Annotated in this window: 212 protein-coding genes, 2 tRNA genes and 1 pseudogene (2 of these 215 cut by a window edge); 96 read left to right on the top strand and 119 right to left on the bottom strand. The window is 68.4% G+C overall.

Annotated features, from left to right (window positions below; all coding sequences use genetic code 11):
- From ACNI65_RS14860 to ACNI65_RS14885, 6 genes are all read left to right on the top strand, one after another.
- A protein-coding gene (locus tag ACNI65_RS14860; RefSeq protein WP_416757611.1) for a PilT/PilU family type 4a pilus ATPase crosses the window boundary here: on the top strand, window positions 1-683 show its 3' portion. The gene continues 484 nt to the left of window position 1, outside the view; the window shows 683 of its 1,167 coding nt (coding positions 485-1,167); the start codon falls outside the window, past its left edge; the stop codon is at window positions 681-683.
- 22 nt (window positions 684-705) lie between these two features.
- The gene (dapE, locus tag ACNI65_RS14865) at window positions 706-1,857 is read left to right on the top strand and encodes a succinyl-diaminopimelate desuccinylase (RefSeq protein WP_416757613.1); all 1,152 of its coding nucleotides are present in this window, start codon (window positions 706-708) and stop codon (window positions 1,855-1,857) included.
- On the top strand, window positions 1,854-2,753 hold the full coding sequence (prmB, locus tag ACNI65_RS14870; RefSeq protein ID WP_416757615.1) for a 50S ribosomal protein L3 N(5)-glutamine methyltransferase: 900 nt from the start codon (window positions 1,854-1,856) through the stop codon (window positions 2,751-2,753). Before dapE ends, prmB begins: the two co-directional genes overlap by 4 nt.
- Window positions 2,750-4,774 (top strand): ATP-binding cassette domain-containing protein, encoded by a 2,025-nt coding sequence (locus tag ACNI65_RS14875; protein WP_416757617.1) that lies wholly within the window; start codon window positions 2,750-2,752, stop codon window positions 4,772-4,774. The genes prmB and ACNI65_RS14875 overlap by 4 nt, the downstream gene beginning before the upstream one ends.
- 379 nt (window positions 4,775-5,153) lie before the next feature.
- The gene (locus ACNI65_RS14880; protein ID WP_416763630.1) at window positions 5,154-5,642 is read left to right on the top strand and encodes a MarR family winged helix-turn-helix transcriptional regulator; all 489 of its coding nucleotides are present in this window, start codon (window positions 5,154-5,156) and stop codon (window positions 5,640-5,642) included.
- Between the two features lie 47 nt (window positions 5,643-5,689).
- Window positions 5,690-6,124, top strand: coding sequence for an organic hydroperoxide resistance protein (locus ACNI65_RS14885; protein WP_416757619.1), 435 nt, complete (start codon window positions 5,690-5,692; stop codon window positions 6,122-6,124).
- Window positions 6,125-6,208: 84 nt separating this feature from the next.
- Here ACNI65_RS14885 and ACNI65_RS14890 read toward each other — a convergent pair whose 3' ends face one another.
- The 4 genes from ACNI65_RS14890 to ACNI65_RS14905 all read right to left on the bottom strand — a co-directional run bounded on the left by ACNI65_RS14890 (window position 6,209) and on the right by ACNI65_RS14905 (window position 9,989).
- The gene (locus ACNI65_RS14890) at window positions 6,209-6,613 is read right to left on the bottom strand and encodes a hypothetical protein (RefSeq protein ID WP_416757621.1); all 405 of its coding nucleotides are present in this window, start codon (window positions 6,611-6,613) and stop codon (window positions 6,209-6,211) included.
- Window positions 6,614-6,741: 128 nt separating this feature from the next.
- Window positions 6,742-7,500 carry a glycosyltransferase gene (locus tag ACNI65_RS14895; RefSeq protein WP_416757622.1) on the bottom strand — a complete coding sequence of 253 codons (759 nt, stop codon included), beginning with the start codon at window positions 7,498-7,500 and terminating at the stop codon, window positions 6,742-6,744.
- 126 nt (window positions 7,501-7,626) lie between these two features.
- Window positions 7,627-9,060, bottom strand: a complete 1,434-nt coding sequence (locus ACNI65_RS14900; protein ID WP_416757623.1) for an FAD-containing oxidoreductase — start codon at window positions 9,058-9,060, stop codon at window positions 7,627-7,629.
- A gap of 65 nt (window positions 9,061-9,125) precedes the next feature.
- The gene (locus tag ACNI65_RS14905; protein WP_416757624.1) at window positions 9,126-9,989 is read right to left on the bottom strand and encodes a substrate-binding periplasmic protein; all 864 of its coding nucleotides are present in this window, start codon (window positions 9,987-9,989) and stop codon (window positions 9,126-9,128) included.
- A gap of 241 nt (window positions 9,990-10,230) precedes the next feature.
- On the opposite strand from ACNI65_RS14905, the gene ACNI65_RS14910 reads away from it, so the two are divergent.
- On the top strand, window positions 10,231-10,641 hold the full coding sequence (locus ACNI65_RS14910) for a response regulator (RefSeq protein WP_416757626.1): 411 nt from the start codon (window positions 10,231-10,233) through the stop codon (window positions 10,639-10,641).
- Between the two features lie 56 nt (window positions 10,642-10,697).
- On the opposite strand, the gene ACNI65_RS14915 is transcribed toward ACNI65_RS14910, so the two are convergent.
- From ACNI65_RS14915 to ACNI65_RS14925, 3 genes are all read right to left on the bottom strand, one after another.
- Window positions 10,698-11,243: an EF-hand domain-containing protein gene (locus ACNI65_RS14915; protein ID WP_416757627.1), complete on the bottom strand. Its 546-nt coding sequence runs from the start codon at window positions 11,241-11,243 to the stop codon at window positions 10,698-10,700.
- A complete protein-coding gene (locus ACNI65_RS14920) occupies window positions 11,240-12,040 on the bottom strand; it encodes a DUF4198 domain-containing protein (protein WP_416757628.1) in 801 nt (266 codons plus the stop codon). Before ACNI65_RS14920 ends, ACNI65_RS14915 begins: the two co-directional genes overlap by 4 nt.
- Before the next feature lie 113 nt (window positions 12,041-12,153).
- Window positions 12,154-14,076: a diguanylate cyclase domain-containing protein gene (locus tag ACNI65_RS14925; protein ID WP_416757630.1), complete on the bottom strand. Its 1,923-nt coding sequence runs from the start codon at window positions 14,074-14,076 to the stop codon at window positions 12,154-12,156.
- A gap of 278 nt (window positions 14,077-14,354) precedes the next feature.
- On the opposite strand from ACNI65_RS14925, the gene ACNI65_RS14930 reads away from it, so the two are divergent.
- Window positions 14,355-14,750 carry a VOC family protein gene (locus ACNI65_RS14930; RefSeq protein WP_416757631.1) on the top strand — a complete coding sequence of 132 codons (396 nt, stop codon included), beginning with the start codon at window positions 14,355-14,357 and terminating at the stop codon, window positions 14,748-14,750.
- Window positions 14,751-14,819: 69 nt separating this feature from the next.
- Here ACNI65_RS14930 and ACNI65_RS14935 read toward each other — a convergent pair.
- The 4 genes from ACNI65_RS14935 to ACNI65_RS14950 form a co-directional block, all read right to left on the bottom strand.
- Window positions 14,820-14,907: transfer RNA gene (locus ACNI65_RS14935), tRNA-Ser, on the bottom strand.
- 120 nt (window positions 14,908-15,027) lie between these two features.
- Window positions 15,028-16,323 (bottom strand): serine--tRNA ligase, encoded by a 1,296-nt coding sequence (serS, locus tag ACNI65_RS14940; protein ID WP_416757632.1) that lies wholly within the window; start codon window positions 16,321-16,323, stop codon window positions 15,028-15,030.
- Window positions 16,324-16,450: 127 nt separating this feature from the next.
- The gene (ispH, locus tag ACNI65_RS14945; RefSeq protein WP_416757633.1) at window positions 16,451-17,431 is read right to left on the bottom strand and encodes a 4-hydroxy-3-methylbut-2-enyl diphosphate reductase; all 981 of its coding nucleotides are present in this window, start codon (window positions 17,429-17,431) and stop codon (window positions 16,451-16,453) included.
- Entirely contained in the window at window positions 17,431-17,877 is a 447-nt protein-coding gene (locus ACNI65_RS14950; protein WP_416757635.1) for an FKBP-type peptidyl-prolyl cis-trans isomerase, read from the bottom strand. The genes ispH and ACNI65_RS14950 overlap by 1 nt, the downstream gene beginning before the upstream one ends.
- 73 nt (window positions 17,878-17,950) lie before the next feature.
- Here ACNI65_RS14950 and radC point away from each other — a divergent pair, with 73 nt between their 5' ends.
- From radC to ACNI65_RS14965, 3 genes are all read left to right on the top strand, one after another.
- Window positions 17,951-18,664 (top strand): RadC family protein, encoded by a 714-nt coding sequence (gene radC, locus ACNI65_RS14955; RefSeq protein ID WP_416757636.1) that lies wholly within the window; start codon window positions 17,951-17,953, stop codon window positions 18,662-18,664.
- Window positions 18,661-19,302 carry a Smr/MutS family protein gene (locus ACNI65_RS14960; RefSeq protein ID WP_416757637.1) on the top strand — a complete coding sequence of 214 codons (642 nt, stop codon included), beginning with the start codon at window positions 18,661-18,663 and terminating at the stop codon, window positions 19,300-19,302. The genes radC and ACNI65_RS14960 overlap by 4 nt, the downstream gene beginning before the upstream one ends.
- 162 nt (window positions 19,303-19,464) lie before the next feature.
- On the top strand, window positions 19,465-20,136 hold the full coding sequence (locus ACNI65_RS14965) for a hypothetical protein (RefSeq protein ID WP_416757639.1): 672 nt from the start codon (window positions 19,465-19,467) through the stop codon (window positions 20,134-20,136).
- Between the two features lie 105 nt (window positions 20,137-20,241).
- Here the strand turns inward: ACNI65_RS14965 and ACNI65_RS14970 are convergent, their stop codons facing one another.
- The 4 genes from ACNI65_RS14970 to ACNI65_RS14985 all read right to left on the bottom strand — a co-directional run bounded on the left by ACNI65_RS14970 (window position 20,242) and on the right by ACNI65_RS14985 (window position 22,748).
- The gene (locus ACNI65_RS14970) at window positions 20,242-20,625 is read right to left on the bottom strand and encodes a hypothetical protein (RefSeq protein ID WP_416757641.1); all 384 of its coding nucleotides are present in this window, start codon (window positions 20,623-20,625) and stop codon (window positions 20,242-20,244) included.
- A 162-nt stretch (window positions 20,626-20,787) separates the two neighbouring features.
- Entirely contained in the window at window positions 20,788-21,204 is a 417-nt protein-coding gene (locus ACNI65_RS14975) for a group II truncated hemoglobin (RefSeq protein WP_416757643.1), read from the bottom strand.
- Between the two features lie 15 nt (window positions 21,205-21,219).
- Window positions 21,220-22,032, bottom strand: a complete 813-nt coding sequence (locus tag ACNI65_RS14980; RefSeq protein ID WP_416757644.1) for a MinD/ParA family protein — start codon at window positions 22,030-22,032, stop codon at window positions 21,220-21,222.
- Window positions 22,029-22,748: a GGDEF domain-containing protein gene (locus ACNI65_RS14985; protein ID WP_416757646.1), complete on the bottom strand. Its 720-nt coding sequence runs from the start codon at window positions 22,746-22,748 to the stop codon at window positions 22,029-22,031. Before ACNI65_RS14985 ends, ACNI65_RS14980 begins: the two co-directional genes overlap by 4 nt.
- Before the next feature lie 185 nt (window positions 22,749-22,933).
- Between ACNI65_RS14985 and ACNI65_RS14990 the strand changes: the two genes are divergently transcribed.
- The 5 genes and pseudogenes from ACNI65_RS14990 (at window position 22,934) to ACNI65_RS15010 (ending at window position 27,350) form a co-directional block, all read left to right on the top strand.
- The gene (locus ACNI65_RS14990; protein WP_416757647.1) at window positions 22,934-23,800 is read left to right on the top strand and encodes a CheR family methyltransferase; all 867 of its coding nucleotides are present in this window, start codon (window positions 22,934-22,936) and stop codon (window positions 23,798-23,800) included.
- Between the two features lie 12 nt (window positions 23,801-23,812).
- On the top strand, window positions 23,813-24,484 hold the full coding sequence (gene cheD, locus ACNI65_RS14995) for a chemoreceptor glutamine deamidase CheD (protein ID WP_416757648.1): 672 nt from the start codon (window positions 23,813-23,815) through the stop codon (window positions 24,482-24,484).
- 87 nt (window positions 24,485-24,571) lie between these two features.
- Window positions 24,572-25,684 (top strand): protein-glutamate methylesterase/protein-glutamine glutaminase, encoded by a 1,113-nt coding sequence (locus tag ACNI65_RS15000; protein ID WP_416757650.1) that lies wholly within the window; start codon window positions 24,572-24,574, stop codon window positions 25,682-25,684.
- Window positions 25,685-25,834: 150 nt separating this feature from the next.
- Window positions 25,835-26,047: pseudogene (locus ACNI65_RS15005) on the top strand (AAA family ATPase); the annotation flags it as partial.
- A 196-nt stretch (window positions 26,048-26,243) separates the two neighbouring features.
- Entirely contained in the window at window positions 26,244-27,350 is a 1,107-nt protein-coding gene (locus ACNI65_RS15010) for an ATP-dependent nuclease (protein ID WP_416757651.1), read from the top strand.
- Here the strand turns inward: ACNI65_RS15010 and ACNI65_RS15015 are convergent.
- Window positions 27,316-27,639, bottom strand: a complete 324-nt coding sequence (locus ACNI65_RS15015; RefSeq protein WP_416757653.1) for a hypothetical protein — start codon at window positions 27,637-27,639, stop codon at window positions 27,316-27,318. The two genes, ACNI65_RS15010 and ACNI65_RS15015, sit on opposite strands and share 35 nt — an antisense overlap.
- A gap of 134 nt (window positions 27,640-27,773) precedes the next feature.
- On the opposite strand from ACNI65_RS15015, the gene ACNI65_RS15020 reads away from it, so the two are divergent.
- Window positions 27,774-28,790 (top strand): LysR substrate-binding domain-containing protein, encoded by a 1,017-nt coding sequence (locus ACNI65_RS15020; protein ID WP_416757654.1) that lies wholly within the window; start codon window positions 27,774-27,776, stop codon window positions 28,788-28,790.
- Here the strand turns inward: ACNI65_RS15020 and hemW are convergent.
- From hemW to ACNI65_RS15045, 5 genes are read right to left on the bottom strand one after another with little or no spacing between them, the layout of a single operon-like run.
- Window positions 28,756-29,937, bottom strand: a complete 1,182-nt coding sequence (hemW, locus tag ACNI65_RS15025; protein ID WP_416763631.1) for a radical SAM family heme chaperone HemW — start codon at window positions 29,935-29,937, stop codon at window positions 28,756-28,758. The genes ACNI65_RS15020 and hemW overlap by 35 nt on opposite strands.
- 13 nt (window positions 29,938-29,950) lie before the next feature.
- Window positions 29,951-30,556, bottom strand: a complete 606-nt coding sequence (rdgB, locus tag ACNI65_RS15030; protein ID WP_416757656.1) for an RdgB/HAM1 family non-canonical purine NTP pyrophosphatase — start codon at window positions 30,554-30,556, stop codon at window positions 29,951-29,953.
- A 22-nt stretch (window positions 30,557-30,578) separates the two neighbouring features.
- A complete protein-coding gene (gene rph / locus ACNI65_RS15035; RefSeq protein ID WP_416757658.1) occupies window positions 30,579-31,313 on the bottom strand; it encodes a ribonuclease PH in 735 nt (244 codons plus the stop codon).
- Window positions 31,314-31,324: 11 nt separating this feature from the next.
- Entirely contained in the window at window positions 31,325-32,224 is a 900-nt protein-coding gene (locus tag ACNI65_RS15040; RefSeq protein ID WP_416757660.1) for a PP2C family protein-serine/threonine phosphatase, read from the bottom strand.
- A complete protein-coding gene (locus tag ACNI65_RS15045; RefSeq protein WP_058936168.1) occupies window positions 32,221-33,189 on the bottom strand; it encodes a serine/threonine protein kinase in 969 nt (322 codons plus the stop codon). The genes ACNI65_RS15040 and ACNI65_RS15045 overlap by 4 nt, the downstream gene beginning before the upstream one ends.
- Before the next feature lie 31 nt (window positions 33,190-33,220).
- Between ACNI65_RS15045 and ACNI65_RS15050 the strand changes: the two genes are divergently transcribed.
- The 3 genes from ACNI65_RS15050 to rpoZ all read left to right on the top strand — a co-directional run bounded on the left by ACNI65_RS15050 (window position 33,221) and on the right by rpoZ (window position 35,128).
- A complete protein-coding gene (locus ACNI65_RS15050; RefSeq protein ID WP_416757662.1) occupies window positions 33,221-34,138 on the top strand; it encodes a YicC/YloC family endoribonuclease in 918 nt (305 codons plus the stop codon).
- Window positions 34,139-34,280: 142 nt separating this feature from the next.
- A complete protein-coding gene (gene gmk / locus ACNI65_RS15055) occupies window positions 34,281-34,904 on the top strand; it encodes a guanylate kinase (RefSeq protein ID WP_416757664.1) in 624 nt (207 codons plus the stop codon).
- 20 nt (window positions 34,905-34,924) lie between these two features.
- Window positions 34,925-35,128 (top strand): DNA-directed RNA polymerase subunit omega, encoded by a 204-nt coding sequence (gene rpoZ / locus ACNI65_RS15060; RefSeq protein WP_058936171.1) that lies wholly within the window; start codon window positions 34,925-34,927, stop codon window positions 35,126-35,128.
- A 72-nt stretch (window positions 35,129-35,200) separates the two neighbouring features.
- Here rpoZ and ACNI65_RS15065 read toward each other — a convergent pair whose 3' ends face one another.
- Entirely contained in the window at window positions 35,201-37,096 is a 1,896-nt protein-coding gene (locus ACNI65_RS15065) for a DEAD/DEAH box helicase (RefSeq protein ID WP_416757665.1), read from the bottom strand.
- Between the two features lie 71 nt (window positions 37,097-37,167).
- Here ACNI65_RS15065 and ACNI65_RS15070 point away from each other — a divergent pair, with 71 nt between their 5' ends.
- Both ACNI65_RS15070 and ACNI65_RS15075 read left to right on the top strand, forming a co-directional pair.
- A complete protein-coding gene (locus ACNI65_RS15070) occupies window positions 37,168-38,487 on the top strand; it encodes an Nramp family divalent metal transporter (protein WP_416757666.1) in 1,320 nt (439 codons plus the stop codon).
- A 75-nt stretch (window positions 38,488-38,562) separates the two neighbouring features.
- Entirely contained in the window at window positions 38,563-38,775 is a 213-nt protein-coding gene (locus tag ACNI65_RS15075) for a DUF4287 domain-containing protein (protein ID WP_416757668.1), read from the top strand.
- Window positions 38,776-38,812: 37 nt separating this feature from the next.
- On the opposite strand, the gene ACNI65_RS15080 is transcribed toward ACNI65_RS15075, so the two are convergent.
- Window positions 38,813-39,499, bottom strand: coding sequence for a glutathione S-transferase family protein (locus tag ACNI65_RS15080; protein ID WP_416757669.1), 687 nt, complete (start codon window positions 39,497-39,499; stop codon window positions 38,813-38,815).
- 103 nt (window positions 39,500-39,602) lie between these two features.
- Between ACNI65_RS15080 and ACNI65_RS15085 the strand changes: the two genes are divergently transcribed.
- Window positions 39,603-40,205, top strand: coding sequence for a 2-hydroxychromene-2-carboxylate isomerase (locus tag ACNI65_RS15085; RefSeq protein ID WP_416757670.1), 603 nt, complete (start codon window positions 39,603-39,605; stop codon window positions 40,203-40,205).
- Between the two features lie 139 nt (window positions 40,206-40,344).
- A complete protein-coding gene (locus tag ACNI65_RS15090) occupies window positions 40,345-40,611 on the top strand; it encodes a hypothetical protein (RefSeq protein ID WP_416757672.1) in 267 nt (88 codons plus the stop codon).
- A gap of 27 nt (window positions 40,612-40,638) precedes the next feature.
- On the opposite strand, the gene ACNI65_RS15095 is transcribed toward ACNI65_RS15090, so the two are convergent.
- The 4 genes from ACNI65_RS15095 to hrpA all read right to left on the bottom strand — a co-directional run bounded on the left by ACNI65_RS15095 (window position 40,639) and on the right by hrpA (window position 50,297).
- Window positions 40,639-41,640, bottom strand: a complete 1,002-nt coding sequence (locus tag ACNI65_RS15095; protein WP_416757673.1) for a hypothetical protein — start codon at window positions 41,638-41,640, stop codon at window positions 40,639-40,641.
- A gap of 198 nt (window positions 41,641-41,838) precedes the next feature.
- Window positions 41,839-44,253: a protein kinase domain-containing protein gene (locus tag ACNI65_RS15100; RefSeq protein ID WP_416757675.1), complete on the bottom strand. Its 2,415-nt coding sequence runs from the start codon at window positions 44,251-44,253 to the stop codon at window positions 41,839-41,841.
- Window positions 44,250-46,076: a serine/threonine protein kinase gene (locus ACNI65_RS15105; RefSeq protein ID WP_416757676.1), complete on the bottom strand. Its 1,827-nt coding sequence runs from the start codon at window positions 46,074-46,076 to the stop codon at window positions 44,250-44,252. The genes ACNI65_RS15100 and ACNI65_RS15105 overlap by 4 nt, the downstream gene beginning before the upstream one ends.
- Window positions 46,077-46,217: 141 nt before the next feature.
- Window positions 46,218-50,297 carry an ATP-dependent RNA helicase HrpA gene (gene hrpA / locus ACNI65_RS15110; protein ID WP_416757678.1) on the bottom strand — a complete coding sequence of 1,360 codons (4,080 nt, stop codon included), beginning with the start codon at window positions 50,295-50,297 and terminating at the stop codon, window positions 46,218-46,220.
- On the opposite strand from hrpA, the gene argA reads away from it, so the two are divergent.
- From argA to hemH, 8 genes are all read left to right on the top strand, one after another.
- Window positions 50,296-51,636: an amino-acid N-acetyltransferase gene (gene argA / locus ACNI65_RS15115; RefSeq protein WP_416757680.1), complete on the top strand. Its 1,341-nt coding sequence runs from the start codon at window positions 50,296-50,298 to the stop codon at window positions 51,634-51,636. The genes hrpA and argA overlap by 2 nt on opposite strands.
- An 80-nt stretch (window positions 51,637-51,716) precedes the next feature.
- A complete protein-coding gene (locus tag ACNI65_RS15120) occupies window positions 51,717-51,989 on the top strand; it encodes an oxidative damage protection protein (RefSeq protein ID WP_416757682.1) in 273 nt (90 codons plus the stop codon).
- Between the two features lie 207 nt (window positions 51,990-52,196).
- Window positions 52,197-52,499 carry an H-NS family nucleoid-associated regulatory protein gene (locus ACNI65_RS15125; protein ID WP_416757684.1) on the top strand — a complete coding sequence of 101 codons (303 nt, stop codon included), beginning with the start codon at window positions 52,197-52,199 and terminating at the stop codon, window positions 52,497-52,499.
- 230 nt (window positions 52,500-52,729) lie between these two features.
- Complete coding sequence (locus tag ACNI65_RS15130; RefSeq protein ID WP_416757685.1) at window positions 52,730-55,321, top strand: putative bifunctional diguanylate cyclase/phosphodiesterase; 2,592 nt, start codon at window positions 52,730-52,732, stop codon at window positions 55,319-55,321.
- Window positions 55,322-55,330: 9 nt separating this feature from the next.
- Window positions 55,331-57,463: a DNA primase gene (dnaG, locus tag ACNI65_RS15135; protein ID WP_416757686.1), complete on the top strand. Its 2,133-nt coding sequence runs from the start codon at window positions 55,331-55,333 to the stop codon at window positions 57,461-57,463.
- Between the two features lie 376 nt (window positions 57,464-57,839).
- A complete protein-coding gene (rpoD, locus tag ACNI65_RS15140; RefSeq protein ID WP_416757688.1) occupies window positions 57,840-60,074 on the top strand; it encodes an RNA polymerase sigma factor RpoD in 2,235 nt (744 codons plus the stop codon).
- Window positions 60,075-60,329: 255 nt separating this feature from the next.
- Window positions 60,330-61,268: an adenylate/guanylate cyclase domain-containing protein gene (locus ACNI65_RS15145; protein WP_416757689.1), complete on the top strand. Its 939-nt coding sequence runs from the start codon at window positions 60,330-60,332 to the stop codon at window positions 61,266-61,268.
- A 67-nt stretch (window positions 61,269-61,335) separates the two neighbouring features.
- Window positions 61,336-62,436: a ferrochelatase gene (gene hemH, locus ACNI65_RS15150; protein ID WP_416757691.1), complete on the top strand. Its 1,101-nt coding sequence runs from the start codon at window positions 61,336-61,338 to the stop codon at window positions 62,434-62,436.
- On the opposite strand, the gene ACNI65_RS15155 is transcribed toward hemH, so the two are convergent.
- The 3 genes from ACNI65_RS15155 to ACNI65_RS15165 are packed head-to-tail and all read right to left on the bottom strand — an operon-like array spanning window position 62,397 to window position 65,460.
- On the bottom strand, window positions 62,397-63,920 hold the full coding sequence (locus ACNI65_RS15155) for a tripartite tricarboxylate transporter permease (RefSeq protein WP_416757694.1): 1,524 nt from the start codon (window positions 63,918-63,920) through the stop codon (window positions 62,397-62,399). The two genes, hemH and ACNI65_RS15155, sit on opposite strands and share 40 nt — an antisense overlap.
- An 18-nt stretch (window positions 63,921-63,938) precedes the next feature.
- Complete coding sequence (locus ACNI65_RS15160) at window positions 63,939-64,475, bottom strand: tripartite tricarboxylate transporter TctB family protein (protein ID WP_416757695.1); 537 nt, start codon at window positions 64,473-64,475, stop codon at window positions 63,939-63,941.
- 16 nt (window positions 64,476-64,491) lie between these two features.
- On the bottom strand, window positions 64,492-65,460 hold the full coding sequence (locus ACNI65_RS15165; RefSeq protein ID WP_416763632.1) for a Bug family tripartite tricarboxylate transporter substrate binding protein: 969 nt from the start codon (window positions 65,458-65,460) through the stop codon (window positions 64,492-64,494).
- A gap of 156 nt (window positions 65,461-65,616) precedes the next feature.
- Here ACNI65_RS15165 and ACNI65_RS15170 point away from each other — a divergent pair, with 156 nt between their 5' ends.
- The 8 genes from ACNI65_RS15170 (at window position 65,617) to ACNI65_RS15205 (ending at window position 75,942) form a co-directional block, all read left to right on the top strand.
- Entirely contained in the window at window positions 65,617-66,327 is a 711-nt protein-coding gene (locus tag ACNI65_RS15170; protein ID WP_416757697.1) for a response regulator transcription factor, read from the top strand.
- 101 nt (window positions 66,328-66,428) lie between these two features.
- Window positions 66,429-67,841, top strand: a complete 1,413-nt coding sequence (locus ACNI65_RS15175; protein ID WP_416757698.1) for a sensor histidine kinase — start codon at window positions 66,429-66,431, stop codon at window positions 67,839-67,841.
- A 16-nt stretch (window positions 67,842-67,857) separates the two neighbouring features.
- Window positions 67,858-68,298 carry an RNA-binding S4 domain-containing protein gene (locus ACNI65_RS15180; RefSeq protein WP_416757700.1) on the top strand — a complete coding sequence of 147 codons (441 nt, stop codon included), beginning with the start codon at window positions 67,858-67,860 and terminating at the stop codon, window positions 68,296-68,298.
- Window positions 68,299-68,461: 163 nt separating this feature from the next.
- Window positions 68,462-69,004, top strand: a complete 543-nt coding sequence (gene grpE / locus ACNI65_RS15185) for a nucleotide exchange factor GrpE (protein ID WP_416757702.1) — start codon at window positions 68,462-68,464, stop codon at window positions 69,002-69,004.
- Between the two features lie 143 nt (window positions 69,005-69,147).
- Window positions 69,148-71,127 (top strand): molecular chaperone DnaK, encoded by a 1,980-nt coding sequence (gene dnaK / locus ACNI65_RS15190; protein WP_416757703.1) that lies wholly within the window; start codon window positions 69,148-69,150, stop codon window positions 71,125-71,127.
- A 124-nt stretch (window positions 71,128-71,251) separates the two neighbouring features.
- Window positions 71,252-72,397 carry a molecular chaperone DnaJ gene (dnaJ, locus tag ACNI65_RS15195; RefSeq protein WP_416757705.1) on the top strand — a complete coding sequence of 382 codons (1,146 nt, stop codon included), beginning with the start codon at window positions 71,252-71,254 and terminating at the stop codon, window positions 72,395-72,397.
- Window positions 72,398-72,504: 107 nt separating this feature from the next.
- On the top strand, window positions 72,505-74,121 hold the full coding sequence (locus ACNI65_RS15200) for a response regulator (protein ID WP_416757707.1): 1,617 nt from the start codon (window positions 72,505-72,507) through the stop codon (window positions 74,119-74,121).
- A 129-nt stretch (window positions 74,122-74,250) separates the two neighbouring features.
- A complete protein-coding gene (locus ACNI65_RS15205; protein WP_416757709.1) occupies window positions 74,251-75,942 on the top strand; it encodes a phosphoethanolamine transferase in 1,692 nt (563 codons plus the stop codon).
- On the opposite strand, the gene ACNI65_RS15210 is transcribed toward ACNI65_RS15205, so the two are convergent.
- The 3 genes from ACNI65_RS15210 to ACNI65_RS15220 all read right to left on the bottom strand — a co-directional run bounded on the left by ACNI65_RS15210 (window position 75,943) and on the right by ACNI65_RS15220 (window position 78,190).
- The gene (locus ACNI65_RS15210) at window positions 75,943-76,377 is read right to left on the bottom strand and encodes a hypothetical protein (protein WP_416757711.1); all 435 of its coding nucleotides are present in this window, start codon (window positions 76,375-76,377) and stop codon (window positions 75,943-75,945) included. It lies immediately after the preceding gene.
- A 6-nt stretch (window positions 76,378-76,383) separates the two neighbouring features.
- Window positions 76,384-76,881, bottom strand: coding sequence for a hypothetical protein (locus tag ACNI65_RS15215; protein ID WP_416757713.1), 498 nt, complete (start codon window positions 76,879-76,881; stop codon window positions 76,384-76,386).
- A gap of 190 nt (window positions 76,882-77,071) precedes the next feature.
- Window positions 77,072-78,190 (bottom strand): PA0069 family radical SAM protein, encoded by a 1,119-nt coding sequence (locus ACNI65_RS15220; RefSeq protein WP_416757715.1) that lies wholly within the window; start codon window positions 78,188-78,190, stop codon window positions 77,072-77,074.
- Between the two features lie 74 nt (window positions 78,191-78,264).
- Here ACNI65_RS15220 and ACNI65_RS15225 point away from each other — a divergent pair, with 74 nt between their 5' ends.
- The 3 genes from ACNI65_RS15225 to ACNI65_RS15235 all read left to right on the top strand — a co-directional run bounded on the left by ACNI65_RS15225 (window position 78,265) and on the right by ACNI65_RS15235 (window position 83,173).
- Window positions 78,265-79,932, top strand: coding sequence for a UDP-N-acetylglucosamine-peptide N-acetylglucosaminyltransferase (locus ACNI65_RS15225; protein WP_416757716.1), 1,668 nt, complete (start codon window positions 78,265-78,267; stop codon window positions 79,930-79,932).
- An 89-nt stretch (window positions 79,933-80,021) separates the two neighbouring features.
- A complete protein-coding gene (locus ACNI65_RS15230) occupies window positions 80,022-81,518 on the top strand; it encodes an ATPase domain-containing protein (RefSeq protein ID WP_416757718.1) in 1,497 nt (498 codons plus the stop codon).
- A complete protein-coding gene (locus ACNI65_RS15235) occupies window positions 81,515-83,173 on the top strand; it encodes a response regulator (protein WP_416757720.1) in 1,659 nt (552 codons plus the stop codon). The genes ACNI65_RS15230 and ACNI65_RS15235 overlap by 4 nt, the downstream gene beginning before the upstream one ends.
- Window positions 83,174-83,207: 34 nt before the next feature.
- On the opposite strand, the gene ACNI65_RS15240 is transcribed toward ACNI65_RS15235, so the two are convergent.
- The 8 genes from ACNI65_RS15240 to ppsA all read right to left on the bottom strand — a co-directional run bounded on the left by ACNI65_RS15240 (window position 83,208) and on the right by ppsA (window position 92,538).
- On the bottom strand, window positions 83,208-84,506 hold the full coding sequence (locus tag ACNI65_RS15240) for an acetyl-CoA C-acyltransferase (protein ID WP_416757722.1): 1,299 nt from the start codon (window positions 84,504-84,506) through the stop codon (window positions 83,208-83,210).
- Window positions 84,507-84,582: 76 nt separating this feature from the next.
- Window positions 84,583-86,004: a replicative DNA helicase gene (gene dnaB / locus ACNI65_RS15245; protein ID WP_416757724.1), complete on the bottom strand. Its 1,422-nt coding sequence runs from the start codon at window positions 86,002-86,004 to the stop codon at window positions 84,583-84,585.
- 196 nt (window positions 86,005-86,200) lie between these two features.
- Complete coding sequence (rplI, locus tag ACNI65_RS15250) at window positions 86,201-86,653, bottom strand: 50S ribosomal protein L9 (RefSeq protein ID WP_416757725.1); 453 nt, start codon at window positions 86,651-86,653, stop codon at window positions 86,201-86,203.
- A 12-nt stretch (window positions 86,654-86,665) separates the two neighbouring features.
- Entirely contained in the window at window positions 86,666-86,956 is a 291-nt protein-coding gene (rpsR, locus tag ACNI65_RS15255) for a 30S ribosomal protein S18 (protein WP_067062534.1), read from the bottom strand.
- A 52-nt stretch (window positions 86,957-87,008) separates the two neighbouring features.
- A complete protein-coding gene (gene priB, locus ACNI65_RS15260) occupies window positions 87,009-87,293 on the bottom strand; it encodes a primosomal replication protein N (protein WP_416757726.1) in 285 nt (94 codons plus the stop codon).
- A gap of 57 nt (window positions 87,294-87,350) precedes the next feature.
- A complete protein-coding gene (rpsF, locus tag ACNI65_RS15265; protein WP_091723036.1) occupies window positions 87,351-87,713 on the bottom strand; it encodes a 30S ribosomal protein S6 in 363 nt (120 codons plus the stop codon).
- A 206-nt stretch (window positions 87,714-87,919) separates the two neighbouring features.
- A complete protein-coding gene (locus ACNI65_RS15270) occupies window positions 87,920-89,998 on the bottom strand; it encodes a VC_2705 family sodium/solute symporter (RefSeq protein WP_416757728.1) in 2,079 nt (692 codons plus the stop codon).
- A 128-nt stretch (window positions 89,999-90,126) separates the two neighbouring features.
- Window positions 90,127-92,538, bottom strand: a complete 2,412-nt coding sequence (ppsA, locus tag ACNI65_RS15275) for a phosphoenolpyruvate synthase (protein WP_416757729.1) — start codon at window positions 92,536-92,538, stop codon at window positions 90,127-90,129.
- Window positions 92,539-92,881: 343 nt separating this feature from the next.
- Between ppsA and ACNI65_RS15280 the strand changes: the two genes are divergently transcribed.
- A complete protein-coding gene (locus ACNI65_RS15280; RefSeq protein WP_416757732.1) occupies window positions 92,882-93,703 on the top strand; it encodes a pyruvate, water dikinase regulatory protein in 822 nt (273 codons plus the stop codon).
- 15 nt (window positions 93,704-93,718) lie between these two features.
- Window positions 93,719-94,609, top strand: coding sequence for an EamA family transporter (locus tag ACNI65_RS15285; protein ID WP_416757735.1), 891 nt, complete (start codon window positions 93,719-93,721; stop codon window positions 94,607-94,609).
- Window positions 94,610-94,637: 28 nt separating this feature from the next.
- On the opposite strand, the gene ACNI65_RS15290 is transcribed toward ACNI65_RS15285, so the two are convergent.
- The 16 genes from ACNI65_RS15290 to rpsB all read right to left on the bottom strand — a co-directional run bounded on the left by ACNI65_RS15290 (window position 94,638) and on the right by rpsB (window position 109,886).
- The gene (locus tag ACNI65_RS15290) at window positions 94,638-95,411 is read right to left on the bottom strand and encodes a TrmH family RNA methyltransferase (RefSeq protein ID WP_416757737.1); all 774 of its coding nucleotides are present in this window, start codon (window positions 95,409-95,411) and stop codon (window positions 94,638-94,640) included.
- A 7-nt stretch (window positions 95,412-95,418) separates the two neighbouring features.
- The gene (gene rnhB, locus ACNI65_RS15295) at window positions 95,419-96,141 is read right to left on the bottom strand and encodes a ribonuclease HII (RefSeq protein WP_416763633.1); all 723 of its coding nucleotides are present in this window, start codon (window positions 96,139-96,141) and stop codon (window positions 95,419-95,421) included.
- On the bottom strand, window positions 96,074-97,219 hold the full coding sequence (lpxB, locus tag ACNI65_RS15300) for a lipid-A-disaccharide synthase (protein WP_416757739.1): 1,146 nt from the start codon (window positions 97,217-97,219) through the stop codon (window positions 96,074-96,076). Before lpxB ends, rnhB begins: the two co-directional genes overlap by 68 nt.
- A 19-nt stretch (window positions 97,220-97,238) precedes the next feature.
- Window positions 97,239-98,030: an acyl-ACP--UDP-N-acetylglucosamine O-acyltransferase gene (gene lpxA, locus ACNI65_RS15305; protein WP_416757741.1), complete on the bottom strand. Its 792-nt coding sequence runs from the start codon at window positions 98,028-98,030 to the stop codon at window positions 97,239-97,241.
- A 22-nt stretch (window positions 98,031-98,052) separates the two neighbouring features.
- The gene (fabZ, locus tag ACNI65_RS15310) at window positions 98,053-98,511 is read right to left on the bottom strand and encodes a 3-hydroxyacyl-ACP dehydratase FabZ (RefSeq protein WP_416757743.1); all 459 of its coding nucleotides are present in this window, start codon (window positions 98,509-98,511) and stop codon (window positions 98,053-98,055) included.
- Window positions 98,508-99,569 carry a UDP-3-O-(3-hydroxymyristoyl)glucosamine N-acyltransferase gene (lpxD, locus tag ACNI65_RS15315; RefSeq protein WP_416757744.1) on the bottom strand — a complete coding sequence of 354 codons (1,062 nt, stop codon included), beginning with the start codon at window positions 99,567-99,569 and terminating at the stop codon, window positions 98,508-98,510. Before lpxD ends, fabZ begins: the two co-directional genes overlap by 4 nt.
- A 26-nt stretch (window positions 99,570-99,595) precedes the next feature.
- Window positions 99,596-100,105: an OmpH family outer membrane protein gene (locus ACNI65_RS15320; protein ID WP_416757746.1), complete on the bottom strand. Its 510-nt coding sequence runs from the start codon at window positions 100,103-100,105 to the stop codon at window positions 99,596-99,598.
- The gene (gene bamA, locus ACNI65_RS15325) at window positions 100,105-102,408 is read right to left on the bottom strand and encodes an outer membrane protein assembly factor BamA (protein ID WP_416757748.1); all 2,304 of its coding nucleotides are present in this window, start codon (window positions 102,406-102,408) and stop codon (window positions 100,105-100,107) included. The genes ACNI65_RS15320 and bamA overlap by 1 nt, the downstream gene beginning before the upstream one ends.
- A 9-nt stretch (window positions 102,409-102,417) precedes the next feature.
- Window positions 102,418-103,788 carry an RIP metalloprotease RseP gene (rseP, locus tag ACNI65_RS15330; RefSeq protein WP_416757750.1) on the bottom strand — a complete coding sequence of 457 codons (1,371 nt, stop codon included), beginning with the start codon at window positions 103,786-103,788 and terminating at the stop codon, window positions 102,418-102,420.
- A gap of 65 nt (window positions 103,789-103,853) precedes the next feature.
- Window positions 103,854-105,062 carry a 1-deoxy-D-xylulose-5-phosphate reductoisomerase gene (gene ispC / locus ACNI65_RS15335; RefSeq protein ID WP_416757752.1) on the bottom strand — a complete coding sequence of 403 codons (1,209 nt, stop codon included), beginning with the start codon at window positions 105,060-105,062 and terminating at the stop codon, window positions 103,854-103,856.
- A gap of 19 nt (window positions 105,063-105,081) precedes the next feature.
- Window positions 105,082-105,915 carry a phosphatidate cytidylyltransferase gene (locus ACNI65_RS15340; RefSeq protein ID WP_416757753.1) on the bottom strand — a complete coding sequence of 278 codons (834 nt, stop codon included), beginning with the start codon at window positions 105,913-105,915 and terminating at the stop codon, window positions 105,082-105,084.
- 1 nt (window position 105,916) lies between these two features.
- Window positions 105,917-106,648 (bottom strand): polyprenyl diphosphate synthase, encoded by a 732-nt coding sequence (gene uppS / locus ACNI65_RS15345; RefSeq protein WP_416757754.1) that lies wholly within the window; start codon window positions 106,646-106,648, stop codon window positions 105,917-105,919.
- 13 nt (window positions 106,649-106,661) lie between these two features.
- The gene (gene frr / locus ACNI65_RS15350) at window positions 106,662-107,222 is read right to left on the bottom strand and encodes a ribosome recycling factor (RefSeq protein ID WP_416757755.1); all 561 of its coding nucleotides are present in this window, start codon (window positions 107,220-107,222) and stop codon (window positions 106,662-106,664) included.
- A 75-nt stretch (window positions 107,223-107,297) separates the two neighbouring features.
- Window positions 107,298-108,008, bottom strand: a complete 711-nt coding sequence (gene pyrH / locus ACNI65_RS15355) for a UMP kinase (protein ID WP_416757756.1) — start codon at window positions 108,006-108,008, stop codon at window positions 107,298-107,300.
- Window positions 108,009-108,115: 107 nt separating this feature from the next.
- Window positions 108,116-109,009, bottom strand: coding sequence for a translation elongation factor Ts (tsf, locus tag ACNI65_RS15360; protein ID WP_416757757.1), 894 nt, complete (start codon window positions 109,007-109,009; stop codon window positions 108,116-108,118).
- Window positions 109,010-109,139: 130 nt separating this feature from the next.
- Window positions 109,140-109,886 (bottom strand): 30S ribosomal protein S2, encoded by a 747-nt coding sequence (rpsB, locus tag ACNI65_RS15365; RefSeq protein ID WP_416757758.1) that lies wholly within the window; start codon window positions 109,884-109,886, stop codon window positions 109,140-109,142.
- Window positions 109,887-110,077: 191 nt separating this feature from the next.
- Between rpsB and ACNI65_RS15370 the strand changes: the two genes are divergently transcribed.
- From ACNI65_RS15370 to ACNI65_RS15380, 3 genes are read left to right on the top strand one after another with little or no spacing between them, the layout of a single operon-like run.
- Window positions 110,078-111,442, top strand: coding sequence for an amidase (locus tag ACNI65_RS15370; RefSeq protein ID WP_416757760.1), 1,365 nt, complete (start codon window positions 110,078-110,080; stop codon window positions 111,440-111,442).
- Window position 111,443: 1 nt separating this feature from the next.
- Window positions 111,444-112,649, top strand: coding sequence for an FAD-dependent oxidoreductase (locus ACNI65_RS15375; protein ID WP_416757761.1), 1,206 nt, complete (start codon window positions 111,444-111,446; stop codon window positions 112,647-112,649).
- Window positions 112,650-112,677: 28 nt separating this feature from the next.
- Window positions 112,678-114,210 (top strand): NAD(P)H-hydrate dehydratase, encoded by a 1,533-nt coding sequence (locus tag ACNI65_RS15380; RefSeq protein ID WP_416757762.1) that lies wholly within the window; start codon window positions 112,678-112,680, stop codon window positions 114,208-114,210.
- Window positions 114,211-114,213: 3 nt separating this feature from the next.
- Here the strand turns inward: ACNI65_RS15380 and rnr are convergent, their stop codons facing one another.
- Window positions 114,214-116,637, bottom strand: a complete 2,424-nt coding sequence (gene rnr, locus ACNI65_RS15385; protein WP_416757764.1) for a ribonuclease R — start codon at window positions 116,635-116,637, stop codon at window positions 114,214-114,216.
- A gap of 164 nt (window positions 116,638-116,801) precedes the next feature.
- On the opposite strand from rnr, the gene ACNI65_RS15390 reads away from it, so the two are divergent.
- Window positions 116,802-116,886: transfer RNA gene (locus ACNI65_RS15390), tRNA-Leu, on the top strand.
- 185 nt (window positions 116,887-117,071) lie between these two features.
- Here ACNI65_RS15390 and ACNI65_RS15395 read toward each other — a convergent pair.
- From ACNI65_RS15395 to ACNI65_RS15490, 20 genes are all read right to left on the bottom strand, one after another.
- A complete protein-coding gene (locus tag ACNI65_RS15395) occupies window positions 117,072-117,593 on the bottom strand; it encodes a phosphoribosyltransferase (protein WP_416757765.1) in 522 nt (173 codons plus the stop codon).
- Window positions 117,594-117,664: 71 nt separating this feature from the next.
- The gene (locus ACNI65_RS15400) at window positions 117,665-119,002 is read right to left on the bottom strand and encodes an adenylosuccinate synthase (RefSeq protein WP_416757767.1); all 1,338 of its coding nucleotides are present in this window, start codon (window positions 119,000-119,002) and stop codon (window positions 117,665-117,667) included.
- A 52-nt stretch (window positions 119,003-119,054) separates the two neighbouring features.
- Entirely contained in the window at window positions 119,055-120,218 is a 1,164-nt protein-coding gene (locus tag ACNI65_RS15405) for an ATP phosphoribosyltransferase regulatory subunit (RefSeq protein ID WP_416757768.1), read from the bottom strand.
- Window positions 120,219-120,375: 157 nt separating this feature from the next.
- The gene (locus ACNI65_RS15410; protein ID WP_416757769.1) at window positions 120,376-120,561 is read right to left on the bottom strand and encodes a DUF2065 domain-containing protein; all 186 of its coding nucleotides are present in this window, start codon (window positions 120,559-120,561) and stop codon (window positions 120,376-120,378) included.
- 70 nt (window positions 120,562-120,631) lie between these two features.
- Window positions 120,632-121,528, bottom strand: a complete 897-nt coding sequence (gene hflC / locus ACNI65_RS15415; protein ID WP_416757770.1) for a protease modulator HflC — start codon at window positions 121,526-121,528, stop codon at window positions 120,632-120,634.
- Window positions 121,529-121,547: 19 nt separating this feature from the next.
- Window positions 121,548-122,747, bottom strand: a complete 1,200-nt coding sequence (gene hflK / locus ACNI65_RS15420; RefSeq protein WP_416763634.1) for an FtsH protease activity modulator HflK — start codon at window positions 122,745-122,747, stop codon at window positions 121,548-121,550.
- A 140-nt stretch (window positions 122,748-122,887) separates the two neighbouring features.
- On the bottom strand, window positions 122,888-124,231 hold the full coding sequence (gene hflX / locus ACNI65_RS15425; RefSeq protein WP_416757772.1) for a GTPase HflX: 1,344 nt from the start codon (window positions 124,229-124,231) through the stop codon (window positions 122,888-122,890).
- 6 nt (window positions 124,232-124,237) lie between these two features.
- The gene (gene hfq, locus ACNI65_RS15430) at window positions 124,238-124,480 is read right to left on the bottom strand and encodes an RNA chaperone Hfq (protein ID WP_067275532.1); all 243 of its coding nucleotides are present in this window, start codon (window positions 124,478-124,480) and stop codon (window positions 124,238-124,240) included.
- A gap of 79 nt (window positions 124,481-124,559) precedes the next feature.
- A complete protein-coding gene (der, locus tag ACNI65_RS15435) occupies window positions 124,560-125,909 on the bottom strand; it encodes a ribosome biogenesis GTPase Der (protein ID WP_416757774.1) in 1,350 nt (449 codons plus the stop codon).
- Between the two features lies 1 nt (window position 125,910).
- Entirely contained in the window at window positions 125,911-127,068 is a 1,158-nt protein-coding gene (gene bamB, locus ACNI65_RS15440) for an outer membrane protein assembly factor BamB (protein WP_416757775.1), read from the bottom strand.
- Entirely contained in the window at window positions 127,065-127,736 is a 672-nt protein-coding gene (locus ACNI65_RS15445) for a YfgM family protein (protein WP_416757776.1), read from the bottom strand. Before ACNI65_RS15445 ends, bamB begins: the two co-directional genes overlap by 4 nt.
- A 37-nt stretch (window positions 127,737-127,773) precedes the next feature.
- Window positions 127,774-129,081, bottom strand: coding sequence for a histidine--tRNA ligase (gene hisS, locus ACNI65_RS15450; protein WP_416757777.1), 1,308 nt, complete (start codon window positions 129,079-129,081; stop codon window positions 127,774-127,776).
- Window positions 129,078-130,382: a flavodoxin-dependent (E)-4-hydroxy-3-methylbut-2-enyl-diphosphate synthase gene (gene ispG / locus ACNI65_RS15455; RefSeq protein WP_416757778.1), complete on the bottom strand. Its 1,305-nt coding sequence runs from the start codon at window positions 130,380-130,382 to the stop codon at window positions 129,078-129,080. Before ispG ends, hisS begins: the two co-directional genes overlap by 4 nt.
- A 76-nt stretch (window positions 130,383-130,458) precedes the next feature.
- The gene (locus tag ACNI65_RS15460) at window positions 130,459-131,523 is read right to left on the bottom strand and encodes a helix-turn-helix domain-containing protein (protein WP_416757780.1); all 1,065 of its coding nucleotides are present in this window, start codon (window positions 131,521-131,523) and stop codon (window positions 130,459-130,461) included.
- Window positions 131,524-131,533: 10 nt separating this feature from the next.
- Complete coding sequence (gene pilW / locus ACNI65_RS15465) at window positions 131,534-132,352, bottom strand: type IV pilus biogenesis/stability protein PilW (protein WP_416757782.1); 819 nt, start codon at window positions 132,350-132,352, stop codon at window positions 131,534-131,536.
- Complete coding sequence (gene rlmN / locus ACNI65_RS15470; RefSeq protein WP_416757784.1) at window positions 132,349-133,539, bottom strand: 23S rRNA (adenine(2503)-C(2))-methyltransferase RlmN; 1,191 nt, start codon at window positions 133,537-133,539, stop codon at window positions 132,349-132,351. Before rlmN ends, pilW begins: the two co-directional genes overlap by 4 nt.
- A gap of 53 nt (window positions 133,540-133,592) precedes the next feature.
- Window positions 133,593-134,018, bottom strand: coding sequence for a nucleoside-diphosphate kinase (ndk, locus tag ACNI65_RS15475; RefSeq protein ID WP_416757786.1), 426 nt, complete (start codon window positions 134,016-134,018; stop codon window positions 133,593-133,595).
- Window positions 134,019-134,138: 120 nt separating this feature from the next.
- Window positions 134,139-136,307 (bottom strand): pseudouridine synthase, encoded by a 2,169-nt coding sequence (locus ACNI65_RS15480; protein ID WP_416757787.1) that lies wholly within the window; start codon window positions 136,305-136,307, stop codon window positions 134,139-134,141.
- A 49-nt stretch (window positions 136,308-136,356) separates the two neighbouring features.
- Complete coding sequence (scpB, locus tag ACNI65_RS15485) at window positions 136,357-137,157, bottom strand: SMC-Scp complex subunit ScpB (RefSeq protein WP_416757788.1); 801 nt, start codon at window positions 137,155-137,157, stop codon at window positions 136,357-136,359.
- Window positions 137,158-137,453: 296 nt separating this feature from the next.
- Window positions 137,454-138,503 (bottom strand): RluA family pseudouridine synthase, encoded by a 1,050-nt coding sequence (locus tag ACNI65_RS15490; RefSeq protein ID WP_416757790.1) that lies wholly within the window; start codon window positions 138,501-138,503, stop codon window positions 137,454-137,456.
- Between the two features lie 142 nt (window positions 138,504-138,645).
- Between ACNI65_RS15490 and ACNI65_RS15495 the strand changes: the two genes are divergently transcribed.
- Window positions 138,646-139,428 carry an outer membrane protein assembly factor BamD gene (locus ACNI65_RS15495; RefSeq protein WP_416763635.1) on the top strand — a complete coding sequence of 261 codons (783 nt, stop codon included), beginning with the start codon at window positions 138,646-138,648 and terminating at the stop codon, window positions 139,426-139,428.
- A 142-nt stretch (window positions 139,429-139,570) separates the two neighbouring features.
- Here the strand turns inward: ACNI65_RS15495 and ACNI65_RS15500 are convergent, their stop codons facing one another.
- Entirely contained in the window at window positions 139,571-141,547 is a 1,977-nt protein-coding gene (locus ACNI65_RS15500; protein ID WP_416763636.1) for an ATP-dependent DNA helicase, read from the bottom strand.
- A 184-nt stretch (window positions 141,548-141,731) separates the two neighbouring features.
- Window positions 141,732-141,983 carry a YdcH family protein gene (locus tag ACNI65_RS15505; protein WP_416757791.1) on the bottom strand — a complete coding sequence of 84 codons (252 nt, stop codon included), beginning with the start codon at window positions 141,981-141,983 and terminating at the stop codon, window positions 141,732-141,734.
- A gap of 52 nt (window positions 141,984-142,035) precedes the next feature.
- Here ACNI65_RS15505 and ACNI65_RS15510 point away from each other — a divergent pair, with 52 nt between their 5' ends.
- Window positions 142,036-142,803 carry a PP2C family protein-serine/threonine phosphatase gene (locus ACNI65_RS15510; RefSeq protein ID WP_416757793.1) on the top strand — a complete coding sequence of 256 codons (768 nt, stop codon included), beginning with the start codon at window positions 142,036-142,038 and terminating at the stop codon, window positions 142,801-142,803.
- A 10-nt stretch (window positions 142,804-142,813) separates the two neighbouring features.
- Here ACNI65_RS15510 and ACNI65_RS15515 read toward each other — a convergent pair whose 3' ends face one another.
- From ACNI65_RS15515 to ACNI65_RS15525, 3 genes are all read right to left on the bottom strand, one after another.
- Window positions 142,814-143,557 (bottom strand): response regulator, encoded by a 744-nt coding sequence (locus ACNI65_RS15515; protein WP_416757795.1) that lies wholly within the window; start codon window positions 143,555-143,557, stop codon window positions 142,814-142,816.
- 342 nt (window positions 143,558-143,899) lie between these two features.
- The gene (locus ACNI65_RS15520; protein WP_416757796.1) at window positions 143,900-144,352 is read right to left on the bottom strand and encodes a MaoC family dehydratase; all 453 of its coding nucleotides are present in this window, start codon (window positions 144,350-144,352) and stop codon (window positions 143,900-143,902) included.
- A 66-nt stretch (window positions 144,353-144,418) separates the two neighbouring features.
- Window positions 144,419-145,072: a ParA family protein gene (locus tag ACNI65_RS15525; RefSeq protein ID WP_416757797.1), complete on the bottom strand. Its 654-nt coding sequence runs from the start codon at window positions 145,070-145,072 to the stop codon at window positions 144,419-144,421.
- A 61-nt stretch (window positions 145,073-145,133) separates the two neighbouring features.
- On the opposite strand from ACNI65_RS15525, the gene ACNI65_RS15530 reads away from it, so the two are divergent.
- The 3 genes from ACNI65_RS15530 to ACNI65_RS15540 are packed head-to-tail and all read left to right on the top strand — an operon-like array spanning window position 145,134 to window position 148,232.
- On the top strand, window positions 145,134-145,754 hold the full coding sequence (locus ACNI65_RS15530) for an NAD(P)H-dependent oxidoreductase (protein ID WP_416757798.1): 621 nt from the start codon (window positions 145,134-145,136) through the stop codon (window positions 145,752-145,754).
- Entirely contained in the window at window positions 145,754-147,766 is a 2,013-nt protein-coding gene (gene kefC, locus ACNI65_RS15535; RefSeq protein ID WP_416757800.1) for a glutathione-regulated potassium-efflux system protein KefC, read from the top strand. Before ACNI65_RS15530 ends, kefC begins: the two co-directional genes overlap by 1 nt.
- A 25-nt stretch (window positions 147,767-147,791) precedes the next feature.
- The gene (locus tag ACNI65_RS15540) at window positions 147,792-148,232 is read left to right on the top strand and encodes a DUF1841 family protein (RefSeq protein WP_416757801.1); all 441 of its coding nucleotides are present in this window, start codon (window positions 147,792-147,794) and stop codon (window positions 148,230-148,232) included.
- Window positions 148,233-148,314: 82 nt separating this feature from the next.
- Here ACNI65_RS15540 and ACNI65_RS15545 read toward each other — a convergent pair whose 3' ends face one another.
- The 3 genes from ACNI65_RS15545 to flgA all read right to left on the bottom strand — a co-directional run bounded on the left by ACNI65_RS15545 (window position 148,315) and on the right by flgA (window position 150,067).
- Window positions 148,315-148,704: a hypothetical protein gene (locus ACNI65_RS15545; RefSeq protein WP_416757803.1), complete on the bottom strand. Its 390-nt coding sequence runs from the start codon at window positions 148,702-148,704 to the stop codon at window positions 148,315-148,317.
- A gap of 49 nt (window positions 148,705-148,753) precedes the next feature.
- Complete coding sequence (flgM, locus tag ACNI65_RS15550) at window positions 148,754-149,077, bottom strand: flagellar biosynthesis anti-sigma factor FlgM (RefSeq protein WP_416757804.1); 324 nt, start codon at window positions 149,075-149,077, stop codon at window positions 148,754-148,756.
- Between the two features lie 147 nt (window positions 149,078-149,224).
- On the bottom strand, window positions 149,225-150,067 hold the full coding sequence (gene flgA / locus ACNI65_RS15555; protein WP_416757805.1) for a flagellar basal body P-ring formation chaperone FlgA: 843 nt from the start codon (window positions 150,065-150,067) through the stop codon (window positions 149,225-149,227).
- A gap of 163 nt (window positions 150,068-150,230) precedes the next feature.
- Here flgA and flgB point away from each other — a divergent pair, with 163 nt between their 5' ends.
- From flgB to ACNI65_RS15625, 14 genes are all read left to right on the top strand, one after another.
- Complete coding sequence (gene flgB, locus ACNI65_RS15560) at window positions 150,231-150,620, top strand: flagellar basal body rod protein FlgB (protein WP_416757806.1); 390 nt, start codon at window positions 150,231-150,233, stop codon at window positions 150,618-150,620.
- Window positions 150,621-150,655: 35 nt separating this feature from the next.
- Entirely contained in the window at window positions 150,656-151,072 is a 417-nt protein-coding gene (gene flgC / locus ACNI65_RS15565) for a flagellar basal body rod protein FlgC (protein ID WP_416757807.1), read from the top strand.
- A gap of 38 nt (window positions 151,073-151,110) precedes the next feature.
- Window positions 151,111-151,761, top strand: coding sequence for a flagellar hook assembly protein FlgD (locus ACNI65_RS15570; RefSeq protein WP_416757808.1), 651 nt, complete (start codon window positions 151,111-151,113; stop codon window positions 151,759-151,761).
- Window positions 151,762-151,835: 74 nt separating this feature from the next.
- Entirely contained in the window at window positions 151,836-153,239 is a 1,404-nt protein-coding gene (flgE, locus tag ACNI65_RS15575) for a flagellar hook protein FlgE (protein ID WP_416757809.1), read from the top strand.
- Between the two features lie 40 nt (window positions 153,240-153,279).
- Window positions 153,280-154,008, top strand: a complete 729-nt coding sequence (gene flgF / locus ACNI65_RS15580; protein ID WP_416757810.1) for a flagellar basal-body rod protein FlgF — start codon at window positions 153,280-153,282, stop codon at window positions 154,006-154,008.
- 60 nt (window positions 154,009-154,068) lie between these two features.
- A complete protein-coding gene (gene flgG, locus ACNI65_RS15585) occupies window positions 154,069-154,851 on the top strand; it encodes a flagellar basal-body rod protein FlgG (protein WP_416757811.1) in 783 nt (260 codons plus the stop codon).
- A gap of 13 nt (window positions 154,852-154,864) precedes the next feature.
- Window positions 154,865-155,569, top strand: coding sequence for a flagellar basal body L-ring protein FlgH (locus tag ACNI65_RS15590; RefSeq protein WP_416757812.1), 705 nt, complete (start codon window positions 154,865-154,867; stop codon window positions 155,567-155,569).
- 46 nt (window positions 155,570-155,615) lie between these two features.
- The gene (locus ACNI65_RS15595; RefSeq protein ID WP_416757813.1) at window positions 155,616-156,761 is read left to right on the top strand and encodes a flagellar basal body P-ring protein FlgI; all 1,146 of its coding nucleotides are present in this window, start codon (window positions 155,616-155,618) and stop codon (window positions 156,759-156,761) included.
- 1 nt (window position 156,762) lies between these two features.
- Window positions 156,763-157,650, top strand: a complete 888-nt coding sequence (flgJ, locus tag ACNI65_RS15600) for a flagellar assembly peptidoglycan hydrolase FlgJ (RefSeq protein WP_416757814.1) — start codon at window positions 156,763-156,765, stop codon at window positions 157,648-157,650.
- A gap of 42 nt (window positions 157,651-157,692) precedes the next feature.
- Window positions 157,693-159,669, top strand: coding sequence for a flagellar hook-associated protein FlgK (gene flgK, locus ACNI65_RS15605; protein WP_416757815.1), 1,977 nt, complete (start codon window positions 157,693-157,695; stop codon window positions 159,667-159,669).
- Between the two features lie 51 nt (window positions 159,670-159,720).
- Window positions 159,721-160,968: a flagellar hook-associated protein FlgL gene (gene flgL, locus ACNI65_RS15610; protein ID WP_416757816.1), complete on the top strand. Its 1,248-nt coding sequence runs from the start codon at window positions 159,721-159,723 to the stop codon at window positions 160,966-160,968.
- A gap of 13 nt (window positions 160,969-160,981) precedes the next feature.
- The gene (locus tag ACNI65_RS15615) at window positions 160,982-162,127 is read left to right on the top strand and encodes an EAL and HDOD domain-containing protein (protein WP_416757817.1); all 1,146 of its coding nucleotides are present in this window, start codon (window positions 160,982-160,984) and stop codon (window positions 162,125-162,127) included.
- Between the two features lie 87 nt (window positions 162,128-162,214).
- Window positions 162,215-164,752 carry a sensor histidine kinase gene (locus ACNI65_RS15620; RefSeq protein WP_416757818.1) on the top strand — a complete coding sequence of 846 codons (2,538 nt, stop codon included), beginning with the start codon at window positions 162,215-162,217 and terminating at the stop codon, window positions 164,750-164,752.
- Window positions 164,753-164,909: 157 nt separating this feature from the next.
- Window positions 164,910-165,524 carry a response regulator gene (locus ACNI65_RS15625; RefSeq protein ID WP_416757819.1) on the top strand — a complete coding sequence of 205 codons (615 nt, stop codon included), beginning with the start codon at window positions 164,910-164,912 and terminating at the stop codon, window positions 165,522-165,524.
- Between the two features lie 24 nt (window positions 165,525-165,548).
- Here ACNI65_RS15625 and ACNI65_RS15630 read toward each other — a convergent pair whose 3' ends face one another.
- Window positions 165,549-167,255, bottom strand: a complete 1,707-nt coding sequence (locus ACNI65_RS15630) for a sensor histidine kinase (RefSeq protein ID WP_416757820.1) — start codon at window positions 167,253-167,255, stop codon at window positions 165,549-165,551.
- Between the two features lie 290 nt (window positions 167,256-167,545).
- On the opposite strand from ACNI65_RS15630, the gene ACNI65_RS15635 reads away from it, so the two are divergent.
- The 3 genes from ACNI65_RS15635 to ACNI65_RS15645 are packed head-to-tail and all read left to right on the top strand — an operon-like array spanning window position 167,546 to window position 172,185.
- A complete protein-coding gene (locus ACNI65_RS15635; RefSeq protein ID WP_416757822.1) occupies window positions 167,546-167,929 on the top strand; it encodes an Hpt domain-containing protein in 384 nt (127 codons plus the stop codon).
- On the top strand, window positions 167,926-170,133 hold the full coding sequence (locus ACNI65_RS15640) for a putative bifunctional diguanylate cyclase/phosphodiesterase (protein ID WP_416757823.1): 2,208 nt from the start codon (window positions 167,926-167,928) through the stop codon (window positions 170,131-170,133). The genes ACNI65_RS15635 and ACNI65_RS15640 overlap by 4 nt, the downstream gene beginning before the upstream one ends.
- Before the next feature lie 57 nt (window positions 170,134-170,190).
- The gene (locus ACNI65_RS15645; protein ID WP_416757825.1) at window positions 170,191-172,185 is read left to right on the top strand and encodes a diguanylate cyclase domain-containing protein; all 1,995 of its coding nucleotides are present in this window, start codon (window positions 170,191-170,193) and stop codon (window positions 172,183-172,185) included.
- A 3-nt stretch (window positions 172,186-172,188) separates the two neighbouring features.
- On the opposite strand, the gene ACNI65_RS15650 is transcribed toward ACNI65_RS15645, so the two are convergent.
- The 25 genes from ACNI65_RS15650 to ACNI65_RS15770 all read right to left on the bottom strand — a co-directional run bounded on the left by ACNI65_RS15650 (window position 172,189) and on the right by ACNI65_RS15770 (window position 197,062).
- Window positions 172,189-172,704, bottom strand: coding sequence for a DUF1697 domain-containing protein (locus tag ACNI65_RS15650; RefSeq protein WP_416757827.1), 516 nt, complete (start codon window positions 172,702-172,704; stop codon window positions 172,189-172,191).
- 70 nt (window positions 172,705-172,774) lie between these two features.
- Window positions 172,775-175,189 (bottom strand): type I secretion C-terminal target domain-containing protein, encoded by a 2,415-nt coding sequence (locus tag ACNI65_RS15655; RefSeq protein ID WP_416757828.1) that lies wholly within the window; start codon window positions 175,187-175,189, stop codon window positions 172,775-172,777.
- Window positions 175,190-175,379: 190 nt separating this feature from the next.
- Window positions 175,380-176,696: a DUF445 domain-containing protein gene (locus ACNI65_RS15660; protein ID WP_416757829.1), complete on the bottom strand. Its 1,317-nt coding sequence runs from the start codon at window positions 176,694-176,696 to the stop codon at window positions 175,380-175,382.
- 132 nt (window positions 176,697-176,828) lie between these two features.
- Window positions 176,829-177,317, bottom strand: a complete 489-nt coding sequence (locus tag ACNI65_RS15665) for a hypothetical protein (RefSeq protein ID WP_416757830.1) — start codon at window positions 177,315-177,317, stop codon at window positions 176,829-176,831.
- Complete coding sequence (locus ACNI65_RS15670; protein WP_416757831.1) at window positions 177,314-178,456, bottom strand: AAA family ATPase; 1,143 nt, start codon at window positions 178,454-178,456, stop codon at window positions 177,314-177,316. The genes ACNI65_RS15665 and ACNI65_RS15670 overlap by 4 nt, the downstream gene beginning before the upstream one ends.
- Before the next feature lie 86 nt (window positions 178,457-178,542).
- Window positions 178,543-178,911 (bottom strand): hypothetical protein, encoded by a 369-nt coding sequence (locus ACNI65_RS15675; protein ID WP_416757832.1) that lies wholly within the window; start codon window positions 178,909-178,911, stop codon window positions 178,543-178,545.
- Entirely contained in the window at window positions 178,892-179,542 is a 651-nt protein-coding gene (locus ACNI65_RS15680; protein ID WP_416757833.1) for a DUF6338 family protein, read from the bottom strand. Before ACNI65_RS15680 ends, ACNI65_RS15675 begins: the two co-directional genes overlap by 20 nt.
- A 444-nt stretch (window positions 179,543-179,986) precedes the next feature.
- Window positions 179,987-180,499 (bottom strand): hypothetical protein, encoded by a 513-nt coding sequence (locus ACNI65_RS15685; RefSeq protein WP_416757835.1) that lies wholly within the window; start codon window positions 180,497-180,499, stop codon window positions 179,987-179,989.
- 280 nt (window positions 180,500-180,779) lie between these two features.
- Complete coding sequence (locus ACNI65_RS15690) at window positions 180,780-182,156, bottom strand: methyl-accepting chemotaxis protein (protein ID WP_416757836.1); 1,377 nt, start codon at window positions 182,154-182,156, stop codon at window positions 180,780-180,782.
- A 58-nt stretch (window positions 182,157-182,214) separates the two neighbouring features.
- Entirely contained in the window at window positions 182,215-182,928 is a 714-nt protein-coding gene (locus ACNI65_RS15695; protein ID WP_416757838.1) for an RNA polymerase sigma factor FliA, read from the bottom strand.
- Between the two features lie 21 nt (window positions 182,929-182,949).
- On the bottom strand, window positions 182,950-183,771 hold the full coding sequence (locus ACNI65_RS15700) for a MinD/ParA family ATP-binding protein (protein WP_416757839.1): 822 nt from the start codon (window positions 183,769-183,771) through the stop codon (window positions 182,950-182,952).
- Between the two features lie 448 nt (window positions 183,772-184,219).
- Window positions 184,220-185,860 carry a flagellar biosynthesis protein FlhF gene (flhF, locus tag ACNI65_RS15705; protein ID WP_416757840.1) on the bottom strand — a complete coding sequence of 547 codons (1,641 nt, stop codon included), beginning with the start codon at window positions 185,858-185,860 and terminating at the stop codon, window positions 184,220-184,222.
- Between the two features lie 38 nt (window positions 185,861-185,898).
- Window positions 185,899-187,986, bottom strand: coding sequence for a flagellar biosynthesis protein FlhA (gene flhA, locus ACNI65_RS15710; RefSeq protein WP_416757842.1), 2,088 nt, complete (start codon window positions 187,984-187,986; stop codon window positions 185,899-185,901).
- A 141-nt stretch (window positions 187,987-188,127) separates the two neighbouring features.
- Complete coding sequence (locus ACNI65_RS15715; RefSeq protein WP_416757843.1) at window positions 188,128-189,324, bottom strand: EscU/YscU/HrcU family type III secretion system export apparatus switch protein; 1,197 nt, start codon at window positions 189,322-189,324, stop codon at window positions 188,128-188,130.
- 155 nt (window positions 189,325-189,479) lie between these two features.
- Window positions 189,480-190,118, bottom strand: a complete 639-nt coding sequence (locus ACNI65_RS15720) for a protein phosphatase CheZ (RefSeq protein WP_416757844.1) — start codon at window positions 190,116-190,118, stop codon at window positions 189,480-189,482.
- A 16-nt stretch (window positions 190,119-190,134) separates the two neighbouring features.
- The gene (gene cheY, locus ACNI65_RS15725; RefSeq protein ID WP_092947725.1) at window positions 190,135-190,527 is read right to left on the bottom strand and encodes a chemotaxis response regulator CheY; all 393 of its coding nucleotides are present in this window, start codon (window positions 190,525-190,527) and stop codon (window positions 190,135-190,137) included.
- A gap of 46 nt (window positions 190,528-190,573) precedes the next feature.
- On the bottom strand, window positions 190,574-191,521 hold the full coding sequence (motB, locus tag ACNI65_RS15730) for a flagellar motor protein MotB (RefSeq protein ID WP_416757846.1): 948 nt from the start codon (window positions 191,519-191,521) through the stop codon (window positions 190,574-190,576).
- 15 nt (window positions 191,522-191,536) lie between these two features.
- Entirely contained in the window at window positions 191,537-192,394 is an 858-nt protein-coding gene (gene motA, locus ACNI65_RS15735; RefSeq protein ID WP_416757847.1) for a flagellar motor stator protein MotA, read from the bottom strand.
- Window positions 192,395-192,512: 118 nt separating this feature from the next.
- Window positions 192,513-193,271, bottom strand: a complete 759-nt coding sequence (locus ACNI65_RS15740) for a class I SAM-dependent methyltransferase (protein WP_416757849.1) — start codon at window positions 193,269-193,271, stop codon at window positions 192,513-192,515.
- 10 nt (window positions 193,272-193,281) lie between these two features.
- Window positions 193,282-193,818: a flagellar transcriptional regulator FlhC gene (gene flhC, locus ACNI65_RS15745; protein ID WP_416757851.1), complete on the bottom strand. Its 537-nt coding sequence runs from the start codon at window positions 193,816-193,818 to the stop codon at window positions 193,282-193,284.
- A gap of 56 nt (window positions 193,819-193,874) precedes the next feature.
- A complete protein-coding gene (gene flhD, locus ACNI65_RS15750) occupies window positions 193,875-194,198 on the bottom strand; it encodes a flagellar transcriptional regulator FlhD (RefSeq protein WP_099861627.1) in 324 nt (107 codons plus the stop codon).
- Between the two features lie 165 nt (window positions 194,199-194,363).
- Window positions 194,364-195,395, bottom strand: a complete 1,032-nt coding sequence (locus ACNI65_RS15755; protein WP_416757852.1) for a glycosyltransferase — start codon at window positions 195,393-195,395, stop codon at window positions 194,364-194,366.
- Window positions 195,396-195,405: 10 nt separating this feature from the next.
- Window positions 195,406-195,942 carry a flagellar transcriptional regulator FlhC gene (gene flhC, locus ACNI65_RS15760; RefSeq protein ID WP_416757853.1) on the bottom strand — a complete coding sequence of 179 codons (537 nt, stop codon included), beginning with the start codon at window positions 195,940-195,942 and terminating at the stop codon, window positions 195,406-195,408.
- Window positions 195,943-196,010: 68 nt separating this feature from the next.
- On the bottom strand, window positions 196,011-196,334 hold the full coding sequence (gene flhD / locus ACNI65_RS15765; RefSeq protein ID WP_091722388.1) for a flagellar transcriptional regulator FlhD: 324 nt from the start codon (window positions 196,332-196,334) through the stop codon (window positions 196,011-196,013).
- A 236-nt stretch (window positions 196,335-196,570) separates the two neighbouring features.
- A complete protein-coding gene (locus ACNI65_RS15770) occupies window positions 196,571-197,062 on the bottom strand; it encodes a tetratricopeptide repeat protein (RefSeq protein ID WP_416757855.1) in 492 nt (163 codons plus the stop codon).
- Window positions 197,063-197,709: 647 nt separating this feature from the next.
- Between ACNI65_RS15770 and ACNI65_RS15775 the strand changes: the two genes are divergently transcribed.
- The 9 genes from ACNI65_RS15775 to ACNI65_RS15815 all read left to right on the top strand — a co-directional run bounded on the left by ACNI65_RS15775 (window position 197,710) and on the right by ACNI65_RS15815 (window position 206,046).
- Window positions 197,710-198,549: a flagellin gene (locus tag ACNI65_RS15775; protein ID WP_416757856.1), complete on the top strand. Its 840-nt coding sequence runs from the start codon at window positions 197,710-197,712 to the stop codon at window positions 198,547-198,549.
- Window positions 198,550-198,987: 438 nt separating this feature from the next.
- Window positions 198,988-199,830, top strand: a complete 843-nt coding sequence (locus ACNI65_RS15780; RefSeq protein WP_416757858.1) for a flagellin — start codon at window positions 198,988-198,990, stop codon at window positions 199,828-199,830.
- A 355-nt stretch (window positions 199,831-200,185) separates the two neighbouring features.
- Entirely contained in the window at window positions 200,186-201,055 is an 870-nt protein-coding gene (locus ACNI65_RS15785; RefSeq protein ID WP_416757860.1) for a flagellin, read from the top strand.
- A 165-nt stretch (window positions 201,056-201,220) separates the two neighbouring features.
- Complete coding sequence (fliD, locus tag ACNI65_RS15790; RefSeq protein WP_416757862.1) at window positions 201,221-202,699, top strand: flagellar filament capping protein FliD; 1,479 nt, start codon at window positions 201,221-201,223, stop codon at window positions 202,697-202,699.
- 256 nt (window positions 202,700-202,955) lie between these two features.
- A complete protein-coding gene (gene fliS, locus ACNI65_RS15795; RefSeq protein WP_416757863.1) occupies window positions 202,956-203,390 on the top strand; it encodes a flagellar export chaperone FliS in 435 nt (144 codons plus the stop codon).
- A 117-nt stretch (window positions 203,391-203,507) separates the two neighbouring features.
- Window positions 203,508-203,807: a flagellar protein FliT gene (locus tag ACNI65_RS15800; RefSeq protein WP_416763637.1), complete on the top strand. Its 300-nt coding sequence runs from the start codon at window positions 203,508-203,510 to the stop codon at window positions 203,805-203,807.
- Window positions 203,808-203,988: 181 nt separating this feature from the next.
- Window positions 203,989-204,723 (top strand): flagellar brake protein, encoded by a 735-nt coding sequence (locus tag ACNI65_RS15805; RefSeq protein WP_416757864.1) that lies wholly within the window; start codon window positions 203,989-203,991, stop codon window positions 204,721-204,723.
- A gap of 203 nt (window positions 204,724-204,926) precedes the next feature.
- Entirely contained in the window at window positions 204,927-205,148 is a 222-nt protein-coding gene (locus tag ACNI65_RS15810; protein ID WP_416757865.1) for a hypothetical protein, read from the top strand.
- Window positions 205,149-205,212: 64 nt separating this feature from the next.
- Complete coding sequence (locus tag ACNI65_RS15815; protein WP_416757867.1) at window positions 205,213-206,046, top strand: CPBP family intramembrane glutamic endopeptidase; 834 nt, start codon at window positions 205,213-205,215, stop codon at window positions 206,044-206,046.
- Window positions 206,047-206,057: 11 nt separating this feature from the next.
- Here ACNI65_RS15815 and fliE read toward each other — a convergent pair whose 3' ends face one another.
- The gene (gene fliE / locus ACNI65_RS15820) at window positions 206,058-206,378 is read right to left on the bottom strand and encodes a flagellar hook-basal body complex protein FliE (protein ID WP_416763638.1); all 321 of its coding nucleotides are present in this window, start codon (window positions 206,376-206,378) and stop codon (window positions 206,058-206,060) included.
- A 176-nt stretch (window positions 206,379-206,554) separates the two neighbouring features.
- Here fliE and fliF point away from each other — a divergent pair, with 176 nt between their 5' ends.
- The 14 genes from fliF to ACNI65_RS15890 all read left to right on the top strand — a co-directional run bounded on the left by fliF (window position 206,555) and on the right by ACNI65_RS15890 (window position 218,838).
- Window positions 206,555-208,285, top strand: a complete 1,731-nt coding sequence (gene fliF, locus ACNI65_RS15825; RefSeq protein WP_416757868.1) for a flagellar basal-body MS-ring/collar protein FliF — start codon at window positions 206,555-206,557, stop codon at window positions 208,283-208,285.
- 44 nt (window positions 208,286-208,329) lie between these two features.
- The gene (gene fliG, locus ACNI65_RS15830) at window positions 208,330-209,325 is read left to right on the top strand and encodes a flagellar motor switch protein FliG (protein WP_416757869.1); all 996 of its coding nucleotides are present in this window, start codon (window positions 208,330-208,332) and stop codon (window positions 209,323-209,325) included.
- Between the two features lie 35 nt (window positions 209,326-209,360).
- Window positions 209,361-210,218, top strand: a complete 858-nt coding sequence (locus ACNI65_RS15835; RefSeq protein WP_416757870.1) for a FliH/SctL family protein — start codon at window positions 209,361-209,363, stop codon at window positions 210,216-210,218.
- Window positions 210,215-211,639: a flagellar protein export ATPase FliI gene (fliI, locus tag ACNI65_RS15840; protein WP_416757871.1), complete on the top strand. Its 1,425-nt coding sequence runs from the start codon at window positions 210,215-210,217 to the stop codon at window positions 211,637-211,639. Before ACNI65_RS15835 ends, fliI begins: the two co-directional genes overlap by 4 nt.
- Window positions 211,640-211,673: 34 nt before the next feature.
- Window positions 211,674-212,144: a flagellar export protein FliJ gene (gene fliJ / locus ACNI65_RS15845; protein ID WP_416757872.1), complete on the top strand. Its 471-nt coding sequence runs from the start codon at window positions 211,674-211,676 to the stop codon at window positions 212,142-212,144.
- 64 nt (window positions 212,145-212,208) lie between these two features.
- Complete coding sequence (locus ACNI65_RS15850; protein WP_416757873.1) at window positions 212,209-213,675, top strand: flagellar hook-length control protein FliK; 1,467 nt, start codon at window positions 212,209-212,211, stop codon at window positions 213,673-213,675.
- Window positions 213,676-213,841: 166 nt separating this feature from the next.
- On the top strand, window positions 213,842-214,420 hold the full coding sequence (locus tag ACNI65_RS15855; protein WP_416757874.1) for a flagellar basal body-associated FliL family protein: 579 nt from the start codon (window positions 213,842-213,844) through the stop codon (window positions 214,418-214,420).
- A gap of 25 nt (window positions 214,421-214,445) precedes the next feature.
- Window positions 214,446-215,447 carry a flagellar motor switch protein FliM gene (gene fliM, locus ACNI65_RS15860; RefSeq protein WP_416757875.1) on the top strand — a complete coding sequence of 334 codons (1,002 nt, stop codon included), beginning with the start codon at window positions 214,446-214,448 and terminating at the stop codon, window positions 215,445-215,447.
- On the top strand, window positions 215,440-215,880 hold the full coding sequence (fliN, locus tag ACNI65_RS15865; protein ID WP_416757876.1) for a flagellar motor switch protein FliN: 441 nt from the start codon (window positions 215,440-215,442) through the stop codon (window positions 215,878-215,880). The genes fliM and fliN overlap by 8 nt, the downstream gene beginning before the upstream one ends.
- Window positions 215,881-215,945: 65 nt before the next feature.
- On the top strand, window positions 215,946-216,311 hold the full coding sequence (locus ACNI65_RS15870; RefSeq protein WP_416757877.1) for a FliO/MopB family protein: 366 nt from the start codon (window positions 215,946-215,948) through the stop codon (window positions 216,309-216,311).
- A 13-nt stretch (window positions 216,312-216,324) separates the two neighbouring features.
- Window positions 216,325-217,119: a flagellar type III secretion system pore protein FliP gene (gene fliP, locus ACNI65_RS15875; RefSeq protein ID WP_416757878.1), complete on the top strand. Its 795-nt coding sequence runs from the start codon at window positions 216,325-216,327 to the stop codon at window positions 217,117-217,119.
- A gap of 31 nt (window positions 217,120-217,150) precedes the next feature.
- Window positions 217,151-217,420 (top strand): flagellar biosynthesis protein FliQ, encoded by a 270-nt coding sequence (fliQ, locus tag ACNI65_RS15880; RefSeq protein WP_416757879.1) that lies wholly within the window; start codon window positions 217,151-217,153, stop codon window positions 217,418-217,420.
- 8 nt (window positions 217,421-217,428) lie between these two features.
- Window positions 217,429-218,193: a flagellar biosynthetic protein FliR gene (fliR, locus tag ACNI65_RS15885; RefSeq protein WP_416757880.1), complete on the top strand. Its 765-nt coding sequence runs from the start codon at window positions 217,429-217,431 to the stop codon at window positions 218,191-218,193.
- 168 nt (window positions 218,194-218,361) lie between these two features.
- Complete coding sequence (locus ACNI65_RS15890) at window positions 218,362-218,838, top strand: hypothetical protein (protein ID WP_416757881.1); 477 nt, start codon at window positions 218,362-218,364, stop codon at window positions 218,836-218,838.
- A 45-nt stretch (window positions 218,839-218,883) separates the two neighbouring features.
- Here the strand turns inward: ACNI65_RS15890 and ACNI65_RS15895 are convergent, their stop codons facing one another.
- The 6 genes from ACNI65_RS15895 to ACNI65_RS15920 all read right to left on the bottom strand — a co-directional run bounded on the left by ACNI65_RS15895 (window position 218,884) and on the right by ACNI65_RS15920 (window position 225,306).
- Window positions 218,884-220,200, bottom strand: a complete 1,317-nt coding sequence (locus ACNI65_RS15895; protein WP_416757882.1) for an ABC transporter permease — start codon at window positions 220,198-220,200, stop codon at window positions 218,884-218,886.
- A 2-nt stretch (window positions 220,201-220,202) separates the two neighbouring features.
- The gene (locus tag ACNI65_RS15900) at window positions 220,203-221,372 is read right to left on the bottom strand and encodes an ABC transporter permease (protein WP_416757883.1); all 1,170 of its coding nucleotides are present in this window, start codon (window positions 221,370-221,372) and stop codon (window positions 220,203-220,205) included.
- A gap of 27 nt (window positions 221,373-221,399) precedes the next feature.
- Entirely contained in the window at window positions 221,400-222,110 is a 711-nt protein-coding gene (locus ACNI65_RS15905; RefSeq protein WP_416757884.1) for an ABC transporter ATP-binding protein, read from the bottom strand.
- 29 nt (window positions 222,111-222,139) lie between these two features.
- Window positions 222,140-223,363 carry an efflux RND transporter periplasmic adaptor subunit gene (locus tag ACNI65_RS15910; protein ID WP_416757886.1) on the bottom strand — a complete coding sequence of 408 codons (1,224 nt, stop codon included), beginning with the start codon at window positions 223,361-223,363 and terminating at the stop codon, window positions 222,140-222,142.
- 138 nt (window positions 223,364-223,501) lie between these two features.
- Window positions 223,502-224,149 carry a response regulator gene (locus ACNI65_RS15915; RefSeq protein WP_297531346.1) on the bottom strand — a complete coding sequence of 216 codons (648 nt, stop codon included), beginning with the start codon at window positions 224,147-224,149 and terminating at the stop codon, window positions 223,502-223,504.
- Window positions 224,146-225,306: a histidine kinase gene (locus ACNI65_RS15920; protein ID WP_416757888.1), complete on the bottom strand. Its 1,161-nt coding sequence runs from the start codon at window positions 225,304-225,306 to the stop codon at window positions 224,146-224,148. The genes ACNI65_RS15915 and ACNI65_RS15920 overlap by 4 nt, the downstream gene beginning before the upstream one ends.
- A 328-nt stretch (window positions 225,307-225,634) precedes the next feature.
- On the opposite strand from ACNI65_RS15920, the gene ACNI65_RS15925 reads away from it, so the two are divergent.
- On the top strand, window positions 225,635-226,048 hold the full coding sequence (locus tag ACNI65_RS15925) for a hypothetical protein (protein ID WP_416757889.1): 414 nt from the start codon (window positions 225,635-225,637) through the stop codon (window positions 226,046-226,048).
- Window positions 226,049-226,171: 123 nt separating this feature from the next.
- Window positions 226,172-226,213, top strand: the 5' end (the start) of a protein-coding gene (locus tag ACNI65_RS15930) for a response regulator (RefSeq protein WP_058934514.1). 321 nt of this gene lie beyond the right edge of the window; the window shows 42 of its 363 coding nt (coding positions 1-42); the start codon lies at window positions 226,172-226,174; its stop codon lies off the right edge, out of view.

The following is a 226,213-nucleotide window of genomic DNA, read 5'->3' on the forward strand; positions in this document are numbered from 1 at the left end:
AGGATCCGCTCGAGTACCTGTTCACCAACAAGCGCTCGCTGGTCAACCAGCGCGAGGTCGGCCGCGACACCGCGTCGCTGCAGATCGCGCTGAAGAACGCGCTGCGCCAGGCACCGGACTGCATCCTGATCGGTGAGATCCGCGATCGCGAGACGATGACGGCGGCGATCTCGTATGCGCTGTCCGGTCATCTGGTCGTGGCCACGCTGCACGGCAACAACAGCTACCACGCGCTCAACCGGATCATGTCCTTCTACACGCCGGAATCCCGTCCGGCGATGCTGAACGACCTGGGCGCGGGCCTGAAGGCGGTGGTCTCGCAGCGCCTGGTGCGCGCCGCCGCGGGCGGCCGCGTGCCGGTGACCGAAATCCTGCTCAACACAAAGCTGATCGCCGAGCTCATCGAGCAGGGCGACTTCGCCGGCGTGAAGGAGGCGATGGAGAAGTCCATCGCCGAGGGCTCGCAGAGCTTCGAGGAACACTTCGCCAAGCTCATCACCGAGGGCACGATCACCCGCGAGGAAGGCCTGGCCTTCGCCGACTCGCCGACCAACCTGCTCTGGCGCCTGCAGAACGACGGCCCCGGCGTGAAGCCCGGCGGCCCTGGCGCGCCCAAGAAGGAAGAGCCGGCCGAGGACACCGCCAACTTCACCTCGATCACGCTGGACGTGCAGCCGGGCTGAGGCCCGCGCTGACCTGGACCCCATGGACGACGACACCCTCGCGCTGCTCGAGCAACTGATCGCCCGCGCGTCGGTGACGCCCGACGACGCCGGCTGCCTCGAGCTGATCGGCGCGCGGCTGGCCGCCGCCGGTTTCGCGCTGGAGCGCATGGACAGCGGCCCGCACGACTTCCGCGTCAGCAACCTGTGGGCGGTGCGCCGCGGCCAGGAGCCGGCAGCGCCGGTGCTGGTCTTCGCCGGCCACACCGACGTCGTGCCCACCGGCGACCTCGCCAAGTGGACCAGCGACCCCTTCGTGCCCACCGTGCGCGGCGACCGCCTGTACGGACGCGGCGCGGCGGACATGAAGACCTCGCTCGCGGCGATGGTCGTCGCGGCCGAGACCTTCGTCGCGACGCATCCCGCGCATCGCGGCAGCGTGGCCTTCCTGCTGACCAGCGACGAGGAAGGCCCCGCGCGCGACGGCACCGTCGTGTGCGTCGAGCGCCTGCGCGCACGCGGCGAGCGGCTGGACTACTGCATCGTCGGCGAGCCGACCTCGGTCGAGCGCCTGGGCGACACCGTCAAGAACGGCCGCCGCGGCTCGTTGTCAGGCAAGCTGCGCGTGGTCGGCATCCAGGGCCACGTCGCCTATCCGCACCTGGCGCGCAATCCGGTGCACCAGGGGGCGCCGGCGCTCGCGGAGCTCGCCGTCACCGAATGGGACGGCGGCAACGCGTACTTCCCGCCCACGACCTTCCAGATCTCCAACATCGCCGCTGGCACCGGCGCGGGCAACGTGATCCCCGGCGAGCTGGTGGTGGATTTCAACTTCCGCTTCTCGACCGAGTCCACGCCCGAGACGCTCAAGCAACGCGTGCATGCGTTGCTGGACCGGCACGGGCTCACGTACACGCTGGACTGGTCGCTCTCGGGCCAGCCCTTCCTGACGCCGGTGGGCGAGCTGTCGGCCGGCATCGCCGCGGCGATCGAGGCCGAGACCGGCGTGGTCACCGAGCTGTCGACGACCGGCGGCACCTCGGATGGCCGCTTCATCGCCACGCTGTGCCGGCAGGTGGTGGAATTCGGACCGCTCAATGCGAGCATCCACAAGATCGACGAATATGTGCCGCTGGATCAGATCGCGCCGCTCGCGCGCATCTACCGCCGCACCCTGGAGAATTTGCTGCTGTGACGCTGTTGGAATTGATCGAGGCCCAGGCCGCCCGCCTCCGTGAGGCGGGCGTTTCGTTTGGGCATGGCACCACGAACGCCTTCGACGAGGCCGCCTGGCTCGTGCTGTGGGCGCTGGACCTGCCGCTGGACGCGCTGGACGAGCACGCCGCCGAGACCGTCGATGACGCGGGGCTCGCGAAGGTCGGGGCGCTCGTCGCGGAGCGCATCGCCACCCGCAAGCCCGCCGCGTATCTGACGCGCGAGGCCTGGCTGCAGGGCGTGCCCTTCTACGTCGACGAGCGCGCCATCGTGCCGCGCAGCTTCATCGCGGAGCTGCTCGCCGACGCGACCATCGACGCGTGGCTCTCCGACCAGACCACGCGCGTGCTGGACCTGTGCACCGGCAACGGCAGCCTGGCGGTGCTGGCGGCGATGGCGTGGCCCGACGTGGCCGTCGACGCGATCGACCTGAGCGCCGACGCGCTCGCGGTCGCCGCGATCAACGTCGAGCGCCACCAGCTCGGCGGTCGCATCCGGCTGCTGCAGGGCGACGGTCTCGCGCCGACGCGGGACGCCTACGACCTGATCCTGTGCAATCCGCCCTACGTGAACAGCACGTCGATGGCGGCGCTGCCCGAGGAGTACCGCGCCGAACCCGAGCTCGCGCTCGCGGGCGGCAGCGATGGCATGGACTTCATCCGGCGACTGCTGGCCGACGCGCCCACGCGGATGAAGCCGCATGCGGTGCTGGTGCTGGAGATCGGCAATGAACGCGAGTTCTTCGAGGCGGCCTTCCCGTCGCTGGAAGTCGCGTGGATGGAGACCTCGTCGGGCGAGGACCAGGTGCTGCTGGTGACACGAGAGGCGCTCGTCGCCGCGGGCTTCGGCGCTGACAGCGAAGGAGCCTCGGCATGATCACCTTGCGCAACATCGTGCTGCGACGCGGCACCAAGGTCGTCCTGGACGATGCGAGCGTCGTGCTGCAACCGGGCGAGAAGGTCGGCCTGGTCGGCCGCAACGGCGCGGGCAAGTCCAGCCTGTTCTCGCTGCTGACGGACCGCCTGCACAGCGACAAGGGCGACGTGGAAATCCCGCGTCATTGGGCGCTCGCGGAAGTCGCGCAGCACATGCCCGAGACGGACATGCCCGCGACCGAGTTCGTGCTGGAAGGCGACGTCCGCCTGATGGCCGCGCGCCAGGCGCTCGCCGAGGCCGAGGCCGCCGACGACGGTCACGCGATCGCCGATGCCTACGCGCAGCTGATGGACGCGGGCAGCCTCGATGCGCCGGCCCGCGCGCAGGCGCTGATGATGGGCCTGGGCTTCAAGGGCGCGCAGGTCGACGCGCCGGTCAACAGCTTCTCCGGCGGCTGGCGCATGCGGCTGCAACTGGCGCGCGCGCTGATGTGCCCGTCCGACCTGATGCTGCTGGACGAGCCGACCAACCATTTGGACCTGGACGCCCTGGTCTGGCTGGAAGCGTGGCTGCAGCGGTACGAGGGCACGATGATCATCATCAGCCACGACCGCGAGTTCCTCGACGCGATCACCAAGGTCACGCTGCACCTGGACGACGCCAAGCTGTACCGCTACGGCGGCAACTACACGGCCTTCGAGTCGATGCGCGCCGAGCGCATGCTCCAGCAGCAGCAGGCCTTCGACAAGCAGCAGGAGCGCATGGCGCATCTGCAGAAGTTCATTGACCGCTTCAAGGCCAAGGCCAGCAAGGCCAAGCAGGCGCAGAGCCGCGTGAAGGCGCTGGAGCGCATGGAGAAGCTCGCGCCGGTGCTGACGGCGTCGGACTTCAGCTTCGAGTTCCGCGAGCCGCTGAACCTGCCCAACCCGATGCTGATGTTCGACACGGTCTCGGTGGGCTACGACACCGATGAAGGCGAGAAGATCATCGTGCGCGGCATTGACCGCTCGGTGCTGGCCGGTCAGCGCTTCGGCATCCTGGGCGCGAACGGCCAGGGCAAGTCGACCTTCGTGAAGACGGTGGCGCGCATGCAGCGCGCGATGGGCGGCCTGATCACCGAGGGCAAGGGCCTGTCCATCGGCTATTTCGCGCAGCAGGAGATGGACGTGCTGCGGCCCGACGAGGGCCCGCTGATGCACATGATCCGGCTGGCCAAGGAGGTCAGCCCGGGCGCGCGCGAGCAGGAGCTGCGCGACTTCCTCGGCCAGTTCCGCTTCGTCGGCGACATGGTCAACCAGGACGTGGGCAGCCTGTCGGGCGGCGAGAAGGCGCGGCTGGTGCTGGCGATGCTGGTGTGGCAGCGCCCCAACCTGCTGCTGCTGGACGAACCCACGAACCATCTGGACCTGCAGACCCGCGAGGCGCTGTCGATGGCGCTCAACGAGTTCGAGGGCACCGTCATGCTGGTGAGCCACGACCGCGCGCTGCTGCGCGAGGTCTGCGACGAGTTCTGGCTGGTGGCCGACGGGCAGCTGAAGCCGTTCGACGGCGACCTCGACGACTACCAGCGCTGGCTGCTGGACCGGTCCAAGGAAGCGGCCAAGATCGCCAAGGAAGAGGCCAAGCTGGCGCTGCGCGCGGCTCGGTCGGCCTCGTCGTCGGCGGCAGCCGCGCCCGCGCCCGCATCGGTGGCAGCACCCGTGGCCGCGGCACCCGCGCCGGCTCCGGCTGCGGAACCCGTCAAGCGCGAGGAACGCAAGCTCACCGGCCAGCAACGTCAGAAGCTCAATGAGCAGACGCGTCCGCTGCGCAAGGAGATGGAGCAGATCGACGCCCGCATGAAGGCCTGGACCGACGAGCGCGCCGCGCTCGAGGCGCAGTTGTCCGCCGCCGGCCAGTCGCCCGCGCAGATCGCCGAGGCCGGCAAGCGGCTGAAGGCGATCGGCGACGAGGTCGAGGAAGCCGAGATGCGCTGGCTGGAACTCAGCGAGCAGGTCGACGCGATCATGTCGACGGGCTGACGCCTGCTGAAGCCCCTGAGCCCCTGAGCCCCTGAGCCTCTGAGCCCAGAAGCCCCTCGCCCGCGGAGCGGGAGAGGGGTTGGGGTGAGGGCTCGTTGATGGGCTGGGTCTTGCAAGAGCCAGGACTGCCCAGAGCCCTCACCCCTCCCTCTCCCGCTTCGCGGGCGAGGGCGATCGACCGAGCCCTGCATGCCGGGCGCCGCGTCCCTTCTTTCCGCGCTGGCGGTCCCCGCCTGAGACGCCGATAGTTCGCGTCAACCGGGAAGAAAGACCATTTCAATTGCACGCAATTGAATTGCTCGCTACAGTTCGCTCCATGCCGAAGACGACCACCTCCCCGCAAGACGCCAGCGCCCCCGCTGCCGTCCGCGCCCAGCCGATGCCCGCGGGCACCGACTGGCTGCAGCTGGACGTGCAGCTGTGCTTCGCGCTGTATTCGACGTCGCTGGCGATGACCAAGCTCTACAAGCCGCTGTTGACGCCGCTGGGCCTGACCTATCCGCAGTACCTCGCGATGCTGGTGCTGTGGGAGCAGGACGGCCCGAGCGTCTCGGACCTGGGGCAACGTCTGAGCCTGGACTCGGGCACGCTCACCCCGCTGCTCAAGCGGCTGGAGACCGGCGGCCTGATCGAGCGCCGCCGCGCGCTCGCCGACGAGCGCCGCGTCGAGATCCACCTGACCGCCGCCGGCCGCGCGCTGCGCGAGCAGGCGGTCGGCATTCCCGAACAACTGGCCTGCGCCAGCGCCTGCAGCCCTTCGGAATTGCAGACGCTCACGACACGCCTGCAGGAATTGCGCACCAACGTGCTCACGCACCTGGCACGTGATCCGGAGTCCGGTGACCACGACCTGGTCGACGGCCCCTGACGTCCCGCTTTCACCCACCCCCACCTGTCACCACCAAGGAGCCCCACATGGCCATCGAGAAAGCCCTCTACACCGCCACCGCCACCGCCACCGGCGGCCGTCAAGGCACCGCGCAATCGTCCGACGACCGCCTGAAGGTCCAGCTGTCCACGCCCAAGGCGCTGGGCGGCGATGACGGCGCCGGCACCAACCCCGAGCAACTGTTCGCCGCGGGTTACTCCGCCTGCTTCATCGGCGCGATGAAGGCCGTGTCGGCGCGCAACAAGGTCGCCCTGCCGGCCGAGGTCTCCATCACCAGCGAGGTCGGCATCGGCCCGCACGCCAACAAGCCGGGCGCGTTCGGCATCGCCGTGTCGATGAAGATCTCGGTCCCGGGCATGGACCGCGCGCAGCTGGAAAAGCTGGTCGCCGACGCCCACGAGGTCTGCCCGTACTCGAACGCCACGCGCGGCAACATCGACGTCACGCTGACGATCGTCTGATCGACTGATCACGTACCCAAAGAAAAGGCGGCCCCTCGGGGCCGCCTTGCTCGTCACGGGTCGTGACGGTCGTGATGACAGCGATCAATTGCGGTCGGCGCGGGCCGGCAGCGTGCTGTCCGTCGAGTTCATCGACGAATCGGTGGTCGAGTTGTACTGCGGCATCGGATCGGTGCCCGTGCGCACGCTCGGATCCTGGCGCTGCTCGGTCGTCGTGTTGTTGCCGTTGTTCTGGCTGCTGGTGGCCGGTTGCGTGTTCTGCATGTCCTGCGTCGTCGCAGGCTGGCCGGTCGACGGATTGGCCGCGGGCGTGGCCGGAGGCGCCTTGTTCTGGTCGTTGTTGTTGGACAGCGGATCATTGGTCTGATCGCGCGCGCCCACGGTGCCGGAGCTGCCGCCCTGGCCGCCGCTCTGGGCATGAAGGAAGCCGACGCCGGAAGCCAGCGCAATCGCCATCGCCGCGGTGGTGATCTTGGAACGTGAGTTCATGAGGGATCTCCTGTTAGCTGAGGAATTGAGGTCTTGCCGGGGGTCGTCGCGAAGCGAACTTCAACGGCGCCCTTGCAATCGATACTCGGCAATCCCGATGCCTGCTGCGTTCGGCGCGATGCGTTCGATCAACGACCGAGCGCGCCGCCTGATCCGGTGAGCGGTTGCGCCAACGCACGCGCCTGTGCCGCGCCACGCGACGCGCTCGTCCCGCCCAGCGCGCGCAGCCGCTGGCCCAGTGCTTCGAGGCTGCCCGCCGCGACATCCTCGGGCGTGTCCGCCTCGATGGGTTCGCAGCTGATGCGCTCAGGTGCGATGCCCAGGCCCAGCGCGTGGAAGTAGCTCGCCTCGGTGACGACGCTCAGCTGGCTCGCGATGAGCCGATGCACTTCCAGATCGGGCATGTCGAGTTGCTGGCCCTGCACCGTGCTGAGCACCGGCGTGCGCGTCAGTCCGCCAGCGAGCCCCGCGAGCCGGTGCGCGTTGGGCAGATGCGCGTGCAGCACTTCCGCCTGCCGGTTGCGGATCAAACCGACCAGCACCTGGATCGCATGCCAGGGCGGGTCCTCGGGCATCGCCACGATCACGGTCTCCGCACCGAGCGATCGAATGCGCTCGGCGAACGGGCCTTCCGAGGGACACACCACCGTGAAGCGAATCCCTCCCGAGCCGCTCAAGCGCTCGACCAGCCGCTCGACGAGGCGCGTGGCGCCGAGACGATCCGTGTCGTTGACCGCGTTCGCCCCATTCGCCCCTTCATGAGGGCCCTCCTCCGGGGGCTGGGTGCCCACGATCTCCACCACATGGAGCGGCTTGCCCTCCGGGGTGGCGGGGACCGCGATCAGCGGTGGCGGCAAGCCGACCTGGCGCACGATGAGACTGTTCATGACGGACCTTTCCCGAAGGGGCGTGGTCGTTCCCAAATCGACCTTCTTGACCCCGTTCGGCAAGGCCCATACCCGGCAGATCACCGCCGGGTCACCGCCGGGTCGTACGCCGTCTTCCAGCGACGCCTACAAGGGCTCCAGCGGCTTCAATGACTGCAGCACGGTGGGCAGCAGCTCGCTCACGGTCGGATGGATGCGCACGCCGCCGGTGAGCACCTCGGTGTACGGCCGGCGTGAGGCGATGACGTCCAGCAGCGACTGCACGGCCTCGTCGCCGTCGACGCCGAGCACCATCGCGCCGAGGATCGCCTTCGTCTCGGCGTCCACCAGCAGCTTGATGAAGCCCTCGGTCTCGCCCTTCTCGATCGCGCGCCCGACGCGCGTCATCGGCCGGGTGCCGATCAGCGCGGGCCGGCCGGACGCGCGCACCTCGCGTTCGCTCAGGCCGATGCGCGCGAGCGGCGGATCGGTGTAGAGCGCATAGCTGACGACGCGCTCACCGATGCCGCGATCGGCCCCGTCGAACAGGTTGGCGGCCATCACCTCGAAGTCGTTCCACGAGGTGTGCGTGAACGCGCCGCGGCCGTTGCAGTCGCCCAGGGCCCAGATGTGCGGCACGCTGCTCCGCAGCCGATCGTCGACGACGACGTAGCCGCGCTCGTCGAGCGTGACACCCGCGCGGTCCAGGCCCAGGTCATCGGTGTTGGGCCGCCGCCCGGTGGCGATCAGCACGTGACTGCCGAGCACCTCCGGCTCGCCCGTCTGGCAGCTCACGTGCACGCGCACGTGGCCCGCAGCGCCCGCCTCCGCGGGCGCGAGCCTCACGCACTCGGCCCCGGTGCGGATGGCGAGGCCCTCGCGCTCGAGCATCGCGCGCACGGCGTCGGCGACGTCATCGTCCTCGCGCGGCACCAGCCGCGGTCCGCGCTGCACGACGGTCACCTGCGAGCCGAAGCGCCGGAACATCTGCGCGAACTCCAGGCCGATGTAGCTGCCGCCCACGACCACGAGGTGCTCGGGCAACGCGTCCAGCCGCATGATGGACGCGTTGCTCAGCCAGGGCACCGCGTCGAGTCCTTCGACGCCAGGCTGCGCGGGGCGTCCACCGACATTGAGGAAGAAGCGCTCCGCGCGCAGCCGACGCCCGTCGACGACGACGGTGTGCGGGTCCTCGAAGCGCGCGTGGCCGCGGATCAGCTCGACGCCGTTCATGCCGCCCAGCCAGCGCTCGACGTTCTGCCGCGACTGGCCGGAGATGCGGTCCTTGCGCGCGATGACCTCCGACAGGTCGACGCTTGCGCCCGCGGGCACGCGCACGCCCCAGCGCGCGGCCTCGCGCACGACCCAGGCGGCATGGGCGCTGGCGACCATCGCCTTGGTCGGGATGCAGCCGGTGTTGACGCAGGTGCCGCCGACGCGCGAGCGCTCGATCACGGCCACGCGCCAGCCCGCCTGCGACATGCGCTCGGCCAGCGGCGGACCGGCCTGGCCCGCGCCGATGACGATGGCATCGAAGGACTCGCCGCCCGGGGCCGGCGGGGAAACTGAAGCAGCGCTCATGCGGTCTCTCCTGGTCAGGGCGCCGCGGCGCAGACGGCCGCGGGCAAGGCTGCCGTTGTAGCAGTTCAGGCCGCGCCGTGGCGTTTCCGGATCGCGGCCAGATCCCCGCGCTGCTCGAGTGCATGGATGGCCTGATCGAGCCGGCTCACGTCGGATTCATCGAGCCGGCGCCGGCTCACCATCAGGCTGACCGGCTGCACGCTGGCGCCGAAGGGCTGACGCACCAGGCGCAGGTTGAGCGCGCGCGCCTGCGCGTGCAGGTCGAGGTCATCGCCCAGGATCAGCGGCGCGCGGCCCAGCCGCAGCATGTCCACGCCCTGGCGGGTCGTCTGGTACGGAATCAGCAGGCCGGCCTCGGACAGGCGCGGCCGCCAGGCCTCGAAGTCCGCGCCCAGGCTGAACGCGTCCACATGCAGCAGCGTGAGGCGTCGGCGCAGGACTTCCTCGAAACCACGCACACCGTCCAGCCGAACGTCCAGTCGGCCGTCGAGACGAGCCGCCGCGGCGAGCATGAAGGTCTCGTTCCGGTAGGGCCGCGTGTACATGACCGTCGCCGCGAAGGTCGCGACCGGGGTGGCCGAGAAGATCAGGTCGAACTGGTCGTTCTGCAGCTCCCGGAAGCGCCGCTTGCGCCATTGCGCCGGCCCGCGGATCCACGCCAGTTCATAACCGGCCTGCCGGCAGATCGCCTGCAGCAGCTCGGCGTCCAGGCCGCGCATCGTGCCGTCAGCGCCGGGGATGAGATAAGGCGGCCAGCTCTCGACCAGCGCGCGCACGACCCGCTTGCGCGCGGGCGCTGCGAGCGGTTTCTCCGCGGCGGCGACCGTTCCGGGCATGGCCGACGTCGCCCCGAGGAGGGCCCCGGCGGCCAGCAGACCGCGCCGTGTCAGGCCGGGTGCGGCCGTCGGCACGGGCGTGGGGGCACCCACGGGAGGGAGAGGCGTCATCGCCGACGGGAGGCCCTCGGGAGGAGGCGATCCGGGAGCTGGCATTCGGGCCAGTGTGCGCGCCCGGCCGGGGACGAACAATGCGTGGAAGCCACGTCCGTCGGGGACTCCCCCTGGATGGGGGCTGGTGCGGCCGGGGCTCCAGAGAAAGTCACGCGATAGCGCAACCACTCGGTTTCCCACATGGTTTTGTCAATTCGAAAAGCGCAAAATTGACACCATCATGAAAGTCGTACTCGTCGAAGACTCTCCGCTGGTCCGCAAGCATCTGCTCGCCGCGCTGAAGGAGCAGCCCTTCCTGTCGGTCGTCGGCATCGCCGCCACCGAGGCGGAGGCGCTGTGCACCGTCGGGCTGACGCGTCCGCATGTGGTGGTGCTGGACCTGTCGCTGGCCTCCGGGTCGGGGCTGGAAGTGCTGCGCAAGCTGCGCATCGCGGGCTTCGGCGGCACGATCCTCGTGCTGAGCAACCGGGACGCCGAGATCTACGGGCCGCTGTGCGTGAACAACGGCGCCAACGCCTTCTACGACAAGGGCCGTGAGTTCGAGCGCTTCCTCACCGACCTGAACATGCTGGCCGAGGCACCGCGCCTGGCCGCCAGCCGCCCGATGACGCTGAACGCGCTGCGCGGCTGAGGCCTCCGCGCCGGTCCGCTCCCGCGGACCGTGCGGCCTTCGTCAGAGCGAACGAATCAGGGCGACACGAAGCTCGTCTTGCCCGCCTTGCGCTCGTCCTCGGCGATCTTCACATCGACCTCGTCGACCACGCCGTCCTGGTTGCGGTCGTGCATCTTGAACATGCTCAGACCGGTGGCCATGAACTCCTCGAGGCTGATGCTGCCGTTCTTGTCGGTGTCCAGCACGCCGAAACGCACCTTGGCCTGACGCATCTGGCGCTGCTGCTCCTCGCGGCGCTTTTCCGGATCGGCGATCTTGCTCAGGCGCACCATCAGGCGTCCCTCGAATTCGCCGAGGTACTCGGCCTCGCTCAGCTGGCCATCGGCGTTGAAGTCCATGCGGAGGAACTCGACCTCGCGCCCGAGCTTGAACTCGGTCAGCGACACCTTGCCGTCGCCGTTGATGTCCTGCTCGCTGATGAAGGTGGTGGACGAATGCGAGGCGGCCGAGGCCGGCCCCGCCATCAGCAGCGTCAACGCGGCCAAGGCCAGCGCCGCGACCGGCAGGTGCAGCGACGGGAGGGAAACGGCGGACTTGGCGATCATGGAAAGACGGTTCATGGCTGGGGCTGGACTTCGAGCGTGAGCGTGGCGGTGTGGCTGAGCCACAGCGCGGGGTTGTCGGGCGAGGCGCGGCGCACGCGGACCTGCAGCAGGTACAGGCCGGCCGTCGCCGGCTTGAAGCTGACCTCGCCGGCCGCGTTGGTGCGGAAGTCCACTTCCGGCTGCTTCTTGCTGACGTAGTTCTGGCCGTCGGCGATGACGGTCAGCGTCTGGCCGTCCAGCGGCTTGCGGTTCTCGCGCACGCGCACGGTGACGGTGTCGCCGGCGTAGAGGTCGTAGGGCTGCGTGACCGGGTAGATCTCGACGCCCTCCGTGTCGTAGTCGACCTTGCTCGGGCGGCCGCGGCTGACGTAGACGTCGGCCCGCGTGATGCTCTGCACCTCGATGGGCTGGTCACCGGGTTTGGTGTCCTCGGCGCGTTCGGCGAAGTGCACCTGACCGTCGCGCAGCAGGCCCTTGGCCAGGCGGCCCTTGCGCACGCCCGAGGACACCAGGTAGGTCCCGTTGCCCGCGCCCAGCGGCACTTCCAGGTAGCTCGCGTCCTTGAGGACGGCGGCCGGCACCAGCGGCAGCTTCCTGCCGTCAGGCTGGACGACCTGGAAGGTGTCGGACTTCATCGCCACGTCGGGGCGCAAGTCGCCTTCGGCGAAGGACGCCTCGACGGTCACATGCTTGCGCTGTTCCTCGGCGTTGAAGGTGTTGGGCTTGAGATAGGGCGAATGCGCCTGGGCGCCCGCGCACAGCAGCAGCGGGGTCAGCCAGGCGCCGATCTTCGTGGTCCGGAAGAGGGTCATGTCGGCAGCGTGTGGTGGAACGAGGCGCGCTGGCGGCGGCGGTGCGCAGTCGGGTCGGCACTATAGATGAGAATTCCTCGCAATTGCGAATTATTGTCAACATCGTGCGGGGCTTACGCCACCAGGCGCGCCGCCGCGACCGGCGCCAGCGTGCAGGCCGCATCCGGCGACGCGGTCGATCCGAAGTGGATGCGCCCCTTGCCGGCGCGCTTGGCCACGTACATGGCCTCGTCCGCGGCACGCAGCACCGCGGCGGTCTCGCAGGCGCCTTGCGCCAGGATGATGCCGATGCTCGCGCTCACGGTGACGGTCCTGCCGCCGCCGATCCCGATCGGGCGCTCGATCTCCGACAGGCAGCGCTGCAGCACGCTGCGGGCGCTGCCGGCGTCGCTGTTGCCCGCGAGCACCAGCGCGAACTCGTCGCCACCCAGCCGCGCGACGATGTCGTTGGCCCGCAGCGCCTGTTGCAGCCGTTGACCGACCTGCCGCAGGACCTCGTCGCCCGCCTCGTGGCCGTGGCGGTCGTTGACCGGCTTGAAGCCGTCGAGGTCGAGGTAGCAGACGGCGAGGCCCGCGTTCGCGCGTAGCGCGGTGGCCTGCGCGTCGGCGAGCTTCTCGGCGAAGAGCCTGCGATTGGGCAGGCCGGTGAGCGCGTCGCGGAAGGCCATGCCGTAGGCGGCTTCCTCGCTCTGCTTGAGCGCGTCGATGTCCACGAGCATCCACAGGCTCTCGTCCTCCGAGACCAGCATGCCGCTCAGGTCGATCCACAGCGGCGAGCCGTCCTTGCGGCGCATCTGCACCTGCGTGCGGAAGCGCTCGCCCGCATGGAGCGCGCCATAGCCGGCGCGGCCGATGTGGTCGAAGGTCGCCTGGTCGAGGTAGAGGTCGCGCATGGACACGCCGCGCAGCTCGCCCGGGCCGTAGCCGAGGATGCGTTCCACGGCGCGGTTGTCCCACTGCACGATCCGCGACTTCAGCCGCACCATGCCGACCAGGTCGTTCTCGAGCATCAGCGCCTGCTCGCGCGCGGTGCGGTCGGCCGCGAGGCGCCCTTCCCGCTCGCGGCGCTGGCCGCGGTACAGCAGCGCGGAGATGCCGCCGATCAGCGCGACCAGCAGCGCCACGAGCGCGATGATCTCCGCGGCCTGCCGATACCAGGCACCGAGGTATTCGCCGGTGCTGAGCCCCGCGTAGACGGTGAACGGATAGCCGGCGACGCGGCGATAGGCGGTGATGCGCTCGACCTTGTCCAGCGCCGTGCGGGTCACATACCAGCCGCGGTCGGCATTGCGCGCGAGGTTGGCGCGCAGCGCGTCGGAGACGACGGCCTCGCCCAGGCCCTTCACCGATTCGGGCTCGGAGACCGAGTAGCGCGACACCAGCAGCAGGCTGCCGTTGGCCCGCATCGAGATCGCGCCGGAATGGCCGAGTTCCATGCCGGCGAAGAGCTGCGCGAAGTGGCGGGAGGTCAACTCGGTCAGCACGATGCCGTCGAAGCCGCCTTCGGCGTTGATCAGCCGGCGCGCCGCGACGATGCACCACGCATGGACGGTGCGGCAACGGATGGGTTCGGACACGACGGTCGCGTCGCGCGCGCGGGCTTGCTCGAAATAGGGGCGATCGCCCAGATGGAGAGGTTCGGCCACGTCCTGGTCGCTGGAAACCAGTTGGCCCGTCGCATCGACCACCCGAACGGCGGTCACGTGCTTGAGCAGCACATGCTGCTCGGCGGCCATCTGCGTCAGGAGGTCCGCGCGGTCTTCCTGCCGGGAGGTCCTGGCGTAGCGCTCCGCGATCGACGCGAGCGCGTTGTCCACGAGGCGCATCTCCGCCGCGATCTCGCTGCTCATGCTGGCGGCGAGGTTCTCCGCGGTGAGCCGGGCGGCGTCTTCATCGCCCTCGCGCGCGTTGTTCAGGCTCAGTCCGACGGCAGCGAAGAGCACGAGCGCCAGCGCGAGGTTGCCGCCGATGATCCAGCGGCGGAGTCGCACGAGCGATGTCGGGGAAGCGCTACCGATGTTTCGGCGGTCCAGCATGGCGTGGCTTTCGTGGAGCGGTGGCCTGTCGCGGCGAACGTGGGCTCGCCTTGACGCATGTGGACGTTGTACGGAAACGCGCCGGCCGCCGGTAGCCGCCAGCGGAGGAAGTCCGCGTAGGTCATCGACTGACGGGGCTTACCCATGGGGAGCGAGGGACGCCCGAGGAGCGCCCCCAGGCACATGGCCGGAAGCCGCTCCAGGAAGCTCGACAGGTAGAGTGGCGGCGCGTCCGGCCTTCGCGGTCCAAGGCCTGTTGTCCCGTTTCAGGAGCTTGCGTGATCGATCATCTCGACCATCTGGTCCTCACCACGTCGCACGAAGCCGCGTGCATCCATTTCTACAGCGAGGTGCTCGGCATGCGCCTGGAGACCTTCGTCGGCGGCACGCCGCCGGTGTCGCGCAGGGCCTTCCAATTCGGCCAGCAGAAGATCAACCTGCATGTGAAGGGCCATGAGTTCGAGCCCAAGGCCCACACGCCGGTGCCCGGCGCGCTGGACCTGTGCTTCATCGCCTCCGTGCCGCTGTCGCAGGTCATCGAGCGGCTGCAGGCCGCGCAGGTCGCGATCGTCGAAGGACCGGTGCTCCGCACCGGCGCCACGGGGAAGATCCGCTCGGTCTACGTGCGCGATCCCGACCTCAACCTGATCGAGATTTCCGAGCTCGTGGGCTGAAGGCCGTCCCGGCCTTGGAGACGCGCGGACAAAGAAAAAAGGCCCCTCTTTGCAGAGGAGCCTTCATCTTGGAGGAGAGGGGGGGATTCGAACCCCCGAGACGTTTCCGTCCGCCTGATTTCGAGTCAGGTACATTCAACCACTCTGCCACCTCTCCGGTATTCGGTGATCGCTGTGGTTGTTAGCGACTAAGCCTAAGAGTATAGCGAGGTTTTGGCGACCCTGGCAACAAGTCTCTCGACATTGTGCGATTGCCGCCTCACCGTGCTTCAACCCCTCAGGCCTTCAGCACGTCCTTGCCGCCCAGGTACGGGCGCAGCGCTTCCGGCACCGTGATGCTGCCGTCGGCCTGCTGGTAGTTCTCCAGCACCGCCACCAGCGTGCGCCCCACCGCCAGACCCGAGCCGTTGAGCGTGTGCACCAGCTCGTTCTTGCCTTGCGCGTTCTTGAAACGCGCCAGCATGCGCCGCGCCTGGAACGCACCCATGTTCGAGCACGAGCTGATCTCGCGGTAGGTGTCCTGCGCCGGCAGCCAGACCTCCAGGTCGTAGGTCTTGACCGCGCCGAAGCCCATGTCGCCCGCGCACAGCAGCACCGTGCGGTACGGCAGGCCCAGCGCCTGCAGCACGGCTTCCGCGTGGCCGGTCATTTCCTCGAGCGCCGCCATGCTGTGCTCCGGCTGCTCGATGCGGACCATCTCGACCTTGTCGAACTGGTGCTGACGGATCATGCCGCGCGTGTCGCGCCCCGCCGACCCGGCCTCCGAGCGGAAGCACGGGCTGTGCGCCGTCAGCTTGATCGGCAGCTCATCGGCCTGCAGCACGGTCTCGCGCACCGAGTTGGTCAGCGAGATCTCCGAGGTCGAGATCAGGTACTGCTCCGCCTGCTCGTCGTCGCCGCCGCGCAGCACCCAGAACATGTCCTCCTTGAACTTGGGCAACTGGCCCGTGCCCTCGAGGATCTCGCGGTTGACGATGTAGGGCGTGTAGCACTCGGTGTAGCCATGCTGCTCGGTCTGCATGTCCAGCATGAACTGCGCCAGCGCGCGGTGCAGCCGGGCCACCGGGCCCTTCAGGAACGCGAAGCGCGACCCCGACAGCTTGGCGCCCGTCTCGAAGTCCAGGCCCAGCGGGGCGCCCAGGTCCACATGGTCCTTGACCGGGAAATCGAAGCTGCGCGGCTGACCCCAGCGGCGCACCTCGACGTTGCCGGTCTCGTCCGCGCCCGCGGGCACGCTCTCGTCAGGCAGGTTGGGCACGCCCATCAGCATCGTGTTGAGCTCGACCTGGATCGCCTCGAGGCGCTCGGCACCGGTCTTGAGCTCGTCGGCGATGCCGGCGACCTCGGCCATCACGGCGCTGGCGTCCTCTCCCTTGCCCTTGAGCATGCCGACCTGCTTGGACAGCTGGTTGCGCTTGGCCTGCAGCTCCTCGGTCCGGGTCTGCACCAGCTTGCGCTCGGTCTCCAGCGACTTGTAGCGCTCGATGTCCAGGAAGGGTTGCGGATTCTTGCGCAGCTGCAGGCGCTCGATGACGGCGTCCAGGTCCTTGCGCAGCAGGGTGATGTCCAGCATGGTGTGTCTTTCGTGTTCTGCACCGAGGGCGGCCCGTCGGGGGCCCTCGGCATGGGGATGAGGTCAGCGCGCGGTCAGCGGTCCGTCCGCGCGGCTCCGGGCGGCGCCCTGTCGGGCGTCGCGGCGATCAAGATCGATCGCTGGTGACCTCGGCCATCGACTTGTCGCCCAGGCCCATCGGCAGCGGGAAGCGCACGTGCTCCTCGACGCCCGGCAGCGTGCGCACCGTGGTGGCGCCCAGCTCGCGCAGCCGCGCGATCACGGCCTGCACCAGCACGTCCGGTGCCGAGGCGCCCGCCGTGAGGCCGACCTTGGAGCGACCATCGAGCCATTCGGCCTGCACATCCTCGGCCGCGTCCACCATGTAGGCGGGCGTGCCCAGGCGCTCGGCCAGTTCGCGCAGCCGGTTGCTGTTGGAACTGGTCGGGCTGCCGACCACCACCACCACGTCCACCTGGGGCGCCATCACCTTGACGGCGTCCTGGCGGTTCTGCGTGGCGTAGCAGATGTCCTGCTTCTTGGGCTCGCGCACCTGCGGGAAGTGACGCTTCACCGCGGCGAGGATCTCGGCCGCGTCGTCCACGCTCAGCGTGGTCTGCGTGACCACGGCCAGCCGGGACGGATCCTTGACCCGCACGTGCGGCACGTCCGAGGCTTCCTCGACGAGGTAGATCCCGTCGCTGAGCTGGCCCATCGTGCCCTCGACCTCGGGATGCCCCTTGTGGCCGATCATGATGAACTCGTAGCCCTCGCGGTGCAGCTTGGCGACCTCGACGTGGACCTTGGTCACCAGCGGGCAGGTCGCGTCGAAGATCTGGAAGCCGCGCTGCTGCGCCTCCTTGCGGACCGCCTGGCTGACGCCGTGCGCCGAGAACACGAGCGTCGCGCCCGCGGGCACCTCGGCCAGGTCCTCGATGAAGATCGCGCCCTTGGCCTTGAGGTCGTTGACCACGTAGGTGTTGTGCACGATCTCGTGACGCACGTAGATCGGGCGGCCGAACTTCTTCAGCGCGCGCTCGACGATCTCGATCGCGCGGTCCACGCCGGCGCAGAAGCCGCGCGGCTCCGCCAGCACGATGTCCTTCATGTTCACGTCCGTGGCGGTCATCACAGCACCCCGATCAGCTGCACCTCGAAGCTGACGGGCTGTCCCGCCAACGGGTGGTTGAAGTCGAACAACAGCCAGTCCGCGCCCAGCTCACGCACCACGCCCGCGTACTGGCCCTGGCCATCGGGGGTGGGGAACTGCACGACGTCGCCGACGTGATACTCCTCGTCCGGATCGCCCAGCTCGCGCATCAGGCTGCGCTTGACGCGCTGCAGCAGCTCGGGGTTGCGCTCGCCGAAGGCCTCGCCCGGCGCCAGCTCGATGCGCGTGTGCGTGCCCTCGGGCAGGCCGATCAGGCGCGCCTCGATCGCGGGGGCCAGTTCGCCGGCGCCCAGCGTCAGCGTGGCCGGCAGCTTGTCGGCGAAGGTGTTGATCAGCTCCTGGCCGTCCGGCCCGCTGAGCCGGTAATGCAAGGTCAGGAACGAGCCTGGTTGAACGGGGTTCACTAGTCGGGGGGATTTTTTGGAACGAGGCGCGATTTTAGGCTGTAGCGCCGATGTCCTTCCCCGAAGTCTCGCCATGACCGTTCATCCCGCTCCGATCGCCCTGCCCCCGGGCAGCCTCCAGGCCCTCCCCGCCAGCTTGCGCCCACGCGAGAAGCTGCTCGCCCGGGGCGCCACGGTGCTGTCCGACGCCGAGCTGCTCGCCGTGCTGCTGCGCACGGGCCTGCCCGGGCGCTCGGTGTTGCACCTGGCCGACGACCTGCTCGCCCATTGCGGCGGCGTCGCCGACCTGCTCAAGGGGGATCTCCTCACCCGGCTGGGGGATTTCAAGGGGCTGGGCCCCGCCAAGCGCTGCACGCTGATGGCGGTGCTGGAACTCGCCCGGCGCGCCTATGCCCACACGCTGCAGCGCGCGCCGGTCTTCGAGTCCGCCGCCGACGTGCGGGCCTTCCTCACCTTGCATTACGCGGGCCGCGGCGCGGAGTGCTTCGCTGTGATGTTCCTGGACGTCCGCCATCGGCTGATCGCCCTGGAGACCCTGTTCGAGGGCACCCTTTCCCATACCATTGCGCATCCCCGCGAGGTGGTGAAGCGCGCGCTGGCCCTGAACGCCGCCGCCGTCATCCTGGTCCACAACCATCCTTCCGGCCACACCGAGCCGTCGCCGCAGGACGTCGAGCTCACCTGCGTGATGCGCGAGACGCTGGCGCTGGTGGACGTGAAGGTGCTGGACCATTTCATCGTCGGCGCGGGCGATGCCGTACCGATGACCGACCTGGGCCTGCCGTGACCGACCGACTGCGCAGCCTGCAAGACCTGCAGACGCTGCATCGAGAACTGAAGCTTCGCCAGCGCGCCGAGGAGGAGCGTCGCGAGCGCGAGGCCGCGCTGGCGCGGCTGCGCGAGCACGAGGCGCGGATCTTCGAGCGCACCGTGGGCGAGGTCGTCCCGCTGCCCGACAGCAACCGGGTGATCCTGAACGCGGGGCGCCCCGAGCCCGAGCCCCGTCAGCGCGAGCTGGATGAGCAGCGGGCGTGGCAGCAGGCGCTGTCGGACGATTTCGATGTGGATTCGTTGCTGGAGACGGACGAGACGCTGTCGTTCAGACGTCCGGAGATCTCGGCTGAATCGGTGCGCAAGCTGCGCCGCGGTCATTGGTCGCTGCAAGCGCAGATCGACTTGCATGGCTTGCGGCGAGACCAGGCCCGCGAGGCGCTGGGCCACTTCATCCACGACAGCGCCCGGAGGGGCTTGCGCTGCGTGCGCGTCGTCCATGGCAAGGGCAATGGTTCGCCGGGACGCGAGCCGGTGCTGAAGGCGCGTGTACGGCGCTGGCTGGTGCAGAAGCAGGAGGTGCTGGCGTTTGTCCAGGCGCGCGCGTCGGACGGCGGCGCCGGTGCGCTGATGGTGTTGCTGAACGCCACCTGACGGTGTTTTCCCTTTCCTCCGAAGCGTTGTTTTCCTGAACAGCCGATTGCGCCCGAGGGGGCTCCCGGCTAGTCTCCGCCCATGCCGGCGTAGTCGAGAACAGTTCTCAACAACTTGAGTCTTCACACACGTTGCCATCGTCATGATGGGGAGGGAACACGCATGTCCTTTGCTTCTGCCGCGGCCATTCGCGGTCGCATCCAGGCCCCGAGCGCTCGCACCACCGGGCTGATCCTGGTGGGTGTTGTCCACTTGCTGATGGTGGGCGCGCTGGTCAAGGGATTCCAGCGCCACGCCACGGAGGCGCCGCCGCCGATCCAGGTCAAGACGGTCAAGGACAAGGAGGTCGACCCGCCCAAGCCGCCAGAGCCGCTGCAGGTGCCGCCGCCGGTGATCCCGATGCCGCGCCAGATCGAGGTGCCGATTCCGCCGGTGCCGATCACCCCGACGGTGGACCCCGTGATCCAGACGACCGGCATCACCGACGGCCGCACGCGGGAGGACTTCGCCGTCACGCCGGGCGGCAAGGGCGAGGTCGCCCCGCCCGTGGCGCCGCCGGTCAAGGACGTCGTCAAGTCGGTGGGCGCGGTCTGCACGCAGATGGCGTCGCCGGAGATGCCGTCGGTGAACTGGACCGGCGAGGCGCTGTTCCGTGTCGTGGCCGATGTCCAGGGCGGACGGGTCGTCGCGGTGCAGATCCAGACGCTGTCTGGCGCGATGGATTCGCGGACGCGCCGTGCCTTCTCCAACGCGATCGAGGGCACGCTGAAGTCGCGCTACGTCTGCCCGGGCGAGCACCGCTTCCAGCAGGACTTCGCGTTCCGCGTCGATTGAGGCTGGATCGAGGCGGGAATGAACAAGGCGCCGGCACGCATCGCGTGGCCGGCGCCTTGTCGTCGGGGCGACGTCGAGGCTCCACGGAAGGCCTCGACGGCGTGATCAATGCAGCATCAGGCTCGTGTACGGCGAGGACGGCGTCGTGAAGGCCATCAGCAGCCGCTCGGGACGGAACTCGCCGACGCTGTCAGCGCCCTGCCAGTGCGTCTCGATGGCGTGCTCCAGGCCTTTGAGCACGCAGAAGGACATGAACGCGTGCTCGGCCTCGTCGCCGTCCACATCCACATGCTGCAGCCGCACGCAGGCCGCGCGCAGGAAGTTGAGCATCAGGATGGGACTGTCGGTGTCCGGGCAATCGCCGGCGCAGACCTCGATGTCCTCCCGGGCGTCCTCGGACAGCCACAGGCGACCGTCGTCGACCCGGACATGCAGCAGGTCGGGATTGGCATCGATGCCGACCTCATCGTCGTGGAACAGCGTGGACATGATGGCCGCAACGGTAGACGAAGCCGCGCGGTCCGTGTTCATCGGCCCTGTGACGCGACGGCGCGGCGTGTCAGATATGCACGCTGGCAGCATCGTTTACATCAATTCGGCATCCCAGGGGCGCGGCGACGCGCGTCGCTGCCGCCGCCGGTGCCGGTGCCGTCAGACGTTGCGCATCCAGTCGGCCGTGTGGGCGAAGGACGCCGCCAGGCGGCGCTGCAGCTCGACATCGAGCTCGCACTCGGCCATCGCCTGCGTCATCGCCGACATCCATTGATCGCGCTCGGCGATGCCGATGCGATAGGGCATGTGACGCGCGCGCAGCCGCGGATGGCCGAAGCGCTCGACGAAGTGGTCGGGTCCGCCCAGCCAGCCGCACAGGAACCAGAACAGCTTGTCGCGCGAGCCGTCCAGCGTCGTCGGATGGATGGCGCGCAGCTGCGCGAAACGCGGCTCCAGGTCCATCAGGTCGTAGAAGCGGTCGACGAGCCGGCGCACGGCGTCTTCGCCGCCCACCCAGTCGAAGGGCGTGGCGGGGGCGGCCGCGGCTTCGGCGGCGCCTTCAGGGGAATCAGACATCGGGAACTTCAATCCTCAGGCGTGACCGGCGGATTGTTCCAGGATCTTGGTCGCCAGGCCGCGGATGCCCTGCGCGGCATCGCTGCCCGGGTAATGCTCCAGCAGCAGCTGGCGCTTGAGCACCGCCTGGCGGACCATCTGGTCGTTCTTGACCTCGCCCAGCAGCTCCAGCTTGAAGGTCTGACCCGGTTGCGGGCCGACGAAGCGCTGCAGCACCTGCTGCAACTGGCCGCAGATCAGCTTGCCCTCGCCGGGCCGGTTGGCCTGGTTGATGATCAGGCGCACCAGACGGCGTTCCTGCTGCGTGGCCAGCACCTTGATGGTCGCGTACGCGTCCGTCAGCGAGGTCGGCTCCGGCGTGGCGACGACCAGCACGTCATGCGCCATCGACACCGCGAAGAGCACCACGTCGGAGATCCCGGCGCCGGTGTCCAGCAGCACGAAGTCGAAGCGCGGACGCACCACTTCCAGGATGTGCAGCAGTTTGTCACGCACGTCCGGCGTCAGCCGCGAGTACTCGACCATGCCCGATCCGGCCAGCAGCACATGGAAGCCGCCGGGCGCCGGCAGGATCGCCTGGTCCAGCGAGCAGCGCTCGGTGAACACGTCATGCAGCGTGAGCTTGGGGTGCAGGTTCAGCACCACGTCCAGGTTGGCCAGGCCGAGGTCGGCATCCAGCACCAGCACGCGCTCGCCGCGCGCGGCCAGGGCAGCGGCCAGGTTGGCGGTCACGAAGGTCTTGCCCACGCCGCCCTTGCCACTCGTGACGGCCAAGGTGCGAGCGCCTCCACGGGCATTCGGTGCAGCAGGAGCTGTTGTCATGCTCATTCACTATCCTGTTGCGTTACGGCGAACAACATGCCCTTTTCCTCGGCGCTCACCAGCGAGTCCACATGGCTCTCGAGGCAGGCGCGGTTGCGGCCCTCGGCCTTGGCGCGGTAGAGCTGGCGGTCCGCCCGCTCCGTCCAGATCAGCGTCGACGACCGCACCCACTGCGGCGCGAACGCCCCGCCGATGCTGATCGTGCAGGTCAACGGCGGCTGGCCGTTGCCCATGCTGATCGCCAGGGCCTGCACCCGTTGCCGGATGCGTTCCGCGACCGTCACGCCATACGACGTCGGGCAGTTGGGCAGGATGATGGCGAATTCCTCGCCGCCGATCCGTGCCACCGTGTCCATCGGACGCACCGTCTGCGCGATCGACTGGGACACCGCGCGGATGACCAGATCGCCCGCCGCGTGACCGTGCGTGTCGTTGACCTTCTTGAAATGGTCGATGTCCAGCACCAGCAGCAGCGCCGGCTCACCCGAGCGCGCCACCCGGTCCACCTCGCGCGCCAGCGCCATCTCGAAGCTGCGGCGATTGACCAGGCCGGTCAGCGCGTCCTTGCTCGAGAGGTCGCACAAGGCATCCAGGATGCCCTGCAGCCAGACCTCCGAGTAAGGCTCGGCATCGGGCAGCATGGCGCCGGCCTGCTGCAGCAGCTGCAGGGCCAGGTCCAGGCGCAACTTGTGCGCCGCGATGAGGCTTTGCGGTGATTCCAAGGTTGAACTGGGCAATTTCCGGCGCAGTCTAGCGGCTTCCCCCTCAAATGAGCGCGCAGAAAAGAGGGGTTCCCCCCACCTCTTTCACAAACCATTTGGCCCAGTAGCCTGCAAACTAGCGATTGCCGACAATGGCGGCCACCCGGTGCTACGGCATCTCACCCACGAAGAAGTCCAACAGCCCCATGCGCCCAGGTCAACCGGTCTCCCCCTCGGCCTCCTCGCCCGTGGACGCGATCGATCATGAGTTCAGCTTCAGCCGCGCCGATTTCGAGCGCGTGCGTCAGCTGATCTACCAGCACGCCGGCATCTCCTTGCACGACGGCAAGCACGCGATGGTCTACAGCCGGCTGTCGCGCCGGCTGCGCGACACCGGCCACAAGAGCTTCAGCGACTACCTCCAATGGCTGGAGGGCGTCAGCGGCCCGCAAGGCGATCAGGAGTGGCAGGAGTTCGTGAACTGCCTCACGACCAACCTGACGTCCTTCTTCCGCGAGGACCATCACTTCATCTCGCTCACCGACGACCTCAAGGCGCTGACGGGCAAGCCCATCCGCATCTGGTGCTGCGCGGCCTCCACCGGCGAGGAGCCCTACTCCATCGCGATGACCTGCCAGGAGTCGCTCGGTGCGGGCTCCGGCGTGCAGATCGTCTCCAGCGACATCGACACCAACGTGCTCAACACCGCGCGGCGCGGCGTGTACGCGGCGGAATCGCGCGGCCTGTCGCCGCAGCGGCTGAAGGCCTTCTTCCTGCGCGGCACCGGCGCCAACGAGGGCCGCATCCGCGTCAAGCCCGAGCTCGCCAAGATGATCGAGTTCCGGACGCTGAACCTGATGAATACGTCATGGTCGCTGGGAGATCCTTTCCACGTGGTCTTCTGCCGCAACGTCATGATCTATTTCGACGCGCCGACGCAGCGCAAGGTGCTCGAGCGCATCCACAAGGTGATGCGACCGGGCGGCCTGCTCTTCGTCGGGCATTCCGAGAACTTCACCGACTCCCGCGATCTCTTCCGCCTGCGCGGCAAGACGATCTATGAGCGCGTTTAACGAAACACCCCCATGACCCTGCCCTCCGCCTCCTCCGCCATGCAGCAAAGCGCGGCGCTGGCCAGCGCCGGCGCGGCGCGCGTGGCCCAGCTCAAGACGGTGTCGCGCAAGAACGGCGAGGCGTCGTTCTTCTTCTACGACGCGCACTTCAAGAACGCCGCCGTGAAGGTGCTGCCCGGCGAGTACTTCGTCGACAACGACGACCTGCTCGTGATGACGACGCTCGGTTCATGCATCGCCGCCTGCCTGTGGGACCGCCACGCGCAGATCGGCGGCATGAACCACTTCATGCTGCCCGAGGGCCATGGCGATTCCGGTCGTTACGGTTCTTTCGCCATGGAACTGCTGATCAACGAGATGATGAAGCGCGGTGCCGCCAAGAGCCGCATGGAAGCGAAGATCTTCGGCGGCGGCGCGGTGATCTCGGGCATGAACACGATCAACGTGGGCGAGCGCAACACCAACTTCGTCATCGACTTCCTGAAGCTGGAGCGCATTCCCATCGTGTCCAAGGACGTGATGGACGTGTATCCGCGCAAGGTGTGCTTCCTGCCCCGAAGCGGCAAGGCGATGGTCAAGCGGCTCGCGCCGACCAACACGGACGCGCTGGTGCAACAGGACAAGGCCGCGGCGCAGCGCGCCCAACCGGTGGCGAGCACCGGCGGTTCGATCGACCTGTTCTGAGACGGCCGAACGTCCCGCAGCCAGAGCACGCACGCCGAGCACGTACCGAGAGAGCCAGGCAGAGGCAGTACCGAGGAGTAAGAAGAAATGGCCAAGACCACCGTTGTCGTCGTCGACGATTCCGCGCTGGTGCGCAGCATCCTGACGGAGATCATCAATCGTCAGCCCGACATGCAATGCATCGGCGCGGCGAGCGATCCGCTCGCGGCGCGCGAGATGATCCGCAACCTCAACCCCGATGTGATCACGCTGGACGTCGAGATGCCCAAGATGGACGGGCTCGACTTCCTGCAGCGCCTGATGCGCCTGCGCCCGATGCCCGTGGTGATGGTGTCCACGCTGACCGAGCGCGGCGCGGAGGTCACGCTCAAGGCGCTGGAACTGGGCGCGGTGGACTTCGTGGCCAAGCCCAAGATCGGCGTGGCCGACGGGATCCGCGCGCTGGCGCAGGACATCACCGACAAGATCCGCATTGCGTCCAAGGCGCACATCCGCCGCCTGCATGCGCCCACGGCCGCCGCGCCGGGTGCGCCCGCCCCCACCGGCGGCGCCACGCCCCCGCTCAAGCCGCCCTCGCCGATCGCGAGCCTGGGCCGGCTGTCCACCGAGAAGATCATCTTCATCGGCGCTTCCACGGGCGGCACCGAGGCGACCAAGGATGTGCTGATCAACCTGCCGGCGGACTGCCCGGCGGTGTGCATCACGCAGCACATGCCGGCCGGATTCACGCGCAGCTACGCGGCGCGGCTGGACGGCCTGTGCAAGATCCGCGTGAAGGAAGCGCAGGACGGCGAGCGGATCCTGCCCGGTCACGGCTACATCGCCCCGGGCGGCATGCACTTCAGCGTCGAGCGCTCGGGCGCCAACTACATCGCCCGCGTGCAGGACGGTGACCCGGTGAACCGCCACAAGCCGTCGGTGGAGGTGCTGTTCAACTCCGCGGCGCGGGTGGTCGGCCAGAACGCGCTGGGCATCATGCTCACCGGCATGGGCGCGGACGGCGCCAAGGCGATGAAGACGATGAAGGACGCGGGCTCCTACAACCTCGTGCAGGACGAGGCGACCTGCGTCGTCTTCGGCATGCCGCGCGAGGCGATCAATGCCGGCGCCGCCGACGAGGTGCTGCCGCTGCAGCAGATCGCCACGCGATTGATCGAGCGGCTGCGCAGCACGGCGGGGATGTCGATGAACCGGGTCTGACGCGCCGCCGATCGTGCACCGGCGCGCCCGCGATGCGGGCCGCCGACGGCTTCGATTCGAACCAGTCCACACGCACTCCTTCACGGAGAAGCGCTCCCGAACGGTATCGCCGTCGGGAGCGTTTTTCTTTCCACCTGAAGGAGAGCGCTCATGCGCCTGGCTGGCTTTCACATCGAGAACTTCAAGAGCATCGGCGGCGGCGGCTGCCTGATCCGCATCGACGAGATCGTCGTGCTGATCGGGCGCAACAACGCCGGCAAGTCCACCATCCTCGATGCCTACGAGGCGTTGGCGTCCAGCGGCGCCGCGCTGGACGTCGAGTTCTTCCATGACCAGGACCCCTCGGTCCCGATCGTGATCACCGGGTTCTTCGATCAGGTGTCGCCGGAGGACGAGGAACGCATCGGCAAGGGATGGCGCTTCGCGCATGACGAGTTCGGCGATTGCGTGGCCTTCCGCTACGTGTGGTCCGTGCCGCTGGAGAAGGCGCGCAAGCAGTCCTTCGACCCCGACACCGGCGAGTTCGGCGACGGAGCGCATCTCCCGCCATGTCGGCCAGGTGTTCCCGGGCACCCGCATCGCGCTGATTCCCCGTTCCAAGGACGCGCTGGACGAGAAGCTGATCGCCGCCGATTCCTACCTCGAGGTGACCCATGGCAACACCTCGCCGCTGGGCCTGCAGGGCACGGGGCTGCAGCGGGCGCTGCTGTGGTCGACGCTGTCGGTGATGTCCGGCGCGTCGGGGTCGAAGAAGAAGCCCCAGCCGGGCGAGTCGCCACGCATCCTGCTGATCGACGAGCCGGAGGCCTTCCTGCACCCGCCCACCATCCGGGGCGCGCGCGAGTCGCTCTATGCCTTCGCACTGGACAACCCCGACTGGCAGGTGATCGCCACCACCCACTCACCGATCTTCATCGACCTGGCCAAGGACCACACGACGATCATCCGCGTCGACAGCGCGCCCGGCGAGCGCGCCCACGTGATCTCCACGGATCGCGTGTCCTTCGATGCCGTCGAGCGGGAGCGGCTGCAGATGATCCGGGCCTGCAACCCGGTGGTCAACGAGTTCTTCTTCTACGACGACATCGTGCTGGTGGAGGGCGCCACGGAGCAGGTCGCGCTGCTGCACGTGGCGCGGCAACTGGGCCGCGAGGTGCACGTGATCAACTGCCTGGGCAAGGCCAACCTGCCGCTCTTCGCGCGCATCCTCAACCACTTCCAGGTGGCCTACACCGTCGTCCACGACGCCGACACGCCGTTCGTGAAGACGCGGACCGGCTACCGGCGCAACGCGATGTGGACGATGAACACGAGCATTCGCGACACGGCGACCGCCTCGGGACTGGGCCGCGTCTACGCCCAGTTCCCGCACTTCGAGGGCGAGTACTTCGACGAGGCGATCAAGTCGGGCAAGGTGGACCGCGTGCTGCGGGCCCTGGCGGAGACGGACTCGGCGGACCATCGCCAGGTGGTGGCCGCGTTCGAGGCCATCCTGCGCGGGGATCCCGAGCGCGAGACGTCCATCCATGAGGCCTTTGATCGGCGCCTGGCGGCGCATGTGGCGCGCCACGCCTTGCAGGACGACCCGCTGTGGTCGCCCGCGCGGCATGACGCGCTGGCGCAGGACGCCGTCACTGCCCGCGAGGTGGCGCCGGCGCGCGATTGACGGCAGGCTGCGCGGCGGGCGGCGTGGCCGGCAGCGCGCGCGGCACGGTCGCCGCGCGCTCATTGGCCGCCGCGAGCAGCACCGCCTGACGCGCGGCCTGCTCACGCGCGACACGTTGCGCCTCGGCCTTGGCCAGGCGCTGCTCGCGCGCGGTGATCTGCAGCTCGGCGTTGACATCGTTGAACGCGTTGGCGTTGGACACCAGCGCCAGCGCCGACAGGATGGCGATCAACACCGTCAGCGCCGGGCCGATGACCGGGAAACGGGAGGTGATGGCGGGCTCGTTCATGGTCGTTCCTTCTTGCCTCTCAAGCGGGAAGCACCCGATCTGGATGCCGTGCTGGTAATCCTAGGTGTACAAACAACGCCATCCAAACGCTATATCCTTGCCTCCCTGTCCAGTTTGGCTTTCCAATAGCCCCCATGCGACTCCCCCGGCTCCCCCTCCAGTACCTGGCCGCCTTCCGCGCCGCCGCCTTGCACCAGAACCTGCGCGCGGCCTCCGAGGAGCTCAACCTCACGCACAGCGCGGTGAGCCAGCAGATCCGGGCGCTGGAAACGCAGCTCGGCTTCGACGTCTTCGATCGCCAGGGGCGGCGCATCGTGCTGAACGCGGCCGGCGCGGCGCTGCTGCGCGGCGTCGAGCGTGCCTATCAGGAGCTCGATCAGGGCCTGCGCGCCGCCACCGCCGCGCATGGCATCGAGCAGCGCAGCCTGCGCGTGACGGTGCTGCCCTCGTTCGCGCAGCGCTGGCTGCTGCCGCGGCTCGGGCGCTGGCATGCGCGTCATCCCGAGGTCACGCTCGAGATCGAGGCCACCGCGCGCCTCGTGGACCTGGAGCGCGAGAAATTCGACATCGCCCTGCGCCAGGGCCTGGGCCCCTGGCCCGGCGTGGACAGCGAGCCGCTCTTCGACCTGTCGATGCTGCCGGTGGCCTCGCCGGCGCTGGCGCATCAGCTGATCGGCCAGCCGCTGGAGGCGCTCGCGCAGGCCCCGCTGCTGGGCGATGCGTCGCAATGGGAGGACTGGTTCGCGCAGGCCGGCCTGCGCCGGCAGGTGGTGCCGGTGGCGATCTTCAACGACTTCGGCATCCTGCTGCAGGCCGCCGAGCAGGGCATGGGCGTGGGCCTGACGCGCGAGCTGCTCGCGGCGGACGCGCTGCTCGACGGCCGGCTGGTGCGCGTCGCGCCGCGCCAGGCGATGCTCAAGGAGCCGCAGCGGTACCACATCGTCTACGCGCCGCAATCACTCCATGAGCCCGCCGTGCGCGCGTTCATCGAATGGCTGCACGAGGAGACCGCGCAATCGCGAGCGGCGCTGGATGGCGCCACGACCTGCCTGTCCACCGGCCGGGTCAGCCAGGCAGGCGCGGCAGTGGCGGCCGTGGCCGCCGTGTCGGCCGCGGTCACGACGCCAGGAACAGTTCCTGCAGATCGCTGAGGAAGTCGAAACCGCGCGGCGTCGCGCGGATCACCGCCGGATCGGGATCGAGCAGCCCCTTGGCGCGGCCCTGCGCCATCGCCTGGGCGATCGAGGACGGCGGCAGGCCGGTGCGCTCCAGGAAGCTCTGCAGCGTCACGCCCTCGCGCAGTCGCAGCGCGTTGAGCATGAATTCGAACGGCAGCTCGGAGCGCGCAACCTCGTGCTCGTTGGACACGGCCTGGCCTTCGACCGCCTTCTGCATGAAGGTCGCGGGATCGCGCCAGCGGACCTGGCGCAGCAGGCGATGCGCGAAGCTGAGCTTGGTGTGCGCGCCCGCGCCGATGCCCAGGTAATCGCCGAACTGCCAGTAGTTGGTGTTGTGCGTGCAGCGGTGGCCGTCGCGCGCGTAGGCCGAGACCTCGTAGCGCGACATGCCGCGCTCGCCGGTGCGCGCGGTGATCAGATCCAGCATCTCGCTGGCCAGGTCGGGGTCAGGCAGATGCTCCGGCGGCGCGTTGGCGAAACGCGTGTTGGGCTCGATCGTCAGGTGGTAGACGGACAGGTGCGGGGGCTCGAAGGCCAGCGCCGTCGCCAGGTCCGCGTCGAGCTCCTCCAGCGTCTGCTCGGGCAGCGCGTACATCAGGTCGATGTTGAAGGTGCCGAAGGACCGGGCCGCCTCCTCGATCGCCGCGCGCGCCTGCGTGCCGCTGTGGATGCGGCCCAGCGCGTGCAGCTTGCGGTCGTCGAAGGTCTGCACGCCGATGGACAGCCGCGTCACGCCCGCCTGCGCGAAGCCCGCGAAGCGTTCCTTCTCGAAGGTGCCCGGGTTGGCTTCCATCGTGATCTCGCAGCCCGGCTCCAGCGGCAGCCGCGCGCGCAGGTCGGAGATCAGCTCGGCGATCTGCTCCGGCGCGAAGAGGCTGGGCGTGCCGCCGCCGATGAAGATCGACACGACGGGCCGGCCCCAGATCAGCGGCAGCGCGGCCTCCAGGTCGGCGCGCAGCGCCGCGAGGTAGCGGCGCGCCGTCTCGACATCGAGCTCGCGCCCGTCGCGGTACTCGTGCGAGTTGAAGTCGCAGTACGGGCACTTGCGGATGCACCACGGCAGATGCACGTACAGCGACAGCGGCGGCAAGGCCGACAGCGTCAGCGTGCCGGGCCGCATCAGGCGGATGATGTCAGCCAAGATGCCAGCTCTCGCGCATCTGGCGCAGCAGGTCTTGCGACGCCAGCGCGCGATGGCTCAGACGGTTCTTCGTTTCCGCGCCCAGCGCCGCGACGCTCTTCCCGAGTTCGGGAATGAACAGCAGCGGGTCGTAGCCAAAACCGCCCTCGCCCTCGAGCGCGTGCAGGATCTCGCCGGGCCAGCGGCCCATCGAGATCAGCGGCTCCGGATCGTCGGCCGAGCGCACCGCCACCAGCGCGCAGACGAAGCGACCGCGCCGATCCTCGATGCCTTCGAGCTTCTCGAGCAGCACGCGGTTGTTCTCCGCATCGCTCTTCTCGCGGCCGAACAGCGTCGCGTAACGCGCCGACAGCACGCCCGGCATGCCGCCGAGCGCGTCCACCGCCAGGCCGGAATCGTCCGCGAGCGCGGGCAGGCCGCTGGCCTTCGCCGCATGGCGCGCCTTGGTCAGCGCGTTCTCGACGAAGGTGTGGAAGGGTTCTTCCGCCTCGGGGATGCCGAGGCTGCCCTGCGTGACGAGCTCGATGCCCAGGGGCTCGAACAGCGCCTGCAATTCCTTCAGCTTCTTCGCATTGTTGGAGGCCAGGACCAACTTCATCGCTTGCTCCAATCAGACGGTCTTACTTGAGGCCGAGCGCCTCGCGCTGCGCGGCGAGCAGCTCACGGATGCCCTTCTCCGCGAGATTCAGCAGCACATCGACCTCGGCGCGCGTGAACGCGACGCCCTCGGCCGTGCCCTGCAGCTCGACGAAGTGTCCCGCGCCGGTCATGACCACGTTCATGTCGGTGTCGCAGGCGGAGTCCTCGACGTACTCCAGGTCCAGCAGCGCCTGGCCGTCCAGGATGCCGACCGAGATCGCGGCGACGGCGTCCTTGAGCGGGGACGCGGCGATCTTGCCCTGCGCCAGCAGCCAGCTCACCGCGTCATGCGCGGCGACGTAGGCGCCGGTGATCGCCGCGGTGCGGGTGCCGCCGTCGGCCTGGATCACGTCGCAGTCGATCTGGATGGTGCGCTCGCCGAGCTGGGACAGGTCGAACACCGCGCGCAGCGCGCGGCCGATCAGGCGCTGGATCTCCTGCGTGCGGCCGGTCTGCTTGCCGCGGGCGGCCTCGCGGTCGCTGCGGGTGTGCGTGGCGCGGGGCAGCATGCCGTACTCGGCGGTGACCCAGCCCTCGCCGCTGCCCTTCTTGTGCGGCGGCACGCGTTCCTCGACGGAGGCGGTGCACAGCACCTTGGTGTCGCCGAACTCGATCAGCACGGCGCCCTCGGCGTGGCGGGTGTAGTGGCGGGTGATGCGCACCGGACGCAGGGCGTCCGCCGCGCGCCCTTGCGGGCGGCTGGCGATGCTGTTCATGAAGACTTCCTTCAGCGGGGTTTCTTGCCGGCCTTGCGGATCGCGTCCTGGATCTCGCGCACGGCGGAATCGATCTCGGCTTCGTCGAGCTGGACGTCCTGGGTCGCGCCCTGGATCGTCGAGGCGAAGCCCTGGTCGTCGAGGTCCTGCGTGGAGATGGAGTCCGGGGCATCGCCCTCGCCTTCCCATTCCACGGCCAGGGCCGTGACGTTGTCGCTGCGCGCGCCGGCCTGGCGCAGCGCCTGCTCGACGAGCTCCGGCACGGCGTCGCCGACCGAGCGGCTGTCGGACATGTGGCGCAGGATGTCCACGTCGCTGACCGAGCTCCACAGCCCGTCCGAGCACAGCAGCATGCGGTCGCCGTTCTGCAGCAGCACCGGGCCGTTGACGTCGATCATCGGCTTGCCGGGGCTGCCCAGGCAGGTGAACAGCACATGGCGGTTGAAGCGCTCGGCGCCGGTGGCGTGGCGGCCCAGCGCCTCCTGCAGCTCGCTGTAGGAGTGGTCGCGCGTGCGGGCGACCAGCTCGGTCTCGCGCAGCAGGTACATCCGCGAATCGCCGCAGTGGGCCCACCAGATCTGGCCCTGCTGCATCAGCCCGACGACGATGGTCGTGCGCGGCGTGTCGTTCATCTGGCGCTGCGCGGCGTAGCTCAGCAGCTGCTGATGCGCGAGCAGCACGGCGGTCTCGAGGAACTGCGACGGTTCCTTGATGACCGGCTGCGCGTCGCGCTGGAACAGCGCGGCGACGTTCTGCAGTGCCAGATGGGCGGCGACCTCGCCGTCCGGATGGCCGCCCATGCCGTCGGCCAGCGCGAACAGACCGGCCTCGCGGGTATAGCAATACCCCATGCGGTCTTCGTTCTTCTCACGTCCGCCACGGCGGCTCACCTGATAGACGGAGAACTTCACGCCTTCGCCCCGGTCTTCAGGTTCTCCAGCTGCAGCTTGAGCCGCTCGCTGAAGCTGAGCTTGGTGTAGCGGCGCTCGGTCTCACGCGACAGTTCCTTCTGCAGCGCGAAGACGCTCTGCGGACGGGTCAGCGGATCGAGCGACATGCACCACTCGGTCACCTCGAGCAGGTTGTCGGAATACACGTTGCGCAGGCGCGAGAGCGACAGGCCCAGCCGGTCCTTCTCCAGGCGCTGGGGCGCGTCGTTGGGCGGATAGCCCTGCATGCACGCGTAGATGCAGGCGCCGATCGCGTAGATGTCGGTCCACGGGCCCAGCGATCCGTCGCGACGGTACATCTCGGGCGCGGCGAAGCCGGGCGTGTACATCGGGCGGATGAAGTTGCCTTCCTTGGACAGCACCTCGCGGGCCGCGCCGAAGTCCAGCAGCACCGCCTTGTTGTCGTTGGTGATGAAGATATTGGCCGGCTTGATGTCCAGGTGCAGCATCTTGTGCTGATGCACGATGCGCAGTCCCTTGAGGATTTCGTCGAAGAGCGACCGGATGGTCGATTCGCGGAACACCTTGTCACGCTTCAAATCGCGCGCGGTCACGATGAAATCCTGCAAGGTATCGCCCTGCAGGTAATTCATGACCATATAGACGGTCTCGTTCTCGCGCAGGAAATTCAGCACCGAGACGACGCTCGGATGCGAAATTTGCGCGAGGGAACGCCCTTCTTCAAAGAAGCTGCGCAACCCCAGGCGGTACAGGGGCTGTTTTTCCGGCTTCACGCGGGGCGTGAGTTCACCGGGAGATCGTTCTGCAAGGGACGACGGGAGGTATTCCTTCAGAGCCACCAAATGATGGTCGGGGTCTTCGGCCAAATAAACGACGCCGAATCCGCCCGCAGCCAACTTCTTGATGATCTGATAGCCCCCCACGACGGTGCCTGCGGGCAAGGGCGCCGGTTTCGGCTTTGACATAATCGCGATTCGATTGTTCTACCGATAGCTGATGCCAGTTTACAGCATGACCGGTTATGCCAGCGCCACGGCACAACCCGCGAACTCCGGCGAAACCCCTAGCACCCCATCCGCCCCGGCGGTGACCGTGGAGGCGCGATCGGTGAACGGCCGCTTCCTGGACTTGAGTTTCCGCATGCCCGACGAGCTGCGCTCGCTGGAGCCCGCGCTGCGCGAGCTGGTCGCGGCCAGCGTCAAGCGCGGCAAGATCGAGCTGCGCATCAACACGCAGCGCGAGGCCGACAGTTCCTGGCCGAACCCGCAGCCTGAGCAGCTCAACCGGCTCTCCCGGCTGGAATCGCAGGTGCAGTCCTGGCTGCCCAAGGCGCAGGGCTTGAGCGTTCAGGAAGCGCTGAACTGGTGCAAGACGGGCGGGGTCGGCGCGTCGGCCAACGACGAGACGGTGCTGGGTGCGGCGCGTCAATGCATCCAGGGATTCCTCGAAGCGCGTGAGCGCGAGGGCGCCAAGCTGGTGACGATGCTCAAGCAGCGCGTCGCCACTTTGCGGGACCTCGCCACACAGGCCGAGCCGCTGATCCCGGCCGCGGTGCAACGTCAGCGCGAGCGCTTCCTGGAGCGCTGGCAGGAGGCGCTGAGCGCCACCGGCGCGACGCAGACGATCTCCGAGCAGACGCTGCAGGAGCGTGCCGTCAACGAGGCGGCCGCGTATGCACTGCGCATCGACGTGGCCGAGGAACTGACGCGTCTGCGCGCCCATCTGGACGAGATCGAGCGCCTGCTGAAGAAGGGCGGCGAGGTCGGCAAGCGGCTGGACTTCCTGATGCAGGAGCTGCACCGCGAGGCCAACACGCTGGGTTCCAAGGCGGTGGCGATCGAGCTGACCAACATCTCGGTCGAGATGAAGGTCGCGATCGAGCAGATGAAGGAACAGGTGCAGAACATCGAGTGAAGGACATCGAGAGAAGGACGTCACGCAACCTCGGACCATTTTGTTGACATCAACAAAATGGTCGAGCTCCGTGCGTGGCGGATCTCTCGATTGCAGCGTGGCCCCACCGCGCCCTTCACGCCGTCCCCGATAAAATCACGCGATGGAATACCCGGGCAATCTCTTCGTCGTCGCCGCGCCCAGCGGCGCCGGCAAATCCAGCCTCGTGAAGGCGCTGCTGGAACTGGACGCCAAGCTGAGCGTCTCCGTGTCGCACACCTCGCGCGAACCGCGCGGCCAGGAACAACACGGTCGTGAATACCTCTTCGTCGGCAAGGACGAGTTCCGCGCCATGGTCGACGGCGGCGAGTTCTTCGAATGGGCCGAGGTCCACGGCAACCTCTACGGCACCTCCCGCGCCGCGATCGAGGCCCGCCTCGAGCATGGCGAGGATGTCGTGCTGGAGATCGACTACCAGGGCGCGCTGCAGATCAAGCAGCTGTTCCCGCACGCGGTGCTGATCTTCATCCTGCCGCCGAGCTGGGACGAGCTCAAGCAGCGCCTGATCCGCCGCGGCGACACCGCCGAGGACGTCATCGCCCGCCGCATGACCGCCGCCCGCAACGAGGTCGCCCAGGCGAAACACTTCGATTTCGTGGTGATCAACGCGGTGTTCGAGACCGCGCTTTTCGACCTGAAAGCGATCGTCCAGGCACAACGGCTAAAATACGCGACCCAGCGCCGCAACCGGTCCACCGTGTTCCGCGCGCTCGACCTCATCGAATAACCCCGTCCTCAGGAACCCGCATGGCCCGCATCACCGTCGAAGACTGCCTGACCAAGATCCCGAACCGCTTCCAGCTGGTGCTCGCCGCGACCTACCGCGCCCGCATGCTGAGCCAAGGCCACGCGCCCAAGCTGGAATCCAAGAACAAGCCCGGCGTGACCGCGCTGCGCGAAGTCGCCAACGGCGACGTCGGCGTGGAAATGCTGCGCCGCGTGCCGGTCTGATCCAGACTCGCGCCTGAGACCACGCCCCGCCCTGCGGGGCGTTTTTCATTGGGAGGGGCTTCGCCGTGCGGCTCACTTGCCGCGCCAGAACGCCGCGTCGATGACGACGGCGTTGCCGCTCTTCTCATTGATGAGCCAGAACTGGCCGCCGTCTGGCGCGATGCGCTCGACCTCGCCAATGAGCCGCCCCGCCGACACCCGCAACCCGCGCGTGTTGAACGGGAAGTCCGCCGCCCGAGCCAGCACCTGCAGCGGCACGGCCTCTCGCGCGTCGCCGGTCAGCCGCATCCGGTGCACGATCGGCGCGAGCACCTCGTTGGTCAGGTCCGCCGAGGACAGGCAGATCACCACCTTCGCCTGCGCCCGGCTCAGCGCCACGTTGAGCAGCCACCGCGCCTCCTCCGTCTGCAGGAAGGGCTGGGTGCCGTCCGCGGGATCGAAGAACACCACCGGTGCCTCGCTGCCCTGCGCGCGATGCACGGTGCTCACGCGCACCCGCTCGTCGACACCCGCCGCGGCCAGACGCTGACGGATCAGCGCCCGCTGCGCGCGAAAGGGCGTCAGCACGATGAGCTCCTCGGGCGCCCAGTCGCCGCCCGCCAGCGCCGCTGCGATCAGCGCCGCGATCGTGTCAGCCGATTCACGCCGGATAGGGCCTCTGTCCTTCGCGGACCAGAAGCCCTCGCGCGTGATGCGCTGCACCTTCACGTGGACATCGGCCGGGATGTCGCCCAAGGTCCGCGCGCGCTCGCGATGCCAGGCCTCGGAGGCCGACGCGTCCGCTGCCACGCGCAGCGCGCCGTCATAGAACAGGTCGCTGACCAGCGCCCCGATCGGCGCGGCCATGCGGGATTGCTCATCGAGCATCGCCACCGGTCCGACGGCAACCTCACCGCGCGGCATCGCGGCGAAGGGCGAGCGCCCCAGCCACAACCGCGCGAGGCGGTCCTCGCTGCGCAACACCGGCGAGAGCTGCTGCGGATCGCCCGCGAAGAGCCGCGCCCGGCCCAGCGGCATCAGCGCGAGCGCATGCGCCAGGCTCACCTGACTTGCTTCGTCGAAGACCACGAGGTCGAACGGCGGCGCGTCGCCGATGGCCAGCTCGCGCAGTGTCTTGAGTGTGAAGACCGCGCGCGTCGTCGTCATCGTGGCCAGCCGGCAGCGGGCGAGCGCCTGCGCCGACGGCATGCCGGAGGGCGGAATCAGATGCCCGCGGCCCTCGTAGGCGGCCGCGTCATAACGCGACCCCAGGCGCTGGACCTGCGCGCGCAAGGCCTCTCGCCGGCCCTTGTGCAGCGCCTTGTCGACGGCGAGCGTCGCGAGGTCGACCGCGTGATTGGTCGTCGACAGCAGCAGCACACGCGCCTGCGGGCTGCGCTCGAGGTACTCGGCCAGCATCACGCCGAGCGTGGTCGTCTTGCCGGTGCCGGGCGGCCCCCACAGGAAGGCGTCGGTCCAGCCGATCAGCCCAAGTGCCTGACGCTGCGCGTCGCGCAGCCAGCGGAACGGCGATCCATCCAGGCGCGGCGCCTGCGCGCGCGGCGCGGGACGGGACAGCCCCGGCCAACAGTCCGCCGCGCGGCGCGCCCAGGCGTCATCACGCCAGGCGTCGGCCACCGCATTCAGGAAACGCGGCGGATAGATACGAATCAAATGGCCCTCGCCGGGGGGCGGTGCGCTTGCGCGATCGAGCACCAGTTCGTCGTCCTCGACCACGACGGCGCGCACGGTCGCGCTGCCCTTGCCCGGGACGCCCCACCATGCCGAGGCCCCTTCCAGTCGATCATCGAGCAGCGTCTGCGCCGACACCTCACCGGGCCGTTGACCTTGCGCGTAGACGTAGTCCGCCTCCAGCGTGACGCGCCAGAGCGCGCCGTCGGCGACGCGGCGCAGCACGCGGAAGTCGTAGAACTCGGGCGTCGCGGCCAGCTCGGCCTCGATCGCCGCGCGGAGGTCGGCGATGGGCATGGGAATCGCGGAGGAACCAGGCGGGGTGCGGGAAGGAGGCGGGACTATACGGCGAGGCGAGAATCCGCCGCATGTTCCGCCTGCCCACCACGGCCACCGCGCCCTTCTGCCCCTCCGAGGTCCACGGCTCGATCGCGCTCGATGCCGGTGCGCCGTTATGGAAGCGCCTGATGCGCGTGGCCGGTCCGGGCCTGCTCGTGTCGGTGGGCTACATGGACCCCGGCAACTGGGCCACTGACATCGAGGCGGGCTCACGTTTCGGCCATGCGCTGCTGTGGGTGGTGCTGGCGTCGAGCCTCGCAGCGATGCTGCTGCAGACGCTGTCGCTGCGGCTCGGGCTGGTGTCGGGGCTGGATCTCGCGCAGGCCTGCCGAACTCGCTACCGGCCCGCGGTGCGGTTGCCGTTGTGGGTCATGGCGGAGCTCGCCATCGTCGCGTGCGACGTGGCCGAGGTGCTTGGCACCGCGCTGGCGCTCCATCTGCTGTTCGGCATGTCCCTGCTCGCGGGCGTGGGCGTCGCGGCGCTGGACACGGTGATCGTGCTCGGCCTCAAGGGCCGCGGCTTCCGGCAGGTCGAGGCCATCATCCTGGGCCTGGTGATGACGATCGGCGTCTGCTACGCGGTGCAGCTGGTGCTGGTCGGGCCGGACTGGGCGGCGGTGGCGCGGGGCTTCGTCCCGAACGGCGTGGCGGTGCAGGACCCCAAGGCCTTGCTGCTGGCGATCGGCATCCTCGGCGCGACCGTCATGCCGCACAACCTCTACCTGCATTCATCGATCGTGCAGACGCGGCGTGTCGGCCAAGGCTCGGCCGCCCGGCGCGATGCGATCCGGCTGTCGACGATCGACACGCTGGTGTCGCTGACGCTGGCGCTGATGGTGAACGCGGCGATCCTGATCCTGGCGGCGACGGCCTTCCACGCGCACGGCCATCGCGAGGTGACCGAGATCCAGGACGCGTATCACCTGCTGGATCCGCTGGTGGGGAGCTCGATCGCGTCGATCCTGTTCGGTGTGGCGCTGCTGGCCGCGGGGCAGAGCTCGACCTTCACCGGCACCATTGCCGGCCAGGTGCTGATGGAGGGTTTCCTGCGGCTGAAGATCCCGTGCTGGCAGCGGCGGCTCGCGACACGTTTCCTGGCGCTGGTGCCGGCCTTCATCGGCCTGCTGTGGCTGGGCGAGTCGGCGGTGGGTCGGCTGCTCGTGGCCAGCCAGGTGGTGCTGAGCCTGCAGCTGCCCTTCGCGATGTGGCCGCTGATCCGGCTGACCGGGGACCGCGCGGTGATGGGCGAGTTCGCCAATGGCCCGTGGTTGCGAGGGCTGGCATGGGGGCTCTTCGCGCTGGTGACGGCGGCGAATGGGGCGCTGTTGTGGTCGCTGATCGCGGGGTGACCTCCTGTCGAAAGCGGCGTGGCCCGATCGTCGTGAGGATGTGATCATCCAACGCAGACAGGAAGGAACTCCGACATGACGACTGAAGCGAAGGTGCAGGGCCCCGCGTCCTATTTCCCGTCGATCGAGAAGAAGTACGGACAGACGATCGACCACTGGATGGGCGTGCTGAAGGCGGCGGGGCCGATGAAGCACATGGAGCTGGTGGCGCTGCTCAAGTCCGAGCACGCCATGGGCCACGGCCACGCCAACGCACTGGTGGCGTGGTTCCTGGCGAAGCAGGGCTGAACGCGGGTTGATGCGAGCCCCCCCTCCGGGGCACCGCTCACCGCGCCTGATCGCCCCCGACCAACGCATACGGGCCGCCCCGCTCCAGCGCGCGCTGATACGCGGGTCGCGCATGGATGCGCGCGAGGAACTCGGTGATGCGGGGCTGGCGCGCCGCCGCGCCGCCGCGCTGCACCGCGGCCTCCAGCGGGAAGCTCATCTGCACATCCGCCGCGGTGAAATCGCGACCGGCGAACCACGGGTTCTTGCGCAGCTCCCCCTCGAGGTAGTTCATGTGGTTGTCGATCTGCGGCTGCACGAAGGTCGCCTTGGCCTTCGCGGCGATGCCCTTGGCGATCGGCTTCACGAAGAACGGCACCGGTGCGCGCTCCAGCCGGTCGAACACCAGCTTGAGCAGCAGCGGCGGCATCGCCGAGCCCTCCGCGTAATGCATCCAGTAGCGGTAGCGCAGCGCGTCCTCGGTGCCGTCGGCCGGCTTGAAGCGCCCCTCGCCGTAGCGATCGACCAGGTACTCGAGGATCGCGCCGCTCTCGGCGATGACCAGGCCGTCATCGCTGATCACCGGCGACTTGCCCAGCGGATGCACCGCGCGCAACTCCGGCGGCGCGAGCATCGTCTTGGGATCGCGCTGGTAGTGCTTGATCTCGTACGGCAGCCCGAGTTCCTCGAGCAGCCACAGGACCCGCTGCGAGCGGGAGTTGTTGAGGTGATGGACGGTGATCATCGGGAGAGTCTATGCCGACACACCCCACCCATCCGGCGGATGCGCCCGAGGTCGGCATGAGGCAACCTCGCTCCTACAATCCGCGCGCCTCACAGGAGCCCGCATGCCCGCACCGATCGACTTCTACTTCGACTTCGCCTCGCCCTACGGCTACATCGCCTCGCAGTCCATCGACGCGCTCGCGGCCCGCTACGGCCGCACCGTCAACTGGCATGCCATCGTGCTCGACGCCAACTTCCAGTCCCTGGAACGCATCCGCATCCCCAACAGCGTCATGCGCAGCGACTACATCCGCCGAGACGTCGCCCGCCTCGCCGCCTTCATGCAGGTGCCCTACAACGCGCCCACGTCGCTGGGCCTGCACACCGAGATGGCCGCCCGCCTCTTCCACTGGTTCAACGACCGCGACCCCGAACAGGGCCGCAAGTTCGCCCACGCCGTCTACAAGGCCTACTTCGTCGACGACCGCAACATCGCCCAGGGCGAAGTCCTCCAGGACCTCTGCGCCACGCAGCACATCACCCCGGATCAGCTCCAGGCCCTGGCCAACGACTCCGCCACCCGCGCCCGCCTCAAGGCCGAGATCGACCTCGCCGAGGCACGCGGCGTCTTCGGCTCGCCCTTCTTCATCGTCGAGGGCGAACGCTTCTGGGGCAACGATCGCCTGCCCCAGCTCGAGCACTGGCTCTCGCACGGCCCGTATTGATCGCGCGCTCCGGCGCGACGTGCCCCGGGGGCACACCGCTGGTTACTTCTTGTCCAGCGGGTAATGTCCGCCGCGCGCCGTCATCGGCGGCCTCCACGCACGCGTTGTCAGACGCATGCAGTCACCCTGGAGGCCCCGTATGCGAACACTTCGACCTTGGCTGATCGCGGCCGTCGCCGCGCCGCTGATCGCCTCGCTGACCGGTTGCGTCGTCGTGCCGGCCCACCGCTATCGCGGTTATGACGCCGGCTATGGCGCGGGCTACAGCAGCGGATATGACGGCGGGGGTTATGGCTACGCCGGCGGACCGCCGCAGGCCGGCTACATCTGGATCGAGGGCGTCTGGGAAGTTCGCGGCGGCGGCGGCCGCCGCTGGGTCCCAGGCCACTGGGGTCCGCGGCGCTGAGCCCCGAAGGGCCCGCGCCGCTCGGCCTCACGGGGCCGAGCAGGTGAACACCGCGATGCCGCGGTAGTGCGACAGGTTCAGCACGTTCTGATAACCCACGACCAGGCGCACCTGGTTGCCGCCGGACGCCTGACCGACCGTCAGCATCAGGCCGTTGCTGCCCGAACCCGCGAACGACCCGATCTGCTGGAAGCGGTCCGGGCCGGAGATCAGCGCGGCCGTCGTCGACACCGTGTGGCGATCGTTGTTGCCCACCGACTCGATCGAGGCGTCGATCGACGCGCCCGCCATCGAGAAAGTGATCGTCGCCGTGCCCGTGCTCGTCCCCAGTTGCGTGCCCAGGCCGAAGACCTTGTCCGCCGCAGTGAACTTGCCGGCGTCGCACACGTAGGTGCCGCTGGCCGGGAAGGACACCAGGCCGTTGAACACGGCGTAGTGGAAGCCCGAATCCTCGGTCGTGATCGTCTTGGAGATCACGCTGCGGCGCACCGTGCCGAAGTTCCAGCGGCCCATCGCGTAGTTCGCGTCACCGGCGATCTCCTGCACCGCGAAGTCGCCCGCCAGCGAGCGGTCGTCGAACTGCACCACCGCGCCATCGCTCTGCTGCGAGAAGTTCCGCGAGAACAACGCCGCGGTCTGCTCCGCCCAGCCCAGCATCATGTAGCGGCTGGTCGACGTCATCACGTAGGGCGCGCTCACCGAGCCCGTCGAGCCCGGGTTCGTCGGTGCCACCGGCGTGGTCGGCGTCGTGGGAGTCGTCGGCGTCGTAGGCGTCGTAGGCGTCGTCGGCGTGGTGGGCGTCGTCGGCGTGGTGGGCGTCGTCGGCGTGGTGGGCGTCGTCGGCGTGGTGGGCGTCGTCGGAGTCGTCGGAGTCGTGGGGGTGGTCGGGGTCGTCGGCGTGGTCGTGCCGGTGTTGGTGCCCTGGTTGGTGTTCGCGGCCGGCGCGCTGTCACCGCCACCGCCGCCGCATGCCGCCAGCGCCGCGATCAGCGGCAGACACACGAAACCCTTCTTCACTGCGAACTTCATCTTCAATCCCTGAATGTTTAACTTTTGTTGCCAAATGCTTCCGTTGGCGGGGGCGGAGTCTGAGCGGACTCGCGTTTACCCGCACGGCACTTTTTGACGACTCGACAGGGATTCGAGGAGTTCGGGCGGCATGCGCCCGTTACACCTGGGGGTGTGGGGTGGCGTTCACCCCCCGAGGGGTGTAGAGCTTGACCGGGCTCAGCTCGCCTGCTTGAAGGCCATCACGGCCTGATTGCGCAGCGTGCGCAGCAGCGACAGCTGCTTCTCATCGAGCACCACGCTGCCCGGCTCGGCCTTGTCGGCGTAGATCATCGCGAAGGGCGCGCCGCGCAGCGCCATCGGCAGGATCAGGAAGCTGTGGGCCTTGGCGCCGCTCAGGAACCACGGCGGCAGGCGCTCGGCGATCCTGGGCTGGGAGGCATCCGCGATCAGCGTGTCCACGCCCTTGGTGCAGATCGCCGTGAACAGGTCGGCGGGCAGGCCCGGCATCACCCGCAGCGGCACGCGGAAGATCGGCGCCACCGCCTCCACGCCTTCGCCCAGTCCGAAGCGGCCGGTCAGCGTCTCGGTCTTCGGATCGCGCAGGCAGAAGATCACCCGGCGGAAACCCAGGCCGCGATACATCGTCTCCAGGATCATCCGCAGGATCTCGTTGAGCTTGAAGCTCTCGACCATCGCGTTGGTGATGTCCTGGATGCCGGCGGCCAGCGTCGCCGCGGCCTGCTCGGGCGGGATCACGCCCGCGGGCGCGTGGCCCTCGACCATCGTCGCCTGCAGCTGGTGCGGCGACAGCGAGTCCTCCGCCGACGGCGTCAGCGGTGCGAGCAGCCGCTGCGCCGGCGAATTCTTCGCCAGCTTGATGTCCATCGCCTGCGCGAGCTGCGTCAGCCGCTGACGCGCCTGATCCGCCGCGGCCTCGAAGGCCTTGGCCTCCACGCCGAGCGCGCGCGCGTAACGCTGCGCCATCGCGCGGACCTTGGCATGCGCCTCGGCCGGATCGCTGTTCAGGATCACGTCGGCCACGTCGTTGCTCGCGCGGCCCAGCCAGCGCATGCGGTCGGTGGCGTGCTCGACCAGCCGCGCCGGCGCGTCGCCATCGGGCCGCTGCATGCTGCGCTGCAGGTTGTCGGGGAAGCCCCACTGCCGCGCCACGCCCAGGCCGAGGTTCTCGTAGCTCAGACCCAGCACCTGGGCGGAGGCCGCGGCCTCGCTCAGCGGCGGGGCCGCCTGCTCGCCCATGCCGCGCTCCGGGCGCACGACACGCCGCACCTGCTGCGCTTCCTCGGGCAGGTAGAACTCGGCCAGCAGCCGGCCCAGTCCCTGGAACATCGTGGCGAGGAAGGACTCCTCGTTCTCGCGCGGCACCAGGCAGAGCTCGCGCGCCAGCGATCCCGCCATCAGCGCGCGCAGGAACTCCTCCTTGAGCCGCTGCGCGTGATGCTTGTTCTCCATGCGCTCGAGCAGCACCAGCGACAGCGCCAGGTTGCGGATGCCGCCGAATCCCACCAGCGCCACCGCGCGCGACACCGTGCTGATGTGCCCGCCGCCGGCATGGCTGAACTGCACCGTGTTGACCAGACGCAGCAGCTTGTTGGTCAGCGCCACGTCCTTGAGGATCTCGTTGGACAGCGTCGTGAGGCTTTCGTTCTCCGACTGCGTCATGCGCTGGATGCGGGCCACGGAATCCGCCATCGCCGGGAAGTCGCTGCGGTGGCGCATGCGCCGCAGCAGGAACTCCAGCGTCGCGCTGCCGCCCTCGCCGCCCTCGGGCGCCTCGCTGGCCGGATGCAGCCAGGCGGCGAGCGCGTCATGGAAGGCCTTCGCGTCGGGCCAGCGCTGCGCCGACTCGCGCGCCAGGCCGCGCATCAGCACCGCGCGCAAGGCGTCGTCGCTGTCGGGGCCGAGGTCCGCGGGCGGATCGAGCGTCTGCTCCATCGCGCGGCGCACCGCGCGCCACGGATCGGGGTCGTAGTTCAGGCGCTGGCCGGACAGCATCTCGCTGAGCATCACGGCCGCGGCGAAGACGTCCATCACCGGCGCGGCCGCGTCGCCGCGCGCCGCCTCGGGCGAGATGTAGCCCGGCGTGCCGACGATGCGGTTGGGCCGCGCCGCGGCGGCGCCGTTCGTGGCGGCCGCGGTGGCCACTCGACCGGCGATGCCGAAGTCCATCACCTTGGGCCGGCCCGTCGAGTCGATCAGGATGTTGGACGGCTTGAGGTCGCGGTGCACGACGCCGGCCTGGTGCGCGGCATGCAGGCCGTCCAGGATGCCGAGCATCAGCGCGACGGCCTCGCGCGCGGGCAGCCGGCCGCGCTGGCGCAGCCGCTCGGTGAGCGTGCCGCCGGGCACGTACTCGAAGACCATGTAGGCCTGCCCGGCCTCGATGTCGGCCTCGAACACCGGGACGATGTTGGGATGCGTGAGCCGGCTCACCGCGCGGGCTTCATGCAGCCAGGCGTCGACGCTGGCCCGATCGACCGCCTGGGTCAGGACCTTCAGCGCGACCTCGCGGTCCAGCCGCGGATCATGCGCGAGCCACACCACCGCCTGCGCGCCCTGCCCCAGGCTGCGCAGCGGCTTGAAGCGCCCGACGGCGGGCGGCATCGCGGTCATGAACGGTCCTTGCCGGCGTCGGGCGTGCCCACGGGCGCGGTCGTCGGAGCGGGCGCGCCGGACTCGGCACGATCACGCAGCCGGGAGCGCGGCGCCGCGGTCGCGGCCGCGCCGACGGACGGATCGCTGATCGCGCCCAGGCCGCTGTCGCCGGCGTCGGTCAGCGCGCCGCTGGCGCCCAGCGCGTCATAGATCTCGCGCAGGCCGAGCGTCAGCGCGCGCGCGTAGCGGCGCGTGGCCAGCTCGATCGCGGCCTGCCGCTTGCGCTCGGGCGCGCCCAGCGCGTCGACGAGCTCGTTGGCCAGGCTGCAGGTCAGGCGCAGCACCTCGGCGTCGCCGTCGGCATGGCGCACCGGTGCCTCCTGCGGCTGACGCCGCATCATGTGCAGCAGCTCGTCGCCCAGGCCCCAGTACCTGGCCACGGCCAGGCCCAGGCTCTCCAGGTCGCAGCCCAGCACCGCGTAGGCGGCGGACTGCTCGGTCATGCCGCGCGGATTGGGGTTGTCCTCGGTCGCCTCGGGCGCGATCTGCAGCTGGCGGATCTGCTGCGCGTCGTCGGGGAAGTGGTACTGCACCAGCAGCCGTCCCAGGTTCTGCATCAGCGAGATCAGGTAGATGACCTCGCCGTCGTAGCCGGCCGGGCGCAACGCCTGCGCGACCTGACCGGCGCGCTGCACCCGGCGCATCACACTCTGCATGAACTGCGCCTGGCCCTCGTTCATCGGCCCGGGCCAGGGCTTGAGCGCGCGCGCGGCGTCCTCCAGCCCGTTCAGGCCCAGCATCGCGATCGCGCGCTGCAGGTTCAGCACGGTGCCGCCGCTGGTCGGTCCCTGCTGGCGCAGCGCGTTGTTGACGCGCCGGATCAGCTCCAGCGCGAGCGCCATGTCCTTGAGCGCCATCGACGCGAGCTGGCTGCCGTGCTGCGATTCCATCGAGGACGACGCCACCGTCGTCACCAGCCGCGTGGACGTGCTGGGCAGATGCCCGAAGCGCTGCATCTTGTCCTTGAGCAGCGCGATCGGGCCGCCGTCGTCCTGCTCGGCCGAGAGCCGCCAGCCATCCAGCGCGCGCCAGAAGCTGCGCGCCAGGTGATAACGCTGGCGCGTCTGCCGGTCGCTGGCGCGATTGACGATGGCGCGCAGCGGCTCGGGGATCGGATACGGCGTCTCCCAGCCCAGACGCACCAGGTCGTGCCCCTGCGGCTGCATGCGATGCAGCACGACCTGCAGGTCGGGTTCGTCCAGCACCGGCCGGCCGCTGAGCAGGCGGTGCAGCAGCAGCCCGATGCAGACGACGTCCTCCTCGGCGGCCTCGCGCGCGGCGCGGCGCGTGGCGGCGTTGAAGTCGGCATTGGCCGGCACGACCTCCTGCGCGACTTCCAGCCCGAGCACGCGCACGTGGTTCGCGCCGTCCACGACGATGTGGGCCAGCTGGATGTCGCGATGCGCGTGGCCGGCCTCATGCGCGAAGGCCAGGCCCTCGAGCGCCTGCGCGGCCCAGCCGGCGGCGTCCAGCGGCAGCGGCGGCGCGCCCTTGGCCAGCCGCTCCTCGAGCGTCTCGCCCAGCGCGCGGTCGTAGGCGACGTAGGGCCAGGGATCGACCCGGCCCGTCTCGATGACGTGGGCCAGGTTGGGGTGATGGATGCGGGACGCCGCGTCGACCGTCTTCAGCCAGTGCAGCATGGCTGCCTCGCTGTTGGGCTTCTCGCGCGGCATCATCAGGAACATGTCCTGCCCGCTTTGCGGGTCGAACACCACCCACAGCATCGAGCGCTGGCTCTTGTGCAGCAGCGCGCGCAGCTCGAAGCGGCCGAATCGCCGCATCGGGGCGGCTTGGGAGGATGCGTTGGTGTCAGACACGAGCAATGAGCGGCACCCGACGGTGCGGGGCCACGGACCTTTTGTAGCTTGGATTGGACCGAAAACCCGTTGTCCTCGCCTGAAGAACTGGGGGCGATTCTCCGCTCAGTTCTGTAACTGCGCCCACACCTTTTCCAGGCGCTTGACGCTGACCGGCTGAGGTGTTCGCAATTCCTGTGCGAAAAGGCTCACCCGCAACTCCTCGAGCTGCCACCGGAAATCGTCCATCCTCGCGTCCGGCGTGCCCTTGAGCTCCGCCACGCGGCGCGACCAGCGCTGCTCCAGCGGCCGGAGCTCGGCCAGCAGCTTGGCATCGCGCGCGGCGTCCGCGCGCAGCTTGTCCAGCCGCAGCGTGATGCCCTTCAGGTAGCGCGGGAAGTGCTGCAGCTGGGTCCACGGCGTCTGCAGCACGAAGCGCTTGGGCATCAGCCGCTGCAGCTGGGCGGTGATGTCCTCCACCACCTCCTTGGACGCCGAGCGCGTGTCCTTCAACTTGCGCAGCGCGCCCTGGTACTCGATGAGCACGCTGAACGCCAGCCGCGCCACCTCCTGCGCGATCAGGTTGAGCCGCGCGCGGCCCTCCTCGACCCGGGCCTTGAAGCTGAACTCGTCGGTGGGCAGCGGATCAGCCAGGAAGGCACGGTCCAGCGCCACGGCCACGATCTGGTCGCGCAGCTCCTCCGCCGTGCCCAGGCTCATGTAGGCCACGCCCATCTGCGTCAGGTCGGGGATGTTCTTCTCGAGGTACTTCAGCGGCTCCTTCAACTGCAGCGCGATCAGGCGGCGCAGACCGGCACGATGCTTCGCGGCAGCGAGCTCGGGTTCGTCGAAGACCTCGATCTCCACATGCGCGCCCTTGTCGATCAGCGCCGGGAAACCGATCAGCGTCTGCGCGCCCTTGCGGATCTCCATCAGCTCGGGCAGCTCGCCGAAGGTCCACGAGGTGTAGGTTTTTGTCGCCTCGGCGACAGGCTTGGGCGGCGGCGTCACCGTCGCCTTGATGCCGCGGGAGGGCTCGCCGCTGGTGGGCTGTCCTGCACCGACCGCAGCCCTCACCCCTGCCCTCTCCCGCGAGCGGGAGAGGGAGTCCGAACCAGCGCTGCCCTGGCCTGGGTCGCTGGACTCCTGCCCCTGCAGCTTCAGCGCGGCGAGCGCCTGGAAGGCCGAACGCGCCTGGCCGCCCAGCTCCGCCTTCAGCGTCGCCAGGTTGCGGCCCTGGCCGAGCTGGCGGCCGTGCTCGTCGACGACGCGCACGTTCATGAACAAGTGGGCCGGCACCTGCTCGAGCTTGAAGTCGTTGCGCTGCACCGCGAGCTGCGTGCGCTCCTTCACCGCCTTGAGCAACACGTCCACCAGGGCGCCCTGCGCGAACGGATGGAGCTCGACGAACTCGGCGACGAACTCGGGCAGCGGCGTCAGCCGCGCGCGCGGCTTCTGGTGCAGGCTCTTGAGCAGCGCCGTCACCTTGGCCTCGATCATCCCGGGCACCAGCCAATCGGTGCGTTCCTCGCTGACCTGGTTGAGCGCGTAGATCGGCACCGTGACGCTCAGGCCGTCGCGCGCGTCGCCGGGCTGATGCAGGTAGGTCGCGGCGCAGTCCACGCCGCCCAGGCGGATCGTCTTCGGGAAGGCATTGCTGGTGACCCCGGCGGCCTCGTGCCGCATCAGCTCGTCGCGGCTGAGCTGCAACAGCTTCGGGTTGGCCTTGCTCGCTTCGCGGAACCACTTCTCCAACGTCGCGCCCGAGTACACGTCGGCCGGCAGCTGCTGGTCGTAGAAGGCGTAAATCAACTCGTCGTCGACCAGCACGTCCTGGCGGCGCGACTTGTGCTCCAGCTCCTCGACCTTGGCGATCTGCTTCTGGTTGTGGGCCAGGAAGGGCAGCCGCGTCTCCCAGTCGCCGTTGACCAGCGCCTCGCGGATGAAGATCTCGCGCGCGGCGGCCGCGTCGATGCGGCCGAAGTTCACGCGCTTGTTGTTGTAGAGCACGATGCCGTAGAGCGTCGCGCGCTCCAGCGCGACGACCTCGGCGGCCTTCTTCTCCCAGTGCGGCTCCAGCAGCTGCGTCTTGATCAGGTGACCGGCGATGCCCGGCAGCCATTGCAGCTCGATGGCCGCGATGCCGCGCCCGAACAGCCGCGTCGTGTCGACGAGCTCCGCAGCGACGATCCACCGGCCCGGCTTCTTGCTCAGATGCGCGCCCGGATGGCGCCAGAACTTGATGCCGCGCGCGCCCAGGTACCAGTCGTCGTCATCGGCCTTGACGCCGATGTTGCCCAGCAGGCCCGCCAGCATCGACAGGTGGACCTGCTCGTAGGTCGCCGGCGCGCCGTTCAGGCGCCAGCCGTGCTCGGCCACCACCGTGTGCAGCTGCGAGTAGATGTCGCGCCACTCGCGCACCCGGCGCACGCTCACGAAGTTGTCGCGCAGCAGCTGTTCCTGCTTGCGGTTGGAGAGCTTGTGCTCCCCTTCCCCGCCGCGGGCCTCGCCGAGCCATTTCCACAGCTTCAGATAGCCCATGAATTCCGACTTCTCGTCGTCGAACTTCTTGTGCTTCTCGTCGGCCTGCTGCTGCTGCTCGGCGGGGCGGTCGCGCACGTCCTGGCCGGACAGCGCGCTGGCGATGATCAGGATCTCGCTGAGCGCGTCGCGCTGGCGGGCCTCCAGGATCATTCGGCCCACGCGCGGGTCCAGCGGCAACTTGGACAGCTCGTGGCCCATGGGCGTGAGCTCGTTGCGCTCGTCCACGGCGCCCAGTTCGTTGAGCAGCTGGTAGCCGTCGGCCACGGCCTTGCGCGGCGGCGGCTCGATGAAGGGGAAGTCCTCGACCTGCCCCAGGTGCAGCGCCTTCATCCGCAGGATGACGCCCGCGAGCGAGCTGCGCAGGATCTCCGGATCGGTGAAGCGCGGGCGGCCGAGGAAGTCCTTCTCCTCGTACAGCCGCACGCAGATGCCGTTGCTCACGCGCCCGCAGCGGCCGGCCCGCTGGTTGGCAGCCGCCTGGCTGATGTTCTCGATCTGCAGCTGCTCAACCTTGTTGCGGTAGCTGTAGCGCTTCACGCGCGCCAGGCCCGGGTCGATCACGTAGCGGATGCCGGGCACCGTCAGCGAGGTCTCGGCGACGTTGGTCGCCAGCACGATGCGCGGCTGGCCATGCGGCTGGAAGACCCGGTTCTGCTCCTGCTCGGAGAGCCGCGCGAACAGCGGCAGCACCTCCACGCCGGGCGGGTGATGCTTGCGCAGCGCCTCGGCGGCCTCGCGGATCTCGCGCTCGCCGGGCAGGAAGACCAGCACGTCGCCGCGGCCCTCGCGCCAGAGTTCATCGACGGCGTCGCAGATCGCGTTGTTGACGTCGTACTCGCGGGAGTCCTCGAACGGGCGATAGCGCTGCTCGACCGGGAACAGCCGGCCCGAGACCATCAGCACGGGCGCCGGGCCCTTGGCCGACGCGAAGTGCTGGGCGAAGCGGTCCGCGTCGATGGTCGCCGAGGTGACGATGATCTTCAGGTCGGGCCGCCGCGGCAGGATCTCGCGCAGGTAGCCCAGCAGGAAGTCGATGTTGAGGCTGCGTTCATGCGCCTCGTCGATGATCAGCGTGTCGTACGCGCTGAGCAGCGGATCGGTCTGGGTCTCGGCCAGCAGGATGCCGTCGGTCATCAGCTTGACCGAGGCGCCGGGCTGCAGCCGGTCCTGGAAACGGACCTTGTAGCCGACGACCTCGCCCAGCGGGGACTTGAGCTCCTCGGCGATGCGCTTGGCCACGCTGGACGCGGCGATCCGGCGCGGTTGCGTGTGGCCGATCAGGCCGCCGCCGTTGCCGCGGCCGCGCCCCATCGCCAGCGCGATCTTGGGCAGCTGGGTGGTCTTGCCGGAGCCGGTCTCGCCGCAGACGATGACGACCTGGTGGTCGCCCAGCGCCCGCATGATTTCCTCGCGACGGCCGGAGACGGGCAGCGATTCGGGGAACTCGATCGGCGGGATCGGCGTGGCGGGGGCCGGCGGGCGGCGCGGACCGGCCTCGCGCGGCGGGCGCGGCGTGCGGGGCGGACGAGGGGCGCGCGAGGCGGGGGCGTTGGTGTCTTGACTCACGGGGCGCGGATTATCTCGCGAGCGGGCATCGGCGCTGTTCGTCAGGCCTCTGGCCCCGCCCAAGGCCTTTCCCGCTGTTGCACAATCCGCGCCCATGAGCCTGGTCTTTCCCCATACCTTCGTGCCGTGGTTTCGCGCGGTGGCCCCTTATATCCACGCGTATCGCGGAGAAACGTTCGTCGTCGGGATGACCGGGGAAATGATCGCGGCGGGCAAGCTGAACAACTTCGCCCAGGACCTGGCCATCATGCATGCGATGGGCATCAAGATCGTGCTGGTCCACGGTTTCCGCCCGCAGGTCAATGAGCAGCTCGCGCTCAAGGGTCACCAGCCGCAATACAGCCACGGCATGCGCATCACCGACGGCATCGCGCTGGACAGCGCCCAGGAAGCCGCCGGGCAATTGCGTTTCGAGATCGAGGCCGCGTTCTCGCAGGGCCTGCCCAACACGCCGATGGCGAATTCCACGGTTCGCGTCGTGTCGGGCAATTTCCTGACCGCGCGTCCGGTGGGCATCGTGGACGGCGTTGATTTCAAGCATTCCGGCATCGTGCGCCGCGTGGACGCCGCGGCGATCCAGCGCGCCATCGATATCGGCGCCATCGTGCTGATGTCGCCGTTCGGTTTCTCGCCCACCGGCGACGCGTTCAATCTGATGATGGAAGACGTCGCCACGGAAACCGCCATCGCCCTGCAAGCCGACAAGCTGCTGTTCATGACCGAGGTCGAGGGCGTTCGCGAGAATCCCGAGGATGAGGAAAGCGCGATCGACACCGAACTCGCGCTGGCCGATGCCAAACGTCTCATCGCGAAATTGCCCCCGCCGACGCAACCGACCGACGTCGGTTTCTACCTGAAGTACTGCGTGAAGGCCTGCGAATCGGGCGTCGAGCGTTCGCACATCCTGCCCTTCGCCGTCGACGGCGCGATCCTGCAGGAGGTCTATACCCACGACGGCATCGGCACGATGGTCGTGGACGAGAAACTTGAAAGCCTGCGCGAGGCCACGCACGACGATATCGGCAGCCTGATCGCGCTGATCGAGCCCTTCGAACGCGACGGCACGCTGGTCAAGCGCGAGCGCAGCGAAATCGAGCGCGACATCGAGTCCTATACCGTCATCGAACACGACGGCGTGATATTCGGCTGCGCGGCGCTGCATCCCTATCAGGAGGCCCGCACCGCGGAGATGGCCGCGCTGACGGTCTCCAGCGCCGTGCAGGGCCAGGGCGACGGCGAGCGCATCCTCAAGCGCATCGAGCAGCGCGCCAAGGCCATGGGCCTGACCAGCGTCTTCGTGCTGACCACGCGCACCATGCACTGGTTCATCAAGCGCGGCTTCCAGCCGGTCGACCCGAACTGGCTGCCCGAGGAGCGCAAGCGCAAATACAACTGGGACCGGCGCTCGCAGGTCCTGGTCAAGAAACTCACCTGATTTTCCCGATCCCGCCGCGCCGGCGCACGACGCCCGGCGCGCGCACTTCCCCACACTTTTCTTGAGCATCGAGGTTTGATATGGCCCGCACCGTCCAATGCGTTTATCTGAAGAAGGAAGCCGAAGGCATGGACTTTCCCGTCTATCCGGGTGAGCTCGGCAAGCGCATCTACGAGAACGTCTCCAAGGAAGCCTGGGCGGCCTGGATGAAGCACCAGACCATGCTGGTCAATGAAAACCGCCTGAATCTGGCCGACCAGCGCGCGCGCCAATACCTCGCGCGTCAGATGGAGCAGTTCTTCTTCGGCGACGGCGCCGAGCAGCCGGCCGGATATGTGCCGCCGTCGGCCTGATTTCCCGGTTCCGCACCGGTGAGCGGATGCCCGATTTCGGGCTTTTTCACCGACGCGCTACTCAATTCGTGTCAGGCCGCTCACAACTTTTAATGTCGGGGGAATCCAACCCCGGCATTTACCCCCTTGCGGCGATACTCAATTCCCTGCCTATAATGCGGCAATCCCTTTCGGGGGAGCTGTTGAACTACGCGAGGAATTGCATAAATGGCATCGCTCAAAGACCTCCTGGCCCAGCGGGCCGCCCTCGAACAGCAAATTGCCGAAACCCAGGAACGTGAACGCTCCGACGCGATCGCCAAGGTCAAGTCGCTGATGCAGGAATACGGCCTGACGGTGGCGGATCTGACGGCTCGCGCTGCCAAGGTCGGCACGGCCAAGGCCTCGAAAGTGGCCGCCAAGTACCGCAATCAAGCCACCGGCGAAACCTGGAGCGGCCGCGGCCTGCAACCCAAGTGGCTGAAGGCTGCCATTTCCGGCGGCGCCAAGCTGGAAGATTTCGTGATCTGACCCGATTCGACCATTCGCGGTCGATCCCAGGAAAGCCACCCTCGGGTGGCTTTTTTCATTTGCGCGGCCATCCCCGCTTCATCCCCTGATTCCGGGGGGAGCCCGACGCGCGGCAGGGATAGCGCTGACCAACGGCGCGCGCGGCACGGCTAGCATGCCCGCCGTCCCCGCCCGAGCCCGGGCGGGCACTCCCGTCTCCTCCTTCGCCCGTCCTCACCTTGAAGTCCGAGTTGTCCGCTCCTCCCGGCTGGGCCTTGCCCGCGGGCCATCGCCGCCTGCCCGCGGCGGCACCGGCCGCCATCCTCGTCGTGACCACGGGCCTGCTGCTCGTGGCCGGCGCGATCTGGCCGATGTGGCGCGAGATCGCCTGGTGGCTGCTCCCGCTGCTGGGGCTGGCCGGGGTGATGCATTACCGCGCTGAGCGCCGCCGCGCCTTGGCCGAGCGTGGGGAGTGGCGGACCAAGATCGACAGCGCCGGGCTTTCGCTGGCGCAATGGATTCCCGGGGAATCGGTGGCCGCCTCGGCCGGTTGGCAGTCGCGCCTGGGCGCGCCCGATCCGGCGGATCCGCTGGCCTGGCTGGAGCGGGTGCATGCGGTGGACCGCATGAAACTCGAGGAGCGCCTGCCCGGCCTGATGCAGGGCGGCATCGAGGAACTGGCCGACGGCCACGGCCCGGAGGGCGCGGACACGCTGCACCACGCGCTGCGCCTGCCGGGCGAGGACGGCGGCTGGGTGTGGCACGAGCTGCGCCTGCGCGTGGCGCGCCGCGACGCCGCCGGACGCGCGCGCCGCGTGCTGGCCAGCCTGCAGGACATCCAATGGCGCCGCACCGCCGAGGAGCGGCAGCGCATGAGCTCGGGGCTGTTCCAGCACCTGCACGAGGGCCTGGCGATCACCGACCTGACGCACCGGCTGCTCGACGCCAACCCCGCCTACTGGACGCTGATGGAGGCGCTGCTGGAAGCGCCCGCCGGTCTGGTCGTCGATGGAGAGGGGCGTTCGCCCGACACCGCCGAGGCGCTGCGCCGGCGGCTGCTGGGCCAGCCGGCACTGCCGATGGACGAGGCGCAACTGCGCCGCAGCGGCCACGATCCGGAAGCGATCGCCGAGGCCATCGCCGATCCGGCCGGTCATTGGCAGGGGCTGGTCAAGGTCCGCGGCGTCGGCGGTCAGCCGCGCACGCTGCGCCTGACCGTGTCCTCCATCCCGGAGCCCGACGGTCCGCCGCGCTACCGCGTGCTGGCGCTGAGCGACCTGACGCAGGAATTCCAGCAGCGCCAGGCGCTGGAGCGCCTGGGCCGCTTCGACCTGCTCACCGGCCTGCCCAACGAGCAGGAATTCCAGCGTCGGCTGCAGGCCGCGCTGCACACCAGCCAGCAGGTCGGACCGGGCTTCATGCTGTGCGTCGCACGCGTGGACCTGGACGGCTTCGCGGCCTTCAACCGCCGCCACGGCGCCGCCCGCGCGGACCAGGCGCTGCGCGAGCTCGCCCGGCGGCTGACCACCGCGCTGCGCCAGCAGCCGCAATGGTCGGACGAGGTCGCGCGGCTGGGTGGCGATGAATTCGGCCTGCTGCTGCGCGTGCAGAGCGCCGAGGAGGCGCAGCTCGCGCTGGACCGCCTGATCCAGGTGCTGCGCCGGCCCATCGATGCCGATGCCGATGCCGATGGCGACGGCGCATTCGACGCGGAGGCCCCACCGACCACTTCGGGCCTCGCCGCCGCGGACCTCGCCGAGGGCCAGGCCCTCGACGAGACGCCCACCTCGCCCATGTTCTTCGACAGCGACTACGACGCCGAGTACGGCGCCCACGTCGACAGCGGCTTCGGCAGCGCCGAGGGCCCGTCGGGCGGCGCGCTGCGCTTGAGCGCCAGCGTCGGCGCCACGCTGTATCCGCAGGACGGCGGCGGCGCGGAGACGCTGATGCGCCATGCCGCGCACGCGCTGTACCGCGTCAAGCGCAGCGGGCGCGATGGCGTCCAGTTCTTCGATGTCGAGAAGCGCCGCAGCCGCGAGGCCCAGGCGCAGGCCGTGCTGCGCGTGCAGCAGGCGCTCGAGGCGGGCGAGCTCTGCCTGTACTACCAGCCCAAGATGGACCTGGCCACCGGCGAGCTGCTCGGCGCCGAGGCCCTGCTGCGCTGGCGTCACCCGCAGCGCGGGCTGCTCGCGCCAGCCGCGTTCCTGCCCACCGTGGAGCGCAGCGGCATGGCCGCGCAGCTGGGCCACTGGGTGCTGGAGCAGGCGCTGGAGCAGGGCCGCCTGTGGCGCGCCGACGGGCTGGACCTGGAGCTCAGCGTCAACATCAGCCCGCGCCACCTGGCCGCGCCGGACTTCATCCCGCGCCTGGAGGCGCTGCTCGCGCGCCACCCGGACGTGCCGCCGGACCGCGTCGTGCTGGAGCTGCTGGAGTCCAGCGCGCTGGACGACATCGACCAGGCCCGGCGGCTGCTCGCCGACTGCAAGCGCCTGGGTCTGCGGCTGGCGATGGATGATTTCGGCACCGGTTACGCCACGCTGTCGGTGCTCAAGCAGTTGCCGCTGGACCAGCTCAAGATCGACCGGTCCTTCGTCCAGACCATGCTCGTGGACCCGCAGGACCAGGCGCTGGTGCGGGGCGTCATCGCGCTGGCCGGCCAGTTCGGCTGCGCGCTGGTGGCCGAGGGCGTCGAGTCGCCAGCCCACGCGCGGGCGCTGCTCGAGATGGGCTGCCGCGTCGGCCAGGGCAGCGGTCTGTGCGAGCCGCTGCCGCCGCAGGCGCTGCTGGCCTGGGCCCGCCACCGGCGCCGCGCGGACGAGGGGTCGCCGCGGACCATCACGTAAACTCCCGCGGTGATCCCGCCCGGCTTTATTCAGGACCTCCTGGCCCGCGTCGACATCGTCGACATCGTGGGCCGCCATGTCGACCTCAAGAAGGCCGGCATCAACCACAAGGGCCTGTGCCCCTTCCACGGCGAGAAGTCCCCGAGCTTCATCGTCAGCCCCTCGCGCCAGACCTATCACTGCTTCGGCTGTGGCCAGCACGGCAACGCCGTCGGCTTCCTGATGGAGCACCTGGGCATCGGCTTCATCGACGCGGTGAAGGACCTCGCCCAGCAGGCCGGCATGCAGGTGCCCGAGGACGACCGCAGCCCGCAGGACCGCGAGCGCGAGAAGCTCCAGAAGCAGCGCCAGGCCACGCTCACCGAGATCCTGGCCAAGGCCGGCCAGCATTACCGCCAGCAGCTCAAGGGCAACGCGCGCGCGATCGACTACCTCAAGGGCCGCGGCCTGACCGGCCAGATCGCGCTGCAGTTCGGCCTGGGCTACGCGCCGGACGGCTGGCGCTCGCTGGCGAGCGCCTTCCCGTCCTACGACGATCCGCTGCTCGTGGAGACGGGCCTGGTGATCCTGCAGGACGACCCGGGCAAGAGCGAGGCCGAGCAGCGCCGCTACGACCGCTTCCGCGACCGCGTGATGTTCCCGATCCGCAACGTGCAGGGCGAGGTCATCGGCTTCGGCGGCCGCGTGCTGGACAAGGGCGAGCCCAAGTACCTGAACTCGCCCGAGACGCCGGTCTTCCACAAGGGCAAAGAGCTCTACGGCCTGTATGAAGCCCGCCCCGCGATGCGCCGGCGCGGCTACGCGCTGGTCGTCGAGGGCTACATGGACGTGGTGGCGCTGGCGCAGCACGGCTTCGGCAACGCGGTGGCCACGCTGGGCACGGCCTGCACGCCTGACCACGTGCAGAAGTTGTTCCGGTTCACCGAGTCGGTCGTGTTCAGCTTCGACGGCGACGCCGCCGGCCGCCGTGCCGCGGGCCGCGCGCTGGAAGCCGCCCTGCCCCACGCCAACGAGACCCGCACGATCAAGTTCCTGTTCCTGCCCACGGAACACGACCCCGATTCCTACGTCCGCGAGCTCGGCGCCGAGGCCTTCGAGCGCTGCATCGAGGGCGCGGTGCCGCTGTCGCGCCAGCTGATGGAGACCGCCGCCGACGGCTGCGACCTGGGCACGCCCGAAGGCCGCGCCCGGATGCTGAGCCTGGCCAAGCCGCTGTGGGCGGCGCTGCCCGAGGGACTGCTCAAGCGCCAGCTGCTGGGCGAGCTCGCGCGGCGCGCGCAGCTGCCCGACGCGGAACTGCAGCAGCTCTGGGCCAACGCCCTGCCGCCGGCCGCGCCCGGCAGCCGGGCGCGCGCCGACCGTTCCGCCGCGCCGGCGCCCGTGCCCCGGGCCGCGCCGCGCGCCGAGAGGGCGGCGCCGGACTCCGCCCATCAAGGCGGCGGTCACCACGACGAGCCCTACTTCGACATCCCCGCCTCGGCCTACGGCGACGACGGCCATCCCGGGCCGGACGAGGTCCACATCCCGCATGACGACTTCGGCGCCCCGGCGGGCGCTCCCGGTGGCACAGCGGCTGGCGCCGCTCCGCAGGGCCAGCAGCAGCGCCAGTGGGTGCCGAAGGGCGAGTTCAAAGGCGAGTTCAAGGGCAAGGGCCAGGGCAAGTGGAGCGGCAAGGGCGGCGACTGGCGCAAGCGCGACCAGGACCCCACCATCGGCACGCCGCTGAACCTGCCGCCGGGCCCGATGAACCTGGCCGTGCGCATGCTGTTGCTGCATGGCGAGCTCTGGCGGCACATCGGCGACCAGGACCTGCAGCTGCTGCATGAACTCCCCGGCGAGCACGGCCAGCTGTTCGCCTGGCTGGAGCGCTTCCATGTCGACCACGGCGCCGTGCCCTGGGCGGTGCTGCAGGTCGCGCTGCAGGAGGCCGACCTGATGGAGCTGGCCCAGCGCGTCAGCGGCGGGCCCTTGTCCGCCCCGCCGGCTGACGAACACCTGGACGCGGAGTTCCGTGTCGTGATGCGCAAGCTGTGGGTGGGGCGCCTGCGTTCGGAGGCGGACCGCATCGCCCGCAGCCCGCAGCCGGACATGGTCCGGTTCCAGGATCTGCTGCGTCAGATTCGCGATCTCGAGGCGGCCTGAACGTTCTTTTTGACCGAACGGGAAAATTCGCAGATAATCAAGGGTTTTCGCGCGTCAAGAGTGACCGCAGCGCCAACCGGTCCCGGCCCCCCAATTGACGTTGGGTTCATACACAAAGTGGCCGACCTATACCGCCTGGGCTGCAACTTCAACGGTTCACGCTAGCCTTCACGCGCAAAGCCTTGAACGACAGGCGGTTTGCCCCGACCTGTCGGCCAAGGCATGAGTTCGAGCCGCCTGGGCTCGCTCGCGCCGCATAGCCCGCAAGTGTCGGGAGTTTGCGAGCGCCAGCGGCGCAGGTGGCCGTTTGCATTGCCCGCATCCACCGCGAATTTCCCCGCATTCACCTACTGGCCCCGAGCCACCGAGGAACTGCATGACCGCCAAAAAGACCGCGTCCAAGGCCGCCGCCGCAGAAACCGAAGAAGTCAAGAAGCCGGCCACGAAGGCCGCCGCGAAGACCACCAAAGCCGCCGCCGCGTCCGCGTCGTCGGCCGATGAGGCCAAGCCCAAGCGCGGCCGCAAGCCCAAGGCCGAGACCGAGTCCAAGAAGCCCGCCGGCAAGGCCAAGGTGGAAGAAGAGGAAGAGGACTTCGCCGACGTCGACGCGGACGTTGAAGGCGAAGGCGAGACCGAGACCGAGGTCGAGACCGCCGAGGTCGAGGAAGTCGGCGAGGACAAGCCCAAGGCCAAGCCGCTGCGCATGAAGGTCAGCCGCGCCAAGGAGCGCGCGCTGATGCGCGAGTTCGGCCTGGACGAGACCGCGCTGACCGAGGAAGAAGTCGCCAAGCGCCGTCATGAGCTCAAGACGCTCATCAAGATGGGCAAGACGCGTGGTTTCCTGACCCATCAGGAAATCAACGACCACCTGCCCGAGAAGCTGATCAACGAGGAAATCCTCGAGGCGATCGTGTCGATGCTCAACGACATGGGCATCGCCGTGTACGAGCAGGCGCCCGACGCCGCCACGCTGCTGATCCAGGGCTCGACCTCGCCCACCGCCACCGAAGAGGAAGCGGAAGAAGCGGCCGAGGCCGCGCTGTCGACGGTGGACTCCGAGTTCGGCCGCACGACCGACCCGGTGCGCATGTACATGCGCGAGATGGGCACCGTCGAGCTGCTGACCCGCGAGGGCGAGATCGAGATCGCCAAGCGCATCGAAGGCGGCCTGCAGGCCATGATGCTGGCGATCTCCGCGTCGCCCACGACGATCGCCGAGATCCTGGCCATGGCCACGAAGATCCGCGCCGGCGAGATGCAGATCTCCGAGGCCGTGGACGGTTTCGTCTCCGATGACGAGGCCGACGACTACGTCGCGGAAGAAGACTTCGACGAGTTCGACGAAGAGGACGACGACGACGGCGCCGGCGGCTCCAAGGCCCTGACCAAGAAGCTCGAGGAGCTGAAGAACGCCGCGCTGGTCAAGCTGGACTCGCTCGCGTCCAACTTCGACAAGATGCGCAAGGCCTTCGAGAAGGACGGCTACAAGTCGGCCAACTACAACAAGGCCCAGTCGGCCATCAGCGCCGAGCTGATGACGATCCGCTTCACGGTCAAGACCATCGAGAAGCTGTGCGACATCCTGCGCTCGCAGGTCGACGACGTGCGCCGCTTCGAGCGCGAGATCCGCAAGATCGTGGTGGACAAGTGCGGCATGCCGCAGGACCACTTCATCAAGACCTTCCCGCCCAACGTGCTGAACCTGCAGTGGGCCGAGAAGGAAGTGGCCTCGGGCAAGTCCTACGCGAACATCATGTCGCGCAACCTGCCCGCGATCCAGGAGCTGCAGCAGAAGCTGATCGACATCCAGGGCAAGGCCGTCGTGCCGCTGGATGACCTCAAGGGCATCAACAAGCGGATGAACGAGGGCGAGAAGGCCTCGCGCGACGCGAAGAAGGAAATGATCGAGGCCAACCTGCGCCTGGTCATCTCGATCGCGAAGAAGTACACCAACCGCGGTCTGCAATTCCTGGACCTGATCCAGGAAGGCAACATCGGTCTGATGAAGGCGGTCGACAAGTTCGAGTACCGCCGCGGCTACAAGTTCTCGACCTACGCGACGTGGTGGATCCGTCAGGCCATCACGCGCTCGATCGCGGACCAGGCCCGCACCATCCGCATTCCGGTTCACATGATCGAGACGATCAACAAGATGAACCGGATCTCGCGTCAGCATCTGCAGGAGTTCGGCTTCGAGCCGGACGCGCCGACGCTGGCCGAGAAGATGGAGATGCCGGAGGACAAGATCCGGAAGATCATGAAGATCGCCAAGGAGCCGATCTCCATGGAAACGCCGATCGGCGACGACGACGACAGCCACCTGGGCGACTTCATCGAGGACACCAACAACACCGCGCCGATCGAAGCGGCGATGCAGGCCGGCCTGCGCGAGGTGGTGAAGGACATCCTGGACAGCCTGACCCCGCGCGAGGCGAAGGTGCTGCGCATGCGCTTCGGCATCGAGATGAGCACGGACCACACGCTGGAGGAAGTCGGCAAGCAGTTCGACGTCACCCGCGAGCGCATCCGCCAGATCGAGGCCAAGGCCATCCGCAAGCTGAAGCACCCGAGCCGCTCGGACAAGCTGCGGACCTACCTGGACAACCTCTGATCCACGCGATCCTGTCCTGATCGCTGGCCGACCCGGCTGCCCTCGCGGGCACCGGGTTTGCCCGGCCAACCGGCCCCGTCCTCGGACGCGGGCCGGTTTTGTTTTTGGGGCCCTGCTCCGTCAACCGCCCTCGCGTTGGGGGGAGGTGTCGCACCCGGGCCGACAGGCCCCCGAGCCGAGGGCTAATCACCACGCGGGCCCCAGGGTGGCGCGGCTACACTGAGACTTCCTTCACACCTTATCCCCGTCCGGCCGATGACCCAGATCCGCGAGCGCACCGTCCTGTTTGCCGACTTGCGCGGCAGCACGGCGCTGTTCGAGACGCTGGGCAACGCGGAGGCCTCGGGACTGGTGACGCAGACGGTCGCGCTGATCGGCCAGGCGGTCGACGAGAACCGCGGCGACATCATCAAGACGCTGGGCGACGGCCTCATGGCCGCCTTCGACAATCCGCGCGACGGCATCAAGGCCGCGATGCGGATGCAGGAGCTGCTGGTGAAGTCCTCGACGCGCAGCGAGCGGCTGCGCCACACGCACCTGCAGATCGCGCTGGCGCGCGGTGAGGTGGTCGAGATCCACGGCGACTGCTTCGGTGACGCGGTCAACGTCGCCGCCCGGTTGCTGGACCACGCGGGGGATGGCGAGACCGTCGTCACCGTCGAGGTCGTGCACGGCCTGACCAGCGCGCAGAAGGCGCGCTTCCGCAGCCTGGACCACATCAGCGTGCGCGGCCGCGCCGAACCGGTCCACATCTACGTGCTGGACCAGGGCACGGGCGACCCGGGCGCCACGCAGTTCGGCGAGATCGTGCGCAGCGCCGCGCCCGAGGGCATCCGGCTCGTGTGGCAGGACCTGGACCGTGTCTTCGACATCGAGCGCATGCCCATCGTGCTGGGCCGCAGCACGCAGGCCACCTACTGCATCACCGACGTGCGAGTGAGCCGCTCGCACGCGCGCATCGACTGGCACGGCAGCAGCTTCAGCCTGACCGACCTCAGCTACAACGGGACCTTCGTGCGCTTCGGCGCCGGCGGCCAGACGCTGAGCCTGCGCCGCGGCTCCTGCACGCTGCATGGCGCGGGCGCGATCGGCCTGGGCGGACCGCCCTCCGAGACGCAGGCACCGACCGTGCGCTTCGAGGTGCTGCACCTGGCCGAAGCCGCCACCCCGGCCTTGATGCGTCGCGGCCTCTGAGCCTGCGTCAGCGCGTCCGGGCCGACCGACCTTCCCCTTCTTCCATTCAACGCCTGACAGACGCCGGATGAGCTTCGCCCCTGAACCCGAGCACACCCATGGGCGCGCGCCGACGATCGGCGTGCTGCTGGTCAACCTGGGCACGCCCGACGCGCCCACGCCCGAGGCCACGCGCCGTTACCTCGCGCAGTTCCTGTCCGACCCGCGCGTCATCGAGATCCCCCGGCTCGCCTGGTGGCCGATCCTGCATGGCGTGATCCTGCGCACCCGTCCGTCGAAGTCGGCGAGGAAGTACGCCAGCATCTGGATGAAGGACGGCTCGCCGCTGATGGTCTGGACGCGCAAGCAGGCCGCGCTGCTGCAGGGCCAGCTCGGCGAGCAGGGCCATCGCGTGAAGGTGCTGCCCGCGATGCGCTACGGCAATCCGTCGATCGCCTCGCAGCTCGACGCGCTGCGGGCCCAGGGCGCCACGCGCGTGCTGATCCTGCCGGCGTATCCGCAGTACTCGGGCGCGACGACCGCCAGCGTCGTCGACGACGTCGCGCGCTGGTCGCTGAGCCACCGCCACCTGCCCGAGTTCCGCTTCGTCAACCGCTATCACGACGACCCGCGCTACATCGCCGCGCTGGCCGAGAGCGTGCGCGCCCACTGGAAGACCGAGGGCCGCGGCGAGCTGCTGGTGATGAGCTTCCACGGCATGCCCGCGCGCACGCTCGCGCTGGGCGATCCGTACCACTGCGAATGCCTGAAGACCGGCCGTCTGCTGGCCGAGGCGCTCGGCCTGTCCGACGCGCAGTACAAGGTCACCTTCCAGAGCCGCTTCGGCAAGGCCCGCTGGCTCGAGCCCTACACCGAGCCCACGCTGCGTGAGCTGGCCGGCCGCGGGCTGAAGTCGGTCGACGTGATCTGCCCGGGCTTCTCGTCGGACTGCATCGAGACGCTGGAGGAGATCGACATGGAAGCCCGCGAGGCCTTCCTGCACAGCGGCGGCCAGCGCTTCAGCTACATCCCCTGCCTGAACGACCGCCCCTCGCATGTGCGGGCGCTGGCGGCGATCGCCGCGCAGCACCTGCAAGGCTGGCCCACCACCGCCGTCCCCGACGAGCGGCAGGCCGCCGAACTCGCGCGTCAGCGCGAGGCGGCCGTGGCCGCCGGCGCGACGCGCTGACGCGCGCCCCACCACTTCAGCACGCGCGGCAGCAGCAGCACGATCAGGACCACCGCGAGCAGGCCCGCCGACAGCGGACGCTCGAGGAAGACGCTCCAGTGGCCGCCGCCGATCGCCACGCCGTTGCGCAGGTGCGCCTCGGCGAGCGGGCCCAGGATCATGCCCACGACCACGGGCGCGGTCGGGAAGTCGAAGCGCCGCATCACCACGCCCAGCAGCCCGATGGCGAGCATCACGTAGAGGTCGAAGGCGCTCTGGCGCATGCCGTACACGCCCACCGTCGCGAAGATCAGGATGCCGGCGTACAGCGGCGCGCGCGGGATGCGCAACAGCTTGACCCACAGCCCCACCAGCGGCAGGTTCAGCACCAGCAGCATCACGTTGCCGATGTACAGCGACGCGATCAGCGCCCACACCAGCGTCGAGGACGTCGTGAACAGCTGCGGGCCGGCCTGGATGCCGTAGTTCTGCAGCGCCGACAGCAGGATCGCCGCGGTCACCGAGGTCGGGATGCCCAGCGTCAGCAGCGGCACCAGCGTGCCGGTCACCGCCGCGTTGTTGGCCGCTTCCGGACCGGCCACGCCCTCGATGGCGCCGACCGTGCCGAACTCCTCCTTGTGCTTGGAGAGCTTGCGCTCGGTCGCGTAGCTCAGGAAGGTCGGGATCTCGGTGCCGCCGGCCGGGATGACGCCGAACGGGAAGCCCAGCCCGGTGCCGCGGATCCACGCCGGGATCGAGCGTTTCCACTCCTGGCGCGTCATGTGCACGCGGCCCATCGTGTTCATCATGAGGTTGCTGCGGCCTTCGTAGAGCGCGACGTAGAGCGTCTCGCCCACCGCGAACAGGCCCACCGCGACCAGCACGGTCTCGATGCCGTCGAGGAACTCGGGCACACCGGCGGTGTAGCGGATCTGGCCGGTGATCTGGTCCTGGCCGACGAGGCCCGCCGCCAGCCCGATGAACAGCGCCGTGAGCCCGCGCAGCGTGCTCTGGCCCAGCACCGCGCTCACGGTCGTGAACGCCAGCAGCATCAGGCAGAAGTACTCGGGCGGGCCCAGCGTGACGGCGAAGTCCGCCAGCACCGGCGCGAACAGCGTCACCAGCACCGTGGCGACGGTCCCGGCGAAGAACGAGCCGATCGCCGCGGTGGCCAGCGCCGCGCCGGCGCGGCCGTGGCGGGCCATCTTGAAGCCCTCCAGCGCGGTGACCATCGTGCCGGTCTCGCCCGGGGTGTTGAGCAGGATGGACGTCGTCGAGCCGCCGTACATCGCGCCGTAGTAGATGCCGGCGAAGAAGATCATCGACGCGGTCGGGTCGACCTGCGCGGTGATCGGCAGCAGCATCGCCACGGTCACGGCCGGGCCGAGGCCGGGCAGCACGCCGATGGCGGTGCCCAGCGCGCAGCCGACGAAGGCCCACATCAGGTTCACGCCCGAGGCGGCCGTGGCGAAGCCGCCCATCAGGTGGGTCCAGAGGTCTTGCATGTCAGGACTCCGGTGCGCTCAGAGCCAGCCGCCGGCCGTGAGGGCCGGCAGGTTCAGGGCGAGGAGCTTGTTGAAGAGCCAGAACACCGGGGCGGCGATGAGCAGCCCGGTGACGGCGTCGATGAGGAACTGGCGCACGCCGCCGTGGCCCTTGCCCTCGGCACGGCGCAGGCCGCGCACGGCCAGCACGAAGCACAGCGTGCACGCGAGCACGAACCCGATCGTGGTGATCAGCGCCGCGTTGGCGATGACCGCGCCCGCGACCCAGGCCGCGGAGATCCAGTCCGCGCGCGGCGCGCCCGAGGGCGGCTCCATCTGGCGGAAGCCCCCGGTGCGGGACTCCCACACCAGCCAGGCGCCGCAGACGATCAGCACCACCGCGACGAACCACGGCAGCGCGTTGGGGCCCACGCCGCCGTAACCGGCGTCGGCCGGGATCGCGGCGGCGCCCACGGCCATCACCGCGCCGACCACGATCGCGCCCACGCCCACCAGCGTCTGGTAGAGCGGATGGGGCGTGGTGTCGACGGAAGTATTGGAGGAAACGTCGGTCATGGCGGGCCTCCCGGGATCAGACCATGCCGGACTTGTGCATGATCGCGCGCAGCGACGCGAACTCGCGGTCGACGAAGTCCTCGAAGTCCTTGCCGGTCATCAGCGCGGGCGTCCAGCCGTTCTTCTCGAGCGCCTCGGCCCAGGCCTTGGACTTGGTGGCCTTGACCACCAGGTCGATGAGCGCCTGGCGCTGCGCGGGCGTGATGCCGGGCGCGCCGTACACGCCGCGCCAGTTGCCGATCTCGACGTTGTAGCCCAGCTCCTTCATCGTCGGGATGTCCAGGCCCTTGATGCGCTGCGGCGCGGTGATCGCGATCGGACGCATCTTGCCGCTCTCGATGTAGGGCTGGAACTCGCTGTAGCCGCTGCCGCCGATGGAGACGTTGCCGCCCAGGATCGCGGCCACCGCCTCGCCGCCGCCGCGGAAGGCGACGTAGTTGACCTTGGTCGCGTCCACACCGACCTCATGCGCGAGCATCGCCGCGGCGATGTGCTCGGTCGCACCGCGCGAACCGCCGCCCCACTTCACCGATCCCGGATCCTTCTTGAGCGCCTCCACCACGTCCTTCATCGTCTTGAAGGGCGAGTTGGCCGGCAGCACGAAGACGTTGTACTCGCTGGTCAGCCGCGCGATGGGCGTGGCCTGCGTCAGCGTCACGGGCTGCTTGCTGGTGATCAGACCGCCCAGCATCACCGCACCCATGACCATCATCGCGTTGGCATCGCCCTTGGCCGCGTTGACGAACTGGGCCAGACCGATGGCGCCGGCCGCGCCGCCCTTGTTCTCGAAGGTGACGGCGCCCGCGCCGCCCGAGTCCTGCAGCGCCTTGCCCAGCGCGCGGCCGGTGATGTCCCAGCCGCCGCCCGGATTGGCCGGCACGAGGATCTTCAGCGCCGCGGCGGCCTGCGCGCTCAGCGGCAGGGCGCCCGTGGCACCCAGCGCGGCGAAGGCGGCCGCGGACTTCAGGAACTGGTCTCGACGCATGCTCATGTCTCCTTGGTTGTCGTCGCCGGGGCAGAGCGCGCGCCCGGCGTCGTTGTAGCGGCGGATGGTGCACACGGCGGCTTTCATTCGGCTGTCGAGCGCGTCAGGGTTGACCCTGAGCGGCGCGCGGTCGAGCGCTGTCGGACACTGGCGGGCATGAGGCTGTTTTTCGTCGAGGACAACGCCGCGCTGCAGACCACGGTGGCGCGCTCCTTCGAGCGCCGGGGCATCCAGGTGCACGGGTTCAGCGAGGGCCGCGCGGCGCTCGAGCGCTGGCGCTCGCAGCCGCCCGACGTGGTGCTGCTGGACCTCTCGCTGCCCGACATCGACGGGCTGGAACTGCTGTCCGAGGCGCGCGCCGCGCAGCTCGCCACGCCGGTGATCATCCTGACCGCGCGCGGCACGGTGGGGGACCGCATCCTGGGGCTCAACCTGGGCGCGGACGATTACATGCCCAAGCCCTTCGACCTCGATGAGCTCGAGGCGCGCGTGCGGGCGCTGGCCCGGCGCAGCCGCGGCGCGGGCCCGGCGGGATCGGGCGCATCGGGCGCGTCGACAGGCACCTCCCACGACGACGAGGCCTTCTGCGGCCTGCGCGTGGACGCCGACAGCGGCGCGATCTACCACCTCGGCCTGCCGCTGGACCTGCCGCCGCGCGAGGCCGCGCTGCTGCGCGCGCTGCTGATGCGGCCCGGCCAGGCGATGGCCAAGGAACGGCTCACGGAGATCGTCTTCGCCGACGACCTCGACGTGCAGCCCGACGCGGTCGAGGTCGTCGCCTACCGGTTGCGCAAGCGGCTGCCGGCCGACAGCGCGCGGCTCGTCACGCTGCGCGGGCTGGGGTATCTGTTGAAGGCGCCGGATTGAACGCCAAGGACGCGACCGACGCCACCCGCGCGGCGGACGAGGCGGACGCGGCGACAGCGCCAACGCGAGCTCGACGAGGCCGGCGCCCTCGCCTCTCGTCCATGCGCAGCCGGCTCCTGCTGGGCATCCTCGTGCCGGTGGGGCTGCTGATCGGGGCCAACGCGCACCGGCTCTACCAGGACGCGCTCAAGGCGATCGACACGGCCTACGACCGCACGCTGCTCGCGTCGGCCAAGACCATCGGCGAGCAGCTCGACGTGCACGGCACGCGCGACGCGCCGCAGCTCGTGTCCGAGGTGCCCTACGCCGCGCTCGAGGCCTTCGAGGCCGACAACCGCAGCCGCATGTTCTATCGCGTCACCGGCTTCCGGGGCGAATGGGTCTCGGGTTTCGACGACCTGCCCGAATGGCGGGGCCGGCTGCCCGACCGCGGCGCGTATGCGGCGCTGGTGGATTTCTACGACGACGTCTACCAGGGCGAGCCGGTGCGCGTGGCCGTGCTCAAGCAGCCGGTGTCGGGATCGGCGGGACTGGGTGTCGCGACGATCCAGGTTGCCGAGACGCTGGAGATCCGCCGCACGCTGGCGCGTCAGGTGCTGGTGTCCACGCTCTGGCGCCAGGCCGCGCTGCTGGCGGTGATCGCCATCGTCGTGTGGGGGGTGGTGCTGCTGGCCACGCGCCCCGTGCGTGAGCTCAGCCGCACGATCGCCGCGCGCGCGGACGACGACGTCAGCCCCATCCCCATCCCCGGCGTGCCGGCGGAACTCGCGCCGCTGGTCGCCGCGATCAACGAGGCCTGGGCGCGCCAGGCCGGGCTGCTCGCCCACCAGAAGCGCTTCGTGCGCGACACCTCGCATCAACTGCGCACGCCGCTGGCGGTGCTCAAGGCGCAGGTGCAGTCCGCGCGCCGGGGCGACCTGCCCGCCGCGCAGGCGATCGAGGAGATCGGCGTCACCGTGGACGGCGCGACGGCGCTGGCCAATCAGATGCTGGCGCTGGCCAAGGTCGAGCAGCTGCGCCAGCAGGGCGACCCGCCGCGGCTGGACTTGGCCGAGTCCGTGCGCGAGGTGGCGCTGGACCTCGCCCCGCTGATCGCCGACGCGGAACTCGACTTCGAGCTCTCGACCGAGCCCTCGCCGGTTCGAGGCCATGCCTGGGCGCTGCGCGAGCTGGCGCGCAACCTGCTGCACAACGCGCTGCGCCATTCGCCGCGCGGATCGCGGCTGACGGTCCGCGTGCGCGGCCTGGGCCCCGAGGAGCGCCGCGCCGGGGTCGAGCTGCGGATCAGCGACGGCGGCCCCGGCATCCCGGCGGCGCTGCGCGCGCGCCTGGGCCAGCCCTTCGCGGCGGGACCCAACGGCGGCTCCGGGCTGGGGCTGGCGATCTGCCGCGAGATCGTCGACTCGCTGGGCGGCACGCTGACGCTGGACAACCGCGAGCGCGACGGTGTCCTCCAAGGCCTGGACGCCATCGTGCGATTGCCGGCGGCCTCGACCGACACCGGCCCGGCATAGGACAATCCGCCCCCTGATGTCGACGTCCGCCCGTTCCCCGACCAAGTCCTCCGAGCTCACCAGCCTGCGCCTGGACAAGTGGCTCTGGGCCGCGCGCTTCTACAAGACCCGCGCGATCGCGGTCGACGAGATCGGCAAGGGCCGCGTCACCGTCAACGCGCAGGCGGTGAAGGCCTCGCGCGAGGTGCGCGTGGGCGACGTGGTGCGGCTGCGCCAGGGCGCCGTGGAGCGCGAGGTGAAAGTCGCCGCCATCAGCAGCATCCGCGGACCCGCGCCGGTGGCGCAGACGCTGTACGCCGAGACGCCCGAGAGCATCGCCGCGCGGGAAAAGGCCGCCGAGGCGCGCCGCCTGGCGCCCGAACCGGCCGACACCATCGTCCAGGGCCGCCCGACCAAGCACGACCGGCGCAAGCTCGCCGAATGGGACGACCGCTGGAGCGCCAGCATCGACGAGTAGATAGCAGGCCTGGGGTTTGCCCGCGCAGCGATGCCAGAATCCCCCTCTTGAAGTTCCGGCCATGGGCCCCAGTTGCGGCGGATCGCCCGACGCAGACTGGCTCGCTCTGACGCCGGTCCCCTTCCAAAGAGAAGTTTGGGCATCCGTTTTGGGGCCATCCGACATGACGACTGACAACCAACAACCCGATCCGACGCTGGACGAACTGACCCAGCAAGCCGCCGCCGCGGCCGCCGCCTCGGTGCCCGAGACGGTCGAGGCCAAGCTGGCCGACACCGAGCGCCGCCTGGCCGAGATGTCCGACGCCTACCTGCGCGCCAAGGCCGAAGTCGAGAACACCCGCCGCCGCGGCGAGGAAGACACCGCCAAGGCCCGCAAGTTCGCCGTCGAGGGCTTCGCCGACGCGATGCTGCCGGTGATGGACAGCCTCTCGGCCGCCATCGCCCGCCCGGACGCCAGCGTCGAGCAGGTGCTCGAGGGCGTGCACGCCACCCTGCGCCAGCTGCAGTCCGCGCTGGAGCGCAACAAGGTGTTGGAGATCAATCCGGCCGCCGGCACGAAGTTCGATCCCCATCAGCACCAGGCCATCTCCATGGTCCCCGCCGACCAGGATCCCAACACCGTCGTGACGGTCCTGCAGAAGGGGTTCCTGATCGCCGACCGCGTGCTGCGTCCGGCGCTGGTCACCGTGACCGCCCCCAAGTAAGCCAGCGAAAAGAAGCGCCGGGGCTTGAACCCGGCCAAGTTATCCACAGATCAGAAGCATCCCGGAACGATGTTTCGGCCGACCCGGCGATGAGCCCCCCGCGCTGACCGTTCCCCCCAGTTTTCAATATTCAGGAGCACCACATGGCTAAGAAGAAGATCATCGGCATCGACCTGGGCACGACCAACTCGTGCGTCGCGGTCATGGAAGGCAACACCACCCGCGTCATCGAGAACGCGGAAGGCGCGCGCACCACCCCGTCGATCATTGCGTACCAGGAAGATGGCGAAGTGCTGGTCGGCGCGTCGGCCAAGCGCCAGGCGGTCACCAACCCGCGCAACACGCTGTACGCGGTGAAGCGCCTGATCGGCCGCAAGTTCCAGGAAAAGGAAGTCCAGAAGGACATCGACCTGATGCCCTACACCATCGCCGCGGCCGACAACGGCGACGCGTGGGTGGAAGTGCGCGGCAAGAAGCTGGCACCCCCGCAGGTCTCGGCTGAAGTCCTGCGCAAGATGAAGAAGACCGCCGAGGACTACCTCGGCGAGGAAGTGACCGAGGCCGTCATCACGGTGCCGGCCTACTTCAACGACGCGCAGCGTCAGGCGACCAAGGACGCCGGCCGCATCGCCGGCCTGGACGTCAAGCGCATCATCAACGAACCGACCGCCGCGGCCCTGGCCTTCGGCCTGGACAAGCACGGCGCGGGTGACCGCAAGATCGCCGTGTTCGACCTGGGCGGCGGCACCTTCGACATCTCGATCATCGAGATTGCGGACGTCGACGGCGAGAAGCAGTTCGAGGTGCTGTCCACCAACGGCGACACCTTCCTGGGCGGCGAGGACTTCGACCAGCGCATCATCGACTACATCATCGGCGAGTTCAAAAAGGAGCAAGGCGTCGACCTGACCAAGGATGTGCTGGCCCTGCAGCGCCTGAAGGAAGCCGCCGAGAAGGCCAAGATCGAGCTGTCGACCGCGTCGCAGACCGATGTGAACCTGCCCTACATCACGGCTGACGCCACCGGCCCGAAGCACCTGAACATCAAGCTGACCCGCGCCAAGCTGGAGTCGCTGGTGGACGAGCTGATCGAGCGCACCATCGCCCCTTGCCGCACCGCGATCAAGGACGCCGGTGTGTCGGTGAGCGAGATCGACGACGTCATCCTGGTGGGCGGCATGTCGCGCATGCCCAAGGTGCAGGAGAAGGTCAAGGAGTTCTTCGGCAAGGATCCCCGCAAGGACGTGAACCCCGATGAGGCCGTGGCCGTCGGCGCCGCGATCCAGGGCCAGGTCCTGGGCGGTGAGCGCACCGACGTGCTGCTGCTGGACGTCACCCCGCTGAGCCTGGGCATCGAGACCCTGGGCGGCGTGATGACCAAGATGATCAAGAAGAACACGACGATCCCGACCAAGTTCGCTCAGACCTTCTCGACCGCCGAGGACAACCAGCCCGCGGTGACCATCAAGGTCTACCAGGGCGAGCGCGAGCTGGCGCAGGCCAACAAGAGCCTGGGCGAGTTCAACCTGGAAGGCATCGCCCCGTCGCCGCGCGGCCTGCCGCAGATCGAGGTGAGCTTCGACATCGACGCCAACGGCATCCTGCACGTCGGCGCCAAGGACAAGGGCACCGGCAAGGAAAACAAGATCACCATCAAGGCGAACTCGGGCCTGTCCGAGGCCGAGATCGAGAAGATGGTGAAGGACGCCGAGGCCAACGCGGCCGAGGACAAGAAGAAGGTCGAGCTGGTGACCGCCAAGAACCAGGCCGACGGTCTGGTGCATTCGGTGCAGAAGTCGCTGGGCGAGCACGGCGACAAGCTGGAGGCCGGTGAGAAGGAAAAGATCGAGGCCGCGATCAAGGACCTGGAAGAAGCCATCAAGGGCGAGGACAAGGACGCGATCGACGCCAAGACCGAGGCCCTGATGACCGCCAGCCAGAAGCTGGGCGAGAAGGTCTACGCCGAGGCGCAAGCGGCGCAGGCAGCGGGTGCCGCCGGCGCGGCCGGTGGTGCCGCCGGTGGTGCGGAACACGCCGAGGCGGCGGGCGCGCAGGCCTCGTCCAAGCCGGCCGACGACAACGTCGTCGACGCCGAGTTCAAGGAAGTCAAGGACTCGAAGTAAGCCTGGCGAGCCGACCTTACGTCGGCGCGCGAACGGCAGACAGCTGTCCGAGGACAGCCGCCGCGCGGGGCCGCCAGCCTCGCGCGGCGTTTTGGTTTGAGGCCCTCAGCCCTCGGGAAGATCCATGGCAAAGCGTGACTATTACGAAGTCCTGGGCGTCGCGAAGAACGCCAGCGAAGAGGACATCAAGAAGGCGTATCGCAAGCTCGCGATGAAGTACCACCCTGACCGCAATCAGGGCGACGGTGCCAAGGAGGCCGAGGACAAGTTCAAGGAGGCCAAGGAGGCCTACGAGATGTTGTCGGACGGCCAGAAGCGGGCCGCCTACGACCAGTACGGCCATGCCGGCGTGGACCCGAACCAGGGCTTCCGCGGCGCGCAGGGCGGCGAAGGATTCGGCGGGTTCGCCGAGGCCTTCGGTGACATCTTCGGCGACCTCTTCGGCCAGCAGGGCGGCGGTCGCCGTCCGGGCGGCGGCCAGCAGGTCTATCGCGGCAGCGACCTGAGCTACGCGATGGAGATCACGCTGGAGGAAGCGGCGCGCGGCAAGGAAACGCAGATCCGCATCCCGTCGTGGGAAGGCTGCGAGACCTGCAAGGGCAGCGGCGCCAAGCCGGGCACCAGCGCCAAGACCTGCGGCTCGTGCAGCGGAACCGGCACGGTGCACATGCGCCAGGGCTTCTTCAGTATCCAGCAGACCTGCCCGCACTGCCACGGCACCGGCAAGATCATTCCCGAGCCCTGCACCACCTGCAACGGCGCGGGCAAGATCAAGAAGACCAAGACGCTGGAAGTCAAGATCCCGGCCGGCATCAACGAAGGCATGCGCATCCGCTCCGCCGGCAACGGTGAACCGGGCGTCAATGGCGGTCCGTCGGGCGATCTCTACATCGAGATCCGCATCAAGCAGCACGACATCTTCGAGCGCGACGGCGATGACCTGCATTGCACGATGCCGGTGTCGATGACGACGGCGGCGCTGGGCGGCACGATCGAGGTGCCCACACTGGGCGGCAAGGCCGAGATCGAACTGCCCGAGGGCACGCAGCACGGCAAGACCTTCCGCCTGCGCGGCAAGGGCATCAAGGGCGTGCGCTCGAGCTACCCGGGCGACCTGTACTGCCACATCAGCATCGAGACGCCGGTCAAGCTCACCGAGCACCAGCGCAAGCTGCTGAAGGAACTGGACAAGAGCCTGAAGGACGGCGGCGAGCGTCACTCGCCCAATGCCAAGAGCTGGACGGACCGGGTCAAGGACCTGTTCAAGTAAGACGCCAACAGCGTCACGCAAATACCGGCGGCGATTGGGAAATCAGCCGCCGGTCCCCACGCAAACCCGGGGGGCCGCCGAGAGTCGCCAAGCGGACAATCGGGCGCATGTCACTCGCCAGCCCGCTCGCCAAGACGCAGGCGCTGGTCATCGATGCCAACGCGACCTCGCGCAGCCTGATGACCGCGCAGTTGCGTGAACTCGGCGTCGGCCATGTGCGCCAGGCCACCCGCGTGCGCGACGCCCGCGTGATCCTGGAAACGCAGCCCTACGACATCGTCCTGTGCGACTACTACTTCGACGGCTCGGAGCTGTCGGGGCAGGACCTGCTGGACGAGCTGCGCCGCGAGCAGCTGCTGCCCTACGCCACCGTCTTCGTGATGGTCACGGGCGAGGCCTCGTACGCCAAGGTCGCCGAGGCGGCGGAAGCCGCGCTCGACGCCTACCTGGTCAAGCCCTACACGAGCGCGGCGCTGGCCGATCGACTGGCCAACGCGCGCCATCGCAAGCTCGAGCTCAAGGCCATCTTCGACGCGATCGACGCGCGCGAGTTCGACCGCGCCGCCGACCTGTGCCTGGACCGTTTCCAGCGCAAGGCGACCTACTGGCTCTATGCCGCGCGCATCGGCGCGGAGCTGCTGCTGAGGCTGGAACGTCACACCGAGGCGCGTGAGCTCTACGAAGCGATCATCGCCGCGCGCACCGTGCCGTGGGCACGGCTGGGCGTGGCCCGCACCGAGGTCGCCAGCGGCAATCTCAGCGCCGCGCGGCGCACGCTGGAGACGCTGATCGGCGACATGCCCGATCAGGCCGACAGCTACGACCTGATGGGCCGCGTGCAGATGGAGCAGGGCGAGATCGACGCCGCGCTCGCGACCTACCGCACCGCGGCCACGCTGACACCGGGCTGCCTGCTGCGCCAGCAGCATTGCGGCACCCTCGCCTTCTACGCCGGCCAGCGCGACGAGGCGCTCAAGATGCTGGAGCGCAGCCTGGCGCAGGGGCTGCGCTCCAAGCTGTTCGACTGGCACAGCCTGGCGCTGATCGCGCTGATGCGATTCGATGCCAAGGACGGCAAGGGATTGAAGTACGCGGCCGACGCGCTGATGCAAGGCATGGAGCGCGCGCCTCGAGATGCCCGCCTGCAGCGTTTCGACGTCGTACTGAACGGCTTGCGGCTGCTGATGGAGCGCAAGCTCGCCGACGCGCTGCAGCTGGCGCGCGGCTTCGCCAAGCGCGCGGTGGACGAGGACTTCGACCTCGAATCGGCCAGCCTGCTGATCGCGCTGTGGGTGCGCATGGCGCGCCAGGACATCGAGCTGCCGGAGATGGAGACGTTGATGGGGCAACTGGGCATGCGCTTCTGCAGCTCGAAGTCGGCGACGGAGGTCATGATCAGCATGGCCGAGGGCCATGAGCCCAGCACGCAATTGCTGCGCGATGCCAATGCCCGCGTGTTCGCGATTTCCGAGACGGCCATGCGCCACGCGATGCGCGGTGATCCGCAGGTCGGCGTGCAGCTGCTGGTCGAGCAAGGCACGGCCACGCTCAACGCCAAGCTGATCGACATGGCCGCGCTGGTGCTCAAGCGATACCGCGAGCGCATGAGCGATCCGGGCTCGCTGGAGCCCCGCATCGAGGCGCTGCAGCGTCGCTACGTGCAGGCCAGCGGTCAGGGGCTGAAGGCCGCGCGCTCGGCGGGCGGCATGGCCTTGCGCGGTTGAGGCCTCGACAGCGGCTATGCTGCGTCGGCCATCTGGTGCGGCGTACGTCCGCGCGCGGACGGCTTCAGGAACGCTTCAGGTGGGACCACTACAAGGGCCGGTTTGAGTTTGCCGGCCTGACACAACAAGATGCCGTTTTCCGATTCTTCGACCTCGCCACCGCGCGAGGCCGCCTCCGCCGGCGCCCGTTCTCCGCTGACCCTGACCTGGTTGACCGCGCTGTGGATCGGCGTGCTGGGCAACTGGCCGCTGTGGCAGCGCATGTGGGGCATGCCCGATTACGCGGGCGCCTCGGGCAAGGTGTTCGTGGTGGTGTTCGCCGGCATCGTCGTGATGGTGCTGGCCGCTGTCTTCAGCCTGCTGGCCTGGCGCGTGGCGGTCAAGCCGCTGCTCACGGTGATGCTGCTGCTGACGGCGCCGCTGGCCTACTTCATCGGCAGCTACGGCGTGATCATCGACAGCACGATGATCACCAACGCGCTGCAGACCGATGTGCGCGAGACCCGCGACCTGCTGGGCTGGAGCCTGCTGGTCCATGTGCTGGTGATCGCGGTGCTGCCGCTGGTGTGGATCTGGCGGCAGCGGCTGACCGAGCTGCGCTGGTACAAGCGCCTGGGCTGGAACGCGGCGAGCGTCGCGATGGCGCTGGCGCTGGGCGTGGGCCTGGCGGCCACGCGGACGGCGGACCTGGCCTCCACGCTGCGCAACAACAAGGCGCTGACCAAGATGGTCAGCCCGATCAACGCGATCTGGGCGAGCGCCTCGCTGGTCGCGCAGAAGCACAAGAAGCCCAAGGGGCCGCTGGAAGTCGTGGCCGCCGATGCGGTGCTGACGCCGCGGCCGGCGGGCAGTCGTCCGCCGCTGGTGCTGCTGGTCGTGGGCGAGACGGCGCGGTCGGAGAACTTCCAGCTCAACGGCTACGACAAGCCGACCAATCCTGAGCTCTCAAAGCGCCCGGTGCTGAGCTACCGGGAGGTCGCGTCCTGCGGCACCTCGACGGCGGCGTCGCTGCCCTGCATGTTCTCGCAGCTGGGCCGCGAGGTGTACGTCGACCATCCGGGCAACCAGCAGACGCTGATGGACGTGCTGCAGCGCGCCGGGCTGGCGGTGCTGTGGCTGGACAACCAGTCCGGTTGCAAGGGCATCTGCGACCGCGTGCCCAACGCGCAGGCGATCAATCCCGCGCGTGCGGACCACCCGATTCCGGCGGGCCTGTGCCGCGCCGACGGCGAGTGCCTGGACGAGGTGATGCTGCACGACCTGGACGCCCGCATCGCGGCGCTCGACCCGCAGCGCGTGGCGCGTGGCGTGGTACTCGTGCTGCATCAGATGGGCAGCCACGGCCCGGCGTATTACCTGCGCACGCCCGACGACCGCAAGCCCTTCCAGCCCGAGTGCCGCAGCAACGCGCTGCAGCAGTGCCCGCTGGAGCAGGTGCGCAATGCCTACGACAACACGATCGCCTACACCGATCACGTGCTGGCGAAGGCGATCGACTGGCTGGGCACGCAGCAGACGAGGTTCGATCCGAGCCTGCTGTACGTGTCGGATCACGGCGAGTCGCTGGGCGAGAACAACCTGTTCCTGCACGGCATGCCCTATGCGCTGGCGCCCAAGCAGCAGAAGCATGTGCCGCTGATCCTGTGGCTGCCGGAGCAGACGCGGGCTACGCAGCAGCTCGACGGCGAGTGCCTGGCCAAGCGCCGCGACACGCCGATGTCGCATGACGGCCTGTATCACACGGTGTTGAGCCTCAGCGGCGTGCAGACCTCGGTCTACCGCAAGGACTGGGACTGGGTGGGGGCGTGCAGGAAGGGGTGATCACGGACGAGGCAGGGTCATTGCCGCCACCGGGAATGGCTCATCACACCGGCGGAGCAGTTGCTGCACCTGACTCAGCTGGTCATGCATGACCGCCGGCATCACATCTTCCTCCAAGTCGTAGTCCGCCAGTTGGCGTCGATCCCGCTGCACCTCCAACTGGGCACCGTTGGTCCGCGAACGTTCCCGCAAGACTTCGCCACATTTTCGGGACGGATTCTTCAGGCGATTGATCAGCTCTTGATGCGATCCCCCTCGAGCGCCCTCGTTCCTGCCGAGCTCCGGGAGGGACAGTTCCCAGGCTCGACAACGATGGAAGGCCGCGTAGTAAGCACGGCTGATGGCGTCACGCGTCGCCACCTCCGATCCATCGCGACTCAAGGTTCGCGCGAAGATGAACAGGTCGCTGCTACCAATGGCCATCTGCGTGTCCAAATCGGCTCATGCCGCAGGTTCGTCGATAAAGGAAAAGAGGAAGCCGGACCGGAGCATGTCGATGTAAGACAGCTCACCCCACAGCGCCATCGTCCACGCCTGAGCCTCGTCATGCGTGACCTGGATTGGCATCTCGTACTGGAGACTGACGACGTCGTCGTGATCGAAACGAGTCAACACCGCAGCACCGCCACGACGAAGTCCATGCCGGGCCATGAAGTGCGCTGCCAGATGCAGCAGATGCCGAAGGTGCGTCACCGAGATGTGCCTCCGTTCCAGCTGATCGAGCGCGTCGAAAAGCGTGTCCCAACTGCAGCGTCGACACCGCGCATCACTCGCGCTCTGCGGATACGGAGCTCCAAAAATCAGCGACGGCCCCTTGAGAAGCTCGAGCACGGCATCACCCTCGGACAACTCCGCCGGTGTCGGCACCGGACGCACCATGATCGTGACGAGTCCATCGGGCGTGCTGAACGGATTCACGTAGTTGATCTGCACAGTCATCACACTTCCTGCATTGAGAGTCGTTCGACTCGAATGCAGCCAGTCTGTGCCGTCTCGGCGTGAAAGACATTCCCTCCGAAGAACGGTTCTCGGGGGGATGCTGATCTCGGTAGGTCAGTCCCCCCACGAAGACTGATGCAGGTCATTGCGCATGGGACAAGCGCTCATGGGGCCAGGTCTTGCCAGTCCCTCAGAACAACGACTGCTGCCCCACCGCCTTCGCCGGCGGGCGGAACTCGCTGAAGTCGTAGTCGTGCCGCTCGCGGCCGAGCCCGAGTCGCTGCGCGGCCTTGCGCAGCCGCTGCTGCAGCAGCTCCGCCCAGATGCCCTCGCCGGTGAAGCGCGTGCCGAAGCGCGGATCGTTGTCCTTGCCGCCGCGCATGTCGCGCAGCCGCGCCATGATCCGCGCCGCCTTGTCCGGCTGATGCAGCCGCAACCAGTCGTGGAACAGCGGCGCCACTTCCCAGGGCAGCCGCAGCGGAATGCTGAACGCCTTCGTCGCCCCCGCCTCGGCCGCCGCTTCCAGGATGCGCTCCAACTCCGGCTCGTTCAGGAACGGGATCACCGGCGACACGCTCACGCCCACCGGCACGCCCGCCTCCGCCAAGGTCCGGATCGTCTGCAGCCGACGCTGCGGCGACGCCGCGCGCGGCTCCAGGATCCGTGACAACGCCGGATCCAGCGAGGTCACCGACAGGTACACCGACACCTGCCGCTTCAGCGCCATCGGCACGATCAGGTCCAGGTCGCGTTCGATGCCGCTGGACTTCGTCACCACCGAGAACGGATGTCTCGCCTCGGTCAGCACCTCCACGACCGCGCGCGTGATGCCGAGCTTGCGCTCGATCGGTTGATACGCATCCGTGGCCGTGCCCAGCACCAGCGGCGCCGGCCGGTATGACGGGGAAGCGAGCGACTCGCGCAGCCGCTCCGCGGCGTTGACCTTCGCGATGATCTTGGTCTCGAAGTCCAGGCCCGGCGAGAGGTTCAGGTAGCTGTGCGTCGGCCGCGCGAAGCAGTAGATGCAGCCATGCTCGCAGCCGCGATACGGATTGATCGACAGGTCAAAGCCGATGTCGGGCGACTGGTTGCCGCTGAGGATCTTCTTCGCGTGTTCCTCGATGATCTCGGTCCTGGGCGGCACATGCTCCTCGACCGCCGCCTGGTCCAGCGTGCCCCAGCCGTCGTCGTACTGCTCGCGCTCGCGGGACTCGAACCGATGCGGCATCGCCCAGGCGCTGCCCCGCCCCTTCAGCGCATCGGCCTGGACGTACAGCGGCGGGGCGGCGATCTTGGTGTCTTGCGGCATACTGTCAATCTATACAGTATCGCCGAGTTTTGCCAGTGCTCGATGGCATGCCGGTCCCTTGATAATCCGCGCCCATGGACGCCCTCCGAGACCTGCTGCGCACTGCCCTCCAAGAGATGACGCGGGGTCGCTACGCCGAAGCCGCCGCGCTGCTGGAACCCCACGCGCAGGTCGCGTCCAACGAGCTCCAACGCTACCTGGGCGAATCGCTGCGCCGCAGCGGCCGCGTCCAGGAGGCCATCGGGCCGCTGATGCAGGCGCTGGCGCTCAAGTTCGACGACGTCGACGCCTACCTGCAGCTCGCCTTCGCGCTCCAGACGCTGCAGATGAAGGCGGAGGCCGCCGAATGCTTCCGTACCGTCGCCGCGCTGCAGCCCGACAGCGTCATGGCGCAGGCCTATCAGGCGCACGGCGACCAGCAGGTCGCGCGCTGGTCCGACTTCGATGCCAACCGGCAATCGCTGCTGCACGCGCTGCGCGCCAAGCCCGAGGACGCCGACGACGAGTTCGGCGTGCCCTTCGCGCTCGTCGCCCTGCCCCACGCGCCCGCGGACCTGCACAAGGCCGGTCGCCTGAGCTCGCGCTTCCTCGCCCGCGGCATCGCGCCGCTGCCGCCAGCGCGCGCCGAGGCCAAACCGCGGCTGCGCGTCGCCTATCTGTCGGGCGACTTCCACGCGCACGCCACCGCAGCGCTGATGGTGCAGGTGCTCGAACATCGCGACCGTGAGCGCTTCGAGGTGCTGCTGTTCTCGCATGGACCGGACGATGGCTCGGCGCTGCAGCAGCGCGTGCGCGCCGCCTGCGAGCGCTGCATCGACATCAGCGGCCTGGACCCCGCCGGCATCGCCGCGCGGATACGCGCCGAGGGCGTGGACATCGCCGTCGACCTCAAGGGCCACACGGCGGGCAGCCGCTTCACCGCGCTCGCCGCGCGGCCGGCGCCGGTGCAGGTGTCCTGGCTGGGATTCCCGGGCACCAGCGGCGCGGACTTCATCGACTACCTGATCGGCGACCCCATCGTCACGCCGCTGGCCGACGCGCCCTTCTACACCGAGCAGCTCGCGCAACTGCCGCGCTGTTATCAGCCGGGCGACGGGACCCGCCGTGTCACGCCGACGCCGCGCGCCGCGCTCGGCCTGCCCGGCGACGCGATCGTGCTGCTGTCGGCCAACGCCGTGTTCAAGCTCACGCCCGAGGTCTTCGACACGTGGATGACGATCCTGCACCGGCTGCCGAGCGCGCTGCTGTGGCAGCTCAGCGGCGGCGAGCAGGCCGACGCGCAACTGCGCGCCGAGGCCGCCGCGCGCGGCGTCGCGCCCGAGCGCCTCGTGTTCATGCCGCCGGTGCCGATGCAGGCGCACTGGGACCGGCTTGCCGCGGCGGACCTGGCGCTCGACACCTGGCCCTGCAACGGCCACACGACAACCAGCGACGCGCTGGCGGCCGGCGTGCCGGTGGTGACGATGCGCGGCGAGGGCTTCGCGTCCCGCGTCGCCGAGAGCCTGCTCGCGCAGGCCGGGCGGACCGAGTGGGTCTGCGCGTCGCCACAGGATTACGTCGAGCGCGTCTGCGCGCTCGCACGTGAGGCCAGGCCCGTGATCCTCACCGGCGTTGACGCGCCAGCCTTCGCGCGCGACCTCGAGGCCCTGTATGAGCGCATGTGGGCGCGCGCGGTGGCGGAGCTGCCGCCGGCGGCGCTCCCGGCGGCCTCGCCGTCGACGTCGCCGCGCGAAACCCCCTAGGCCGACGCCCTCGCCGGGTCAGGCAGCCAGGAGAGCCACTTGCCGGGTTTCCGGAACCCCGTCTCGCGTGCTCCGCACCGCTCCCGCCCATGGCCCTGCCCACTCCGCGCTGTTCCACCGGCATCTCCGGCCTGGACGACATCCTCCAGGGCGGCCTGCCGCAGGGACATCTCTACCTGTTCGAAGGCGAACCCGGCACCGGCAAGACCACGCTGGGCATCCATTTCCTGCTGGCTGGCGCAGCGCTCGGGGAAACCGGCCTGTACGTCACGCTGTCGGAGACCGCCGCGGAGCTGAAGGCGGTCGCCGAGTCGCACGGCTGGCAGCTGGATCAGCCCGGGCTGGAAGTCTTCGAGCTGGTCAGCCCGGAACAGCTGGGCCCGGACGCGGAGCAATCCATCATCCATCCCGCCGAGATGGAGCTGAACCAGACCGTCCAGGGCGTGATGGCGCGCATCGCCGCGCGCCGGCCTCGACGCGTCGTCTTCGACAGCCTGTCCGAGATGCGCCTGCTGGCCCAGGACCCGCTGCGGTATCGCCGGCAGGTGTTGGCGCTCAAGCATTTCTTCGCCCGGCATGACTGCACCGTGCTGATGCTCGACGACCTCAGCGCCGCCACAGGCGACATGCAGCTGCGCAGCATCGCCCACGGCGTGGTCTGGCTGCAGCAGCTGGTCGGCGAGTACGGTGCCGACAAGCGCTTCCTGCGCGTGGCGAAGATGCGCGGCATCGGCTTCCGCAGCGGAGAACACGATTTCGTGCTCCAGACCGGCGGCATCCAGGTCTTCCCCCGCCTGATCGCGGCGGAGCACCACAAGCACTTCATCTTGGAGAACATGTCCACCGGCAACGCGGCGCTGGACGAGGCGCTGGGCGGCGGCCTGGCCCGCGGCAGCAACACGCTGTTCGTCGGGCCATCGGGCGTGGGCAAGACCACCACCGCGGTCGCCTGCGTGCATGCCGCCCTGCAGCGCGGCGAGAACGCGGCCTACTACCTCTTCGACGAGGGCCTGGGCACGCTGCTCCCCCGGGCCGAGGCGCTGGGTTACGACATCCGTCCGGCGCTGGACAGCGGCCAGTTCGCGCTCTCCGCGCTGGACCCCGCGGAGGTCACGCCGGGCGAGTTCGCCGCGCGCGTGCGGCAGGCCGTGGAGCAGGACGGCGTGCGCGTCGTCGTCATCGACAGCCTCAATGCCTACTTGCAGGCGATGCCCGGCGGCAAGTTCCTGATCCTGCAGATGCATGAGCTGCTGACCTACCTCAATCAGCGGGGCGTCATGACCCTCATGGTGCTGGGACAGCACGGCATCCTGGGGCACGGCAAGCTCGATGTGGACCTCAGCTACCTCAGCGATGCCGTGGTGCTGTTCCGCTACTTCGAGGCCCGCGGCAACCTGCTCAAGGCGGTGTCGGTGACCAAGAGCCGCACCAATCGCCACGCCAACTCCATCCACGAGTTCCGGCTGGGCGAGCGCGGCGTGGAGATCGGGGTCGCGCTGACGGACTTCGAGGGCGTGGTGTCGGGCGTGGCCCGGTACACCGGGGACATCGCGTTGCTCAGCGACGCGGATGGCCGGGACACATGAGCAGCGATGTCGAGTCCAGGGTCATCATCCTGGCACCCTTCGGCCGGGACGCGCAGGTGGTGGCCGAGGTCGTGGGGCGACTCGCCCCGGTCCATGCGGTGCCGTCGCCGCGGCATTTGCTGGACGCCCTGAACGAAGGCGCCGCCGCGGCCGTGGTGACCGAGGAAGCGTTCCTCATCGACGCGGGCAGTCCGATGGACACGTGGTTGCGCCGGCAGCCGCCGTGGTCGGACTTCCCCTTCGTCGTGCTCACGAGCAAACGCACCGGGCGGCGGCCGGCCAACGCCGCCGCGTCGCTGCACCTGCTGGGCAACGTCATCCTGCTGGAGCGGCCGCTGAGCCCCGACACGCTGCAGACGGCGGTGGAAGCGGCTGTGCGCGCCCGCGGCCGCCAGTACGCGAATCGCGCGATGCTGGCCGAACTCGCGCAGGCGCACGACACCGTCGCCCAGCTCAACCGGGACCTGGAAGCACGGATCGACCATCGGACGCGCGAGCTCTCGACCGCCAACAACCGCTTGATGAACGAGATCGCCGAGCGCGAGCGCGCGCAGTCCGCGCTGCTGCAGGGGCAGAAGATGGAAGCGGTGGGCCACCTGACCGGTGGCATCGCGCATGACTTCAACAATCTGCTGCACGTGATCAGCACCAACCTCGACCTGCTGGCCCGGCTCGACTGCCCGCATCCGGCCGGCCGCATCGTCGAGAGCGCGCGGCGCACGGTGCGGCGCGGGGCGCGGCTGACCGAGCAGCTGCTGTCGTTCGCGCGCTCGCAGTCGCTGGTGCCGCAGGCCACCGACGTGCATGCGCTGATCCAGGGGATGCAGGAGCTCCTGCAAGCCTCGGTCGGGTCACGCATCCAGATCGTGCTCGAGCTGACGCATCCGCAGCCGATCGTGCAGCTCGATCCGAATCAGCTGGAGATGGCCATCCTCAACCTCGCCGTGAACGCGCGCGACGCGATGGAGAACGGCGGCACGATCACCATCCGGACCGCCGAGATGCCCATCGTCCACGCGGGCGAGACGCTCCTTGGACTTCGGCTCACCGTCTCGGACAACGGACCGGGCATCCCGCCCTCCATCATCGACAAGGTGTTCGAGCCCTTCTTCACGACCAAGCAGATGGGCAGCGGCACGGGGCTGGGCCTGGCGCAGGTCTACGGCTTCGCCAGGCAGTCCGCCGGCGATGCGTGCATCGACAGCGACGCCGGGCAAGGCACGCAGGTGCATCTGTCCTTCCCCGTCGTGGACGCGTCGCTGGGCACCGAGTCGGAACCGCAGCCGCCCCGGCGCGAGACGCCGGTCCAGCGCATCCTGGTGGTCGAGGATGACGACGAGGTGCGCAAGTCCATCCTGCAGAGCCTGGAACTGCTGGGTCACCAGGTGAGTTCCGCGCCGGACGGACATGCCGCGCTGCTCGCGCTGCGGGAGCGCCAGCCCAGCCTGCTGATCGTCGACTACGTGATGCCGGGCATGAACGGCGCGGAGCTCATCCGCCACGTCCAGGACGATTGGCCGACGCTGCCGATCATCCTGGCGACCGGGTACGCGGACATGGACAACGTGGGCGGCGCCCTCGGCGCGCGCTCCATCCTGAAGAAGCCCTTCAGCGTGGACGCGCTGGCGGAAGCGGTGCACATGGCGGTGGTTTAGCCAGGCAACGGGCAGCGGGCCACGGCCCGGTCTGTTACTCCGCCTGCAACAAGGCCACCGTCCCCTGCCCGCCATCGGCGCAGATGCTCACGATCGCGTAGCTGCCCGAGGTCAAGGCCGCCGTTTCCTTGATCGCCTGGCTGAGGATGCGCGCGCCCGTCGCGCCGAAAGGATGGCCCAGCGCCGTGCTGCCGCCGTTCGGATTCACGCGCTCGCGCGGGAAGGCGCCGAAGCGCGCCGGGTCCTCGATGCCCACCTTCTCGCGCAGGAAGGTCTCATCCTCCAGCGCCTTGATGTGGAACAGCACCTGCGCGCTGAAGGCCTCGTGGATCTCCCACAGCGCCACGTCGTCGTACCGCAGGCCATGGCGCGCGAGCAGCCGAGGAATCGCGAAGGCCGGCGCCATCAGCAGGCCCTCGACGCGGAAATCGACCGCCGAGACTTCCCAGTCCACCAGCTTCACGCGCGGCGTGCCGGCCGGCAGCTTGGCCATGCCCGCCTCCGAGCCCACCCACAGCGCCGCCGCGCCATCGGTCAGCGGCGACGAATTGCCCGCGCTCAGCGTCCCCTGCCCGCTCGTGCGATCGAACGCGGGCGGCAGACGTCCGAGCTTCTCCAACGAGGTGTCCGCGCGCGGAATGCCATCGCGCGTCACGCCGTCCACCGGGATCACGAGGTCGTCGAAGAAGCCGCGCTCCCAGCCGGCCACCGCGCGCTGATGGCTGTCCAGCGCGAGGCGGTCTTGATCGGCGCGCGCGATCTGCCACTGCTTGGCGGTGATCTCGGTGTGCTCGCCCATGCTCAGCCCCGTCGTCCGGTTGGTCACCGAGGGCAGATAGAGCTGCACGTCGCGCAGCTTCAGCTCGACCGCGTGCGAGAGCTTCTGCCCCAGCGAGCGCGCCTTCTGGAAGCCGCGCATCCAGTCCGAGAGGTTCTGCCCAAGCCCGAGCTGCACGCGGCTCATGCTCTCCGCACCGCCCACCAGCGCGAGCGAGCGCCCGCGTGTGTCGTCGATCATGCCGGCCGCCTCGAAGGCGCCGACCATGCTCGTCGAGCAGGCCATCACGGTCGAATACGCAGGAATCGACGCTGGCGCGCCCGCCTCCATCAGCACCTCGCGCGCGAGGTTGCTCCAGGTGAGGTTGGGCGCCACGCAGCCCCAGACGGCGAAGTCGGGCTGAGCGCCCGAGAGCCGCGCGAGCATGGCCTTCACCACCGGGATCGACAGCGCCAGCGCATCATGCGCGGCCAGCGCGCCATCGACCTTGGCGAAGGGCGTGCGGACGCCGGCAGCCAGCCAGACGTCGGCGGCGTGATCGGATGAAGCGGTCATGAGTTTTCCTCCCGTGCCTCTGGATGGGCGGCCGATGTTAGCGGCCGGCGGCATCAGGGGGAATCGACCGGATGGGTCAGTACTCGTCGCCTCCCGGGCTCACGTAGCCGGGCGCGAGGTTCTCGAACTTGGTGTTCTGACGCGCGAAGGCCAGCTTCACCGTGCCCACCGGGCCGTTACGCTGCTTGGCGATGATGATCTCCGCCACGCCCGGTTCCTTGCACTCGTCCTTGGTGTAGTACTCGTCGCGGTAGATGAACATGATGATGTCCGCGTCCTGCTCGATGGCGCCCGACTCGCGCAGGTCGGACATCATCGGACGCTTGTCCGGCCGCGTTTCCACCGAGCGGTTCAGCTGCGACAGCGCGATCACCGGGCAGCGCAGCTCCTTGGCCAGCGCCTTCAGACCCCGCGAGATCTCGCCCACCACGGTCGCCCGGTTCTCCTCGGAACCGCCGCCGTTGCCGCTCATCAGCTGCAGGTAGTCGATGATGATCAGGCCGATCTGGCCCGAGATCCGCGCCTGGCGTCTGGCCCGCGCGCGCACTTCGCTGGGCGACAGGCCGGGGCTCTCGTCGATGTAGATCGGCGCGTTGCCGAGCTTGTCCACCGCCTCGGCCAGCCGGCCCCACTCGTCGTCCTTCAGGCGGCCGGTGCGCAGGTTGCTCTGGTCGATGCGGCCGATCGAACCGACCATCCGCAAGGCCAGCTGCGCCGCGCCCATTTCCATCGAGTAGATGATGACCGGCAGGCCCTCGTTGATCGCCACGGCCTCGCCGATGTTGATCGCGAACGCGGTCTTGCCCATCGACGGCCGCGCCGCCAGGATGATCAGGTCGCCGCGCTGCAGGCCCGCGGTCATGCGGTCCAGGTCGTAGAAGCCGGTACGCACGCCGGTGACGTCCTCGGCGCCCTGCTCCGCGAGCTCGTTGACCCGGTCCATCAGCTCGACCATCAGCCGGTCCATGCTCTGGAAACCGGTGCCGCCGCGCGAGCCTTCCTCGTTGATGCGGAAGATCTTGCCTTCGGCCTCGTCCAGGATCTCATTGACCGCGCGGCCCGCCGGATTCAACGCGGCGGTGGCGATCTCGTCGGAGGTCGCCACCAGCTTGCGCAGGATCGCGCGCTCGCGAACGATCTCGGCGTATCGGCGCAGGTTGGCCGCGCTGGGCACGCCCTGCGCCAGCTGATTCAGGTAGGTCAGCCCGCCGCACTCGTCGGCCTTGCCCAGTGAGGTCAGCTCCTCGAACACGGTGATCACGTCTGCCGGCTTGCCGGCATTGACCAGCTTGCCGATGGCCGCGTAGATCTGCTTGTGCTCGTAGCGATAGAAATCCGAGTCGCTGAGCGTGTCCGCCGCCTTGTCCCAGGCGGTGTTGTCGATCAGCAGGCCGCCCAGCACGCTGTGCTCGGCTTCCACCGAATGCGGAGGCACGCGAAGCCGTGCGATTTCGCTGTCGGGGACAGCGGATCCTGGCGTGGTGAAGATCGCGGACATTGTGGACAAGCCTGTGGATGAGCGTGGGACAGCCTGTGGGGCGAGCGGGATAACTCACCCCCGGAAAAGCAGAAAGCCGACGGCTTCGCAGCTGTCGGCTTTCTTGTTCTGCCCTGATGATCTCAGGCCTCGCGGCCCGAGGGGCTCAGGGCAACTCCGGAGGACGCGCAGAGCGCCCACCGGAGGTGTCGAGTCATTACTCGACTTCGGCGACGATCTTGACCGTCACTTCCACCACCACGTCGGTGTGCGGAGCAACGTTGACCGGGAATTCGCCGACGGTCTTCAGCGGACCGTTGGGCAGACGCACTTGCGACTTCACCACCGACGAACCGGCCTTGCCGAGGGCTTCGGCGATGTCGGCGTTGGTGACGGAGCCGAACAGGCGGCCGTCGACGCCAGCCTTTTGCGAGATCACCACGGTCGTGCCGTTGATCTTCTCGCCCAGGGCTTGCGCGGTCGCCAGCTTCTCAGCGGCGACCTTTTCCAGCTCGGCGCGCTTGGCTTCGAATTCCTTGATCGCGGCTTCCGTGGCGCGGCGCGCTTGACGGGTCGGGATCAGGAAATTGCGTGCGTAACCGTCCTTGACCTTGACGACATCGCCCAGGTTACCCAGGTTGGCCACTTTTTCCAGCAGGATGACTTGCATGGGGTGGACTCCTTAGACCTTGTGCTGGTCGCTGTACGGCAGCAGGGCCAGGTAGCGGGCGCGCTTGATGCACACCGACAGCTGACGCTGGAAGAACGCGCGCGTGCCGGTCAGGCGAGCGGGAACGATCTTGCCGTTTTCGCTGATGAAGTCGCGCAGGACGTCGACGTCCTTGTAGTCGATCTGCTCGACACCGGCGACGGTGAAGCGGCAGAAGCGCTTGCGACGGAACAGCAGCGATTGTTGGTTGCGCTTGGGCTTGCGGTCCTTGGAGAACCGACCTTTACCACGTGGCGGGGGCATAGTGACCTCTTGATCTATCCAGATGTAAACGAATCGCGCGACGTGCCGCTCTCTATTCCGCGAACCCGGTGATATGGAACACCGTGCCGCGGCCTTGTCGCTGTGCCGAGAGGAATCCGGTGAACACCGTCTTCTCCGTCAGGCCCAGCGCCTGCACCCGCTTCACGACGTCTCCGAGCGCCACCGCCTTGATCTCCAGCGCGACCTTGCGCGTGGAACCGGCTTCGTCGACCTGGGACTCGTGCTTGAGCATCAAGTCCAGGGCGGGCAGCCCGGCGGGGGTGTATCGGATCGCCGCGATTTCCAGGATCTGCGCCTGCAGCACCAGTCGGTTCATGCGGGCACGGAAACGGCGGGAGGGTTACGAGAACGTCAGGGAGTCGCGCCTGTCAGCTCAGGCGGACGCTTCTTGCGGAGCCTTGCGGGCTTCTTCGCGCTCGACGGCCTTCATCATCACCGACGGGTTCGTCTCGGCCTTGTCCTTGACGACGGTCAGGTGACGCAGCACGGCGTCGTTGAAGCGGAAACCGGTCTCGATTTCAGCCAGGACTTCCTTGCTGCACTCGATGTTCAGGCACAGGTAATGCGCCTTGGCCAGCTTCTGGATCATGTAGGCCAGCTGACGGCGGCCCCAGTCTTCCACGCGATGCACCTTGCCACCACCGTTGGTGACCAGGCCCTTGTAGCGCTCCAGCATCGCCGGAACTTGTTCGCTTTGATCCGGATGGATCAGCAGAACGATCTCGTAATGACGCATGTGTACTCCTTATGGGTTTCAACGACCTCGGGCGAAGACTTCGCCTCTGGCCTGAAAGCCGGACCCCAGCGTCAACTCCTGGGCCCGGCAAGGGGAATCGCGGATTCTAGACGAATTCGAGGGTTCCCGTCCAGTTCCAGCCTCCAGCGACCGAACTGAACCGACCGGGCCCTCGCCGATTCAGGCAGGGCCGCGCTGCCCCGGAGTCAGGGCGCCGCGCCGGTCACCCGGGCCTGCAGCGCCCGGGCGGTGGCCGAGGGCGGGGGCGTCAGCAGGCTGACCGTCACCAGCGCCGCCACGCCCGCGGGCAGCCCGAACAGCGCCGCGGCCATCGGCTGGATGCCCCACCACAGCTGCGGCGGCCCGCTCAGGCCCAGCGCCTGGCGCAGGCCGGCATGCGCGCTGACCATGTAATACAGGGTCATGCCCAGCCCGGCGAGCATCCCCGCCGCCGCGCCCTGCTTGTTGGCGCGTTTCCAGAAGATGCCCGCGATCAGCGCCGGCACCAGCGTGGCCCCCGACAGCGAGAACGCCGCCGACACCAGCAGCAGGATGTCCGCCGGTTTCTGCGCGGCCACCGCCGCGGCGGTGAGCGCGGTGGCCAGCAGCAGCGCCTTGGAGATCGTCACCCGCTGCGTCATCGACGCGCGCGGGTTCAGCACGCGGTAGTAGACGTCGTGCGAGAGCGCGCTGGAGATGGTCAGCAGCAGCCCGTCCGCGGTGGACAGCGCCGCGGCCAGCGCGCCGGCCGCCACCATCGCCGACAGCACATAGGGCAGCCCGGCGATCTCCGGCGTCATCAGCATGACGACGTCGCCGCCCAGGCGCAGCTCGCCGAGCTGCAGGATGCCGTCCTGGTTGATGTCCTGGATGCTCAGCAGGCTCGGATCGACCCGCATCCACTGCTTCATCCAGCCGGGCAGCTCCGCGATCGGCGTGCCCACGAGCTGGTGCAGCACCTCGTGCTTGAGCAGCACCGCCAGCGCTGGCGCGAACAGGTAGAGCAGCGCGATGAAGAACAGCGTCCACGCCACCGAGGTCCGCGCCTGCGCCACCGAGGGCACCGTGTAGTAGCGCGTCAGGATGTGCGGCAGCCCCGCCGTGCCGACCATCAGCACCAGCACCAGCGCGATGAAGTTGCGCCGCGCCAGCGTGTAGGCCTCCTGCTCCTCGGGCGAGCCGTCGGGATCGCCGGCGAAGGGCCGCGCGTGCAGCGGCATGCCGGCCAGCGGCTCGGCGCGCTGCCGGTTGGCGGCGACCGCGCGCTGCCACTGCTCGCGGGCCTCGGCCTCGGTGCGGGGCAGCGCGGCGCGCACCTTCTCCGCGGCCTGGATCTGCGCCAGCGGCGCGTCCTCGGTCTTGAGCTGCGCGATCACCTGCGAGACCCGCTGCCGCTCCGCGTCCAGCGACTGCGGCAGCGCGGCCAGCAGCGCCTCGAAGTCCTTGGCGCGCTGGTCGTAGAGCGCGCGGACCTGCAGCTCCTTCGGATCGTGCAGCAACTGCTGCTCGCGCGCGGCGATCTCGCGGACCTCGGTGCCCGCGGTGAACTGCGGCAGCGGGAAACCGGTCTGCTGCGTCGACAGCCACATCACCGGCACCACGTAGGCCAGGATCATGAGGATGTACTGCGCCACCTGCGTCCAGGTCACGGCCCGCATGCCGCCCAGGAACGAGCACACCAGCACGCCACCGAGCCCGACGAACAGGCCGATCTCGAAGGTCAGCCCGGTGAGCCGCGTGGTGATCAGGCCGATCGCGTAGATCTGCGCCACCAGGTAGATGAACGACACCATCACCGCCGCGGCCGCGCCCATCACGCGCAGCCCGCGGCTCTCGAAGCGCGCGCCGAGGAAGTCCGGCACGGTGAAGCCGCCGAAGCGGCGCAGGTAGGGCGCGAGCAGCAGCGCCACGAGGCAGAAGCCGCCGGTCCATCCGAGCACGAAGGCCAGGCCGCCATAACCGGCGAGATAGAGGCTGCCCGCCATGCCCAGGAAGCTGGCCGCGCTCATCCAGTCCGCGCCGGCGGCCATGCCGTTGTAGAACGCGGGCACGCGGCGGCCGGCGACGTAGTACTCGACCGGATCCGTGGTGCGGCTGAAGACGCCGATGCCGGCGTAGACCAGCACCGTCAGCAGCAGGAACGAGAACCCCAGCCACTGCTTGGGCATGCCCAGCCGCTCGAGCACGCCCAGCAGCGCGACCAGCAGCACGAAGCCGATCGTGTAGGCACCGTAGATGCGATGGAGCCGGCGGCGGAACGCGGCGTCGGACGGGGGGGTGGACATGACCGCGCATCATCGCTGCTCCCCACGGCGAGGCGCATCCACAGCTTCCCCAAAGAAGCCGGCGAGAAGAAAACAAAAGAAAAACGGCCCGAAGGCCGTTTCTCATGGTGCGGCGGCGAAGCGCCGGATCAGCGCTTGGCCAGGCGCTGCCAGGTCTCGACCACCGTGTCCGGGTTCAGCGACAGCGAGGCGATGCCCTCGGCCGCCAGCCACTCGGCGAAGTCGGCATGGTCGCTGGGACCCTGGCCGCAGATGCCGATGTACTTGCCCGTCGCGCGGCATGCAGCGATCGCGCGCGAGATCATCGCCTTCACCGCCGGATCGCGCTCGTCGAAGTCGCCCGACAGCAGCTCCAGGCCGGAGTCGCGGTCCAGGCCCAGCGTCAGCTGCGTCAGGTCGTTGGACCCGATGGACATGCCGTCGAAGTGCTCCAGGAACTGCTCGGCGAGGATGGCGTTGGACGGGACCTCGCACATCATGATGACGCGCAGGCCGTCCTGGCCGCCCGCCGCGGCACGCTTCAGACCGCGCTCGGCCAGCATCGCCACGACCTTCTCGGCCTGACGCACGGTCCGCACGAACGGCACCATGATCTCGACGTTGGTCAGGCCCATGTCGTTGCGCACGCGCTTGAGCGCCTCGCATTCCATCGCGAACGCGTCCTGGAACTCGCCCGAGATGTAGCGCGACGCGCCGCGGAAGCCCAGCATCGGGTTCTCTTCATCGGGCTCGTAGCGCGAGCCGCCGATCAGCTTGCGGTACTCGTTGCTCTTGAAGTCGGACAGACGCACGATCACCGGCTGCGGCCAGAACGCCGCGGCGATCGTGGCGATGCCCTCGGCCAGCTTGTCGACGTAGAACGCGCGCGGCGACGCATGACCGCGGGCCACCGACTCGACGGCCTTCTTCAGGTCGTTGTCGATGTTGGGATAGTCCAGGATCGCCTTCGGGTGGACGCCGATGTTGTTGTTGATGATGAACTCGAGGCGGGCCAGGCCGACGCCGCTGTTGGGCATCTGCGCGAAGTTGAAGGCCAGCTGCGGGTTGCCCACGTTCATCATGATCTTGACGGGGCTGTAGGGCATCTCGCCGCGATGCACCTCGCTGACCTCGGTCTCGAGCAGGCCGTCGTAGATGTAGCCGGTGTCGCCCTCGGAGCAGGCCACCGTCACCAGCTGGCCGTCCTTGAGCTTCTCGGTCGCGTCGCCGCAGCCCACGACCGCGGGGATGCCCAGCTCACGGGCGATGATCGCCGCGTGGCAGGTCCGGCCTCCGCGGTTGGTCACGATGGCGCTGGCGCGCTTCATGACCGGCTCCCAGTTCGGGTCGGTCATGTCGGTGACCAGCACGTCGCCAGGCTGCACGCGTTCCATCTCGGCGACGCTGTCGACCAGCCGGACCGGGCCCGTGCCGATCTTCTGGCCGATCGCGCGGCCCTCGACCACCACCGTGCCCTGGCCCTTGAGCTTGAAGCGCTGCTCGACCTGGCCTTCGGCCTGGCTCTTCACCGTCTCCGGACGCGCCTGCAGGATGTAGAGCTTGCCGTCGTGGCCGTCCTTTCCCCACTCGATGTCCATCGGGCGGCCGTAGTGCTGCTCGATGATCAGCGCGTACTTGGCCAGCTCGATCACGTCGTCGTCGTTCAGCGAGTAGCGGTTGCGCTGCTCGACCTCGACGTCCACCGTCTTGACCAGCTTGCCGCTGGCGGCCTTCTCCTCGGGCGTGGAGAAGGTCATCTGGATCAGCTTGGAGCCCAGGTTGCGGCGGATCAGCGCGAACTTGCCGCGCTGCAGCGCCGGCTTGTGGACGTAGAACTCGTCGGGGTTGACCGCGCCCTGCACCACCGTCTCGCCCAGGCCGTAGCTGGAGGTGATGAAGACCACATCCTTGAAGCCCGATTCGGTGTCGATGGTGAACATCACGCCGGCGGCGCCCAGGTCGGAGCGCACCATGCGCTGCACGCCCGCGGACAGCGCGACCTCGGCATGGGCGAAGCCCTTGTGCACGCGGTAGCTGATCGCGCGGTCGTTGTAGAGCGACGCGAAGACTTCCTTCATCTTGTGCAGCACGTCCTCGATGCCGACGACGTTCAGGAAGGTTTCCTGCTGGCCGGCGAACGAGGCGTCAGGCAGGTCTTCCGCGGTCGCGGACGAGCGCACGGCGAAGGACGCGTCGGGGTTCTCGGCGGTCAGGCGCTCGAACTCGGCGCGGATGGCCTGCTCGAGGTCGGCCGGGAAGGGCTGGGCCTCGACCCAGCCGCGGATCTCGGCGCCGGCGGCGGCCAGCGCGCGCACGTCGTCGGTGTTCAGGTCGGCCAGGCGATGCTGGATGCGGGCATCCAGGCCTTCATGCTTGAGGAAGTCGCGGAAGGCGTGCGCCGTCGTGGCGAAGCCGCCGGGCACGCGCACGCCGGTTTCGGCCAGCTGCGAGATCATTTCGCCGAGCGAGGCGTTCTTGCCGCCCACCGACTCGACGTCGGTCATCCTCAGTTTCTCGAAGGGTACGACCAGGGCGGTCGCCTCGAAGCGTGCATCAGACATGGGAAAACTCCGTGATGTTGAGAAACCGGGGCTCCCCGCGCGCTCCCGAGCAGGCCAGACGCGGCGGCGACGAGGTCGGCGGCGTGGGCGGCTTCGAGGGAGGCAGGCATGACGCGGCGCACGACAGGTGTTGTCGATTCTTGTGGGGCGCGCGATCCAGCGTTCATGCGATGGGCAGGAGCAAGTTGCGGGCGATTCTAGTAGGTCGCCGATCTATGATGTAAGCCCCCGTTCGGGGCCGGGACGGGGTCGGAACCCCGCCAAACTTCTCGCTTCGGCACGCGGCATGCCCGGTCCGGCGAAGGCTCCCCGGCCTGCCCGCGGCACATTCCCAAGGCCCGACATGACCCAGCACACCGTCTACTTCGTCTCGGATGGCACCGGCATCACCGCCGAAACCTTCGGTAACTCCATCCTGGCGCAGTTCTCGGTGAAAGCCCGCCATGTGCGCCGTCCCTTCATCGACAGCGGCGAGAAGGCCCATCAGCTGGTGCGCGAGATCAACGAGACCGGCGAGCGCGAGGGCGTGCGCCCCATCGTCTTCGCGACGCTGGTGAACCGCGAGGTGCTCAATGTCGTGCGCCAGGAGTGCCAGGGCCTGGTGATGGACATGTTCGGCACCTTCATCGCGCCGCTGGAGGACGAGTTCCGCGTCAAGTCCAGCCACCGCGTGGGGCGTTTCTCCGACGTGGCCAAGAGCCAGGAGTACCACGACCGGATCGAGGCCATCAACTTCTCGCTGGCGCATGACGACGGCCAATCGGCGCGCAACCTCGACTCGGCCGATGTGATCCTGGTGGGCGTGAGCCGCTGCGGCAAGACGCCGACCTCGCTGTACCTGGCGATGCAGCACGGCATCAAGGCGGCCAACTATCCGCTGATCCCCGAGGATTTCGAGCGCGGTCACCTGCCCTCGCTGCTGATCCCGCACAAGAAGAAGTGCTTCGGGCTGACCATCGATCCGGAGCGCCTGGCGCAGGTGCGCAACGAGCGCCGCCCGGGCAGCAAGTACGCCGACCTGGTCAACTGCCATTACGAGGTCCGCGAGGCCGAGACGATGATGAAGAAGGCCGGCATCAACTGGCTGTCGTCGACGCACAAGTCCATCGAGGAAATCGCCACGACGATTCTTCGCGACATCCGTCCCGACCGCCTGATGTATTGAGCGGATCCGCGACGCATGCCGGCCTCCGCGCTGGCCCTGGTCATCGCGGCCGCGCTGATCCACGCGCTGTGGAACTTCGCCGCCAAGAAGGCGCAGGGCAATCATCATTTCTCATGCATGACCGCGCTGGGCATCAGCGTGTTGTGGCTGCCCGCGGCGCTCTACGTGGGCTTCGACGAGCTGCCCGACTGGGGCTGGATCGCCTGGGTGGCGGTGATCGCCAGCGCGATCGTGCACCTGGCCTACTTCAACGCGTTGCTCGCCGGCTACCGCGCGGCGGACATGACCATCGTGTATCCGGTCGCGCGCGGCAGCGGCCCGCTGCTGTCCTCGCTGGCGGCGGTGCTGCTGCTGGGTGAGCATCTCGGACTGGGCGGCGGACTGGGGCTCGCGGGCGTGGTCGGCGGCATCCTGCTGATGGCCGCGGGGCCGACCTTCTTCTCCAAGGGCGCAACGGTCGACCCAGAGCTGCATCGCAAGCGCAAGCTGGGCATCGCGTGGGGCGCGCTGACCGGCGCGACGATCGCGACCTACAGCGTCATCGACGGCTACGCGGTGAAGGTGCTGGCGCTGTCGCCGGTGCTGTACGAGTACCTCTGCAACGCCTTGCGCCTGCCGGTCATCCTGCCCGCGGTGCTTCGCGACCGGCCGGGCTTCGTGCATGCGGTGCGGCGGCAGTGGAAACACGCGCTGGTCGTGATCGTCGGCGCGCCGACGGCCTACATGCTGGTGCTGTACGCGATGAAGCAGGCGCCGCTGTCGCGCGTGGCGCCGGCGCGGGAACTGTCGATGCTGTTCGCCGCGCTGATCGGCGGCCAGTTGCTCGGCGAAGGCGAACGCGGCTGGCGCATCGCCGGCGCGGCCTTCATCGCGATGGGCGTGGCGGCGTTGGCGATGGCGAAGTGAGGCGCGCGGACGACGACGCGTTCCGCGCTCAGACCAATCGCCGCCGCGCGCTCTCGTAGAGGCAGATCGACGCGGCGCTCGCGACGTTGAGGGATTCCTCGCCGCCCGGCTGCGGAATGCCCACGCGTAGCGCGCAGCGCTTCATCAGCGGCTCGGCCACGCCCTGCCCTTCATGGCCCATCACCCACGCGCAGGGCTGCGGCAGATCGGCCTCGTGCAGCAGCGCGTCCGCATGCGAGCTCGTCGCCAGCAACGGCACCTGCAGCGCGTCGAGATCCTCGACCGCCAACCCTTCCACCAGCCGCAGCCCGAAGTGCGCGCCCATGCCGGCGCGCAGCACCTTGGGCGACCACAAGGCCGCCGTGCCCTTGAGCGCCAGCACCTGACGGAAACCGAGCGCGGCCGCGCTGCGCAGGATCGTGCCCACGTTGCCCGCGTCCTGCAGCCGGTCCAGCACCACCGAGTCCGCCTGGGGCTCGATGCGCGGTTGACCCGGCAGCGCCAGCTCGAAGCCGATCTGCGCCGGCGACTCCAGCCCCGACACCGTCTTGAACAGCGCCGGCGACACCACCAGCACCTTCGGCGACACGTCGGCCAGCGCGCGCAGCGCCTCGTCCGCCGCGGCCACGTCGGTGATCAGCGCCAGCGACGGCTTCACGCCGCGCTGCACCGCCGCGCGCGCGAGGTGATCGCCCTCCAGCCAGACACCGCCCAGCTTGCGATACGCGCTGCCGTCCTGCGCCAGCTTGCGCAGGCGTTGCAGATGGGGGTTGTCCCGGGCGGTGATCGGCTGCCAGCTCATTGCGAATTCATTCCTCTTCGGTCACCGAGACCCTCGTGGCGGTGACCGTCGTGATCGCCAGCCCGCTCAGGTCCAGCGATCGCACCGGCGCGAAGCTCTGCCGATGCCAGGCCGTCGCGCCATGCACGCGCAGCGCCTCGAGGTGCTCGCGCGTGCCGTAACCCTTGTGGTTGTCGAAGCCGTATTGCGGATGCTGCTCGTGCATCTGCAGGCAGAAGCGGTCCCGGTGCACCTTGGCCAGGATCGACGCCGCCGAGATCGCCGGCACCAGCGCATCGCCCTTGACGATCGCCTCGGCCGGGATGCGCAACACCGGCAGCCGGTTGCCGTCGACCTGCACCCGCGCGGGCTTCAGCCGCAGGCCCTCGACCGCTCGCCGCATCGCCAGCATCGTCGCCTGCAGGATATTGATGCGGTCGATCTCCTCGACCGTCGCCTCCGCGATGCAGAAGCACAGCGCCTTGGCGCGGATCTCGTCGTAGAGCTGCTCGCGCTTCTTCTCGCTGAGCACCTTCGAGTCACCCAGGCCCTTGATCGGGCTCTGGTCGTCCAGGATCACCGCGGCCGCGACCACCGGCCCGGCCAGCGGACCGCGTCCGGCCTCATCGACGCCGCACAGCAGCCCGCCCGCCGACCATTCCAGGCCCAGCTGCGTCGGCGGCTCAAGCGCCGAGGATTTTCGCGATCGCATCGCCGGCCTTTTGCGCGGTGTTGCAGCGCAGCTGTTGATGGATCTCGAGGAAGCGCGCGTGCAGGCGCTCGCGACGCGGCGCGTCGTCCAGCCAGGCCAGACCCTCGCGCGCGATGCGCTCACCCGTGCACTCGTCCTGCAGGCACTCGGGCACCAGCGTCTCGCGCGCGAGCACGTTGGGCAGGCCCACCCACGGCAGCAGCGCCTTGCCCTTCATCCGCCACGCGTTGAACCAGTGCAGCTTGTAGGCGATCACCATCGGCCGCTTGAGCAGCGCCGCCTCCAGCGTCGCGGTGCCGCTGGCCACCAGCGTCAGGTCGCAGGCGGCCAGCACTTCCGTCGCGCGGCCGTCCACCAGCGTCATCGGCAGGCCGCGACCGTGCTCGGCCATCAGCGCCTCGACCATCGGGCGCAGCCCCGGCGCGATCGGAATCACGAAACGCAAGCCCGGCCGCGCCTTCAGCAGGCGCTGCGCCGCGTCCAGCAGCGGCGGGCCGATGTAGGTCAGCTCGCTGCGGCGGCTGCCCGGCAGGATCGCCACCACCGTGTCGCCCGAGCCCAGGCCCAGCGCCCGACGCGCATCCTCGCGCGGCGGCTCCAGCGGGATCTGGTCCGCCAGCGGATGGCCGACATAGGTCGACGGGATGCCCGCCTTGGCCAGGATCTCGGGCTCGAACGGGAACAGGCACAGCACGTGGTCCGCGCTGCGCCGGATCGTCTCGACGCGCTCCGGGCGCCACGCCCAGATCGACGGACACACGAAATGCACGGTCTTGATGCCGGCCTCGCGCAGGCGGCGTTCCAGGCCGAAATTGAAGTCGGGCGCGTCCACGCCGACAAACACCGACGGGCGCTCGGCCAGCAGGCGGTCGCCCAGTTGCCGGCGGATCGCCAGCAGCTCACGAATGTTCTTGATGGCGTCCCAGTAGCCGAAGATCGACAGCTTGTGGCTGGGCCACCAGGCCTCGAAGCCCTGGGCCTGCATGCGCGGACCGCCGATGCCCGCCGAGCTCAGCTCCGGCCAGCGGGCCTTCAGGCCCTGCAGCAGGAGGCTCGCGAGCAGATCCCCGGAGGCCTCGCCGGCCACCAGGCCCAGTCGAGGATCCGTGGAAGTCATGTCAGGCGTCCAGAGCCGATCAGCGCACGAGGCCGCGCTTGGCGCCGGCCAGGAAGTCGAGCATCACCTGGATGTCGCGGATCGATTCCGCATCCTGGCCCTGCTTGAGCGCCTCGAGGTTGGCCACCGACTGCTCCAGCGTCGTGCCATCGCGGAACAGCAGCTTGTGGACCTGGCGGATCACGCCCAGGCGGTCATTGCTGAAGCCGCGGCGGCGCAGGCCGGTCAGGTTGACCGCGCGCACCGTCAGCGGATTGCCGTCGACTGTCATGTAGGGTGCGACGTCCTGCGCCACATGGCCCTGGAAACCGATCATCGCGTGCGCGCCCACGTGCACGAACTGGTGCACCCCGGTCAGGCCGCCGATCGTGGCCCAGTCGCCCACGTGGACGTGGCCGGCCAGCGTGGCGTTGTTGGCCAGCACGCAGTGGTCGCCGACCACCACGTCATGCGCCAGGTGCACGTAGGCCATGATCCAGTTGTCGGAGCCCACGCGCGTGACGCCCTGCTCCTTGAACGTGCCGGTGTTGAAGGTGCAGAACTCGCGGATCGTGTTGCGGTCGCCGATCACCAGCTCCGTCACCTCGCCGCCGTGGCTCATGTCCTGCGGCATCGCGCCGATCGACGCGAACTGGAAGATCACGTTGTCGCGGCCGATCGTGGTCTTGCCCTCGACGACCGTGTGCGGACCGATGCGCGTGCCCGCGCCGATGCGCACCTCGGGGCCGATCACCGCGTAGGGACCGACCTGGACGGTGTCGTCGAGTTGCGCGGCCGGGTCGACGATCGCGGTGGGATGAATCTGGGCCATGGCGGACGGATCGTTTCGCGGCTCAGCAGTCGAGCTTGCGCATCGTGCACATCAGGCCGGCCTCGGCCACGATGTCGGTGCCCACCAGCGCCTTGGCGCCGAACTTGTAGATGCCGGCCTTGGCGCGGTCCAGCGTCACTTCCAGGATCAGCTGGTCGCCCGGCTCCACCGGACGCTTGAAGCGCGCGTTGTCGATGCCGGCGAAGTACACGACGTGGTTCTCGTCCAGCGTGAAGTTGTAGCTCTCCACGGCCAGCAGCGTCGCGGCCTGCGCGAGCGCTTCCAGGATCAGCACGCCCGGCATCACCGGACGGTGCGGGAAGTGGCCCAGGAAGAACGTCTCGTTGATGCTGACGTTCTTGATCGCGCGGATGCGCACGCCCTTCTCCACCTCCAGGACGCGGTCCACCAGCAGGATCGGGTAGCGATGCGGCAGCTTCTCGAGGATGCCGTGGATGTCGATGCGGGTCGTCTCAGTCATGTCGTCTTCTTTTCCAGGGCACGCACGCGTTGGCGCAGCTCATAGAGCCCGCGCAGCGCGGCGGCGTTCTTCTGCCAGGAGGCGGCGTCCTCGAAAGGCCACATGCCGGCGTAGGCGCCGGCCTTGTCGATGCTGTTGCTGATGTTGGCCGTCGGGCCGATCTGCACGCCGTCGGTGATCTTGATGTGACCGTTGATGCGCGCCGCGCCGGCCACGATGCAGTTCGCGCCGATCTCGGCGCTGCCCGCGATCGCCACCGCGCCGGCGATCGCCGTGCCGCGGCCGATCTTCACGTTGTGGGCGATCTGGACCAGGTTGTCGATGATCACGCCATCGGCGATGACGGTGTCACCCAGCGCGCCGCGGTCGATGCAGGTGTTGGCGCCGATTTCGACGCCGTCACCGATGCGCACCGCCCCGAGCTGCTCGATCTTGACCCACGCCATGCCGTGGGCGCCCTTGGTGGGGGCGAAGCCGAAACCGTCCGCGCCGATGACCACGCCGCTATGCACCAGCGAGCGCTCGCCGATCACGCAGTCATGGCCGAACACGACGTGGGGCGCCAGGCGCGTGAACGCGCCGACACGGGCGTCCTGCTCGACGATGGTGTGCGCGCCGATGCGCGCGCCCTCGCCCAGCACGGCGCCCGATTCGATCACCGCATGCGGACCGACCTCGACATCGCGGCCGATCGTGGCATCCGGCGCGACGGTCGCCGTCGGATGGATCGCCGGGGCGGCGCGCGGCTTGCGCATGTTCGCGGCCCACCACTGGGTCAGCCGGGCGAAGTACAGATACGGATCGGGCGTGACGATGCAGCACGCGCTCGTGCCATCGCCCCGGCGCGCGGCGGCCGCGTCGGCCAGCTTGGGCGAGACGATCACGCAGGCCGCGCCAGTCGTGGCGAGCTGCGCCTCGTACTTCGGATTGGCCAGGAAGGCGATCGCGTCCGCGCCCGCGTCTTCCAATGGGGCGACCGCGCAGATCGCCGTATCGGCGGCACCAAGAAGATCGCCGCCCAAGGCGGCGATCAGCTCCGAGACCAGAACCTGCTTCATGGTCGCTTCGGGTGTCCTGTCGGGGGTCATTTCTGACCGTTGAGCGCGTCGATCACCTTCTTGGTGATGTCCACGCGGGGGCTGGCGTGAATCGCGTCCTGAACGATCAGATCGTACTTCTCCTGCTCGAAGATCTGCTTGATGACCTTGTTGGCCTTCTCGATCACGGCGGCGAGCTCTTCGTTCTTGCGCTGGGCGACGTCCTCGTTGAACTCGCGGCGCTTGCGCTGCAGGTCACGGTCCTGCTCGATCAGCTCGCGCTGACGGCGGCCGCGTTCGGCCTCGCTCAGCGCGGGGCTGTCCTTGTCGAGCTTCTCGGCCGCGCCGCGCAGCTTGGTCTCCTGCTCCAGCAGGGCCTTCTCGCGACGGCTGAACTCGGCCTGCAGCTTGGTCTCCGCTGCCTTGGCCAGGTTGGTCTCGCGCAGGATCCGCTCGCTGTTCACGTAGCCGATCTTCACTTCCTGGGCTTGCGCGCCCAGGGTCGCCGCGCCCGCCAGCAGGACGGTGGCGACGATCTGCGACAGCTTGCTCTTCATCAGAATGCAGTCCCGATCTGGAATTGGAATCGCTCGATTCTATCCGTGGGCTTCTTGCGGATCGGCGAGCCGAAACTCAGACGCAGCGGACCCATCGGCGACAGCCAGCTGATGCCCAGGCCCGCCGAGGCGCGCACGTCCTGGAAGTCCAGCTTCTCGTCCTGGCCCCACACGTTGCCGGCGTCGACGAAGCCGAACAGGCGGAAGCTCTTGTCGTTGCCCGATCCGGGCACCGGCACGTAGAACTCGGCGTTCAGGTTGAACTTGCGGTTGCCGCCGGTGTAGGAGCCGGTCACGTCGACCGGGCCCAGCGTGCCGGGCTCGAACACCCGCACCGAGCCCAGGCCACCGCCGTAGAAGTTCTTGAAGATCGGATACGGGCGGTCGCCCAGGCCGCGGCCGTAGGCGAATTCGCCGTTCAGCATCAGCGAGAACTTGCGGCCCAGCGGGAAGAACTCCTGGTACTGCAGGTTGGCGATCGCGTAGCGCGAGTCACCGACCGGGCTCAGTTCCAGGTTGACGCGCTTCATCGCGCCGGCGGTCGGCGTGATCACCGAATCGCGGTTGTCCTTCTTCCAGCCGATGGTCAGCGGGATCGCGAGCGCCGACGAGCCGAACTGCTCACGGAACAGCCAGTAGCTGTTGGGCAGGCCGGTGCGCGTCGTGATGCGCGTGGTTTCGTAGCCGATGCCGAAGAACACCGTGTCGTCCTCGGAGAACGGCACGCCGAATTTGACCGAGCCGCCGTAGGAGGCGAACTCGTATTCCTCGCCGAGGTTGTTGATCGGCTTGACGGTGCGGTAGAACACATCGATCGCGCGCGACACGCCGTCGACGGTGAAGTACGGGTCGACCGTGGTCACGCCCAGCGAGCGGCCCGTGCTGGCGGTATTCACTTGGATGCCGAGGTAATTGCCGGAGCCGAAGACGTTCTCCTGCGAGATCGAGCCCGACAGCGACAGCTTGCTCGCGCTCGAGTAGCCGGCGCCGATCTGGATGTTGCCGGTGGGGCGCTCGGTCACCGTCAGCGTGACGTCGACCTGGTCGGGCGAACCCGGCACCTCGGTCGTGTCGATCGTGACGTCCTTGAAGTAGCCCAGGCGCTCGACGCGATCGCGCGAGGCCTTGATGCGGCCACCGTCGTACCACGAGGATTCGAACTGGCGGAACTCGCGACGGATCACTTCGTCACGGGTGCGGGTGTTGCCGGAGATCAGCACGCGGCGCACGTAGACGCGGCGCTGCGGCTCGCCCACCAGCGTGACGGTGACCTGGCCGGTGGCGCGGTCGATCTCGGGGCGGCTCTCGACGCGCGCGAACGCGTAGCCGAAGGTGCCGTACAGGTCCTGGAAGTTGCGCGTGGATTGCGCCACCGCCTCGCCGTTGTACGGCTGACCCGGCTTGAGCGCGATCAGGCGCTTGAACTCTTCCTCACGGCCCAGGAAGTCGCCTTCCAGCTTGATGCCGTTGACGGTGTACGGCTGGCCTTCGTTGATCGTGATCGCGATGCTGATACTCTGCTTGTCCGGCGAGATCGTGACTTGCGTCGACTCGACGGCGAACTCCAGATAGCCGCGGTTCAGGTAGTACGAACGGATCGTTTCCAGGTCGGCGTTCAGCTTGGCGCGCGAGTACCGGTCGGTCTTCGTGTACCAGGTCAGCCAGCCCGAGGTCGTCTGCTCCAGCAGGCCGGTCAGCGTGCCTTCGCTGAACACCTTGTTGCCCAGGATGCGGATCTCGGCGATCTTGGCCGGCTCGCCCTCGGTCACCGAGAAGCTGACGTTGACGCGGTTGCGCTCGATCGGGGTGATCGTCGTCGTGACCTCGGCGCCATACAGCGAGCGGGTCAGGTATTGACGCTTGAGTTCCTGCTCGGCGCGATCGGCCAGCGCCTTGTCGAAGGGCTTGCCCTCGCCGATGCCGACGTCCTTCAGCGACTTGGTCAGCGCCTCGGTGTCGAATTCCTTCAGGCCGACGAAGCTGACGTTGGCGATGATCGGACGTTCCTCGATCACGACGACGACCGCATCGGTGTCGATGTTGATCTTGACGTCCTTGAACAGGCCCGTCGCGAACAGCGCGCGCAGCGCGGCGGCGCCCTTCTCGTCGTTGTAGGTGTCACCGATGCGGAACGGCAGCGCCGCGAACACCGTGCCCGGGTCGGTGCGTTGCAGCCCTTCGACGCGGATGTCCTTGAGAACGAACGGGTCGACGGCCCAGGCGGAACCGGCGTGCAGCGCGGTGGCCAGCACCGCCAGTTGGATCACATGGGGGCGCAAGGCGTCGGGCAGGAATCGGGACATGCGGAAGCTTCAGTGCAGACCCAGCGTGCGGGTCAGATCGTTGAAAAGGGCCAGGCTCATCATCAGCAGCACGACGGCGATGCCTGCGCGTTGCAGCTGCTTGTGCCACCACTCAGAGACAGGGCGGCCGCTCAAACCCTCGAAAAGATAATACATCAGGTGTCCGCCATCGAGCATCGGCAGCGGCAGCAGGTTCAGCACGCCGAGGCTCACGCTGACCGCGGCCAGGAAGCTCAGGAAGGCCGTCAATCCGAGAGACGCCGACTGATCCGCCGCCTTGGCGATGGTGATGGGTCCGCTGAGGTTCTTTACCGAGGCTTCACCGACCAACATGCGGCCCAGTGTCTTCACGGTCAGCGCGCTCAGCTCCCACGTGCGGGTCAGGCCTTGCCTCACCGAGTCGACCGGGCCGTAATGCACGGTGACCATCTGCGGCTGGCCGCCGAATCCCGCGCCGATGCGCGCGACACGTCGATCGCCGTCGTCCTGCAGCCGCGCCGTCACGAGCTTCTCCAGCACCTGACCGTCGCGACGCAGCTCGATGCGCATCGCCTGCGGCTGACCGTCCACGAGCGAGCGCTGCACGCGCTGCACGAACCAGCTCATGTCGGGCACGGTCTCGCCATCCACGCGCAACAGCCGGTCGCCGGGCAGGATGCCCGCGCTCTCGGCCGCGCTGTCGGGGGTGACGCTGCCGACGATCGGCTCATAGAACACCGTGCCCAGGCCGATGCGCTGCATCGTCTTGCTGTCGAAGTCCCGGCTCTCGAGCGTGTCGGTGTCCAGCCGGACCGTGCGCCGGCCATGGCCCGCCGCGTCCGCGACGCTCAGCAGCAGCGGCTGCTTGTCCGCGACCGCCTGCGCGATCTGCCAGCCGAGGTCGGGCATCGAGCGCACGTCCTCCCAGTCCTGCCCGTCATGCGACCAGGCCTGCACCAGGTCGCCCGCGCGCAGGCCGGCACGTTCGGCCAGACCGCCCGCGACCGGCGTGGACAGCACGGCCTTGGGTTCCTCGCGGCCGATCCAGCCGACCACGGCGAACAGCGCCACGGCCAGGATCAGGTTGGCCGCCGGACCCGCGGCGACGATCGCCGCGCGTTGCCACAAGGTCTTGCGATTGAAGGCCTGCGAGCGCTCGCCCGGAGCGACGGGACCATCGCTTTCATCGAGCATGCGGACATAGCCGCCCAGCGGGATCGCGCTCAGCGTGAACTCGGTGCTGTCAGGCGAGGCTCTGCGGCGCAGCAGCACGCGGCCGAATCCGACCGAGAAGCGCAGCACCTTGACGCCACAGGCGCGCGCCACGCGGTAGTGACCCCATTCGTGGATCACGATGAGGATGCCCAGCGTGATGAGGAAATAAAGCAGCTGGGAAAGCATCGGGGTCGTCCTGGATCAGCGGGGCATCAGCGGGGCATGGGGCCGGAATGCGGCGGGCGCAAGGCTCAGACCGCCGCGGCCAGCGCCGCGATCTGCTGTCTGGCCGCGCGCCGGGCACGGGCATCGAGCGTCAGCAGCCCGTCGATGCTGTCCACCTCGCCGGCCTCGGGCACCACGCTTTCGAGCACCTCGCGGTTGACACGGCAGATGTGATCGAAGCGCAGTTGACGATCGAGGAAGGCCGCCACTGTCTCCTCGTTGGCCGCGTTGAGCACCGCGGTGCTGCCCTCGGCGGCGCGCAGCGCCTGCCAGGACAGATGCAGTCCGGGGAAGCGGCGCTCGTCGGCCTCCTCGAACGCGAGGCTGGGCGTCTTGAGCAGGTCCAGCAGTCCGGCGCCGGATTCGACGCGCTCCGGGAAGGCGAGCGCATAGGCGATGGGCACGCGCATGTCAGGCGTGCCCAGTTGCGCGAGCACCGAATGATCGCGGCACACCACCATCGAGTGCACGATGCTCTGCGGGTGGATCAGCACCTTGATCTGCTCGGGCTGGAGGTTGAACAACCAGCGGGCCTCGATGACCTCGAGCGCCTTGTTCATCATCGTGGCCGAGTCCACCGAGATCTTGCGGCCCATCACCCAGTTCGGATGCGCGCAGGCCTGCTCGGGCGTGACATCGGCCAGCGTGGCCGGGTCGCGCTGGCGGAACGGGCCGCCCGAGGCGGTCAGCACGATGTGGTCGATGCGCGAGGCCCAGGTCGAGCGGTTCTCAGGCAGGCACTGGAAGATCGCGGAGTGCTCCGAGTCGACCGGCAGCAGCGTGGCGCCGCCCTCCTCGACCGCGCGCATGAACAGCGCGCCGCCCAGCACGATCGCTTCCTTGTTGGCCAGCAGCAGGCGCTTGCCCGCGCGCGCCGCGGCCATCGCCGGGGCCAGGCCCGCCGCGCCGACGATCGCGGCCATCACCGCATCCACGTCGGGATGCGCGGCGACCTCGCTCAGCGCGGCCAGGCCCTCGAGCACCTCGGTGCGCGAACCGGCCTCGCGCAGGCGCGTGCGCAGTTGCGCGGCCAGCGCCGCGTCGGGCAGCACGGCGAATCGCGGCTGGAACCGCACGCACTGCGCGGCGAGTTCCTCGACGCGGCTCATCGCCGACAGCGCGAAGACACGATAGCGGTCCGGATGACGCGCGATCACGTCCAGCGTGTTGGTGCCGATGGAGCCGGTGGAGCCCAGCACGCAGACCTGCTGCGGGCGGTGGAGAGGATCGGTCATCGCAGGGGGATCCGGAGGATCAGACAGAGGTCAGCGCGAGCGCCAGCGGCAGCACCGGCAACAGCGCGTCGACACGGTCGAGCACGCCGCCATGGCCGGGCAGCAGCTGACTGCTGTCCTTGGCGCCGGCGGCCCGCTTGACCAGGGATTCGAACAGATCGCCGACGACGCTCATCGCCGACAGGAAGGCCAGCGCGAGCAGCGACACCCAGCCCGTGCGGTGCACCAGCACCGAGTACATCGAGGCCGAGTCCACCGGCACGCGCACGTCGATCACGTGGACCCAGACGAAGCCCAGCACGATCACGCCGATGAGGCCGCCGATCGCGCCTTCCCAGCTCTTGCCCGGGCTGATCGCCGGCGCGAGCTTGCGTCTGCCGAAGGCCTTGCCGGAGAAGTACGCGGCGATGTCGGCCATCCAGACCAGGCACATCGCCGACAGCAGGAAGTTGATGCCGCGTTGGCGCGCGACGACCAGCGCGAGCCAGGCGGCCCACAGCAGCACCATGCCCAGCACCAGCCGCAACGCCGGCGACAGCTTCGGCCAGCCCGCGACGCCCGCGGCCAGCGCGCGCACGCCGCCGAGCACCCACAGGCCGCCCGCCAGCCACCAGCACCACGACGGCACGTTGAAGCCGACGACATGGAAGGTCCCGGCGCAGAGACCGGCCAGCGCGATGCCGACCAGCACCGCGATCGGGCCGCCCCGGCCGTTCAGGCGGGACCATTCCCAGCCGGCCGCGCCGATCATGACCAGCGTCAGCAACGCGAACCAGATCGGGTTGGACGCGAAGAGCGCCGGCAGCAGGATCGCGAGCAGCACGACCGCGGTGATCACGCGCTGAAGCAGCATGTCAGGCCTCCTGGGCGACGCCCGGAACGTTGACGCCACCGAATCGGCGGTCGCGCGCCCGGAACGCGGCAATGGCCTCGTCCAGTTGCGCCTCACCGAACTCCGGCCACAGGCAGTCGGAGAACACGAACTCGGTGTAGGCGGTCTGCCAGAGCATGAAGTTGCTGATGCGCAGCTCGCCGCCGGTGCGGATGAAGAGGTCCGGGTCAGGCGCGTAGCTCATCGCCATGAACTCGGACAACTTGGCCTCGGTCAGCTCCGCCGCGGGCACGCCGGCTTCAATCGCCTTGCGGCAGGCCTGGACGATGTCCCAGCGGCCGCCGTAGTTGAACGCGACGTTCAGCGTGAGCTTGGCGTTGTGGGCCGTGGAGCCCTCGGCCTCGGCCCAGGCGGCGCGCAGCTTGTCGGACACGGCCTCGCGGTCGCCGACGATGCGGATGCGCACGCCCATCGCGCCCATGCGCGCCAGGTAGCGCGACACGGCCGCCAGCACCAGGCCCATCAGGCCGGAGACCTCATCGCTGGGACGCTTCCAGTTCTCGCTGGAGAAGGCGAAGACGGTGAGGTATTCGATCTCGCGGTCGATGCAGGCCTGCACCACGCGCACCAGGGCGTCGACGCCCTGCTTGTGGCCGAAGAAGCGCGGAAGGAAGCGCTTCTTGGCCCATCGACCGTTGCCATCCATGACGATGGCCACATGGCGGGGCACACCCGCCTTGCTGTCGGCGCTCACAGGGACGCGACGATCAGACGGCCATGATCTCGGCTTCCTTGGCCGAGAGCAGCTTGTCGATGTCGTTGACGACGCGGTCCGTCAGCTTCTGGACCTCGTCCTGGCTGCGGCGCTCGTCGTCCTCGGTGATGACCTTGTCCTTGGCCATCTTCTTTGCCTGCTCGTTGGCGTCGCGGCGCAGGTTGCGCACGGCCACCTTGGCGTCCTCGGCCGCGCCCTTGGAGACCTTCACCAGGTCACGGCGGCGCTCTTCCGACAGCGGCGGCATCGGCACGCGGATCAGATCGCCCATCGACGACGGGTTCAGACCCAGGTCCGACTCGCGGATGGCCTTCTCGATCTTCTGGCTCATGCCCTTTTCCCAGGGCTGCACGCTGACCGTGCGAGCGTCCAGCAGGGTCACGTTGGCGACCTGCGAGATCGGCACCATCGAGCCGTAATAGTCCACGTGCACCTGGTCCAGCAGGCCCGGGTGGGCGCGACCGGTGCGGATCTTCTGGAGTTCGTTCTTGAAGGCCTCGACGGACTTGGCCATCTTGGTCTCGACGTTCTTCTTGATGTCAGCGATGCTCATGTTCAATTCCTCGATCAATGGGGCGGCGCCGCTCGTGGCGCGCCAGCCCGATCCGACGTGCGTTCAGACGTGCGATCAGACGTGGACCAGCGTGCCTTCGTCCTCGCCCAGGACCACGCGCTTGAGCGCGCCGGGCTTGAAGATCGAGAACACGCGGATGGGGAGCTTCTGGTCGCGGCACAGCGCGAACGCGGTCGCGTCCAGGACCTGCAGGTTCTTGCTGATGGCCTCGTCGAAGGTGATGCGCGCGTAACGCGTCGCGGTCGGGTCCTTCTTCGGGTCGGCCGTGTAGACGCCGTCGACCTTCGTGGCCTTGAGCATGATCTCGGCGCCCACTTCCGCGCCGCGCAGCGCGGCGGCGGTGTCGGTGGTGAAGAAGGGGTTGCCGGTGCCGGCGGCGAAGACGACGACCTTGCCTTCTTCCAGATACTGCAGCGCCTTGGGGCGCACGTAGGGCTCGACGACCTGCTCGATCGCGATGGCGGACATCACGCGGGCGGTCATGCCTTCCTGGCGCATCGTGTCGGCCAGGGCCAGCGAGTTCATCACCGTGGCCAGCATGCCCATGTAGTCGGCCGTCGCGCGGTCCATGCCCACCGAGCCGCCCGCGACGCCGCGGAAGATGTTGCCGCCGCCGATGACGACCGCGACCTCGACGCCGAGCTTCGTCACTTCCTGGATTTCCTGGACCATGCGAACGATGGTCGCGCGGTTGATCCCGTAGGAGTCCTCGCCCATCAGGGCTTCACCGGAAAGCTTGAGCAGGATGCGTTTGTGGGCGGGCATTGTTACCTCGTCAATACGGCCGATAGAGAGAGTGTCGTGCGTGCGCCTGCTTGCGCAAGCGCACAAGTGTAAAGGGCGCCAGAGGCGCCCTTTTTGAGTCGCGATGCTTACTGCTGCTTCGCGGCAGCCACCTGGGCGGCCACTTCGGCGGCGAAGTCGTCAACCTTCTTCTCGATGCCTTCGCCCACGACGTACAGGGTGAACGACTTCACCGTCGTGCCCTTGTCCTTGAGCATCTGGGCCACGGTCTGCTTGCCGTCGGCGGCCTTCACGAAGACCTGGTCCAGCAGCGAGACTTCCTTCAGGAACTTCTGCACCGAGCCTTCGACCATCTTGGCGACGATCTCGGCGGGCTTGCCGGATTCAGCCGCCTTCTCGGTGGCGATCTTGCGTTCCTTCTCGACCAGCTCGACCGGCACTTCGGCCGACGACAGCGCGGCCGGCTTCATCGCGGCGACGTGCATGGCGACGTCCTTGGCGGCGACTTCGTCACCGTCGAACTCGACGACCACGCCGATGCGGGTGCCGTGCAGGTACGTGGCCAGCTTGGCGCCTTCATAGCGCTTGAAGCGGCGGATCGTCATGTTCTCGCCGATCTTGCCGATCAGGCCGGCGCGCACGTCTTCCACGGTCGGGCCGAAACCTTCCTGCGACAGCGGCAGGGCGGACAGCGCGGCGACGTCGGCCGGGTTGTTGTCGGCGACCAGGCCGGCGACGGCGTTCACGAAGGCCAGGAAGGCGTCGTTCTTGGAGACGAAGTCGGTTTCGCAGTTGACTTCGACGATGGCGCCGGTGCTGCCCTTCACGACCGAGGCGACCACGCCTTCAGCGGTGATGCGCGAGGCGGCCTTGCCAGCCTTGTTGCCCAGCTTGACGCGCAGGATTTCCTCGGCGCGGCTCAGATCGCCCTCGGCTTCGGTCAGCGCCTTCTTGCACTCCATCATGGGAGCGTCGGTACGGGCGCGCAGCTCGGCGACCATGCTTGCGGTAATTGCTGCCATTTCAATCTCCGTGTGTCGCGACGCCGGTTGCACCCGGGCCGCGGAAAATTCTGAATCTCGTCGAAACCGGCTTGGAAAAAAGGGGCTGAATCAGCCCCTTGTCAGAACCCAGGCCGGGTCAGGGCCTGGATCAGGCGCCTTCGTTGACTTCCACGAACTCGTCGCCTTCAGCGGCGACAGCCGTCACGACTTCGTTCGTCGAGTTGGCGCGGCCTTCCAGGACGGCGTCGGCGACAGCCTTGGCGTACAGGGCGACAGCCTTGGCCGAGTCGTCGTTGCCGGGGATGACGTAATCGATGCCTTCAGGCGAGTGGTTCGTGTCGACCACGCCGATGACCGGAATGCCCAGCTTCTTGGCTTCGGCGACGGCGATCTTGTGGTAGCCGACGTCGATGACGAACAGCGCGTCCGGCAGGGCAGCCATGTCCTGGATGCCGCCGATGTTCTTTTCCAGCTTGGTGATGTCGCGCTGGAACATCAGGGCTTCCTTCTTGATCGCCGGCTGCGTGCCAGCGTCAACTTGAGCCTGCATGTCCTTGAGCTTCTTCAGCGAGGTCTTGACCGTCTTGAAGTTGGTCAGCGTGCCGCCCAGCCAACGCTGGTTGACGCTCGGGACGCCGGCGCGATCGGCCTCGGCGGCGACGATGTCACGGGCCTGGCGCTTGGTGCCGACCATCAGGATCGTGCCGCGCTTGGACGACAGCTGGCGCACGAACTTCAGGGCTTCCTCGAACGCGGGCAGCGTCTTCTCGAGGTTGATGATGTGGATCTTGTTGCGATGGCCGTAGATATACGGGGCCATCTTGGGGTTCCAGAAGCGGGTTTGGTGACCGAAATGGACGCCGGCTTCCAGCATCTCACGCATCGTGACGGACATAAGTACTCCGAAGGTTGGTTCTAGAATCCGGCACGAATTGCGACATTCTCTTGAACGTTGCAACACCTTGATTCGCCGGATCCGCGAATTTGCGATGTGTGGCTGCGCCACAGACCGCGTTTCCCCACCGGACTCCAGCCCCAACGGCTGGCGTATCCGGGAAAAACCCGACGAGTATAACGCGTTTTTGCATGCCGATCGACCTGACCGAGGCGCTGGCCTCTTCGCGCCCCGACCGCCCGTCGGCCTCCGAGCGGCTCGCCGAGAGCCTGGCGGCCGCAGACTCCCCTGCCGCCGCGCATGTCTTCCTGCGTCGCCTTGACGACGAGGCCCTTGCCACCGCGGCCGCCGTCGATGCCCGGCGGGCACGCGGCGAACCCGTTCCGCCGCTGGGCGGGCTGGCGGTGTCGGTGAAGGACCTGTTCGACATCGCCGGCCAGCCGACCACCGCTGCCTCGGCCGCGATGGCCGACGCCCCGCCCGCCGCTCACGACGCGCCCGCCGTCGCCCGGCTGCGCGCCGCGGGCGCCGCGCTGGTCGGCCGCACCAACCTGAGCGAGTTCGCCTTCTCCGGCGTCGGCCTCAATCCGCATCACGGCACGCCCCGCAATCCGGTGACACACGCGATCGACGGCCTGGACCGCATTCCCGGCGGCTCGACGTCCGGCGGCGCGGTCAGCGTGGCCCTCGGCGCGGCCTGGGCCGCGCTGGGCACCGATACCGGCGGCTCGCTGCGCATCCCCGCGGCGCTGCAGGGGCTGGTCGGTTTCAAGGGCACGGCGCGGCGGGTGTCGCGCGACGGCTGCGTGCCGCTGGCGCCGTCGCTGGACACGGCCGGCGCGGTCACCCGCTCGGTGCGAGACGCCGCGTTGCTGCACGACCTCCTCACCGGCGAGCCCGTGACGCTCGACCCGCGCCCGCTCGCCGCGTGGCGGATGGCAGTCACGCCGGACTTCATGCAGGACGAGCTTGAACCCGAGGTCGCCGCCGCGTTCGAGCGCGCCTTGGCGAGCTTGCGCGCCGCCGGCGCCTCGATCGAGGAACGCGCGCTGCCCGCCCTGCCCCGTGTGGCGGAACTGCAAACGCAGGGCGGGCTCACCGCCGCGGAGGCCTGGGCGTGGCACCATGCGCGGCTCGCCGAACGCGGCGACCGCTACGACCCCCGCGTCGCGCTGCGCATCCGCCGCGGCGAGGCGATCACCCCAGCCGCCTATCAGGCCCTGCTCGACGCGCGCCAGCGCTGGATCCACGACATGACGGACGCGATGCGCGGCATCGACGTCTTCCTCAGCCCCACCGTTCCCCTGCGAGCCCCGGAGATCGCCCCCTTGCTGCACAGCGACGACCTGTTTTTCGCCACCAACGCGCGCCTGCTGCGCAACACCGCCGTCGTCAACCTGCTCGACGGCTGTGCGATCTCGATCCCCTGCGAGCAGCCCGGCGAGCTGCCGGTGGGCCTGATGCTGTGGGCGCCGGCGCTGGCCGACACCACCGTGCTGAGCGCCGCCGCGCGCGTCGAGGCCGCCTTGGCGGCACGCACCGCGGGAGCGCGCTGAGATGCGGATCGCGATCATCGGCGCCGGCCTGGCCGGCGTGACCAGCGCCTACGAACTGGCGCTGCAGGGCCACGAGGTGCATGTCTTCGAACGCGACACCAGCGTGGCCACCGGCGCGAGCTTCGCGCCGCCCGGACTCATCGCGCCCGGCCTGATGGCGGCGCGGCCGAAGCTGCCGCTGCGCTGGCGCGGCAAGCCCGGCCAGCTCGGCTGGAAGCTCGCGCACTGGCGCGCTGGCCGCGCGCGCGGTCCGGAGCCCATGCCCGAGTCGCTGCACGCGCTGGCCCAGCGCGGTCAGGCGGTGATGGCCGTCTGGCGGCGCGAGCTCAAGATGGACGTCGAGCGCGAGGCCGGCGTGCTGCTGCTGTGGCGCCACGCCAAGGACCACAAGGCCGCCGCGCCGCTGCTGGCCCGGCTGCAGGCGCGCCAGGTGCCGCATCGCGAGCTGGACGCCGAAGGCTGCCGCGCGCATGAGCCGGGCCTCAACGCCGAGACCCCGCTGCACGGCGGCCTGCTGCTGACGCAGGACGAGGCCGCCAACGCGCGCCAGTTCAGCCAGGCGCTCAAGACCGAGGCGCAGCGGCTGGGCGTGACGTGGAACTTCAACACCGATGTGCTGCGCATCGAGCCGGGCAGCCAGCCCGCCGTGCACGTCGCGGCGCGCGAGCCGCTGCGCGTGGACGCGATCCTCGTGTGCGCCGGCAAGGGCGCCGCGCCGCTGCTCGCCGCGCAGGGATTGAAGCTGCCCTGGGGCACCGTGCACACGCACACGCTGACCGCGCCGCTGCGCCAGCTCGAGGCGCATCCGGACCTCGGTCCGCGCGCCACCGTCATCGACATGAGCCTCGGCGTCAGCCTCACGCGGCTGGGGCAGCGGGTGCGCGTCGGCGGCGCGCAGGAACTGGGCGGCTCATCGGCGCAGCCCGACGGCCAGTCGATGGGCGCGCTGCACCAGGCCGCGCACGACTGGTTCCCCGGCGCGCTGCTCGCCGGCGGCCAGCAGCGCTGGAAGACCGCGCGGCTGCTGCTGCCCGACGAGCTGCCGCTGATCGGCGAATCCGGACTGCCCGGCGTGTGGCTCAACATCGGCCACGGCGAGCACGGCTGGACGATGGCGGGCGCCGCGGCGCAACTGCTCGCCGCCCGGCTGGTCAAGAAGGATCCCGGCATCGACGCCGCGCTGCTCGAGCCCTCGCGGCTGCGTTGAGCACCCTTGACGGGATAGAGTCGGCGGCATGCTGCCCGTGCTGCCGCTCTCTCATGACCGACCCCTCCATGACGCGCCGTCCAGCCGACTCGTCGAGACCAGCGCCCTCGCCCGACATCCGCCGCACACGCTGATCGAGCGCGCCGGCCTGGCGGTCGCGCGACTCGCCTGCGCGGTGCAACCGCTGGGTCGATGCGCCGCCGTCTTCTGCGGCCCCGGCAACAACGGCGGCGACGGCCTCATCGCAGCGCGCCACCTCGCCGCGCGGGGATGGACGGTGGATGTCCTGCGGCTGGGCCCCGCGCCCAATCCCGGCAGCGATGCGGCCCACGCGCTGAATGCGCTGCAGTCCTTTGCAGACACCCGCAGCGCCGACTTGCGCTGGCACACGCAATCCGCAACCCTGCCCCGCCACGCGGACATCGTCATCGACGCCCTCCTCGGCCTGGGCACCTCACGGCCGCCGGAAGGCCCGATGGCGACGGCGATCCAGACGATCGACGCGCTGCGCGACAAGGGCGCCACGGTGCTGGCCGTGGACCTGCCCAGCGGGATGGACGCGCGCACCGGGCAGGCACTGGGCGACGACGTCGTGCGCGCTGATCACACGCTCACCTTCCTCACGCTGAAGACCGGCCTGTTCACCGGCGAGGGCCGCGAGCTCGCGGGCCGGATCTGGTTCGACGATCTCGGGGTGCCCGTCGACGACCAAGGCGTCGGCGTCCTGTTCGGCGCCAAACGCGTCACCCGATGGCAAAGCGAGTTCGCGCGATCGGCGACAAGCCACAAGGGCCGTCACGGCGACCTCGTCGTGCTCGGTGGCGCGCCGACGATGCGCGGCGCGGCCTGGCTGGCCGCGAGCGCCGCCCTGTCGGCAGGCGCGGGGCGCGTGTACGCCGCGCTCCCCGAGGACGATGGCCAGCCCTGGCCCGCGCGCCCGGAGCTGATGCATTGGGACCACGCGCGCTGGTCCGCGCCGGCGGACGCCTGGCGCGATGTCGTCGCGGTCTGCGGCTGTGGCGGCGGGACCGCGATCGCACCGGCCTTGTCGACGGTGCTGCACGGCGCCACGCGTGTGGTGCTCGATGCCGACGCGCTCAACCTCGTGGCCGCCGACGAGTCGCTGCAAGCCGCGCTGCGGCGACGCGTCACCCACGGCTGGCCGACGATCCTCACGCCGCATCCGCTGGAGGCCGCCCGGCTGCTCGGACTGGCGTCGGCCGCCGAGGTGCAGGCAGATCGCCTGGAGGCCGCGAGCACGCTCGCCAAGCGCTTCGGCGCGACGGTCGTGCTCAAGGGCTCGGGCAGCGTCGTGGCGACGACGGGGCGCCGCGTGTCGATCAACGCGACAGGCTCTTCAGCCCTGGCCACGGCCGGCAGCGGAGACGTGCTGGCCGGCTGGATCGCCGGGCTGTGGGCGCAATCGCCCGGCATCGCGCCGCACGACCTCGCCTGCACCGCAGTGGCCTGGCATGGCGCGGCCGCCGAGGGCCACGCCGGGCCGCTGCTGGCGGCCGACCTGATCGGCGCGATGGCGGCTCGCCACGCGCCGTCTCGCTGAGGATCAGGCGGCGGGTCCGCGCTTGCGCCGCGTCGTCTTCGCGGCCGGCGCGCCGCTGCCCTTGGCGGCGACGGACTTGGCCGCGCTGCGGGCGCTGCGCTTGGCCGCCTTCACCGGGTGCGTGGCCGCGCCCTTGGAGGCGCGCTCCGACTTGCGGCGCTCAGCCTTGAGCACGCGATCCGCGTGCTCGATGCGCTCCAGCGCGTCCACCGCGGTGGGCGGATCGGGCGGCGGCATCGGCATCGGCTCCACCGTCGCGGCTGGGGCCGCGGCGGCTTCGCGACGCGCGCGCTGATCGGCGCGTTTGTCCTGCTTGCGCGCCGGGCCCTTGCCGCCGCCGCGCTTGTCACCGAACTTGTCGCCGAACTTGTCCCGGCTCGCGCCGCGCAGCAGGCGATGCTCGTCCTGATCACGCACCAGGCGGAAGTCGATCTTGCGGCCATCGAGGTCGACGCGGCTGACCTGCACCTGCACGCGCGCGCCGGTGCCGTAGCGGATGCCGGTGCGCTCGCCGCGCAGCTCCTGGCGGACGTCGTCGAAGCGGAAGTACTCGCCACCCAGCTCGGTGATGTGCACCAGGCCCTCGACATACATCGCATCGAGCTGCACGAACAGGCCGAAGGTCGTCACCGCGCTGACGGTGCCGGCGAACTCCTCGCCAAGGTGGTCGCGCATGTAGCGGCACTTCAGCCAGGCCTCGACGTCGCGCGAGGCCTCGTCGGCGCGGCGCTCGTTGGCGCTGCAATGCGCGCCGACGACTTCCCAGCGCTCGATCTCGGTCGACACCAGACCCGGGTTCGGGATCTTCGGCGCGGCCTTGCCCGGGCGCTTGGGCAGCGGGTTGGCCGCTTCCATCTTGTGCGCGTCGAGCGCGTACTTCTTCGAGCCCAGCAAGGCCTTGATCACGCGGTGCACCAGCAGGTCCGGATAACGCCGGATCGGGCTGGTGAAGTGCGTGTAGGCCTGGTACGCCAGGCCGAAGTGGCCCGAGTTGAACGGCGTGTAGATCGCCTGCTGCATCGAGCGCAGCAGCATCGTGTGGATCTGCTGCGCGTCGGGTCTGTCCTTGGTCGCCTGAGCGATCGCCTGGTACTCGCCCGGCGTGGGATCGTCGCTGATGCCCATGCCGATGCCCAGCGCGCGCAGGTAGGCCTGCAGCGTGGTGCGCTTCTCCGTCGTCGGGCCCTCGTGCACGCGGTACAGCGACGCGTGCTTGCCCCCGGCGATGAAGTCCGCCGCGCAGACGTTGGCGGCGAGCATCGCCTCCTCGATCAGGCGGTGCGCCTCGTTGCGGGTGCGGGGCACGATCTTCTCGATGCGGCCGTTGTCGTCGCAGACGATCTGCGTCTCGGTGGTCTCGAAGTCGACCGCGCCGCGCTTGGCGCGCTGCGACAGCAGCGCGCGGTAGACCTCGTGCAGATGCAGCAGGTGCGGCACCAGCGTCTTGCGCTTGTGCGCCTCGGGCCCGTGCGTGTTGCCCAGGATCGCCGCCACCTCGGTGTAGGTGAAACGCGCGTGGGAGTTGATCACCGCCGGATAGAACTGGTACGCGTGCAGCTCGCCGGCCTCGGTGACCAGCATGTCGCAGACCATCGACAGGCGGTCCTGCTCCGGATTCAGCGAGCACAGCCCGTTGGAGAGCTTCTCCGGCAGCATCGGGATCACGCGGCGCGGGAAGTACACCGAGGTCGCGCGCTCATAGGCGTCACGGTCCAGCGACTCGCCGGGCTTCACGTAATGGCTGACGTCCGCGATCGCGACCAGCAGGCGCCAGCCCTTGAAGGCGGTCTTGCCTCTGCCCTGCTTGTGGGGCTCGCAGTAGACGGCGTCGTCGAAGTCGCGCGCGTCCTCGCCGTCGATCGTCACCAGCGCCACGTCGCGCAGGTCGATGCGATGCTTCATGTCGGTCGCGCGCACCCGGTCGGGCAGCTTCGCGGCCTGCGCCAACGTGTCGGCGCTGAAGGCATGCGGGACCTCGTACTTGCGCACGGCGATCTCGATCTCCATGCCCGGATCGTCGATCTCGCCGAGCACCTCGGTCACGCGGCCCACGGGCTGCGAGTACAGCGACGGCGGCTCGGTGAGTTCCACGGCGACGATCTGCCCGGCGGTCGCGTTGGCGATCGCGTTCTTCGGGATCAGGATGTCCTGGCCGTAGCGCTTGTCCTCGGGGGCGACGAGCCAGATGCCAGACTCGAGCAGCAGTCGACCGATGATCGGCTTCTTGCGGCGGTCGAGGATCTCCAGCACGCGGCCTTCGGGACGATTGCGCTTGTCCATGCGCACGACGCGCACGCGCAGGCGGTCGCCGTGCATGACGGCGTGCATCTCCTGCGAGGACAGATAAACGTCCGGTTGGCCGTCGTCGGGCATCAGGAACCCGTGCCCGTCGCGGTGACCCTGCACCGTGCCTTCAATCTCCCCCATCAGCGGAGCGCCGTTCTGGGGGCTTGCATTCTTAAAGTTTTTGATAGTAGAATCCTTGTCTTTCCTGAAACGCAGAAGCAATTGGCGTTTCGAAGAAACTGAAGGCTCAAGAATACTGCAAAGTGGCTTGAGCGAGTTTCTTCGGGGAGCTGGCTTCTGACCTTGCCCAGGTGGCGGAATTGGTAGACGCACTAGTTTCAGGTACTAGCGGGTAACTCCGTGGAGGTTCGAGTCCTCTCCTGGGCACCAAATCTGAAAAGCCGGCCGCGAGCCGGCTTTTCCCATTCTGGGCCCAGGAAGCAAAGCCCAGTGGGCTTTGCGGGAGGACTCGAATGGTTTGGACCGGGAGGTCCAAACCGGGGCCGCGCTTGCGTGGCCGAGTCCTCTCCTGCGAGGGCAGAAAAAAAGGGCTGACATCGTCAGCCCTTCGTTCATCAGATCGCGAATTTCTTCGCCAGGTCATCGGGACGCAGCGAGTCGTAGTCCTCGAACGGCTGATGGATCCAGGGGCTGGTCTTGAGCAGCTCGACGTAATAGTCGGGCGTGTACTCGGAGACGCTCTTGGTCCAGATCACGGCCGAGCGCAGCTCGCTGATCGAGGGCATGCCGCGCAGGCGCTCGACCACCGCCTTCAGCGTGACGCCGGAGTCCGCCAGGTCATCGACCAGCAGCACGCGGCCAGCCAGCTCGCCCTTGGGCATGGTGATGTACTTGGCGATGTCCAGACGGCCCTGGATCGTGCCGGCCTCGGCGCGATAGGAGCTCGTGGACATGATGCCCAGCGGCTTGTCGAACACGCGCGACAACACATCGCCGGGGCGCATCCCGCCACGCGCCAGGCACAGGATCTGGTCGAACTCCCAGCCGGAGGCATGCACCTTCAGCGCCAGGCGTTCGATCAACAGATGGTATTCATCCCAGGACACGTACAGATGTTTGCCGTCGTCGGTCAGCATGGGGGAGGCTCCTCAGCGAAGAATGGATCAGGTCTGGATAAGACGAAAGGGAACAGGATCCGAGCGATTGCTCAGGCCTGGAACGGGTGCTGCAGCAGGATGGTGTGATCGCGGTCGGGACCGGTCGACACCATGGCGATCGGCGCGCCGATCACCTCTTCCACGCGCTTGAGGTACTTGCGCGCGTTCTCCGGCAGCTGCTCCCAGCGGGTGATGCCGAAGGTCGATTCGGTCCAGCCGGGGAACACTTCATAGACGGGCTTGCACGCGACGATCTCGTCGGCGTCCAGCGGCAGGATGTCGATCTGCCGGCCGTCGAGCTCGTAGCCCACGCACATGTTGATCTCGGGCAGACCGTCCAGCACGTCCAGCTTGGTCAGGCACAGGCCGGTGATGCCGTTGATGATGATCGAGCGCTTGAGCGCGGCGGCATCGATCCAGCCGCAGCGGCGCGCGCGGCCGGTCACCGTGCCACGCTCCTGGCCCACCGTCGAGAGATGGTGACCCACGGTGCCCGGGGTCTCCCAGTCCAGCTCGGTCGGGAACGGGCCCGAGCCCACGCGCGTCGCGTAGGCCTTCGTGATGCCCAGCATGTAATGCAGCATCTGCGGACCGACACCCGCACCCGCGGCGGCATTGCCCGCCACGCAGTTGCTCGAGGTCACGTACGGGTAGGTGCCGTGGTCGATGTCCAGCAGCGTGCCCTGCGCGCCTTCGAACAGGATGTTGTCGCCGCGCAGATGCGCCTTGTGCAGCATGTAGCCGACGTCGGCCATCATCGGCTTGATCTGATCGGCCAGCGACATCGCGTGGTCGAACACCGGCTGGAACTCCAGCGGCTTCGAGTTCAGGTAACCCGACAGCGCCACGTTGTGCAGGTCGATCAGCTCCTTGAGCTTCTTGGCGAAGCGGTCCGGATGCTTCAGGTCCTGCACGCGCAGCGCGCGGCGGGCGACCTTGTCCTCATAGGCCGGGCCGATGCCCTTGCCCGTCGTGCCGATCTTGCCCGAGCCGCTGCTCTCGCGCAGCGCCTCGCGCGCGCGGTCCACCTCGACGTGGAAGGGCAGGATCAGCGGGCAGGACTCGCTGATGTACAGACGCGAACGCACCTCGACACCGGCCTTCTCCAGGCGCTCGATCTCCGACAGCAGATGGGTCGGGTCCAGCACGACGCCGTTGCCGATGTAGCAGGCCACGCCGTCGCGCATGATGCCCGAGGGGATCAGCTGCAGCGCCGTCTTCACGCCCTTGATGACCAGCGTGTGGCCGGCGTTGTGACCGCCCTGGAAGCGCACCACGCCTTGCGCGTGGTCCGTCAGCCAGTCGACGACCTTGCCCTTGCCTTCGTCACCCCACTGGGTGCCGACGACGACCACATTGCGGCCGCGCGCGATCTCACTGCTTTGCATGACGTTCATCCGATGATTTGAGGTTGAAGGGTGGAGGGGCGGATCGCGTCGCTCAGAGCGATCGCAGCACCCATTGACCGCCGGACTGAACCAGCTCGCGGTCGCATTCGAACTCGTCGTTCTCTTGTTCGTGGCCTGGCAGCACGCAGACCACGGTTTCGCCCTGCTCACGCAGGCGGCGGACCGCCGCGCGCAGGTCGGGGGCTTCGCCCCACGGGGCACGCACCGCGGCCCGGAGCGACGTGGCGGGGATCAGCCCCACCAGTGATTTCAGGTCCAGGCTGAAGCCGACCGCCGGACGGCGCCGGCCGAAGACCGCACCGACCTCGTCGTAACGCCCGCCGCGCAGCACGGCGTCGGTGCCGCCCTCCGCGTACAGCGCGAAACGCACGCCGCTGTAATAGCCGAAGCCCGGCAGGTCGGCCAGGTCCACACCGATGCGCACGTCGGGATACGCCGCGCGCAGGTGATGGATGAGCCAGTCCAGGTCGTCCAGCGCGGCCGTGACCAGCGCGTTGGCCGGCAGTGCGCGACGCGCGTCAGCCAGCACCTCGACGCCGCCATACAGGCGCAGCAGCGTCTGCAGCGCGGCGATGACGTCGTTCGGAAGTTCCTGCGAGAACTCGGCGACACCGGCCGCGTCCTTGGCCGCCATCGCGGCGACGAGCGCGTTCAGGCGGTCCTCGCTCAGCGCGTGATCGCCCAGCACGCCGCGCACCAGGCGCGCGTCGCCCAGGTCCAGCACCAGGCGCGTCAGGCCGGCGCGCTGCATCGCGTCGATGGCCAGCTCCTGCGCCTCCAGGTCCGCTTCCAGACCCGCGTGGCCGTAGATCTCGACCCCGAACTGCAGCGGTTCGCGCGTCGCGGTCAGACCTTCGGCGCGCGTGTGCAGCACCGGGCCGCAGTAGCACAGGCGGGTCACGCCGGCGCGATTGAGCAGATGAGCGTCGATGCGGGCCACTTGCGGCGTGGTGTCCGCGCGCAGGCCCAGGCTGCGACCGGAGAGTTGGTCGACAAGCTTGAAGGTCTTGAGGTCGAGCGCCTGACCGGTGCCCGACAGCAGCGAGTCGAGATGCTCCAGCATCGGAGGCATCACCAGCTCGCAACCGTAGGTCCGGGCCATGTCCAGCAACTCGCGGCGCAGTTCTTCGATGCGGCGGGCCTGGGATGGCAGGACGTCAGCAATGTGCTCGGGCAGCAGCCAAGCAGAGGCCATGGACGTTCAGGGAGGGGGTTAAAAACGGCATTGTACCGGGGTCGCGGCGAACCTCGGCGCCCAAGCCCCTCACGCGTGGGTTCCGCGCGGGTTCGTCAACGATTCAGCGAGGCTTCGTGACAGGCTGCTCGCCCGGTGGCCCACCTCGGTCCGCCCCTCACAACAGCATCCACAACAGGACGCCGCCGGCAAGGCTGGCCAGCCCGATGAAACGCAGCTGACCGTCGCTCAGCGCCAACAGCTTGCTGAAGAGCTCGCGCCAGGCACGCGGATTCAGGAAGGGCAGCAGCCCTTCCATGATCAGCAGCAGCGCCAGCGCCGCCAGCCACTTGTCGCCGCCCATGCGGGATCGCCCTCCCCGGCCGCGGCCGGATCGTCGACGGAGGCGGACCGCCCGGCGGTCCGCCGCTCGATCACTTCTTCGCCGCGGGCGTGGCGCCGCTGGGCGCGCCGGTGCGCATCGTGCTGAAGAATTGGCTGGACGGGTCCAGCACCATCACATCGCTCTTGTTCTTGAACGAGTTCTGGTACGCATCCAGCGAGCGATAGAACTGCGCGAACGCCGGATCGCGGCCGAAGGCTTCCGAGTACAAGGCCGACGCCTTGGCGTCGCCCTCACCCATGATCTTCTGCGCGTCGCGGTAGGCCTCGGCGGTGATGATCTCGCGCTGCTTGTCGGCATCGGCCTTGATCTTCTCGCCCTCGGCGGCGCCGGTGGAGCGCAGCTCGTTGGCGACGCGGGCCCGTTCCGACTTCATCCGGTTGTAGACCGACTCGGTGATGTTGGCGGCGAAGTCCACGCGCTTGACGCGCACGTCGACGATCTCGATGCCGAACTGCTTGGCCTCTTCCTCGAGGCGCTTGCGCACGTCCTGCATGACCTTCTCGCGCTCGGTGGCCAGCACCGCGCGCACGGTGCGCTTGGTCACTTCCTCGTTCAGCGCGGCCTGCACGATCGGGCTCAGGCGCGTCTCGAGGTTGCGCAGCTGCGTGCCGCTGTTGCGGATGTACTGGCGCGAGTCGACGATGCGCCACTTCACCAGCCAGTCGATCACCAGGCTCTTCTTCTCGGCGGTGAAGATCGGGCGCGGATCGGCGGCATCCAGCGTCTGCACGCGGCGGTCCAGGAAGACCACGTTCTGCAGCGGCTGGGGCAGCTTGAACTTCAGGCCGGGCTCCGTGATCACTTCCTTGATCTCGCCCAGCGAATAGACGACCGCGAACTGGCGCTGGTCGACGACGAACAGCGTCGAGCTGGCGATCATGAAGAGGATCAGCAGGCCGACGACGACGGAGACGATGCGATTCATTGTGAGAGGCTCCTGTCGATCAACGGCCGTCGCGTTCGCGGCTGCGCATGGCGTCGCGCGAGCGCGGATCGGTGCCCAGCGAGGAGGCGCCAGCGGTCGACGGGTCGATCGGCGCGACCGGCGTGGGGACCGTCGTGGTGACGGTGCCCGTGGACGTCTGTTGCTGCAGCAGCTTGTCCAGCGGCAGGTACAGCAGGTTGTTGGAGCCGCTGCGGGCGTCCACCATCACCTTGGTCACCCGCGAATAGACCTGCTGCATCGTGTCGATGTACAGGCGGTCGCGCGTGACGGCGGGGGCCTTCTGGTATTCGGCGAGGACCGACTTGAAACGCTGCGCGTCACCATCGGCGAAGGACACGACACGCGCGCGGTAGGCCTCGGCGTTCTCGCGCAGGCGGGCCGCCTGCCCCTGGGCGCGCGGGATCACGTCGTTGGCGTAGGCCTCGCCCTCGTTCTTCAGACGCTCACGGTCCGCGGTGGCGCGGAAGGCGTCGTCGAAGGCCGCCTGCACCTGCTCGGGCGGCTGCACGCTGCTCACGTTGACGTTGACGATCTGGATGCCGGTCTTCAGACGGTCCAGCTGCACCTGGATGGACTTAGCCAGATCGGTGGCGATGGCATCGCGCTGCTCGTACAGCACCGAGTCCATGTTGCTCTTGCCGACGATCTCGCGCACCGCCGATTCCGACGCCTGCGTCACCGCTTCATCGGTGCCGACGTTCTCGAACAGGTAGTCGCGCGAATCCTTCAGCCGGTATTGCACGGTGAAGCGGATGTCGATGATGTTCTCGTCCTGCGTGAGCATCGACGAATCGCGCAGCCCGGAGGCCTGGCCCACGGCATTGCGGCCGACCTCGACCGACTGCAGCTGCGTGAACGAGACGACCTCGTGCGCCTGGAACGGATACGGCAGGCGATAGCTCAGGCCGGCGTCCACCGTGCGGCTGTACTTGCCGAACGAGGTGACCACGCCCTGCTGGCCTTCCTGCACGATGAAGATGCCGCTGCCCAGCCAGCCCAGCGCGACGACGCCGATCACCAGGCCGACGCCGATGCCCGCGCCCTTCATGTCGGGCTGCAGGTTGTTGTTGCCGCCGTTGCCGCCCGAGCCGTTGCCGTCATTGCCGCCGCGTCCGCCGAACAGGCGCGAGAGCTTGCGGTTGAAGTCGCGCCAGAGTTCGTCCAGATCGGGCGGACCCTCGTTGCGGCCATTGCTCATCCAGAGCCCCACCCAGCGGCGCAGGCCACCGGCTCCACCCTGAGGGCCACGTCCGCCGGCAGCGGACAGGCGATCGTCTTGATTCATACGCATCCTGATGAGGAAGTCTTGTTGCAAGTATCGGGCATTGAGCAGCGTTCTCAGCCTGTGCGTCCCTGCGGATGATCCTGCGGGTCGTCGGCAGGTTGGGCCAGGTCTTGAGCGTTCAAGCCAATGTCCTCGTCGGCCTCGCCGTCGAACGAGGCCGGATTTCCGGAAGCGCCGTGGTCATCGACATCGTCGTCATCGACATCGCTGCCCTCGCCCGCCAGCCCCGCGTATTCGGGCACCGGCTCGGCCTGCATCAGCGAGGCGATCATCGCGCGCAACTCGTCCAGCCCCTCGCCCTGCGCGGCGCTGACGAAGATCCGCGGCAGCCGCTGGCCGCCGTGCTCGCCGCCGATGCGCGTGAGCCAGTCCTGCAGCTGGCGGGGCCGCTGCGTCGGCTCGAGCAGGTCAAGCTTGTTGTAGACGAGGATCTGCGGAATGTGCTGCGCGCCGATCTCGGCCAGCACGCGCTCCACTTCCTCCATCTGCTCGCTCAGCACGGGGCTGGCGGCGTCCACGACGTGCAGCAGCAGATCGGCATCGGCCGCTTCCTGCAGCGTGGCCTTGAAGGCTTCGACCAGCTTGTGCGGCAGATCGCGGATGAAGCCCACCGTGTCGGACAGCGACACGCTGGTGCCGGCCTCCTCGAGGTAGAGCGAGCGGGTGGTCGTGTCCAGCGTCGCGAACAGCTGATTGGCCGCATAGGCCTTCGCCTTCGTCAGCGCGTTGAACAGCGTGCTCTTGCCCGCGTTCGTGTAGCCGACCAGCGAGACGCGGAACACGCCATTGCGGGCGCGAGCGCGACGCTGCGTGGCGCGCTGCTTCTGGACCTTCTTGAGGCGTTCCTTGATCGACTTGATGCGGTCGTCGATCATCCGGCGGTCCAGCTCGATCTGGCGCTCGCCCGGGCCGCCGCGCATGCCGATGCCGCCGCTCTGACGTTCCAGATGGCTCCATCGGCGGACCAGCCGCGTGGCCAGGTACTGCAGGCGGGCGAGCTCAACCTGCAGCTTGCCCTCGAAGCTCTGCGCGCGCGCGGCGAAGATCTCGAGGATCAGCGCGGTGCGGTCGGCCACGGGCACGCCGAGGTGGCGTTCGAGGTTGCGTTGCTGGGCCGGCGAGATGGCCTGATCGAACAGCACGGTGTGGGCGCCCAGCGCCTGCACCATCAGCTTGATCTCGTCGGCCTTGCCGGATCCGATGAACAGCGCCGCGTCGGGCGCCTTGCGCTTGGCGACGACACGCGCGACCGGCGTGTCGCCCGCGGACTCGGCCAGCAGCGCGAGTTCGTCGAGGGTGGGGTCGAAGGCCTCACCGCGGCCCAGATCGACCCCCACCAGAATGGCGCGCGCCGCCTCGGGGGGCGGCGTCGAATGGGTGGGGTCTTGTGTGGTCAATCAGCTTCAGCTGGCGTCGTTGCTCTCGCCGGTGTGGAAGTTCACTGCCCGGCCGGGGACCACCGTCGAGATGGCGTGCTTGTAGACCATCTGCGTCACCGTGTTGCGCAACAGCACGACATACTGGTCAAAGGACTCGATGTGGCCTTGCAGCTTGATGCCGTTCACGAGGTAGATGCTCACGGGAACATGCTCCTTGCGCAGCAGGTTCAGGAAGGGGTCTTGCAAGAGTTGTCCTTTGTTGCTCACGATATGCTCCGTGTTGGAAGGGAGATGTTGGAACCCCGCACCTTATCACAGCACCGGGTTTCCCCGGACCGCTCCGTGATCAGGTTTCGGCGAACGGATTCTTCGAGGACCGCAGCTCGATGCGCATCGGGGTGCCGACCAGCTTGTAGTGGTCGCGGATCCGCCCTTCCAGGTAGCGCTTGTAGACGTCGCTGACGCCTTCCAATGCGTTGCCGTGAATGACGACGATCGGGGGATTCATCCCGCCCTGGTGCGCGTAGCGCAGCTTCGGACGCGAGATCCCCGCCCGCTGCGGTTGCTGGTGCTGCACCGCCTCCTGGATGAGACGGGTCAGCACCGGCGTGGTCATCTTGCGATAGGCCGACGAATAGGCATCCGCCAACGCCTTCCACAGCGGGCCCAGGCCCTGCCGCTTCAGCGCGGAGATCTTCAGGATGGGGGCGAAGCGCAGGAATCCAAGCCGCGTCAGGATCTGACGCTCGATGGTCTCGCGCTGGTAGCTGTCGATCGCGTCCCACTTGTTGATCGCGACGACCACCGCCCGGCCGCTGTCCAGCACGTAGCCGGCGATGTGCGCGTCCTGATCGGTGACGCCCTGCGTCGCGTCGATCAGCAGCAGCACGACGTTGGCATCGGCGATCGCCTGCAGCGTCTTGACCACCGAGAACTTCTCGATCGCCTCGAAGACCTTGCCCTTGCGGCGCAGGCCGGCGGTGTCGATCAGCTTGAACTTCTGGCCGTTGCGCTCGAAGTCGACGCTGATGGCGTCGCGCGTCGTGCCCGGCATGTCGAAGGCGACCAGGCGCTCCTCGCCCAGCCACGTATTGATCAGCGTGCTCTTGCCGACATTGGGCCGGCCCGCGACGGCCAGGCGGATCGCCTTGGCCTCATCCTCGACCTCGCCCTCGGCTTCAGCCTCGTTGTCCTCGGCGGGCGCCTCGAAGCTGTCCAGCACGGCCTCGAGCAGCGAGCGGATGCCCTGCCCGTGCGCGGCCGACACCGGGTGCGGCTCGCCCATGCCGAGCTCGTGGAACTCGGCCAGCAGCGGGCTGTCGCTCATGCCCTCGGCCTTGTTCACGGCGATGAACACGCGCTTGTTGCACTGGCGCAGGTAGCGTCCGATGTCCTGGTCCTGGCCGGCCAGGCCGGTGCGCACGTCCAGCACGAAGATGACAGCGTCCGCCTCGGCCACGGCCTGGCGGGTCTGCTTGGCCATCTCCTTGACGATGCCGGTCGAGCTGTCCGGCTCGAAGCCGCCGGTGTCGATGACGATGTACTCGCGATCGCCCAGGCGCCCGTCGCCGTAATGGCGATCGCGCGTGAGTCCGGCGAAGTCCGCGACGATGGCGTCGCGGCTCTTCGTCATCCGGTTGAATAGGGTGGACTTGCCCACGTTGGGGCGGCCCACCAGGGCGATCACAGGTTTCATATCAGTCTTGGCGCAGCGCGTACAGGCGTCCGCTGCGGGTGGCGATCAGCACCGTCCCGCCCAGTTGGACCGGCGCCGCGGCCACGCCGGAGCTGTCGGTCTGCAGGCGCTGGACGGTCTGGCCCTTGTCCTTGGAGAGGAAATGCACATAGCCCTCGCTGTCGCCGACGATGACCGACTTCTCGGTCACCAGCGGCGCGCTGAGCTTGCGGTTCTGGAATTGGTCGGCCGTCCAGACGACGTCACCGGTGCGGGTGCCCCAGGCGGTCAGGCGGTCGGAGGCATCGGCGCCGACGACGATCGTCGCATCGGCGCTGACGCCACGCACGCCGGCGTTGTTGCGGGTCCAGACGGTGTTGCCGCGTTCGGCGTTCACGCAGGCCACCGCGGCCTGGAACGCGCGGGCGCAGAACACGTCGTTGTCGCGAGCCATCGGGCCGACCAGGTCGGCCAGGCGCTCGACCTCATTGGTGCCGCGCGGGTTGGCCACCGTCGATTCCCACAGCAGCACGCCGCGGGTCGGGTCCACGCCCGCCAGTCGCGAGCCCTGCCCCACCAGCAGCGTGTTCTGGTAGGCGCCGATCACGCCGGACTGCTGCAGCGTCAGCGGCTCACCCGGACGGCGCAGCTCCCACAGACGGCGACCGTCCTGGGCGTCGAAGGCCAGCACGGCGCGGTCCAGCGTCAGCACGAACACGCGCTCGCCGGCCACGAACGGCGCGGTGACCACGGGAATCGGCATGGCCTTGCGCCACAGGATCTTGTCGCCCTCGGTGACGACCAGCTCGTTGTCGCGGGTCACCGCCGCGGCGAAGCGGCCATCGCTGCCGACGCCGGCGGTCAGGCCCTTGCCGATGTCGGCGCGCCACAGCGTCGTGCCGTCGGTGGCGGAGATCGCGCTGATGACGCCGTCGGAGCCGCCGACCACGAAGCGGTCCTTGACCGCGGCGATCGACAGCGGGAACTTGACGCTGTCCACGCGCGCTTCCCAGGCCACGCGGGCCTGCAGCGTCGGGGTCAGCGTTTCCAGCGGCGCGGGCTTGGGCGCGGTGGAGCTGCTGAACAGCGAGCAGGCGCCCAGCGACATCGCCAGGCCACCGATCACCAGGGCGCGCGACAGCGCGCGCACGTTCATGCGGGCGCTCATGCGGGCGCTCATTGCGTGCCTCCCGCGGCGGGTTCGTCGGCGACGGCCACGCCCAGGCTGGCGAGCTTCACCTCGAGCAGGCCGCGGTACTCGACCTGCTTCTCGAGGCCGTCGTAGGCCTTCTTGTATTCGGTGCGCGCGACGTCGGGCTTGTTCTGCAGCAGCGCCAGGTCACCGCGGCGATCGGCCACCAGCGGCGCGAACTCGGCGCTCTTCACCGCGTCCAGCGTCTTGCCGGCGTCGTCCAGCTGCTTGGCATCCATCTGCAGCGCGGCCAGGCGCAGTCTGGCCAGGTCGCGGTAGGGCTCGCCCTTGGCGTTGCCCGCGGCCCAGGCCAGCGAGGCGCGCGCCTCCTCGGCCTTGCCCTTCTCCAGCTGCAGCTTGGCCACCACCATCGCGCCCTGGGCGGCGAAGGCGGTCGAGGCGAAGTCCTGCTTGAGCGTGCCGAAGACGGTCGTGCCCTTGGCCACGTCGCCGGCCTGCACCGCGCGCTCCAGTTCGCTGAACATCGCACTGGCCTTGGCGGCCTCGGTGCGTTGCCAGTAGTTCCAGCCCATCCAGCCGGCATAGGCCAGCAGCACCAGCGTCAGCAGCCAGGTGATCGCATTGCCCCAGCGCTTCCAGAACGCCTTGAGCTGCTCCAGCTGTTCCTGTTCTTCGAGATCGAGATGAGACGCCATGTGCGGAGAGGTCAGTCGGTTGAATCAGAGGCCGCGATTATGCGGTGCGCAGGTCGCCTGCCCATGCAGCGACCGTGTTAAGCGGACGTGTCAGCTGTTCGCCGTCGCCGCGCAGCGGCTTGACGGCGACCTCGCCCCGCGCCAGTTCGTCGGTGCCGAAGACCAGCGCGTAGCGCGCGCCCGAGGCATCCGCCTTCTTGAACTGCGACTTGAAGGAGCCGCCGCCCGCGTGCATCTGCACCGCCACGCCCGCGGCGCGCAGCGCTTCCAGCACCGGCATCGCCTGCGGCAGCGCCGCGGCGTCGGGCAGGATCGCGTAGACATCAGGCGACGACGACGGCACCGGCAGCTTCAGCTCGTCGATCAGCAGCAGCAGCCGCTCGATGCCCAGGCCGAAACCGACCGCCGGCGTCGGCTTGCCGCCGAGCTGCTCGAACAGCCCGTCGTAGCGGCCGCCGCCGCAGACCGTGCCCTGGGAACCGAGCTGATCGGTCACCCATTCGAAGACGGTCAGGTTGTAGTAGTCCATGCCGCGCACCAGGCGCGTGTTGATGCGGTACTCCAGGCCGGCCGCGTCCAGGATGGCGCGCACGGCGTTGAAGTGGGCCAGGCTCGCCTCGCCGAGGAAGTCCATCAGCTTGGGCGCGGCCTCGACCACGTCCTGCATCGCGGGGTTCTTCGTGTCCAGGATGCGCAGCGGGTTGCTGTGCAGGCGGCGCTTGCCGTCCTCGTCGAGCTTGTCGACGTGACCTTCCAGATAGGTGATCAGCGCGGCGCGGTGCGCGGCGCGCTCCTCGGGCTGACCCAGCGAGTTCAGCTCCAGCCGCACGTGCTCGCCGACCACCAGGCCCAGTTCCTGCCACAGGCGGCGGACCATCAGGATGATCTCGGCGTCCACGTCCGGTCCGGCGAAGCCCAGCGCCTCGACGTCCAGCTGGTTGAACTGGCGGTAGCGGCCCTTCTGCGGGCGCTCGTGGCGGAACATCGGGCCCAGCGTCCACAGGCGCAGCGGGCCGTTGTACAGCGCGTTGTGCTCGACCATCGCGCGCACGATGCCGGCGGTGGCCTCGGGGCGCAGCGTGAGCTGGTCGCCGTTCATGCTGTCGGTGAAGGAGTACATCTCCTTCTCCACGATGTCCGTGACCTCGCCCAGGCCGCGCACGAACAGCGCGGTCGGCTCGACGATCGGGGTCAGCATGTACTGGTAGCCGTAGCGCTGCAGCACGCCGCGCAGCGTGGTCTCGAACCAGCTCCACAGCTGGCTGCTCGGCAGCTTGTCCTTGCGGTCGACGCTGGCCGGGAGGATGTCGTTCATCCCCTTCACGGCCTGGATGTTCTTGCTCATGCGGTGGTGATGCTCGCGCCGAAGCGCTTTTCAATGTAGGTCTCGACCAGGGCGTGGAACTCGCCGGCGATGTTGTCGCCGCGCAGGGTCAGCGCCTTCTCGCCGTCGATGAAGACGGGCGCCGCGGGCGCCTCGCCATTGCCGGGCAGGCTGATGCCGATGTCGGCATGCTTGCTCTCGCCGGGGCCGTTGACGATGCAGCCCATCACGGCCACCTTCATCGTCTCGACACCGGGGTACTTCTCGCGCCAGACCGGCATCTGCGCGCGCAGGAAGTCGTCGATCTGCTTGGCCAGTTCCTGGAAGGTGGTGCTCGTCGTGCGGCCGCAGCCCGGGCAGGCGGTCACGCTCGGGTTGAACGCGCGCAGGCCCAGCGACTGCAGGATCTCCAGCGCCACCACGACTTCCTGCGTGCGCGACTCGCCGGGTTGCGGCGTGAGCGAGACGCGAATCGTGTCGCCGATGCCCTCCTGCAGCAGCACCGACAGCGCCGCGGCCGAGGCCACCGTGCCCTTGGTGCCCATGCCGGCCTCGGTCAGGCCTAGGTGCAGCGCGTAGTCGCAGCGCCTGCTCAGCGCGCGATAGACCGAGATCAGGTCCTGCACGCCGCTGACCTTGCAGCTGATGATGATGTTGTCCGGATTCATGCCCAGCTCGCGGGCATAGGACGCCGACGACAGCGCCGACTGGATCAGCGCCTGGTACATGACCTGCTTGCCGTCCCACGGTGTCGCGCGCTTGGCGTTGTCATCCATCATCTGGGCGAGCAGCTCCTGGTCCAGGCTGCCCCAGTTGACGCCGATGCGCACGACCTTGTCGTACTGCATCGCGGCCTCGATCATCTGCGCGAACTGGCGGTCCTTCTTGTCGCCCTTGCCGACGTTGCCCGGGTTGATGCGGTACTTGGACAGCGCCTGCGCCATGGCCGGATGCTCGGTCAGCAAGCGATGGCCGTTGTAGTGGAAGTCGCCCACCAGCGGCACGTCGATGCCCATGCGGTCGAGCTGCTCGCGGATGTGCGGGACGGCGTCGGCGGCCTCGGCGTTGTTGACCGTGATGCGGACCAGCTCCGAGCCGGCCTGCGCCAGTTCCTTGATCTGGATGGCGGTCTCGATGACGTCGACGGTGTCGGTGTTGGTCATCGACTGGACGCGCACCGGCGCGTCACCGCCGATGGTGACCACGCGATCACCCCAGCGCACCTGCGCCTGACGCGAGCGGCGCGCGGCGGGCGCGGCGGCGCTGATCAGGTCGGACAGGTCCGAGGAATCGTCGAGAACGGAAGAAGCTTGCTTGTCCATGATGCGGCGCTCTTGCAAAAGTCCTTGCAAAGGGGGTACGGCTGGTGCAGCGCCCGTCCGGTTGCGGTCTGGTCGATCAGTTCAGCTCGATCCGCGCGACGTTGTCGCGCGAACGGGCAGCGAGGTCCACCGGCTGGCCGCGGAACACCAGTTCCGTGCCGGACACGTTGCCCACGCGCAGCTTCAGCGGCGCGACGCCGTTCACGTCGACGAGGTCGCCCGACCGCAGCAGCCGCGACAGCAGCACCTGGCCCTTGGCGTCCACGACCTCGACCCAGGACTCGGCATGGGCGCGAACCTTCAGCGAGGACGTGCCAAGGCCGGGCGCGCCGGCCAGGGCCGGCTGGGCTGCGCCGGAAGCGGCGGTCGGCGTGGCGGTCGATGCCGTCGTCGGGGCAGTGGTCGCGGCGGTGGTGGCCGGTGCCGGCGCCGTCACGGCCGGGGCGGTCGTGGTGCCAGCGGTCGTGGTGCCAGCGGTCGCGCCAGCCGTTGGCGAGGACGTCGCCGTCATCGCCGGCGGGAAGCTTGTCGTGGCCTCGGAGGCCGCGACCACGGGGGCCTCGATGTTGGTCGGCGGCGTGTCGGTGGCGGATGTCGAGGGGGTCGTGGCGGTGCCCGGTCCGGGCGGCGTGGTGGTCGAGCCCACGGCGCGCAGGCGACTCGTCACCTCATCGATCCAGCTCGACGGGATCGCGTACACCGCGATGGCCGCGACCAGCAGCACGCCCACGCCCAGCACGGCCGGACGCTTGAGCAGCTCAGCCGACAGCACGGGCTCCTGGCTGACCGAGCGCTCGCGGAACGGCTGGTTCAGGCCCGGCGTGACGCGGTCCAGGGAGGCTTCAGCGCCGCTGCTGGGCAGCATCGCCAGCACGGGCGCGGCCTCGACCTTGAGCACGCGGCACATCGAGCGCGCCAGTGCCCGGGCGAAGGTCGCGTCCGGCAGATCCTGATAACGGTCGGCCTCGAGGGCCTCCAGCTTCGATTGCGGGACCTTCAGCGTCGCGGCGAGCGCGGCGATGTGCAGGCCACGCGCCTCGCGCGCGCGGCGCAACGCGGCGCCGGCGGAGCTGGGCCCGAAGGTGGATGGCGCAGCGGATGCGGCTGCGGGCGTCGCCTCGTCGGCGGCCGTCGGAGTCATGCGATGTCCCTCATTCATCGAATCGACCGTTGTTCAATGCTTGCGTCTCGGCCGACTGCGGATACTTGCGCCGCAATTGCTGACCGAGGTCCTCCATGTTCGCCGCGTTCCCCATGCGGCGCTCGATCCGCAGCTCCAGCCAGAGGCTGGCCGCGTTGGCCTGTTCCACATTGGTGTTGACGCGGCGGGCGTAGAAGCGCGCCCGTTCGTATTCGCCCTGGCGGTACAGCACCTCGCCGAGATTCATCGCGATGGTCGGATTGCCGGGGTCGGCCTCGAAGGCCTTGGACAGGTGGACCTGTGCCGGCACCAGCCGGCCCTCGCGCGCCTCGCAGGCGCCCCAGGCCAGCAGCGTGCGCGCCGGCGTGCGGTAGGTCGGCTGCGCCACGGCGGCCTCGAACTGCTGGTACGACTCGGCATAGCGCTGGCGCTGGCACAGGAACCAGCCGTAGTTGTGCAGCGTGTCGGGGTTGTTGCGGTCGCGGACCAGCAGCTGCTTGAAGCCATCCTCGGCCAGCGCGTACTCGCCCATGCCCGCGTAGATCAGGCTGCGCAGGTTGATCGCCTCGGGCAGGTCGGACTTGGCGGCCAGCGCCAGCTTGACCTCGTCGAGCGCCGTCTCGTACTGCCCGCGGGCGAAATAGCCGCTGGCCAGTTCCAGGCGGACCTGCGCGCGTCGGTCGGCGTCGGTCCTGTCGCTTTCCGTCTTGGGCTGCTGCTGCGGCGACGTCGTCACGCACCCGGCCAGCGCCGCGGCGATCAACAACACGGCGGACAGGGTCCGGGCGGAACGACGCGGGAAGACGGAGCCGTGCGACGGAAGGGTCATGGACGTGGGCCTGTGGGATTGACGGAAGGCGACGGCGCTGCCGGCGCGGGCGACGCCGCCACCGCTCCGGCCGATGCCGCGCCCCGCTGTACCACCACGGGCGCGCGCACCATGCGCAAATGGACTCGGGTCCGGTCCTGCACCTCGCCCGCCAGCTGTCCGCAGGCGGCGTCGATGTCGTCGCCGCGCGTCTTGCGCACGGTCGTCACGATACCCGCCTGGATCAGCAGGTCGGCGAAGGCCTTCACGCGCTCGTTCGAACTGCGTTTCAGACCCGACGCGGGGAACGGATTGAACGGAATCAGGTTGATCTTGCAGGGCACCTTGCCCTTGAGCAGCGCGATCAGCTCACGCGCCTGCTCCGGCGAGTCGTTCACCTCGTGCAGCATGCAGTACTCGAAGGTGATGAAGTCGCGCGGCGCCTTGTCGAGATACGTGTTGCAGCTCGCCAGCAGTTCCTCGATCGGGTACTTGCGGTTGAGCGGCACCAGCTGGTCGCGCAGCGGATCGGTCGGCGCGTGCAGCGACACGGCCAGCGCCACCGGCACGTCCTCGCGCAGGCGGTCGATCATCGGGACCACGCCCGAGGTCGACACCGTCACGCGGCGCCGCGACAGGCCGTAGCCGTGGTCGTCGAGCATCATGCGCAGCGCCGGCACCAGCGCCGAGTAGTTCTGCAGCGGCTCGCCCATGCCCATCATCACGACGTTGGAGATGATGCGCTCGTCCTTGCCCAGGCGCTGGCGCAGCGAGTGCTCCGCGTACCAGAGCTGGGCGATGATTTCCCAGCTCTCCAGGTTGCGGCTGAAGCCCTGGTGGCCGGTCGAACAGAAGCGACAGCCCACCGCGCAACCGGCCTGGCTGGAGATGCACAGCGTGGCCCGGTCGTCCTCGGGGATGTAGACCGCCTCGACGGCGTTGCCCTGACCGACGTCGAACAACCACTTGATGGTGCCGTCGGCAGAGACATGTTCGGAGATCACCGGCAGCGCGGTGATGTGGGCGCGCCCGGCCAGCTTGTCGCGCAGCGACTTGGCCAGGTCGGACATCTGGGCGAAGTCCGACGCGCCCTTCTGATGGATCCAGCGAAACAGCTGGGTCGCGCGGAAGCGCTTCTCCCCCAGCTGCTCGCAGTACGCGGCCAGGCCTTGCAGATCGAATCCGAGCAGGTTGACCGTGTCCATCATGCGTTCCTCATGTTCCGGGCCTCATGGCCCGGAGGTCAGAGGCCTTGCCCGATTCAGCGGGCGTTGATTTCCAGACCGGAGAAGAAGAAGGCAACTTCCACGGCGGCGGTTTCGGGGGCGTCGGAGCCGTGCACGGCGTTGGCGTCGATGCTGTCGGCGAAGTCGGCGCGGATGGTGCCCTTCTCGGCCTTCTTCGGGTCGGTGGCGCCCATCAGGTCACGGTTCTTCAGGATGGCGCCTTCGCCTTCCAGGACCTGGATCTGGACCGGGCCGGAGATCATGAAGCTCACCAGGTCGTTGAAGAACGGGCGGGCCTTGTGCACGGCGTAGAACGCTTCGGCTTCGGCGCGCGACAGCTGCTTCTGCTTGGAAGCGATGACCTTCAGGCCGGCGCCTTCAAAGCGCGAGTAGATCTGGCCGATGACGTTCTTGGCCACGGCATCGGGCTTGATGATGGAGAGGGTGCGTTCGATGGCCATGTCTTTTCCTTGAAAATCTTGGGCTTGGCAAAACCCGGCATTGTAATGCTTGAAGTCAAGCCCCCAAGTGACAACCCGTCTTCAGACGGGGTCGGCCGGGGGCCCGACGCTGGGAACCGATCAGCGACGGCCGCGGCCACCGCCGCCACCACCACCGCCTCCGCCACCACCGCCGCCGCGACGGCCACCACCACGGTTGCCGCCACGGTTGATGAAGGCGTCGGCGCCGATGTAGCCCATCGAGGTCTTCATCGGATCGGGCTGGCGCTCGCCGCCCGGGCCGCGCTGGTTGCCGCGGTTGTGATGGTCCGGCGCGTCGCTGCCGCCCTTGCCGAAGCCCTGCGGGATGCGCTTGCTGCCAGTGGCGAAGCGACGGTCGAAGGTCTGCTCCAGCGGATTGATGTGCTTCGGGATGAAGTCGTCATCATCCTCGTTGCGCGGCCGGCGGTCGCGTTCGCGCTCCTGCTGCTGTTGCTGCGGGCGCTGCTGGCCGCGTGGCTCGTTGCGATCCGGACGATCACCGCGATCGCCACGATCCTGACGCTCGCTGCGCTCCTGGCGGTCGGCGCGCGATTCGTTGCGCTGCTCCGGGCGGTGCTCGTTGCGCGAGGCCTCCGGACGGCTCGGACGCGGTCCGCCGCTGTTGCCGCTGCGACGCTTGTCGCGGCGATCGTTGCGCTCGTTCTGACGCGGCGCGCGGGTCTCGTTGCCTGCCAGTTGGCGGATGACGCGGACATCCGCGTCGCCCAGCTCGATGTAGACGCCACGGCGCAGGCCGCGCGGCAGCACGACGGTGCCGTAGCGGATGCGGATCAGGCGGCTGACAGCGAGGCTGACGCTCTCGAACAGCTTGCGCACCTCGCGGTTGCGGCCTTCGGTGATGACGACGCGATACCAGCGGTTCACGCCTTCGCCGCCGCCGTCCTCGATGCTCTTGAAGCTCGCCTGCTGGCCGTCGACGTCGACGCCGGTCAGCAGCTTGTCCTTCTGCTCCTTGCTCAGCGAGCCCAGCACGCGCACCGCGTACTCGCGCTCGACGCCGAAGCGCGGGTGCATCAGTTGGTTGGCCAGTTCACCGGAGTTGGTGAACAGCAGCAGGCCCTCGGTGTTCAGGTCCAGGCGGCCGACCGATTGCCACTTGCCCTGAGGCAGGCGCGGCAGGCCGCGGAACACGGTCGGACGACCCTCGGGATCGTTGAAGGTGACCACCTCGCCCACGGGCTTGTGGTACGCCAGGATGCGCGGCGCCACCGGGGCGATGCGCACCTTGATCGGCTTGCCGGCCACCGCCACGCGGTCGCCGTAGGAGATGCGCTGGCCGACATGGGCGACCTCGCCATTCACCGTGATCTGACCCTTGGCGATCATGTCCTCGATGTCGCGGCGCGAACCGACGCCGGCTTGCGCCAGCACCTTCTGCAGCTTGGGCGCGTCGGCATCGGGCGCGAGCACGCGCTTGGCGGACTGGCCGCCGGCGTCGCCGTCGCCCTCGTCATCCGAGGCGTCGATCTCGGCGGCTTCAGCCACCGGCGCGCCGTCGGCCTCGGCATCCTCGTCGAAGGCGCCGGAGACCAGCGCGTCGAAGCGCGCCTGCGCCTCGGCCTGGAGCTGGGCGTCGTCGACCGACTCGGCGCCGTCCTGAGACTCGTCCGACGCGTGAGGGCGTGCCTGGCGCTGGCCTTGGCCCTGGCCTTGACCCTGTTGCGTCGGCTGATCCTGGCCTTCGCGCGGTTCGCGATCGCGATCGCGACCCCGGCGGCGGCGATTGCGCCCCCGGCCTTCGCGCTCACCGACGGCCTCACCGTCGGCGCCGTCGCCGGCATCGCCAGCGATGGGACCGGCAGCGCGCGGTTCGTGCGAGACCAGCTCGCCGACAGCCTCGGCCACCGGAGAGACCGGCGCGGGCGAGACCTCGACGGTCGCGACCGGCGCGGCGCTGGCAGCTGCGGAGGCCGTGGCCGCCGGAGCGGCGTCGCTGGCGTCGGCGGCCTCGGCCACCTTCTTCGTGGTGCGGCGCTTGGGCTTGGGGGCCTCCGCGTCGGCGGCGACCGCTTCGGCCGGAGCGGCCTCGGCGGGCGCGGCCTCAGCGGCCGTCTTGCGACGCGCGCGCGGCTTGGGAGCGGCTGCCTCGGCCTCACCCTCGGGCGAGGAGTCGCCCGGGTCGGTCGCCTCGGCGGGTGCCGCGGCGGCCTTGCGGGTGCGCTTGGGCTTGGCAGGCGCGTCGGACGGGGTGTCGGCCAGGGCGGCCGTCAGCGTCGGCTTGGAGTCGTCGATGTCGTTGGAATTCATGTGTCGGCTTGCACCTTGTCAGCGGTGGACACGGCCCCTTCCCGGGGCGTCATTGAGGCGCGGGGTTGACGGCCCCGGCCGGTGGTTCTTCACCCGGCTCGCTTGAGGCGGCCGGCTTGGATTCTTCTTCAGTGGCGACGTGCCCGGCGTCAGGCGCCGGCACGTCGTTGACCGCTTCCGGCAGCCCGGATGCCTGCTCAGGCCCGGAGGCGGATTCCGCCTCCGGCGCCGCCAGCGAGACCGCCGCGGTACCGTCCGGCTCGACCTCCACGATCGCGTCGCCGGGCATCTCCTCGAGCAGCGAGCCCTGCAGCGCGCCGGCGATCGGCGTCGGGTCGCCGCCCTGGATCAGCGCCGGCAATTGCTCCAGCGAATGCAGGCCCAGGTCGTCCAGGAACTGCTTCGTCGTCGCGAACAGCGCCGGCCGGCCCGGCGCCTCACGGTGCCCGATGACCTCGATCCAGTTCCGGTCCTCGAGCTGCTTGATGATGGTCGTGGCCACCATCACGCCGCGGATGTCCTCGATGTCCCCGCGGGTCACCGGTTGACGGTAGGCGATGATCGCCAGCGTCTCCAGCACCGCCCGCGAATACTTCGGCGGCTTCTCGGGGTTGAGCCGGTCGAGGTGCTCGCGCATCTCGGGCCGGCTCTGGAAACGCCACCCCGAGGACAGCGCCACCAGTTCCACGCCCCGCCCTTCCCACTCGCGCAGCAGCTCGTCGAGCAGCGTGCGCACGCTGTCGGCATTGAGCTCCTCCGCGAACAGCGAGCGCATGTCGCGCAGCGTCAGCGGCGCCTGCGCGCACAGCAGCGCGGTTTCCAGGACCCGCTTGGCCTCCTGCGTATTCATGAGGTCTGCATGGGCTCAGTTCATGACGCCGGCCTCGAGACCGGTCAAATCGGTGTGTGTCGCCATCTTGGGCGCCGGCGGCGGCTACGGGCCGCGCCGAACGGTTTCGATCTGCTTGCGTGGGGCGCTGCGCGCCGACGGCCGCCGCTGAGCGGACGGTTCCGACCGGTGGGACGGAGGCCGCATCGTGCGCGGCCTGGGCTGCGGACGGGGTCGACTGCCGCCCCGCCGCCGTCTTGCGCACGTTCTCGCGCAAGAAATTAGCGGGCATTGTAGCGCGACGGCGAGACCCGCTCTCAGAACACCGGATCGGGCAAACCCGCAGCCTGCCATCCGGCCGCCAGTTCAGACGGCAGCGGCGCCTCGAAACGCAGCGCCTCGCCGGTGATCGGATGCGCGAAACCCAGCCTCGCGGCGTGCAGCGCCTGGCGCGGCACGTCCAGCGCCAGCGCGCCGCCGTACAGCGCGTCGGAGATCAGCGGATGCCCGCGGGACGCCGCGTGGACGCGGATCTGGTGGGTCCGCCCCGAATGCAGCACGCAGTGCAGCGCCGAGACCGTCCGGACCAGCCCGCGCGGGTCGCGCCATTCGCCCTCGGCCAGCTTGAAGAAATCGGTGCGCGCCGGCTTGCCGCCCCCGACCACCGCCATCCGGGTGCGGTTCTGGGGATCGCGGCCGATCGGGGCGTCGACGGTCCAGTCATCAGGCGTGCGGGCGTGCGCCAGCGCCAGGTATTCGCGATGGACCTCCCGCGCGGCGATCATGCGCACCAGCGCCGTGACCGCCGCCAGCGACTTGCCCACCACCATCAGCCCCGAGGTGTCCTTGTCGAGCCGGTGCACGATGCCCGCGCGCGGCAGCGTCGCGGCGCGCGCGTGGTGCGCCAGCAGCCCGTTCATCAGCGTGCCGGACCAGTTGCCCGCCGCGGGATGCACGACCAGGCCGGCCGGCTTGTTCACGACGAGCAAGTGTTCATCCTCGAACACGATGTCCAGCGCGAGCGGCTCGGCCCGGAAGGCGAGCGCCTCCTCGGTGGGCACCAGGTCGACCACCAGCCGCTGCCCCAGGCGCGGCTTGCGCGAGGCCTGCGCGACGCGCTGACCGTCCAGCCAGACGCAGCCCCGCTCGATCAGCCCCTGCAGGTGGTTGCGCGAGAACTCCGGCGCGAGCTGCACCAGCCACTTGTCCACGCGCAGCGCGAGCTCCTGCGGACCGGCTTCGGCCTCGCGCCTTTCGGGTGCGTCGGCACCGACATCCTGCGCGTCCTCGGCGGCCTCCGGGCCGCCCGCCTCGTCACTCGGGTAAAGCCGGTCGTCTGCCGCCGGGTCGTGACCGACCTGAACCATATAATCGCCGCTCCAATTTCAGATGAGGGCCGCCGTGGCGCGCGCCCTGTGGACCATGATCGAGACTCGGGTGTTGCGCCGCCGGACCGCGGAATCTGCTGAGATGTCCGGCTCCTGGCGCGCCGCGTGGCGCTGCGTGGCGATGACCGCCGCGACGGCCGCCGTGCTGGGGCTGGCGGCTTGTTCCTCGGCCCCCAAGGAAGACCCGAATTCCCAGGCCAACCTGGAGAAATTGTACGCAGAGGCCAAGGAGGACATGCTCTCCGGCTCGTACGACCGGGCGATCAAGTCGCTGGAGAAGATCGAGGGCCGCGCCGCCGGCACGACGCTGGGCCAGCAGGCGCAGCTCGATCTGGCCTGGGCCAACTACAAGAGCGGCGAGCGCGTGCAGGCCGTGACGGTGCTGGACCGCTTCATCAAGCTCAATCCGTCGAGCCCCGCGCTGGACTACGCGCTGTACATGAAGGGCCTGGTCAACTTCAACGACGACCTCGGCCTGTTCGGCCGCATCGCCAGCCAGGACATCTCCGAGCGCGACCAGCAGGCCGCGCGAGACTCGATGCAGGCGTTCAAGCAGCTGGTGGAGCAGTTCCCCGACTCGAAGTACGCCGAGGACGGCCGCATCCGCATCGACTACATCACCAACAGCCTCGCGGCTTATGAGGTGCATGTCGCGCGCTACTACTACAACCGCGGCGCCTACCTGGCGGCGGCCAACCGCGGCCAGGCCGCGTTGATGGAGTTCCAGTACGCCCCGGCGCTCGAGGAAGCGCTGTTCCTGATGATGCAGAGCTACGACAAGCTCGGCATGACCCAGCTGCGCGATGACACCCGGCGCGTGCTGGTGGCGAGCTTCCCGGACAGCTCGTACCTCACCACCGGCAAGGCCAAGGTCAAAGACAAAGCCTGGTGGAAGATCTGGTGATCTGACGTCCTGGAACTCGCCATACGTCGTTGCTCAGGGGCTCGCATAGCGCTGCTATGCGTCACCCCCTCGCGCCTAGTCTGGCAAGCTCCAGCCCGTCAGATATCCTCGCCAACGCAGAAGCCCGCACCAGCGGGCTTTTTCACGTCTCGTGGGAGGCCTTGAGCTCCGCGAGCCACGCCTGCGCCGTCGCCTCGTCCGGCACTTGTGTCATCGGCGGCAGGGCCTCGCGCAGGCGCTTGCCGTAATGCGAGCCGGCCAGCCGCGGATCACACACCACCAGCAGCCCGCGGTCGGATTCGGTCCGGATCAGCCGCCCCGCCCCCTGCTTCAGCGCGATCGCGGCCTCGGCGACGAAGTACTCCATGAACGGGTTGCGGCCCTCGGCCTCCAGCCGCGCCACGCGCGCCTCCACCAGCGGATCGTTGGGCGGCGGGAAGGGCAGCTTGTCGATCAGCACGCACTGCAGCGCGTCGCCCGGCACGTCGATGCCCTCCCAGAAGCTCGCCGACCCGACCAGCACCGAGGCCGGCTGCTCGATGAACTGCTGCAGCAACTGCCGCTTGGGCATCGAGCCCTGCACCAGCACCTCGATGCGGTGCCCGCCTTCCTCGAAGCGCTGGCGCAACACGTCCGCCACCGTCTGCAGCTGACGCAGCGTCGTCGTCAGGATGAAGGTCCGCCCGCCCAGCCGGGCCGCCAGGCGCGCGCCCAGCCAGCCCACCGATTCGCCGTGGTCCGGCTCCGACGGCTTGGGGAAATGCCGCGGCACGTACAGCCGCGCATGGGACGCGTAGTCGAACGGGCTGCCCACGCGCAGCGTGCGCGCCTCGCCAAGGCCGGCCGGTTCGGTGAACCAGCTCAGCCCATCATCCTCTCCCAGCGTCGCCGAGGTGAAGACCCACGCCTTGGGCGTGCTCGCCAGCGCCTCCTGCATCGCCTCGCGGATGTCCAACGGCGACTCGATCAGCCGCACCTGGTGCGTGCCGACGTCGACCCACCGCACCGCGCCCGCATCGGGATCCCGCGCGAACAACTGCGCCGTCCTGGACACCTCGACCGCACGCTCGTGCAGCCGGGCTAGGTCGGGGCCGACCTCCATCACAGTACCCAGGGCATCGACGGCCAGCTCCAGCGCCTGCGCGACCTGGCCCAGCGCCGCGTCGAAGTCGCCCTGCCCCGCGCATTCGCTCCAGCGCAGCTTGAGCACCCCGCGCAACTCGCGGCCGCCCGCGCACGCCAGGCGCAGCGTCCGCGCCGCGCGCTCGATGCCGCCGGCGATCTCCTGCCACTCCTGCAGGCCGCGCGCATGCGCCAGCCCCTGCGCGAGCAGGTCACGCGCGAGGTCGAACAATTGCGCGCTGCCCAGCATCCGGCCCAGGAAGTTCAAGCCCGCTTCGGGCAGCTGATGCGCCTCGTCGAAGATCGCGATCTCCACGCTGGGCAGCAGCTCCGCGACGCCGCTGTCGCGCAGCACCAGGTCGGCGAAGAACAGGTGATGGTTGACGACCACCAGGTCCGCCTCCATCGCCTCGCGCCTGGCCTTCACGACGTAGCACTCGCGGTAGCTCGGGCAATCGGTGCCCAGGCAGTTGTCGCGGGTCGAGCTGACGATGGGAATCACCGGCGAGCGCTCGTCCAGGCCATCGATCTCGGAGAAGTCGCCCGTGTGCGTCGACAGCGCCCAGCGCTCGATGCGCGCGAGCTGCGCCACGGCTCGCCGATCAGGCAGCTCCGCACTGTGGCGCGCCTGCCCCAATCGGTGCAAGCAGAGGTAACTCCCTCGCCCCTTCAGCAACGCGGCACGCAGCGGCAACGCGAGCGTGTCCAGCAGTCGCGGCAGGTCGCGCATGAAGAGCTGATCCTGCAGGCTCTTGGTCGCCGTGCTGATCAGGGTGCGGCCGCCGCTGAGCAACGCCGGCACCAGGTAGGCGAAGGTCTTCCCGACGCCCGTGCCCGCTTCGACGACCAGCGTGTTGCGTCCGGCGATCGCCTGGGCCACCGCCTGCGCCATCAGCTGCTGAGGTCCGCGCGGCGCGTAACCGGGGTCGCGTCGGGACAAGGGGCCCGCCGTGTCAAACGCCGCCGCGACCGCATCCTCGAGTTCGCCGGGCCGCATTTCCTCCGCCGCCGAACGCAAGCGCGAGGCCGCCAGGCCCGATGGCAACGGGGATTCCGCGCCGCCGCCTTCCAGACGCGGCGCCGGGGCCCCGGCCCACGGCGCATCGGCCATCAGGTCCTGGAGCGCGTCGGCGGGGGGATCACCGAGGTCAGCGAGGGGATCGGTCTCGGGGGAATGGGGATCAGGCAGGCTCATCGGGATCGTTGGCCCGCTCCAGCCGCGCGATCTCGTCGCGCAGGGCCAGGCGTTGCTTCTTGAGCCGGCGCAGGGTCAGTTCATCCACCGGCGGCAAGACCACCGGCGGTGAGGGATCGATCGGAATGACGCCCGAGCCCAATGCCGCCATCAGCGCGTCGATGCGGCCATCCAGCTCGGCATGCGCGATGCGCAATTCGATCAGACGTCGGGCTGGAGAGTGAAGTTGTTCATCCATAAACGGGGAACCACCCGGCCGGGAGGCACAGCCGGACGATTATAGTTTTGGGATGACTCGCAATTCCCCAGGCTATCGCCTCAGCGCCGCCACCGGCATCCATCGCGGCGATCGCCTGTATCAGCAAGACCAGGTCCAGGTCATCGCCCATCCGCGCCAGAGCGGCTGCGTGCTGGGCATCGTCGCCGACGGCATGGGCGGCAAGAGCGGTGGCCGCAAGGCGGCCGACCAGGTCATCCTGACGGCCCAGCAGCTCTTCGAGCGCTTCGTTCCCGGCGAGGAGGACGAGGCCGAACTGCTGCGCCAGATCGTCTCCGAGGCGCATCTGATGATCCGCCTGACGGCGATCTCCGCCGAGGAGGAGCCGCACAGCACGCTGGCGGCCTACCTGCTGACCGCCGACCGCCGCTGCTTCTGGATCCACACCGGGGACTCGCGCATCTACCTGTTCCGCGGCCCCAACATGGTGACGCGCTCGCTGGACCAGTCCTACGTGCAGCGCCTGGTCGACGAGGGCCAGATCACCGAGGACGAAGCCCTCGTCCATCCCCAGTCCAACCTGCTGACCGCGTGCCTGGGCACGGTGCAGGAACCCACGCCGGTGGAGTCCTTCATCGAAAGACTGGAGCACGGCGACAGCCTGATGTGCTGCAGCGACGGCCTGTGGCATTACTTCACCCCGGCGGAGCTCGGCACGGTGCTGCACAGCCTGCCGCCGCGCGACGGCGCCGAGTTGCTGGTCAACAAGGCGCGTCAACGCGCCAAGGGCACCGGCGACAACCTGTCGCTGGCGATCGTGCGGCTGGATCCGCTCGAGTAAGCGGCCGAGATCAGCGGAAGGTGTTGAACGCCGCGCTCGGCTGGCGTTGCACCATCTGCCCCACGGCCAGCACGGCCTGCGTGCGCGAACTGACGCCCAGCGCCTTCAGCACGGCGGCCACGTGGTCCTTGATGGTCTCCACCGACACGCCCAGCTCGCGCGCGATGATCTTGTTGGGCTTGCCCTGCAGCAGCAGCGCCAGCACGTCGGTCTGACGCGGCGTCAGCTGCAGGCTTTCCAGTCCGGCGGTCGTCTGGTAACCGGCCTGGCTTGCCAGCGCCTGCACCTGGTGCAGCTTGGCGTTGACCGGCGCGGCGCCCTCGGTCATCAGCGCGGGCTCCGGTTCCGGCGTCGCATCCGAACCCAGCGACATCGGCGGCACGTAGATGCCCCCGGACATCACCAGCTTCAGCGCCTGCGCCAACACGTCATTGCCGGTGCGCTTCGGGATGAATCCCATCGCGCCCTGGTCGATCGCGCGGATCACATCGCTGGCGCGGTCCGAGGCGGAGATCACCACCACCGGCAGCGACGGGTACTGCGCCCGGAACTCCTCCAGCACATCGAACCCGCTGGCATCGCCCAGGTTCAGATCCAGCAGCACCAGGTCGAAGTCCTGACGCACCTTGAGCGTGTCGCGCGCCTGCGCCGCGCTGTCGGCACCCAGCACCTGCACGTCGTCGCCCAAACCTTGAATGACGGTCTGGAGCGCGGCCAGGATCAGCGGGTGATCGTCGATCAGCAGAACCCTCACGGGCGTGTCTCCTTGGATGGTCGGACTGCGGCGACTGGCTTCCCGGCCGGCCGTCCCGAATGACTTTTGAACTAGGGCGCGATCATAGGCGCGCCCTTTCGGGCAGGCACTCCCCCTTACGGTGGCATCGCTACCAGTAGAAAGTTCTATTGGCAAACAAAGATTTCTGTATTCGCCCAATCTGGTATCTCGCTGTGAGCGCTGTCCACCGAGTGTGACGACGGCGAAATCCGGCATCGGAAATGATGGAAATGCCACCGCCGCGCGATCAGCGCCCAAGCTCGCGTGGCGTCAATCGCACAGGGGCAAACACCGTACGCGACCGGTCAGCGGGACCGGCGGTCAGCGGTATTGCCGGGTGAGCGACTCGGCGATGCAGACCGGCTTGCCGCCCGCCTCGCGCTCGACGGTCACCTCGACCATCATCTGCACCCCGCCCTCCACCGGCTCCAGCCGCTTGAGCACGAAACGGCCGCGCAAGTGGCTGTCCACCGGCACCGGCGCGGGGAAACGCACGCGGTCCAGCCCGTAATTGATGCCCATGCGGACCTCGCGCACGCGGAACGCGGTCTCGTAGAAACGCGGCAGCAGGCTCAGCGTCAGGAAGCCGTGCGCGATGGTGGCGCCGAACGGGCCTTCGGCGGCCCGGGCCGGATCGGTGTGGATCCATTGCTGGTCCTCGGTCGCGTCGGCGAAGGCCTGGATCCGCGGCTGATCCACCGCGATCCACCCGGACACCCCGATCTCCTGGCCCACCAGCGGGCCCAGGTCTTCCAGCTTCTCGAACATCCGCATCCCGATCTCCTGTCGTCCTGAAAGGTTCAGCGCCGGCGGAGTCCGGATCCCGGACCAAGGGGCAAGTCAGTCCTTGCCGTCCTTGCCGGGCCCCTCCAGCCAGGCGCACAAGCGCGACCACTGTTCCAGGTCGCGGGTCACGCGGCCCGGGGCGATGTCCCAGAGCGTCAGCCCGCGCGCGGCCAGCTGCACGTAGTTCTGCGTGTCGCGCAGCTCGGCCAGCAGCGGCAGCCCGAGCTGCTCGATGAACTGGTGCAGCTGCTGCTGCGACAGCGTCCCCTCGCGCACCCGCATCGCCACGAGACCGATGTCCGGCGCACGCCCGGGGTTCCCGCGATCCCGGGCCGCATCTTGCAGCTCGCGCACGAAGTCGTATGTCGCCTGGATGTCAAAGAGGCTGGGCTGCAGCGGCACCACCACGCGGTCAGCCACCTTGAGCGCGTTCGCGAGCTTCTTGCCATGCAGCCCGGCGGGCGTGTCCAGCACCGCGTGCGACACGCCCTTGGGGCTGCGCAGCTGCTCGGCGGAGGCCAGTTCCCAGCCGCGGATCGCGGGCAGCGCCGCCGGCCGCTGGGCCAGCCATTTCGCGGAGGACTGCTGCCGGTCGATGTCGCCCAGCAGCGTCGCGTGGCCGCGATGGGCCAGGAAACCCGCGATGTTGCTCGCGAGCGTGCTCTTGCCGACCCCGCCCTTGGGGTTGGCGACCAGGATCACCGGCATGGCCTCTCCTCTCCTCGATGAGGTGCGCGGGATGTTATGCGATACCGCAAAATCCGCCGCCATGAGCGCTCCCGTTTCCATCCTCCTCCTGTCCGCGCATCCGGACCTGCAGCATTCCCGCGTCACGCGGGCGATGCTGTCGGCCGCGCAGGGCCTGCCCAACGTGCGCGTGCGCGATCTCTACGCGCTCTACCCCGATTACGCGATCGACACCGCCGCGGAGCAGGACGCGCTGCGCGACGCGGAAATGCTGGTCTGGCTGCACCCGATGCACTGGTACGGCATGCCCGCGCTGATGAAGCTGTGGGTGGACGAGGTGCTCAGCGTGGGCTTCGCCTACGGCCAGGAGGGCCACGCGCTGCACGGCAAGGACCTGTGGCTGGTGAGCTCCACCGGCGGCAGCGCCCATTCCTACAGCGCCGAGGGCTACAACCGGCATCCGGTGGGCGACTTCCTGCTGCCCTACGCGCAGACCGCCGCGCTGTGCGGCATGCGCTTCCTGCCGCCGCTGATCCTGCATGGCGCGCAGAAGGCCACGGCCGAGCAGGTCCAGGCCCACGCCCAGGCCTTCGTCGAGGGCCTGCGCGTGCTGCCCGAATGGTGCGAGCGCCAGCCCGAGCCCGCCCAGGAGGCGGTCCCCGACGACGAGCGCCCGGTCCGCGAGGAAGGAGCGCCGGTCTGATGGCGGCCGCGATTCCCCTCGAGGCGGCATCCGCCGCGCTGCAGGCGGCGTCCGCGGCGGCCTCCGTCGCGGTGACGGCCACCGAGGCCGCCGTGCACGGCGCACAGGCGGCCGAGGCCGCGCACGGCAACTGGCTGCTCACGCCGCTCGTGCTGCTGACCGCGGCGGTGCTCGCGGTGCCGCTGGCGCGCGGGCTCAAGCTCGGCTCCATCCTCGGCTACCTGGTCGCGGGCGTGCTGCTCGGGCCGCAGGTGCTGGGGCTGATCAGCCAGCCCGCGACGGTGCTGGAAGTCGGCGAGTTCGGCGTCGTGCTGATGATGTTCCTGGTCGGCCTGGAACTCGAACCCAAGCGGCTGTGGGCGATGCGCCGGCCGATCTTCGGCTGGGGCTCGGCGCAGATGCTGGGCTGCGCGGCGCTGCTGCTGATCCCGTCGTTCTTCCTGGACGCCGACTGGCACGCCGCGGTGATCGCCGCGCTGGGGCTGGCGATGTCGTCGACGGCCGTGGCGCTGGCCACCCTCAGCGAGAAGAATCTCGGCAACACCCGCGCCGGCCAGAGCGTCATCAGCGTGGCGCTGCTGCAGGACATCGCCGCCATCCCCGTATTGGCGCTGGTGCCCCTCCTGGCCAGCCAGGGGCGGCCGGCGGCCGGGCACTCGGGCGGCAAGATCTGGCTGGCGCTGGGCGCGCTGGTGCTGATCGTGCTGGGCGGGCGGCTGCTGCTGCGGCCCTTGCTGCGCTGGATCGCGCGCAGCGGCACGCCGGAGATCTTCACCGCGGCGTCGCTGCTGCTGGTGCTGGCCGCGGCGATGCTGATGCAGAAGGCCGGGCTGTCGATGGCGCTGGGCGCCTTCGCCGCCGGCGTGCTGCTCGCCGAGAGCGAGTACCGCCGCGCGCTGGAGGCCGACCTGGAGCCGTTCAAGGGCCTGCTGCTGGGGATGTTCTTCATCGCCGTGGGCATGGGCCTGGACCTGACCGTGCTGTGGCAGAAGCCGCTGGCGGTGCTGGGGCTGCTGGCGGCGCTGTGGCTGTGCAAGGGCCTGGTGCTGGCGGTGCTGGGCCGGGCGATGGGCCTGCCCAAGCCGGAACGCGCGGTGTTCGTGATCCTGCTGGCGCAGGGCGGCGAGTTCGGCTTCGTCGTGTTCCAGCTCGCCGAGCAGGCCACGCTGCTGGACGCCTCGCAGCGCTCGGTGCTGGTGGCGGCGGTCGCGCTGTCGCTGGCGCTGACGCCCGCGCTGCTGGCCTGGGCGCAGCGCCGCGCCGGGCAGGTGGAGCGCAAGTCCCCGCATGAGCTCAAGGAACAGCAGGAGTCCTCGGTGATCATCGCGGGCTTCGGGCGCTATGGGCAGATCGTGGGGCGGCTGCTGTTCGCCAACGGCATCTCGGCCACGGTGCTGGACCACGACGCGGACACCGTGGAATCGCTGCGGCGATTCGGCTGGCGGGTGTTCTGGGGCGATGCGACGCGGCTGGAGCTGCTGCGTACCGCTGGCGCGCAGAACGCGCGGGTGCTGGTGCTGGCGGTGGACGATTTCAATCACAGCGTGAAGATCGCCGAGATCGCGCGGCAGCACTTCCCGCACCTGACCATCGTGGCCCGGGCGCGCAACGTCCAGCATTACTACGCGCTGCGCGAGCTGGGCGTGGAGCTCATCGATCGGGAGACGCTGGACTCGGCGCTGATGAGCGCGCGCAGCGTGCTGCAGCAGCTGGGCTGGGAGCCGCACGCGGCGCGGCAGATGGCGTGGCGCTTCCGCCGGCACACGGTCGAGCAGACCGAGGCCATGCGCCCGCACCGGGGCGATCTGGACACCCTGATCGCGATGTCCAAGCGCGGCCGGGAGCAGCTGGAGGAGCGCCTCGCGGCGGAACGCAAGGCGCTGGCCGAGGGCCGCGGTCGCAATCCGTGGCAGGAGCCGCACCAAGCCCCTGGGTCGGCTCCGGGCTCGGCGCCCTCCCCCGGCGCGGCGGCCGGCGGATCGCCCGAGTTTCCCCAGCCCGACAAGGCTTGAGAAGAGCGGCGACAATCGCGGACTTATGTTTGCCCCTTCCCAACTCGAGGTCCGGCGTTTCTTCTGCCAGACCTACCGCAAGCACCGCGACAAGCTGCCGCTGACGCCGATGGAGGCGATCGCCTCGGACTGGATCGAGCAGCATCCGGAGTACCACGAGGAACTCGCCGACGAGGACGCCGCGCTGGCGGCGGTCTACACGGTGGAGGACGGCCGCACCAACCCGTTCCTGCACCTGTCGATGCACCTGAGCCTGATCGAGCAGCACCAGATCGACCAGCCCACCGGCGTGCGCCAGGCGCTGGACCTGCTGGCCGCGCGCCGGCAGTCGCTGCACGAGGCGCACCACGAGGCGATGGAATGCCTGGGCGAGATGATCTGGAGCTCGCAGCGCAGCGGCCTGCCGCCCGACGGCCACGCCTACCTGGACTGTCTGCGCCGCAAGGCGACGCGGATCGCGGTCTGAAGCCGTCGGACGCCGTCTGAGCGGCTTCCACAATGCAAAAGGCCACGCATCGCGTGGCCTTTGTTCGTCCGGGCGCTGAGCTTCAGGCCTGGATCGAGCCGCCCAGGGCGGACTTGCGTTCGTTCTTGCCGGAAGCGCCGTACAGGCCGCTGGGCTCGCCGGGCATCAGCACGTCGATGGCGCGGTCCAGCGCCGCGGTCGCCCGGGCCAGCGATTCGCGCTGGGCGGCCACGCGGCCACCCGCCTGCATCAGCCGGGTGCGCAGACCCGCGGGCACCGTGCCGGTGCGGGCGGCGGCGCTGAACTGCTCGATCGCCCGGGCCAGCGCCGCGTGCAGCGACGCCGCGTGCAGCTCGATCGCCTGCGAATCGCGCCGGTGCAGCGCGTCGCCCAGCAGGTTCAGGCAGCTTTCGACGTCCTGGAGCGGTTGTTCCAGGTCGACAGGAGTCGTGGTCAGAGGCGTGGCGGTCATGATCGCTTCAGCTCGGCGGTGAGGTCGTGGGCGCGTCCGGACCAGCGGTTCAGTGCGCTTGCTGGGTGCGGCCCAGCATTTCCGTCGCGTTGGCGATCAGCTTGTCGGCGATCGCGTCGGCATTGATCTTGAACTCGCCCTTCTCGATCGCGCTGGCGATGCGCGCGACCTTCTCCGCGTCGAAGCTGCCGTCGTCCGCGCTCGCGCCCGTGATCAGGCTGCTCGCGGCGTTGGACAGCTCCACCTTGGAGCTCTCGTTCGACGATGCGGCGGCGCCGGCCTTGCCGGCCTTGGCCGCACCGGCGTCGGGCGTCCCGGCGGTGGTGCCGCCTACCTTCGAGTAGGCGTTCAGGTCGTTGTTACCGATCTTCATGGCTTTTCTCCATGGGCCCGAGGACTTCCGGACCCCTTCCAATACCGGGTTTATCGACCCGGCTGGGCGGAACTTGAGGGGTGTCGTTCACAAAATAGACAGATCTCCCGGTTTGCCCGGCAGCCGTCTTCCCCGCGGTGAAGGTCGTCACAGTACCACCTCCACCCGTCGTTCTCCGATCGTACGCCCAGTGACCATGCGGCCATTGTCGAAACGTACACGGACATCCTGGCCTTCCAGCCCGACGCCCATCGCCTGCCCCTCGCCGGCGACCGCGTAACCGTCGCCGGTGGCCAGGACCTGCACCCGGTCGCCCGGCTGCACCCATTGGCGCAATTTCAGGTCGGCGGAGCGCAGCGCCTCGCCGGCCGCGACCGGCCGGACCAGGTGACGCCCCATCCAGCCGTCCGCTTGTGTATAGATGGCACCGGCCTCGCCGGCAATATCAACTTCGGCCAGACGCAGATGTTCTTGAGTCAGCGCCGTGCCCGCCGGCAGGTCCGCGGCGGCGACGTAGGCCTGTCCGTACACCTTGATCGTCAGCGGCAGCGTCACGTTCCACTTGGTGACGCCCGCCAGGCAGCGCAGCCCCAGCCGGGTGCGCCCCCACATCTTGCTGCCCGGCGGCAGGTAGGGCTGGATCTGCGCGCACGGCGCCAGGCGCAGGCGCGGGTCCAGCCGGCCCAGTTCCACCTCGACCCGAGCCTGGTTCGGTGCCACCTGCCGCGCGCCGGCCATCGCCAGCGTCTGCAGCCGGTCTTCCAGCGTCGCGTCCAGCGCGCCGAGGCCGGAACCACCTTGTTCGCTATTCGTAGCCGCAAGCACGGGCGCGGTCACCTGCACCTTGGGCGCGGGCGCTTGCTGCAGCGTCTGCGCGCCGACATCCTCCGCCCATCCGAACATCACCCACACGCCCAGCAGCGCGCCCGCCAGCAGGGCGGGCAGCGCCTGCGAGGTGCGGGCATGGGACGAGGGGCAGTCTTGCGGCATGGGACGGAACTGTACGGATCCAGGCGGCGCCGATGGCTTGGAAATGCGCCCGGATCACCCGTCTTATCGCGCTCATGTTTTCGGACCGGCTGCCCACAATGCCCGAACGTGACAAACCGGGCCGGCGTCCGACGCCCCGCCCCAACCGTCCGAAGGAGCCGACATGCTGAACCGACTGACCGACGCGATGAATTTCCAGGCCCAGGCGCTGACCCTGCGGGCGGAGCGTCAGCGCCTGCTCGCCAGCAACATCGCCAACGCCGACACCCCGGGCTACCAGTCCAAGGACATGGACTTCGCCAAGGCGCTGCGCGAGGCCACCTCTCCGGCCAGCAACACGGCCGACTCCAACATGACGCTGACCCAGCGCACGCAGAACGCGCTGCAGAGCAGCCTGAGCAGCATGACCAGCATGGACAGCAACACGGTCGACATGGACCGCGAGCGCGCCAGCTTCGCCGACAACACCGTCAAGTACGAGGCCTCGCTGCGGTTCCTGAACGGCAGCATCCGCACCATGATGGACGCGATGAAGTCGCCGAACTCGGCCTGATCGTGACCTGAACGCATAACGAACAGGAACCCATCATGTCGATGTTCAACATCTTCCATATCAGCGGCAGCGCGGTCAGCGCGCAGAGCCAGCGCCTGAACGCGGTGGCCAGCAACATGGCCAACGCCGACACTGTCGCCGGTCCGGACGGTCAGGCCTACAAGGCGCGCCAGGTCGTCTTCCAGAGCATCCTGGCCCAGAACGGCACCGACCAGACCGACGTCGGCGTGCAGGTCGTGGGCGTGCAGGAGAACCAGACCCCCGGCCGCCGCGTGCACGACCCCAGCCACCAGCTGGCCGACGCCGACGGCTACGTCACCTACAGCAACGTCAACAGCGTCGAGGAGATGGTCAACATGATCTCCGCCTCGCGCTCGTACCAGAACAACCTCGAGGTCATGGGCACCGCCAAGTCGCTGCTGCTCAAGACCCTGCAGATGGGCCAGGGCTGAGGCCCGTGCCGCGCTAAGAACTTCCCGGAAGGCCCGTCATGGACTACACGACCCTCAACGTCAACTCGAGCACGAACAAGACGCCCACCACCGCCGCCCAGAGCAGCGGCGCGGCGGACACGCAGGACCGCTTCCTGAAGCTGCTCGTGGCGCAGATGCAGAACCAGGACCCGATGAACCCGATGGACAACGCGCAGGTCACGACCCAGCTCGCGCAGATCCAGACGGTGACCGGCGTGGGCACGCTGAACAACAGCATCCAGAGCCTGTCGGGCCAGTTCGAGCAGATGCAGGCGCTGCAGAGCGTCAGCCTGGTGGGCCGCGAGGTCACCGTGCCCGGCAACAAGGTCGCCGTCGCCGACGGCAAGGCCACGATGAACTTCGACCTGTCCGGCGCCGCCGACAGCGTCAAGCTGGAAGTGCTCAACGGCGCCGGCGCGGTGATCTCCACGCAGGACCTCGGCACGATGAAGGCCGGCAGCCAGAGCTACACCTGGGACGCCTCCAAGGCCTCCGAGACCGCCAACCTGACCTTCCGCGTCACGGCGACCAAGTCCTCCAACCCGGTCACCTCGACCACGCTGATGCGCGACACCGTGCGCTCCGTCAGCACCACGGGCGGCACGCTGCAGCTCGAACTCAAGAATTCGGGCCTCGTCGACTACGACAAGGTCCGCGCGCTGGGCTGATCCCGGCACCCTTCCCCGCCTGAACACCGACCGACCTCGATCGACCCGCGGCTGAACCGCCCAAGGACATCCTCATGAGCTTCCAACAAGGCCTCTCCGGACTGAACGCTTCCAGCAAGAACCTGGAGGTGATCGGCAACAACATCGCCAATTCCCAGACCTACGGCGCGAAGTCGTCGCGGGCGGAGTTCGCCGACATGTACGCCTCGGCGCTCAACGGCGCGGGCACCAACGACATCGGCATCGGCGTGCAGATCCAGACGGTGGCCCAGCAGTTCACGCAGGGCAACATCACCGTCACCGAGAACCCGATGGACCTGGCCGTCAACGGCAACGGTTTCTTCCAGGTCAGCGACGGCAAGAACCCGACGATGTACACCCGCAACGGTCAGTTCAAGATCGACAAGGACGGCAACATCGTCAACAACGACCAGCTCAAGCTCCAGGGCTATCCCGCCGACGCCAACGGCGTGATCCAGCCCGGTCTGGCGCAGGCGCTGAAGCTGCCCACCGGCGGCATCGACCCCAAGACCACCGGCAACATCAAGATGGAGTTCAACCTGGACTCCCGCGCCGGCCCGACCGCCGCCTATGACCTGACCGATCCGGCCGACCCGAACTCGGCCAAGATCGACAAGACCGGCCTGACGCTGAACGACCCGACGACGTACAACAACGCCACGTCGATGACGGTGTACGACACCAAGGGCCAGCCCATCGCGCTGACCATGTACTACCAGCGCGCCAACAACGACGACGCCAACGGCAACACCGTCTGGAACGTCTACCTGACGGCCAACGGCTCGGCGGTGCAGTTCGACTCGCAGGGCAACCCCATCGAGACCGACAACGGCCAGCCCAACGGCAACCCGCTGACCCCGTTCACGCAGATGACCTTCCTGCCCACCGGCGGCAAGCCCGTCTCGCCCGGCCCCAGCGAGTTCCTGAACCTCAAGATCCCCGCGGGCGTGAACTCGCAGGGCGCGCCGACCCTGCCGATCCCGGCGCCCCCGGCCGACCCGTCCGATCCGTCGGTGCAGGGCATCTCGCTGGACCTGCGCTCGGCCACCGAGAACGGCTCCAACTTCGCCGTCACCGACCTGACCCAGGACGGTTACGCCCCGGGCCAGCTGGTGGGCATCAAGATCGAGGACAACGGCATCGTCACCGCCCGCTACTCGAACGGTGAATCCAAGCCGGCCGGCCAGGTCGAACTGGCCACCTTCCGCAACCCGCAGGGCCTGCAGCCGCTGGGCGGCAACCTGTGGTCGCGCACGAACGCCTCGGGCGCGCCGGTCGTGGGCGTGCCCGGCGACGGCAACCTGGGCTCGCTGACGCCGGGCGCGCTGGAGGAATCCAACGTCGACCTGACCTCCGAACTGGTGAATATGGTCACCGCGCAGCGTGTTTATCAAGCGAATGCGCAGACGATCAAGACGCAAGATCAGGTCCTGCAGACCCTGGTCAACCTGCGCTGATTCCGGCGCGGACCTGACTGCCGATCGCTGAGGAGTTCCGATGGACCGCATGATCTACCTGTCGATGAGCGGCGCCCAGGCGGCGATGTCGCGCCAGGACGTGCTCTCCAACAACCTCGCCAACGCCAACAGCAACGGCTTCCGGGCCGAGCTGCAGGCGTTCCGCGCGGTGCCCATCCGCGGCGACGGCGCCACCACGCGCGCCTTCGCGCTGGAGACGACCACCGGCCACGACCTGTCCGCCGGCCCGATCACCACGACCGACCGCAACCTGGACGTCGCGATGAAGGGCAAGTCCTGGATGGCCGTGCAGGCGCTGGACGGCACCGAGGCCTACACTCGTGCCGGCTCGATGGACGTCGACCAGGACGGCGTGCTGCGCATGCGCAACGGCCTGCAGGTGCTGGGCGACGGCGGCGCGATCACCGTGCCGCCCAACTCGACGATCTCCATCGGCGACGACGGCACCGTCGTGGCCAAGGCCGACGGCCAGCGCCCGGTGAACATCGGCCGCATCAAGCTCGTCACCGAGGAAGGCCGCTTCACCCGGCGCGATGACGGCCTGTTCATCGCCGACGGCGGCGACCCGCTGCCCGCCGATCCCAATGCCCGGCTGCAGTCGGGCGCGCTCGAGGGCTCCAACGTGAGCCCGGTCGAGACCATGGTCGGCATGATCGCCGCCGCCCGCCAGTTCGAGCAGCAGATGAAGATGCTGTCGATCGCCCAGACCCACGGCCAGGCAGCGTCCAAGCTGCTGTCCGACAGCTGATCCCGCGCGACAGAAGTTCGCAGTACGGAACCGCTTTAGCCCAGGATTCAGGAGACCAAGATGCTTCGTTCGCTCTGGACCGCCAAGACCGGCATGGAAGCCCAGCAGACCCAGCTGGACGTGATCTCGCACAACCTCGCCAACGTCTCGACCAACGGCTACAAGAAGTCCCACGCGGTCTTCGAGGACCTGATGTACCAGACGCTGCGCCAGCCCGGTGCCAACAACACCGAGCAGACCACGCTGCCCACCGGCATGCAGGTCGGCCTGGGCGCGCGCGCCGTGGCCACCTCGCGCAGCCACTCGCAGGGCAGCCTGACGCAGACGTCCAACTACCTGGACGTCGCGGTCAAGGGCAACGGCTTCTTCCAGATCCAGATGCCCGACGGCACGACTGCCTACACCCGTGACGGCAGCTTCCAGCTGGACGCCAACGGCCAGGTCGTGACGAACAACGGCAACACGGTGCTGCCCGGCATCATCGTGCCGGCCGACGCCAAGTCCCTGACCATCGGCGCCGACGGCACGGTGAGCGTCACCACCGCCGCCAGCGCCACGCCCACGACGCTGGGCCAGCTGCAGCTGGCGAACTTCATCAACCCCCCGGGCCTGGAATCGCTGGGCGGCAACCTGTACGCCGAGACGGTCGCCTCGGGCACGCCGCAGACCGGCGCCCCCGGCCAGAACAGCCTGGGCACGGTGCAGCAGGGTTTCGTCGAGACGTCCAACGTGAACGTCGTCGAGGAACTCGTGCAGATGATCCAGACCCAGCGCGCCTACGAGATGAACTCCAAGGCGATCACGACCACCGACCAGATGCTGCAGAAGCTGTCGCAGCTCTGATTGAGGAGTCCCCATGCCGTCCCTCCCCGCCCTGATCCGCCTGAGCCTGACCGCCGCCGCCGCTGCCGCCACGCTCGCCCTCACCGCCTGCTCGACGATGTACCCGCAACCGCGCGTGGACATGCAGCCCGCGCCGGTCGTCAAGATGCCCGAGCCCATCCCGGCCGCGGCCAACAACGGCGCGATCTACCAGAACGCCAATTACCGGCCGCTGTTCGAGGACCATCGCGCGCGCCTGGTCGGCGACATCGTCACCGTGACGATCACCGAACGCGTCAGCGCCACGCAGAAGTCGAACAGCGAACTAGACAAGTCCGGCGCGCTCGCCGCGGGCGTGACCGCCATCCCGGGCATCGCCGCGAATTCCTTCGGCGCCGGCCGGGCCGACGTGGGCGGATCCTCGTCCAGCAAGAGCACCGGCAAGGGCACCAACGAGAACACCAACGACTTCTCCGGCACGATCACCGCCGTGGTCACCGGGGTGCTGCCCAACGGCCACCTGCTGATCTCGGGCGAGAAGCAGGTCGGCGTGAACGCCAACGTGGACGTGCTGCGCTTCTACGGCCAGGTCGACCCGCAGTCGATCCGCCAGGGGAACATCGTCGCCTCCACCTCGATCGCCAACGTGCGGGTCGAGCAGCGCGGCCGTGGGGCCGTGGCGGACGCCCATGGAATTGGCTGGCTATCCCGCTTCTTCTTGAACCTTTCGCCCATTTAAGTTTCCCCACAATCGGTCACACGAGTCTGCCAACCGTGTGACCGAGATGTACCCCAACACCCTCCCCCGCTTCTTCTCCCGTTCCCCTCGCCTGCTGGCCTCCGGCCTGCTCGCGCTGATGGCCCTGCTCGCGATCGCGACGCCGGCCGAGGCGACGCGCATCAAGGAAGTCGCCGCGGTGCAGGGCGTGCGGTCCAACCCGCTGACCGGTTACGGCCTGGTCGTGGGCCTGGACGGCACCGGCGACCAGACCACGCAAGCCCCGTTCACCGGCCAGAGCATGACCGCCATGCTCCAGCAGTTCGGCGTGCTGCTGCCGCCCGGCGTGACCATGCAGCCGCGCAACGTCGCGGCGGTGATGATCACCACCCAGCTCCCCCCGTTCGCGCAGCCCGGCCAGCCGCTGGACATCGTCGTGTCGTCGATGGGCAATGCCAAGAGCCTGCGCGGCGGCACGCTGATCGCCACCCCGCTGCGCGGTGCCGACGGCCAGGTCTACGCGATCGCCCAGGGCAACCTGGTGGTCGGCGGCGCCGGCGCGTCCGCGGGCGGCTCCAAGGTCCAGATCAACCACCTGAGCGCCGGCCGCATCCCGGGCGGCGCGCTGGTCGAGCGCAGCGTGCCCACGCCGCTGCAGCAGAACGAATGGCTGCAGCTGGACCTGAACGCGTCGGACTTCGGCATGGCGCGCGCCGTGGCCAAGGCGATCAACAAATCCAAGGGCGAAGGCACGGCGATGGCGCTGGACGGCCGCGTGGTCAAGGTCCGCGCGCCGCTGGCGCCCGATGCCCGCGTCGCCTTCCTGGCCGACATGGAGAACCTGAGCTTCGACCAGGAGATCCCGTCCGCGCGCGTCGTCATCAACGCCCGCACCGGCTCGGTGGTCATGAACCAGGCCGTCACGCTGCAGCCCTGCGCGGTCGCGCACGGCAACCTGGCGGTGACGATCTCCAGCACGCCGCAGGTCAGCCAGCCCAACGCGCTGTCGGGCGGCCAGACCACGGTCACGCAGAAGACCGACATCTCCATCAAGCAGGACCCGGGCTCGCTGATCCAGCTGCCCGCGGGCGCGCGGCTCAATGACGTCGTCAAGGCGCTGAACTCGCTGGGCGCCACGCCGCAGGACCTGCTGGCGATCCTCCAGGCGATGAAGACGGCCGGCGCGCTCCAGGCCGAGATCGAGGTGATCTGACATGGCCCTCTCCACCCCCCTCAGCACCTCGCTCGGCATGGGCGTCAATGGCCTCTCCTCGGACACCCGTTCCGTCGAGCAGCTCAAGTCCACCGCCTCGCGCGACCCCAAGGCCGCGGTCAAGGAGACCGCGCGCCAGTTCGAGGCCCTCTTCATGCAGGAAGTGATGAAGAGCATGCGCCAGGCCACGATGAGCAGCGGGATGATGGAGAACTCGGCCACCCAGATGGGGTCCGACATGCTCGACCAGCAGTACGCCGCGAAGATGACCGGCCTGCCCGGCGGCCTGTCGCAGGCCATCGAGCGCCACCTGCAGCGCCAGCTCGGCGTCAAGGACGGCGAGCTCCCGAGCGCCAAGGACGCCACCAAGATCCAGCAGCTGCCGCAGCTGGCGGTGAAGAACGTGCAGCCGCACGTGCAGGACTTCATCCTCAAGCACGACGCGGCGGCCAAGTCCGCGCAGGCGTCCACCGGCATCCCGGCGAGCTTCATGATCGCGCAGGCCGCGCACGAGTCCGGCTGGGGCAAGCGCGAGATCCTGAACAAGGACGGCTCGAGCAGCTTCAACGTCTTCGGCATCAAGGCCGGCGCCAACTGGACCGGCAAGGTCGCCGAGGTGCAGACCACCGAGTACGTCGACGGCAAGGCCACCAAGGTCACGGCCAAGTTCCGCGCCTACGGCAGCTATGAAGAGGCCTTCAAGGACTACGCCAAGCTGATCGGCAACAACGACCGTTACCGCGACGTCGTCGCCAAGGCCAACACCGGCAGCGCCGAGGGCTTCGCCAAGGGCCTGCAGAAGGCCGGTTACGCCACCGACCCCGAGTACGCGACCAAGCTCGCGCGCACGATCAACACCACGATGCGCGTGCAGCGCGCGCTGGCGTGATCGCGCGCCTGAGCACGCACCCGAAGGTTTGAGGACCACGCCATGAGCACCTCTCCGTTGCTGTCGCTGGGCATGCGCGCCATGTTCGCCAATCAGGCGGCGCTGCAGACCATCGGCCAGAACATCGCCAACGCCAACACCCCGGGCTACTCGCGCCAGGAGGTGGTGCTGACCACGCCCGAGGGCCAGTTCACCGGCGCCGGTTATTTCGGCAAGGGCGTCAACGTGCAGACGGTGACGCGCTCGCACAACGAGTTCCTCACCCGCGAGGCCGCCGCGGCCAAGTCGCAGGCCTTCGCCGACACCACGATGCAGTCCCAGCTCGCGCAGCTGGAGAAGCTCTTCCCCACCGGCGAGGACGGCCTGGGCCAGTCCGCCAACGACTTCCTGAACGCGCTCGTCGACGTGGCGAGCCGCCCCTCCGACCCGTCCGCCCGCCAGGTGGTGCTGGGCAAGGCGCAGGCGCTCGCGTCGCGCTTCCAGAGCGCGGGCCAGCAGCTCGCCGACCTGCAGTCCGGCGTCGTCAGCGACATGAACGCCGACGTCAAGCAGGTCAACGAGCTCGCCAAGCAGATCGCCGCGGCCAACGACCAGATCGCCCGCTCCGCCGGCAGCAGCCACACGCCCAACGACCTGCTGGACAAGCGCGATCAGCTGATCTCGCAGCTCAGCCAGTACGTGCAGGTCAGCACCGTCGAGAACAGCCGCGACGGCACGATGGGCGTGTTCATCGGCGGCGGCCAGGTGCTGGTGCTCGGCGGCCAGGCGCAGCAGCTCTCGGTCACGCCTGATCCGTATGACGGCGCGCGCGCGCAGCTGTCCATCAGCGACACCAGCGGCACCCGCGCGCTGGACGACAGCACGCTGACCGGCGGCTCGCTGACCGCGATGCTGCGCTACCAGAACACCCACCTGCAGGACGCGCGCAACCTGCTCGGCCAGATGGCCACGGCCATCGCCACGCGCGTCAACGAGCAGCAGAGCCTGGGCGTGGACCTCAAGGCGCAGGCCGGCGGTCCGCTGTTCACGATCTCGCAGCCCTCGGTGCTGCCGGCGGTGACCAACCGCGGCGACGCCAAGCTCAGCGCCACCGTCACCGACGGGTCGCTGGTACCGGCGCTGTCGTTCACGGTCACGCCCGATCCGACGGGCACGCCCGACAGCTACCAGATCGCGGTGCGCCCCGGCGGCACGCCCACGATCATGAGCAACGACCAGATCAAGAAGGCCTACGGCATCAGCCTGTCCACGAGCGGCACGATGCAGCAGGGCGACAGCTTCCTGCTGGAGCCCGTGGCCAATGCCGCGGGCAGCTTCAAGCGCGCGCTGGACGATCCGGCGGGCCTGGCCGCAGCCTCGCCGATCATCGGCACGACCGACGTCAACAACAAGGGCACCGCCACCGTCGACTCGCTGTACGCGATCAACGACAAGTTCGACAAGAGCAAGCAGCCCGCGACCGTCGAGTTCGGCACCGTCAACGCCGACAACAGCATCAACTACACGATCACGCTGTCGGACAACACGCAGGTCAGCGGCATCTGGAAGGCCGGTGGCCAGATCGGCAACGATCCGGCGGGCGGCGTGGACCTGGGCTTCGAGCTGCGCCTGAACGGCGTGCCGCGCCAGGGCGACAAGATCGCGCTGCAGGTGTCCGACCAGGTGGTCTCGACCAACAACGGCAACGCCAAGGCCTTCCTGGCCATGCAGAAGGAGCCCTTCCTGGGCAAGCAGCTGCAGGTGGACGGCACCTTGTCGCGCGGCCAGACCGTCAACGAGGCCTACGCCGCGGCGATGGCCGACATCGGTTCGCGCGTGCAGGGCGCGGACTACCTGGCGCAGGTGTCCACCTCGGTGGCCTCCGACGCCGAGACCTCGCGCTCCAGCCAGGCCGGCGTCAACCTGGACGAGGAAGCCGCGCGGCTGATGCAGTTCCAGCAGGGCTACCAGGCCGCCGCCAAGGTGCTGCAGACCGCGCAGAGCCTGTTCGACCAATTGCTGAGCATCGTCAGCAAATGACGCGGCCGCTGACCTGCTGACCCGCTGACCCGATTTCCGAGGGACCACCCCATGCGACTCTCCACCGCCAACATGTTCGACTCCAGCATCTCCACGCTGCAGAAGCGCCAGCAGGAGATGCAGGACGCGCAACAGCGCCTGACCAGCGGCAAGCGCGTCGAGAAGGCCAGCGACGATCCCACCGCCGCGGCCCGCGCCGAGCGCGCCCGCACCTCGATCGGCCAGGTCGACGCGAGCCAGCGCGCGCTGGACGCCAGCCGCAACAGCATGACGCTCGCCGAGAGCGCGCTGGGCGACGCCAACGAGCTGATGCAGCAGATCCGCGAGGCCATGGTCTCCGCCGGCAACGCCAGCTACAGCGACCCCGAGCGCCAGGGCCTGGCCAACAAGATCCAGGGCCTGCGCGACCAGCTGCTGTCCATCGCCAACCGCAGCGACGGCGCGGGCGGCTACCTGTTCTCCGGCCAGGGCACCTCGGGCACGCCCTTCCTGGACAACCCCGTGCAGCGCGACGCCGCGGGCAACCGCACCGGCGGCGGCGTCGGCTTCGAGGGCATCTCGGGCAATGTCTCCACGGGCAACATCGAGAACTACCCGCTGAGCGTGGACGGCCGCGCCGCCTGGGAGCAGGCGCGCAGCGGCAACGGCACCTTCGAGACCGGCCCGGCGGCCAACGTGCTGACCGGCCGTTCCTCCACCGGCTACATCGACTCGGGCCGCGTCACCGATCCCTCGCTGATCACCGGCGACAGCTACAGCGTGGTCATCAGCGGCACGGCGCCGTCGCAGACCTACACCGTGTTCAACGAGAGCCAGGGCCATGTGCCCGTGGCCAGCGACAACTACACCGGCGGCAGCACGGTCAAGTTCGACGGCATGGCGATGACCATCGCCGGCAGCCCCTCGGACGGCGACAGCTTCTCGGTGAAGCCGTCCACGGCCGACCTGAAGGTCTTCGAGGTGCTGGACCGCACGATCGAGTCGCTCAAGACCACCGGCCGCACGGCGCCCGAGATCACCCAGGCCAACCTGGTGAACCTGCGCGACCTGGACGCCGTCATGGGCAACCTGACCAACGTGCGCAGCCAGGTCGGCGAGCAGATGAACAACCTCGACGGCGCGGAATCCCGGCTGCAGACGCTGAAGGTTTACAACCAGGCTGAGCAATCTGCCGCAGAGGACCTGGACATGACCCAGGGCATTTCCGACTTCCAGAACCAGCAGACGGGCTACGATGCAGCGCTGAAGACCTATTCGATGGTGCAGCGCATGTCGCTGTTCCAGTACATCAACTCCTGATGCGCCGATCTGCATGAACTCGACACACGCCGTGCTGGGCCAAGTGGCCCTGGGGTACGCGCCCCTGGTTTCCAAGTCCCTCGACATCGAGGCCACCCGCGTCACGGTGTTCGCGCTTCGCCCCGAAGTCACGCCCGACGCGGGCGAGCTGCTGGCGGCGCTGTCGGAAGCCTTCCCGGCCAAGCCGGTGCTGCTGAACGTGGCGCACGAGGGCCTGCTCAAGGGCCTGCTGGCGGCGCAGCTGCCGGGCCACATGAAGATCGAGGTGCCGGCCTTCCTGCTGTCGGACGCGGACCTGGCGGCGCAGGCGCAATCGCGCGGCGCGCTGCTCAAGGGACGTTCGGACGCGGCCGGTTTCAAGCAGGTCGTGCTGGACCTGCAGGACCTGAGCAGCGGCCCGCTGCCGGCGGGCAAGTCGGTGCTGGTCTCGGGCGCGCGCAGCGCCGCGGACTTCAAGCAGGCGCTGGACGCCGGCGCGCACGGCGTGCTGGGCTGGACGGTGCACGGCGAGTTCGAGGCCCCGGCGGCCCCGGCCACCCGCAACGACGCGCAGGCGGACCTGCAGGTGATCGTCGAGCTGATGTCGCGCGTGGACCAGGGCGAGGACGTCGAGCGCCTGGAGCAGACGCTCAAGCGCGATCCGAGCCTGGCGTTCAAGCTGCTGCGTTACATGAACTCGGCGGCGTTCGGTCTGTCGGTCGAGGTGTCGTCCTTCCGCCACGCGATCATGCTGCTGGGTTACGCGCGCCTGCGCCGCTGGCTGGCGCTGCTGCTGGCCACGGCCAGCAAGGACCACGCGATGCGTCCGGTGATGTTCGGGGCGCTGCGCCGCGGGCTGGTGATGGAAGAGCTGGCCAAGGGCATGTCGGATTCGGAAGTCCGGGACGAGATGTTCATCTGCGGCCTGTTCTCGCTGCTGGACCACATGCTCAAGCAGCCCTTCGACAAGCTGCTGCAATCGATCCCGGTGCCGGAGCGCGTGCGTCAGGCGCTGGTCGACAAGACCGGGCCGTACCACGGCTACCTGCAACTGGTGCAGGCGATCGAGAACGAATCGATGCTGGACATCCGCGATGCGCTGGACACGCTGATGCTGGGCGCCGACGAGGTCAACCACGCCGTGCTGCGCGCGCTGAGCAAGGCCGCCCAGCTCGAGTGATCCCCGGGGCCGCGGCCTCTTCGGACACGACACCATGACAACGGCTCCTTCGGGAGCCGTTGTCGTTGGCGGGCATAAACTTGGCCCGTGTCACCCCAACTCCCCCTCGCCTCCCCCGATCTCGACGCCCTGCGCGCGCTGCTCAAGGCGCGCGGCCAGGAGCTGCCCGAGCTGCTCGCCGGGCTCTGGGACGGGCCCTGGCCCTCGTTCGTGCTGGACGCCAAGGGCCAGGTCTTGCTGACCAACGCGCGGCTGCAGGCGCTGATGGGCGAGATCTCGCTCAAGGGCCAGCGGCTGCTGCCCAGCGGCAAGGCGCAGGAACTGCGCCTGATCGACGACCAGGGCCGCGACCATCTGCTGCAGGCCTGGGTTCATCCGCTGGAGGGTGGACTGGGACTGGCGCTGCTGCAGGACCACAGCACCGAACTCGCCGCGCGCGAGCGCGCCGACCGGATGCAGTCGGAGATCGACCAGTGGCTGGACCTGTGTCCGCTGCCCGCGCTGATGCACGACGACCAGGGCCTGTTGCTGCGCTTCAACGCCGCCTTCGCCGCCCTGTGCCGGCGCCTCAGCCCGCAACTGCCGATCAGCCTGCATGAGCTCCCGCCCGAATGGCGCGAGCTGCTGCATGTGAAGACCTCCGATGCAAGCCAGGAATTCCACCGCAACGCGCTGCTCGCGCCGCCGGGCGACCGCCGGCGCTGGATGCGGGTGCGCGCGCGCCGGCTGAGCGGCCCGTGGACGCGTCCGCGCACGCTCGTGATGCTGGAGGACCGCAGCGCGGAGCAGGACCTCGAACTCGCGCAGCAGCAGTTGCAGACGCTGATGGACACGGCCGGCGTGGGCCTGGCGACCTTCCAGGCCGAGGCCGGCTGGTCGCGGCCGGGCACTGGCGCGCCGCCCCCGCCGCTGCTGGCCGGCGAGGTGGAGGCCGCCAGCGGCCTGAAGCCCGCGCCAGCGCTGCAGGGCGTCAACCGCGAGATGGTCGAGCCCGACTCCCGCGCCGAATACGAGAAGCTCCAGCAGGCGCTCAAGCAGGCGACGCCGACGGTGGCGCGCTACGCGGTGCGCCATCCCGAGCACGGCCTGCGCTGGCTGATGACGCGGGTGGAGATCGGTCAGCTCGCCTCGGGACAGAAGACGACCTCGGTGCTGACGGTGGACATCACCGACCACCAGCAGGCGCAAGCCCGCAATGAATCGCTGCAGCAGTCGCTGCACCTGCAGACGGAGCGTGAGCGCGCGGTGCTGGACTCGGTGCTGGTGGGCATCGTCACCGTCGGGCGCGAGGGCATCGAGTGGATGAACCGCTCGGCGCGGCGGATGTTCGGCGGGGACCTGGCGGAGTTCGCCGGCCAGCCGATCAGCAGCGTCGCGACCGAGGCCCCCGACCACCCCTTCCGCCAGACGCAGTACCTGGACGAGCTCCCCGAGGGCCTGGCCGAGACCTTCGAATGCCGCGTCGTCGCCCGCGACGGCCGCGAGTTCTGGGTGGTGGGCAACGCCGTGGCGACGGTCGGGCCCGACAGTTCGCGACAGCTGACCTACGCGCTGCTGGACATCGAGCGCCGCCGCCAGGCCGAGGCGCAGAGCCAGCAGGCGCAGGCCTCGCTGCACCGCATCATCGAGGCCGCGCCGATCGCCATCAGCCTGCATGACGCCCGCACGCTGCAGGTGCGACAGATCAACCAGGCCGCGGCGGCGCTGGCCGGCCGGCCCGAGGAGGAGTTGATGGGCGCGAGCCTGGAGGCGCTCTTCGGCAGCGGCGACGAAGCGGCCACGATCCGCTCGGACATGGAGTTCGCGCTGCAGAGCAGCGAGGTGCTGCAGCGCGAGTACCGGCTGACGGTGCGCGGCCAGGCGCGGATCTGGGACGCGCGGCTGCTGCACCTGGCCGGCGTCAACGATGCCAGCGGCGAGCTCGAGCCGGAGCAGCTGCTGCTCGTGGCGACCGACGTGACGCAGCAGCGCGCGCAGGAGGCGGCGCGGCTGGAAGCGGCGATCGCGCAGCGCGAGCTGCTGGTGCGCGAGGTCCATCACCGCATCAAGAACAACCTGCAAGGCGTGGCCGGCCTGCTGCAGCAGATCGCGGCGCGGCGGCCGGAGGTCCGCACCGTGATCAACGAGGCGGTCGGTCAGGTGCAGGCGATCGCGCAGGTCTACGGGCTGCAGGTGGGGATGTCGGGCCCGCTGCGGCTGCGCAAGGTGGTCGAGGCGGTGATGGGGTCGGTGCAGCGCATGTTCGGGCGCGAGATCCTGGTGACGGTGGACGGCGCGATGGCCGAGCAGTCGCACCGCTGGGGCCTGCCGGAGGCCGAGGCGATCCCGATCGCGCTGACGCTCAACGAGCTGTTCACCAACGCGCTCAAGCATGGCGGGCAGGAGCCGGTGCGCTGCGAGCTGCGTTTCGATCCGGAGCAGGTGGTGCTGCGCATCGTCAATGAAGGCACGCTGCCGGCGGGCTTCGACCTGGCGCAGGTGCGCGGCGGCGTGACCGGACTGGGGCTGGTGCGCGCGCTGCTGCCGCGCCGCAGCGCGCTGCTGGGGCTCACGCAGGAAGGCCCGCTCGTGGTGTGCGAGCTCAGCCTGTGGCCGCCAGGGGTGCAGTTGCTGGAGGCGCTGTGAGGACCACCTCCCCCCGGCACCTGTGACCACCCGAAACCGGGGCTGCCCCCGGGCGGGCCTCGTCGCGACATTTGGGTGACAATCCCCGATCACCCCCTGGGGGCTCTGCCTGGGCGTCGCCCGGGTTTTCCTTGGATTCGGGAGCAGCGTGGATAGCGTGAGCAAGGACGTCGGCGCGAGCGGCAAGGGCCGCATCCTGGTCGTGGACGACGACCGGCTGGTGCTCGCCACCCTGACGCATGGCCTGGCGCAAGCCGGTTACGAGGTCCTCGACGCCGACAACGGCGACGACGCCATCCTCATCGCCCGTCAGCATCGCCCCGATCTCGCCCTGCTCGACATCCGCATGGAAGGCATGACCGGCTTCGACGTCGCCGGCTACCTGCGCGATTACCTGCAGCTGCCCTTCATGTTCCTGTCCGCCTTCGCCGACGAGGCCACCGTGGCCAAGGTGAAGGAACTCGGCGCGCTGGCCTATCTCGTCAAGCCGCTGGACATCCACCAGATCGTCCCCGCCGTCGAGGCCGCTTTCGCGAACCGGCCCGCGCGCACCGCATCGGCCGCTCCGGCGGCCGCGCCCGCAGTTGAGCTGGGCGCGTCGCTCGAGGTCGTCGAGGCGATGGCGCTGGGCGTGCTGATGCACCGCTACTCGCTGACGCGCGCGCAGGCGCTGTCGCGCCTGGAACGCATGGCCGCCGAGCAGCAGATCGAGCTCGGCGAGCAGGCCCGCCGCGTGGTCGAGGCCGTCGAGCAGCTCGCGCTCGGGAGCTGAATCAAGGGGTGAGCCCCCGCCGGCTCAGCTCGGCAGCGTGAAGTAGAACCGGGCGCCCTGCCCGACCTCGGACTCGGCCCAGATGTCGCCGCCATGCCGGCGCACGATGCGCCGCGCCGAGGCCAGGCCCACGCCCGTGCCCTGGAAATCGCTGGCGCTGTGCAGGCGCTGGAACACGCCGAACAGGCGGTCCGCGAAACGCATGTCGAATCCCGCGCCGTTGTCGCTGACGACGAACACGCGTTCGCCCTGGCGCTGCTCGGACTCGAAACGGATCAGCGCCCGCTCGCGCTTGCCGCTGTACTTCCACGCGTTGCCGAGCAGGTTCTCCAGGACCATGCGCAGCAGCGTCGGATCACCTTGCACGCGCAGTCCGGGCTGCACCTGGGCGTCGACCTCGCGGGCCGGCGTCGCGCGACGGAGCTCCTCCATCACCTGCCCCGCCAGCAAGGACAGATCCACCGTCTCGTGCCGCAGCGCCTGGGAGGACAGGTGCGACAAGGCCAGCAGCGAGTCGATCATGCTGTGCATCCGCGACGAGGCGCCGAGCACCCGGTCCAGGTGATCGTTGCCGGCGCGGTCCAGCAGCCGGCCGTAGTCTTCCTTGAGGATGCGCGTGAAGCCTTCCACCACGCGCAACGGCGCGCGCAGGTCGTGCGACACCGTGTAGCTGAACGACGCCTGATCCGCCCGGGCCTGTTCCGCGGCCTGCATGGCCAGCGCCGCCGGCACCGTGTCCACCGCGCCCTGCGGCCACAGGCTGAGCAGCGAGCCCGCGCCGCCGGGCAGCGCCGTCAGGCACAACCACCACGCGCCGCACGCGCTGCCCGACTGCAGATCGGGCTGGGCCAGCGCCTGACGCAATTCCTCCGGCAGGCGTTCCTCGCAGGCGCGCCACAGCTGCCCGCGCGCCTCCGCGCCGCCCATCATCTGCGCGGCCGCGTCGTTCAGGTCGATCAGCCGCGTCGAGGCGCCGGCCTCGGTGCTGAGCAGCCACGCGGGACCGGGCAAGGCCTGGAGCCAGTCGGTCGTCGAGGGCGGCGTCGCATCGGCCAGCGCGGCCGTGGCGCTTGCCGAGTCCGTGGTCGCGACGGTGATCGACGAGGCCGCCGCCGGGGCCGCGGCGTGCACCGTCGCCTCGTCCAGCGCCCGGGCCGCGCCCAGGAATCCGGCGAATCTCCCCGCCGCGTCCGTCATCGCCTGACCGCGCAACTCCCAGCGGCGCGCCTGCGCGTCCAGCACGCGCAGTCGGTCGAAGGAGATGGACGGCTCGACGCGCGGCCGGATCGCGTGCGGTACGCCGTCCGCGCCGGGCAGCGGCTCGAAGCGTTCCCACAAGGTCTGCGTCACCGCGCCGTTCACCGCGGTGCCCGCCCAGCTCGACGCCGGCGTGCCCTGCGACGCCTGCCACCGCACGAGGTGATGCTGCGCGTCGGTCTGCCAGAGGCAGTCGGTCTGCAATTGGGTGAGGGCCTGCGCCTGCTGGCGGCTCTCGCGCAGCAGCTCGCCGAACTGGGCCCGCGCCAGACGCACCGCGAGGTGCCAGGTCAGCGCGGCCACGAAGATCATCAGCGCCGCGCCCGCCATCACGGCGGTGAGCACCAGGCCGGGGCCGCTGGGCTCCAGGTTGAGCGCCAGCAAGAGGAGCAGGACGACAACCGCCAGCCCCAAGGCCAGCGCGGCTCCCTTCCATGGCCGACGGCGAGCGGCGGCGTCCCCCAACCTGTTCATGCCGGCCATTGTATGTAGCCAAACGCCATGCTTTCGGGCCCCGTGTGCGGGCGACAGGTCCCGCAGGCGGCCCGCTCCCGGCCCTCGGGGCGTCCGCACGCCCCCGCTTGGCGGCGCCGGCGCCACACCCGACCGGGGACTTACCCCGAGCGGAGGCCCCAAGAACACCAGTTTTGACTGCTTTTTCGCACGCTCCCCGGCTCCCGGTGAACGACAATGGCCCGCAACTCCGCGCGGAAGCTCCCGCGCGGCGACATGATCAGAAGATGTCATCAGACTACGCCACGACCATGCCCTCCCGGACTCAGCCCGAACCCGCCGTGCTGGACGATCAGGCGCTCGCTCGTCTGCGCGAGCTGGACCCCGAGGGCGTGAACCATCTGCTGGAACGCGTCGTGGCGGCCTTCCTCAAATCGCTGGACCTGCAGGAGCAGGTCCTTTCGCAAGGGCTGGACGCGCCGCGCGACCTCAACGCGCTGCGCCACGTGGCCCACACGTTGAAGTCCGCCGCCGCGAGCCTGGGCGCCACCGTCCTGTCGCAACGCTGCGCCGAGATCGAGGCCCTCGCCCGCGCCGGCCGTGAGGACGGCCTGGCGGACCTGGTGGACACGGCCCTCGCCGACATCGCCGCCGCCCGGCTCGCGATGCATCAACTGGTGCAACCCGCACGATGAGCCGCGTCGTGAAGGACAGTCTCCCGATCGAACGGCCGCGTGTCCTGCTGGTCGACGACGACCCGGTCAACCTGATGCTGATCGAGGCCGCGCTCCAGGAGCACGGCTTCGAGGTCACGGCGCTCACCGGCGGGCAGCAGGCGCTGCAGCTGGTCACGCACTGGACCCCCGAGCTGATCGTGCTGGACGCGCTGATGCCCGAGCTCGACGGCTTCGAGACCTGCGAGCGCCTGCGCGCGATGCCCGGTTTCGAGAACGCGCCGATCCTGATGCTGACCGGCCTGGACGACGAGGCCTCGATCAACCGCGCCTACCAGGCCGGCGCCACCGACTTCTTCGTCAAGTCCACGCAATGGCGGCTGCTCGCCGGCCGCCTGCGCTACATGCTGCGCAGCTCGCGCACGCGCCAGGAACTCGAGCGCAGCAAGTCCAAGCTGGCCCGCGCGCAAGACCTGGCCCGCATGGGCAGCTTCGAATGGCAGACCGGCCACGGCTTCAAGCTGGCCAACGAGGCGCTGCGCGTCTTCGGCCGCGGTCCGGTCGATCCGCTGGACTTCATCGGCGTGATGCGCATGGTGCCGCGCGAGGAGCGCCTGCTCTTCATGCGGCTGCTGCGCGACGTCGTCGCCCACAACTCGGTGCTGGTGACCGACCTGCCGTTCACGCTGCTGGACGGCCGCAAGCGCGTCATCCACATCGAGGCCGAGCCCGAGTTCAACGAGCACGGCAACGCCTGCGGCTACACCGGCGTCATCCAGGACGTGACCGACCGCCGCATGGCCGAGGACCGCATCCGCGAGCTCGCGAACTTCGACGCGCTCACCGGCCTGCCCAACCGCCGCCAGCTGATGTGGCGCGCCGAGCGCGCGATCGAGGCCGGACGTCGCATGGGCCATGAGGTCGGGCTGCTGCTGATCGACCTGGACCGCTTCAAGGTCATCAACGACACGCTGGGCCACGCCGCCGGCGACGACCTGCTGATGGAAGTCGGCCGCCGCCTGCGCTCGTGCGTGCGCCACAGCGACCAGGTGATGGAAGGGATGCTGGAGTCGGTCGGCACGCGCTCGCACCGCACGCTGGAAGCCGTTGGCCGGCTGGGCGGCGACGAGTTCGTCGCGCTGCTGCCCGAGGTCGGCGACGAGACCGACGCGGAACGCGTCGCCGATCGCGTGCTGGACGCGCTGCGCGAGCCGATCTTCATCGCCGGCCAGGAGTGTTTCGTGACCGCCTCGGTCGGCATCGCGCTCTATCCGCGCGACGGCCTGACGATGGCAGACCTGCTGCGCAACGCCGACGTGGCGATGTACGCGGTCAAGAACCAGGGCCGCAACGCGTCGGCGCTGTACTCGCCGATGCTGGCCGGCCGCGGCCGCGAGAAGCTCGAGCTCGAGTCCGCGCTGCACAAGGCGATCGAGCGCGACGAGCTGGTGCTGCATTACCAGCCCAAGATCGACGTGCGCACCGCCCGCATGGTCGGCGCCGAGGCGCTGATGCGCTGGCGCCGCGGCAACCAGCTGGTGCCGCCGGGCGACTTCATCCCGCTGGCCGAGGAAACCGGCCTGATCGTGCCGCTGTCCGAATGGGCGCTGCGCGAGGCGGCGCGTCAGGCCAAGGTCTGGCAACTGAATTTCGGCTTCAGCGAGTCGATCGCGGTGAACCTGCCCAACCGGCTGTTCGAGCGCTCGGACCTGGTCGAGCACATCCACCAGTTCGTCAGCCAGTGGGGCGTGCCCCACCGCGCGATCCAGCTGGAGATCACCGAGACGGGCCTGATGAAGGACCTGCAGAGCGTGATCCCGTCGCTGCACCGGCTCAACGAGGTCGGCGTGGAGATCTCCATCGACGACTTCGGCACGGGGTATTCGTCGCTGGCGTACCTGACGACGCTGCCGATCTCGGAAGTCAAGATCGACCGCAGTTTCGTGCGCGACCTGGGCATCACGCCGCAGAGCTCGGCCGTGGTCACCGCCATCATCGCGCTGGCGCGCTCGCTGGGCCTGCAGGTGATCGCCGAGGGCGTCGAGACGCTGCGCCAGATGGAAGTGCTGCGCCGGCTGGACTGCAGCCTGATGCAGGGGTTCCTGTTCAGCAAGCCGCTGCCGCCCGATGACCTCGAACGCTGGCTGGCGCAGACCGTGTTGCCGCGCAAGGCGCCCTGGATCCTGCCGACCACCGAGATCAGCGACGAAAGCCCGATGCGCTGACGCCGCCGCGAATCGCGACCGTCCGCCTCCCCTCCACGTTTCACCGAGCCCCGACCGATGCCGCAGCAGCCCCCCGCTCTTTTGGCAAAAGCGGCCCTGCGCCGGCTGGCGCTGGACAAGCTGGAACCCACCCCCGAGAACTACGCCCGTGCCTACGCGCAGGAGGCCGGCGAGCCGGTCCGCGCGGCCGGCAGCGCCACGCAGCTGCCCGAGCGCGCGCAGGGCTCGATGGCGCGATTGCTGGGCCTGGCCGTGCCCGACCCGCAGCAGCGCCAGCAATTCGCGACGCAGCTCAAGGAAGGCCGCTGGGACGAACTGCAGCGCGCGCTCGAAGCGCTGCAGCAGACCCACGGCCCGGGCGCGCAGGCCGAGCAGCTCGCGCAACTGATCGAGCGGCTGATGCGCGGCCTGGAACGCGGCGGCCGGCAATGGACGCTGGCGCGCAAGAAGGACGGCGTGCTGCGCGTGCTGCAGAGCAATCGCAGCGACCCGCAGCGGCTGACGCTGCGTCTGAAGCAGCTGGTGACCAGTTGGGATTCCGACGTCAGCGACGCGCGCGTGGAGACGCAGCCCGCGCCGCTGGATGAATTGCCGTCGACCGTCGGCATGGGCGCGTCCGCGGGCGCGGCGGCTGCCGCTGCCGCTGCCGCTGCCGCTGCCGACGACGATGAGGACGACGAGCGCTCGGGCACGCCCACGCAGTTCTTCACCGACGAGGAAAGCGCGCAGCCGCCGGCCGAAGCCGGCGATGGCGTGCCGGCGAGCGCCTCGGCCGAGGGCGGCCGGTATGGCTCGCTGGACACGCTGATGGGCGCCGCCGCTGCCCCCGCTGATTCCGCGGTGGGCGCAGGCCCGGGCCTGCTCTCCTGGCCCGAGGTCGGCACGCACCTCAACGGCACCGTGCGCCACGCGCTGGCCTCGGACGACGCGCGCGCCAAGGAACTCATCGACGAACTCGGCACGGCGCATGCCGAGCTGGTCCACTACGGCGCCACGCCCGAACGCGCGGCGCAGATAGACGCTTTGTGCATCCGCGCGCGCCGCTGGCTGGACCACCGCAATCACGCGTTCAACGAGCTGGGCAAGCTCTGCGGCGAACTCACCGGCAGCCTGGCCGACCTGGCCGAGGACGATTCCTGGGCGCAGGGCCAGTGCGAGGCCATGGGCCAGACGTTGGCGCAGGGACTGACCGCGCGCAGCGTGCGCTCCGTCAGCGAGCTGCTGCACAACACGCGCGAGCGCCAGCACAGCCTGCGCGAGGAACGCAGCCGCGCGCGCGACGCGCTCAAGGGCCTGATCAACCGCATGCTGCAGGAGCTCGGCGAGCTCGGCCAGCACACCGACCGCTTCAGCTCCAGCGTGGGCAAGTACGCCACCGTCATCGAGCAGGCGGACTCGCTGGAGAGCCTGGCCGGCGTGGTGCGCGAGATGGTCGAGGAAAGCCGCAGCGTGCAGACGCTGGTGCAGTCCACGCAGGGCCGCCTGCGCGATGAACACGACCGCGCGACGCAACTGGCCGAACGGGTCGAGCAGCTCGAGGGCGAGCTGCGCAAGCTCTCCAGCGAGGTGCAGACCGATCAGCTGACGCAGATCGCCAACCGTCGCGGCCTGATCGCGACCTTCGAGACCGAACGCGCCAAGCTCGACCGCGAGCCCAAGCCGCTGGCGCTGGCGCTGCTGGACATCGACAACTTCAAGAAGCTCAACGACAACCTCGGCCACGCCGCGGGCGACGAGGCGCTGAAGTCGCTGGCGGCCCGCGTGTCGGGGCTGCTGCGGCCCGGCGACAAGGTCGGGCGCTGGGGCGGCGAGGAGTTCGTGCTGATCCTGCCCGAGGCGCCGCTCGAGGAGGCCCAGGCGGTGCTGCTGCGGCTGCAGCGTTCGTTGTCGGCCAGCCTGTTCATGCACGAGGGGCGCGACGTCTTCGTCACCTTCTCCGCGGGCGTGACGCTGTTCCGCATCGGCGAGACGATGGAGCAGGCGCTGGACCGCGCCGACGAGGCGCTCTACGAAGCCAAGCGCACCGGCAAGAACCGGGCGTGCGTGGCCTGAGGGTCAGGCCTTGATGCACTTGCGCACCGTGTCCACGGTGCGCGTGGTGATCGTCTTGCCGAAGAGCTTCTCCAGCATCGTCATGAACAGCGGGCCCTTGTCGTTGGGCAGGTAGTGGCTGAAGACCTCGACGCCCTGCAGCTTGCAGATCGCGGCGCCCTCCCCGGCCATCGGCAGCGACACCGGCGTCTCATGCGGACGCTTGAGGAAGGTGATCAGGCGCTTGGCGTCGGCGGGCGGATGGAAGGCCGCATGGGGGTCGGCATCGACGAGGCGCTGCAGGTGTTCCACCGGGCGTACCGTCGTGCCGAAGGTCTTGCCCAGCGTGTCCGTCATCGCCTGCTCGGCGCGCCGTTCGAGTTCATCGACCGGCGCGCCGTCGTGGTCGAAGACCACGTTGCCGCTGGAGATCACCGTCTTGACGCGGGTGAAGCCCGCGGCCTCGAAGGCACGGATCAGATCCGGCATCTTGGCGTTCATCGGACTGACACCACGGAGGAAAGCGACGTAACGCGGCATGGCAGGCGGATCCGGGATGAGAGGACCGCCGCAGTCTACGGCCCGCCGTCGCGCCTGCCGCGTGTCATGCTCAGATCGTGAAGACGCCGTCCGCGGTCCGGATCCGGATCGGCTCGGTCGTGGCGACGTTCCACAGCGCAATCCCGTAGTCGACCTCATGCTCGCCCGGCTGGTGGAGGAACAGTTCGATCTTCTCTCCCAAGGGGTAGACCGTCTTGGAGATGTAGTCCGCCAGCGACTTCCCCGGCTCGATGGTCAGGATCCGGCTCAGGTCGAGCACATCCCCCTCGGCGGCTCGATAGTTGGTGACGACGTCTCGCGGCGCGCCGTTGACGGTCTTGGGATCCCACACGAAGGTGTCAGCGCCAGCGGTTCCGCACAACAGGGTGCGCCCCTGGTCCGGGCGATTGTTCAGGGTGACGTGCGTCCCGTCGGCGACCGCGGCCGTCGTGTGCGTCCAGGACAGGACCGAAAACTCGCTGACGTTGCCGGCGAGGTCGGTCTGTCGGACCCAGAGCACCTTGTCGCCCGTGCCGGCCACCAGGGCCTCGCCGGGCGCCTGCGCCGCAGCGAGGGACTCGTTGAGGTTGACGCCCCCCATCCCCGGACTGTCCGACCATCCGTACAGCGTCGCCCCGGCCTCTGCCTTGATCACGACGGTTGAGTCCGCAGTGATGAAGTCGCCCGCACTGCCGCCGGTGTCGTGCTTCAACACCAGCAGCGGAGCGTCAGCATGGCGATCCAGTTCGATCCACAAAGACCCCATGTCTGCCTGGCTGATGTTGCCGGCGGGATCCATCGGCATGACATCGATGAGCTTCTTGCCATCGGCGCCCAGCGCCGAGCTGGGAATCGTCATGGTGTTGGGGTCCCCTTCGGTCCACCGGACGACATCCCCCAGATCATTGCTGCTCACCCGGTAGTACCACTTGTCGCCTGGCTTCAGCCCGCTGACGGCGATCGTGCCGTCCTGCGTGATGCCGTCCGTGGCGCTGGCGCCGGTGTCATGGACCAACTGCAGGGTCAACGGCCCCGGTGAGGTGCGATCGAGCGTGAAGTTCAGGTGTGACGTCGCCACGTTGCCCGCGCCATCCTCGACGCGAACGGTCACGGTGCGCTCGCCCTCGGGCAAGCGCCACAACGGGTCGATCGACGCGGTACCGCGTCCGGTTCCCCGTTCACCGGTATCGAACTCATAGGTCCAGTACGAGCCGGCCTCGGCGTTGACGTGCACGCGCGGCACCGAGGTCAGCGTGGAGGATCCTGGCTGGTAGACGCCCGTGAACGGATTCGAGTCGTAGACCTGGATGGTGGCGGGATCGATGGCCCGATCGAGCGTGAAGGCCAGTTCGGTTTGGCCGGTGTTGCCGGCCGCGTCGGTCTGCCGCACATGGACGATCTTGTCGCCGTCCGCGCCGAACACGCTCCCATCGATCTGATGTTGAGCGCTGCCTTCGCGCCAGGTGACGCCATCGAGGCTGAACTGCCAGGGGCGGCCGGACTCCAGGCCATCGACGAGGACGGTGGCGACGCGGGTCACGCGATCCGACAGCGTCTCGTTGCCCGGATCCGCGGCGGCCGAGGCGCCGGTGTCCACCAGCAGCGAGGCGGAGAGCATCGGTGCGCGCGTGTCCAGCACGAAGTCGAACTTCGCCGCTTCGCTGTGGTTGCCGGCAGCATCGATCTGCTCGACGAGGACCGATTGCGCGCCATCCGTCCGGAACTGATCGGCAGGAATGTGGTCGCCGACGCCCGCCGTCCAGGTCTTCCCACCGTCCATCGAGAAGCGCCAGGTCGCACCCGGTTCAAGCCCGCTGATGTGCAGGGTCGCATCGTGCGTCAGCAGATCGTCGCCACGCTCGCCGGTGTCCGCCGCCAGCGATACCGTCGGGCGTTCGGGCGGCGTGTGGTCAGGGTCGGGTTTTGTGCCGGTGTCAGGGTCGGGCTTCGTGCCCGTATCGGGATCGGGTTTCGTGCCCGTGTCGGGATCGGGCTTCGTGCCCGTATCGGGGTCGGGTTTCGTGCCCGTATCGGGGTCGGGCTTTGTGCCCGTATCGGGGTCCGGCTTCGTGCCCGTATCGGGGTCGGGTTTCGTGCCCGTGCCGGGATCGGGCTTGTGGTCATTCTCCGGCTTGGCCGTTTGGCCGGATGAACCGCCGCCCACGAGTCCCGAGCCTGCGGCCGCGGCCATGATGCCAACCAGCGACAGGATCGCTGCGGCTCCAATCTGGCGTTTGCCGTCTTCTGACACGCCGCCCGACTCCTGTGCAGGTGACGGGCTGGACGACGTCGAATCCATGTCCGCGCCGGCGGTGAGCAACTGCGCGTCGGGCGCTGCAGCGGGGGGTGGCTCCGTCGACACGTTCGCATCGACCAGGTGCTCATCGACCACGGTCTCGATGTCCGTCAGGTCGTCGCTGGTGTTGTTCCGCCGGGGGCGGTGGGCGTGGAGGGAGGGGGTTTCGGGTGCGCTCAGGGGCAGCACGGATGAGAGGGGCTTGGCGGGAGCGTCTGACATGTTTGGGGGTTGCACTGCAAGGAGGAGAGGTCCTTCCAGTGTCCCGAGCGCCGGCCGAACCCGCGATGACCGATGTGCAGCACCTCGTCAAGCGGGACTGACCCATGCGGGTAGGCCGCCTACCCGAAAGACTGGGACATGACGACTCTCGCGTGGCTCAGCGCTGCATCAACAGCGTCAGCGCATGCAGGAACACGCCGATCGCGCCGCCCACCAGCGTGCCATTGAGCCGAATGAACTGGAGATCGCGGCCGACGCTCAGCTCGATCTGGCGCACGAGGCTGCGGTCGTCCCAGGCCTTGACGGTGGTGGCGATGTGGCGCGTGACGCCCTCGCGCATGCCGCCGACCATGCGCTCCGCGGCCGAGAGCACATGCGTGTTGATCGCCGACACGAGCGACGCGTCGCGACTGAGCCGATCGCCCAGCGCGGCCATGCCTTGGTCGAGATGCCGGATCAGCACCGAGTCCTCGCGGTGCAGGTCGCGTTCGAGCGTGGCGCGCACCTCGGACCAGATGCCGTCGAGGTAGACGCGCACGTCGTCGCTCTGCACGACGCGGTCCTTCATCGCATTGACCTCGCGGGCGAAGTCCGGGTCCTGGCGCAAGCGCTCGATGAACTCGACGATCCAGGCGTCGAACTGGCGTCTGACCGCGTGATCGGGCTGCGACAGCGCGGTCTGGACTTCCTCGACGAGCTGCAGGGCGAGCTTGTCGGAGAGGCTGTCAGCCATCTTGTCGACGTTGGCGATGGTGTCGACGAGCGAGGTGGCCTTGGGCCATTGCGCGCGCGAGAACTTCACCAGCCGGGCGGCGACGAGCGAACGCACCTCGGGCGTGGCGAGGTAGTCGCGCAGCTTGGACAAGGCGCCGTCGAGCACGTCCTGATGGCGGCCGGACTGGGTCAGCACGTCCAGGACGGAGGCCGCGGTGGCGGTGGCGTTCCAGGCGAGCGCGCGGGCGATCAGGAACTCACCGAGCGCGCGGCGCACGGCCTGCTCGTGCAGCAGCGACAGGCCCTCGATGGCCATCGTGCGGACCGGTCCGGTGATCTGCGCGAGGTTGGCGGGCACGCGCAGCCAGTCACCGAGGCGTTCGGCGGGGTTGAGGATCTGCAGCTTCTGCAGCAGGACCTCGGGGTGCAGGAAGTTGTCGCGGACGAACTCGGCGAGCGCCTCGGCGAGGCGCTGCTTGCCCTGCGGAATGAGGGCGGTGTGGGGGATGGGCAGGCCGAGCGGATGGCGGAACAGCGCGACGACGGCGAACCAGTCGGCCAGGCCGCCGATCGCGGCGGCTTCGCAGAACGCCTTGAGCCAGGCCCAGGGACCGGCGGCGCCCATGACGAGGCTGAGGATCAGCCCGGCGAGCGATGCGAGCAGGCAGCCCAGCGCGATGCGCTTCATGCGGCGCAGGTCGGCGGCGCGGGGATCGACGGCGCGAGGGTCAGGAGCGTCCGAGGCAGTGGTCAAGGGCATCGGCGACGGGGTGGCAGTTGCGGTGCCCGATCCTGCAGCGCGGCTAAGCCGCGTGCGCGGACCGGATGAATGGATGGGTGAATGGATGGGTGAATGGGGGGAGCTTTTATCACCGGGCGCTTGGGATGAGGGCTAGAGCGCGCCCTTGTGGAAGCGGTGGTGTTCGTCGAGGAAGACAACGTAGAAGGTGTTGGCGCAGAAGCGGCCGCCTTGCGGGTGCGGTTTGCCTTCGAGCTCGCGGGGCACGACGAAACCGCACAGCCTCCCCGCCCAATCGAGCCGGAACCGTCCCCACTGCGCCTGATGCGGCACATGTTTCGGCGGCTTGAACTCCGAGCGCACCGGAAAACCTCCGTAGATCGACAGCACGCGGCCGGTCTTGCCGATGGGCTGCTGCTTCCAATGGTCGAGCGAGTACTTGCCGTAATGCGCAAGCTTGTCAAAGAGTCCGGCGAGCTTGTCCTGGGGCCAGTCCGAGAAGCGCTGGCCGGCCGGGTCGTAGGTGAAGTACGAGAAGTTGAACTTGCAGCGCGCGGGATGGTCGCTGTCGGCCGCTTCGAGGCTGACGGCGGGGAAGCCCGCGAGGAAGCGGTCCTTGCCGGCGTTGCCGAACTTGCTCATAGCCGGGGCACGCCGCCGATCTTGCGGTCGTTGTAGGGCGCCACCAGAGAGCGGTCGTTGCGCAACAGGTCGCCAGGAATCTCGTCGAGCCGATAGGCGTAGCTCTGGTTGTTGTCCTTGTTGACGAAGGTCGTGCGGTAGCGGCCGCAGAGGTCCATCACCTCGCTGTGATGCGTGCTGAAGAGCAGTTGCGAGATGGGGTCGCCCGGGGCCTTCGTCTGCAGGAAGAGGCCGAGCAGCCGCGGCAACAGATGCGGGTGGAGATAGAGGTCGAGCTCATCGAGGATGAGCACCGAACCGGAAGCGACGACGGCGGCGATCGGCAGCATCAGCCGGAAGATCTGTTTCGTGCCGGCCGATTCGGTGGCGGGCATCACCGCGCACGGTTGGCCGGCGACCTCGTGGATGAAGACAGGGAAGAAGCGCCGTTGGCCGTCGGAGCCCTCCTCGCTCGAGATCTGCAGGCGGGTGATGCCGATGTCGCAGTCCTGAAGGAACTGCTCGACGTAGCCACGCACGTCGTCGTGCTCGCTCAGCAGTTGCGCCACCTTGTGCAGGTCCATGAACAGCGATTCGCGGGTGCCGCTGCTGCCGACGTTGAAGTGGATGTTCTTGAAGAAGGTGTGGACGGGCAGGAGCTCGTCGATCTGGTGGTGGTACGCGGCGGAGACCACCGACGCATTGCGACGGACCTTCATCGTCTCGAGCGCCTTCAGGCGGGCGACGGCCCGCACGCCGTCGGGTGTGCGCTCGAAGACCAGCGTGCGTCGCTTGGCCGCCTTGTAGAGCGCTTCCCGAGCGACCCCGCTTGCATGCACATCGAGCTCATAGCGATAGCGAGTGTCAGCCACCTCGAACTCCGCGAAGAACGCGCTGGGTTCGGGGGAGGAGAAGAACGGCGCGACGGGAATGTCGGCGTCGGGATCGGTGGAGAAGGAGCTCGACGCGAAGGACGCGAGGAAGGCCAGGCCCTTGAGCAGGTGGGTCTTGCCGCTGCCGTTGGCGCCCTTGATGCACATGACCGTCGCGGCGGGCAGATCAAGGGAGATCCTCGGCGGCACGTTCGCGTCGAGTCGGAAGTTCACCGTCGCGCCTTCCTTGAAGGACAGAAAGTTCCGGAGGCCGTATTCGAGCAGCATGGAGTCTTGTTGGCGATTTCCGTCAGAAGTGGCGGAAGTGTAGTACTCCATACGCAGACGGCCGTCGGTGATGACCCGCCCTTCGTCTAGCGGCACGGGAACGGCTCGAACGGCACGTGGAGCTCCGCGTCGTCGCCTTCCTGCTTGCGGCCTCGCCAACCCATCGCGAAACCTATACCGATTGCGGCGATGCACAGCGCGATCTCTCCGACATGCGGCGCCACCTGACCGAGGTCGGCCAGGCTTGCCTTGAGCGACGGGCCGAACATGAATCGGAGTGTGAGGTCCGCGACGATCTCAACGCCACGCACGAGCAAGGTCATCAGAAAGGTAATCCAGAAATAGTCCGACGCGGTGCGTTTGACCTGCCAAGTGATCCAGTAGGGCACGGCAGCCAATACTCCTGGAAGGAAGTATTTGCTGACGGCAATGAATTCAACGGTAAAAGTTAACATCAGTTTTCTCTCCTAAGTTCTCTTCACCCGCCTGGATGAGGTCATCCCACGCCCTCCCGACCCTCTCCGCATCTTCGCGAAGGAAACGGATCAGATTGACATCCGCGGCGGGGATGATGGCCGCCACACTGGAATAGCCGAACGCACCCACCTTTTCTCCGAGTACCCGGGGATTGGCGAGCAGGAAATGGCCATTCTGGTGATCGTGTGGCCACCCTTCTGGCCAACCGACGATCGTTCGGCCATCCTTCATTTGCAGCATCAGGTGCTTGCGCTCGCCCCGGAACATGGCGCCCCATCGCATCGGGTCTGACTGGGCTTTCTCAGGCTTGCTTCGATTCGCTCGCCGTTTTCGATCCCGATGCCGGGTGAATTCGCCGGCACCAGCGCCCGCTATCGAAGCGGCCACCAACGGTATGAAGAACTCAGCCGCCGGCTGCCAGATTCCAATGTTTGCGGGCATGAAAGCAGTCGTGAGCAGTTGGCTTCCCTTTGCGAATGCCATGGCCACCAGCAAAGCAACCGCCGTATGAAGCGGTGGTTGACGCACGTACAGCGAAAAGATCATTTGCGCGATGAGGCCGGGCACGAGCATCGGCAAGGCGTCCATTCCCATGTCTGCGAAGTTCATTCAATGCCTTCACGCAAAACTACAGAGCAGGCGAAGACGTCTGCCGACAACTCTCCTTTTCAGGGCAAAAGAACCCTTGTTTGCGATCTCATGGACAGCCCCTCGAATCTCGGGAGATGACTACTCACCGATTGATATGCAGCATAGGCTTAACAGCGGCACTGCTCAATCGCACATCGATGGGCCCTAGCAACTCACATGAGGAACCGCACCTGATTTAATCCAGAGAGAATTGACGCGGATCAGGCTCGAATTCCACTTTGCTGAATTATTTCGGTCAGCACATAGCAAGTGCGCGTATTCAGGCCCACCGAAGTCAGTCAGAAAAAATGACTTGAATCTTCCGGCGCCAAATGGAAAACGAGTGCCTCACGCTCCCGCGTGGGCACTCGTTGTTCTTGGGGAATCGAAATGTCGGGCGAGCACAGCCGCGCGGGCTGGCGCTCAAGCCGGCAGCAGATGCTTGGGGTTGTGGCTCTGCCGCGTGTGTTCCTCGAGCGCGCCGATCTCGACAACGGAGAGATTGCTGAGCGCCTCCGGCATCAGATCGCCGGCGGCCACGTGCATCTGGCCCCAGAGGCAATCCGGATCCTCCATGGAGAGGACGGAATCCCGCAACAGCGCGGCGAGAAGGGTCAGTCGATCGCGCACGTTGAACATGGCGGCGCCGACGGTGACTGCCGGGTCGAGCACCGGCACGGTGGTGTCGCCCGCCAGCATGGTGGCCGGGTCATACCGCGGCGGAATGATGGACGCCTCGCGCAAAACCAGGCGGGTGTATTCGGAATCGGCCAGGAGCGGCTTTCGATTCAGGAGCGGCGTGCGCAGGCGCTTCATCGTGAACGGAGCGCGGGGTTTCCTCGTCTTCAGCTCGAGGTCGATGTGGTCGTAAGCGATCTGCTCGGAAACTCGGAAGCCGGTTTCAGCGATGGCACGGATGGTTTCAGCGGGGATCATTGGGAGTCCTTCAATCAACAACTTGAGGGACGTCCCCCTTCTTCCAGAAAAGGCGGGCGAGATGTCAAAACACGCCGAGGTACGTGCGGCCTACCTCACGGCCAGGCCCATCTCGCCCGGAGAACCAGGCAACACGAGAAATCACCTTTGTGAAAGGTGACACGCCCATCGGGGTGTTTTGAGCACCTGCGGTAATCCTCTTGCAACATCGTCAAGGCCACAATAACTTCCGCAAGGCATTTTCATACCTTGCTCAAGTTACTCGCCAACTGATCAGGGTCTAGAACCCAAACGCCAACCTCACCCCACCCCAATGCCTCCCGGCGACGGTGACGGGGGCGGACGCCTCCTTGAGGAGCACGAAGTTCCCGCCGCCCATGTCTCGGCGGTAGGTCTGCAGCAGGAACGGCCGCTGGTTCCGCGCTGACGCCAGCCCGGTCCGATCATTGAATATCCGCCGATACCGGCTGTTCGCCGTGTTCCACGCCGTATCGCCCGACCGCTGCGGCTGGCAATACCGCTTGTTATGCGTCGCCACATACCCGTTGCGGTCCACCGCGATGCAGAACACCACCTTGTTCGAGAACCCCAGCACGCGCTCCTGGACCTCCGGGAACAACTGGTCCGCCAGCTGCGTGAATCTCGTCGTGAACTGCTGCGGGTCCGTCCCCTTCATCGGCTGATACTGCTCATCAAACAGCGCCGACAACTCGATCCGCTTGTCCTTCACAGCGCGCTCCAGCAACGCGGAAATCTCCGCCGCAGCCGTCTGCACCGTCTGGATATACGGCGAATCCTCGACCTCCACACCGCTCGCCGCGATCTGCTCGATCATCTGCTCCGACAAGCGCAGGAAACGGTCGCTGCACGCGAACGCCGCATCCAGCTTGCGCATCGCCTGCTGGATCTCCACGCCCAGTTCCCCCGAGCGCTCCGCCAGCTGTTGCGTCGTCGACTGGCTCTCCCGCGCCGACTTCGCGATCAGGTCCACATCGACCTCGACATCCGCGAACGCCTGATGGATCTTGCTCTGCGCGGCGCCTCCCGCGCCGTCCGCGCGCAACTCGCGGCTGAAGCTCTCGATCCGCGTGTCCAGCGTCCCCACCGTGCCCATGATGGCCTTGGACGACGCCTCCACCTGCGCGGCCAGATCCTTCACCGCATCCGCCACCACGCCGAATCCGCGGCCCGCCTCGCCGGCACGCTTCGCCTCCACCGACGCGTTGAACGCCACCAGCCGCGTCTGCAGCGCGATCTTCGTGATCTCCGACGCCGCGTCGCTCACCTGGCGCAGCGTCGACACGATCTCCCCGACCTCGTCGCCCACGCCCGACAGCGCCGAGCGCGCACGCCCTACCGCTTCCCGCGTCTGATTCGTCGATTGATTGATGCCGTCCTGCGCATGCCGGACCTGCTCGAGCTCCGAGCCCAACGCCTGCATCGCCTGCGCCTGCGAGGTCACGACCTTCTGCGTGTCCTCCAGCAGCCCGCGCACCTCGGCCGCATCGCGGCCCAGCTTGGATACCCCGCCCGACAACTCGCGGACGACCGTGGTGGTCTTGCCGTGCATCGTCGGCTCGCGCGCGCCGATCACGGTCTCGTCTCCCGACGCGTCAGGCGCCGCCTTCCCGGCGCGCCTGCGCAATGAGTCCCACATCGGACGCTCCCCTCATGGTTTCTGGACCACAAGGAATGCGGCCGCTGTGCGGCTCGTTTTACCAGTCGCGCAGCTTCACGCGCAATCGGGCAATCGCTTGACTGTGCAGCTGGCACACCCGCGATTCGGTCACCTTCAGCACCGCGGCGATCTCTTTCAGGTTCATGTCATGTTCGTAGTACATGGACATGACATAACCCTCGCGCTCCGGCAGGTTCTTGATCGCCTCCACCAGCGCCTCGCGCATGCGGTGATCCCGCAGCATCGACATCGGATCCGCCGACTCGTCGCTAACGTGACGGTCCAGGTAATCGTCGCTGTCGTCGTCCCCGGAGATGTCCTCCAGGTACACCAGCTGCGTGCCACGCACCTTGCCCAGCATCTCCTGATACTCGCCCAGCGAGATGCCCATCTCGACCGCGATCTCCGATTCCTGCGGCGGACGGCCCAGCTTCTGCTCGAGCTTGTGCACCGCGCTCTCGATCGAACGCTGCTGGCGGCGGTTGCCGCGGCTCATCCAGTCGCTGCCGCGCAGTTCATCGAGCATCGCACCGCGGATGCGCTGCGTCGCGAAGGTCTCGAACTGCACGCCCTGCGCCGTGTCGAAGCGCGACAGCGCGTCCGTCAGACCGATCAGGCCGACCTGGATCAGATCGTCCAGTTCGACGTTGGCCGGCAGCTTGGCGATCATCTGATGCGCCAGGCGACGCACCAGCGGGCTGTATTGCCGAATCAGCGAGTTGTTGTCGAGTTGACCCTTGGCGGTGTACATCGTCTCGTCTCCCTTCCGGCGTCAATGCGCAGCCAGGGTCACGCCTTGCGGGGCGCGGCCGGCCTTGGGCTGCCACATCGGCCGCGGACGCAGCGGCATCGCATCGGCGGCGCTGTCCAGCGCCGCGCCGGGCACGGACGCGAGCAGCAGCTCGCGCGCCATGTGCCGCATCTCCTGCGTCAGCGGCGCCGATGCCGGCTGACGCGGATCCAGGCAGGCCCACTCGCGCAGCACCGCGCCGAGGAAGCCGTCGCCGCAGCTCGACAGCTGCTGCGCGATCCGCTCCGCCAGGCGCAGCTGCGGATTGCAGGCCAGCAGCAGGCTGTAGACCATCAGGCCCGCCCGCTGCGTCAACCATTTCATGCCGGCGTACGCGTAGGTCACGCTCTGCACGTCGGTGTCGGCCAGCAGCACCGGGCGCACCTCGCGTGAGACCAGCACCCGGCTCAGCTCCGCCGCGCTCGCGTGCAGCAGCACGACATCGGCGAACGGTGCCGCGTCGGTCACTGCTTCCAGGAACTGCGCGGCCGAGCCATTCGCATTGATGTAGCGCAGCGGCAGTCCGCGCGCGGCCAGGAAGGACACCTTCGCCGACAGCGGCTCCACGCACGCGGCCAGGTCCACCGCGGCCAGATCCGACGCGGCGGCGGCCTGCTCGCCGGCATCCACCACCAGCGTGTGCAGGCCCAGTTCGCCGAACGCGGCGCACAAGCCCTCGAGCAGCGCCCCGCTGCCCACCACATGCGGGTTGCTCACCACCGGCACCACGCGCACGCGCGCGGTCGCGAACAGGCGTCGCAGGCCGTCGGCCTGGTCCTTGGGAGCATTGCTGAAGTCGCGCATTGGGCTGCTCTGTGTCTTCTTACGTGTTGGACCCCAGGCGCTGTTGCCCTCTCGAAGAGGAACAGCCATTGCTGGAGCCGTTACCGGAAGTTTCGCCCCGGGGACCACCCTTCGACGCGGAATTGAAAGGGGGAAACACCCCGCTTTTCTCTTCCCGTTCCCACACCTCGTTCACCTCTGGCCCCTGTCACAAGTAAAACACCTGGACTGAACGACAGGCAAACAATCCCCCAATGGCAAAAGGGAAGAGCCTGGACTCTTCCCGTTTTCTGGAAATTCAAGGAAATGGGCGGGTCGACTCCGTGCCCTTCAACGAGCCCTCACCCCCCGCCCTCTCCCGCTGCGCGGGCGAGGGAGCCTCCATCCCCAGAAGCGCAAAAGCCCCTCGCCCGCGAAGCGGGAGAGGGGTTGGGGTGAGGGCTCAAGGCAGGCCTCGCTGCCCCGTCGATCAGTTCATGCCCATGGGGGAGCCGGCGGCGCCGGCCATCGATCCGGCGGTGAAGATCAGGTTCACGTCCGACGCGTCCACCCGCCAGGCCGACTGGCCGTGGCTGCGCAGCGCGCGCTGCACCAGCGCCTGCGACGACAGGCGGTGCCAGTCTTCCGGCACGCGCTGACCGTTGGTCACGCCCAGCACCCGCAGCTTGTGACGGATCACGGTGTCCAGCGCCGGGGCCAGCTTCACCGCCTCGTCCAGCTTGGACAGGATCACGCCCTGCGCCTCGGCACCGCGCCAGGCACCGACCACGTCCTCGATCGTCTCGCCCTGCTGGGCGGCGTTCACGACCAGGATGCGCTTGATGTTCTTGTGCGCCAGCATGTCCAGCAGCTCGGCGGTCCGGCTGTCGCGTTGGGCCGTGCCGGCCGTGTCGATCAGCACCATCTTCTTGCTCGACAGCAGATCCAGCAGGTCCTCCAGCGACGCGCGGTCATGCGCCGTGTGCACCGGCACGCCCAGGATGCGGCCATAGGCGCGCAGCTGTTCATGGGCGCCGATCCGGTAGGCGTCCAGCGTGATCAGGCCCAGCTGGCTCGCGCCGTACTTGGTCGCGAAGGCCGCGGCGATCTTGGCCGTCGTCGTCGTCTTGCCGACGCCCGTCGAGCCGATCATCGCGAACACGCCACCCTGGTCTTCCAGCGCGGGCATCTGCTCGGCGGTCTGCACGTTGCGGGCCAGCACGTTCGAGGCCCAGGCATGCGACTCGGATTCCTCGGTCATCGGGGCCGGCAGGCCCTCGACCAGCTTGCGCACCAGCGCGGGCGAGAACCCGGCGTCCAGCAGCTTCTGCGTCAGGCGCGCCTGCGCGGGCTGGCGCTGGAGCTTCTCCATGAAGGCCAGCGCGCCGAAGCGCTCCTCGATCATGCCCTTCATCGCGCGCAGCTCGGTCATCATCTCCTGCTCGCGGCGCGAGGAGGCCGGCATGTCGTTCAGCGGGTGAGCGCCCATGCCACCGAAACCGTGACCGATGCCGCCCAGGTCGGCGACCGGCTGCTGCACGCGGATCTCGTCGCGCAGCACGGGCGGCACGATGCGCGCGGCCGGGGCCGGCGCGGGAGCCTCGTAGGCGCGCTCGTCGACACGGCGCGCGCCCAGCGTCTGCATCGCGGCACGGGCGCGCTGATCGCGCTGCGCGGCCATCGAGGCGACGGATTCATTCATCTGCGCCTGCGAGTACGCAGGGGCCGCCGGCTCGTCCATCATCGGATCGGGCAGGCCGTTGATCTCGGCCGAGCGACGCTTGAGCATGCGCTCGCGCACGTAGTCCTGGAAGGACAGCGTGCTCATGGCCATCGTGTTCACGTCCTCGCCGATCGAGCCGTTGAAACCGGGCTCGGCGCGCTGCGGCTGATGCTGTGCGGCGGCGGGCGCGGCGAGACGCTGCTTGAGCGCCTGGCGGGGCTGGGCGTCCTGACGCGGCTGCGGCGAGGCCTGGCGGGGCGCGGCGGCGGCACGCGGGGTCGAGGCGGCGACGCGCTCGATCTGCGACATGCCTTCCGGCGCCATCGCCAGCACTTCCACCCCTTCCGGGCAGGGCTTGTTCGAGAGCACGACCGCGTCGTCGCCGAAGGCCTGGCGGACCAGGGACATGGCTTCGCGGGAATTGCGGGCGGTAAAGCGTTTGACGTTCATGCCGTGCCTCCGATGATGGAGCCGATGCGGATCGTGTGCGTTTCAGGAATCTCGCTGTGTCCCAGGACCTTCAGCCGCGGCGCAGCGCGCTTGAGCAGTCGGGCCAGGGGCGCGCGGATCAGGTCAGGCACCAGCAGGCAGGCGGGCAGGCCACGGTCCTCCTGGGACTGGGCGGTCTGGGCGGCACTCCGCGCAAGCGTGTCGGCCACACCGGGATCCAGCGCCGCGCCGTGAGGCGAGTGCAGGGCCTGCGTGACCAGGCGCTCCAGCTCCGGATCGAGCGCGATGACGTCGAGTTCCTTGGCCGGACCGTAGATCTGCTGCACGATCGCCGGAGCGATGTGGATGCGGATGCGACGGGCCAGCTCGGCCGGATCGTTCGTCTGCGTGGCGTTTTCGGCCAGGCTTTCCACGATGGAACGCATGTCGCGGATGTGCACGCCCTCTTCCAGCAGGAACTGGAGGACTCGTTGCAGGGCGGCGACATTGACCATCTTTGGAATCACGTCTTCGATGAGCTGAGGCGCTTGCTTGGTGAGGTGATCCACCAGCTGCTGGGTTTCCACCCGGCCCAACAATCGGGCCGCGTGAACTTGCAGCAAGTGTGAAAGATGCGTGGCCACCACGGTCGCGCAATCAACGACGGTAAAGCCCGCCATTTGCGCCATATCCCGTTGCCGCTCCTCGATCCAGACCGCCGGCAATCCGAAGGCGGGATCCGTCGTCGCGGTCCCGATCAGCTTCTGCGTCGCGTGACCGGGGTTGATCGCCAGCCACATGCCCGGATAGGCCTCCGCCTCCCCGATCACCGCGCCGCGCAGCGTCACGCGGTACTGGCTGGGCCGCAGCTCCAGGTTGTCGCGGATGTGCACCGACGGCGGCAGGAAACCGATGTCCTGAGCAAACTTGCGGCGCACGCCCTTGATGCGGCTCAGCAGGTCGCCTTCGCGCGACTTGTCCACCAGCGTGATCAGGCGGTAGCCCACTTCCAGGCCCAGGGTGTCCACGGCCTGCACGTCGTCCCACGAGGCCTCGGCGTCCGGATTGGGCGCGCCCGGCACCGGGGCGGCCGGCTTGCGTGCCTCGGCGGCCTGCTTGGCCTGCTCCTTGGTTCGCAGCCAGTACGCCAGATACCCCATGGCGCCGGCGATCATCAGGAAGACCAGGTGGGGCATGCCCGGGATCAGGCCCAGCAGGCCGATCACGCCGGCGGTGATGGCCACGGCCTTGATCGAGCCGAAGACCTGCGAGCCGATCATCTGGCCCACGTCCTTGTCCTTGCCCACGCGCGACACGACCAGCGCGGACGACACGGAGATCAGCAGGGCCGGGATCTGGGCGACCAGCGCGTCGCCGACGGCCAGCAGGATGTAGCTGTCGGCGGCCTGCCCGGCGGACAGCCCGTGCTGGACCACGCCGATGACGAAGCCGCCGATGATGTTGATGAACAGGATCAGGATGCCGGCGATCGCGTCGCCGCGCACGAACTTGGAGGCACCGTCCATGGAGCCGAAGAAGTCGGCTTCATCGCCCAGCTCGGCGCGGCGGCGCTTGGCTTCCTTCTCGTCGATCAGGCCGGCGGACAGGTCGGCGTCGATCGCCATCTGCTTGCCGGGCATCGCATCTAGGGTGAAGCGCGCGCCGACCTCGGCGATGCGCTCCGCGCCCTTGGTCACCACGATGAAGTTGATGACGACCAGGATGGCGAAGACGATCAGGCCGACGGCGAAGTTGCCGCCGATCAGGAAGTGGCCGAAGGATTCGATGACCTGGCCCGCGGCGCCGGCGCCGGTGTGGCCCTCGAGCAGCACGACGCGGGTGGAGGCGACGTTCAGCGACAGGCGCAGCAGCGTGGTGATCAGCAGGACGGTCGGGAAGGCCGCGAAGTCCAGCGGCTTGACCATCTGCGAGGCCACCAGCATCACCATCACCGACATGGCGATGTTGAAGGTGAAGAACAGGTCGAGGGCGAACGCGGGCAGCGGCAGCACCATCATCGACAGGATGATGATGATCGCGATCGGCGCCCCGAGCGCCTGCACGATGGCGGCGCGGGGTCCGAGGAGATTCTGCAAACGGGCCATCAGCTCGTTCATCGGGGGTGCCTTCTACCTGGAAACTGCCGGAGGGGACGTCGATCGCCCGGTGTGAGCACCGAGCGACGCCATTGTTCGGCGAGACCCGGGTTTCCTTTAGCCGGATAAGGGGGGAAATCCCCCCCGAAATCAGCCCGGTTGCGCCTCGGGGAAGCGGTCGTCGAGCTCGTCCTCGGGCGGCGTCCAGCCCGGCTTCTTGTGCGGGTCGAGGTCGTCGGGCACCGGCGGATTGGGCACGGCCTGCGGCGCCATGCCCTGGCCCTTGAGCGCGGCCTTGAGCTGGTAGACGTAGGCCAGGACCTGCGCCACGGCGCCGAACAGCGCGCCGGGGATCTCCCGGTCCAGCTCCGCGTGGGCGTACAGGGCACGGGCCAGCGCCGGCGCCTGCAGCACCGGCACCTTGTTGTCCTTGGCGATGTCGCGGATCTTGAACGCCAGCAGGTCCAGGCCCTTGGCGACGACGCGCGGCGCGCCCATCTTGGATTCGTCGTAGGCGATCGCGACCGCGTAGTGGGTCGGGTTCATCACGACCAGGTCCGCCTTGGGCACGGCCTGCAGCATGCGGCGCTTGACCAGCTCGCGCGCCTTGTGCCGCATCTTGTGCTTCATCTCCAGGTTGCCTTCGGCTTCCTTGAGCTCGTTCTTGGCTTCCTCGCGGGACATCTTCAGGCGCTTCAGGTACTGGAAGCGCTGCAACGGCACGTCGATGATGGCGAACAGCGCCAGGCACAGGCCCAGCAGCGTCAGCCCGCCCATCAGCTGCTTGCCGGCGAAGGCCAGCGCCGAAGGCAGCGGCACGGACATGATGCCGATGAACCCGGCGATGCGGTCCTTCAGCGCGATCGCGCCCACGATGCCCAGCACCAGCGACAGCGCCACGGCCTTCAGCGCCGTGATCAGGTTCTGCATCTGGAACAGCTTGCCGATGCCGGTGATCGGGTTCAGGTTCGAGAACTTCGGCGCCAGCGGCTTCATCGTGAAGTTCCAGCCGCCCGAGGCGATGTGCGCCGCGATCGCGGCGATCGCCAGGATGATCAGCGCTGGCAGGCCCAGCACCACGCCCTGCCAGGTCAGCGTGGACAGCCGCTCGGTCATCATGCCGGCGGTGCGCAGCTGTTCGGCATCGAAACGCAGCGCGCCTTCCACCATGCGCTGCAACGTGTCGACGGCGTACGGCATCGACGTGGCGAACAAGGCGCCGCCCGTGGCCATCACCGCGAAATGCGGCAGGTCCCGGGAGCGCGGCAGCTGACCCTCCTTGCGCGATCTTTCGATCTTTTTCTGCGAGGCGGGTAAGTTGCGATCTTGTGCGTCTGAATCGGCCATGTGCGTGGAGGGGCCGCGACTCCATGCCGCAGCGCCGCCATTGTTTGGCCGGGAGGCTGGTCGCCTTTGCCCGATAAGGGGCGGAAATCTGCCCCAGAACGCAGAAACCCGCGCCAGGCGCGGGTTTCATCAGGGGCGAAGCGGGGTTTCTGGAATCAGAAGCCCAGCGAGGCCAGCAGGTCGTCGACCTCGGACTGGTTGGCCACCACGTCGGCGCGGCCTTCCGGATTCACGACCGGCCCTTGCAGGATGCTCGGGTCGACCTTCTCGCGCTGTTCCGGCGGGACCACCGAGACCAGCAGTTTCACCAGCGAGTCTTCCAGGTCATTGGCCAGCGTCACGACCTTGGCCACGACCTGACCGGTCAGGTCATGGAAGTCCTGCGACAGCATGATGTCGGTCAGGTGCGTGTCGATCTTGGAGGTCGAGCTCTCGACCTCCTTGACGAAGTTCAGCACCGCGCCCGAGGCCACGGCGCGCACCGGATCCGCGGTGATCGCCTGGGCCATCGCATTGGCGGCCTCGGAGATCTTGGCGTGTTCGGCCTTGGCCTGGTCGACCGAGTTCAGCACCTTGTTGGCGGCGTCGGCGGTCTTGTTGGCGATGTAGGTCAGACGGCTGCGCGCGTCGGGCAGCCCGTCGGTGGCGACCTGCAGCTTGGGCATCACGCCCAGCTGCTGCATCGTGTCGTGCAGCACGCGGGTGATCGTGCCGATCTGTTGGAACACCTCGGGCGAGACCGTCAGCGGCTCGTTCGATTGCGCGGTCAGTTTGGCCAGCTCTTCCATCTGCATGGTGGACTCCCCAGCGTCAGGCCGCAGCGGCCAGCTTCTGCATGATCTTCTGGACTTTTTCTTCCAGCGTGGCCTTGGTGAACGGCTTGACGATGTAGCCCGCCGCACCGCTCTGCGCCGCCAGGACGATGTCCTCCTTGCGCGCCTCGGCCGTCACCATCAGCACCGGCAGGTGCTTCAGCGTGGCGTCTTCCTTGATGGCCTTGAGCAGCTCGAAGCCATTCATGTTGGGCATGTTGATGTCGCTGACGACGAAATCGTATTTCGCCTGTTTCAGCATGCTCAGGGCCTCGACGCCATCTTCCGCCTCTTCGGCGTTGTTGTAGCCGATCTCCTTCAGCAGACCGCGCACGATCCGGCGCATGGTCGAGAAGTCGTCGACGATCAAGAATTTCATGTCAGTGCTCATGGCGTTCCTCTGAGGGGACTGGAGGGCTTTTATTCGATTCGGACCGTTATCGGCCCGCGGGCGCGGAACTTGAGACCTGCGGCGCGCTCGCCGCGGGGTCTTCCGGTTCCTCATCCTCGTCGGGCAGGTTCTTCAGCACCGCATCCTCGGCATCGCGATTCATCACGATGATGCTGATGCGGCGATTGACCTGGGCTTTGGGGTCTTTCACGTCCAGCAACTTGCTCGACGCCAACCCCTGCACGCGTAACACCCGGGCATCCGGCAAACCGCCCGCCACCAGCTCGCGCCGCGAGGCATTGGCCCGGTCCGCCGACAGTTCCCAGTTGCTGTATCCACGCTCGCCCGCAGAAAACGGCTGTGCATCCGTATGTCCTTCCAGCGTCAGCCGGTTGGGCACCTCGGACAACACGTTGCCGAGTTCCTGCAGCAACTCGCGCATATACGGTTTCACCACCGCGCTGCCGCTGTCAAACATCGGACGATTATTCTCGTCCACGATTTGGATCCGCAAGCCCTCGCGAGTCATGTCGAGCCGGATTTGCCCACCTAATGCCGCAATTCGGGGGTTGTCCGCGATGATTTTCTCGACCTTGTCCTTCAATTGCTGCAATCGCACGCGCTCGGCGCGGCGCTGCTCTTCCTTGAGGGCCTTGAGGTTGATGGTCTTGCGCGGAGACTGCACGTCGCCCGCCTTCACCTGGCCGGTCTGGCGCGTCAGGTCCTGACCGCCGCCCTTGATGATGTGCGACGCGTCACCCGAGCCCGACCCCCCGAACATCGCCACCTTCAGCGGCGAGGCGAAATAGTCCGCGATGCCCTTCTTGTCGCCCTCGGTCGTGGAGCCCAGCAGCCACATCAGCAGGAAGAAGGCCATCATCGCGGTCACGAAGTCCGCGTACGCGATCTTCCAGGCGCCACCGTGAGCGGCATGGCCGCCCTTCTTGACGCGCTTGATGATGATGGGCTGGAGTTTCTTGGCGTCACCGGCCATGGTGATTCACTCCGTTCACTTCTTCTTCACGTGGCCTTCGAGCTCGGCGAAGGTCGGGCGCTCGGTCGAGTACAGCACCTTGCGGCCGAACTCGATGGCGACCTGCGGCGCGTAGCCCTGCATCGACGCCAGCAGCGTGGTCTTGATGCACTGCAATTCCTTGCCCGCCTCGTCGACCTTGGCCTCGAGCGCGCCGGCCAGCGGCTCGGCGAACGCGTAGGCCAGCAGGATGCCGAGGAAAGTCCCCACCAGCGCCGAGCCGATCATGCCGCCCAGCACCGCCGGGGGCTGACCCACCGAGCCCATGGTGTTCACCACGCCCAGCACCGCGGCCACGATGCCGAAGGCGGGCAATCCGCCTGCCAGGCGCTGCAGCGCGATGACCGCCAGGAATGCCTCGTGGTGGTGCGTGTCGATCTCGGCGTCCATCAGGGACTCGATCTCGTGCGCGTTGAGGTTGCCGGAGACCATCATCCGAAGATAGTCGGTGATGAACTCCGTGACATGGTGGTCATTGCCCACCGTGGGGTATTTCTGGAACAGCGGCGAGCTGTGCGGATCCTCGACGTCCTTCTCGATGGACATCAGGCCTTCCTTGCGGGCCTTCTGCAGGATGTCGTACATGAGCGCCAGCAGCTCCATGTAGCGCGCCTTGGTGTACTTGCTGCCCTTGAAGCAGTCGCCCAGGCCCTTCATGGTGGCCTTCATGACCTTGGGCGGATTGGTCGCGAGCATGCCGCCGATCGCCGCGCCGAAGATGGTGGTCATCTCGAACGGCAGCGCGTGCAGCACCACGCTGATGTTGCCCCCGTGCGCGATGAACACGCCGAAGATGCAGGCCAGGGCCAGCAGCCAACCGATGATGACAAACATGGAAGTCGTTCCGTCCTTGATTGAAGCGGCCGCGCCCCGCGTCCATGCGCGGTCCCGGCCATCCCATCCCTTATCGACCGCCGCCCTGCCCGCTTGAGCCCGGCAGGGCGATGGGTGCTCAGCCCCGGAGATCCCTCACGCGATACACGTGAAGCGCGTGCCGCGTGCCGGTCTCAAGTTGCGCGAAGACCGCCTGACCCGGCAGCGGGAAATCCAGGCTGACCAGCCACGCATCGGGTCGCATCTCGCTGCGCGCCTTGTCCAGCGCGCGCGGCATCGATTCGGGCCGCTGGAAGAGATACACCAGGTCCGTGTCGCGCCACGACTGGGCCCACAGGTCGCCCCGGGCGATCTCGGCCCAGGGACAGCGCAGGCGGGCCAGCAGCCACAACACGGGACTGTATTCAATGCCGGCGAAGCGCACGCCCGGATAAGCGCGGCGAAGGGCCACCAATCCGTCGCCCAGACCGCAGCCCGCGTCCAGCACCCGCGCTCCGTCGTGCAATGGGAGACGCTCGGGCAGCGCGCGCAGCGCGTCGTGGGGGGTCGGGAACAGCGGGGCGTCGCTCCATCCGCGTCGCGGATAGGCCAGCACCAGCACCGCCAGCGGGATCAGCCAGATCCAGGCCGGCAGGTCGGTGCCGGTGAACAGCAAGGCCAGCGGGAATCCCGCGGCGACAATCAGGCGGCGCCAGGTCTGGCGGTGCAGCCCGGCCAGGATCAGGCCCAGGCCCGAGGCGACGATCGCCGCCGGCCAGTCCGGACCGAACAACCGCCATACGGCGAAACAGGCCGCCCAGCTCAGCAGCGCGAGCGCCGGCCAGCGCAGCCCGCCGGGGGCGCCGTCCGACGCGGGATGGGGAAGTCGGGCGCCCATGTCGGCGGTCTCAATGCATCTGGATGCCGCCAGCCGCCTTGCCCTTGCCGGCACGCGCCGGCGGGTTGCACAGGCCGCAGACGTAATGCTTGGCGACTTCGTGCGGATGCGTCACGAAGTGACCGCCGCACTTGCAGCACTTGGTCATCGTCAGCATGCCGTTGTCGACGAACTTCACCAGGCGCCACGCGCGCGTCACCGACAGCAGCTGCTCCAGGCCCTGCGCCTTGGTCTGCTCGTCGTAGAGCTGGAAGGCCTTGATGACGACGTCGATCTCGTCCATCTCGGCAACCTTGTTCAGGTACTCGTGGATGTTGAGGAACAGCGACGCGTGGATGTTGGGCTGCCAGGTCATGAACCAGTCGGTGGAGAACGGCAGCTGGCCCTTGCTGGGGCTCTTGCCCGAGACTTCCTTGTACAGGCGCAGCAGGCGCTCGTAGCTCAGGTCCGTTTCCGACTCCAGCACCTGCAGGCGGGCGCCCAGGTTGATCAGCGTCACGGCGCGTTCGATCTGCTTGGCTTCGGTCAGGATGGACTTGGTGCGCATGACGGTGTCTCCGGGCTTCAGTTCTTCGGGGCGGCGTCGATAACCAGCTTACGTGCTCAGGCGGCTTCCTGGTGGCGTCCAGCCAACAGGATCGAAGCATGCAGGCGGGACACGCTGTCGTTGGCGGCCGGCTTGCCGTGCGAGGTCAGCAGGCCCCACACCAGGTCGTCGTCCATGCGGAAGCGGCACAGCAGCGTGTTGCCCGAGGCGATCTTGAGCATCTGCGCGGCGCTCAGCGTGTTGAGCAGCGTGGCGGTCTCTTCCGAGATGCCCAGGCGATACAGCGCCTGCTCACGGTCCGCGCGGATCAGGCTCTGGGCCAGCATCAGGTACGACAGGTTGGCTTCGCGGATCTCGGCGAGGATTTGGTCGGCGTTCATCGTTCGGCTCCTGGGGGTGTTGGGGTGCTGTCGTCGTTTCGTTTCAGCGTGAGACGAACTGTAGAGACGCGGACACATTGCCAACATCAGGTCGCTTCCATCCCGGGGTTAGGGAGCGCGCCGACGCGTTTGTCAGATGAATTCCTACAAGCTGCCGGATCAGCGCTATTGCGCCTGTCCTTTTTGAACGATTGACGCCAGCAGCGCCAGGTTGTGCGACGCCAGGTGGCTGCCGCGTCCCGCGACCGCGCCCGGCTGGTCCGGACGCTCACCGATCTCCAGGCAGCGGGTCCATGCGTCCTCGATCATCGGGACCAGGACCTCGGCCTGCGCCGGCTCATCCGCCGCCCAATCGAGCATCAGGTCGCCCAGCGCGAAGAAGAAATCCGGCGACTCGGCGCACCGCGCCAGCTGCGATTCGGCGAAGACCATGCCGTCGGCATGGCGCTTGAGCGACTTCAGCCCGAAAAGCCGGCGAGCGGCCAGGTCAGACCACCATGCCGGCATGGCGGTCATTGCGGTCATGGCGCCCATCGCGCCGAGGTGCTGCTGCGCATTCGCGAAGGCGGCTTCCGCATCGGCGAAGCGTTCATAGACCGACAGGTCCTTGCCGAGCTGGTACCAGAGATAAGGATTCGACGGGTCGTCGGTGATCGCATCGCGAAGCAATTGTTCGTTGCGGCCCTGCTTCACGTGAAGCCGCTCAGGCAGGTAGCCGTCATGCGCGACCTGGATCGCCAGTGGCTTCACCGGCAGCGCGTGCGCGGGCTGCTCGTGGATGCGTCCCGTGTAGCGGATCGCGCCTGGCAGGACGCGGCTCAGGCGGGACCTCGCGGTGCCGCCGTCGAACTGATCCTGCAGGTCGATGGTGCCGACGAAGTCCGGCCGCGTGTCGCGCAGTGCCTCGAGCGCCGCGCCCTCCCCCACCAGCCATTCATCCGCGTCCAGCACGATGTGCCAGTCCGCCGACGCGGCGACGAGCGCGGCGTTGCGCGCCGCGGCGAAATCGTTGATCCAGCGGAAATGCTCGACGCGCGCTCCGAAGTCCTCGGCCACGCGCGCGGTGTCGTCGATGGAGCCGGTGTCCAGCACGAGCATCTCGTCCACGTACGGACGGACGCTGGCCAGGAGCCGGCCGATCGTCGCCGCCTCATCGCGGGCGATGACGACGACGCAGGTGCGCCAGCGCGAAGTCATCGCGCGCCGCTCAATGCATCTGGATGCCGCCAGCCGCCTTGCCCTTGCCGGCACGCGCCGGCGGGTTGCACAGGCCGCAGACGTAATGCTTGGCGACCTCGTGCGGATGCGTCACGAAGTGACCGCCGCACTTGCAGCACTTGGTCATCGTCAGCATGCCGTTGTCGACGAACTTCACCAGGCGCCACGCGCGCGTGACCGACAGCAGCTGCTCCAGGCCCTGCGCCTTGGTCTGCTCGTCGTAGAGCTGGTAGGCCTTGATGACGACGTCGATCTCATCCATCTCCGCGACCTTGTTCAGGTACTCGTGGATGTTGAGGAACAGCGACGCGTGGATATTCGGTTGCCAGGTCATGAACCAGTCCGTCGAGAACGGGAGCTGGCCCTTGCTGGGGCTCTTGCCCGAGACTTCCTTGTACAGGCGCAGCAAACGCTCGTAGCTCAGGTCGGTTTCCGATTCCAGCACTTGCAGGCGCGCGCCCAGCTTGATCAGCGTCACGGCGCGTTCGATCTGCTTGGCTTCGGTCAGGATGGACTTGGTGCGCATGGCTTGCTCCGGATTTCTATCGGATGTTCTCTGGCGGCAATTTCTCTGCCTGGGTCCTGATCAGCGGATCAGGCGGCTTCCTGGTGGCGGCCGGCCATCAGGATGGAGGCATGCAGGCGCGACACGCTGTCGTTGGCGGCCGGCTTGCCGTGCGAGGTCAACAGGCCCCACACCAGGTCGTCGTCCATGCGGAAGCGGCACAGCAGCGTGTTGCCGGAGGCCATCTTCATCATCTGCGCCGGGCTCAGCGTGTTGAGCAGCGTCGCGGTTTCCTCGGAGATGCCCAGGCGGTACAGCGCCTGCTCGCGGTCGGCACGGATGAGGCTCTGGGCCAGCATCAGGTACGACAGGTTGGCTTCGCGGATCTCGGCAAGGATCTGGTCGCTGTTCATGTGAGGGCTCCTGGGTGGCGTTGCTGCGATGGAATGAATTCTGAAGAAACCCCTCTTTTCCAGCTATCAGGTCGCCGCCAGTTCCCGCCTACGAAGCGGGACGACCGGCTTGTCAGACAGATTCCTACACGCTGCCAGCCGCCCAAAGCACAACCGCCGCGCGAAGCCCGTGTTGCCCGGGTCCGGCGGCGGTTTCCGAGGGAGACAGCCTGTCAGGCCGTCTCCGGTGAAAAGATTCAGGCGGCATGCAGGCGGGCCAGTTCGGTCTCGACGATCGTCATCAATTCCGGCGAATCGCGGCGCAGCATCTCCAGCGCCTGACCCTCGTTGAGGATGTTCAGCACCTCGATGGCGGCCTTGACCTCGCCCAGGCCCGACAGCGCGAAGCCCAGCGTGTACAGCGACGGCGCATGTTGCGGCGACAGCTCCACGGCGCGGTGCGCGTACAGCGCGGCATCGTTCAGCTGACCGGCGGCCAGCAGCAGCGCGCCGATGTCGGACAGCAGATCCACGCTCATCGGCGCCATTTCCAGCGCGTTGTACAGCAGGCTGACGCCGTCGCCGATGCGGCCCTGCGCGGCTTGCGCGTAGGCGGCGTTGCGCGCCTGGGCCAGCAGCAGGCGGGCCTCGCTGGATCCCGGACGGATGCCGGTGTGAACTTTGTCATCGATCGACGCGTCGATCATCGACACGGCGGACCGTGCCTCGGTGTGCGCTTGCAGTGGCATAGACCTCTCCATGGTCGCTGGACTCATCGATCGAGCCCGGTCTCGATGCCGAGACCGATCCCGGCGAAAGCGGGCCGACCCCTTGTCGACCACGCCGAGAGGCACTTTAGGGGGCCACCCCCGTGATCGAGCACACGAAAAGCACCACCTTTCCCCCTCAATCCTGACGCTGATGCGCCGTTAACCCCTTCATGTCCGTCGCCAGACCGACGCCCGGACACCGGTCCGGGTGAAAGTCAAACGACAAACAACGCGTTGCAAGACCTGCTTATCGATTGATCAAAAGTCTTGACAAATTGCCCTCAAGTTCTAAGGAGCGGGGTCCGATAACCAAAACAACGGGGCTGCTGAACGCAGCGATCAGCAAGCAAGGACAAGCAGTCCGAGTAGCAGATCGAAGCAGGCAGGCGGCACGTGGTCCGGTTAGAAGGCCTGACGTTCTCGGCTACCGAAGAGGGAGTTGGACGGCAACGGTTGACTAGCGTCGGACTGGAACCGAACCGGGAAATGGCCCGGCAGGTTCAGCAGGAGCATCCGAGATCCTCGGCCGGTTCGCCTCAGGGCGGGCCGGAGGATCGGAGGACTCAGGCGCTCATGTGTGGTTCGGCGCTTTTGCCGGTATTTACGTATAGCTGTTAGGAGCAATCATGGCCCAAGTCATCAACACCAACCTGCTGTCGCTCAACGCCCAGCGCAACACCTCGACCAGCCAATCGTCGCTGTCGGTCTCCATGCAGCGCCTGTCCTCGGGCCTGCGCGTCAACTCCGCCAAGGACGACGCCGCCGGTCTGGCCATCGCTGACCGCATGAACGCTCAAGTCCGCGGCATGAACGTCGCTCAGCGCAATGCGAACGACGGCATCTCGCTGGCGCAGACCGCTGAAGGCGCGCTGTCCAAGGTGGGCGATTCGCTGCAGCGTATGCGTGAACTGGCGGTGCAGGCTCGCAATGCGACCAACACCACGACCGACCTGGATTCGATCGGTCAGGAATACGCGCAGCTGGGCTCTGAAATCCAGCGCGTGCTGGGCGGCACGACCTTCAACGGCCGCGCCATCCTGGCCGGCGATTCGGGCACGCAGACCTTCCAGATCGGTGCCAACACGACGGCCAACGACTCGGTGGACGTCACGACGACCAACATGACCACCGACACGACGATCACCGCCGTGACGGGTGGCGCGATCACCAACGCCTCGTCGACGAGCGACCTGGCCACCGTGATCGACAACATCGACTCGGCGATCAAGACGGTGTCGGGTGAGCGTTCGAAGCTGGGTGCCTCGCAGAACCGTTTCGACGCGATCGTGTCGAACCTGCAGATCTCGGTCGAGAACCAGACCGCGGCTCGCAGCCGGATCATGGACGCGGACTTCGCGTCGGAAACCGCCAACCTGAGCCGCGCGCAGATCCTGCAGCAGGCCGGCAACGCGATGATCGCGCAGGCCAACCAGCAGCCGCAGCAAGTGCTGGCCCTGCTGCGCTAATACAGGCGGCAGAAACAGCAGAAGAAGCGCCAGCCCGTCTCACGGCGGTCTGGTTCTCTCGAGGGGACCGTGGTCCCCTTCTCTTTCCCCATCGCGCGCGTGCACGAGCGAGCACGGCCGGTGGTGAAAGAGAAGTCAGCGAGAGAGGGTTGGGGCCGGAATAGGGCTTGGGGTTCCCGGACGGGAGGCCCCATGCCCTGTGGAGAGCCCGCGCTGGGAGAGCGCAGTCCAGGACCCTCGCGCCAATACTTCACACCGGTGATGGCCGGTTACAGGCTTTCTTGCAAGAAGGCCTCAAGTCCATTCCTGGCGGCCCGATAACTGCATCAACGGGTCCGCAATTCAACAGCTGGGGCCACGTGGTCCGGCTCAGTCGGACAGTTTTCACAAACGTCCGACGAGACCGAAAGCGGTCTTTGAATTCAAAAGGAATCGATCATGGCTCAGATCATCAACACCAATCTGCAATCGCTCAACGCCCAGCGCAACCTGTCGTCCTCGCAGTCCTCGCTGTCGGTGTCGATGCAGCGCCTGTCCTCGGGTCTGCGTGTCAACTCCGCCAAGGATGACGCCGCCGGCCTGGCGATCGCCGAGCGCATGAACGCTCAAGTCCGCGGCATGAACGTCGCGATGCGCAATGCCAACGACGGCATTTCCCTGGCGCAGACCGCTGAAGGCGCGCTGTCCAAGGTGGGCGACTCGCTGCAGCGCATGCGTGAACTGGCGGTGCAGGCCCGCAACGCGACCAACACGACGTCCGACCTGGACTCGATCGGCAAGGAATATGCGCAGCTGGGTCAGGAAATCGGCCGCGTCATCGGCGGCACGACCTTCAACGGCAAGTCCATCCTGGGTGACGACGCCGGCACGCAGACCTTCCAGATCGGCGCCAACACCAGCGCGAACGACTCGGTCGACGTGATCACGAACAACATGACCAACGACGCGACGATCACCGCCGTGACCGCTGGCGTGATCGACAACACGTCGACGCCGGACACGCTGAAGACCGTCATCGACAACATCGATGCGGCGATCACCACGGTCAGCGGCCAGCGCGCCATCCTGGGCGCATCGCAGAACCGCTTCGACGCGATCATCTCCAACCTGTCGGTCTCGGTGGAGAACCAGACCGCCGCCCGCAGCCGGATCATGGATGCCGACTTCGCCGCGGAAACCGCCAACCTGAGCCGCGCGCAGATCCTGCAGCAGGCCGGCAACACGATGGTGGCGCAAGCCAACCAGTTGCCCCAGCAGGTCCTGTCGCTGCTGCGCAGCTGAGCCCGAATCACGCGGCGCCCGTGGGTGCCGCCACCGGCTGACTCCTCAAGCATCCTCAAGCACCGGCCTTCCGGCCCGACCTTCAAGGCTCCGCTTCGATCCCTCGGGACCGAAGCGGGGCCTTCTTTCATTGGTTTGCTAATGGCCGGTTTTCCGCCCGTTAATCGGCCAATCGGCGTTGGAGCTCCTTTCGCACAATGGGAACCATCGAGCGTGAAGTACCGCTCGACCACCGGTCCAACCGGCAGATCCGAACAAAGACTGCTTCTGGCAGCGAGGATCGGCAGGTGAGGTCGGGACCCGACCCACCGAACCGGGATCGCAGCCAGGACAGGATCTCCGCAGGAGTGCATCAATGCCACAGACCATCAACACCAACATTGCCTCGCTGAACGCGCAACGCAATCTGAATTCGTCGCAGTCGTCGCTGGCGACCTCGATGCAACGCCTGTCGTCGGGCCTGCGGGTGAACTCCGCCAAGGACGACGCCGCCGGCCTGGCGATCGCCGAACGCATGAACGCGCAAGCCCGCGGCATGACGGTGGCGATGCGCAATGCCAACGACGGCATCTCGCTGGCGCAGACCGCGGAAGGCGCGCTGGGCAAGGTGGCGGACTCGCTGCAGCGCATGCGTGAACTGGCCATCCAGGCGCGCAACGCGACCAACGCGGACAGCGACAAGGATTCGCTGGACAAGGAATTCGGCGAGCTGGCCAAGGAAATCCAGCGCGTCACCGCCGGCACGACCTTCAACGGCAAGTACATCCTCGGCGCGGACGCCAACCTGCCCCAGGTCTTCCAGGTCGGCCCGAACACGACGTCCAACGACGAGATCTCGGTCACCACGCCGAACATGAGCCAGGACACGACGATCACCGACGTCGCCGGCACCGACGCCGCGGGCACGGGTCGTTCGGTCATCGACCGCACGGCGGACGCGGCCAAGATCGCCGAAGTCGTTCAGAAGATCGACGCCGCGCTGGACACGGTCAACAGCAACCGCGCGACGCTGGGCGCCACGCAGAACCGCTTCGACGCCGTGATCTCCAACCTGCAGGTGGCCTATGAGAACCAGACCGCCGCCCGCAGCCGGATCATGGACGCGGACTTCGCGGTCGAAACGTCCAACCTGAGCCGGGCCCAGATCCTGCAACAGGCGGGCAACGCGATGGTCGCGCAGGCCAACCAGCTGCCGCAGCAAGTGCTGTCGCTGCTCAAGGGCTGATAGAAAAACGCAATCAACCCACCAGGTCTCCGTCCTAAAGTCGGAATCGCCTGGGGCCGATAAGCATCACAGGGCCTCACGCGAGTCACGCGAGGCCCTGTCGCGCATGGGGCCTTCGACGCGGGAGGCGCCAGTCACTGGTCAGGGTCACGGGGAGTACACACGATGGCATCCATTACCTCCGCCGGCATCGGCAGCGGTCTCGACGTCGAGAGCATCGTCACGAAGCTCGTCTCGCTCGAGAAGCAGCCGATCACCGACCTGCAGACGCGCACCGACACGATCAAGACGCAGATCTCCGAGTACGGGAAGATCAAGAGCGCCTTCAGCGCGATGCGCGATGCCGCGGCCAAGCTGGCCAACCCGTCCACCTGGGCCGCGCTGACCGCCACCTCCTCCGACACGACCATGGCCACGGTCATCGCCGGCGCCGGCTCGGGCGCGGGCTCGTACGCGCTGAGCGTGACCAACCTGGCCGCGCCGCAATCGATCTCGAGCAAGGCCTTCGCCACCGGCGCCTCGGTCGGTTCGGGCTCGATGACCATCGAACTGGGCCAGTGGAGCGGCAGCGGGACCAGCTCGACCTTCACCGGCAAGGACGGCACCTCGCCGGTGAGCATCTCCATCTCGGCCACCGACACGCTGTCCAGCATCCGCGACAAGATCAACGGCTCGGGCGCGGGCGTGCTCGCCTCGGTCGTGACCGACGCCAACGGCCAGCGCCTGGTGATCCGCTCCAAGGACACGGGCGAGGCCAACGGGTTCCGCATCACGACCGCCGATGACGACGGCAACGGCTCGGACGCCAACGGCCTGTCCGCGCTGGCCTACGACCCGACCACCTCGGCGGTGGCGATGAACCTGAACACCGCGGCCAAGAACGCGAACCTCACGATCAACGGCCTGCCGATCAGCTCCGCGACCAACAACATCGAAGGCGCGGTCGACGGCCTGACGATCAACCTGCTCAAGGGCGGGACCAAGGATCCGGCGGACCCCAACGGCGTGAACATCATTCCGGCGCAATCCACGATCACCGTCGGCCAGGACAAGGACAGCGTCAAGAAGGCGATCAACGATTTCGTGACCTCGTACAACAGCCTCATGACGCTGATGCGCAATGACACGAAGTACGACGACGCCAACAAGACCGCCGGCGCGCTGCAGGGCGACAGCACGGCCGTGGGCCTGCAGAGCCAGCTGCGCAACATCACCGCCTCGGGCAGCACGCTGGGCGGGCAGTTCGGGCGTCTGTCCGACCTGGGCCTGGACATCGGCTCCGACGGCACGATCAAGGTCAACGACACCAAGCTGACCAGCGCGCTGGGCAGCATGGGCGACCTGAAGAACCTGTTCATGGGCGTGGACACGACCGATGCCAACAACAACGGCATCGCCACGCGCTGGCGCGCGTTCGCCGACCAGGTGACGGGTTTCGACGGCTCGATCACGACCCGCACCACCGGCCTGCAGGCGCGCGTGACCGCCAACGGCAAGCGCGTGGACGAGCTCAACGATCGCGCCGACGCCTACGAGAAGCGTCTGCGCGCGCAGTACACGGCGCTGGACACGCAGATGGCCAAGCTCAACGACATGCAGAGCTACGTCAGCAAGATCACCAGCATGCTGTCCAGCAGCAGCTGATCAGCGAGCGCGGCGGGGGCTTCTTCGGAAGTTTTCGGAGGTTTCCGGACGCGCTGGGCGCCCTGGGAACTACCCCGGATACCCCACCCTTCTCCGGCGCTTCGAAAAGCGTGCCGACAAGCCTCCTCACGGAGGCTTTTGTTTTTCTTCACGCGGTCAGAATTTCGAGACAAATTCGACACGTGGGAGGCTCAAGTTGAGCCGTCGGGGGCCGAAAACTGATTCAAGCACTACAGCACAACCCCAGCAGCACACCATGTACGGCAACTCCTCTCCCTTCGCCTCCCACGGTCAACGCGCCAGCAGCATGTACAACCGCGTCGGCGTGGAAACGGACGTGATGCAGGCGTCGCCGCACCGTCTGGTGACCCTGCTGCTGGAGGGTGCGTTCGATTCGATGACGCAAGCCATCGGCGCGATCCGCACCGGCAATGTCGATGTCAAGAACCGCAGCCTGAGCCGCGCGGTCCGCATCCTGGACGAAGGCCTGAAGGCGGCCCTCAACCTGGAGTCGGGCGAGCTGGCCCTGGACCTGCGCGACCTGTATGCCTACATCTGCATGCGACTGACCCATGCCAATCTGCGCAGCGACGACGTCGCCGTGGAGGAATGCGTGCGGTTGCTGCAGCCGATCCGCGAAGCCTGGGCCAGCATCGCCCCGGCCACTGCCGACCAACGCGCCGCAGCCTGATCCCCGGATCAAGCCGAACAGCCTGACGACTTGAGAAGTTCCATGTCCAAGTACAACGCCAAGCCCCAATCCGCCGCCCTCGCCGCCCACGCCGCCCCGACGACCCCGGACCGCATCATGAGCACCCAACTGTTGAGCTACTACGAAGCCATCGAGCAAGCCAGCGCCGACATGCTGAGCGCCGCCCGTTCGGGCAACTGGGACGAAGTCGTCAAGCTCGAGGGCGCCTGCGTCCTGCTGATCTCGCAGCTCAAGCACGCGGCCTCGAGCCAGCAGCTGGGCGCCGAGGAGTCGCAGCTGAAGACGCGCATCATGCAGCGCATCCTGGTCAACGACGCCGAGATCCGCCACCTGGCCGAGCCGTGGCTGGAAGACCTGGACCAGCTGATGAAGGGCAAGTCCAAGACGGTCCACTGACCGGGTCCTTCCCGCACCCCGCAGCGCAACGAGACTTCGGTCACGCGACCGGGGTCTGCCTGCAGACCGGCGCCGCGACCGGCCCCTCGAACCGATGGGCCTGGCGCGGCGTTTGCCTTGGTGATGCGCGAGAATTTCGAGCCACGATGCCCGCCGGAATCCGTCCTTGAGCGATCTGAAGATGTCCTCTGCCGCCACCAGTACCGCCGATCCCGCGGATGCCGATTTCCGGCTCGACGCGCCCGGCGAGATCATGAACTGGCTGCGCGAGCTGCTGCAGTCGCAGGCGCGGCTGCAGTTGACGACGCCCGACGGCAAGGCGATCCACACGGTGTTGCGGGCGCTGGACACGCCGCACGGCATGTTGACGATGGAAGCGCCGACCGGTGGCGACACGCTGGCGCCGGTGCTGGCCAGCGACGAGCTGGTGGCGACGGCCTTCCTGGACCGGATCAAGCTGCAGTTCGACGTGTCGGGGCTGGTGGCGATCCGCGGCGATGGCGCGGAGGTGCTGCGCGCACCGGTGCCGCTGCGGCTGTATCGCTTCCAGCGGCGCCAGGCCTACCGGGTGGCGTCCGCCGGTCAGCTGTATCCGGCGCTGAAGCTCAGCCATCCGGACCTGCCGAGGATCCGCGTCATGAACGTGAGCGCGGGCGGGGTGGCCCTGCAATGGCCGGCGAACGTCCTGCCGGTGCCGCAACCGGGTGAGGAGATCGCCGGAACGCTGGAGCTGGAACGCGAGGTGAGTTTCACGACGCTGCTGCGCGTCCAGCACATGGAGCCGGGCGAACCGGCCGGCACGCCGCACCATGTGGGATGCGCGTTCGTCTCGCTGGCCCCGACCGCCGCGCGGGCGCTGCAGATCTTCATCGACCAAGCGCAGAAGCGCGAACGCCTGATGCGCCGGAGCGTTTGAACGGCTGAGCCGCTCGAATCAAGAACAAAAGCCACCCTCGGGTGGCTTTTGTTCTTTTGGCGTTCTGAACCTTTGTCAGCTTCCAGCTGAAGCAGTGGAAAGAGGATTGGCACCGACTCAAATTAACTATTTCACCGACTCGAATACCCGAGGGACATTTCCCAATCGACGATTTAAATCACCTCAGCAGAATGAGTTTGCCGATGTTTCTCGGCGACATTCAAGAGGAAATCATGCGTGAACTGACTCAAGCGGAAATCGAAATGGTCTCGGGTGGCGAAGTCGGCGCAACCGGAATGGGCGACGACTACAGCTATACAGGCCAGCGAAGTTGGGGTGAGTGTTACTTCGACGGCATCACAAACAATGATCGATCAATCCTCGACATGGAACTGATCATCATGTGCTTGAAGCAGTACAACTGAAGATTATTGCGGCCTTTCCACGTGCAGGCGGGCACCTTTGCCCGTCTGTCTCAGGATGTACCCAATGAAAGCTTTTCTTGCGCTACCGATATTCCTCGCCGCCCACATTTCTGCACTCTTGCTGGGCCGGCTCTCCGACGGAATGTTCCGCCAGTTTTTTGGCCCAGTATCCCAACTCGAGCGCGTCTTTTTCACAAGCGGCGCTATGGCGGCATGGCTCTTGGTAATGCTCTGGACTTTGCAAAAAGGCTGCCGCGCCCAGGGCTGGTCCTATCCGTTCGATTTCCAGAAACTGACAAGTCTAAAGGGCGATAAGTATTGGGCCGCACTGGTGATTGCGATCGTGCCCGCTGCGGTTTCGGTCTCGGCAATGATGTCTCATTACACAGAGGCATCCGCAGAACTTCGGTGGCAGTTGGTGCCTGTATCGCTGTGGTGTATAGCCAGCCTCGCACTCGTCGAGGAACTCATCTATCGAAAGATTCTTCTTGGACGGCTTTTGGCAATCGCGAACAAAAACACTTATTGGTGTGTCGCAGCCCTTGCTTTCCAAGGCAGCATCTTTTCCCTCATGCATGGTGGCATAGCGCTGATCTCGAAAAACCACTTTCTCTTCTACGCCATGGGAGGGTGCCTACTTGGTTGGCTCTTCTGGACCTATCAGAACATTTGGCTGAATACGCTGACGCACGTGATCATGAACGTCAGCACTGCTCAGGCCGGACCCCTTCGACATTGGTTTGCTGGCCGCCTAGCACAATTCGCCGGCGACGCGTGGCACGACTGGTTCGTGATCGGGGCCGCTTGCCTGCTCGGCGTTCAACTCCTGACCTTGCCATTCAGAAACAGAAAAGGCCGCGATCCGTCGCGGCCTTGGTATGAAGAGGCAAGGGGCTGAGATTCCCAGCCTTACACCTGCATGTTCATGATTTCCGAATAGGCGGACACCAGCCGGTTGCGCACCTGCAGCGTCGCCTGGAATCCGATCTGGGCTTTCTGCATCGCCACCATCGTCTCTTCCAGGCTCACCGTCGGGTTGTCCATCTGGACCTCCCGCTGCAGCCGCGACGCCTCGTTCTGCTGCGTGCTGACGGACTTCAACGCCGAGCTCATCGCATCCGCGAAGCTCGTGCCGCCCACCGCGGCCTTGGCCACCGGCTGCCCCTGAGGGGTCAGTCCGGCACGGGCCACCGCGCTGGCGAAGTCGAAGGGTTTGAGTTTGAGGTCCACGGAACGCATCGTACGGATCCCGCCGCCCGCCATTGCTCGGAACTGGGGGGCCTTCTTCGGCCTGTTCTCACCATTCTTGAGGGCCCCCTTCGAAATAATCCAGTCCTGTGCCGCGGCCCCTGCCCGGCTCACGCCTTCCGCCGATCGTCCGACCCCAGCCGTACACCCACCGCCCCATGGACAACGCCCTGAGCAGCCCCGCCGCCGGACTCCCCGAGGCCCAGCAGACCGCCAAACCGGCCGGCCTGCCCGCCCGTCTGGCCGCGATGCCCACCAAGAGCAAGCTGATGCTGGGCGGCGGCGTCGCCGCGCTGCTCGCGGTCATCGTCGCCATGTCCATGATGACGGCCCGCCCGGACTACCGGCCCCTCTTCTCCGGCCTCTCCGACAAGGACGGCGGCGCCGTCATCGCGCAACTCGCGCAGATGAACGTGCCCTACCGCAACGACCCGGGCGGCACCATCATGGTCCCCGCCAACCAGGTCTACGACCTGCGCATGAAGCTCGCCTCCGCCGGCCTGCCCAAGGGCGGCATCGTGGGGTTCGAGCTCATGGACAAGCAGTCCATCGGCCAGACCGCCTTCAACGAGCGCCTGAACTTCCAGCGCGCGCTCGAGGGCGAACTCACCCGCACCATCACCGCCATGGCCGACGTCGCCGACGCGCGCGTCCACCTGGCCATGCCTCAACAGAACGGCTTCTTCCGCGAACAGCAGAAGCCCAGCGCCTCCGTCATGCTGACCCTGCGCGGCGGCCGCACGCTGGACCGCGCCCAGATCGCCGGCATCGTCCACCTGGTGTCGTCCTCGGTCCCCGAACTCAATCCCAAGGCCGTCAGCGTGCTCGACAGCACCGGCGCCCTGCTCTCCCAGAACCCGGACGGCAACACCAGCGGCGGTCTCGACAGCCAGCAGCTGCAGTACAAGCAGCAGGTCGAAGCCAACCTGAACAAGCGCATCGCCGAGCTGCTCGAGCCGGTCGTCGGCCGCGAGAACCTGCGCTCCACCGTCACCGCCGACGTGGACTTCAACCAGGTTGAATCCACCGCCGAGGAATACAAGCCCAACCAGGGTCCCAACACCCAGAGCGCGGTGCGCCGCTCGACCTCCGAGGAGCAATCCGGCGGCACCGCCGGCGTGCCCACCGGCGTCCCCGGCGCGACCACCAACCAGGTCCCGCCGCAAGCCGCCGCCCCGATCAATGGCCAAGGCCAGTCGATGCAGCCGGCCGGCCAGTCCGGCGGCACGCAGAACATGCGCCGCAACGCGGACATGCAATACGAACTCGACCGCACCGTGCGCGTCACCCGCAATGCGATCGGCCAGGTTCGCCGCCTGAACGCCGCCGTGGTGGTCAATCAGAAGACGGTCACGGACAAGAACGGCAAGACGACCAGCCAGCCGCTGTCGGACACCGAACTGCAGAAGCTGGATTCGCTGGTCAAGGAAGCGCTGGGCTTCTCGCAGGATCGGGGCGACTCGGTCAAGGTGATCAGCACCCCGTTCGTCTCGGACAAGGTGGCCAACGCCGACGTGCCGCTGTGGCAGCAGCCCTGGCTGCGCGACGTGGCCCGCGACTTCGCCGTGCCCGCCGCCCTGGTGCTGGTGGCCCTGATCGCGGTGTTCGGCATGGTTCGCCCTGCTCTCAAGGCGGCTTTCCCGCCGCCGGCCGAGGAGAAGGACGACACTGCCCAGAATCAGCTCAGCGTCGTCGAGGACGAGCAGCTTGCCCTGGGCGGCCCGCGCGGTCCGGGTGGACTGCCCGCCCTGGAGGCCCCGGTTTCCAACGACAAGCTCGAGCGCGCCCGTCTGCTGGCCAAGGAAAACCCCGTCGCGGTGGCCAACATCATGCGCGCCTGGGTCAACGGCGAAGAGCTGGAAACCGCCCCGGCCGGCGGCCGCCGCTGAGCGGCCCCCGGCACGCCCATCAGGATCGATAGCGAGACCCCACCATGGACGACAAAGGCGTAGAAGACGCGGCCATCCTGCTCATGTCGCTGGGCGAGGAGGAAGCCTCCGAGGTCTTCAAGCACCTGGCACCCAAGGAAGTGCAAAAGCTTGGCGAGACCATCGCCAAGATGAAGGTCGTGCCGCGCGATCGCGTCGAGAAGGTGCTCGAGAAGTTCGACCTCGTCGCCGAGTCGCAGAGCACTCTGGTCAGCGACACCGACGAGTACGTGCGCTCCGTCCTGCGCAAGGCGCTGGGCGACGACAAGGCCAACCTGCTGCTGGACCGCATCCTGCAGGGCTCGGACGTGTCGTCGATCGAGTCGCTGAAGTGGATGGATCCGGGCTCCGTCGCGGAGCTGCTGCGCAATGAACACCCGCAGATCGTCGCGGCCATCCTGTCGCACCTGGACTTCGACCAGAGCAGCTCGGTGCTGCGCGTCTTCACCGAGCGCCAGCGCAACGAGGTGCTGATCCGCATCGCCACGCTGGACGGCATCCAGCCGATGGCGCTCAAGGACCTCAACGAGGTCATGGGCCAGATCCTGGCCGGCGGCGAACGCATGAAGAAGTCCAACCTGGGCGGCGTGAAGACCGCCGCCGAGATCATCAACATGATGGGCACCAGCGTCGAGGCCTCGGTGCTGGACTACATCCGCGAGGCCGATTCCGACCTCGCGCAGAAGATCATGGACAACATGTTCACGTTCGATGACGTGGAGAAGATCGACGATCGCGGCATCCAGGCCGTGCTCAAGGAAGTCCAGTCCGAATCGCTCATCGTCGCGCTCAAGGGCGCCGGCCCCGAGCTGCGCGAGAAGATCTTCCGCAACATGTCCTCCCGCGCCGCCGAGACGCTGCGCGAGGACCTCGAATCGCGCGGCCCGGTGCGGCTGTCCGAGGTCGAGGCCGAGCAGAAGGAAATCCTCAAGGTCGTACGCCGCCTGGTCGACGAAGGCCAGATCGTGCTCGCCGGCGGCGGGGACGACCAGTTCCTGTGATCGCATCCGACGCCCAGACGCCTGTCTAACCGCCCATGGTCAGCCGCCCGCCCCGCCAAGTCCCCCCGCCCCCGCGCCCCGAGGGCGATTCGCCGCGCGGCAACACCTACAGCCGCATCATCCCGCGCGAGGAGCTGTCGGGCTTCGCGGCCTGGAATCCAGGCGCGCTGGACGGCGGCGCCGCACCGCGCCGCCCGCCCGTGAGCGCGCCCGCGCCGGTCGAACCGCCGCCTCCGCCGCCGCCGCCGGGTCCCAGCGTCGAGGAGCTGATGCAGCAGGCGCGCCAGTCCGGCTACCAGGACGGCTACCGCGACGGCATGGCCGCGCTGGACGCGTTCAAGCAGAGCTTCGCCAAGCAGATCACCGCCCAGGTCGGGCAACTGGTCGCCAGCTTCGACCAGGACCTGTCGGCCATCGAGCAAGGCATGGCCGAGGCGCTCGCCCGCACCGCGGTTGAACTGGCTCGCCAGGTCGTGCGCAATGAACTCGCAACCGCGCCGGAGCTCGTCTCCAAGGTCGCCCACGACGCGGTCGAGGCGCTGCTGATCAACGCCCGCCACGTCCGCGTGCGCGTGCATCCCGACGACCTCCCGCTGGTGCTGGACGGCGCCGGCCAGGAGCTGCGCGCCCGTGAGGCGCAGGTCATTCCCGATCCGGCCATCGGCCGCGGCGGCGTCAAGGTCGATGCCGACATCTGCAGCGTGGACGCTTCGATGCCCGCGCGCTGGCAAGCCGCCGTCAACGCGATGGGGCAGACCGCCGTCTGGGAGGACCGCCGCACCGCTGCCGAGGAATCGCGCGACAGCCGGCTCGACTTCCGCGCCGATCCCACGCCCAGCCAGTACGGCGGGCTGCCGCACGGCAACCAGAACGGATTCGGGGACGAACCATGAGCAGCCGCATCGATCGTTGGACCCAGTATTTCGACGATCTGCAGGCTTTTGCCGGCAACGCCCCTGCTTTGGAGCCGCAAGGCAAGCTGGTCCGCGTGGCCGGCCTGGTGCTGGAGGCCACCGGCGTGAAGGTGCCGGTCGGCTCGGTCTGCGAGATCCACATGCCCTCCTCGGCCACGTCGCCGCGGCGCGGCCAGCGGCCGGTGACGGCGGAAGTCGTCGGTTTCTCCGGCGATCGCGCCTATTTGATGCCGACCGACGAGATCCAGGGCCTGGCCAGCGGTGCGATGGTGCTGCCCCGCCCCGCCGCGCTGCATGGTCCGATACTCGGCGAGGAGCGCCATCCCTGGCGCCGCGACGAGGATCGCGGCCTGCACCTGCCCATGGGCGACGGGCTGCTGGGTCGTGTCGTCGACCCGCAGGGCCATCCGATCGACCGGCGCGGCCCGCTCGGGGAAGTCCGCGACGAACCGATGGTGCGCCGCCCGATCAACGCGATGGACCGCGATCCGGTCCGCCGCCCGCTGGACACCGGCGTGCGCGCGATCAATTCACTGCTGACCGTCGGGCGCGGCCAGCGACTGGGCCTGTTCGCCGGCACCGGTGTGGGCAAGTCGGTGCTGCTGGGCATGATGGCCCGCTACACGCAGGCCGATGTCATCGTCGTCGGCCTGATCGGCGAACGCGGCCGCGAAGTGAAGGAATTCATCGAGGACATCCTCGGCGAGGAAGGCCTGCATCGCAGCGTCGTCGTCGCCGCGCCCGCCGATGCGCCGCCGCTGCTGCGCATGCAGGGCGCGACCTACGCCACGGCCATCGCCGAGCATTTCCGGGACCGCGGCCAGCATGTGCTGCTGCTGATGGATTCGCTGACGCGTTACGCGATGGCGCAGCGCGAGATCGCGCTGGCGATCGGCGAACCGCCGGCAACCAAGGGCTATCCGCCCTCTTGTTTCGCCAAGTTGCCGCAACTCGTCGAACGCAGCGGCAATGGGCTCGCGGGCGAGGGTTCCATCACCGCGTTCTACACGGTGCTGTCCGAAGGCGACGACCAGCAGGATCCGATCGCCGATGCCGCCCGAGGCATCCTGGACGGCCACATCGTGCTCAGCCGCGAGCTCGCGGAGAGCGGCCACTACCCTGCCATCGACGTGGAACGCTCCATTTCGCGCGTGATGACGAGCGTTGCCGACAAGCGCCACGTCGAACTGGCACGACGCTTCCGCCAGCTGCTGGCGAAATACAACAAGGCGCGCGACCTGATCCAGCTCGGTGCCTATCAGCCGGGCAATGACCCGGAACTGGACCTGGCGGTCCGCTTGCATGGCGACATGGACCGATTGCTCCAACAAGACATGCATTCCCCCGCTTCTTTGAACGATTGCCTCAATCAGTTGACCGCCACACTTAACTTTGCGTGATAGCTGCCGACATCCGTGAAGCGAGGTCATCGACATGAGTAGTTCCAATCTGCAGGCCCTGACCGTTCTCCTCGAACGCGCGGAGGCCGAGCGCGATGAAGCGTTGCGTCTCTTGCAGGACGCGCAGGCGAAAGCCAGCGCCGCCCGAAATCAGCACGACCAGCTGAACCAGTACCGCACGGACTACCGCCACCGCTGGACGCAGGAGTTCGCTCAGCGGACGACTGTCCAGCTGCTGGGCTGCTATCAGAACTTCGGCCAGCGCCTGGACCAGGCCATCGGCCAGCAGGGCGGCATCGCCGATTTCGCGGATCAGCGCGTCAGCACCGCCCGCGACCAGTTGCGCGAGCGTGAACTGCGGGTCGCCTCGGTGCGCAAGCTCATCGAGCGCCGACGCGCCGAGTCCCTGCGCCAGCAGATGCGCCAGGACCAGCGCGCCACCGACGAGCAGGCCGCCCGCGCGGCCTCCCGCGGCGGCAACCCGATGTCCCGGCTCGTCGCCTGAGCGTCGCGCCCCGCTCCCGGCGCGCTGTCCACGCGCCGCCTGACCGACCGGAACCTCCCTCGCCATGACGCAGATCCAGAACAACACCTCCCTTCCAGGCGCCCTTGGCGGCCTGGGTGCGAACAATCCCGCCTACACCGGGCGCAAGGACGGTTCGTCCACCGATTTCTCCCGCTTCCTCAACCAGAGCAGCCAGCAACTGCAGTCGCCAAGCTCGGCGATGTCCGCGCTTCAGGCACAGCAGCAATCGCAGCAGTTGGCCTCGCAACAGCTGGCCTCGCAGCAGCTGCAGACCCAGCAGCAAGCCCAGCAACTGCAGACGCAACAGCAGGCGCAGCGCCAGACCGCCGCGCAACAGCAGCAGCGCGCCAACAATCGCCAACCCGAGAACACCGCCGCTCAGGACGAGAACAAGCTCGCCGCGAAGAACGCGGCCGCCCGCCATGAGGCTCGTGAAGCGAACGGCTCGACGGCACCGGCGCGGCCGGCTGACGCCAAGGCGGACGCCACGGCCTCGACGGAGGATGCTTCGGACGTCGACGCCAAGGACACGACCGCCGCGGGTGACGCGGCCGAGACGGACGCGGACACGCGCGTCGCCAAGGAGGCGGACGGCAAGGACAAGAAGGTCGCCAAGGAGTCCAAGGACGGCGAGGCCACGCCCGCCGAGCAGATGCTGGCCATGCTGCGCGGCGAAGCGCCCGCCGAGGCCGCCGACAAGCCGCGCAAGGGCGCCCTGGACGGCGACGCCGCAGGCACGGACGCGCTGCCAGGCGGCGCGCAGGGCCACGGCAAGCCCGCCACCACCGGTGAGGTGATGCGCGAGCGTCAGCAGCTGCAACGCGAACTGGATCAGGCCGCCAGCGGCAAGGCCGGCCCCGTGGAAGGCGCCGACAAGGCCGCCTCGCAGGACACGCTCCAGGCGGTGGCCGGCGGCGCGCACGAGATCGCCCAGGCCGACAGCGCCCAGGGCCCGCAACCGAGTTTCGACGCGCTGCTCGCCGCGGCGCAGCAATCCGGCGCGGCCAACGCCCCCTCCGGCGCCGACGCCTCGACCGCCCCCACGGCGCCCAGCGTTCCGCTGAGCCAGCCGCTGCACAGCCCGGACTTCGCGCCGGAGCTGTCCGCCAGCGTCAGCCTCCTGATCCAGGACGGCGTGCACGAGGCGCAGCTCCAGCTCAACCCGACCGAGATGGGCCCGGTGTCCATCAACATCCAGCTCGACGGCCAGCAGGCGCAGGTGAACTTCCATGCCCAGCACGCGGCCACGCGCGAGGTGCTGGAACGCAGCCTGCCGGACCTGGCGGCGGCCCTGCAGGCGCAGGGACTGACCCTGAGCGGCGGCGGGGTGTTCGCCCAAAGCCAGTCCAACGGCGGACAGAATCGCGAGGACGGCGCGTCTGACGGCGCCGGCCGGGCCTCGGGCCGCCGAGGCGGTCGGGGTGGGTCGGACGACGATGGCGCGATCGCCGCCGCCGGCCGGTCCGAGCGCCGTTCCGCCCCGCGCGGGCTGGTCGACCTGTACGCCTGAGCCTTGATCTCCATGGCCGGACGAAGGCGCCCCGCGCCGAGTCTGACCGGATTCCGCCGCCTTTTCGCGCGTTGAGCGCGCGGGCGGCGCTCCACAATGGGAGCCATTGCCGGATCACGTGGTCCGGCTCCCCGCAGTCCCCTCACCTTTCATCACCGGAGCGCCCATGGCCACAGCCGCCGCAGGCAACGACGCCGCCGTCAAGGGCGGCGGCAAGAAGAAGCTGATCATCATCGTCGCCATCGTCCTGGTGGTGGTGCTGGTGGGCGTCGGCGCGTTGCTGATGATGAAGAAGAAGTCCCATGCCGAGGACGAGGAAGGCGCCGTCGAGGAAAAGCCCGCGGCCGCCGCCCACGTCAAGCCCGGCACGCCGCCGACCTTCGTCCCGCTGGACCCCTTCACCGTGAACCTGGCCGACAAGGAAGTCGACCGCTTCGCGCAGATCGGCATCACGCTGGAAGTGGCCGACCCGAAGTTCGCCGACCAGCTCAAGGCCTACATGCCGGCGATCCGCAACAACGTGCTGATCGTGCTCTCGCACAAGACCTCGGCCGAGCTGCTGAGCGTCGAGGGCAAGGAGACCCTGGCCAAGGAGATCCGCCGCGAGGCCGTGCGCCCGATGGGCATCGAGCTCGACGACGAGGACGAGGACGAAGGCGCCTCGAGCAAGAAGAAAAAGAAGAAGAAGCGCCCGGTCGAGAGCCCGGTGACGCAGGTGCTCTTCTCCACCTTCATCGTGCAGTAAGCGGACATCCCGAAGGGATCAGGCGATGAATCAGCAAATCCTGTCGCAAGACGAAGTCGATGCCCTGCTCCAGGGCATCACCGGCGAGAGCCAGAAGCTCGAGGCCGAGGAAGTCCAGACCGGCGGCATCCGCGAGTACAACCTCGCCAGCCAGGAACGGATCGTCCGTGGGCGCATGCCCACGATGGAGATCATCAACGAGCGTTTCGCGCGCAACATCCGCATCGGGCTGTTCAACTTCATCCGCAAGAGCCCGGAAGTCGCCATCGGCGGCATCAAGGTGCAGAAGTACAGCGCGTTCCTGCGCGAGATCGTGGTCCCGACCAACTTCAACATCGTGTCGGTGAAGCCGCTGCGCGGCAACGGGCTGATCGTGTGCGATCCGACGCTGGTGTTCGCGGTGATCGACTCGCTGTTCGGCGGCATCGGCAAGTTCCACACCCGCATCGAGGGCCGGGACTTCTCCGCCACCGAGCAGCGCGTGATCCTGCGCCTGGTCGAGGTCATCATCCAGGAGTACACCAAGGCCTGGAAGGGCATCTATCCGCTGGAGCTGGAATACCAGCGCTCGGAGATGCAGCCCCAGTTCGCCAACATCGCCACGCCCAGCGAGATCATCGTGTCCACGTCGTTCACGCTGGAGATCGGCGAGACCAGCGGCACGGTGTACTTCTGCATCCCCTACTCCACGCTGGAGCCGATCCGCGACGTGCTGTACAGCACCACGCAGGGCGACTCGAGCGAGCCGGATCGCCGCTGGGTCAACCTGCTCAAGCACCAGATCCAGTCGGCCGAGGTCGAGCTGGTGGCGGAGCTGGCCAACGCGCCCGCGACGGTGGAACAGCTGCTGGCGTTCAAGCCGGGCGACTTCATCGAGCTGGACCTGCAGCAGATGATCCAGGCCAAGGTGGACGGCGTGCCGGTGTTCGATTGCCATTACGGCACCTCGAACGGCAAATATTCGATCAAGATTGAAAAGATGCTGACCGGCCCGGATGCCGGCTGGCTGGGAGCCCGCAATGGCTGACAACACCCCGATGGACGAACAGGACGCAATGGCCGCCGAATGGGCGGCAGCGCTGGCGGAAGCCGGCGGCGGCGGCAGCGAGGTCGCAGCCGAAGTGCAGCCGGTGGCCGAGCAGGTCGCGCCGGCGGCCTTCACCAACTTCGCGCCGACGCCGGGCAACCTGCCCGGCAGCGACATCAACATGATCCTGGACATCCCGGTCCAGTTGACCGTGGAGCTGGGCCGCACGCGCATTCCGATCAAGAACATCCTGCAGCTGGCGCAGGGCTCGGTGGTCGAGCTCGACGCGCTGGCCGGCGAGCCGATGGACGTGCTGGTCAACGGCTACCTGATCGCGCAAGGCGAGGTCGTGGTCGTCAACGACAAGTTCGGCATCCGCCTGACCGACATCGTGACCCCATCCGAGCGCATGCGGCGCCTCAGCAAGGCATGATCTGACCCCGGCTCAACCCCACCTCGGTGGGGTTGATGCATTTCGGGGACGCATAATCGCCCGCCATGAACAACAGCCTCGTTCCCCTGCTCTGGTTCCTGGCCATCCTGGCCTTGATTCCAGTCGTGCTGTGGCTGCTCAAGCGCACGCCGCTGGGCGGCGCCGCGCTGGGCGGGCAACTGCGCACGGTGGCGCAGCTGGTGATCGCGCCCAGCCAGCGCATCGTGATCGTGGAGGTCGGCCAGGACGCGGACCGCCAGTGGCTCGTGCTGGGCATCACCGGCCAGCAGATCCGCACGCTGCATGTGATGCCGCCGCAGGCCGACGCCGGTGCGGCGCTGCAGGCCGCGCAGCCCTCGTTCTCCTCGCTGCTCAAGCGCAGCCTGGGCGGCAGGCACGCCGATGGCCCCGGTTCCTCCACCTCGACCTGAGCGGGAACGGCGCATGACGGCGATCTCTTCCCCGACCCGCGCGCGACGCGCGCTTCGTCCGCTGGCGGTGACGCTGGGCGCGCTGGCGCTCGGCGGCCTGGGCGCCGCGGCCTGGGCCCAGCAGGGCGGCGCGCCGGCGAGCGTGCCGCTGGTCATCGGCCAGGGCGCCGGCGGCAACAGCTACTCGGTGCCGATCCAGACCCTGCTGTTCTTCACCGCGCTGGGCTTCCTGCCCGCGGTGGTGCTGATGATGACGGGCTTCACCCGCATCGTGATCGTGCTGTCGCTGCTGCGCCAGGCGCTGGGCACGCAGGCCGCGCCGCCCAACCAGGTGATCGTCGGGTTGTCGCTGTTCCTGACCTTCTTCGTGATGAGCCCGACGCTGGACCGCGTCTACGCCGAGGCCTGGCAGCCCTACCAGAGCGGCCAGATCGGGTTCGAGGTCGCGCTCGAACGCGCGCAGGTCCCGATGCGCGGCTTCATGCTCAAGCAGACGCGCCAGTCCGACGTCGCGCTGTTCGCCAAGCTGGCCAAGCTCGAACCCAACGTCGCGCCCGAGAACGTGCCGTTCCGCGTGCTGGTGCCGGCCTTCGTGACCAGCGAGCTGAAGTCCGCCTTCCAGATCGCGTTCCTGATCTTCATCCCCTTCCTGGTGATCGACATGATCGTGTCCAGCGTGCTGATGAGCCTGGGGATGATGATGCTGTCGCCGGTGCTGGTGTCGCTGCCCTTCAAGCTGATGCTGTTCGTGCTGGCGGACGGCTGGAACCTGCTGCTGGGGTCGCTGGCGGCCTCGTTCGCGCAGTAGCGCCGGCCACCGCCCGAGATCGGAGAACCGCATGGATGCCCAACAAGTCTTCAGCGTCGGCCAGCAGGGCCTGTACGTGCTGCTGCTGGTCGCCGCGCCCATCCTGCTGACGGTGCTGGCCGTGGGGGTGCTGGTGTCGGTCTTCCAGGCCGCGACGCAGATCAACGAGTCGACGCTGTCGTTCGTGCCCAAGATCGTCGCGGCGGTGCTGGTGCTGGCCATCGCCGGCCCGTGGATGATCACGACGCTGGTCGAATACATCCAGCGCACGCTGCAGAGCATCCCGACGGCGCTGGGCTGAGGCCGCGCATGATTTCCTTCAGCGAAGCGCAGCTGCTGGCGTGGCTGAATCCGATCCTGTGGCCCTTCATCCGCACGCTCGCGTTGTTCGCCGGCATGCCGGTGTTCAGCCAACGCAACGTGCCGACGCGGGTGCGGATCGGGCTGGCGCTGTTCATCTCGGTGGCAGCGCAGCCCTCGCTGCCGACGATGCCGGTGATCCCGCTGGACTCGCTGCCGCACCTGCTCTCGGCGATCGGGCAGCAGTTGCTGATCGGACTGTCGATGGGTTTCGCGGTGCGGGTGGTGTTCGCCGCGCTCGAATTCGCCGGTGAGCTGATCGGGCTGCAGATGGGGCTGAACTTCGCGGGTTTCTTCGATCCGTCGACGGGCGGCCAGGGCACGTCGACCTCACGTTTCCTCGGCTCGATGGTGGCCTTCCTGTTCGTGGCGATCAACGGTCACCTGATGCTGATCAACTCGCTGGTGGAGAGCTTCCAGGCCTTCCCGGTGGGCGAGGACCCGTTCCGTTTCCTGCGCATCGCGCAGCCGCAGGTCTGGGGCGCGGAGATCTTCCGGATGGGCTTGTGGATCGCGCTGCCGCTGATCACGATGCTGCTGTTCGTGAACCTGGTGCTGGGCATCATCTCGCGGGTGGCGCCGCAGCTGAACGTGTTCTCGGTGGGCTTCCCGCTGACGGTCAGCATCGGACTGGTGGGACTGGTGGCGACGCTGCCGCTGATGCATCAGCCCTTCATGGTCGCGCTGGAGCGGATGCTGGCGGCGTTCAACTGAGAGTTCCCACTTTCGAGGGGAACTCGACTTTGCATTTTTCTCCCCCACCGCCAACTGGTTTGGGTCATGGTGGATCGAGGGTCAGGTCTGAACAATCAGCGGACTCGATGCCTGCGGCACCTCTGTCGCAGCGGCGAGTCCCGATTCACCTGACGATGGAGAAACACCATGCGACCCATGACCCAGGCAGAGACCGTGCAGGTCAACGCCATCCTGACTTCAAGCCCTCCCGCACCGACCGAGCAACTGGAAGACATCGGCTACGGGCGTGAAGCGCTGATCGGCTCCCAGGAGTTTGACCGGACGATCGATGCGTTCCTGCATCATCAAGACGAGATCAACGCCGAGGACCTCGATGCTTTCCTCACGCACGTGAAGAGGAGCTTCCCCGACCGTGAGATCACCGCTCAGATCTGCCCTGACGATGACCCGGGCGGGATCCTCATCTTCAGCATCTACGGTTTCACCGCACACGAGCAGATGGGGAATCCGGAGGAGGACCTCTTCTACGAAGACTTTCCGGCGCATCTCGACCACGCCGCGGGCCCTGTCACCATCTTTGTTCGAACCGGCCCGTATATGTCCCGATCTCGAGAGAAGGAGTCGAAGACGGCCGGAGGGTCAAAGGCAAATGAACGCCCTTGACCGAAGAGCCGCGTCCACCTCCCGGTGGCGCGGCTCTCCACGCGATCACAACTCCCGCAACGCCGTCGTCACCGGCACGCTCGCGGCGCGCACCGCGGGGAACAGGCCGCCGATGAAGCCGATGGCCAGGGCCCACTTCAGCCCCTCCCACAGCAACTGACCCGACACCCGCAGCTCGAAGCTCAGCTTGCCCACCGACCCCGCGGCCATCGTCGACGCCGCATGGCCGTTGAACAGCAGATACGCGATCCCGCCACCGATCAGCCCGCCCAGCGCCGCCAGCAACATCGTCTCCAGCATCACCGCGACCACCACCGGCAGACCAGGGAAGCCGATCGCGCGCAAGGTCGCGATCTCGCGGGCTCGCGTCGCCACGGCGGCGAACATCGTGTTCAGCGCGCCGAACACCGCGCCCACCGCCATGATGCTGCCCACGACGATGCCGATGATGCGCAGGATCTTGGTCATCTGCTCCGACTGCTTCGCGAAGAACGCCAGCGTCGTCGTCGCGTCCACCTTCAGCTGCGGATTGGCTTCCAGCGCGTCCTTGAAGCCCTTGAACGCCGCGGCATCCGTGAGCTTCACCGTCACCGAGTTGCGGCTCGCGCCGCGCCGGTAGGTCTCGGCCACCACGGGAGCATCGGCCCACAGCTCCGATTCCATCGAGTCTCCCGACGCGAACACCCCCGTCACCGTCCACATCTGGCTGCCCAGACGCAACTGCTTGCCCGGCTCCAGGCCCTCGAACTGACGCGAGGCGCCCTGGCCGACGATCAGCTCCTTGAGCCCGGGCTGGAACTTGCGCCCGCTGATGATCTTGACCTGCGGCCGCACCGCGAAGGCCTCGTCGCCCACGCCGCGCATCTGCACGCTGCCCTCTTCGTCCGTCTTCGTGCCCTTGACGGGCAGGTTGGCCGCCACCACCGTCTCCGCCGAGACCAGCGGCTCGCCCTTGGCCGACTTCGCCACGCCCGGCGCCTGCGAGATCTGCGTGATGTCGTCTCGCGACATCACCGAGGCGACCTCCGCCGCCGACGCGCCGCGCAGCACGATGGCGGTGTCCTCGCTGCCGGACTTGCGCAGCGTCTCCGCGTAGCCCTCGGCCATCGCCAGCAGCGCCACCAGCACGCCGACCACGCCGGCGATGCCCACGACGATCACTGCCGACGAGCCCAGCCGCTGCGGCAGCGTGCTCACGCCGACACCCGTCACCGAGCGCGCCTGCGCGCCACGGCGCGTCAGGAACATCCACAGCGCCAGGATCACCGCCAGGCCAAGCGCGCCCGTCCACGGCAGCATCACCCAGGCTGCCAGCACGACCGCCAGCAGCAGGATCAATCCCAGGTTCTTCAGGAACTTCATGCTCAAGCCCTCCCCGCCAGCGCGTCGGTGATGTTCAGCCGCATCGCGTTGAGCGCCGGCAGCGCGCCGACGATCACCCCGAACAGCACCATGAAGCCCACGCCCATGGCCCAGCTGTTGAGCCCGGCCGCAGGCAGGTTCAGCGAACCGCCGCTGCCCGCGCTGATGATGGGCCCGAGCACGCTCGCCAGCGCCAGGCCGATCACGCCGCCGATCACCAGCAGCAGCACCGACTCCGCCAGCACCATCGCCAGCACGCTGCGCCCGGAGAACCCGATCGTCTTGAGCACCGCGATCTCGCTGGTGCGCTCGCGCACCGCCTGCATCATCGTGTTGCCCGACAGCAGCAGCAGCGTGAAGAACACCGCGCCCATGATCGAGCTGACGATCAGCCCGATGTCCGCGACCTGCTTCATCCACGACGCCATCGCGGCCTGCTCGGTCTGCGTGCGGGTCTCATGGTCGGAGTTGGCCGAGATCGCATCGATCGCCTTGGCCACGCGGTCCGCCTGATTCGCGTCCGCCACGCGGGTCACGTACCAGCCGACCTGGCCCTGGTTGTAGGGCGTCGTGTCGTCGAAGTACTTCCAGTTCAGCAGGAACATCTGGTCGTACCAGCCGCCCGACTTCTTGTCGGCCGCGTGGATCAGGCCGACGATCTCGAACTGCCAGTTCTTGCTGCCGTTGCGGTCCGGGAAGATCGTCGACTGCAGCGGGACCTTGTCGCCGACCTTCCAGTTGAAGCGCTTGGCCAGGCCCTCGCCCACCAGCGCGCCGATGCGCGTCGAGGCAAACGCCTGCTTCGCCTGGTCGGTGACGACCATCTCCGGATACGCGTCCAGGTAGTTGGGCGCGACCGCGAAGCTGAAGACCTGGTTGTGCGGGTCCTGGTAGGCACCGCCGAACCAGTTCGCGTAGGTCACCTGCTTGACGCCGTCCACCGCCTGGATGCGCTGCGTCAGCGACATGGGCAGCGTCTGGATGAAGGACAGCCGCGAGCCGGTCTGCAGCCGCGACGCGCCGTTGGCCGACTGGCCGGCTTGGTCGAAGGAGGTGCGCACCGCGTCCAGCAGCCCGAACAGCAGGAACGCGGTGATGATGGACACCAGCGTCAGCACGGTCCGGAGCTTGCGCCGGAACAGCGCCGCCCAGATGAGATGAAGGTATTTCATGGCCTACCCCTGATGTGTGCCGCGGCCTCAGCCCACGACGTGGGCGCCCTGCTCCACCAGCGTGCCCTTGTCCAGGTGCAGCGTCTGGCGGGCGCGTTCCGCGGCCTTCGGGTCGTGGGTGACCATCACGATGGTCTTGCCGTGGTCGCGGTTGAGCGCCTGCAGCAGCGCCAGCACGTCCTCGGCCGACTGGCGGTCCAGGTCGCCGGTGGGCTCGTCGCAGACGAGCAGCGTCGGGTCGGACACGATCGCCCGAGCGATCGACACGCGCTGCTGCTGGCCGCCCGAGAGCTCGGTCGGCTTGTGGCTCGCGCGGTCCGACAGGCCGACCAGCTGCAGCGCGATCGCGGCGCGCTTCTTGCGCTCCGCGGCCGAGAGCTTGGTCAGCAGCAGCGGCAGCTCCACGTTGCGCTGCGCCGACAGCGTCGGCATCAGGTTGTAGAACTGGAACACGAAGCCGACCTTGGCCGCGCGCCACTTGGACAGCTTGGCCGCGCTGAGCTGGTCGATGCGCTCGCCGCCGATGGCGATGCTGCCGCCGCTGGGCTGGTCCAGCCCGCCGATCAGGTTCAGCAGCGTGGTCTTGCCGGAGCCCGACGGGCCCATCAGCGCCAGGAAATCGCCCTGCGCCACGTCCAGGTCGATGTGGTGCAGCACCTCCACTTTCTGCTTGCCTCGGGTGTAGACCTTGGACAGGTCGCGGATCTCGATCAGATTGCTCACGGTGACTCCTCGCATCAACGGTTCATGCACTTCGATCACTTGGATCACTTGGCGGTGGTCAGCTTGATGCCGCCGCCATCGCGCAACTGCTCCGGCGGATCCAGCACGATGGGCTCGCCGGCCTTCAGGCCCTCGAGCACCACCGCCTGGTCGCCCACCGGCGTTCCCTGCTTCACCTTGCGCGCCGCGGCGTTCTGGCCGACGACGACGAACACCACCTCCGCGCCGTCGCGCGTCACGACCGCCGAGCGCGGCACCAGCACGCCCGGCGGGGGCGCTGCCTGCGCGTCGTTCTTTGCGGCCAGGAAGGACACGCGCACGCCCATGTCGGGCACCACGCGCTGGTCCTTCTTCTCCAGCGCCACGCGCACCTTGACGGTCGCCTTGCCGCGGTCGGCCGCGGGCACGACCGCGATCACATGCGCCGGGATGCGCCAGTCGGGATAGGCATCGAGCACCGCCTCGGCCGGCATGTCCGCCTTGACCTGGCCGATGTAGGCCTCGTTCACGTCGACGTCGACTTCCAGCGACTCCATGTCGACGATGGTGCCGACCCCGGTCCGCGTGAAGCCGCCACCGGCCGACAGCGGCGAGACGATCTCGCCGACCTGCGCCGCCTTGGCGGTGATGACGCCGGCGAACGGCGCCTTGACGACCGTGTAATCGAAGTTGACCTGCGCCTGCGTCGCCTGCGCCGCGGCGGCGTCGGCCTCGCGGCGGCGCGCCTCCAGCAACGCCGTGTTGGCCGTCACCGCGGTGCGGGCCTGCTCGGCGGCCTGTTTCGTCGACATGCCGCTGGCGGCCAACTCGTCCTGGCGGCGCAGGTCAGACTGCGATTGCGCCAGTTGCGCCCGCGTGGCCTCGACATTGGCCTGCGCGCTCTTGACGTTGGCCCGGGCCATGTCCAGCGCGGCACGCAGCGCGTGGTCCTCGAGCCGGGCCAGCACCTGGCCCTTCTGGATCTTGTCGCCCTCCTCGAAGAGGACCTCGGTCAGGGTGCCCGTGATCTGCGTGGAGACCGTCGCCGCGCGCCGCGCGGTGACGTAGCCGGTGGCTTGCAGGACCGCGTTGCCTCCGGCCGCGCCGCCGCGCGCGAGCGCGTTGGCGGTCTGGACCTCCGGGATCCGGGACTGCTGCCACCACCACCAGCCGCCGGCCGCGGCCAGCGCCAGCACGACGACGACCGCGCCCAGGATCCAGACCCACCGCGGCGGTCCGCCGCCGTGGTCCTCGCGCTCATCGCCCTGGATGCGCAGTTCTTTCAACAATGCGGTATCGATGACGGCCCCCTGCTGTGTTCAATGCCGGGGCGCATTCTCCGAGGCGCCCCCTCCTCGTCAATGCTCGCTTGCGATGAATGGCGGCTGGCTGGCGCGAACGTCCCCTGGGGACGACGAACGGAACGGCTAGCTTTCGACGAGTCCGTTGCGGATCGCGTAGACCGTCAGCTCGGAGTTGTTGGACAGCGCCAGCTTCTCCAGCACGCGCGCCCGGTAGACGCTGACCGTCTTGGGACTGAGCATGAGCTCCTCGGCGATGTCCGACAGCCGCTTGCCCGAGGCGATCATCACCAGCGTCTGCAGCTCCCGGTCCGAGAGCTTCTGGTGCGCCTGCTCCGGCGCGGGCGCCGTCAGGCTCTCCACCAGCATCTGCGCGATCTCGGGCGTCACGTACTTGCGCCCTTGGGCCACCGTGCGCACCGCCTGCACCAGCAGCTGCGGGTCGCCGCCCTTGTTCACGTAGCCGAAGGCGCCCGCGCGCAGCGCGCGGATCGCGTACTGGTCCTCGGGATACATCGACACGATCAGCACGCGCGTGGTCGTGCCTTCATCCTTGAGCACGTGCAGCACGTCCAGGCCGCTGCGGCCCGGCATGTTGATGTCCAGCACCAGCACGTCGCACTGCTTGTCCGCGGCCAGCGTGCGCATCAGGCTGCGCAGCTCGCCGTAGTCGCCGGCCTCGCCCACGACCTCGATGTCGGGCGCGTCGGACAGCGTGTCGCGGATGCCGCGGCGGATCAGCGCGTGGTCGTCGCAGAGGATGACTTTGATCATAGGGCGCCCCACGAAGAGGGGTCATGCGTGACCGCCACGCCGACGGGTTCGCCGTCGTCGTCGAACTCCAGGTCGCCGAACACACCGCGCAGCGGCACCGACAGGATCAGCGCCGTGCCGTGCACGCCGCTGCTCAGGTCGACCCAGCCGCCCACGGTGGCCGCGCGCTCGCGCAGCCCGCGGATGCCGAAGCTGCGGGCCTTGCTCAGGTCGCCCGGCGCGATGCCGTGGCCGTTGTCCTTGATCTCCAGGGTCAGCACGCCGCCCTCCATGCTCAGCTCCACGTCGACCTTGGTCGCCCCGGCATGCTTGGACACATTGGTCAGCGCCTCCTGCGCGCAGCGGTAGGCCACCAGCGGCACACCCGCCGGCAGCTGGAACTGCTCGCCCACATGGCGGACCGCCGTGGTGATGCCGGTGCGACGCTCGAAGCGCGCCGCGAGCCATTGCACTGCTGCCAGCAATCCCTGTTCCAGGATGGCCGGACGCAGGTTGTGCATGATCCGCTGGCTCGATTCGATGGCGCTGGTGACCGTCTCCAGCGCCGACTGCACGCGCTGCTGCACGTCCTCGTCCTTGCTGTGGCGCGCGATCCACGCGAGGTCGAACTTCAGCGCGGTCAGCGAGCCCCCCACGTCGTCATGGATTTCGCGCGCGATGGCCGCGCGCTCCATCTCGACGCTGGTCTGCAGGTGGCCGGCCAGCTCGTGCAGCTGCTGCTTGGACTTGAGCAGCTCGCGGTCGGCCTCCTGGCGCGCGAGCTGCGCCTCGCAGGACTCGATCGCGTGCAGCAGCGCCGGGGCCAGCCGCGCCAGGTTGTTCTTGAGCAGGTAATCCGAGGCGCCAGTCCGCATCGCGGCCACGGCGGTGTCCTCGCCGATCTCGCCCGAGACCAGCACGAACGGGAGCACCCGTTGCCGCTGCTTGATCATGTCCAGCACGACCAGGCCCGAAAACCCCGGCAGGTTGTAATCGGAAATCACCGCGTCCCAGGTCTGGTCCAGGGCCCGCTCGATATCGGGCAGCGTGTCCAGCCGCGTCACTTCGAAGCGCAATCCGGCCCGTTGCAACTGGGCCAGGATCAGTTGGTGATCCAGGTCGGAATCCTCGATATGAAGCAGGCGCAGGCGGCGCTCGGCCAGGGGGAGAGTCGGCATGGGCGCGAGTATGCCAAGTTTGTCGCGCATCCCTCGACCACGCGTCCGGCCCCCACGTTTTATTCATCTGGAAACCGTAGAGTGTTGGGTTTACCCTTATCGAGATTTGTAGGCGCCTCGTCGATGACCAATCGATCTGAGCGATTGGGCCGACTTTGCACGGTTAGTCCCGTCGACAGAAGCGTGGCAAACGCCGAAGATTCTTGCCAGCCGACAAAGTCCGGGCGCATGTCTGAGTTGGGCAGACATGAGAAGGCACCAGGACAGCCTATGTGGAGTCAAGATGCAAATCGATGAGACGTCGGTCGAACCGGACGAGAGTGGCCTGATGCCGCTGCTTGCCGCGGCCGAGCTGCAGGACCATCTGATGACGGTCAACAATGACCTGGAGCGCCTGCAGCGCTTGCTGGATGACGCCTGCGAGGCGTTGTCGACGCATTTCTTCGGCGCGTCCAGCCTGGTCGACCAGATGCGTGAGCGCCTGCCGGAGGCCAGGGATCAGGACGCGCTGCAGCAGCTGATGCTGCATCTGGCCGGCGCGATCACCGCGCTGCAGTTCCAGGACATGTCCACGCAGCTGATCGCGCACACGAGCCAGCGCCTGCGCAACTGCTCGGACCAATTGGCCCGAGACACCTTCGGCGACGACGAGGACGGCATGGCCGTCGTCGAGACCGCCCCGCTGCGCCCCAATCCCGTCACGCAGGACGAGATGGACGCCGGCTCGATCGAATTGTTCTGACGAAGTTACGTCCTTCCGTCCGTTAGGTCACGAAAACACGGGGCGTGGTCAGCCGACCGCCCTCAAGGTCCTCAAGAATCTTCAGGTCCACCCGAAAACCGCTAGTCATCCGGAGAACTCAAAATGCCCTCGATCCTCGCCGTAGACGATTCGGCCTCCATGCGC

Source organism: Roseateles sp. So40a (assembly GCF_048081605.1).
In the GTDB taxonomy this organism is placed as follows: Bacteria; Pseudomonadota; Gammaproteobacteria; order Burkholderiales; family Burkholderiaceae_C; genus Roseateles.

Coding starts and splice junctions, on each gene's coding strand:
- ACNI65_RS14925 (WP_416757630.1), bottom strand. CDS start 14,076: ATGCTGGACCGCCGAAACATCGGTAGCGCTTCCCCGACATCGCTCGTG.
- ACNI65_RS14880 (WP_416763630.1), top strand. CDS start 5,154: ATGCCCGCGGGCACCGACTGGCTGCAGCTGGACGTGCAGCTGTGCTTC.
- ACNI65_RS14915 (WP_416757627.1), bottom strand. CDS start 11,243: ATGAACCGTCTTTCCATGATCGCCAAGTCCGCCGTTTCCCTCCCGTCG.
- ACNI65_RS15270 (WP_416757728.1), bottom strand. CDS start 89,998: ATGTCCACCCCCCCGTCCGACGCCGCGTTCCGCCGCCGGCTCCATCGC.
- rlmN (WP_416757784.1), bottom strand. CDS start 133,539: ATGATGGACACGGTCAACCTGCTCGGATTCGATCTGCAAGGCCTGGCC.
- rpoZ (WP_058936171.1), top strand. CDS start 34,925: ATGGCCCGCATCACCGTCGAAGACTGCCTGACCAAGATCCCGAACCGC.
- grpE (WP_416757702.1), top strand. CDS start 68,462: ATGACGACTGACAACCAACAACCCGATCCGACGCTGGACGAACTGACC.
- fliS (WP_416757863.1), top strand. CDS start 202,956: ATGTACGGCAACTCCTCTCCCTTCGCCTCCCACGGTCAACGCGCCAGC.
- ACNI65_RS14965 (WP_416757639.1), top strand. CDS start 19,465: ATGTCCTTTGCTTCTGCCGCGGCCATTCGCGGTCGCATCCAGGCCCCG.
- dnaJ (WP_416757705.1), top strand. CDS start 71,252: ATGGCAAAGCGTGACTATTACGAAGTCCTGGGCGTCGCGAAGAACGCC.
- motB (WP_416757846.1), bottom strand. CDS start 191,521: ATGGCCGGTGACGCCAAGAAACTCCAGCCCATCATCATCAAGCGCGTC.
- ACNI65_RS15105 (WP_416757676.1), bottom strand. CDS start 46,076: ATGCGGCGATTCGGCCGCTTCGAGCTGCGCGCGCTGCTGCACAAGAGC.
- ACNI65_RS15165 (WP_416763632.1), bottom strand. CDS start 65,460: ATGCGTCGAGACCAGTTCCTGAAGTCCGCGGCCGCCTTCGCCGCGCTG.
- ACNI65_RS15780 (WP_416757858.1), top strand. CDS start 198,988: ATGGCTCAGATCATCAACACCAATCTGCAATCGCTCAACGCCCAGCGC.
- flgG (WP_416757811.1), top strand. CDS start 154,069: ATGCTTCGTTCGCTCTGGACCGCCAAGACCGGCATGGAAGCCCAGCAG.
- ACNI65_RS15895 (WP_416757882.1), bottom strand. CDS start 220,200: ATGAAGTTCCTGAAGAACCTGGGATTGATCCTGCTGCTGGCGGTCGTG.
- ACNI65_RS15375 (WP_416757761.1), top strand. CDS start 111,444: ATGCGGATCGCGATCATCGGCGCCGGCCTGGCCGGCGTGACCAGCGCC.
- rpsF (WP_091723036.1), bottom strand. CDS start 87,713: ATGCGTCATTACGAGATCGTTCTGCTGATCCATCCGGATCAAAGCGAA.
- ACNI65_RS15510 (WP_416757793.1), top strand. CDS start 142,036: ATGACTCGCAATTCCCCAGGCTATCGCCTCAGCGCCGCCACCGGCATC.
- fabZ (WP_416757743.1), bottom strand. CDS start 98,511: ATGACTGAGACGACCCGCATCGACATCCACGGCATCCTCGAGAAGCTG.
- ACNI65_RS15720 (WP_416757844.1), bottom strand. CDS start 190,118: ATGCAGATGGAAGAGCTGGCCAAACTGACCGCGCAATCGAACGAGCCG.
- ACNI65_RS15400 (WP_416757767.1), bottom strand. CDS start 119,002: ATGCAAAGCAGTGAGATCGCGCGCGGCCGCAATGTGGTCGTCGTCGGC.
- ACNI65_RS15900 (WP_416757883.1), bottom strand. CDS start 221,372: ATGAAATACCTTCATCTCATCTGGGCGGCGCTGTTCCGGCGCAAGCTC.
- ACNI65_RS15320 (WP_416757746.1), bottom strand. CDS start 100,105: ATGAAGAGCAAGCTGTCGCAGATCGTCGCCACCGTCCTGCTGGCGGGC.
- ACNI65_RS15145 (WP_416757689.1), top strand. CDS start 60,330: ATGACCCAGATCCGCGAGCGCACCGTCCTGTTTGCCGACTTGCGCGGC.
- ACNI65_RS15000 (WP_416757650.1), top strand. CDS start 24,572: ATGGCCAAGACCACCGTTGTCGTCGTCGACGATTCCGCGCTGGTGCGC.
- hrpA (WP_416757678.1), bottom strand. CDS start 50,297: ATGGGCGCGGATTGTGCAACAGCGGGAAAGGCCTTGGGCGGGGCCAGA.
- ACNI65_RS15175 (WP_416757698.1), top strand. CDS start 66,429: ATGCGCAGCCGGCTCCTGCTGGGCATCCTCGTGCCGGTGGGGCTGCTG.
- ACNI65_RS15570 (WP_416757808.1), top strand. CDS start 151,111: ATGGACTACACGACCCTCAACGTCAACTCGAGCACGAACAAGACGCCC.
- ACNI65_RS15370 (WP_416757760.1), top strand. CDS start 110,078: ATGCCGATCGACCTGACCGAGGCGCTGGCCTCTTCGCGCCCCGACCGC.
- rph (WP_416757658.1), bottom strand. CDS start 31,313: ATGAACAGCATCGCCAGCCGCCCGCAAGGGCGCGCGGCGGACGCCCTG.
- ACNI65_RS15925 (WP_416757889.1), top strand. CDS start 225,635: ATGCCGCTGCTTGCCGCGGCCGAGCTGCAGGACCATCTGATGACGGTC.
- hflC (WP_416757770.1), bottom strand. CDS start 121,528: ATGAATCGCATCGTCTCCGTCGTCGTCGGCCTGCTGATCCTCTTCATG.
- ACNI65_RS15740 (WP_416757849.1), bottom strand. CDS start 193,271: ATGGGCGCCCGACTTCCCCATCCCGCGTCGGACGGCGCCCCCGGCGGG.
- fliN (WP_416757876.1), top strand. CDS start 215,440: ATGGCTGACAACACCCCGATGGACGAACAGGACGCAATGGCCGCCGAA.
- ACNI65_RS15920 (WP_416757888.1), bottom strand. CDS start 225,306: ATGCCGACTCTCCCCCTGGCCGAGCGCCGCCTGCGCCTGCTTCATATC.
- ACNI65_RS15120 (WP_416757682.1), top strand. CDS start 51,717: ATGGCCCGCACCGTCCAATGCGTTTATCTGAAGAAGGAAGCCGAAGGC.
- ACNI65_RS15445 (WP_416757776.1), bottom strand. CDS start 127,736: ATGGCGTCTCATCTCGATCTCGAAGAACAGGAACAGCTGGAGCAGCTC.
- serS (WP_416757632.1), bottom strand. CDS start 16,323: ATGCTGGACATCACCCTGCTGCGCAAGGACCTGGACGCCGTCATCGAG.
- ACNI65_RS15805 (WP_416757864.1), top strand. CDS start 203,989: ATGTCCTCTGCCGCCACCAGTACCGCCGATCCCGCGGATGCCGATTTC.
- lpxA (WP_416757741.1), bottom strand. CDS start 98,030: ATGGCCCAGATTCATCCCACCGCGATCGTCGACCCGGCCGCGCAACTC.
- ACNI65_RS15200 (WP_416757707.1), top strand. CDS start 72,505: ATGTCACTCGCCAGCCCGCTCGCCAAGACGCAGGCGCTGGTCATCGAT.
- scpB (WP_416757788.1), bottom strand. CDS start 137,157: ATGAATACGCAGGAGGCCAAGCGGGTCCTGGAAACCGCGCTGCTGTGC.
- cheY (WP_092947725.1), bottom strand. CDS start 190,527: ATGAGCACTGACATGAAATTCTTGATCGTCGACGACTTCTCGACCATG.
- ACNI65_RS15080 (WP_416757669.1), bottom strand. CDS start 39,499: ATGATCACCGTCCATCACCTCAACAACTCCCGCTCGCAGCGGGTCCTG.
- ACNI65_RS15460 (WP_416757780.1), bottom strand. CDS start 131,523: ATGACTCCGACGGCCGCCGACGAGGCGACGCCCGCAGCCGCATCCGCT.
- ACNI65_RS15070 (WP_416757666.1), top strand. CDS start 37,168: ATGTTCCGCCTGCCCACCACGGCCACCGCGCCCTTCTGCCCCTCCGAG.
- hemW (WP_416763631.1), bottom strand. CDS start 29,937: ATGCGGCCCGGCACGCTGACGCTGTCGGCCTTGCCGCCGCTGTCGCTG.
- argA (WP_416757680.1), top strand. CDS start 50,296: ATGAGCCTGGTCTTTCCCCATACCTTCGTGCCGTGGTTTCGCGCGGTG.
- ACNI65_RS15660 (WP_416757829.1), bottom strand. CDS start 176,696: ATGCCCTTGACCACTGCCTCGGACGCTCCTGACCCTCGCGCCGTCGAT.
- ACNI65_RS15405 (WP_416757768.1), bottom strand. CDS start 120,218: ATGGCCTCTGCTTGGCTGCTGCCCGAGCACATTGCTGACGTCCTGCCA.
- fliJ (WP_416757872.1), top strand. CDS start 211,674: ATGAGTAGTTCCAATCTGCAGGCCCTGACCGTTCTCCTCGAACGCGCG.
- flhC (WP_416757853.1), bottom strand. CDS start 195,942: ATGCGCACCAAGTCCATCCTGACCGAAGCCAAGCAGATCGAACGCGCC.
- ACNI65_RS14910 (WP_416757626.1), top strand. CDS start 10,231: ATGAAAGTCGTACTCGTCGAAGACTCTCCGCTGGTCCGCAAGCATCTG.
- frr (WP_416757755.1), bottom strand. CDS start 107,222: ATGAGCATCGCTGACATCAAGAAGAACGTCGAGACCAAGATGGCCAAG.
- ACNI65_RS15500 (WP_416763636.1), bottom strand. CDS start 141,547: ATGCGGCCCGGCGAACTCGAGGATGCGGTCGCGGCGGCGTTTGACACG.
- ACNI65_RS15015 (WP_416757653.1), bottom strand. CDS start 27,639: ATGAACGAGCCCGCCATCACCTCCCGTTTCCCGGTCATCGGCCCGGCG.
- hisS (WP_416757777.1), bottom strand. CDS start 129,081: ATGAGCAAGAACATCCAGGCCGTGAAGGGGATGAACGACATCCTCCCG.
- ACNI65_RS15480 (WP_416757787.1), bottom strand. CDS start 136,307: ATGAATTCCAACGACATCGACGACTCCAAGCCGACGCTGACGGCCGCC.
- ACNI65_RS15695 (WP_416757838.1), bottom strand. CDS start 182,928: ATGTACACCGCCAAGGGTCAACTCGACAACAACTCGCTGATTCGGCAA.
- fliP (WP_416757878.1), top strand. CDS start 216,325: ATGACGGCGATCTCTTCCCCGACCCGCGCGCGACGCGCGCTTCGTCCG.
- ACNI65_RS15050 (WP_416757662.1), top strand. CDS start 33,221: ATGCCAGTTTACAGCATGACCGGTTATGCCAGCGCCACGGCACAACCC.
- ACNI65_RS14890 (WP_416757621.1), bottom strand. CDS start 6,613: ATGAACTCACGTTCCAAGATCACCACCGCGGCGATGGCGATTGCGCTG.
- ACNI65_RS15755 (WP_416757852.1), bottom strand. CDS start 195,395: ATGACTTCGCGCTGGCGCACCTGCGTCGTCGTCATCGCCCGCGATGAG.
- flgF (WP_416757810.1), top strand. CDS start 153,280: ATGGACCGCATGATCTACCTGTCGATGAGCGGCGCCCAGGCGGCGATG.
- ACNI65_RS15220 (WP_416757715.1), bottom strand. CDS start 78,190: ATGCCGCAAGACACCAAGATCGCCGCCCCGCCGCTGTACGTCCAGGCC.
- ACNI65_RS15665 (WP_416757830.1), bottom strand. CDS start 177,317: ATGAGCAAGTTCGGCAACGCCGGCAAGGACCGCTTCCTCGCGGGCTTC.
- der (WP_416757774.1), bottom strand. CDS start 125,909: ATGAAACCTGTGATCGCCCTGGTGGGCCGCCCCAACGTGGGCAAGTCC.
- ACNI65_RS15595 (WP_416757813.1), top strand. CDS start 155,616: ATGTACCCCAACACCCTCCCCCGCTTCTTCTCCCGTTCCCCTCGCCTG.
- ACNI65_RS15490 (WP_416757790.1), bottom strand. CDS start 138,503: ATGGTTCAGGTCGGTCACGACCCGGCGGCAGACGACCGGCTTTACCCG.
- ACNI65_RS15545 (WP_416757803.1), bottom strand. CDS start 148,704: ATGACCGCCACGCCTCTGACCACGACTCCTGTCGACCTGGAACAACCG.
- rplI (WP_416757725.1), bottom strand. CDS start 86,653: ATGCAAGTCATCCTGCTGGAAAAAGTGGCCAACCTGGGTAACCTGGGC.
- pyrH (WP_416757756.1), bottom strand. CDS start 108,008: ATGCCCGCCCACAAACGCATCCTGCTCAAGCTTTCCGGTGAAGCCCTG.
- gmk (WP_416757664.1), top strand. CDS start 34,281: ATGGAATACCCGGGCAATCTCTTCGTCGTCGCCGCGCCCAGCGGCGCC.
- ACNI65_RS15020 (WP_416757654.1), top strand. CDS start 27,774: ATGCGACTCCCCCGGCTCCCCCTCCAGTACCTGGCCGCCTTCCGCGCC.
- ACNI65_RS15835 (WP_416757870.1), top strand. CDS start 209,361: ATGGTCAGCCGCCCGCCCCGCCAAGTCCCCCCGCCCCCGCGCCCCGAG.
- fliG (WP_416757869.1), top strand. CDS start 208,330: ATGGACGACAAAGGCGTAGAAGACGCGGCCATCCTGCTCATGTCGCTG.
- ACNI65_RS14980 (WP_416757644.1), bottom strand. CDS start 22,032: ATGAGCATGACAACAGCTCCTGCTGCACCGAATGCCCGTGGAGGCGCT.
- ACNI65_RS15340 (WP_416757753.1), bottom strand. CDS start 105,915: ATGCTGCTTCAGCGCGTGATCACCGCGGTCGTGCTGCTCGCGATCCTG.
- ispC (WP_416757752.1), bottom strand. CDS start 105,062: ATGACCGATCCTCTCCACCGCCCGCAGCAGGTCTGCGTGCTGGGCTCC.
- ACNI65_RS14990 (WP_416757647.1), top strand. CDS start 22,934: ATGCGCCCAGGTCAACCGGTCTCCCCCTCGGCCTCCTCGCCCGTGGAC.
- ACNI65_RS15065 (WP_416757665.1), bottom strand. CDS start 37,096: ATGCCCATCGCCGACCTCCGCGCGGCGATCGAGGCCGAGCTGGCCGCG.
- pilW (WP_416757782.1), bottom strand. CDS start 132,352: ATGACCCTTCCGTCGCACGGCTCCGTCTTCCCGCGTCGTTCCGCCCGG.
- rpsR (WP_067062534.1), bottom strand. CDS start 86,956: ATGCCCCCGCCACGTGGTAAAGGTCGGTTCTCCAAGGACCGCAAGCCC.
- ACNI65_RS15850 (WP_416757873.1), top strand. CDS start 212,209: ATGACGCAGATCCAGAACAACACCTCCCTTCCAGGCGCCCTTGGCGGC.
- ACNI65_RS15410 (WP_416757769.1), bottom strand. CDS start 120,561: ATGGGCGGCGACAAGTGGCTGGCGGCGCTGGCGCTGCTGCTGATCATG.
- ACNI65_RS15775 (WP_416757856.1), top strand. CDS start 197,710: ATGGCCCAAGTCATCAACACCAACCTGCTGTCGCTCAACGCCCAGCGC.
- ACNI65_RS15680 (WP_416757833.1), bottom strand. CDS start 179,542: ATGAACTTCGCAGACATGGGAATGGACGCCTTGCCGATGCTCGTGCCC.
- fliQ (WP_416757879.1), top strand. CDS start 217,151: ATGGATGCCCAACAAGTCTTCAGCGTCGGCCAGCAGGGCCTGTACGTG.
- cheD (WP_416757648.1), top strand. CDS start 23,813: ATGACCCTGCCCTCCGCCTCCTCCGCCATGCAGCAAAGCGCGGCGCTG.
- ACNI65_RS15715 (WP_416757843.1), bottom strand. CDS start 189,324: ATGGCCGATTCAGACGCACAAGATCGCAACTTACCCGCCTCGCAGAAA.
- kefC (WP_416757800.1), top strand. CDS start 145,754: ATGGCGGCCGCGATTCCCCTCGAGGCGGCATCCGCCGCGCTGCAGGCG.
- dnaB (WP_416757724.1), bottom strand. CDS start 86,004: ATGTCCGCGATCTTCACCACGCCAGGATCCGCTGTCCCCGACAGCGAA.
- flhD (WP_091722388.1), bottom strand. CDS start 196,334: ATGAACAGCGACCAGATCCTTGCCGAGATCCGCGAAGCCAACCTGTCG.
- ACNI65_RS15290 (WP_416757737.1), bottom strand. CDS start 95,411: ATGAGCTGGCAGCCGATCACCGCCCGGGACAACCCCCATCTGCAACGC.
- flhD (WP_099861627.1), bottom strand. CDS start 194,198: ATGAACGCCGACCAAATCCTCGCCGAGATCCGCGAAGCCAACCTGTCG.
- ACNI65_RS15630 (WP_416757820.1), bottom strand. CDS start 167,255: ATGAACAGGTTGGGGGACGCCGCCGCTCGCCGTCGGCCATGGAAGGGA.
- ACNI65_RS15380 (WP_416757762.1), top strand. CDS start 112,678: ATGCTGCCCGTGCTGCCGCTCTCTCATGACCGACCCCTCCATGACGCG.
- ACNI65_RS14900 (WP_416757623.1), bottom strand. CDS start 9,060: ATGAGCGCTGCTTCAGTTTCCCCGCCGGCCCCGGGCGGCGAGTCCTTC.
- ACNI65_RS15230 (WP_416757718.1), top strand. CDS start 80,022: ATGGCCCTGCCCACTCCGCGCTGTTCCACCGGCATCTCCGGCCTGGAC.
- ACNI65_RS15155 (WP_416757694.1), bottom strand. CDS start 63,920: ATGCAAGACCTCTGGACCCACCTGATGGGCGGCTTCGCCACGGCCGCC.
- dnaK (WP_416757703.1), top strand. CDS start 69,148: ATGGCTAAGAAGAAGATCATCGGCATCGACCTGGGCACGACCAACTCG.
- ACNI65_RS15215 (WP_416757713.1), bottom strand. CDS start 76,881: ATGACTGTGCAGATCAACTACGTGAATCCGTTCAGCACGCCCGATGGA.
- rpoD (WP_416757688.1), top strand. CDS start 57,840: ATGACCGCCAAAAAGACCGCGTCCAAGGCCGCCGCCGCAGAAACCGAA.
- ACNI65_RS15675 (WP_416757832.1), bottom strand. CDS start 178,911: ATGTTAACTTTTACCGTTGAATTCATTGCCGTCAGCAAATACTTCCTT.
- tsf (WP_416757757.1), bottom strand. CDS start 109,009: ATGGCAGCAATTACCGCAAGCATGGTCGCCGAGCTGCGCGCCCGTACC.
- ACNI65_RS15235 (WP_416757720.1), top strand. CDS start 81,515: ATGAGCAGCGATGTCGAGTCCAGGGTCATCATCCTGGCACCCTTCGGC.
- ACNI65_RS15690 (WP_416757836.1), bottom strand. CDS start 182,156: ATGTGGGACTCATTGCGCAGGCGCGCCGGGAAGGCGGCGCCTGACGCG.
- ACNI65_RS15650 (WP_416757827.1), bottom strand. CDS start 172,704: ATGCCGCGTTACGTCGCTTTCCTCCGTGGTGTCAGTCCGATGAACGCC.
- ACNI65_RS15890 (WP_416757881.1), top strand. CDS start 218,362: ATGCGACCCATGACCCAGGCAGAGACCGTGCAGGTCAACGCCATCCTG.
- ACNI65_RS15520 (WP_416757796.1), bottom strand. CDS start 144,352: ATGCGGATGTTCGAGAAGCTGGAAGACCTGGGCCCGCTGGTGGGCCAG.
- ACNI65_RS15280 (WP_416757732.1), top strand. CDS start 92,882: ATGACCCAGCACACCGTCTACTTCGTCTCGGATGGCACCGGCATCACC.
- ispG (WP_416757778.1), bottom strand. CDS start 130,382: ATGGACAAGCAAGCTTCTTCCGTTCTCGACGATTCCTCGGACCTGTCC.
- fliM (WP_416757875.1), top strand. CDS start 214,446: ATGAATCAGCAAATCCTGTCGCAAGACGAAGTCGATGCCCTGCTCCAG.
- ACNI65_RS14975 (WP_416757643.1), bottom strand. CDS start 21,204: ATGTCTGATTCCCCTGAAGGCGCCGCCGAAGCCGCGGCCGCCCCCGCC.
- ACNI65_RS14920 (WP_416757628.1), bottom strand. CDS start 12,040: ATGACCCTCTTCCGGACCACGAAGATCGGCGCCTGGCTGACCCCGCTG.
- ACNI65_RS15045 (WP_058936168.1), bottom strand. CDS start 33,189: ATGTCAAAGCCGAAACCGGCGCCCTTGCCCGCAGGCACCGTCGTGGGG.
- rseP (WP_416757750.1), bottom strand. CDS start 103,788: ATGCTTTCCCAGCTGCTTTATTTCCTCATCACGCTGGGCATCCTCATC.
- fliR (WP_416757880.1), top strand. CDS start 217,429: ATGATTTCCTTCAGCGAAGCGCAGCTGCTGGCGTGGCTGAATCCGATC.
- dapE (WP_416757613.1), top strand. CDS start 706: ATGGACGACGACACCCTCGCGCTGCTCGAGCAACTGATCGCCCGCGCG.
- ACNI65_RS15495 (WP_416763635.1), top strand. CDS start 138,646: ATGACCGCCGCGACGGCCGCCGTGCTGGGGCTGGCGGCTTGTTCCTCG.
- ACNI65_RS15075 (WP_416757668.1), top strand. CDS start 38,563: ATGACGACTGAAGCGAAGGTGCAGGGCCCCGCGTCCTATTTCCCGTCG.
- flgE (WP_416757809.1), top strand. CDS start 151,836: ATGAGCTTCCAACAAGGCCTCTCCGGACTGAACGCTTCCAGCAAGAAC.
- ppsA (WP_416757729.1), bottom strand. CDS start 92,538: ATGTCTGATGCACGCTTCGAGGCGACCGCCCTGGTCGTACCCTTCGAG.
- motA (WP_416757847.1), bottom strand. CDS start 192,394: ATGTTTGTCATCATCGGTTGGCTGCTGGCCCTGGCCTGCATCTTCGGC.
- ACNI65_RS15635 (WP_416757822.1), top strand. CDS start 167,546: ATGCCCTCCCGGACTCAGCCCGAACCCGCCGTGCTGGACGATCAGGCG.
- flhA (WP_416757842.1), bottom strand. CDS start 187,986: ATGGCCCGTTTGCAGAATCTCCTCGGACCCCGCGCCGCCATCGTGCAG.
- ACNI65_RS15160 (WP_416757695.1), bottom strand. CDS start 64,475: ATGACCGACGTTTCCTCCAATACTTCCGTCGACACCACGCCCCATCCG.
- ACNI65_RS15785 (WP_416757860.1), top strand. CDS start 200,186: ATGCCACAGACCATCAACACCAACATTGCCTCGCTGAACGCGCAACGC.
- flhF (WP_416757840.1), bottom strand. CDS start 185,860: ATGTCCCTGGTCCGCCAGGCCTTCGGCGACGACGCGGTCGTGCTCTCG.
- ACNI65_RS15240 (WP_416757722.1), bottom strand. CDS start 84,506: ATGACCGCTTCATCCGATCACGCCGCCGACGTCTGGCTGGCTGCCGGC.
- flgB (WP_416757806.1), top strand. CDS start 150,231: ATGCTGAACCGACTGACCGACGCGATGAATTTCCAGGCCCAGGCGCTG.
- ACNI65_RS15640 (WP_416757823.1), top strand. CDS start 167,926: ATGAGCCGCGTCGTGAAGGACAGTCTCCCGATCGAACGGCCGCGTGTC.
- ACNI65_RS14885 (WP_416757619.1), top strand. CDS start 5,690: ATGGCCATCGAGAAAGCCCTCTACACCGCCACCGCCACCGCCACCGGC.
- flgJ (WP_416757814.1), top strand. CDS start 156,763: ATGGCCCTCTCCACCCCCCTCAGCACCTCGCTCGGCATGGGCGTCAAT.
- ACNI65_RS15590 (WP_416757812.1), top strand. CDS start 154,865: ATGCCGTCCCTCCCCGCCCTGATCCGCCTGAGCCTGACCGCCGCCGCC.
- ACNI65_RS15645 (WP_416757825.1), top strand. CDS start 170,191: ATGCCGCAGCAGCCCCCCGCTCTTTTGGCAAAAGCGGCCCTGCGCCGG.
- ACNI65_RS15530 (WP_416757798.1), top strand. CDS start 145,134: ATGAGCGCTCCCGTTTCCATCCTCCTCCTGTCCGCGCATCCGGACCTG.
- bamB (WP_416757775.1), bottom strand. CDS start 127,068: ATGAGCGCCCGCATGAGCGCCCGCATGAACGTGCGCGCGCTGTCGCGC.
- fliI (WP_416757871.1), top strand. CDS start 210,215: ATGAGCAGCCGCATCGATCGTTGGACCCAGTATTTCGACGATCTGCAG.
- ACNI65_RS15170 (WP_416757697.1), top strand. CDS start 65,617: ATGAGGCTGTTTTTCGTCGAGGACAACGCCGCGCTGCAGACCACGGTG.
- rdgB (WP_416757656.1), bottom strand. CDS start 30,556: ATGAAGTTGGTCCTGGCCTCCAACAATGCGAAGAAGCTGAAGGAATTG.
- ACNI65_RS15285 (WP_416757735.1), top strand. CDS start 93,719: ATGCCGGCCTCCGCGCTGGCCCTGGTCATCGCGGCCGCGCTGATCCAC.
- fliF (WP_416757868.1), top strand. CDS start 206,555: ATGGACAACGCCCTGAGCAGCCCCGCCGCCGGACTCCCCGAGGCCCAG.
- ispH (WP_416757633.1), bottom strand. CDS start 17,431: ATGACCGCCACGGACGTGAACATGAAGGACATCGTGCTGGCGGAGCCG.
- lpxB (WP_416757739.1), bottom strand. CDS start 97,219: ATGACTTCCACGGATCCTCGACTGGGCCTGGTGGCCGGCGAGGCCTCC.
- flgC (WP_416757807.1), top strand. CDS start 150,656: ATGTCGATGTTCAACATCTTCCATATCAGCGGCAGCGCGGTCAGCGCG.
- priB (WP_416757726.1), bottom strand. CDS start 87,293: ATGAACCGACTGGTGCTGCAGGCGCAGATCCTGGAAATCGCGGCGATC.
- rpsB (WP_416757758.1), bottom strand. CDS start 109,886: ATGTCCGTCACGATGCGTGAGATGCTGGAAGCCGGCGTCCATTTCGGT.
- ACNI65_RS15770 (WP_416757855.1), bottom strand. CDS start 197,062: ATGCCACTGCAAGCGCACACCGAGGCACGGTCCGCCGTGTCGATGATC.
- ACNI65_RS15915 (WP_297531346.1), bottom strand. CDS start 224,149: ATGATCAAAGTCATCCTCTGCGACGACCACGCGCTGATCCGCCGCGGC.
- ACNI65_RS14970 (WP_416757641.1), bottom strand. CDS start 20,625: ATGTCCACGCTGTTCCACGACGATGAGGTCGGCATCGATGCCAATCCC.
- ACNI65_RS15800 (WP_416763637.1), top strand. CDS start 203,508: ATGAGCACCCAACTGTTGAGCTACTACGAAGCCATCGAGCAAGCCAGC.
- flgL (WP_416757816.1), top strand. CDS start 159,721: ATGCGACTCTCCACCGCCAACATGTTCGACTCCAGCATCTCCACGCTG.
- flgK (WP_416757815.1), top strand. CDS start 157,693: ATGAGCACCTCTCCGTTGCTGTCGCTGGGCATGCGCGCCATGTTCGCC.
- rnr (WP_416757764.1), bottom strand. CDS start 116,637: ATGGGGGAGATTGAAGGCACGGTGCAGGGTCACCGCGACGGGCACGGG.
- ACNI65_RS15095 (WP_416757673.1), bottom strand. CDS start 41,640: ATGAAGTTCGCAGTGAAGAAGGGTTTCGTGTGTCTGCCGCTGATCGCG.
- lpxD (WP_416757744.1), bottom strand. CDS start 99,569: ATGAAGCAGGTTCTGGTCTCGGAGCTGATCGCCGCCTTGGGCGGCGAT.
- ACNI65_RS15525 (WP_416757797.1), bottom strand. CDS start 145,072: ATGCCGGTGATCCTGGTCGCCAACCCCAAGGGCGGGGTCGGCAAGAGC.
- hemH (WP_416757691.1), top strand. CDS start 61,336: ATGAGCTTCGCCCCTGAACCCGAGCACACCCATGGGCGCGCGCCGACG.
- ACNI65_RS15125 (WP_416757684.1), top strand. CDS start 52,197: ATGGCATCGCTCAAAGACCTCCTGGCCCAGCGGGCCGCCCTCGAACAG.
- ndk (WP_416757786.1), bottom strand. CDS start 134,018: ATGGCCATCGAACGCACCCTCTCCATCATCAAGCCCGATGCCGTGGCC.
- hflK (WP_416763634.1), bottom strand. CDS start 122,747: ATGAGCAATGGCCGCAACGAGGGTCCGCCCGATCTGGACGAACTCTGG.
- ACNI65_RS15505 (WP_416757791.1), bottom strand. CDS start 141,983: ATGGATGAACAACTTCACTCTCCAGCCCGACGTCTGATCGAATTGCGC.
- ACNI65_RS15180 (WP_416757700.1), top strand. CDS start 67,858: ATGTCGACGTCCGCCCGTTCCCCGACCAAGTCCTCCGAGCTCACCAGC.
- ACNI65_RS15090 (WP_416757672.1), top strand. CDS start 40,345: ATGCGAACACTTCGACCTTGGCTGATCGCGGCCGTCGCCGCGCCGCTG.
- ACNI65_RS15905 (WP_416757884.1), bottom strand. CDS start 222,110: ATGCGAGGAGTCACCGTGAGCAATCTGATCGAGATCCGCGACCTGTCC.
- ACNI65_RS15615 (WP_416757817.1), top strand. CDS start 160,982: ATGAACTCGACACACGCCGTGCTGGGCCAAGTGGCCCTGGGGTACGCG.
- ACNI65_RS15540 (WP_416757801.1), top strand. CDS start 147,792: ATGTTTGCCCCTTCCCAACTCGAGGTCCGGCGTTTCTTCTGCCAGACC.
- ACNI65_RS14875 (WP_416757617.1), top strand. CDS start 2,750: ATGATCACCTTGCGCAACATCGTGCTGCGACGCGGCACCAAGGTCGTC.
- ACNI65_RS15685 (WP_416757835.1), bottom strand. CDS start 180,499: ATGATCCCCGCTGAAACCATCCGTGCCATCGCTGAAACCGGCTTCCGA.
- flgA (WP_416757805.1), bottom strand. CDS start 150,067: ATGCCGCAAGACTGCCCCTCGTCCCATGCCCGCACCTCGCAGGCGCTG.
- bamA (WP_416757748.1), bottom strand. CDS start 102,408: ATGTCCCGATTCCTGCCCGACGCCTTGCGCCCCCATGTGATCCAACTG.
- ACNI65_RS15815 (WP_416757867.1), top strand. CDS start 205,213: ATGAAAGCTTTTCTTGCGCTACCGATATTCCTCGCCGCCCACATTTCT.
- ACNI65_RS15225 (WP_416757716.1), top strand. CDS start 78,265: ATGGACGCCCTCCGAGACCTGCTGCGCACTGCCCTCCAAGAGATGACG.
- ACNI65_RS15395 (WP_416757765.1), bottom strand. CDS start 117,593: ATGCTGACCGACGACGGCAAACATCTGTACGTGTCCTGGGATGAATAC.
- ACNI65_RS15085 (WP_416757670.1), top strand. CDS start 39,603: ATGCCCGCACCGATCGACTTCTACTTCGACTTCGCCTCGCCCTACGGC.
- radC (WP_416757636.1), top strand. CDS start 17,951: ATGACCGTTCATCCCGCTCCGATCGCCCTGCCCCCGGGCAGCCTCCAG.
- ACNI65_RS15700 (WP_416757839.1), bottom strand. CDS start 183,771: ATGCGCGACTTCAGCAATGCTCCCAAGGACCAGGCCGACGGCCTGCGA.
- ACNI65_RS15810 (WP_416757865.1), top strand. CDS start 204,927: ATGTTTCTCGGCGACATTCAAGAGGAAATCATGCGTGAACTGACTCAA.
- ACNI65_RS15870 (WP_416757877.1), top strand. CDS start 215,946: ATGAACAACAGCCTCGTTCCCCTGCTCTGGTTCCTGGCCATCCTGGCC.
- ACNI65_RS15205 (WP_416757709.1), top strand. CDS start 74,251: ATGCCGTTTTCCGATTCTTCGACCTCGCCACCGCGCGAGGCCGCCTCC.
- fliD (WP_416757862.1), top strand. CDS start 201,221: ATGGCATCCATTACCTCCGCCGGCATCGGCAGCGGTCTCGACGTCGAG.
- ACNI65_RS15670 (WP_416757831.1), bottom strand. CDS start 178,456: ATGCTGCTCGAATACGGCCTCCGGAACTTTCTGTCCTTCAAGGAAGGC.
- flgM (WP_416757804.1), bottom strand. CDS start 149,077: ATGAAGATCGGTAACAACGACCTGAACGCCTACTCGAAGGTAGGCGGC.
- ACNI65_RS15100 (WP_416757675.1), bottom strand. CDS start 44,253: ATGACCGCGATGCCGCCCGCCGTCGGGCGCTTCAAGCCGCTGCGCAGC.
- ACNI65_RS14895 (WP_416757622.1), bottom strand. CDS start 7,500: ATGAACAGTCTCATCGTGCGCCAGGTCGGCTTGCCGCCACCGCTGATC.
- flhC (WP_416757851.1), bottom strand. CDS start 193,818: ATGCGCACCAAGTCCATCCTGACCGAAGCCAAGCAGATCGAACGCGCC.
- ACNI65_RS15855 (WP_416757874.1), top strand. CDS start 213,842: ATGGCCACAGCCGCCGCAGGCAACGACGCCGCCGTCAAGGGCGGCGGC.